Source organism: Sphingobacterium sp. 18053 (assembly GCF_902706145.1).
Lineage (GTDB): Bacteria > Bacteroidota > Bacteroidia > Sphingobacteriales > Sphingobacteriaceae > Sphingobacterium > Sphingobacterium paramultivorum.
Map to the genome: position 1 here is coordinate 57672 of NZ_CACSJW010000009.1, position 230686 is coordinate 288357.

Annotated in this window: 200 protein-coding genes, 11 tRNA genes, 1 other RNA gene and 1 pseudogene (2 of these 213 only partly in view); 91 read left to right on the top strand and 122 right to left on the bottom strand. The window is 39.1% G+C overall.

Going from position 1 to position 230686, the window contains the following annotated elements; all coding sequences use genetic code 11:
* Both GVK91_RS20525 and GVK91_RS20530 read right to left on the bottom strand, forming a co-directional pair.
* Positions 1–419 carry the 5' portion of an LptF/LptG family permease gene (locus tag GVK91_RS20525; protein ID WP_159731129.1) on the bottom strand. 1066 nt of this gene lie to the left of the window's left edge, so only the first 419 of its 1485 coding nucleotides appear in the window; it begins with the start codon at positions 417–419; its stop codon lies beyond the left edge, outside the window.
* A gap of 102 nt (positions 420–521) precedes the next feature.
* On the bottom strand, positions 522–899 hold the full coding sequence (locus tag GVK91_RS20530) for an START-like domain-containing protein (protein ID WP_070563117.1): 378 nt from the start codon (positions 897–899) through the stop codon (positions 522–524).
* A 65-nt stretch (positions 900–964) separates the two neighbouring features.
* On the opposite strand from GVK91_RS20530, the gene GVK91_RS20535 reads away from it, so the two are divergent.
* From GVK91_RS20535 to GVK91_RS20545, 3 genes are all read left to right on the top strand, one after another.
* Positions 965–1038 (top strand) — tRNA-Met (locus GVK91_RS20535).
* 293 nt (positions 1039–1331) lie between these two features.
* Positions 1332–1408, top strand: a tRNA-Met gene (locus GVK91_RS20540).
* A gap of 131 nt (positions 1409–1539) precedes the next feature.
* Positions 1540–3456 (top strand): peptide-N-glycosidase F-related protein, encoded by a 1917-nt coding sequence (locus GVK91_RS20545; RefSeq protein WP_153847263.1) that lies wholly within the window; start codon positions 1540–1542, stop codon positions 3454–3456.
* Between the two features lie 94 nt (positions 3457–3550).
* On the opposite strand, the gene GVK91_RS20550 is transcribed toward GVK91_RS20545, so the two are convergent.
* From GVK91_RS20550 to GVK91_RS20560, 3 genes are all read right to left on the bottom strand, one after another.
* Complete coding sequence (locus tag GVK91_RS20550; RefSeq protein WP_153847262.1) at positions 3551–5230, bottom strand: hypothetical protein; 1680 nt, start codon at positions 5228–5230, stop codon at positions 3551–3553.
* A gap of 1 nt (position 5231) precedes the next feature.
* A complete protein-coding gene (locus GVK91_RS20555) occupies positions 5232–6008 on the bottom strand; it encodes an ABC transporter ATP-binding protein (RefSeq protein WP_153847261.1) in 777 nt (258 codons plus the stop codon).
* Positions 6009–6167: 159 nt separating this feature from the next.
* Positions 6168–6551: a hypothetical protein gene (locus tag GVK91_RS20560; protein ID WP_153847298.1), complete on the bottom strand. Its 384-nt coding sequence runs from the start codon at positions 6549–6551 to the stop codon at positions 6168–6170.
* Positions 6552–6745: 194 nt separating this feature from the next.
* Between GVK91_RS20560 and GVK91_RS20565 the strand changes: the two genes are divergently transcribed.
* Complete coding sequence (locus GVK91_RS20565) at positions 6746–7006, top strand: hypothetical protein (protein WP_153847260.1); 261 nt, start codon at positions 6746–6748, stop codon at positions 7004–7006.
* Here GVK91_RS20565 and GVK91_RS20570 read toward each other — a convergent pair.
* From GVK91_RS20570 to rplM, 6 genes are all read right to left on the bottom strand, one after another.
* On the bottom strand, positions 7003–7824 hold the full coding sequence (locus GVK91_RS20570) for an AraC family transcriptional regulator (protein ID WP_153847259.1): 822 nt from the start codon (positions 7822–7824) through the stop codon (positions 7003–7005). The two genes, GVK91_RS20565 and GVK91_RS20570, sit on opposite strands and share 4 nt — an antisense overlap.
* A gap of 139 nt (positions 7825–7963) precedes the next feature.
* Positions 7964–8827 (bottom strand): SDR family oxidoreductase, encoded by an 864-nt coding sequence (locus GVK91_RS20575; RefSeq protein ID WP_153847297.1) that lies wholly within the window; start codon positions 8825–8827, stop codon positions 7964–7966.
* A gap of 186 nt (positions 8828–9013) precedes the next feature.
* On the bottom strand, positions 9014–9850 hold the full coding sequence (tsf, locus tag GVK91_RS20580) for a translation elongation factor Ts (RefSeq protein WP_153847258.1): 837 nt from the start codon (positions 9848–9850) through the stop codon (positions 9014–9016).
* Positions 9851–10045: 195 nt separating this feature from the next.
* Complete coding sequence (gene rpsB, locus GVK91_RS20585; protein WP_046671991.1) at positions 10046–10843, bottom strand: 30S ribosomal protein S2; 798 nt, start codon at positions 10841–10843, stop codon at positions 10046–10048.
* Positions 10844–10861: 18 nt separating this feature from the next.
* The gene (gene rpsI / locus GVK91_RS20590) at positions 10862–11248 is read right to left on the bottom strand and encodes a 30S ribosomal protein S9 (protein WP_046671992.1); all 387 of its coding nucleotides are present in this window, start codon (positions 11246–11248) and stop codon (positions 10862–10864) included.
* Between the two features lie 11 nt (positions 11249–11259).
* A complete protein-coding gene (gene rplM / locus GVK91_RS20595; RefSeq protein ID WP_077437655.1) occupies positions 11260–11703 on the bottom strand; it encodes a 50S ribosomal protein L13 in 444 nt (147 codons plus the stop codon).
* Between the two features lie 234 nt (positions 11704–11937).
* Between rplM and GVK91_RS20600 the strand changes: the two genes are divergently transcribed.
* The 5 genes from GVK91_RS20600 (at position 11938) to GVK91_RS20620 (ending at position 17807) form a co-directional block, all read left to right on the top strand.
* Positions 11938–13659: a tetratricopeptide repeat protein gene (locus GVK91_RS20600; RefSeq protein ID WP_153847257.1), complete on the top strand. Its 1722-nt coding sequence runs from the start codon at positions 11938–11940 to the stop codon at positions 13657–13659.
* Positions 13649–14452, top strand: coding sequence for a DUF4292 domain-containing protein (locus GVK91_RS20605; RefSeq protein WP_159731131.1), 804 nt, complete (start codon positions 13649–13651; stop codon positions 14450–14452). Before GVK91_RS20600 ends, GVK91_RS20605 begins: the two co-directional genes overlap by 11 nt.
* 108 nt (positions 14453–14560) lie before the next feature.
* Complete coding sequence (locus tag GVK91_RS20610) at positions 14561–15865, top strand: murein hydrolase activator EnvC (RefSeq protein WP_153847255.1); 1305 nt, start codon at positions 14561–14563, stop codon at positions 15863–15865.
* 93 nt (positions 15866–15958) lie between these two features.
* On the top strand, positions 15959–16156 hold the full coding sequence (tatA, locus tag GVK91_RS20615; RefSeq protein ID WP_088162917.1) for a twin-arginine translocase TatA/TatE family subunit: 198 nt from the start codon (positions 15959–15961) through the stop codon (positions 16154–16156).
* A gap of 184 nt (positions 16157–16340) precedes the next feature.
* Positions 16341–17807 (top strand): LysM peptidoglycan-binding domain-containing protein, encoded by a 1467-nt coding sequence (locus GVK91_RS20620; protein WP_159731133.1) that lies wholly within the window; start codon positions 16341–16343, stop codon positions 17805–17807.
* Positions 17808–17816: 9 nt separating this feature from the next.
* On the opposite strand, the gene GVK91_RS20625 is transcribed toward GVK91_RS20620, so the two are convergent.
* Positions 17817–18329, bottom strand: a complete 513-nt coding sequence (locus GVK91_RS20625; protein WP_153847253.1) for a phosphoribosyltransferase family protein — start codon at positions 18327–18329, stop codon at positions 17817–17819.
* Between the two features lie 105 nt (positions 18330–18434).
* Complete coding sequence (locus GVK91_RS20630; RefSeq protein WP_046671999.1) at positions 18435–19016, bottom strand: C40 family peptidase; 582 nt, start codon at positions 19014–19016, stop codon at positions 18435–18437.
* 536 nt (positions 19017–19552) lie between these two features.
* Between GVK91_RS20630 and thrA the strand changes: the two genes are divergently transcribed.
* From thrA to GVK91_RS20655, 5 genes are all read left to right on the top strand, one after another.
* A complete protein-coding gene (gene thrA, locus GVK91_RS20635; protein WP_159731135.1) occupies positions 19553–22000 on the top strand; it encodes a bifunctional aspartate kinase/homoserine dehydrogenase I in 2448 nt (815 codons plus the stop codon).
* An 87-nt stretch (positions 22001–22087) separates the two neighbouring features.
* Entirely contained in the window at positions 22088–23026 is a 939-nt protein-coding gene (locus tag GVK91_RS20640) for a homoserine kinase (RefSeq protein ID WP_159731329.1), read from the top strand.
* 149 nt (positions 23027–23175) lie between these two features.
* On the top strand, positions 23176–24483 hold the full coding sequence (thrC, locus tag GVK91_RS20645) for a threonine synthase (RefSeq protein ID WP_159731137.1): 1308 nt from the start codon (positions 23176–23178) through the stop codon (positions 24481–24483).
* Between the two features lie 162 nt (positions 24484–24645).
* The gene (locus GVK91_RS20650; RefSeq protein WP_153847249.1) at positions 24646–25833 is read left to right on the top strand and encodes a class I SAM-dependent rRNA methyltransferase; all 1188 of its coding nucleotides are present in this window, start codon (positions 24646–24648) and stop codon (positions 25831–25833) included.
* A gap of 65 nt (positions 25834–25898) precedes the next feature.
* Positions 25899–27095, top strand: a complete 1197-nt coding sequence (locus GVK91_RS20655; RefSeq protein WP_153847248.1) for an MFS transporter — start codon at positions 25899–25901, stop codon at positions 27093–27095.
* A gap of 64 nt (positions 27096–27159) precedes the next feature.
* On the opposite strand, the gene GVK91_RS20660 is transcribed toward GVK91_RS20655, so the two are convergent.
* From GVK91_RS20660 to GVK91_RS20690, 7 genes are all read right to left on the bottom strand, one after another.
* Positions 27160–27921, bottom strand: a complete 762-nt coding sequence (locus GVK91_RS20660) for an SGNH/GDSL hydrolase family protein (RefSeq protein ID WP_153847247.1) — start codon at positions 27919–27921, stop codon at positions 27160–27162.
* A gap of 34 nt (positions 27922–27955) precedes the next feature.
* Positions 27956–29143 carry an aspartate aminotransferase family protein gene (locus GVK91_RS20665; RefSeq protein ID WP_159731139.1) on the bottom strand — a complete coding sequence of 396 codons (1188 nt, stop codon included), beginning with the start codon at positions 29141–29143 and terminating at the stop codon, positions 27956–27958.
* A gap of 61 nt (positions 29144–29204) precedes the next feature.
* Positions 29205–29624 carry a hypothetical protein gene (locus tag GVK91_RS20670; protein ID WP_227550267.1) on the bottom strand — a complete coding sequence of 140 codons (420 nt, stop codon included), beginning with the start codon at positions 29622–29624 and terminating at the stop codon, positions 29205–29207.
* A complete protein-coding gene (locus GVK91_RS20675; protein ID WP_153847245.1) occupies positions 29624–30580 on the bottom strand; it encodes a hypothetical protein in 957 nt (318 codons plus the stop codon). The genes GVK91_RS20670 and GVK91_RS20675 overlap by 1 nt, the downstream gene beginning before the upstream one ends.
* A gap of 33 nt (positions 30581–30613) precedes the next feature.
* On the bottom strand, positions 30614–31159 hold the full coding sequence (locus tag GVK91_RS20680) for an RNA polymerase sigma factor (RefSeq protein WP_075994136.1): 546 nt from the start codon (positions 31157–31159) through the stop codon (positions 30614–30616).
* A 21-nt stretch (positions 31160–31180) separates the two neighbouring features.
* On the bottom strand, positions 31181–32134 hold the full coding sequence (locus tag GVK91_RS20685) for a transketolase family protein (RefSeq protein WP_120333250.1): 954 nt from the start codon (positions 32132–32134) through the stop codon (positions 31181–31183).
* 1 nt (position 32135) lies between these two features.
* Positions 32136–32984: a transketolase gene (locus tag GVK91_RS20690; RefSeq protein WP_075994134.1), complete on the bottom strand. Its 849-nt coding sequence runs from the start codon at positions 32982–32984 to the stop codon at positions 32136–32138.
* Positions 32985–33154: 170 nt separating this feature from the next.
* Between GVK91_RS20690 and GVK91_RS20695 the strand changes: the two genes are divergently transcribed.
* Positions 33155–35572: a glycoside hydrolase family 3 N-terminal domain-containing protein gene (locus tag GVK91_RS20695; protein WP_159731142.1), complete on the top strand. Its 2418-nt coding sequence runs from the start codon at positions 33155–33157 to the stop codon at positions 35570–35572.
* Between the two features lie 127 nt (positions 35573–35699).
* Here the strand turns inward: GVK91_RS20695 and GVK91_RS20700 are convergent, their stop codons facing one another.
* The 4 genes from GVK91_RS20700 to GVK91_RS20715 all read right to left on the bottom strand — a co-directional run bounded on the left by GVK91_RS20700 (position 35700) and on the right by GVK91_RS20715 (position 38376).
* Positions 35700–36254: a NifU family protein gene (locus GVK91_RS20700; RefSeq protein WP_088162909.1), complete on the bottom strand. Its 555-nt coding sequence runs from the start codon at positions 36252–36254 to the stop codon at positions 35700–35702.
* A 72-nt stretch (positions 36255–36326) separates the two neighbouring features.
* The gene (gene purB / locus GVK91_RS20705; RefSeq protein ID WP_088162908.1) at positions 36327–37676 is read right to left on the bottom strand and encodes an adenylosuccinate lyase; all 1350 of its coding nucleotides are present in this window, start codon (positions 37674–37676) and stop codon (positions 36327–36329) included.
* 126 nt (positions 37677–37802) lie between these two features.
* Entirely contained in the window at positions 37803–38006 is a 204-nt protein-coding gene (locus GVK91_RS20710) for a hypothetical protein (protein WP_088162907.1), read from the bottom strand.
* Between the two features lie 145 nt (positions 38007–38151).
* A complete protein-coding gene (locus tag GVK91_RS20715; RefSeq protein WP_046671848.1) occupies positions 38152–38376 on the bottom strand; it encodes a hypothetical protein in 225 nt (74 codons plus the stop codon).
* A 327-nt stretch (positions 38377–38703) separates the two neighbouring features.
* On the opposite strand from GVK91_RS20715, the gene GVK91_RS20720 reads away from it, so the two are divergent.
* Positions 38704–40053, top strand: a complete 1350-nt coding sequence (locus tag GVK91_RS20720; protein WP_200845671.1) for an acyl-CoA dehydrogenase family protein — start codon at positions 38704–38706, stop codon at positions 40051–40053.
* Between the two features lie 115 nt (positions 40054–40168).
* Here GVK91_RS20720 and GVK91_RS20725 read toward each other — a convergent pair whose 3' ends face one another.
* The 5 genes from GVK91_RS20725 to rplS form a co-directional block, all read right to left on the bottom strand.
* Entirely contained in the window at positions 40169–40954 is a 786-nt protein-coding gene (locus GVK91_RS20725; protein WP_153847239.1) for an META domain-containing protein, read from the bottom strand.
* Positions 40955–41072: 118 nt separating this feature from the next.
* Positions 41073–42899, bottom strand: a complete 1827-nt coding sequence (yidC, locus tag GVK91_RS20730) for a membrane protein insertase YidC (RefSeq protein ID WP_159731144.1) — start codon at positions 42897–42899, stop codon at positions 41073–41075.
* Between the two features lie 39 nt (positions 42900–42938).
* Positions 42939–44549 (bottom strand): CTP synthase, encoded by a 1611-nt coding sequence (locus GVK91_RS20735; protein WP_153847237.1) that lies wholly within the window; start codon positions 44547–44549, stop codon positions 42939–42941.
* Between the two features lie 123 nt (positions 44550–44672).
* On the bottom strand, positions 44673–45758 hold the full coding sequence (locus tag GVK91_RS20740; protein WP_159731146.1) for a carbohydrate-binding family 9-like protein: 1086 nt from the start codon (positions 45756–45758) through the stop codon (positions 44673–44675).
* Positions 45759–46054: 296 nt separating this feature from the next.
* Positions 46055–46402 carry a 50S ribosomal protein L19 gene (rplS, locus tag GVK91_RS20745; RefSeq protein WP_159731148.1) on the bottom strand — a complete coding sequence of 116 codons (348 nt, stop codon included), beginning with the start codon at positions 46400–46402 and terminating at the stop codon, positions 46055–46057.
* Positions 46403–46744: 342 nt separating this feature from the next.
* Here rplS and GVK91_RS20750 point away from each other — a divergent pair.
* Positions 46745–46818 (top strand) — tRNA-Pro (locus GVK91_RS20750).
* Between the two features lie 45 nt (positions 46819–46863).
* Here GVK91_RS20750 and GVK91_RS20755 read toward each other — a convergent pair.
* The gene (locus tag GVK91_RS20755) at positions 46864–49239 is read right to left on the bottom strand and encodes an ABC transporter permease (RefSeq protein ID WP_159731150.1); all 2376 of its coding nucleotides are present in this window, start codon (positions 49237–49239) and stop codon (positions 46864–46866) included.
* Positions 49240–49675: 436 nt separating this feature from the next.
* Here GVK91_RS20755 and GVK91_RS20760 point away from each other — a divergent pair.
* The 3 genes from GVK91_RS20760 to GVK91_RS20770 all read left to right on the top strand — a co-directional run bounded on the left by GVK91_RS20760 (position 49676) and on the right by GVK91_RS20770 (position 51303).
* Positions 49676–49749, top strand: a tRNA-Pro gene (locus GVK91_RS20760).
* Between the two features lie 330 nt (positions 49750–50079).
* Positions 50080–50153 (top strand) — tRNA-Pro (locus tag GVK91_RS20765).
* Between the two features lie 169 nt (positions 50154–50322).
* Entirely contained in the window at positions 50323–51303 is a 981-nt protein-coding gene (locus tag GVK91_RS20770; protein WP_159731153.1) for a DUF1080 domain-containing protein, read from the top strand.
* Between the two features lie 39 nt (positions 51304–51342).
* On the opposite strand, the gene GVK91_RS20775 is transcribed toward GVK91_RS20770, so the two are convergent.
* Both GVK91_RS20775 and GVK91_RS20780 read right to left on the bottom strand, forming a co-directional pair.
* Positions 51343–51636 (bottom strand): Smr/MutS family protein, encoded by a 294-nt coding sequence (locus GVK91_RS20775; RefSeq protein ID WP_153847232.1) that lies wholly within the window; start codon positions 51634–51636, stop codon positions 51343–51345.
* A gap of 45 nt (positions 51637–51681) precedes the next feature.
* Complete coding sequence (locus tag GVK91_RS20780) at positions 51682–52101, bottom strand: hypothetical protein (RefSeq protein WP_075994119.1); 420 nt, start codon at positions 52099–52101, stop codon at positions 51682–51684.
* Between the two features lie 282 nt (positions 52102–52383).
* Here GVK91_RS20780 and GVK91_RS20785 point away from each other — a divergent pair, with 282 nt between their 5' ends.
* Positions 52384–53367, top strand: a complete 984-nt coding sequence (locus GVK91_RS20785; protein ID WP_159731155.1) for a hypothetical protein — start codon at positions 52384–52386, stop codon at positions 53365–53367.
* Positions 53368–53530: 163 nt separating this feature from the next.
* Positions 53531–54274 (top strand): copper homeostasis protein CutC, encoded by a 744-nt coding sequence (locus tag GVK91_RS20790; protein WP_235032974.1) that lies wholly within the window; start codon positions 53531–53533, stop codon positions 54272–54274.
* 33 nt (positions 54275–54307) lie between these two features.
* Here GVK91_RS20790 and GVK91_RS20795 read toward each other — a convergent pair whose 3' ends face one another.
* Entirely contained in the window at positions 54308–54487 is a 180-nt protein-coding gene (locus GVK91_RS20795) for a hypothetical protein (RefSeq protein WP_046671880.1), read from the bottom strand.
* 33 nt (positions 54488–54520) lie between these two features.
* Positions 54521–54591 (bottom strand) — tRNA-Cys (locus GVK91_RS20800).
* 449 nt (positions 54592–55040) lie between these two features.
* Between GVK91_RS20800 and GVK91_RS20805 the strand changes: the two genes are divergently transcribed.
* The 3 genes from GVK91_RS20805 (at position 55041) to GVK91_RS20815 (ending at position 57861) form a co-directional block, all read left to right on the top strand.
* Positions 55041–55658: a porin family protein gene (locus GVK91_RS20805; RefSeq protein WP_075994116.1), complete on the top strand. Its 618-nt coding sequence runs from the start codon at positions 55041–55043 to the stop codon at positions 55656–55658.
* Positions 55659–55774: 116 nt separating this feature from the next.
* Positions 55775–56911, top strand: a complete 1137-nt coding sequence (locus tag GVK91_RS20810; protein WP_153847229.1) for an AI-2E family transporter — start codon at positions 55775–55777, stop codon at positions 56909–56911.
* Between the two features lie 335 nt (positions 56912–57246).
* Entirely contained in the window at positions 57247–57861 is a 615-nt protein-coding gene (locus GVK91_RS20815) for a porin family protein (protein WP_153846787.1), read from the top strand.
* Positions 57862–57930: 69 nt separating this feature from the next.
* Here GVK91_RS20815 and rpsJ read toward each other — a convergent pair whose 3' ends face one another.
* From rpsJ to rpsL, 4 genes are all read right to left on the bottom strand, one after another.
* Entirely contained in the window at positions 57931–58236 is a 306-nt protein-coding gene (gene rpsJ / locus GVK91_RS20820) for a 30S ribosomal protein S10 (protein ID WP_028070501.1), read from the bottom strand.
* 78 nt (positions 58237–58314) lie between these two features.
* Positions 58315–60438: an elongation factor G gene (fusA, locus tag GVK91_RS20825; protein ID WP_153846788.1), complete on the bottom strand. Its 2124-nt coding sequence runs from the start codon at positions 60436–60438 to the stop codon at positions 58315–58317.
* Positions 60439–60569: 131 nt separating this feature from the next.
* On the bottom strand, positions 60570–61037 hold the full coding sequence (gene rpsG / locus GVK91_RS20830) for a 30S ribosomal protein S7 (protein WP_046671863.1): 468 nt from the start codon (positions 61035–61037) through the stop codon (positions 60570–60572).
* A gap of 19 nt (positions 61038–61056) precedes the next feature.
* Positions 61057–61470 carry a 30S ribosomal protein S12 gene (rpsL, locus tag GVK91_RS20835; protein ID WP_079641421.1) on the bottom strand — a complete coding sequence of 138 codons (414 nt, stop codon included), beginning with the start codon at positions 61468–61470 and terminating at the stop codon, positions 61057–61059.
* A 611-nt stretch (positions 61471–62081) separates the two neighbouring features.
* Here rpsL and GVK91_RS20840 point away from each other — a divergent pair.
* The gene (locus GVK91_RS20840; protein ID WP_227550228.1) at positions 62082–62498 is read left to right on the top strand and encodes a hypothetical protein; all 417 of its coding nucleotides are present in this window, start codon (positions 62082–62084) and stop codon (positions 62496–62498) included.
* A 65-nt stretch (positions 62499–62563) separates the two neighbouring features.
* On the opposite strand, the pseudogene GVK91_RS20845 reads toward GVK91_RS20840, so the two are convergent.
* The 4 genes and pseudogenes from GVK91_RS20845 to fsa form a co-directional block, all read right to left on the bottom strand.
* Positions 62564–62830 (bottom strand): annotated as a pseudogene (locus GVK91_RS20845) (S1 RNA-binding domain-containing protein); the annotation flags it as partial.
* A 340-nt stretch (positions 62831–63170) separates the two neighbouring features.
* On the bottom strand, positions 63171–65303 hold the full coding sequence (gene rnr / locus GVK91_RS20850) for a ribonuclease R (RefSeq protein ID WP_153846790.1): 2133 nt from the start codon (positions 65301–65303) through the stop codon (positions 63171–63173).
* Positions 65304–65554: 251 nt separating this feature from the next.
* Positions 65555–65983 carry a Fur family transcriptional regulator gene (locus tag GVK91_RS20855; RefSeq protein WP_159731159.1) on the bottom strand — a complete coding sequence of 143 codons (429 nt, stop codon included), beginning with the start codon at positions 65981–65983 and terminating at the stop codon, positions 65555–65557.
* A 268-nt stretch (positions 65984–66251) separates the two neighbouring features.
* Complete coding sequence (gene fsa / locus GVK91_RS20860) at positions 66252–66911, bottom strand: fructose-6-phosphate aldolase (protein WP_075994110.1); 660 nt, start codon at positions 66909–66911, stop codon at positions 66252–66254.
* A gap of 181 nt (positions 66912–67092) precedes the next feature.
* Between fsa and GVK91_RS20865 the strand changes: the two genes are divergently transcribed.
* A complete protein-coding gene (locus GVK91_RS20865) occupies positions 67093–68313 on the top strand; it encodes an MFS transporter (RefSeq protein ID WP_153846791.1) in 1221 nt (406 codons plus the stop codon).
* Here GVK91_RS20865 and GVK91_RS20870 read toward each other — a convergent pair.
* The 7 genes from GVK91_RS20870 to GVK91_RS20900 all read right to left on the bottom strand — a co-directional run bounded on the left by GVK91_RS20870 (position 68299) and on the right by GVK91_RS20900 (position 81938).
* Positions 68299–68850 (bottom strand): retropepsin-like aspartic protease, encoded by a 552-nt coding sequence (locus GVK91_RS20870; protein WP_235032969.1) that lies wholly within the window; start codon positions 68848–68850, stop codon positions 68299–68301. The genes GVK91_RS20865 and GVK91_RS20870 overlap by 15 nt on opposite strands.
* Positions 68851–68868: 18 nt before the next feature.
* On the bottom strand, positions 68869–69807 hold the full coding sequence (locus tag GVK91_RS20875) for a malate dehydrogenase (RefSeq protein ID WP_159731161.1): 939 nt from the start codon (positions 69805–69807) through the stop codon (positions 68869–68871).
* Between the two features lie 375 nt (positions 69808–70182).
* Positions 70183–72513: a BamA/TamA family outer membrane protein gene (locus tag GVK91_RS20880; protein ID WP_159731163.1), complete on the bottom strand. Its 2331-nt coding sequence runs from the start codon at positions 72511–72513 to the stop codon at positions 70183–70185.
* Positions 72479–77764 carry a translocation/assembly module TamB gene (locus tag GVK91_RS20885; protein WP_159731165.1) on the bottom strand — a complete coding sequence of 1762 codons (5286 nt, stop codon included), beginning with the start codon at positions 77762–77764 and terminating at the stop codon, positions 72479–72481. Before GVK91_RS20885 ends, GVK91_RS20880 begins: the two co-directional genes overlap by 35 nt.
* A 380-nt stretch (positions 77765–78144) precedes the next feature.
* The gene (locus GVK91_RS20890; protein WP_153846795.1) at positions 78145–78519 is read right to left on the bottom strand and encodes a DoxX family protein; all 375 of its coding nucleotides are present in this window, start codon (positions 78517–78519) and stop codon (positions 78145–78147) included.
* Positions 78520–78539: 20 nt separating this feature from the next.
* Positions 78540–78881, bottom strand: a complete 342-nt coding sequence (locus tag GVK91_RS20895) for a DUF4342 domain-containing protein (protein WP_228280119.1) — start codon at positions 78879–78881, stop codon at positions 78540–78542.
* A gap of 420 nt (positions 78882–79301) precedes the next feature.
* Positions 79302–81938, bottom strand: coding sequence for a valine--tRNA ligase (locus GVK91_RS20900; protein WP_159731175.1), 2637 nt, complete (start codon positions 81936–81938; stop codon positions 79302–79304).
* 503 nt (positions 81939–82441) lie between these two features.
* On the opposite strand from GVK91_RS20900, the gene GVK91_RS20905 reads away from it, so the two are divergent.
* Together GVK91_RS20905 and GVK91_RS20910 are read left to right on the top strand one after the other, a co-directional pair.
* The gene (locus GVK91_RS20905) at positions 82442–84106 is read left to right on the top strand and encodes an LTA synthase family protein (RefSeq protein ID WP_227550232.1); all 1665 of its coding nucleotides are present in this window, start codon (positions 82442–82444) and stop codon (positions 84104–84106) included.
* Positions 84107–84110: 4 nt separating this feature from the next.
* On the top strand, positions 84111–86036 hold the full coding sequence (locus GVK91_RS20910) for an LTA synthase family protein (RefSeq protein ID WP_159731177.1): 1926 nt from the start codon (positions 84111–84113) through the stop codon (positions 86034–86036).
* Positions 86037–86047: 11 nt separating this feature from the next.
* Here the strand turns inward: GVK91_RS20910 and GVK91_RS20915 are convergent, their stop codons facing one another.
* The 4 genes from GVK91_RS20915 to GVK91_RS20930 form a co-directional block, all read right to left on the bottom strand.
* The gene (locus tag GVK91_RS20915) at positions 86048–87118 is read right to left on the bottom strand and encodes a hypothetical protein (RefSeq protein ID WP_153846799.1); all 1071 of its coding nucleotides are present in this window, start codon (positions 87116–87118) and stop codon (positions 86048–86050) included.
* A gap of 353 nt (positions 87119–87471) precedes the next feature.
* A complete protein-coding gene (gene odhB, locus GVK91_RS20920) occupies positions 87472–88713 on the bottom strand; it encodes a 2-oxoglutarate dehydrogenase complex dihydrolipoyllysine-residue succinyltransferase (protein ID WP_153846800.1) in 1242 nt (413 codons plus the stop codon).
* A 64-nt stretch (positions 88714–88777) separates the two neighbouring features.
* Positions 88778–91519: a 2-oxoglutarate dehydrogenase E1 component gene (locus GVK91_RS20925; RefSeq protein ID WP_159731179.1), complete on the bottom strand. Its 2742-nt coding sequence runs from the start codon at positions 91517–91519 to the stop codon at positions 88778–88780.
* A gap of 181 nt (positions 91520–91700) precedes the next feature.
* The gene (locus GVK91_RS20930; protein WP_227550233.1) at positions 91701–92957 is read right to left on the bottom strand and encodes a deoxyribodipyrimidine photo-lyase; all 1257 of its coding nucleotides are present in this window, start codon (positions 92955–92957) and stop codon (positions 91701–91703) included.
* Positions 92958–93439: 482 nt separating this feature from the next.
* On the opposite strand from GVK91_RS20930, the gene GVK91_RS20935 reads away from it, so the two are divergent.
* From GVK91_RS20935 to GVK91_RS20945, 3 genes are all read left to right on the top strand, one after another.
* The gene (locus GVK91_RS20935) at positions 93440–94309 is read left to right on the top strand and encodes a hypothetical protein (protein ID WP_159731181.1); all 870 of its coding nucleotides are present in this window, start codon (positions 93440–93442) and stop codon (positions 94307–94309) included.
* A 132-nt stretch (positions 94310–94441) separates the two neighbouring features.
* The gene (locus GVK91_RS20940) at positions 94442–96280 is read left to right on the top strand and encodes a UbiD family decarboxylase (RefSeq protein ID WP_159731183.1); all 1839 of its coding nucleotides are present in this window, start codon (positions 94442–94444) and stop codon (positions 96278–96280) included.
* A 78-nt stretch (positions 96281–96358) separates the two neighbouring features.
* On the top strand, positions 96359–96694 hold the full coding sequence (locus GVK91_RS20945; protein WP_075994097.1) for a HopJ type III effector protein: 336 nt from the start codon (positions 96359–96361) through the stop codon (positions 96692–96694).
* Positions 96695–96863: 169 nt separating this feature from the next.
* Here the strand turns inward: GVK91_RS20945 and GVK91_RS20950 are convergent, their stop codons facing one another.
* Positions 96864–97325, bottom strand: a complete 462-nt coding sequence (locus GVK91_RS20950; protein ID WP_159731185.1) for a VOC family protein — start codon at positions 97323–97325, stop codon at positions 96864–96866.
* Between the two features lie 176 nt (positions 97326–97501).
* Positions 97502–98077, bottom strand: a complete 576-nt coding sequence (locus GVK91_RS20955) for a Crp/Fnr family transcriptional regulator (RefSeq protein ID WP_075994096.1) — start codon at positions 98075–98077, stop codon at positions 97502–97504.
* A 235-nt stretch (positions 98078–98312) separates the two neighbouring features.
* Here GVK91_RS20955 and asnB point away from each other — a divergent pair, with 235 nt between their 5' ends.
* From asnB to GVK91_RS20970, 3 genes are all read left to right on the top strand, one after another.
* On the top strand, positions 98313–100001 hold the full coding sequence (asnB, locus tag GVK91_RS20960; protein ID WP_153846806.1) for an asparagine synthase B: 1689 nt from the start codon (positions 98313–98315) through the stop codon (positions 99999–100001).
* Positions 100002–100284: 283 nt separating this feature from the next.
* On the top strand, positions 100285–101853 hold the full coding sequence (locus GVK91_RS20965) for a M20/M25/M40 family metallo-hydrolase (protein WP_159731187.1): 1569 nt from the start codon (positions 100285–100287) through the stop codon (positions 101851–101853).
* Positions 101853–102824, top strand: a complete 972-nt coding sequence (locus GVK91_RS20970; RefSeq protein ID WP_235032970.1) for a polysaccharide deacetylase — start codon at positions 101853–101855, stop codon at positions 102822–102824. Before GVK91_RS20965 ends, GVK91_RS20970 begins: the two co-directional genes overlap by 1 nt.
* Here GVK91_RS20970 and GVK91_RS20975 read toward each other — a convergent pair.
* The 3 genes from GVK91_RS20975 to GVK91_RS20985 form a co-directional block, all read right to left on the bottom strand.
* A complete protein-coding gene (locus tag GVK91_RS20975) occupies positions 102821–103426 on the bottom strand; it encodes a CDP-alcohol phosphatidyltransferase family protein (RefSeq protein ID WP_200845672.1) in 606 nt (201 codons plus the stop codon). The two genes, GVK91_RS20970 and GVK91_RS20975, sit on opposite strands and share 4 nt — an antisense overlap.
* Positions 103427–103545: 119 nt before the next feature.
* Positions 103546–105729, bottom strand: a complete 2184-nt coding sequence (locus GVK91_RS20980) for a DPP IV N-terminal domain-containing protein (protein WP_159731189.1) — start codon at positions 105727–105729, stop codon at positions 103546–103548.
* A gap of 244 nt (positions 105730–105973) precedes the next feature.
* Complete coding sequence (locus GVK91_RS20985) at positions 105974–106702, bottom strand: DUF1080 domain-containing protein (protein ID WP_153846810.1); 729 nt, start codon at positions 106700–106702, stop codon at positions 105974–105976.
* A gap of 72 nt (positions 106703–106774) precedes the next feature.
* On the opposite strand from GVK91_RS20985, the gene GVK91_RS20990 reads away from it, so the two are divergent.
* From GVK91_RS20990 to GVK91_RS21000, 3 genes are all read left to right on the top strand, one after another.
* Positions 106775–107143 (top strand): dihydroneopterin aldolase, encoded by a 369-nt coding sequence (locus tag GVK91_RS20990; protein ID WP_153846811.1) that lies wholly within the window; start codon positions 106775–106777, stop codon positions 107141–107143.
* Between the two features lie 78 nt (positions 107144–107221).
* A complete protein-coding gene (locus GVK91_RS20995) occupies positions 107222–107932 on the top strand; it encodes an AAA family ATPase (protein WP_153846812.1) in 711 nt (236 codons plus the stop codon).
* 384 nt (positions 107933–108316) lie between these two features.
* Positions 108317–108760, top strand: a complete 444-nt coding sequence (locus GVK91_RS21000; protein WP_075994089.1) for an Hsp20/alpha crystallin family protein — start codon at positions 108317–108319, stop codon at positions 108758–108760.
* Positions 108761–108918: 158 nt separating this feature from the next.
* Here GVK91_RS21000 and GVK91_RS21005 read toward each other — a convergent pair whose 3' ends face one another.
* The gene (locus tag GVK91_RS21005; RefSeq protein ID WP_075994088.1) at positions 108919–109356 is read right to left on the bottom strand and encodes a thioesterase family protein; all 438 of its coding nucleotides are present in this window, start codon (positions 109354–109356) and stop codon (positions 108919–108921) included.
* A gap of 117 nt (positions 109357–109473) precedes the next feature.
* Between GVK91_RS21005 and GVK91_RS21010 the strand changes: the two genes are divergently transcribed.
* The 4 genes from GVK91_RS21010 to GVK91_RS21025 all read left to right on the top strand — a co-directional run bounded on the left by GVK91_RS21010 (position 109474) and on the right by GVK91_RS21025 (position 113217).
* The gene (locus GVK91_RS21010) at positions 109474–109977 is read left to right on the top strand and encodes an RNA polymerase sigma factor (protein WP_075994087.1); all 504 of its coding nucleotides are present in this window, start codon (positions 109474–109476) and stop codon (positions 109975–109977) included.
* Entirely contained in the window at positions 109967–110608 is a 642-nt protein-coding gene (locus tag GVK91_RS21015) for a hypothetical protein (protein ID WP_159731191.1), read from the top strand. Before GVK91_RS21010 ends, GVK91_RS21015 begins: the two co-directional genes overlap by 11 nt.
* A gap of 94 nt (positions 110609–110702) precedes the next feature.
* Positions 110703–112355 carry an AarF/ABC1/UbiB kinase family protein gene (locus tag GVK91_RS21020; RefSeq protein WP_159731193.1) on the top strand — a complete coding sequence of 551 codons (1653 nt, stop codon included), beginning with the start codon at positions 110703–110705 and terminating at the stop codon, positions 112353–112355.
* Positions 112356–112431: 76 nt separating this feature from the next.
* Positions 112432–113217 (top strand): SDR family oxidoreductase, encoded by a 786-nt coding sequence (locus GVK91_RS21025; protein ID WP_159731195.1) that lies wholly within the window; start codon positions 112432–112434, stop codon positions 113215–113217.
* A 62-nt stretch (positions 113218–113279) separates the two neighbouring features.
* Here GVK91_RS21025 and GVK91_RS21030 read toward each other — a convergent pair whose 3' ends face one another.
* Together GVK91_RS21030 and GVK91_RS21035 are read right to left on the bottom strand one after the other, a co-directional pair.
* A complete protein-coding gene (locus tag GVK91_RS21030) occupies positions 113280–113873 on the bottom strand; it encodes a YceI family protein (RefSeq protein ID WP_153846816.1) in 594 nt (197 codons plus the stop codon).
* Positions 113874–113975: 102 nt separating this feature from the next.
* On the bottom strand, positions 113976–114563 hold the full coding sequence (locus tag GVK91_RS21035; protein ID WP_145328318.1) for a Crp/Fnr family transcriptional regulator: 588 nt from the start codon (positions 114561–114563) through the stop codon (positions 113976–113978).
* A gap of 245 nt (positions 114564–114808) precedes the next feature.
* Between GVK91_RS21035 and GVK91_RS21040 the strand changes: the two genes are divergently transcribed.
* Positions 114809–115348 carry a GNAT family N-acetyltransferase gene (locus GVK91_RS21040; RefSeq protein WP_153846817.1) on the top strand — a complete coding sequence of 180 codons (540 nt, stop codon included), beginning with the start codon at positions 114809–114811 and terminating at the stop codon, positions 115346–115348.
* Positions 115349–115355: 7 nt separating this feature from the next.
* Here the strand turns inward: GVK91_RS21040 and GVK91_RS21045 are convergent, their stop codons facing one another.
* From GVK91_RS21045 to GVK91_RS21075, 7 genes are all read right to left on the bottom strand, one after another.
* Positions 115356–115757, bottom strand: coding sequence for a DUF1634 domain-containing protein (locus GVK91_RS21045; RefSeq protein ID WP_153846818.1), 402 nt, complete (start codon positions 115755–115757; stop codon positions 115356–115358).
* Between the two features lie 78 nt (positions 115758–115835).
* Positions 115836–116669 carry a sulfite exporter TauE/SafE family protein gene (locus tag GVK91_RS21050; protein ID WP_075994080.1) on the bottom strand — a complete coding sequence of 278 codons (834 nt, stop codon included), beginning with the start codon at positions 116667–116669 and terminating at the stop codon, positions 115836–115838.
* 231 nt (positions 116670–116900) lie between these two features.
* Entirely contained in the window at positions 116901–120008 is a 3108-nt protein-coding gene (locus tag GVK91_RS21055) for an efflux RND transporter permease subunit (RefSeq protein ID WP_153846819.1), read from the bottom strand.
* 21 nt (positions 120009–120029) lie between these two features.
* Positions 120030–121121: an efflux RND transporter periplasmic adaptor subunit gene (locus GVK91_RS21060; protein ID WP_153846820.1), complete on the bottom strand. Its 1092-nt coding sequence runs from the start codon at positions 121119–121121 to the stop codon at positions 120030–120032.
* Positions 121111–122445, bottom strand: a complete 1335-nt coding sequence (locus tag GVK91_RS21065) for a TolC family protein (RefSeq protein WP_200845673.1) — start codon at positions 122443–122445, stop codon at positions 121111–121113. The genes GVK91_RS21060 and GVK91_RS21065 overlap by 11 nt, the downstream gene beginning before the upstream one ends.
* Before the next feature lie 180 nt (positions 122446–122625).
* Positions 122626–124005, bottom strand: a complete 1380-nt coding sequence (locus tag GVK91_RS21070) for a HAMP domain-containing sensor histidine kinase (protein WP_153846821.1) — start codon at positions 124003–124005, stop codon at positions 122626–122628.
* A complete protein-coding gene (locus tag GVK91_RS21075; RefSeq protein WP_200845674.1) occupies positions 124002–124688 on the bottom strand; it encodes a response regulator transcription factor in 687 nt (228 codons plus the stop codon). The genes GVK91_RS21070 and GVK91_RS21075 overlap by 4 nt, the downstream gene beginning before the upstream one ends.
* Positions 124689–124848: 160 nt before the next feature.
* Between GVK91_RS21075 and GVK91_RS21080 the strand changes: the two genes are divergently transcribed.
* The gene (locus GVK91_RS21080) at positions 124849–127362 is read left to right on the top strand and encodes a phosphocholine-specific phospholipase C (protein WP_159731197.1); all 2514 of its coding nucleotides are present in this window, start codon (positions 124849–124851) and stop codon (positions 127360–127362) included.
* A 94-nt stretch (positions 127363–127456) separates the two neighbouring features.
* Here the strand turns inward: GVK91_RS21080 and bioD are convergent, their stop codons facing one another.
* Genes bioD through bioB form a run of 6 tightly spaced genes read right to left on the bottom strand, consistent with a single transcriptional unit; the run spans position 127457 to position 133155 of the window.
* The gene (gene bioD, locus GVK91_RS21085) at positions 127457–128089 is read right to left on the bottom strand and encodes a dethiobiotin synthase (protein ID WP_153846823.1); all 633 of its coding nucleotides are present in this window, start codon (positions 128087–128089) and stop codon (positions 127457–127459) included.
* Between the two features lie 54 nt (positions 128090–128143).
* A complete protein-coding gene (gene bioC / locus GVK91_RS21090) occupies positions 128144–128893 on the bottom strand; it encodes a malonyl-ACP O-methyltransferase BioC (RefSeq protein ID WP_200845675.1) in 750 nt (249 codons plus the stop codon).
* 5 nt (positions 128894–128898) lie between these two features.
* Positions 128899–129597: a DUF452 family protein gene (locus GVK91_RS21095; protein ID WP_153846824.1), complete on the bottom strand. Its 699-nt coding sequence runs from the start codon at positions 129595–129597 to the stop codon at positions 128899–128901.
* Positions 129594–130754 (bottom strand): 8-amino-7-oxononanoate synthase, encoded by a 1161-nt coding sequence (locus GVK91_RS21100; RefSeq protein ID WP_153846825.1) that lies wholly within the window; start codon positions 130752–130754, stop codon positions 129594–129596. Before GVK91_RS21100 ends, GVK91_RS21095 begins: the two co-directional genes overlap by 4 nt.
* Complete coding sequence (gene bioA / locus GVK91_RS21105; protein WP_159731199.1) at positions 130751–132052, bottom strand: adenosylmethionine--8-amino-7-oxononanoate transaminase; 1302 nt, start codon at positions 132050–132052, stop codon at positions 130751–130753. Before bioA ends, GVK91_RS21100 begins: the two co-directional genes overlap by 4 nt.
* A 23-nt stretch (positions 132053–132075) precedes the next feature.
* Entirely contained in the window at positions 132076–133155 is a 1080-nt protein-coding gene (gene bioB / locus GVK91_RS21110; RefSeq protein WP_159731201.1) for a biotin synthase BioB, read from the bottom strand.
* 144 nt (positions 133156–133299) lie between these two features.
* On the opposite strand from bioB, the gene GVK91_RS21115 reads away from it, so the two are divergent.
* Complete coding sequence (locus GVK91_RS21115; RefSeq protein ID WP_159731203.1) at positions 133300–134784, top strand: PLP-dependent aminotransferase family protein; 1485 nt, start codon at positions 133300–133302, stop codon at positions 134782–134784.
* Here the strand turns inward: GVK91_RS21115 and GVK91_RS21120 are convergent.
* From GVK91_RS21120 to GVK91_RS21140, 5 genes are all read right to left on the bottom strand, one after another.
* The gene (locus tag GVK91_RS21120; RefSeq protein ID WP_159731205.1) at positions 134781–135314 is read right to left on the bottom strand and encodes a MepB family protein; all 534 of its coding nucleotides are present in this window, start codon (positions 135312–135314) and stop codon (positions 134781–134783) included. The genes GVK91_RS21115 and GVK91_RS21120 overlap by 4 nt on opposite strands.
* Positions 135304–135855, bottom strand: a complete 552-nt coding sequence (locus GVK91_RS21125) for a dihydrofolate reductase family protein (protein WP_159731207.1) — start codon at positions 135853–135855, stop codon at positions 135304–135306. The genes GVK91_RS21120 and GVK91_RS21125 overlap by 11 nt, the downstream gene beginning before the upstream one ends.
* A 393-nt stretch (positions 135856–136248) precedes the next feature.
* Positions 136249–138219: a transglutaminase domain-containing protein gene (locus GVK91_RS21130; protein WP_159731209.1), complete on the bottom strand. Its 1971-nt coding sequence runs from the start codon at positions 138217–138219 to the stop codon at positions 136249–136251.
* Between the two features lie 179 nt (positions 138220–138398).
* Positions 138399–139670: a carboxypeptidase-like regulatory domain-containing protein gene (locus tag GVK91_RS21135; protein ID WP_159731211.1), complete on the bottom strand. Its 1272-nt coding sequence runs from the start codon at positions 139668–139670 to the stop codon at positions 138399–138401.
* Entirely contained in the window at positions 139657–140235 is a 579-nt protein-coding gene (locus GVK91_RS21140; protein WP_088162847.1) for an RNA polymerase sigma factor, read from the bottom strand. The genes GVK91_RS21135 and GVK91_RS21140 overlap by 14 nt, the downstream gene beginning before the upstream one ends.
* 81 nt (positions 140236–140316) lie before the next feature.
* Between GVK91_RS21140 and GVK91_RS21145 the strand changes: the two genes are divergently transcribed.
* Together GVK91_RS21145 and GVK91_RS21150 are read left to right on the top strand one after the other, a co-directional pair.
* Positions 140317–142179, top strand: coding sequence for a VWA domain-containing protein (locus tag GVK91_RS21145; protein WP_159731213.1), 1863 nt, complete (start codon positions 140317–140319; stop codon positions 142177–142179).
* Positions 142180–142410: 231 nt separating this feature from the next.
* Positions 142411–142821 (top strand): hypothetical protein, encoded by a 411-nt coding sequence (locus GVK91_RS21150; RefSeq protein WP_075994065.1) that lies wholly within the window; start codon positions 142411–142413, stop codon positions 142819–142821.
* A gap of 343 nt (positions 142822–143164) precedes the next feature.
* Here GVK91_RS21150 and GVK91_RS21155 read toward each other — a convergent pair whose 3' ends face one another.
* Positions 143165–143827, bottom strand: coding sequence for a DUF6266 family protein (locus tag GVK91_RS21155; protein WP_159731215.1), 663 nt, complete (start codon positions 143825–143827; stop codon positions 143165–143167).
* A 282-nt stretch (positions 143828–144109) separates the two neighbouring features.
* Positions 144110–144604, bottom strand: coding sequence for a hypothetical protein (locus tag GVK91_RS21160; RefSeq protein ID WP_159731217.1), 495 nt, complete (start codon positions 144602–144604; stop codon positions 144110–144112).
* A gap of 178 nt (positions 144605–144782) precedes the next feature.
* Between GVK91_RS21160 and GVK91_RS21165 the strand changes: the two genes are divergently transcribed.
* Complete coding sequence (locus GVK91_RS21165) at positions 144783–145838, top strand: fatty acid desaturase (protein ID WP_159731219.1); 1056 nt, start codon at positions 144783–144785, stop codon at positions 145836–145838.
* A 10-nt stretch (positions 145839–145848) separates the two neighbouring features.
* On the opposite strand, the gene GVK91_RS21170 is transcribed toward GVK91_RS21165, so the two are convergent.
* Together GVK91_RS21170 and GVK91_RS21175 are read right to left on the bottom strand one after the other, a co-directional pair.
* A complete protein-coding gene (locus tag GVK91_RS21170) occupies positions 145849–146322 on the bottom strand; it encodes a helix-turn-helix domain-containing protein (protein WP_159731222.1) in 474 nt (157 codons plus the stop codon).
* Positions 146323–146785: 463 nt separating this feature from the next.
* The gene (locus GVK91_RS21175; protein ID WP_153846837.1) at positions 146786–146968 is read right to left on the bottom strand and encodes a hypothetical protein; all 183 of its coding nucleotides are present in this window, start codon (positions 146966–146968) and stop codon (positions 146786–146788) included.
* 264 nt (positions 146969–147232) lie between these two features.
* Here GVK91_RS21175 and GVK91_RS21180 point away from each other — a divergent pair, with 264 nt between their 5' ends.
* Both GVK91_RS21180 and GVK91_RS21185 read left to right on the top strand, forming a co-directional pair.
* Entirely contained in the window at positions 147233–148120 is an 888-nt protein-coding gene (locus GVK91_RS21180) for a sugar phosphate isomerase/epimerase (RefSeq protein WP_153846838.1), read from the top strand.
* Between the two features lie 117 nt (positions 148121–148237).
* Positions 148238–149056 (top strand): universal stress protein, encoded by an 819-nt coding sequence (locus tag GVK91_RS21185; RefSeq protein WP_159731224.1) that lies wholly within the window; start codon positions 148238–148240, stop codon positions 149054–149056.
* A 61-nt stretch (positions 149057–149117) separates the two neighbouring features.
* On the opposite strand, the gene GVK91_RS21190 is transcribed toward GVK91_RS21185, so the two are convergent.
* The 3 genes from GVK91_RS21190 to GVK91_RS21200 all read right to left on the bottom strand — a co-directional run bounded on the left by GVK91_RS21190 (position 149118) and on the right by GVK91_RS21200 (position 151205).
* Positions 149118–149561 (bottom strand): hypothetical protein, encoded by a 444-nt coding sequence (locus tag GVK91_RS21190; protein WP_159731226.1) that lies wholly within the window; start codon positions 149559–149561, stop codon positions 149118–149120.
* 84 nt (positions 149562–149645) lie between these two features.
* A complete protein-coding gene (locus GVK91_RS21195; protein WP_159731228.1) occupies positions 149646–150149 on the bottom strand; it encodes a GNAT family N-acetyltransferase in 504 nt (167 codons plus the stop codon).
* A 12-nt stretch (positions 150150–150161) separates the two neighbouring features.
* Positions 150162–151205: an alpha/beta hydrolase fold domain-containing protein gene (locus GVK91_RS21200; RefSeq protein WP_159731230.1), complete on the bottom strand. Its 1044-nt coding sequence runs from the start codon at positions 151203–151205 to the stop codon at positions 150162–150164.
* A 454-nt stretch (positions 151206–151659) separates the two neighbouring features.
* Here GVK91_RS21200 and GVK91_RS21205 point away from each other — a divergent pair, with 454 nt between their 5' ends.
* Positions 151660–152853, top strand: a complete 1194-nt coding sequence (locus GVK91_RS21205; RefSeq protein WP_159731232.1) for a DUF5009 domain-containing protein — start codon at positions 151660–151662, stop codon at positions 152851–152853.
* A gap of 86 nt (positions 152854–152939) precedes the next feature.
* A complete protein-coding gene (locus GVK91_RS21210) occupies positions 152940–153971 on the top strand; it encodes a glycoside hydrolase family 18 protein (protein ID WP_159731234.1) in 1032 nt (343 codons plus the stop codon).
* 34 nt (positions 153972–154005) lie between these two features.
* Here the strand turns inward: GVK91_RS21210 and ssrA are convergent.
* The 3 genes from ssrA to GVK91_RS21225 form a co-directional block, all read right to left on the bottom strand.
* Positions 154006–154373, bottom strand: a transfer-messenger RNA (tmRNA) gene (gene ssrA / locus GVK91_RS21215).
* 285 nt (positions 154374–154658) lie between these two features.
* A complete protein-coding gene (locus GVK91_RS21220; protein WP_159731236.1) occupies positions 154659–156689 on the bottom strand; it encodes a M3 family metallopeptidase in 2031 nt (676 codons plus the stop codon).
* Positions 156690–156859: 170 nt separating this feature from the next.
* Positions 156860–158065 carry a pyridoxal phosphate-dependent aminotransferase gene (locus GVK91_RS21225; protein ID WP_227550235.1) on the bottom strand — a complete coding sequence of 402 codons (1206 nt, stop codon included), beginning with the start codon at positions 158063–158065 and terminating at the stop codon, positions 156860–156862.
* A 267-nt stretch (positions 158066–158332) separates the two neighbouring features.
* On the opposite strand from GVK91_RS21225, the gene GVK91_RS21230 reads away from it, so the two are divergent.
* From GVK91_RS21230 to GVK91_RS21245, 4 genes are all read left to right on the top strand, one after another.
* Positions 158333–159322, top strand: coding sequence for a cation diffusion facilitator family transporter (locus tag GVK91_RS21230; protein WP_153846845.1), 990 nt, complete (start codon positions 158333–158335; stop codon positions 159320–159322).
* Positions 159323–159466: 144 nt separating this feature from the next.
* Positions 159467–161257: a translation elongation factor 4 gene (gene lepA, locus GVK91_RS21235; protein ID WP_153846846.1), complete on the top strand. Its 1791-nt coding sequence runs from the start codon at positions 159467–159469 to the stop codon at positions 161255–161257.
* A gap of 64 nt (positions 161258–161321) precedes the next feature.
* Complete coding sequence (locus GVK91_RS21240; RefSeq protein WP_088162834.1) at positions 161322–162209, top strand: bifunctional 5,10-methylenetetrahydrofolate dehydrogenase/5,10-methenyltetrahydrofolate cyclohydrolase; 888 nt, start codon at positions 161322–161324, stop codon at positions 162207–162209.
* An 86-nt stretch (positions 162210–162295) separates the two neighbouring features.
* Positions 162296–162838 carry a hypothetical protein gene (locus GVK91_RS21245; protein ID WP_088162833.1) on the top strand — a complete coding sequence of 181 codons (543 nt, stop codon included), beginning with the start codon at positions 162296–162298 and terminating at the stop codon, positions 162836–162838.
* A gap of 95 nt (positions 162839–162933) precedes the next feature.
* Here GVK91_RS21245 and GVK91_RS21250 read toward each other — a convergent pair whose 3' ends face one another.
* Entirely contained in the window at positions 162934–163803 is an 870-nt protein-coding gene (locus GVK91_RS21250) for a serine hydrolase (RefSeq protein WP_153846847.1), read from the bottom strand.
* 156 nt (positions 163804–163959) lie between these two features.
* Here GVK91_RS21250 and GVK91_RS21255 point away from each other — a divergent pair, with 156 nt between their 5' ends.
* The gene (locus tag GVK91_RS21255) at positions 163960–164502 is read left to right on the top strand and encodes a DUF1543 domain-containing protein (protein ID WP_200845676.1); all 543 of its coding nucleotides are present in this window, start codon (positions 163960–163962) and stop codon (positions 164500–164502) included.
* Between the two features lie 86 nt (positions 164503–164588).
* Here the strand turns inward: GVK91_RS21255 and GVK91_RS21260 are convergent, their stop codons facing one another.
* From GVK91_RS21260 to GVK91_RS21285, 6 genes are all read right to left on the bottom strand, one after another.
* Positions 164589–166073: an amino acid permease gene (locus tag GVK91_RS21260; protein WP_159731238.1), complete on the bottom strand. Its 1485-nt coding sequence runs from the start codon at positions 166071–166073 to the stop codon at positions 164589–164591.
* A gap of 132 nt (positions 166074–166205) precedes the next feature.
* Entirely contained in the window at positions 166206–166853 is a 648-nt protein-coding gene (locus GVK91_RS21265) for an NAD(P)-dependent oxidoreductase (protein WP_159731240.1), read from the bottom strand.
* A 7-nt stretch (positions 166854–166860) separates the two neighbouring features.
* Positions 166861–167274: an Rrf2 family transcriptional regulator gene (locus GVK91_RS21270; protein WP_088162831.1), complete on the bottom strand. Its 414-nt coding sequence runs from the start codon at positions 167272–167274 to the stop codon at positions 166861–166863.
* Positions 167275–167389: 115 nt separating this feature from the next.
* Positions 167390–168076, bottom strand: coding sequence for a hypothetical protein (locus tag GVK91_RS21275; RefSeq protein WP_153846850.1), 687 nt, complete (start codon positions 168074–168076; stop codon positions 167390–167392).
* 121 nt (positions 168077–168197) lie between these two features.
* The gene (locus tag GVK91_RS21280) at positions 168198–170144 is read right to left on the bottom strand and encodes a M1 family metallopeptidase (RefSeq protein ID WP_235032971.1); all 1947 of its coding nucleotides are present in this window, start codon (positions 170142–170144) and stop codon (positions 168198–168200) included.
* A 169-nt stretch (positions 170145–170313) separates the two neighbouring features.
* Positions 170314–170661, bottom strand: coding sequence for an ArsC family reductase (locus GVK91_RS21285; protein WP_153846852.1), 348 nt, complete (start codon positions 170659–170661; stop codon positions 170314–170316).
* A 325-nt stretch (positions 170662–170986) separates the two neighbouring features.
* Between GVK91_RS21285 and fbaA the strand changes: the two genes are divergently transcribed.
* The 3 genes from fbaA to GVK91_RS21300 all read left to right on the top strand — a co-directional run bounded on the left by fbaA (position 170987) and on the right by GVK91_RS21300 (position 173778).
* On the top strand, positions 170987–172066 hold the full coding sequence (gene fbaA / locus GVK91_RS21290) for a class II fructose-bisphosphate aldolase (protein ID WP_153846853.1): 1080 nt from the start codon (positions 170987–170989) through the stop codon (positions 172064–172066).
* A 135-nt stretch (positions 172067–172201) separates the two neighbouring features.
* On the top strand, positions 172202–172876 hold the full coding sequence (locus tag GVK91_RS21295) for a head GIN domain-containing protein (RefSeq protein ID WP_153846854.1): 675 nt from the start codon (positions 172202–172204) through the stop codon (positions 172874–172876).
* 233 nt (positions 172877–173109) lie between these two features.
* Positions 173110–173778: a sterol desaturase family protein gene (locus tag GVK91_RS21300; RefSeq protein WP_227550237.1), complete on the top strand. Its 669-nt coding sequence runs from the start codon at positions 173110–173112 to the stop codon at positions 173776–173778.
* A gap of 109 nt (positions 173779–173887) precedes the next feature.
* On the opposite strand, the gene GVK91_RS21305 is transcribed toward GVK91_RS21300, so the two are convergent.
* Complete coding sequence (locus GVK91_RS21305) at positions 173888–174301, bottom strand: group III truncated hemoglobin (RefSeq protein ID WP_228280120.1); 414 nt, start codon at positions 174299–174301, stop codon at positions 173888–173890.
* Positions 174302–174468: 167 nt separating this feature from the next.
* On the opposite strand from GVK91_RS21305, the gene GVK91_RS21310 reads away from it, so the two are divergent.
* Positions 174469–175035: a hypothetical protein gene (locus GVK91_RS21310; RefSeq protein ID WP_159731245.1), complete on the top strand. Its 567-nt coding sequence runs from the start codon at positions 174469–174471 to the stop codon at positions 175033–175035.
* A gap of 186 nt (positions 175036–175221) precedes the next feature.
* Here the strand turns inward: GVK91_RS21310 and GVK91_RS21315 are convergent, their stop codons facing one another.
* Positions 175222–175698 carry a biopolymer transporter ExbD gene (locus GVK91_RS21315; RefSeq protein ID WP_153846856.1) on the bottom strand — a complete coding sequence of 159 codons (477 nt, stop codon included), beginning with the start codon at positions 175696–175698 and terminating at the stop codon, positions 175222–175224.
* Positions 175699–176079: 381 nt separating this feature from the next.
* Positions 176080–176622, bottom strand: a complete 543-nt coding sequence (locus GVK91_RS21320) for a hypothetical protein (protein WP_153846857.1) — start codon at positions 176620–176622, stop codon at positions 176080–176082.
* Between the two features lie 174 nt (positions 176623–176796).
* Here GVK91_RS21320 and GVK91_RS21325 point away from each other — a divergent pair, with 174 nt between their 5' ends.
* Positions 176797–177687 (top strand): winged helix-turn-helix domain-containing protein, encoded by an 891-nt coding sequence (locus tag GVK91_RS21325; RefSeq protein WP_153846858.1) that lies wholly within the window; start codon positions 176797–176799, stop codon positions 177685–177687.
* A 65-nt stretch (positions 177688–177752) separates the two neighbouring features.
* Here GVK91_RS21325 and GVK91_RS21330 read toward each other — a convergent pair.
* From GVK91_RS21330 to GVK91_RS21355, 7 genes are all read right to left on the bottom strand, one after another.
* Positions 177753–177837: transfer RNA gene (locus GVK91_RS21330), tRNA-Ser, on the bottom strand.
* 278 nt (positions 177838–178115) lie between these two features.
* The gene (locus GVK91_RS21335) at positions 178116–178712 is read right to left on the bottom strand and encodes a hypothetical protein (protein WP_159731247.1); all 597 of its coding nucleotides are present in this window, start codon (positions 178710–178712) and stop codon (positions 178116–178118) included.
* Positions 178699–179073, bottom strand: coding sequence for an RNA polymerase sigma factor (locus GVK91_RS21340; protein ID WP_235032975.1), 375 nt, complete (start codon positions 179071–179073; stop codon positions 178699–178701). Before GVK91_RS21340 ends, GVK91_RS21335 begins: the two co-directional genes overlap by 14 nt.
* Positions 178994–179197 carry an RNA polymerase sigma factor gene (locus GVK91_RS27540; protein ID WP_235032972.1) on the bottom strand — a complete coding sequence of 68 codons (204 nt, stop codon included), beginning with the start codon at positions 179195–179197 and terminating at the stop codon, positions 178994–178996. The genes GVK91_RS21340 and GVK91_RS27540 overlap by 80 nt, the downstream gene beginning before the upstream one ends.
* A gap of 4 nt (positions 179198–179201) precedes the next feature.
* The gene (locus tag GVK91_RS21345; protein WP_153846861.1) at positions 179202–180098 is read right to left on the bottom strand and encodes an alpha/beta fold hydrolase; all 897 of its coding nucleotides are present in this window, start codon (positions 180096–180098) and stop codon (positions 179202–179204) included.
* Positions 180099–180362: 264 nt separating this feature from the next.
* A tRNA-Ser gene (locus tag GVK91_RS21350) sits at positions 180363–180447 on the bottom strand.
* A 95-nt stretch (positions 180448–180542) separates the two neighbouring features.
* Complete coding sequence (locus tag GVK91_RS21355) at positions 180543–181427, bottom strand: bestrophin family protein (protein WP_153846862.1); 885 nt, start codon at positions 181425–181427, stop codon at positions 180543–180545.
* A 67-nt stretch (positions 181428–181494) separates the two neighbouring features.
* Between GVK91_RS21355 and GVK91_RS21360 the strand changes: the two genes are divergently transcribed.
* The 3 genes from GVK91_RS21360 to trxA are packed head-to-tail and all read left to right on the top strand — an operon-like array spanning position 181495 to position 183379.
* A complete protein-coding gene (locus tag GVK91_RS21360) occupies positions 181495–182343 on the top strand; it encodes a glycoside hydrolase family 25 protein (protein ID WP_145331182.1) in 849 nt (282 codons plus the stop codon).
* 8 nt (positions 182344–182351) lie between these two features.
* The gene (locus GVK91_RS21365; protein WP_159731249.1) at positions 182352–183083 is read left to right on the top strand and encodes a rhodanese-like domain-containing protein; all 732 of its coding nucleotides are present in this window, start codon (positions 182352–182354) and stop codon (positions 183081–183083) included.
* On the top strand, positions 183083–183379 hold the full coding sequence (gene trxA, locus GVK91_RS21370; RefSeq protein ID WP_153846864.1) for a thioredoxin: 297 nt from the start codon (positions 183083–183085) through the stop codon (positions 183377–183379). The genes GVK91_RS21365 and trxA overlap by 1 nt, the downstream gene beginning before the upstream one ends.
* Positions 183380–183466: 87 nt before the next feature.
* Here the strand turns inward: trxA and GVK91_RS27405 are convergent, their stop codons facing one another.
* The 3 genes from GVK91_RS27405 to mqnC form a co-directional block, all read right to left on the bottom strand.
* Positions 183467–183628: a hypothetical protein gene (locus GVK91_RS27405; RefSeq protein ID WP_167450446.1), complete on the bottom strand. Its 162-nt coding sequence runs from the start codon at positions 183626–183628 to the stop codon at positions 183467–183469.
* A 153-nt stretch (positions 183629–183781) separates the two neighbouring features.
* Positions 183782–184342 (bottom strand): SMC-Scp complex subunit ScpB, encoded by a 561-nt coding sequence (scpB, locus tag GVK91_RS21375; RefSeq protein ID WP_153844768.1) that lies wholly within the window; start codon positions 184340–184342, stop codon positions 183782–183784.
* A gap of 9 nt (positions 184343–184351) precedes the next feature.
* Positions 184352–185476 carry a cyclic dehypoxanthinyl futalosine synthase gene (gene mqnC / locus GVK91_RS21380; RefSeq protein WP_075994034.1) on the bottom strand — a complete coding sequence of 375 codons (1125 nt, stop codon included), beginning with the start codon at positions 185474–185476 and terminating at the stop codon, positions 184352–184354.
* Between the two features lie 431 nt (positions 185477–185907).
* Here mqnC and GVK91_RS21385 point away from each other — a divergent pair, with 431 nt between their 5' ends.
* From GVK91_RS21385 to GVK91_RS21420, 8 genes are all read left to right on the top strand, one after another.
* Complete coding sequence (locus GVK91_RS21385; RefSeq protein WP_227550086.1) at positions 185908–189210, top strand: TonB-dependent receptor; 3303 nt, start codon at positions 185908–185910, stop codon at positions 189208–189210.
* Positions 189211–189243: 33 nt separating this feature from the next.
* Positions 189244–190959: a RagB/SusD family nutrient uptake outer membrane protein gene (locus GVK91_RS21390; RefSeq protein WP_153844766.1), complete on the top strand. Its 1716-nt coding sequence runs from the start codon at positions 189244–189246 to the stop codon at positions 190957–190959.
* 125 nt (positions 190960–191084) lie between these two features.
* Positions 191085–192404, top strand: coding sequence for a D-alanyl-D-alanine carboxypeptidase (locus tag GVK91_RS21395; protein ID WP_228280121.1), 1320 nt, complete (start codon positions 191085–191087; stop codon positions 192402–192404).
* 10 nt (positions 192405–192414) lie between these two features.
* Positions 192415–193713 (top strand): MFS transporter, encoded by a 1299-nt coding sequence (locus tag GVK91_RS21400; RefSeq protein WP_153844764.1) that lies wholly within the window; start codon positions 192415–192417, stop codon positions 193711–193713.
* A gap of 20 nt (positions 193714–193733) precedes the next feature.
* Positions 193734–194462, top strand: a complete 729-nt coding sequence (locus GVK91_RS21405; RefSeq protein ID WP_153844763.1) for a (Fe-S)-binding protein — start codon at positions 193734–193736, stop codon at positions 194460–194462.
* A 22-nt stretch (positions 194463–194484) separates the two neighbouring features.
* On the top strand, positions 194485–195375 hold the full coding sequence (locus GVK91_RS21410) for a TIM barrel protein (RefSeq protein WP_088162814.1): 891 nt from the start codon (positions 194485–194487) through the stop codon (positions 195373–195375).
* Between the two features lie 276 nt (positions 195376–195651).
* Positions 195652–197226 carry a peptide MFS transporter gene (locus tag GVK91_RS21415; RefSeq protein WP_159731253.1) on the top strand — a complete coding sequence of 525 codons (1575 nt, stop codon included), beginning with the start codon at positions 195652–195654 and terminating at the stop codon, positions 197224–197226.
* An 83-nt stretch (positions 197227–197309) separates the two neighbouring features.
* Entirely contained in the window at positions 197310–198899 is a 1590-nt protein-coding gene (locus GVK91_RS21420; protein ID WP_153844761.1) for a peptide MFS transporter, read from the top strand.
* Positions 198900–198990: 91 nt separating this feature from the next.
* Here the strand turns inward: GVK91_RS21420 and GVK91_RS21425 are convergent, their stop codons facing one another.
* Positions 198991–200283, bottom strand: a complete 1293-nt coding sequence (locus GVK91_RS21425; protein ID WP_159731263.1) for a hemolysin family protein — start codon at positions 200281–200283, stop codon at positions 198991–198993.
* 145 nt (positions 200284–200428) lie between these two features.
* Entirely contained in the window at positions 200429–201775 is a 1347-nt protein-coding gene (locus GVK91_RS21430) for a Gfo/Idh/MocA family protein (protein ID WP_153844759.1), read from the bottom strand.
* A 230-nt stretch (positions 201776–202005) separates the two neighbouring features.
* Between GVK91_RS21430 and GVK91_RS21435 the strand changes: the two genes are divergently transcribed.
* Positions 202006–203112, top strand: a complete 1107-nt coding sequence (locus GVK91_RS21435) for a phosphotransferase enzyme family protein (RefSeq protein WP_088162810.1) — start codon at positions 202006–202008, stop codon at positions 203110–203112.
* Positions 203113–203192: 80 nt separating this feature from the next.
* Positions 203193–203837, top strand: a complete 645-nt coding sequence (locus tag GVK91_RS21440) for a carbohydrate-binding family 9-like protein (protein WP_159731265.1) — start codon at positions 203193–203195, stop codon at positions 203835–203837.
* A 23-nt stretch (positions 203838–203860) separates the two neighbouring features.
* Here GVK91_RS21440 and GVK91_RS21445 read toward each other — a convergent pair whose 3' ends face one another.
* Positions 203861–204199 (bottom strand): DUF2853 family protein, encoded by a 339-nt coding sequence (locus GVK91_RS21445; RefSeq protein ID WP_088162808.1) that lies wholly within the window; start codon positions 204197–204199, stop codon positions 203861–203863.
* A 226-nt stretch (positions 204200–204425) separates the two neighbouring features.
* On the opposite strand from GVK91_RS21445, the gene GVK91_RS21450 reads away from it, so the two are divergent.
* From GVK91_RS21450 to GVK91_RS21485, 8 genes are all read left to right on the top strand, one after another.
* Positions 204426–204674, top strand: coding sequence for a type B 50S ribosomal protein L31 (locus GVK91_RS21450; protein WP_046671774.1), 249 nt, complete (start codon positions 204426–204428; stop codon positions 204672–204674).
* A 78-nt stretch (positions 204675–204752) separates the two neighbouring features.
* Positions 204753–205919, top strand: coding sequence for a putative sugar nucleotidyl transferase (locus GVK91_RS21455; RefSeq protein ID WP_159731267.1), 1167 nt, complete (start codon positions 204753–204755; stop codon positions 205917–205919).
* A gap of 11 nt (positions 205920–205930) precedes the next feature.
* On the top strand, positions 205931–206698 hold the full coding sequence (gene tpiA, locus GVK91_RS21460; RefSeq protein ID WP_120333340.1) for a triose-phosphate isomerase: 768 nt from the start codon (positions 205931–205933) through the stop codon (positions 206696–206698).
* Between the two features lie 9 nt (positions 206699–206707).
* The gene (gene prmA, locus GVK91_RS21465; protein WP_153844756.1) at positions 206708–207547 is read left to right on the top strand and encodes a 50S ribosomal protein L11 methyltransferase; all 840 of its coding nucleotides are present in this window, start codon (positions 206708–206710) and stop codon (positions 207545–207547) included.
* Positions 207548–207554: 7 nt separating this feature from the next.
* Positions 207555–208925 carry a Mur ligase domain-containing protein gene (locus GVK91_RS21470; RefSeq protein WP_159731269.1) on the top strand — a complete coding sequence of 457 codons (1371 nt, stop codon included), beginning with the start codon at positions 207555–207557 and terminating at the stop codon, positions 208923–208925.
* Positions 208926–208991: 66 nt separating this feature from the next.
* Positions 208992–209321 carry a helix-turn-helix domain-containing protein gene (locus GVK91_RS21475; protein ID WP_153844754.1) on the top strand — a complete coding sequence of 110 codons (330 nt, stop codon included), beginning with the start codon at positions 208992–208994 and terminating at the stop codon, positions 209319–209321.
* Between the two features lie 136 nt (positions 209322–209457).
* The gene (locus tag GVK91_RS21480) at positions 209458–211230 is read left to right on the top strand and encodes a peptide MFS transporter (RefSeq protein WP_159731271.1); all 1773 of its coding nucleotides are present in this window, start codon (positions 209458–209460) and stop codon (positions 211228–211230) included.
* A 54-nt stretch (positions 211231–211284) separates the two neighbouring features.
* The gene (locus GVK91_RS21485; protein ID WP_115046804.1) at positions 211285–212814 is read left to right on the top strand and encodes a peptide MFS transporter; all 1530 of its coding nucleotides are present in this window, start codon (positions 211285–211287) and stop codon (positions 212812–212814) included.
* Between the two features lie 79 nt (positions 212815–212893).
* Here the strand turns inward: GVK91_RS21485 and GVK91_RS21490 are convergent, their stop codons facing one another.
* Positions 212894–213886 (bottom strand): acyl-ACP desaturase, encoded by a 993-nt coding sequence (locus GVK91_RS21490; protein WP_159731273.1) that lies wholly within the window; start codon positions 213884–213886, stop codon positions 212894–212896.
* Positions 213887–214076: 190 nt separating this feature from the next.
* Between GVK91_RS21490 and GVK91_RS21495 the strand changes: the two genes are divergently transcribed.
* Complete coding sequence (locus GVK91_RS21495; protein WP_159731275.1) at positions 214077–215300, top strand: cysteine desulfurase; 1224 nt, start codon at positions 214077–214079, stop codon at positions 215298–215300.
* A 12-nt stretch (positions 215301–215312) separates the two neighbouring features.
* Positions 215313–215732, top strand: coding sequence for a SufE family protein (locus tag GVK91_RS21500; RefSeq protein WP_153844750.1), 420 nt, complete (start codon positions 215313–215315; stop codon positions 215730–215732).
* Between the two features lie 75 nt (positions 215733–215807).
* Here the strand turns inward: GVK91_RS21500 and GVK91_RS21505 are convergent, their stop codons facing one another.
* From GVK91_RS21505 to GVK91_RS21525, 4 genes are all read right to left on the bottom strand, one after another.
* Positions 215808–216632, bottom strand: coding sequence for a VOC family protein (locus GVK91_RS21505; RefSeq protein WP_159731277.1), 825 nt, complete (start codon positions 216630–216632; stop codon positions 215808–215810).
* A 23-nt stretch (positions 216633–216655) separates the two neighbouring features.
* Positions 216656–217585: a DUF1801 domain-containing protein gene (locus tag GVK91_RS27410; RefSeq protein WP_200845677.1), complete on the bottom strand. Its 930-nt coding sequence runs from the start codon at positions 217583–217585 to the stop codon at positions 216656–216658.
* Between the two features lie 8 nt (positions 217586–217593).
* A complete protein-coding gene (locus GVK91_RS21520; RefSeq protein WP_088162799.1) occupies positions 217594–218022 on the bottom strand; it encodes a DUF1801 domain-containing protein in 429 nt (142 codons plus the stop codon).
* 92 nt (positions 218023–218114) lie between these two features.
* A complete protein-coding gene (locus GVK91_RS21525) occupies positions 218115–218567 on the bottom strand; it encodes an SRPBCC domain-containing protein (protein WP_159731279.1) in 453 nt (150 codons plus the stop codon).
* Positions 218568–218950: 383 nt separating this feature from the next.
* Here GVK91_RS21525 and GVK91_RS21530 point away from each other — a divergent pair, with 383 nt between their 5' ends.
* Together GVK91_RS21530 and GVK91_RS21535 are read left to right on the top strand one after the other, a co-directional pair.
* Positions 218951–220849: an alpha-L-fucosidase gene (locus tag GVK91_RS21530; RefSeq protein ID WP_159731281.1), complete on the top strand. Its 1899-nt coding sequence runs from the start codon at positions 218951–218953 to the stop codon at positions 220847–220849.
* A gap of 268 nt (positions 220850–221117) precedes the next feature.
* Positions 221118–222470 carry an AcvB/VirJ family lysyl-phosphatidylglycerol hydrolase gene (locus GVK91_RS21535; protein ID WP_159731283.1) on the top strand — a complete coding sequence of 451 codons (1353 nt, stop codon included), beginning with the start codon at positions 221118–221120 and terminating at the stop codon, positions 222468–222470.
* A 443-nt stretch (positions 222471–222913) separates the two neighbouring features.
* Here the strand turns inward: GVK91_RS21535 and GVK91_RS21540 are convergent.
* A tRNA-Lys gene (locus GVK91_RS21540) sits at positions 222914–222986 on the bottom strand.
* A gap of 268 nt (positions 222987–223254) precedes the next feature.
* Entirely contained in the window at positions 223255–224208 is a 954-nt protein-coding gene (locus GVK91_RS21545; protein WP_153844744.1) for an acetyl-CoA carboxylase carboxyltransferase subunit alpha, read from the bottom strand.
* Between the two features lie 160 nt (positions 224209–224368).
* On the opposite strand from GVK91_RS21545, the gene GVK91_RS21550 reads away from it, so the two are divergent.
* From GVK91_RS21550 to chrA, 3 genes are all read left to right on the top strand, one after another.
* Positions 224369–226555 carry a glucoamylase family protein gene (locus tag GVK91_RS21550; protein ID WP_153844743.1) on the top strand — a complete coding sequence of 729 codons (2187 nt, stop codon included), beginning with the start codon at positions 224369–224371 and terminating at the stop codon, positions 226553–226555.
* A 97-nt stretch (positions 226556–226652) separates the two neighbouring features.
* The gene (locus GVK91_RS21555; RefSeq protein ID WP_153844742.1) at positions 226653–227174 is read left to right on the top strand and encodes an OmpA family protein; all 522 of its coding nucleotides are present in this window, start codon (positions 226653–226655) and stop codon (positions 227172–227174) included.
* A gap of 203 nt (positions 227175–227377) precedes the next feature.
* Entirely contained in the window at positions 227378–228706 is a 1329-nt protein-coding gene (gene chrA, locus GVK91_RS21560; RefSeq protein WP_159731285.1) for a chromate efflux transporter, read from the top strand.
* 138 nt (positions 228707–228844) lie between these two features.
* On the opposite strand, the gene GVK91_RS21565 is transcribed toward chrA, so the two are convergent.
* From GVK91_RS21565 to GVK91_RS21575, 3 genes are all read right to left on the bottom strand, one after another.
* Positions 228845–228929 (bottom strand) — tRNA-Leu (locus tag GVK91_RS21565).
* Positions 228930–228934: 5 nt separating this feature from the next.
* A tRNA-Gly gene (locus tag GVK91_RS21570) sits at positions 228935–229007 on the bottom strand.
* 112 nt (positions 229008–229119) lie between these two features.
* A complete protein-coding gene (locus GVK91_RS21575; protein ID WP_153847743.1) occupies positions 229120–229608 on the bottom strand; it encodes a regulatory protein RecX in 489 nt (162 codons plus the stop codon).
* Between the two features lie 77 nt (positions 229609–229685).
* Here GVK91_RS21575 and GVK91_RS21580 point away from each other — a divergent pair, with 77 nt between their 5' ends.
* Positions 229686–230686 carry the 5' end (the start) of a bifunctional UDP-N-acetylmuramoyl-tripeptide:D-alanyl-D-alanine ligase/alanine racemase gene (locus tag GVK91_RS21580; RefSeq protein ID WP_159731287.1) on the top strand. Its footprint extends 1441 nt past the window's final position, so the window shows 1001 of its 2442 coding nt (coding positions 1–1001); it begins with the start codon at positions 229686–229688; its stop codon lies beyond the right edge, outside the window.

Genomic DNA, 230686 nt, shown 5'->3' on the forward strand with positions numbered 1-230686 from the left:
TTTTTATTACGTACATCAGTAAGTAGGGTACCCATTTTTAGGTTCACTACGGGGAGAATATAGTCGGAGAACAGAAAAGAACTTGTTGCGAAAATTGCAACGAGTATGAATAGCGGGGTCATCGCTTTACGTAAAGATACGCCCGCAGCCTTGATCGCAACTAATTCATAGCTTTCACCCAGATTTCCGAAAGTCATAATGGAGGAAAGGAGCATGGATAAAGGCATTGCCATTTGGATTTGAACAACGCATTGATATCCAATTAGCTCCATGATCGTATACCATTCAAATCCTTTTCCAATCAAATCATCAATGTACTTGAATAGGAAAAGCATCAATAAGACAAACATCACAATAAAGAATGTGACAATAAATGGTTTTATGAAAGCTTGAAGAATAAGTAAATGAACCTTTTTCATCCGTGACGCAAAGCAAATTGATGCCTTTACATTAAGGCATCTACCAACTAAGGAGCTCCAGCTGGAGCCCTTAGTGGAAATATATTGCAAAGATAGGCTTTTTTATGCACCTATAACACTTTGAAGATAGACTATTGAATTTTTCCAAATTAACTTCCTATTTTCAAGGTCTTCTTCTTTAGCGTAATCTGTTATTTTAAGAGCAACATCATTTGTTAGCTCGTCTTGATCGATCTCCAGATCGAAATAATAGGGATCATCATCGAGCCATTTAAAGCGTACAGATTTATTTTCTTTCGATGCTACAATTTTTGCTCGGTGAGGTTCATCATCCCAAATGAAAGTATAAACGGTGTCTTTATAGTTTACATCATCTGCAAACCATTGTGCCAATTCGTTTGGTTCTTGCAAATACGGAAATAAAATTCTAGGTGAAGAGTTGATGATATATTCTAGTTGGAATTTTATTTTATCTGCCATAAAAATGTTTTTTTAAATTTTAGTTTGTTTAAATCAAAAATAAGCTATATTTGCATTCCCAAAATGGCGGGGTAGCTCAGATGGTTAGAGCGTTGGATTCATAACCCAAAGGTCGGCAGTTCGATTCTGCTCCCCGCTACAAATCTCTTCCAAAATTGCTTTTTACTACATGAACTTATTATTTGTAATAATACATATTTATTTTGTTATTGCAAGTTTTTTTGTAAAAAGTTGCCCCTGTTTTTTGATAAACATGTTGTTTTTAGGACTATCAATTTTTTCAACATCAGTTTCTATTTTTCAATGATAAATTTATTGAGTTAAAAATGAGTTTGTTGTGTTTAATGCGAGTTTTAAATAGGTCAGAATTGGTAAAAAAATAAAAAAATCTTTTGAATTGACATACGAAGTGGTATATTTGCATACCGAAACGGCGGGGTAGCTCAGATGGTTAGAGCGTTGGATTCATAACCCAAAGGTCGGCAGTTCGATTCTGCTCCCCGCTACCAAAAGCATCAGTCTGTTAAGATTGATGCTTTTTTTATGATTGCATGTATTTCCTTTTTATCGCATTACCTTTTTTTCGCCGCTGACAAGAGTACATCTATCTTTGTATTGTTTCATGGATAATACTTAAATAATGAATATAAGATCTATACTAACTCTATTCTATTTTTTTATCTGCTATCATGTTTTTGCACAACAAGGCACAATAAGCCATGTCGTTACACATCAACGGAAGACCATTCTATGTGATGTACAGAAAGGCGAGAATTCCTATCCAGCTTGGGGGATATTTCCAAAAGAAAACTATCCTGTAAGGAAGGTTACTATGTTTGTTACGCTTGGGAGCCCCGATAGTTTGCGCACAGCGCATTGGGATTATTTGGATCACATCTTATTGCGTCGTAAAGGAGGAAAAAATGGACCTGTGCTAAATTATGAATTAGGAAGAATGCTTACGCCATATGGTAGTATTTACAATAAAGGATGGAGTTGGAAATGGCAGGTCGATGTAACTGATTTTGCTCCTTTCTTAAGGGATAGCGTGGAAATTGTCTATACTCATTCTGGTTTTGAGGACAAGACTGTAGGGTGGGCACTTACTGTAGATTTTGAAATTTTATCAGGTCCACCAGTTGTTACCCCATTGGGAATAACAGCGCTGTGGAATAAAGCATATAAATACGGGGATGTCAACGAAAAGATAGGAGAAAATCTACTACCAATAACATATACCTCGAGTCCGGGAGCAGCATTGAGCCGAATACGTATTCAGCATACAGGGCATGGTATGGATAAACCACGTGGCTGTAGTGAATTCTGTAGCCGATGGCGCGAACTCACCTTCGATGGAAAGACTGTAGACAGACGTGATATGTGGAAGAAATGTGGTGGTAATCCACTTTATCCACAAGGCGGGACCTGGGTACATGACCGCGCATATTGGTGTCCTGGAGATTTACAGCAGCCTGATTTTATTGATGTATTTACTAAAGTTGGTACTCATCAAGTTGCCTTACAAATGGAACCCTATACAGCGACTGATAATGTACAGGCAGTCGAAAATATATCCGCTTACTTGTTTCAATATTCAGCCCCAAAACAAAAAGTAGATGCTGCGGTCGAGTCAATAATGGTTCCAAGTGATGAACAGCGTTTTTCTAGATTAAATCCGGCGAGTGCTGGTCCAAAGATTTCTTTCAGAAATTTGGGTGCTGACCCGATTCGATCCCTAGAAATTGTTTATGGCACGAAAGGATTTCCAGTCAAAACTTTCCATTGGAAAGGTAATCTTTCTTTTAATCAAGTTGCAGAAGTTATCCTACCAGCAGAAATACAGGAAAAAGATCAGGAGAATGTATTTACGGTGTCACTTCTTAAACCTAATGGAAAGCCGGATGCGTGGCCCACAGACAATAAGGCGGAAAGCGTCTTTACAGCTCTGCAGAAATTTCCCACTGATTTTATTTTGGAGTTTATGACCAATAATAAACCAGCGGATAATCGTATATTTCTAATTAATGCAAAGCAGGATACAGTCTTTCGTAAAAAAGGCTCTCAACTTGCTACTGAAACTATGTATAGAGATACTTTACATCTTACTGAGGGAAATCACTCGCTCTCTTTGGTTGATACCGCAGGTAACGGACTGCAGTTTTGGGCACAACCTGAAAATGGTGATGGCCATTTACGGATCTTCGATCTGAAAGGAAACCTTATTCATGCTTTTGAAAGCGATTGTGGAAATGGCGAGATGTTTAGTTTCAATGCCAAACGTGGATTTGAGATGAACACAATTTCAACGCAATATGCCTTCTCACTTTATCCAAGGTCGGTTGTGGATAAGACACAACTGAGCGTAGTGTCCAATAAAAAGAGTGAGATGACTGTCCTTTTTATGGTTGATGGCGTTTTGTGGCAAAAACATGAATACAAATCTGTTCAACAAGCTGTCCTGAACTATGATCTGAGCCATTTACCTTCAGGAAGAATAATCGTTGAAGTTCTGATGGATGGTATTAGCCGATTTAAAGGACGGATAAATAAAAGATAACCGGATAAAAGAAAAGGACGAAGATATTTTGTGCCTAGATTTTGAAGAATTAGATAAAAAAGCTCCATTAATGGAGCTTTTTTTATCTGTTTAATCAATTGTCGTCGTAAGCTAAGCCTTTCCAGTCTTCTCTCTGTAAGTACTTCAGCATAAAAAAGAATACGACCCATGCAAGTCCAGCTAAGATCCAAATTAGAGTTTCATAATGGAAAATTGTTTTATGTAAGTATCCCAAAATACCCAATAGACCTAATATCAGTAGATTAGTTATTGCTTTTGAATTGGATTGACTAGCCTTCGAAAATGGATAGTTTTTGACAATGAAAAGCATAATCAGAATACTTTCGATTCCGCCAATCGCGGAAGATAATAGCAGATCATTAATAGAACTGAGACCAAATAGCGGTACACAGATAGAAAGAAACAGTATGTTGAACGGTAAAACATATTTAATCAGACATGCTTTAAGAACTCCAGTCATCAGCTGTCCCGGTTTTTGTATCGGAGTCACATGGTAGACCCAGGCCGCTTTATATTTATTACTTTGAGTAATAAGCTGGAAAACGGTTAGTATGGTTAATAACGAAAGATAAAACATAATGATATACAAGCCTGAATCCCGAAGCTTCGCTATTTTGCCAGCTATTGGGAGATCATCTCCTGTACGTAGAAATAAAAAAATAAAATAAATAGGTAGATAAGCCAACGAAGGGTATAGCTGTTGCTTAAATTCTCTCGTTTTAGAACTTATTAGCCATACGATGCCAAATCCAGCCTCTTCAACCGGGGATGAGCAAACGTTCGAAGAGATCCTTTTATATAGCGGTAATTTGGAGGGATTATCTCGGGTTAATTGTGAAGTTTCACTAGGGAGGTTGTCGGCACTTGCTAGTGCAGCTATTTTTGCATTAAATCCCCGTGAAAATAGCTTAGTACAAGCGTAGATACCAGCAAAGGGAGTTAGTATTCCCAGTGTTGATAAGATGACCAAATGTACATTGTGGTTACCAAAGAGTAATGGTTGGAATGATGCAATCCAGGTACTTGGGAATATCCAAAGAAATCTGAGCTGTTCCATCGTTAAATGGGATTCCACAATAGATTGGATCAAATTTGGGCCAACATAATAGGATAGAAAAAGAACCAGTGAGAGACCGATCTGTATATAAGTAATTACATCTTTAAACTTTTGGATGGGGAGATATTTGATGCTAATCAGATAAAATCCATTAACAAATATCAGCGCGATTAAAGTGCTTAGTATAAGCTGCAGGCATAAAAGAAAGACGGAGACGATATCCCAATTGAATAATACATAAATAAGCACGGGTAAGGTCAACGCGATTACTTGATTAAAAAGCTTGATTGCAATAAAAGTTATTCGGGAAATAGCTAAAGTCTTGTCATTAACTGGTCTAGGCATAATGATATACTGATCCCGAGTATCTAATAATATGGGTGAAAAATCGGACACCAACGTAATGCTTAACATGCTAATGAAACTGAGTAGCATAATCGAAATGGCTAAGTACCTATCTGGAATCGAAAAAATAATTACCATGAATATCAGGCCAAAGATGAGATACAATAGGAATTGTAAAATCGATGACGAAGAAGATGATTTTCCTGAGCTACGTTTTCTAAAGCTAATAGGTTTTCTATTCTCTAAGATTACTTTGGTTTCTAAGATGATCTTAAACTGTTCATAATTGATGCCTAGGCCTTTCCAAACCCCACGAAAAAGAAGGATAAATTTTAAGATAAATTTTTCCATGTTATTGAATGGCTGTAATGATATTGGAAGCATCTAATGCACTGCTGCCAGTATTGGTTAATTTAGCAAATATATGCTCCAGGGATTCGCTAGGATCTGTTTTTAGTTCCTCAATCGTGCCATTCGCAATGATGCTGCCCTGGTTTATCAGTAAAATCCGATCAGATACTTTTTCAACAACGTCCATCATATGTGAACAATAGAAAATTGTTTTCCCTTCTTTTGCAAGTAATGAAATAAGTTCTTTAACAACGATAACAGCATTGGCATCGAGTCCAGATAATGGTTCATCTAGCACGATAATTTGTGGGTTATGAATAATTCCTGAAATTAAAAGTACTTTTTGACGCATTCCTTTGGAGAAGGTATCCATCCTATTATTTGCATTAGCTTCAAGGCCAAAGGCTGCTAACAGTTTTAAGGAACGTTCTAGGATGACATTATCTTTCATTCCATAGAGTTTACCTACAAAATCCAAGTATTCCATGGGAGTCAGGACGTCATATAATTCTGCGTTTTCGGGAACATATCCCAATAATGCTTTTACTGCAAGTGGATCTTCTTGAATATTGATGCCATTAATTTCTACAGTGCCTGTGAAATCTTCGATTAGTCCTGTTAATATTTTAACGGTAGTGGATTTACCGGCACCATTTGGGCCAATATATCCGATAACTTGACCTGGGAATATGTCAAGGTTGATTCCTTTCAATATTTCTTTTACTCCGTATGATTTTTTTAGGTCAACAATTCGGATGAGAGGTAATATACTTTCCATATGATTATAATCTTCAAAGTAAACTTACATAAAAAATTGGAGTTATAGTTTCCAATTGAAAAGTATATACTTAATATTCTTGAGAAGAATGTCTCTATTTTAATCAATGGAAAAGGGACCTTTTGGTCCCTTCAAAAACTATGTTATTTTTCGGAAATACTACCTGTCGTTCTTGGGATATCCCTCTTCATCGAGATCATCTCTCAGATCTTCTTCGTTCTCGGCTAATTTCTTGTCTAAAGGGGATAACCGTTCATGTTTAAAAGTCTCAATTCGCATGTTAGCTTCATCTAGATCTTCTTCTTCGAGCTCACCTTGTGTTGCATACTCATCTCCGACAAATGGATTAGAATCATCGTATGTTGAATCATCATCGATTGCGCCCTCAGCTACTGTATTATAGTCAGCGGGGTGGTCATAGTCTGGATCATTGTCATCGACATCCATTTCATAACTGTCAAGCTCTTCATTAAAAGCAAGGTCCTGATCCATATCGGGATAGTCTTCTTCGACTTTCCCATTTTTACGCTCTTTTTTTGACATAATCCTACTCATGTTATTCATTTGTAAAACAGTTCTCAAAAAAAAAAGTTTTGGATTTATTCGGCAAACCGATTATTCCAAAAGTATTAGGAGATTATGGGGTCGAATATCCTTTGGAAAGTTAAAAACGCAAAAAATGGTTAAAGCAGTAAAACAATGTAATTATATGTTTGTTCTATCCTAAAACAGGAATTATGATCTTCAAGCGTTTAAATTATCAGACTTTACAGAGTTTACGCCTACAAGGCTACAATATTTTATTGACTATTGGTCGAGCTGAAGACGAGAACCCAATTTATTTCCCGATGAAATTGGATTCTTTTAATTCCAGTAGCTCAAATTTTGAAAGTGATGATGCAGCGACTTTTCAAGGAAAGAAGATTCTTATTTTGGATGAAGCCATTCAACGCTCCTTAAATCATGATCTTAATGGTATAATCCAGCTTGATAATTAAGCGCTATTTTTAGCTCTTTTATAAGAGCTGGGTGTAATATTTCTTTTCTTCTTATAGAAATTGGTCAGGTGACTTTCATCATTAAATCCTAGTTCTTCTACAATTTGTTTCATTGTGTATCTGTTGGATGCTAATCTCTCTTCAACTAGTTTAATACGAATATCATCTATATATACTTTGTAGCTTTTTGAGTATCTTTTTTTAAAAAATGCCCCAAAATAATTTGCTGAAATTTGGAACTGATCTGCGATCGACTTGATTTGTAATTTATCCGGGAAATAAATATTTTGCTGTATGTATTGCTCGATCTCTTGAGACATTTCATATGACTCGTTAATAGGTAGCTCCAGATCCTTCAATATATTTTCGACTAAAGCGAAAAGGGACATTGTCTGGTGGAATATAAAAATTGAAGATGCTGTATCTTCACTCTCATATTGTTGAATCAGAGATATTACCCGCTCGATTAGTTTTTTATTTTCCTTTTTAAGCGATAGGCTCTTATTTAATAAAGTCTTCGAGTTGAAGATATCAACCGGATTGTGAGAAAGTCTGAAATTTTGCTGTATAAAGTGCAGGTCTTTAAAATAGGAGTTTGAGAAATAGAGGACAAATGCGATTGTATCTTTTTTTGTCTCAAGTGTTTCGAAATCTTTATTCAAAAAAAGTAAATTCTCTTTTGAAAATTTCAAGTTATTCCCTTTCGATACGAGTATGCCTTCGGATATATAAACTAACGCAAAATCAAAACCCGTTTTGTTTAGTTCTAATTTTTGTTTGTGTTTGATTTTTTGAGATTCGAAAGATAAATTCATCATATGTACAGACCCTATTGGAAAATAATCGCTACAAACCTAAGAAAAATGGATTAAAGACTTTACTTTTTTCCTCTTTTAAATCTGAATGGATTACAGTCGCGTATTCACAATAAAATATAAATCATTTGTTAAACGGTTATCAAGTGCTTTTTGCATTTCTGGTCATCTTTTCAATAGTATCCCATTGATCTTCAGGAATAATATCCAATCCATTGAACTCTCCAGCCCCCTTAAGCCATTCGCCGCCATCTATCGTGATAACATCTCCGTTGATATAACTAGCATAATCGGATACCAGATAGGCCGCGAGGTTAGCTAATTCCTCCAGTTTGCCCAAGCGGCCCAAGGGAATACGTTTGGTAGGTGAGAGGAGTTCGCCTAATTCGCCCGGGAGTAACCGTTCCATGGCGCCCGAAGTTTGGAATGGACCAGGAGCTATAGCGTTGAGTCTTATTCCTTTTTTTCCCCATTCTACAGCTAGAGATCTGGTTAGCGCAAGAACTCCGGCTTTAGCAGTTGCAGAAGGAACAACATATCCAGACCCCGTCCAAGCATAGGTGGTGACGATACTGAGTATAGCTTTATTAGGTTCATTTGCCTCAATCCACCGCTTGCCCAGTGCTAGGGTATAGTTTATACTCCCTTGGAGAACGATACCAATGACAGATTCGAAAGCTCGGGGGCTTAAACGTTCGGTAGGGGAGATAAAATTTCCAGCAGCATTGTTTATGAGGATATCTATCCCCCCAAAATGTTCATATCCATAGGAAACGACGCGTTCGACATCTTCATAATTACGCACGTCTCCAGCTACTGCAAGACATTTTGCCTGATGTTTTTCCGACAATTCGTTTGCTGTATGTTGTATAACATCATCTTTGCGGCTTGTGATCAGGCAAGAAGCGCCAAGCTCGAGAAAGTAATCTGTCATGGCTTTCCCTAGACCTGTACCACCACCCGTAATCAAAATTCGTTTTCCTTTTAACGCGTTTTCCTTTAACATGCCCATATGCTGTTCAGTTTTTATGTATCCTTAAGTTACAAAAATTTGGGGTAAAATAAAAGCCACGGTGGAGCGGATAAAAATAGTTCGGGAATAAATGGAGGTAGAGATATAAACAGAAACAGGAGCTATTCGATGAATAGCTCCTGTTTTAAAATTTCCATTCTGAATAGAATGGAGGTATGCTTATGCGCCTAATTGTACGCGTTTGAAAGCAGTTACAGTCAATCCTTTAGAAACTGAATCTAGGAATTGAGCGATGTTTTTAGAAGAATCTTTTACGAATTCTTGGTTTAACAACGTTGTATCTTTGAAGAATTTGTTCAATTTACCTTGAGCAATTTTCTCAGCCATTTCAGCTGGTTTTCCTTCAGCAATGATTTGCTCTTTTGCAATAGCAATTTCACGCTCAATTGTGTTTTGATCAACACCGTCTTTGTCAATTGCAATAGGGTTCATTGCAGCAATTTGCATTGCAACATCTTTACCAGCTTCTTCAGCACCAGCTGCATCAGCAGAAAGACCTACTAATACACCTAAACGGTAGTTACCGTGGATATAAGCGATTACTTTTTCAGCAGTGATAGTTTCGTATTTAGAAACGTCGATTTTCTCGCCAATTACACCAGTTTGCTCGATTAAAGAATCAGCGATTTTTTTGCCATCAAGTTCCAACCCTTTTAGTTCTTCCAAAGAAGCAGGTTTATTGTTTAATGCAAGATCTGCAATTTTTTCTGCGAAAGCGACGAAATCTGCGTTTTTAGCTACGAAGTCAGTTTCACAGTTAACTTCAACTACGATACCTGATTTACCATCCGCAGTGGCTTTAGCGATGATAACACCTTCGTTAGAGTCGCGATCTTGACGGCTAGCAGCTACTTTAGCGCCTTTTTTACGCAAGTAATCTACAGCAGCTTCAAAGTCACCATTAGACTCAACTAAAGCTTTTTTACAATCCATCATACCAGCGCCAGTTTGTTGACGCAATTTGTTTACATCTGATGCAGAAATTTGTACTGACATGTTTATTTCTTTTTATTATTATTTACGACTGAAATTTGTACAATATTAACTTAAAACATGTTAAGCTAATATGAAGTTTAACATTCCTTGATAAACGAGTGTTGTTAAACCAAAAAACCGGACAGATAGGCTAGTTCAAGAAAAGTAAACTTTTCCAGAAACTAACGCTACGCTATCCGGTTTGGAATAAAAATATTATTCTCCGTCTTTCGCTTTGCGAGGACGTTTAGCTTCTGAAGCATCTCCATTATCAGCTTTTGCTTTAGCAGCAGCAGCATCTTTTTCCGCTTCTTCTTCTTTGTCGCGTTTGCGCTCGTCCAAACCTTCTTGGATTGCTTGACCAATAATACCTGCGATTAAGCTAATAGATTTGCTAGCGTCATCATTTGCAGGGATTGGGAAATCAATGTTTGAAGGGTCAGAGTTTGTATCTACCATTGCAAAAGTAGGGATGTTCAATTTCATTGCTTCAGAAACAGCGATGTGTTCTTTTTTCACATCGATGATGAATAAAGCAGCTGGCAAACGGTTCAAATCAGCGATACCTCCTAAAAGGTTTTCTAATTTGATACGCTCACGTTGAATCATTAACTTCTCTTTTTTAGACAATACATCGTAAGTACCGTCTTTTTGCATTTTGTCAATGTTAGACATTTTTTTGATAGACTTACGAACTGTAGCGAAGTTTGTAAGCATACCACCTAACCAACGCTCAGTTACGAAAGGCATGTTAACCTCTTTTGCTTGTTGTGCGATGATCTCTTTTGCTTGTTTTTTCGTAGCTACGAATAAAACTTTGCGACCTGATTTTACGATTTGTTTGATAGCTGAAGCAGCTTCTTCTAATTTCGTAAGAGTTTTGTTCAAGTCAATGATGTGGATACCGTTGCGCTCCATGAAAATGTACTTAGCCATTTTCGGATCCCATTTACGTGTAAGGTGACCAAAGTGCACACCTGCATCCAATAAATCTTGATAAGTAGTTCTTGCCATTTTTTGATCCTCCTTTGATTAACGTTTACTGAATTGGAATCTTCTACGAGCCTTACGACGTCCTGGTTTCTTACGCTCAACCATACGGTCATCACGTGTTACTAAACCTTTCGCGCGTAATGCAGGTTTAACTTCTGGGTTAAGTTCAACCAAAGCTTTTGCGATCGCTAAGCGAACAGCTTCTGCTTGACCTTTAACACCACCTCCGTTAACGTTTACTTTTACATCAAAGTTTGCTAATTCACCAGCTACATTCAATGATTGAGTAGCGATGTATTGCAAAGGTAATGTTGGGAAATACTCTTTGAAGTCTTTACCGTTTATGATAATGTTTCCGCTACCAGCAGTTAAGTAAATGCGGGCAACAGCAGTTTTTCTTCTTCCTGAAGTGTTAGTTGTTGACATGTCGATTCTCCTTAAAATTTAACTGGTTTTGGATTTTGTGCCTCATGTTTGTGCTCTGTACCGGCATAAACGTAAAGGTTTTTAAACAATTGACGACCTAAACGGTTTTTAGGAAGCATACCACGAACAGCTTTTTCAATGATGCGCTCAGGGAATTTAGCCATTAACTCTTTAGGAGAAACGAAACGTTGACCACCTGGGTATCCAGTGTAGCGCACGTAAACTTTGTCGCCTAATTTGTTTCCTGTTAATCTGATTTTGTCTGCATTGATAACAATCACGTTATCTCCACAGTCTACGTGTGGGGTGAATGTAGGCTTGTGCTTACCACGAATTACTTTCGCGATGTTGCTCGCCAAACGCCCCAAAATCTCTCCTTCAGCGTCAACAACGATCCACTCTTTGTTAACGGTGTTCTTGTTGGCAGAGACAGTTTTGTAACTTAACGTATTCACTTGCTTTTGTTTAAATAATTTATTAAAAAATTTTTCTTCCCCTTATCTCAAGGGTCTGCAAAGGTACATCTATTATTCTATATTTTAAAATCTATTTTGCTTATTTTATTGAAAACGAGTCGAATTTCAAACAAGCCCCACTAATCTCAATATTTTTACAACTTCCTCGAATGAATATTGTTACATTAGTTAGTATATTGCAGGAAGAATTTTTTAATTATTTAGCGGAAGTAGATGAGATTGAATTTTTTAAATAAACGATTTTTTTTAAGTTTTATTGGTGTATTCCTTTTTGCGGCGTCTTCATTGCAAGCGCAATCGCTAGATAAGAAGACAAAACCGTATGATGCTCGATTTAAAAATGTGCAGGAAATATTGAAGCAAGGCAAAATTGGTCCGGGCATGGATTCTCTGGACGCCATTATAGCAGACTTTCCGCAGGCAGATGACATCTATTTTACAAAGGCAATTCTTCTTGCGCAGATGCGAAATCAGGACGGAGCGATCCAAGCCATTAAAGATGCGCTGGCGATCCAGTCTAAACCTGAATATCTAAGCTTCGCAGTCGACGCATTTAAAAGTAAAAATGATGCTGACAGTGCGTTGATTTACCTCGATAAGCTGATTGATCAGGACGATAATAATACGGCCTCACTAAAACGCGAACGCATCATGCTCCTTTTCAACGGTGGGTATAAAGATGTGGCTTTGGAGTATTTCTATAAAACCAAAGAAATTGCAACAGCTTCGGATACATTGGACATGGTTGGTAGTGTTTTATTAAATGATGCTGGTAATTATAAAGCTGTTATTGATCTTTTGAAACCTTGGGCAGACAAAGGGACTTCGTTGGCTCAGGTGTATGGTCAGTTGGCGCAGGCGTACAATCTTTCCAAAAATTCAAAACTTGCACTGGAATATATTAACAAGGGGATTCAGACTACAAAAGAGGATTTCCTTTATTTCGATTTAGCTGATCTCTATCGATTTGATAAAAAACTCAAGTTATCTTTCGATGCACTCAAACAGGGATTTCAGTCTAAAAAGGTTGACTTTACAGACAAAAATCGGATTATAATGACCTTATTGAATCCGAAAGGACCCTATACGAAAGATCAGCTTTTGGAATTGGTCAATATCCTAGTTGAAGTTCACCCACGGATTGCAGAAAGCCATATGGCGAAAGGACAGGTGCTTTGGTTGAAAGATGATAAAACTGCTGCACAAAGTTCCCTAGCAGTCGCCGTTAGTATGAACCCTTATCAAATCGATGCATGGCGGATGTTGATGAGCCTGGATATGGACAAAGGCGAGTTTGACCAAGCAATCGCTCATGGCGGAGAGGCCTTACATTATGTCTCCAACAACGCCACAATACTCTATTTTACGAGTATGGCCTATCTCATGAAAAAGGATATGGAAAATAGCCGGAAATTTATGGAAGCTGCACTTAATAATGCACAGGAGGAATCTCCTTTTCTCCAGGCAAATATCTATGGAGGATTGGGTGATATTTATAACTCACTTAAAATGTATAAAGCCTCCGATGCAGCTTATATCGAAGCTATACGGCTCGATAGTACAAATGTGACGGCGATGAACAATTTAGCATACTATTTGTCGTTAAGAAAAGAACGACTTGATGATGCGACAAAATATGCTGCAATGGCGACGAAATTGCAACCCAATAACGGAACTTTTGAAGATACTTATGCTTGGGTGCTGTTTGCTGATGGAAAATATGACGATGCATTAGTCTGGATTCAAAAAGCATTGAAAAATACAAATCCGCAAACTTCGGTGTTGTTGGAGCATTATGGCGATATCCTAATTAAGTTAGGGAAAACAAACGATGCTATAAAACAGTGGAACCTTGCTTTAGAAAAGGGCGTGGACTCAGATGAAAATAAGCTGAAATTGAAAAAGAAGATTGAGACTAAAAGTTATGTGGAATAAAATTGTCTGTGTTGGTGCTGTGCTGTTGCTGCTCTCTTCTTGTAGTTCGAAGAAGAAACTACTCAAAGAAGCGGAGCTCAAAGCTCAAAACGAGTTGACGATAAAAGATAACACAAGGGAGGCAAAGAAAAATAGCTTACGTAATCTTTTTTTGACCAATTTGAACTATACCACTTTTTCTGGCAAAGCGAAAATGCGTCTTGACCTTGGAAAGGACAATTATGATGTCACTTCTAATATTAGAATAGAGAAAGATAAAAGGATCTGGATTTCTATTTCTGCGACACTGGGTATAGAGGTTGCCCGGGTATTAATAACCCCAGACAGCGTACAGATCTTAAATAAATTTCAGAGCGAATATATGGTTAAGCCATTTGACTACCTGTATCGTTTTGCTAGTCCGGATTTAACTTTCGGAAACCTACAAGATTTGTTGCTAGCCAATCTTTCTGTGAATCTATTGTCAGATATTGATCAGGTTAATTTTAAACAGGATTCGATATCTGTCCAGTTAGATGGCAAGTTGAATGAACTAGATTTTTTATATAAATTAAATAATAACAATAGGCCTTATCAATTTAGATTAGCGCAACTTTCAAAGAAACAGTTGTTGGAAGCCAATTACGGAGAATATGCCATGGCCTCCGGACAGGAATTTCCAATGCTTTTAAAAATGATCATTTCGGATGGTCGCCAAGAGATAAAAACGGAAATAAATTTTAATAAAGTGACCTTTAATGAACCGGTCGAAATGCCTTTTTCAGTATCGTCACGTTATAAAGTAATCCGATGAGAAGCTGTCTATTTCCTTTAGATTTATTACTTTCGCAATTAGTTTGCTAAAGTAAGGCGTGAATTGATAGGGTAGAAAGATGGCAAACACAAAAAAATGGTACTGTAAATGAACTTTAAAAAGACAATACTTGGTATAGCTGCTTTCCTATTCATGATTGGGATTTCATCGGCACAGACTCGGGCTGAACTTGAAAAACAACGTGAGAAGCTCAATCGTGAAATTGCCGAATTACAAAATACGGTCAAAGAGATCGCAAAAGAAAAATCACTGACACAACAACAGGTGACAGCATTGAGTAAGCAGATTAATTTGCGCGAGCAGAAGATAAATACCATTACTTCGGAAGTAGCTGTAATTAACAAACATATCAATGCCAATACCGCTGCCGTAAATAAGTTGAAGGCTGAATTGGAGAAGATGAAACGTGACTATGAGAAGATGGTGATGTTTGCGTTCAGAAACCGAAATGCCTATAATAAATTGATGTTTATTTTTGCATCAAAGGATTTTAATCAGGGGTTTCGACGGGTTAAGTACTTACAACAGTTTAACGATTCTAGAAAGCTGAAAGCTGCTGATATCGAAAATACCAAGAAACAGATTGAACAAAAAATCGCTCAATTGCAGGCGGACCGAAACAAACAGGTTGCTTTGATGAAAGAGCAGGAAAATGAGAAAAGAACCATATCTCAACAGCGATCTGTTTATTCTGGACAATTGAGTGAATTAATTGTTACAGAACGCGGTGTGAAGAAAGATATTACCCAAAAACAAAAAGAGGAGCGGCGTATTAATGCGGCCATTAAAGAGATAATTCGAAGAGAAATTGAGGCTGAACGTCGACGGGCTGAAGCGGCACGTCGTGCGGCAGAAGCGGCTGCTGAGCGTAACCGCAAAGTGAATGAGTCTACATCAACTACAAAAGGTAAGAACAATACAAAAACGAGTACTTCTAAAATGTCAGAATCAGAGGTGCTCCGTAGTACACCAGAGGCAGTTAAGCTTTCAAATGACTTCAGATCTAACCGTGGTAGTTTGCCTTGGCCTGTTTCTAATGCGAAGATCATGCAAGATTTTGGAGGGGAAAGTGTCGGAAGAAATGTCAATGTGGAACATATATCCGTGAAGATACAAACTTCTAGTGGTGCGGCTGTGAAAGCTGTTTTCGCAGGAGAGGTGAGTAGTATTTTAACAATGTATGGTCAACGTATCATAATGATTAAACATGGTGAGTACTATACTGTCTACAATAATATGGGAAGTGTAAGTGTTTCAAAAGGGCAAAAAGTAAGTACAGGCCAAACTATAGGAACGGCTGATGTGGACTCCGATACAGGTGTGCCAATGGTTGACTTCTCTGTTTATCAAGGGTCAACACCGTTGAATCCGATGTCATGGTTGGCGAGATAAGAAATAATTACTATATTTAATAATTATCATTACATTTGTAAAGAGAGAGAGAAGTTTTAGTTTAAAAGAATTGAAAAACAAGAAATTATAGTTATGTCAACATCATTATTAATCATGGGAATCGGGGGGCAAGAGTTAATTGTCATTGTAGTAATATTGTTACTATTATTTGGTGGCAAGAAGATTCCTGAATTGATGCGCGGATTGGGTAAAGGAGTTAAGGAATTTAAAGAAGGCCAAAAAGATGAGTCTTCACCTGAAAAAAAATCTGAAATAGAAGATAACAAATAAGGGAGGTTTTGATCCCATATAGCATGGATACGATTTTGTGAGGAACAAAATCGTATTTTGTTTTATACTCGACCTGCAGCTAAATAGGGCGAAAACCATTTTTATACTAAAATCCATTTCTAAACGTTTAGATTATTGTTGATTTTTCAGCAGATGAATCAAACTCGGATTTAACAGTAAATTTATGATCGGAAAACAGACGTTAATTTCAATACTAGGAGGGGTATGCTATGTACTACCGCTCATGGCCCAAGAAAGCGCTGTAGAAGGCATGAAAGAAGCCGCCCATACCTTCTTTCAAAAAAGTATCGAAAAAGAAAAACAAGAGATTTACCAATACCTAGACAGTATAAAATCTTCCGGAAATAACAGACAGCATGATGTTGAAATTACAGATGAAGATATACAGCTCGTGCGGAAACTGAAGGCAATAGAACGTGAGGTTCCGTTGGACTACTCGCCGCGAGTGAAAGATCTGGTTGCTAAATATACGTCGGATAATTATAATCCTTATATGTGTAGGATGATGGGACTAGGACAATACTATTTCCCATTGTTTGATAAAATCATGGACGAAGTCGGAGTGCCGCGGGAACTCAAATACCTAAGTGTAGTCGAATCATCATTAAATCCACGCGATATCTCTAGTGCCGGAGCAACAGGCTTATGGCAATTGATGTATTATGAAGCCAAAACTTATCATCTTACAGTGGACAGTTATACCGACCAACGAATGGATCCTATTGCTTCAAGTTATGCTATCGCAAAAATCTTAAAAGAAGCTTATGATGAATATGGCGATTGGCTATTAGCGATAGCATCTTATAATGGCGGTAAAGGAGCAGTTAGCCGTGCGATCCAACGTTCGGGAAAAGAGAATGCTACTTTTTGGGATATCGCACCATATCTAACGCAACAGACCCAAAACTATATCCCTAAGTTCATCGCAATGACATATGCGATGAAATATGCAGACGAAAATGATATCAATGCTGAGGATACCGAACTTTCACTAAGAACTCAAGCATTGGATATCAATAAACGGATTTCATTGAACCAAATAGCGGATGTTTTACATGTGTCAAAAGAGACATTACGTGCATTGAATCCTAGTTTTAAAAGAAATGTATTAAATGGTACTGAAGAGTCTCCATTGCGATTAGTTTTACCTGTATTAGATAAAAAGATTGCCTCAGAAGAATTGTATGCTGCTCTCAACACACCAATATCTTCTGTAACTCTTAGTCAGACGGAAAATCTAAATGAGCCTCTACAAAATGGCAAATATAAAGTAAAAGTTGGTGAGACATTCGCTTCCATTGCTGACAAGTTTGAAGTAACAGTACAGGATATAAAATCTTGGAATAACCTGCGCGGAAATCAAATTGTCCCTGGACAAAACTTACTGATAAAAAAGGAGGATGATTTCGTTAACGCGAAGTTAGCACGTAATACAGAAAGATCTTCAAAGAAGAGTCAACAGCATGCCGCTAGCGCTACACGTACAGCTTATTATGTCGTGAAGAAAGGTGATACATTATCTGAGATCGCAGATAAAAATGGTACATCAGTCGGTCGACTTAAAAGTGAAAATGATTTAAATGGAAGCCGGATAAAACCGGGAATGAAATTGAAAGTCTCAAAGAAATAACAGCATGGTTTAAATTAACCATGCTGCATCTTCTTCTTTATCAAATTCTTCAAGGGTAACGGTAACATGTTCTCTTAATATCGTTGAAAGCTTCGTGCCATAGTAGTCACTAAATATAGGGAACTTATGGTGGCTTCTATCAATTAATACAGCCGTTCTCATTTTCTTCAGTGGAACGTTCAAAAATACACCCAGTCCATAAGCTAAGGCTCTACCGCTATTCAACACATCATCTACCAAGATGATCGTCTTATCTTTTGCAATATCAACAGGTATGTCTGTACTTGCACTCAACGATCTACTCGTTTTCTTCATGGTAACTTTAATCAGCAGGATTTCCTTCGTTGAAATCCCCTGTAAAATCGCTTGAAGGCGTTGCGCAAATACATAACCTCGGTCAGCAATTCCTACTAATACAAGTGTTTCATCTTCAAAATTGTCTTCCAAAATTTGATAGGCAATCCGAATAGATTTTTGTTTTATTTGTTCTTTATTTAAGATGAGCGTTTTCTTTGAAGACATAATAGTATTCCAATGATTATAGGGTAAAAATAGGATATTATATTGTATAAAAAAAGTCCAAAACGAGTTAAACGCTTTGGACTTTCCTTGATTGAATCAATCTTACTAATTCAATTTATTATCTTTTTCTGCTTTTAATATTTCTGCCGTAAGCGATCTATTATCTTCTGGTAAGCGGCCGCCATTGTAATAATAACGTCTCCAGTATGGTTCATCTAAATTGCTGATCATAACTCCTTTACTGGATGAGGCATGTGCAAATTTATTATCGCCAATATAAACACCGACATGGGTAATACTTTTACTTCTGATTTTGAAGAATACCAAATCACCTGCCTTTAGTTCGTTTTTCTCGACAGTTTTGACTTGAGAATACTGATTTCTACTATTATACCCCAATGATGTGTTAAACACTTTGTCGTATAATTCATAAGAAAATTTAGAACAGTCAATACCTCTTTTTGAATCTCCTCCCAAACGGTATGGAGTACCTAGCCATTCGTAAACAAATTGATAAAGTTTGGTGTTTGTTGTTGCTGAGACTGCAACTCCCATGATTTGTGAAAAGTATTCTTTCGCTAGGTTATCAGGATCTGATTCTGGTTTGGAGTTTCTGTTGGTTTGTGCCTGCGACACTAGACATAAGCCGATAAATAGCATTGACGCTATAAATTTCTTTGTTTTCATTAAATCGCTTTTTTGTACAACATTTAACTTTTAAAAATTCAACACTGTCATCTATTTTGGACAGCACTGTTGCGAATATAATACAATATCAGTTTAAGGTCAAATTTATTTTAAGGTATTTAACGAAATTTTAACAATTTTAACATCTTTCCAAGACGTATTTACACGTATTGAGAATTAATGCACTTGTCGAGCCTCGGCTACATAAAGTAGATTGTCTACTACATTTAAAAATATCCACATGATGATAGAATGCCATTCTATTTGGTTTCTAATTGTGAATCTTAAAAAAAATATTAATTTTCTTTGGTAAAGTGATAATATTTGTTCTATATTTACAAAACATAAGCAAAAGCAATGAACACAAATACAATTATTACGTCGATTATTATTACCACCGGGATAAAACTTAGGAGGAAGTAGTTTCGTTGTATATAATTGTAGACACAATATTTAGAAGCGCTTTCCTCGACAAAGGAAAGCGCTTCTTTTTTTAGCACAAAAATCATCAATCTAAACAAACAGTATAAAACAGTATGAAAGTTTTAAAATTTGGAGGCACATCGGTCGGCACGGTAGAAAGTCTAAAGGCGGTCCTGAGCATTGTGAAAAAATCTTATGATGCAAAGGAAAAACCATTGGTTGTGTTGTCAGCCATGTCAGGAGTAACCAACTTGCTTACCCAATTGGCAGAGGACGCTGCGGAAGGAAAGTCCTTTTCGGATGGGCTAAAATCCTTGGAGGATAAGCATTTTACGGTTGTTAAAGAGCTTCTGGCTGTGAAATATCAAAATCCTGTATTTACAAAGCTAAAGTTGTTTTTTAATGAGATAGAAGATCTTCTCCAAGGAATTTTTGCACTAAAGGAGCTGAGCAATCAGAGTAAAGATTTGATCCTTAGCTACGGTGAGCGTTGCTCAAATTATATGGTATCTAAGGTGATGGAACAATATATTCCTGAGTCTCTATTTGTAGATGCATCCCATTACGTGAAAACTGATTCAAATTTTGGTAATGCTCATTTAAATGAAATGCTAACTGAGCAATTGGTGAAATCCTTGTACATAACGCATCGTGATAAGCTACTGTTTGTCACTGGTTTTATCGGAAGTAATGAAAATGGGCGTATTACCACCTTGGGAAGAGGTGGATCAGATTATACTGCAGCGATCTTCGGCTCAATACTGGACGCAACAGCCATTGAAATTTGGACAGATGTGAATGGGATGTTAACCGCCGACCCACGGATTGTGAAGAAAGCTTTTTCCTTGCCTGTATTATCATACACAGAGGCAATGGAATTATCTTACTTCGGTGCTAAGGTGATTTATCCTCCTACGATGATTCCGGCTTTCTTAAAGAAAATACCGATTGTTATTCGGAATACTTTTGAACCTGATTTCTCAGGGACTGTGATTCAGTTTGATAGTGGAAAAACAGCACTGCCAATCAAGGGAATTTCTTCGATCTCGGATATTTCTGTCATCAATCTAAGTGGATCAGGGATGATCGGTAAGTCGGGTTTTAGTGGGCGTCTTTTTACGCTATTGGCTAGAGAGCAGATCAATGTTGTGCTAATCACCCAGTCTTCTTCCGAACATAGCATCACATTTGCTGTCAATCCATCAGATGCCAAACGCGCTATACATTTGATCGAAGTGGAGTTCGAGCTTGAAATCCAAGCGAATAAACTGATCGTTCCTGCGATTGAAGAAAACCTTTCTGTCTTAGCCATCGTTGGTGAAAATATGAAAAAAACTCCCGGTATGTCCGGTCGGTTATTTGCAGCGCTAGGACGCAACGGTATTAACGTCCGGGCTATTGCGCAGGGCTCATCTGAATACAATATATCTGTAATTATTGGTAAGGAAGATTTAGCGAAGGCACTTAATGCCGTACATGATGCGTTTTTCGCAGAGTTAAAGAAAACGCTGCATGTATTTAATATCGGTACCGGTAACATTGGTGCAACTTTATTTAAACAACTGGAAAATCAGCATGACTTCCTATTGGATAAAAATGATATTGAAATTAAAGTTGTTGGAATTTCCAATAGCCGTAAAATGCTTTTTAATACCGAAGGTGTTGATTTAAATAATTGGTCCGATGAACTTGCTAAAAATGGAACTGAATCAGACCTGGCATTGTTTATTGATCGAATGAAGGCGCTGAATTTGCCGAACTGTGTATTTATCGATAATACTGCAAGCAAATTACCGGCAACCTACTACGAAGATATCTTTAAATCCAATATTTCGATCGTCACTTGCAATAAAATTGCGAATTCAGGTAAATACGAGCAATATAAAACACTCCGTGATACTGCGCATCGACACGGTGTAGATTTTTTTTATGAAACAAATGTAGGTGCAGGATTGCCTATCGTCAGGGTGCTTAAAGACTTGATGTTGAGTGGTGACCGTATCGTGAAGATAGAAGCTATTCTTTCAGGGACAATTTCGTATATTTTTAACAATTTTAAAGCAGATGCTTCTTTTTATGATGTCGTCAAACAGGCTCAGGAGCTGGGATACACCGAGCCAGACCCAAGGGATGATTTAGGTGGTATAGATTTTATGCGTAAAATGCTCATCTTGGCAAGAGATGCTGGGTATGCTGTTGAGGCCGAGGATGTAGACCTTGGTGCGATATTACCTCCAGTATGTTTGAAAGCAGATACTGTAGATTCTTTTTATACAGAATTGCAACAAGAAAATGAATATTTCGAAGCAATGAAGAAGAAAGCAGCCAATGAAAATAAAGTAATCCGCTACATCGGGAAATTGGAAAATGGAAAGGTATCCATTGCGATTCAGTTTGTTGATGAAAATCATCCTTTTTATGCTTTATCAGGCAGCGATAACATTATATCGTTTACAACAGAGCGCTATAAAGAACGTCCCCTCGTAGTAAAAGGTCCTGGAGCGGGGGCTGAGGTTACAGCTGCCGGTGTATTTGCAGATTTAGTAAATGTTGGAGCATAAAAACTATTCAAGGAAAATAAAAATTACGTGATGGCCAATAATTTAAATGTGGAGTATCTGAAGGATAAGGTGATAAATTTAGACAGCATGCTGTCGGAAGTTCGTGTTTTTGCGCCTGCAACTGTCGCAAATATGATCTGTGGTTTTGATATATTGGGTTTTGCTGTCGAGGAACCCGGTGATGAGGTGATTATGCGGCGCACGCAACAACCTGGAGTAACGATTCGGGAAATAACTGGCGACGATGGAAGACTACCGCTCGATCCCGGTAAGAATACCGTATCTGCCTGTGTTCAATATCTATTACAAGCCTTGAATATCTCTTCAAAGGTAGGTGTCGAAATCGAATTGCATAAACATATGCCAATTGGATCTGGACTGGGCTCCAGTGCAGCAAGTACTGTAGCCGGGCTTTTTGCCATCAATACCATGCTTGGAAACCCTTTGACAAAAGAAGAATTATTGCCATTTTGTGTTGAAGGTGAGCGTTTGGCTTGCGGTACAGGCCATGCCGATAATGTTGCCCCGGCGCTTTATGGAGGCATAACATTAATTCGGGGAAATGAACCTTTGGATGTTATTTCCATCCCTTCACCAAAAGAACTCGTAGCAGCGGTGGTTTTTCCGCAAGTGGATGTTCCTACACGTGACGCAAGACAACTTATAAAGGATAAAGTGTTATTAAAAGACGCCGTGACCCAATGGGGAAATATCGCGGGATTGGTTGCCGCTTTGTTCAAAGAAGATTATGATCTCATCGCACGAAGTATGAAAGATATTCTTATCGAACCGACCCGTGCAATTTTAATTCCTCAGTTTTATGAAATGAAAGAGATTGCTTTGAAGAACGGTGCATTGAGCTTCGGTATCTCTGGTTCAGGACCGTCTGTCGTAGCAATAACACGTGACGAAAAAATAGCGAGGGATATTGCGAACAAAATTCAAGCTCATCTCAAAGACAATGAGATTGAAAGCTTTGGATATGTTTCCCGTGTCAATGTAGAGGGCCCTAGAATATTGGATTAAAAATTATTTACAGAATTGAGGTCTATAAACTTTGAGGTTAATCGACAATTAACTCATAGAAGATAAAAAAACAAGATATCCATGTTCTACAAATACGAATGAAGATAACTGGATATACCATGTGACCTTTAAAAACAGATCATTTATATATGAATTTTTATAGCACAAATAATAAAACATTAGAAGTCTCCTTTAAAGATGCGGTCTTCAATTCTCTCCCTGCAGACAAAGGATTGTATATGCCTGAAGAGATTCCACAATTGGATCCGCTGTTCATTAAGAATATTCAACAGTACTCCTTGCAGGAGATTGCTTTTGAAGTAGCTTCTACACTATTGGGAAATGATATTCCCAAAGACGATTTAAAACAGATTGTGAACGATGCCATCAATTTTGATGCTCCTGTAAAATTCTTGACCGACAGCACGGCTGTGCTCGAACTATTTCATGGGCCATCTTATGCCTTTAAGGATTTTGGGGCTCGGTTTATGAGTAGGGTCATGGGCTATTTTTCAAAGACTGACGATAAATTACTGGACGTACTTGTCGCGACATCAGGCGATACCGGTGGAGCTGTTGCCTTGGGCTTTTTGGGGGTAGAAGGAACACGTGTGACGATCCTATATCCTAAAGGTAAAGTTTCGGAAGTTCAGGAACTACAATTGACTACTAATGGACAAAATATTCGTGCTATTGAAGTAGAAGGAACTTTTGACGATTGTCAGGCATTGGTAAAACAAGCTTTTAGTGATGCCGAACTCAATACTGTATTGCGTTTGACCTCTGCTAATTCAATAAATATAGCACGGCTGATCCCACAGACATTTTATTATTTTTATGCGTATGCACAATTGAAGTCACAAGGAGTCAATAAGGTCGTATTTACAGTGCCGAGTGGTAATTTTGGTAATATTGGGGCTGGTTTATTGGCCTATAAAATGGGACTTCCAGTAAAACATTTTGTAGCTGCAACAAACGTTAATGATACCGTTCCTAGATTCCTTTCTTCAGGTAAATATGAACCACTACCTTCTGTTCAAACCTTAAGCAATGCTATGGATGTTGGGAATCCAAGCAACTGGGTGCGTATACAGGATCTCTTTGGCGGAAATGTGGCTGAATTAAAAAATATGCTTTCTTCTTATACATTTACAGATGAAGAAACAAAAGAAGGAATGCAGAAATTATTTGAAGAATCAAATTATATCGCCTGTCCGCATACAGCAATCGCCTGGCTTGGCGCTCGTGCTTATGCAAATGAGCACCCTGGTCAGTACGCTTCAGTTTTCTTATCGACAGCACATCCCTGCAAATTCCCTGATGCAATAGCAGCAGATGTATTCGAAAAAATAGTTTTGCCTGTCGGCGCAGAAACATTGCAAGGAAAAGAGAAATTGGCGGAATCTTTGAAAGTTGATTTTGAAGCTTTCAAAAAATATTTAATCAACCATAACTAAACGCCGAGGGCTCCTTTAGGAGCCCTTTTATTTTTATTCAGAAATAGTTGAGGTTTTTGGATTAAAGGATTTTTGGGAAATATATAATGTATTGAGGATGTTAGATTGTTTTATCCGGAAAGTTTCATCAGGATGTCGAATTAATAAGTTAATTTTGCAACAATGAAATCAGTTTATTTGAATAAGGGCAAGGATAAAGCTGCCTGGCAATTGCATCCTTGGGTATTTTCTGGAGCAATTAAATCATTGTCCGATAAAATTGAAGATGGCGAAGTTGTTGGCGTTTACAATGCTGAACGTGAATTTATTGCCTATGGTCTATTTCACAATAGCTCACGTGTAGCCATTCGTTTATTGGAGTGGAACCCTCAGGCACAGATTGATGCAGATTGGTGGCGTGCCCGAGTTCAGAAGGCTGTTGCAGCAAGACAGCATCTGTTGCAAGAAGGTGTTACCAATACGATTCGTTTAATCTTTGCTGAAGCAGATTTTCTTCCCGGACTTATTGCAGATAAATACGCAGATTTTATATCCATTCAGATTCATTCAGTTGGGGTGGAAAAGGTCAAATCAATTATTATTGATGAATTGAATGCTTTACTGCAACCCAAAGGAATTTATGAACGTAGTGATCTGAAATCCCGCGAACATGAAGGATTACCCGATACCAATGGACTTTTGTTTGGAGAACTTCCATCTGAATTTGTCGACGTTATCGAAAATGGCATTCATTATAAGGTTAACATTATTGATGGGCAAAAATCGGGATTTTATTGCGACCAACGTGAAAATCGCCAGCTAACGGCCAACTACGTTTTGAATAAACGAGTCCTAGATTGTTTCTGCTATTCCGGTGGTTTTACGTTAAATAGTTTGAAAAGTGGCGCTGCAGAAGTCATATCTGTAGATAGTTCTGCACTGGCTATTGAAACCCTGGAAAAGAATATTGTTGAAAATGGTTTTGAACCTAGTCGACATAAAGCAATATTGTCTGATGTAAACAAGCAATTGCGTAAATTCGTTGATGAAGGGGAGAAATTTGATCTGATTGTCCTGGATCCACCGAAATATGCACCCTCTCGATCTGCATTGGAAAGAGCATCAAGGGCGTATAAAGACCTGAATCGCCGCGGATTGATGTTGTTAAATAGTGGTGGTTTATTAGCGACATTTTCTTGCTCAGGTGCGATGGATATGGATACGTTCAAACAAGTACTCGCTTGGGCTGCACTGGATGCCGGTAAGGAAATTCAGTTTATCAGACAATTTCATCAACCTGAAGACCATCCTGTCCGGGCTTCGTTCCCCGAAGGCGAATATCTGAAAGGATTGTTGGTGCGCGTATTATAATTATTATATGAAGATAGTTTAGGTTGGTTTGTGAAAATCAACCTTTTTAATTTTTGAACGACGTCATGATACAAGAGAAGGCGAGTAGACCTATTTTTTCTATTTTGTTTGCCGTAAGCATGGTGCATCTTCTGAACGATATGATTCAGGGAGTGATACCGGCAACCTATCCCTTGCTCAAAGAAGAGCATCATCTAAGCTTTTCTCAGGTTGGGATGATTACAATGGTTTATCAAATAGCAGCTTCAATATTCCAGCCTGTTGTAGGCTCATTTACGGATAAACATCCTGTACCATACTCCCAGATTATAGGGATGTCTTTTTCACTTTTCGGTATGCTTTTGTTTTCGAAAGCACACAGTTATGAATGGATCTTATTTTCTGTTTTTCTGGTCGGGATTGGTTCTTCAATCTTTCACCCTGAATCTTCACGTGTAGCTTATATGGCGTCGGGAGGAAGAAGAAGTATGGCACAATCTATTTTTCAGATCGGAGGCAATGCAGGGACCGCAATGGCTCCAATCATTGTCGCTTTTTTGGTTTTACCGAGAGGGCAACAGGCGATCGCCTGGATGTGCTTATTTACGATTCTCGGCCAATTTATATCATATTATATCGGTAGTTGGTATAAAAAGAGACTTCAAAGCTCCGCTAAATCAACGAAGAGAACAATACGCGTACCTGATCTACCCAATAGCCGAATCATCGTGACCGTTATTATACTCCTATTACTGATTGTTTCAAAATACTTCTATATAGCAAGTATCACAAACTACTTCCAGTTTTATACAATCAAGAAATTCGGAATCAATGAAGTGGAAGCACAAGTTTATCTATTTTATTTTCTGATAGCCGTTGCGGTGGGAACCCTACTTGGGGGAGCATTCGGCGATCGATTTGGTCGCAAATATGTCATCTGGTTCTCTGTCTTGGGCGTTGCGCCATTTGCATTGGCATTACCCTATGTTGGACTTACGATGACGGGGATATTAATCGTGATTATTGGGTTGATCTTATCATCAGCTTTTCCAGCAATTATTGTTTATGCACAAGAACTATTGCCTAAAAAGTTGGGTATGGTTTCAGGTTTATTTTACGGCTTTGCATTTGGAATGGGAGGGATTGGATCCGCTGTACTTGGCTGGCAGGCAGATCATACTTCCATCGAGTTTATTTATCACTTATGTTCCTATCTGCCATTGATCGGTATTGTGGCTTATTTTCTTCCCAATCTACAAAAAACACCTTACAAAGAAATTTAGATTTGACATATAGGCACATGTTAAAAAAGAAAGAGCGGATTTCAATAAAGTATCCGCTCTTTTCTTACTTGATGCAGTCCATCCAGGCTGAAGCCATCATTTGTGCCCCAGCAAGCGTGGGATGTACACCGTCCGCGGCCCAATAGGCACCAGGGGCGTTCTTTTGGGCATTGTCGAATATTTTTTGATAGGGGATTAGAATTGCTCCAAATTCTTTGGCGATCTCACGAGCGGATTCTTGGTAAGCCAAAAATTTTGGATACCAAGCTTCAGTAATGTGACCTACACCCTTTACTGCAAAAGGTTCCCCAATGATCAGTTTGACATTTGGAAGCTTTTGTAAAGTCTCCTGCAATAGCTGTTGGTACTGGGATTTATACTCTTCAACCGTCGTCTGCGCTCCTCGATCGATTGTCCGCCAGAAATCGTTCACACCAATCAAAATACTCAATACAGTGGGTTTGATTGCCAGAGTATCCTCCTGCCAGCGCTTTTGTAGATCGGGTACACGATTTCCACTAATACCTGTATTATATACCTTTAGTTTCTTTGCTGGATATTTATTTAAGAGCTGGCTGGCAGCCAATAAAGCATAACCATGACCCAGCGCACCAGTGTCATTGGCATTTCTGTTATTTCTATCTCGGCCTACATCCGTAATCGAGTCGCCCTGAAATAAAATAATGTCATCATTATTTAAACTGATTTTTGAGGAATTGGCTGTTGATTCGTGCGCGAAGACATCGTTTCCCAGTAGATTGGCGCCAGTCAATAGACCAGTGCCAATGATGCTTTTTTTGATAAATGATCTGCGGTTTGTGTTCATTATTAGGTTTTTGTTATGTTTAAAGTTACATACTTTAAGCATACTTTTCCAAACCTTTTATAATGATGTTACACGCTTTTTCAATTTCAAAGTCTGTAATCGTCAACGGCGGAGCTACACGCAATGCTGTTTCACAATGCAGATACCAATCGATCATAACCCCGTTTTCTGCACAGTATTTGCTCACATTGTAAACTTGATCAAAAGAATCCAGTTGCAGACACATCATAAGACCCAATCCGCGAATTTCTTTGATAGCAGGATGTTTGAGCTTTTCCCTAAATAAAAGTGACTTTCTTTCAACCTGTTCAACTAATTTTTCTTCCTTGATAACAGCTAGTGAAGCCCGCGCTGCGGCACAACTCACAGGATGCCCCCCGAAAGTCGTGATGTGTCCAAGCATGGGATTGTCCTTAATTACATCCATCACTTCCTTAGCTGCAACAAATGCACCCAAAGGCATGCCACCACCGATGCCTTTGGCAAGCATCAGGATATCTGGAACAATCGCAAAATGTTCAAAGGCGAAAAGACGACCTGTGCGACCGAAACCTGTTTGAATTTCATCAAAGATTAGTAAAGTACCTGTTTCATCACAGCGTTTTCTGACAGCTTGCATGTAGGCGATATCCGGGACTCGGACACCAGCTTCTCCCTGAATGGCTTCGAGGATGACAGCAGCAGTTTGTTCCGTAATCCTTGTTAGGTCTTCCATATCATTAAACTCAATGAAATCTATTTCGGGTAGGAGTGGGGCATAGGCTTTACGATACTCATCATTTCCGATCAGACTGAGCGCGCCTTGTGTACTGCCGTGGTACGCTTTTTTTGCTGCTATAATCTGCTTGCGACCCGTATATTTCTTAGCTATTTTCATAGATCCCTCTACCGCTTCCGTACCGCTGTTGGTGAGGTAGACAGATTGAAAATTAGTAGGAAGCTCTGCCAATAGTTCTGTTGCAAATTGTACCTGTGGGGCTTGTACAAATTCACCATAAACGGTGACATGTAAGTATTGGTCCAATTGTGATTTTATAGCCTCTAAAACCTTCGGATGACGATGGCCTATATTGCTGACATTGAAGCCGGAGACCAGATCCATATATTCTTCTCCATTGGGACCATAAAGGTACACACCTTCAGCCTTAACTACTTCAACCAATCTAGGTGAGCTAGATGTTTGAGCAGTATTCATTAAAAATAATTCTCTGTTGCTTAACATGATCTTACAAATGTCCGAAAATAAAAAAGAAGTCTTCAAGACTTCTTTTTTATTTTCGAGATTATTTTCTTCTATTCTGCAGGGATTTGTATAGATGTTCCCTGAATTCCTGTTCTACTTCAAAAAATTGCGATGCACGCGCATTGCCAATAACTTTGGCAAATTTGGCCCGGTATTCTTTTTTGATCTCCACTTCTTTAGCATCATACTGTAATACATCTCTGGAACCACCTCTAAAATTATTTTTGGGGGCACCATTCAATTTTTCTTTCCTGATATCCCAAAGTGTTTGGCTATACTCGTTATAGAGCGGAAAGAATTGTTGAGCCTCTCTTGGTGTCAAATCTAGTTCTTTAGTAATGTAAGCTATTTTTTCATTTTCTATAGCTTGAAATCGATTTTTGTCTTGTGCAAAGCCCAAGGCAATAGAAAATATACTAAAGAACAATGTTATCCATATGTATTTTTTATTGAACATCATTATAAGGTATAGTTTAGATAATCTTCTATTTCTTGTTTAGATATATTACTTCCAAATCCCTTGGTAGGGAGATTAGCTTCATCAGTATACTGAGACATATAAATCATATCATCACCAGAAGCAGAAGCCGCAAGGTAATTAATAATTTCCTGCTTAGGAATTTCTGACAAATGCTGGCTCAACTGCTCCTCTGCAACAGCTTCTACAGGAGCTGCATCTTGCTGTTGATACTGATATCCCCAATATCCACCTATGCTCAACATGGCAGCAAAAGATGCTGCAACAGCATAGCGAGCATACCATTTTTTTTGTCTTCCAATCTGATGGATCGGTGTATTGTCCTTCTCAGGCGTTAGTACATGATCAACAATGCTGTCCGAAAGATTCTCAAAATAATATTTAGGTACATCAAAGCCCGCAGTAACAACTGTTTCTTTTAATTTTTCTTCGGCAATACGAGCAAAAATAGTCGATTCAACTGTTTCTTCATAGCCAACCGGAACAGAGAAACCATCTGTAGGAACTGTTTTCTTCAATTCCTGCTCAGCTAGACGAGCGAAGATCGAATTTTCAAGAACTTGACCATAGTCAGAGGGCATTGTAAAGCCATCAGATGCAATCGTTTCTTTTAATTTGTCTTCTAAAATTCGGTTGAGGATAGTTGAAGATAGTTCGGAAGTATAATTTTCAGGAATTTCAAAGCCGTCAGTACCAACTTGATTTTTTAAATTATCTTCCGCTACTTTGCACATAATGGCCGCAGACAGGCTATCAAAATATCCTTCTGGAACCTCAAAGATGGATTCTTCCTTGCATTCAACCAATTTGACTTGCGTAATTATTTTTGATTCTAAATCACTGAAATAATTTTCAGGTAAGCCAAATGGATTTTCACGCAACGATGCTGGAAGATTTGTAGGCTCCAGCCCATCATGATATGTGCCATTTTCCTTCATAGTATTTGTTAGAACCTAATTTCGCTAAAAGGTTTAATCGTTGTTATTAAAAAATGCCTCTATTTTTTTGACGGCCAAATGATAAGACGCTTTAAGCGCTCCAACACTTGTTCCGAGGACTTCTGAAATCTCTTCATATTTCATGTCTTCAAAATATTTCATATTGAAGACCAATTTTTGCTTCTCTGGCAAGGTCAACAAAGCCTGTTGTAATTTCATTTGAGCTCTATCACCATTAAAATAATTGCCATCAGCAAGCGTTTCTGCTAGATAAGCAGTCGTGTCGTCATCCAACGACACGTTCTGCTTTTGCTTTTTCTTATTTAAGAAGGTGATACATTCATTTGTTGCAATACGATAAAGCCACGTATATAACTGTGAGTCTTCGCGGAAGTTCCCAAGGTTCTTCCATACTTTCACAAAGATATCTTGTACAACATCGTCCGCATCATCATGATCGATGACCATTCTTCGCACATGCCAATAAATCTTCTGTTGATATTTCTTCAACAATAAACGGAAAGCTTCTTCTCGCGTACTCTCTTCGGCGAATTTTGCTATAATTAAAGCGTCATCCATATATTGACTTGCGTAGTTTTGTTATTTTCTTTTGATTACTTTTTGAGCCGCTGCAACAATAGCCGCTGCATTCAGACCGTATTTTTCCATCAATTGAGCAGGAGTACCTGATTCTCCAAAACTATCATTTACAGCAACGTATTCTTGTGGAGTAGGCAACTCTCTTGTTAATACCTGAGCAACGCTATCACCTAAACCGCCAAGACGATTATGCTCTTCCGCCGTTACGACACATTTGGTTTTAGCAACAGATTTTAAAATAGCTTCTTCATCCAAAGGTTTGATTGTATGGATATTGATAATCTCAGCGTTGATGCCCAACTCAGCTAATTTCTCACCAGCTTGGATAGCTTCCCATACTAGATGACCTGTAGCAATGATCGTAACATCCGTTCCTTCATTTAATAACACCGCCTTACCAATTACAAATTCTTGATCAGCAGGAGTGAAATTAGGAACTACAGGACGGCCAAAACGCAAATAAACTGGTCCATCATATTTGGCTGCTGCAATCGTAGCGGCTTTTGTTTGATTGAAATCACAAGGATTGATCACTGTCATTCCTGGCAACATTTTCATCAAGCCGATATCTTCTAAGATTTGGTGAGTTGCACCATCTTCACCTAAGGTTAGACCAGCATGCGATGCTGCAATTTTTACATTTTTGTCCGAGTATGCAATCGATTGGCGAATCTGATCATAAACACGTCCTGTTGAGAAATTTGCGAATGTACCTGTGAATGGTATTTTACCACCGATCGTAAGTCCGGCAGCAATTCCCATCATATTAGCTTCCGCAATACCGATTTGAAAAAAACGTTCTGGAAATTCTTTGATAAAATCGTTCATTTTTAACGAACCGATTAAATCAGCACATAATGCAACTACATTCTCATCTTGCTTTCCTGCTTCTAGTAAGCCCGCACCAAATCCTGAACGTGTATCTTTTGACTCTGTATAAGTATATTTTTTCATTCTAGTAATCTCCTAAAGTTTCTGTAAGCTGATTCAACGCCGACGCCAATTGTTCGTCATTTGGAGCAACACCATGCCATTTATGAGAACCCATCATAAAATCAACACCGCTACCCATTTCAGTATGCATCAGAATAATAACCGGTTTACCTTTTCCTGTGCGTGATTTAGCTTCTGCTAAACCTGCAACAACAGCATTCATGTCATTGCCTTTAGCAATTTCCATCACATCCCAGCCAAATGCTTCCCATTTTGCACGAAGATCACCAAGAGATAATACTTGATCTGTAGATCCGTCAATTTGTGCTTTGTTATAGTCAACAGTAGCAATTAAATTGTCGATTTTGTTGTGTGGTGCGTACATTGCAGCTTCCCAAACTTGGCCCTCCTGCAATTCGCCATCACCCATTAATACATAAACTAGATTATTGTCTTTATTCAATTTTTTTGCCTGTGCGGCTCCAATTGCAACAGATAATCCTTGGCCCAATGATCCCGAAGCAATACGAATACCCGGAAGGCCTTCGTGTGTTGTTGGGTGACCTTGAAGTCTGGAATTGATTTTTCTGAACGTTGCTAATTCGCTCACTTCAAAATATCCCGCATGCGCCAATGTACTGTAAAATACAGGAGAGATGTGTCCATTTGACAGGAAGAATAAATCTTCTCCTTTTCCATCCATGTCAAAGGAAGGATTGCGTTTCATTGCATTGAAATAAAGCGCCACAAAGTAATCTGTACAACCTAACGAACCACCTGGGTGTCCTGATTGACAAGCGTGTACCATACGTACGATATCACGTCTTACCTGTGATGCAATTTGTTCTAGTTTGTTAATATCTGCACTCATTTTTTTTGTTGGTTTCACAATTGGTCGTAAAGTTAACTATTTTTAAGCTAGATGCTTGTTAAAAAATGAATTTATATTGACTTATTCTAGATCGACGATGTGTTTGATCTGCGGGTTTTTATTTTTTTTGTACCTTGCTTCACTTTATAAAACCAACAATTTTCAGCATAATGCCTAATCAACTTAAAAGCTGCCTTATTATTTCAGCGCTCTCAGCCCTTTATTTGCATTCTTCTGCCCAGCACATCAACATTTACCATAAGGATTGGATCGATTTTAACAAAAATGGGAAAAGGGATATTTATGAAGATTCCAAACAGAAAATAGCCAGTCGCGTGGAGGATCTGTTGCGTCAAATGACTGTTCAAGAAAAGGCCAATCAGACGGTTACACTCTACGGTTATGGGCGGGTTTTGAAAGATGAGCAGCCCACTGCCGCTTGGGACAAAGAGATTTGGAAACACGGCTTGGCCAATATCGACGAAATGTTGAATAGCTTGGCTTATAATAAGTCGGCAAAAACTTCATTTTCGTATCCCTTCAGCCGCCATGCTCAAGCCTTAAATAACGTTCAAAAATGGTTTGTGGAAAATACACGACTTGGTATTCCCGTTGATTTTACCAATGAGGGTATTCATGGACTCAATCATGATCGGGCTACTTCCCTGCCGGCACCAATCAATATTGGAAGTACATGGAATACTTCACTGGTACGTAAAGCTGGCGATATAATTGGAAGGGAAGCCAAATATCTGGGCTATACCAATGTCTATACACCTATTCTTGATGTTTCTAGAGATCCACGCTGGGGAAGAGTAGTTGAAACCTACGGCGAAGACCCGTTTCATATTGCCGAAATGGGGAAACAAGTTGTTTTAGGAATTCAACAGAATGGCGTCGCATCCACATTGAAACATTATGCAGTCTATTCTGTACCCAAAGGGGGAAGAGATGGCAATGCACGTACGGATCCTCATGTTGGCTTTCGTGAGATGCATTCGCTTCATCTCTATCCATTTAAAAGGGTCATAAAAGAAGCCAAACCTTTAGGAGTCATGAGTAGTTATAATGATTATGATGGCGTGCCTGTATCTGCCAGTAGCTATTTTTTACAGGACTTACTCCGAAAAGAGTATGGTTTTGAAGGGTATGTGGTGTCCGACAGTGAGGCTCTAGAGTTTATTTACAACAAACATCATGTTGCTGCAAACTATAAAGATGCTATTAAACAAGCATTAGAAGCAGGTTTGAATGTGCGGACAAATTTTGATCCACCGAGTACATATCTAACGCCGCTAATGGAACTAATAGAAGAAGGAGGGCTGGATATCAAAATATTGGATCAGCGGGTTCGCGAAGTCCTGACCGTGAAATTTAAACTGGGGTTGTTTGATCATCCATTGAGAGAAGATATAGCTATAGCCGATAAAAAAGTGCATACCCCCGCAGATGAAGAAGTATCACTTCAAATGAATAAGGAGTCTATTGTTCTGTTGAAAAATGAACAGAATCTACTTCCAATAGACGTGAATAAATACAAACGAATTTTGGTTACGGGACCAATGGCAGAGGCAACAAATTATACGACAAGTCGATATGGATCTTCTAATAATCCGATCACAACCATCAAAGATGGGATTATAAACTATGCAAAAACAGAGGCACTTCGGGTTGATTATGCCAAAGGGGTAGATGTCGTGGATAAAAACTGGCCTGAGAGTGAGATTATTCCAACAGACTTATCAGGAGAGGAGCTGGAAAAGATGGCCGAAGGTGTACGTCTCGGTAAAGAATCTGATCTAATCATAGCCGTAATGGGCGAGTCGGAACGGGAAGTCGGTGAAAGTCGATCGAGGTCAGATCTAAATTTGCCAGGCAAGCAACGCGACTATTTGATGAAATTGAAGGAAACAGGTAAACCTATTGTGCTGGTACTTGTCAATGGTCGTCCACTTACTGTCAATTGGGAAAACAAGTATCTACCTGCAATCGTGGAGAGTTGGTTTCTTAGCAATCAGTCGGGAAATGTTCTTGCCGAAATGCTGTTTGGTGGGTATAGTCCTAGTGGAAAATTGCCAATTTCATTTCCAAAGTCCGTCGGACAGGTTGAAATGAATTTTCCGACCAAGCCCGCTGCACAGGCGGGGCAACCCGGGGTCGGACCCAATGGGTGGGGCAATAGTCGGGTTGTTGGATTCTTATACCCTTTTGGATATGGATTAAGCTACACAGATTTTAGTTTTTCAAATTTACAACTCGCTAAAAAACAGATCAGACCAGCAGATTCCCTTACAGTTACGGTTGATATTGAAAACATAGGGAAGAGGAAAGGTGCCGAAGTTGTTCAGCTGTATATCAAAGATGTACTGTCTTCGGTAACGACATATGAGATGGATTTGCGTGGATTCGAAAAAGTTGAACTTAATCCAGGGGAGAAGAAGACCTTACAGTTTACGATCTTACCTGCCCATCTGGAACTTTTGGATCAGCATAATAACTGGACCGTTGAACCCGGAAAATTTGAACTATTTATCGGTAATTCTTCTGTTAATCTTCCGCTTAAAGATTCTTTTGAAGTCGTCAATTAGGTTGAAAAATTGCCATACAAGGCAGATGGCGGATAGCGATTATTTCTTCTTAAGACTAGTGAATAAAAAAAAGGATTCAGCAAAATTAATTACTGAATCCTTTTTTTCTTGTATCGAATAGCTGTGATTACATGGCCTCAGCGACAACTTCAGTCACTTCTGGAACCATGCGTTTCAACAAGCCCTCAATTCCTGCTTTTAATGTGATTGTCGACGATGGACAACCACTGCAAGAACCTTTTAGTTCAACTGTCACAATACCTTCGTTGAAGGATTTATAATGGATTGCTCCACCATCTTGTTCAACAGCAGGTCTTACATAATCATGTAATACTTGTTGTATCTTCACTTCAGTTTCAGTACCTTCAAAATTAACCTCTGTATCGTGATGTACCGTTTTTACCGCAAGTTCAGACTCTACAGCACCTTTTACAAAGTCTTTTAGCAAGGCTTCAATGTCTTCCCATTCCGCATCTTCAGTTTTGGTAATGGTCACGAAGTTACTTGCAAAAAATACCCCATTTACAAAATTAAATTTGAATAATTCAAGTGCAAACGGTGAATCTTGTGCTGCTTCTTTATTTGGAAAATCCACACTACCGTTGATCAACAATTTATTGACCAAGAACTTCATTGTAGAAGGGTTGGGTGTAGACTCTGTATATACGTTAATCGTAGCCATGTAGTATCTATTTTTATTCCAAGCAAATATAGGTCAAATGAAGCTTTGTTAAGGTCATCTATAAGTAAAAGCTTATAAAGTGACACCTGTGTAGTTAGAAGGACTGATCGCTTTCAGTTCCTCTTTAACTTCCGCTGATACATTTAGATTATCAACAAATGTCGCTATCGTTTCTTTCGTAACATGTGTGTTGGTACGTGTTAGGTCCTTTAAAGCTTCATACGGCTTGGGATAGCCTTCCCTTCTTAATATAGTTTGTAGTGCCTCCGCAACAACAGCCCAATTATTTTCAAGATCATTGGCCAATGCCTGTTCGTTTAAGATCAATTTGCGTAACCCTCTCAAAGTTGATTTAATAGCAATTAGGGTATGTGCAAATGGAACACCAATATTACGTAATACCGTAGAATCTGTTAAATCTCGTTGAAGACGGGAAACTGGTAACTTAGCTGCAAGGTGCTCAAAAATTGCATTTGCAATACCTAAATTTCCTTCTGCATTTTCAAAGTCAATTGGGTTGACTTTATGTGGCATAGCCGAAGAACCGATTTGACCAGCAGTGATTTTTTGTTTAAAATATTCCATCGAAATATATGTCCAAATGTCACGGCATAAATCGATGACAATATTGTTTATCCGTTTTAAGGCATCACAGCTTGCTGCAAAGTTATCGTAATGCTCAATCTGTGTGGTCGTTTGTGAACGGTCTAACCCCAAGATATTGTTTACAAAATTATTCCCAAAATTGATCCAATTTGTCGCTGGATATGCAACGTGATGCGCATTAAAATTACCAGTTGCACCACCAAATTTAGCTGAATACGGTACTTGATGTAATAGTTGCAATTGACGTTCTATGCGTTCGATAAAAACATAAAACTCTTTACCCAAACGGGTTGGAGATGCAGGTTGTCCATGGGTACGTGCCAACATCGGGATGTCTGACCATGACGTTGCTAATGATTTTAACTCATGAAGCAACTCTTCGATTGCCGGTGTATAGCTTTCTTTAATGGCTTCTTTCCAGGAAAGTGGAATCGCTGTATTATTGATATCTTGTGAAGTCAAACCAAAATGGATGAATTCAAGGTAGTCCTGTAATCCTAATTTTTCAAATTGATCTTTTAGAAAATATTCAACTGCTTTAACATCATGGTTTGTAACTTTCTCTGTGTTTTTGATCCAAATGGCATCTTCTTCAGAAAAATTCCTGTAGATATCCCGCAATTTTTCATTGAGTGTTTTGTCAAACTGTTGCAATTGAGCAATACCGGATTCACTTAATGCAATAAAATATTCGACTTCTACGCGTACACGATATTTTATTAAAGCAAATTCGGAAAAAAATGCTGAAAGTTCATTAGTATTATTGTAATAGCGTCCGTCAATAGGCGTAACTGCTGTTAAAGATGATAAAGCCATAGATTGAATGATTTTTGGCAAAGGTAAAAAAATGCTTGGAGCTTAGCAATTTAATTGGTACAGATATAAAAAAAGCCTCCTTGTTGAAGGAAGCTTTTTATACGGTGTAAATTCTTTTTCAGAGAATTAGTGAGCAGCTTTAGTTGAATCAACTTTAGCAGCAGCTGAATCTACAGCAGTTTTTGCTGAATCCAATTGAGTGTTAGCTGAATCTAAAGCAACGTTAGCTGAATCAGTAGCAGCGTCAGTTTTTTTAGCTGTTTCACCACATGATGCGAAAGCCAATGTTAAAGCTAAACCTAAGAAACCGAATTTGAATGCGTTTTTCATTTTATTAAAATTAAAATATTTTTAAATCTTGTTATTTAGGAGTTAATACCATTAAAGCAAAAAGGTAACCCCTGTATTTATTTTTTTGAAAAAAAGAAAGGCCTTTCGTGAAAAAGGCCTTCCAAAAGCTCTATTCAGTCCTAAATTATTTTTTAGTAGCAGCTGAATCAACTTTAGCAGCAGCTGAATCAACTTTAGCAGCAGCTGAATCAACTTTAGTAGCAGCTGAATCTAATGTGTTAGCAGCTGAATCAACTAAAGCAGAAGCTGAATCTGCAGCACCTTCAGCTTTTTTCTCTGAATTGTTACAAGATGCGAAAGCTACAGTTAAAGCTAAACCTAAGAAACCGAATTTTAATGCGTTTTTCATTTTCTAATTTTCTAATTTAAATTGAAATAATTTTCTTTTTCATCTCTTAATACACGTAACCAAAAAAGGTAACCCAAAAAAAAATGTTTTTTTGGATATATTTTTAACATATTGTTTTTCAGGTGTATATAGTTGTGTGTTTTATTCGAAACGTTCCTGATTCCAATATTTTATTGATAAGAGATCGTACGATATAAGGTGAGATGTTGTTCATTCGTTTGTTTACCGGATAATTCCATCTGATCAATTTGTATCATGTCATTTCCAAACAATTTTCGATTATTTTTCTTATTTTAAGAAGTAAACACTTAAAAAGAAATTGCAATTATGTTTGATAAAGTAAAGAATATAATGGATTTGGCAAAATCAATAGACTTTGGCAAATTGGAAGAATTATCGAAGAAAGTGGATTTGGGAGCAGTAATGGATGCCGTATCAAAAATGGATGATAAGCAGCTTCATGGGTTAATGAAAATGCTGAGTGCAGGGAAAGAAAAAAAGGAATTACCTCCTATTAATGGTGATTTCTATGCTATGGATAGCAAATTAAACGATTCAGATCGTGCATTGCAATTGAAGGTGAGGGAATTTATGGAAACTGAGGTCAAGCCAATTGTCAATAAATATTGGTTAAGAGATGAGTTCCCTTTTGAAATAGTACCGAAACTAGCAGCTTTAAATATTTGTGGCTATACCTACGATGGGTATGGCTGTATGGGGGGAAGTTCATTAATGGAAGGGATCATAGCGGCGGAGATAGCACGGGTAGATGCTTCTGTAGCGACTTTCTTTGGCGTACAGAGTGGTTTAGCCATGGGATCAATTTATATTTGCGGATCCGAAGAGCAAAAACAAGAGTGGCTGCCCAAAATGCAGCAGATGCAAGTGATTGGTGCTTTTGGTTTAACAGAGCCCGAAGTAGGGTCGGGAGCAGCAGGCGGATTGACAACGACCTGTAGGAAGACAGCCGAAGGTTGGGTCTTAAATGGTCAGAAAAAATGGATCGGGAACTCCACCTTTTCTGATATCACCATTGTTTGGGCTAGGGATCTTGATGATGGCGAAGTTAAAGGTTTTATCGTACGAAAAGATAACCCGGGCTTTTCAGTTGAGAAAATTAAAGATAAGATGGCTTTGCGCATTGTACAGAATGGTCTTATTACTTTAGCGAATTGTATCGTTCCGGAAAGTGATCGCCTGCAAAATGCAGATTCCTTTAAAGATACAGGAAAGGTTCTTCAGATGACGCGAGCAGGTGTCGCTTGGATGGCCGTAGGATGTGCACGGGGTGCCTATGAAAATGCCTTGGATTATACGCGTAAAAGGAAGCAATTTGGTAAACCAATCGCTTCTTTTCAACTTATTCAAAATCATCTGGTTGAAATGTTGTCCAATTTAACGGCTATGCAAACGCTTGTCTTCAGGTTATCTGAATTACAGGATAAGGGTGAACTAAAAGATGAACATGCCTCGCTGGCCAAAGTCTTCTGTTCTTTACGTACGAGAGATATTGTTTCCAAGGCTCGGGAGGTCATGGGCGGAAATGGTATTCTGTTAGAATATAATGTCGCACGGTTTTTGGCCGATGCCGAAGCAATTTATTCCTATGAGGGGACAAAAGAAATCAATTCACTCATTGTTGGCAGAAGTATAACTGGATTTAGTGCCTTTGTTTAGGAGGGATATGGCTGGTTTTTGACTTCCTGTCGCCAAATATCGCTTAATACATAAAAAGGGCGTTGTTTTTTAAACAATGCCCTTTTTAGCTCAGTTGGAGCAAAAAATGAATTTTCTATTTCCGTTTAAATCGCATAATAGCAATATCTCCCATGATAAATGTCAACGTATTCTCGCTTACACTATAGGTGTTTACCTTTTCCAATGTCGAAAAGAAGGTTGCTTCACCATTACCTTCGCAGGCCATTTTCGTTGACATAATCGGGCCAAAATTAATGGTATTTCCATTGGTTTTAAAAGTCGTATTGTAGTTATTGCAGCTACTATTTCCGTTTACTTTACCACTGGCAGCATCAAATATCATTGTTGGTTTACGATTGGGATACAGGCCATCGAAAGCGATCCGTGGGCCAGATATATAATCAAGTTCCCAAGTTCCACTAAGTTGTTGCTTATTGTCCTGAATCAACTTGAATTTTGCCAGAGGAGCCATTTTCGCTTTGTTCAGGCTAAGAATGCCATCCTTAATCGTATAATTATCTGCAGCAATCAGATTTTTGGATAAAGCTTGTTCAATAGACATATCCGGACAGGCCATCATCGTAGACATGCCTTGAGCAAATTTAACCTTTCCATTTTTTGACAATGTCAATTCTCCACCGATGCCATTACATCCTCCACTTGCACTGTAACTTTTTTCGTCCAGCTGGAGGTAAGGTATTTTGCCGTTGATCTGGTCCGCTACAGGCTGTCCATTGATTTCAATCAATTGCCATTTTTTCCCAATTACTGATGAAATGCTACTGTCTGAGTTTTGCTCATTCGCGTTCTTCTTGATCACAGAGCAACTTCCAAGACTAACAATTAAGATGGCCAATATGGCGATGTTTTTAAAGTTCATATTCTAAATTTTAACCTATTAACACCCTTTTTAACGTTTGGTTTGACGAAGTGCTACAAAAGTTCACAAACAAAAAAGGCTTCCAATTTGGAAGCCTTCTTTATCAGTATGATAAATCTTACGATTTGTTTTTATTTTGTTGTGCTTGTTGTTGTGCACGCATCATTTCTTCCATTTTCGTTTGGAAGCTTGATTTTTTATCTGCTTTTGGATTCTTTTTATTTTCCTCCAATTTAGCTAAGATTTTCTCATCATTAACCATGGTGCGAATTACCAACTGAGTCAAGAACGTAAATAACGCACTTAAGAAATAGTAGTAGTTCAAACCTGCTGGGAAGCTATTCAAAACAAAGAAGAAAATCAAAGGCATGATATAGCCCATATATTTCATTTGTCCTGTAGCACCAGATGTAGCGTTGTTATACCAAGTCGTTAACAATGTTGTCAATGTCATCAAGATACACATCAAAGAGATGTGGTTAAATGATCCAAAAATAGGTGCAAATGTAAACAGCGTATCATAGGTTGACATATCCTTCATAAACAAGAAGCTTTGTCCTCTCAATTCAAATAAATTTGGAAAGAAGTAGAAGAAAGCAATTGTAAATGGCATTTGTAAGACAAGGGGAAGACATCCACCAAGTGGATTCACACCAACCTGTTTGTACAATTTCATTTGCTCCTGCTGCATCAACATTTGATTGTCTTCACCCACTTTTGCTTTGATCTCATCCAGCTGCGGTTTTAATACACGCATTTTGGCCATAGAGACATAAGACTTGTAGGTCATTGGGGAAAGAATTAACTTCAACATCAATGTCAATAAAAGGATAACGATACCGTAGCTCATATGGAAACCATCCAGGAAGTTAAATACAGGTACAGTAATCCATTGGTTGATCCAACGCATAGGGCCCCAGCCCATGTTGATAATTGACTGATAATCATTTCCTTCAGCCTTCAATACATTGTATTGATTTGGACCAAAGAAGAAGTTTAAGGAATAGTTGTTGTCCTTATGATTATCAAATGCTAATTCTGCGTTTGTATTATAGAATTTGACGATGTCGGTTTCTGACGCATGTTTTACATCCACTTTTGCATTGACAAAGCCATCTTTAGCGTTGAGGATACTAGAGAAGTAATGCTGCTTGAAAGCAATCCATTGTACTTTTTTCTCCAATGGCTCGTCCGCATCTTTTGATTCGGAAAGGTGATCTACTTTATTATCTTCTTTATAATATAGTGTAGATTTCTGTCTTTCAGATTCTATGTTTTGCTCTTTTTGTCTCAACGTGGTGTTCCAGTTCAGGGTCAACGTTTTTTGACTCTGCGGAATTAAATTCTGTATCCCTTTTGTGTTAATGTCCAGGCCAACATTATAGCCTTTACCAGCAATCGAGTACACATATTCAATATACTGTTCGGCACTGTAATTTAGTCGGAATTTTACAGATTGTTTACCTTCACCAGAAACTTGGATATCCGAAGATTCTGTATTGAAGTATAAATCATTTGTTGATACATTTTGACCAGCTGCGTTAAATTGAAAACCAAACTTATTGTCCTCACCATCAAAAAGCATCAAAGGTTTTCCATTGAAATTCTTTTCGCCTTTTAGTTCTACGGATTTAACCTTACCACCTTTTGTACTGATTTTGGCAATGATTTTCTCGTTTTCAATCGTAATGACTTTCTCCGTTCCAAATTTTGTCGCGCCAAAAGGCTTTTTCAATTCTGCCGAATCAGCAATCACTGCTGTTTGTACTGCTTTGGCTTTAGCGGTAGAGTCACTTTCGGCAGGCAGTCCTTTTTCTGTACGCGCTTTAGCCTCTTGTCTCGCTTGTTCTTGTTTGATTTCTGATTCTGAAGGCTTCATCAGGTAAAATGAACCAGTGATGATAGCAAACATCAGGACCAAACCAATTAGGGTATTTCTATCCATTTTTAATAATTAAACTTAATTAATTGTATCCTTCTATTACTACTTTGATTTTTTGTTGGCCAAAGCAGCGGCTACAAAGCTAACAAAAAGTGGGTGAGGATTTGCAACAGTTGACTTTAATTCTGGATGAAATTGTCCGGCAACGAAAAATGGATGGTTTTTCAATTCGACAATTTCAACTAATCCAGTCTCCGGATTGAATCCTGAAGCAATCATTCCAGCTGCTTCATATTGTTTTAAATAGTCATTGTTAAATTCATAACGGTGACGGTGTCTTTCAGAAATTTTTGTTTTACCATAGATGGCAAAGGCCTTGGTTCCTTTTTTAATTTCACAATCGTAAGCACCTAAACGCATTGTACCACCCATGTTGGTGATATTTTTTTGCTCTTCCATCAAATTGATGACCGGATTGCTGGTGTTGGCATCCATTTCAAAACTGTTGGCATCTTTTAATCCCAATACGTTTCTTCCGAATTCGATAACCGAACATTGCATCCCTAAGCAGATACCAAAGAACGGAATATTATTTTCACGAACATACTGAATAGCATTTAGCTTACCATCCAAACCGCGTTCACCGAAGCCTGGAGCAACCAAAACACCATCCATACCTTTTAGCTTTTCAGCAACATTTTCTTTAGTAACACTTTCAGCAGCAATATAGCTCACTTTTACTTTACATTCGTTTGTTGCGCCTGCATGGATAAAACCTTCGATAATGGACTTGTAAGCATCTGGAAGCTCAACATATTTTCCAACCAAAGCAATACTCACTTCACTTGTCGGGTTTTTGAGCTTGCCTAAAAAGTTTTTCCAGTTTTCTAGATCAGGCTCATTTTTGTTGGAAAGTTTTAACTTGGTTAATGCAGTTTTATCAAGATTTTCCTTCAACATCAATAATGGCACATCATAAATCGTCGACGCATCGATAGATTCTACGACAGCGTTGATGTTGACATTACAGAATTGCGCTAATTTTTTGCGGATTTCTTGCGATAATTTATGTTCAGTACGACATACTAGAATATCAGGTTGTACACCATATTCCAATAACGTTTTTACGGAATGTTGCGTAGGTTTAGTTTTAAGCTCACCAGCGGCTGCCAGATAAGGGACTAAAGTCAAATGGATAACCAGTGAATTGTTGGCTCCTAATTCCCAGCGAAGTTGTCTTACGGCCTCCACAAATGGTAAGGACTCAATATCGCCTACAGTTCCGCCCAATTCAGTGATGATAATGTCATATTTGCCGGACTCACCCAACAGTTGCATTCTGCGTTTTATCTCATCTGTGATATGGGGAATCACTTGAACGGTTTTTCCTAAATATGCACCTTCACGTTCTTGTTGGATAACGTGTTGATAGATGCGGCCTGTCGTGACGTTATTTGCTTGTGAGGTAGGGACATTCAGGAAGCGCTCGTAATGACCTAAGTCAAGGTCCGTTTCAGCACCATCTTCTGTAACATAACATTCTCCATGTTCATATGGATTTAATGTTCCTGGATCGATGTTAATGTAAGGGTCGAATTTTTGAATGGTAACTTTGTAGCCACGCGCTTGGAGAAGTTTAGCAAGGGAGGCAGCAATAATACCTTTCCCCAACGACGAAGTAACGCCGCCCGTAACAAAAATATATTTAGTCATAACAATTAAAGGATTTTCAATTTTATGTGGTCAAAATGACCAATAATAGTTGCTCTATGTACGGGATACAAAGATAGCAATTTTTATTCAAAATCAGAATTGAAGATCGCTCGATTAATTAAATTAAAAATAGATATTACCTTGGCTATCTATTGTTGTCTTTAATGTAGGTTGTGCTTTTGACTTGATTTCAATACGATAGAAATTATTACTGTTTGAAAATACAATCTCATAATTTTTGTGCTCATTTATAATTTCAGGATATAATTTGCTTAACTCCTGAATTGACGTTGCATAGCGTTTTTTATCCTTTCTATAGATCTGTTGCAGGTAAAAGATATTCCAGGTAACTTTTTCGAGCGCGAGGAATTGCTCGTCGATAGGTTGATGGTTTGTGTCGTCAACAAATTTTATATGCCCCCATCGTTCAGGGTAATGCATATTAACGAGGCCGATTGGAGACCATACCCAGTTCTCTTCAGCGAGCGTCTTACCCATATTGTCTTTTCTCTTGCTGTAGGTTGTTTCGGTGTTGTCATAATGCCACTGAACGCGTGAGAAGTTTATCTTCCAGGTTTCATTTGCTTTAATCTGATTTCCTTCGCCAAAGTATTTTAGACTTTTTACAGGTATTTTCATTTCCACAGTCCAAAATTCATCCTTGTCTTGAGGATTGTTGATGGACCCGGCATGATAGACTGCGCTTTCCATATCTTTTGTGTCCCAATTTAGATTAGCCCTGCCACCAAAGCGATAAGGTTTAGTCATCAAAAGATCCATTACGGTATTTAATGCGTTTATTTCAATCTCTATATATTCCGGAGATAATAGATTTGGCTTGAGAAAGATCTCAAAATCATTGTCATGATAGATGATTGTATCTTTTTGTCTTAAATATCCTTTGATATGAGGTTCTTGAAGCTTAGCAAAAAGGTAAAGATTTTCCTTATCCCAGAGCATCTTGACTTGTGTCTTAAAAGTAGGGGCAGGCTTGTTTGATCCCTCAATATCCTTAAAAGAATCTGTCCATATCGCTTTTGACCAGGAAGCCTCATTGTCCTTTCCATCAATGGTTATTGGATCTGTTACTGGATATACATAATAAGTTTGGGGACGAGATTGTAATTGATGAAATTCATTCACATTTCGTTGTGCAAAAGTAAAGGTCGGGTAGATTATAAAAATGAAGATAAAAGCTATAATTCTCATCAAGATGCAGTTTGATTTTTAACGGTAGCAAAGTTAGGATGGAACAATATTAGGTTGTTTTTAAATTATTGTAATCATCTACGATTCTACCTTTCAGATACGGTGCTAAAAGTAAGTAAAATGTTTTAGCGCGGCAAAAGAGGGGTGGGGTTTTGATGGACATTATTTAATTGTCCTAAATTTATTACAGAAGGAGTTTCGTGATATTACCTGCGTTTTGAAAGGCGCGGGCGATAGCGCATAAAAAAAGGCTTTGAATGAGTTCAAAGCCTTTTTTTATGCCGTGGTAGTCGTAATTAGATTCTTTTCGATTTAATACGAGCAGCTTTACCAGTAAGGCCGCGTAAATAGAATAATTTCGCGCGACGAACTTTACCGTAGCTGTTTACTACAATTTTTTCAATGTTTGGTGAGTTTACAGGGAAAATACGTTCAACACCTACACCGTTTGAGATTTTACGAACGGTAAAAGTAGCGTTAGCACCTTCGCTGTTTAATTGAATTACTACACCTTGGTACACCTGTACACGCTCTTTATTTCCTTCGCGAATTTTATAATGAACGCTGACGGTATCTCCAGCTTTGAAAGCGGGAATTTCATTCTTTACTACCGCTTGTTCTTCTACAAATTTTACTAAATCCATGATTTCGAGTAATTATTAACGATTTATATCCTGTAAAAATCGGAATGCAATATTACGACTTATTTTCTGAATATAAAAATACTTTTTTAAAAAACTATTGACTGATATTCAAATCGGATGCAAAGATATGAAAATGAAATGGATAATCTAAAGATATTTTGAATATTCCTTTGTAGGCTATATGGAGTGGGTTTTTGATTGCTAAATTCAATAGAATATGTGCTTTTTGTAAAAATATTGTGCAATCAATCAGCTATTTAGTGATTAATTTTCTGTGGGGTGTTGACAAAGTCAAAAAATGATTCGATATTTGTGCCACACAAAACAAAGGTGATACCTTTTCGGGGTGTAGCGTAGCCCGGTATCGCGCCACATTTGGGATGTGGAGGTCGTAGGTTCGAATCCTGCCACCCCGACTTAAAAGCTCTAACGAAAGTTAGAGCTTTTTTTGTTTCCTCCTTTTATTCGTCCCGCAAGCTTTTTACCGGATTAGCTACAGCTGCTCGAATGGCCTGCCAGCTTACTGTAATCAGTGCGATACCTATTGTTACCAGTCCAGCTAGCACAAACATCCACCATTGGATTTGGATGCGGTAGGCAAAGTCTTCCAACCATTTGTTCATGACTAGCCAGGCAATCGGCGAGGCAATTATCAAGGCAACTAATACGGGTTTTATAAAATCTCTGGACAATAAAGTAGCAACACCCGATACCGAAGCGCCAAGCACTTTTCGGATTCCGATCTCTTTGTTTCGTTTGGCGGCCGTAAATGAGGCTAAACCATATAGGCCCAGGCAAGCGATAAATATAGCTAATCCAGAAAAAAGACTGAGTATACGTTGTTGCCTCAGATCGGTTTTGTATAGCGTGTCGAATTTCTGGTCCAAAAAGCTGTATTCAAAAGGGTATAAAGGAGCTACTTTCCCAAATGCAGTCTTAATAGTTTTTAGCGCTGCAGGGAAATCTTTTGTGTTTAAGCGAATGAGGGCTACCCTTAGATCATCAGAAGGGGCAATAACTAATGCATCCATGTTTTCTTTTAGAGATAGGAAGTTAAAATCATCTATTACACCAATGATTTTTCTGGGGGATTGATCACGGATCGTATTTTTTATCCATTTTCCAATGGCCTGTTGGGGGGTAAATCCGAGCATCGATGTTGCAGTACGGTTAACTAATACAGCGCTAGTGGAGTCTGTTGGGTATTGCGCTGAAAAGTTTCGGCCTGCAATTATTTTGAGGTTCAATGTGCTTACATAGTCAAAATCGGTGAATTCCGTCCTTGATTTCCACTTCTCCCCATTTTTCCTCTCCACTTCAAACGTATGGCTATCGAAGAAGCCTCCTGGTTCACCGGACATAAAGGAGACCGATGCGATGTCGCTGCTCGCGGATAATTCGTTTTTGAATGTACGAAGGTTGTTGTATAGTTCTTCATTGTCTATTGGGATGACCACAGTCTGTTGGTCGTCATAGCCAAGCCCTAGTTCTTTTACATATTTCATCTGCTTGGAGATAATCAGTGTGCCGATGATAAGTAAAATAGATATGCTGAATTGGAACACAACCAGTGTATGTCGGAACAGTGCGCCGCCCTTGCCTAAGCGCAATTTACCTTTTAGTGCCTGAATAGGGGAGAAGGTTGAAAGGTATAACGCTGGGTAACTTCCAGCTAATAAGCCTACTGTAAAGATAGCTGCAATCAAAAAAATATAGATCGGCCATGAGTTCCATGGGACTGTTAGGGTGTATCCCAATAGTTGATTGTATACAGGCATGAGTAGTTGCAGTAGACACATGGCGAGTATGCAGGATATGGTGGTTAATAAAATGGATTCTCCGATAAACTGCCCCATTAATTGAAGACGTTGTGCTCCAAGTACCTTTCTTAAACCAACTTCTTTCGATCGGTCAACTGCACGTATTGTCGAGAGATTCATGAAATTGATGCAGGCGATAATCAATATAAGAATGGCGATGGAGATAAAAATGTATATAACCTTTTTATCTCCATGTTTTGCACTGTCAAATGCGCTATGGGATTCAAGATAGACATCTTTTAGCGGTGTAAGGGCAAGATCAAAATGGATGCCCATATTGGTAGAAACTGCTTTCATATGCCTATTCATGAAATCGGGAAATTGCTTTTCCAGTTGCCTAACATCTTTATGTTCGTCAAGTAAGATGTAAGTGAATAAATTGTTGTTTTGCCAAGCTTTGAACGGTTCGGTATTGATATAATTGGATAATGGAATGATAAGATCAAATTCCAGATGCGAATTGACCGGAAGATCTTTTGCAATCCCGGTAACGGTTAATTGTTTCGTTTTATCAAGCTGTAGTATTTTACCGATGGGATTCTCATTTCCAAAATATTTTTTCGCAGTTTTTTCCGTTAATACAACACTTGTTGGATTTTTTAAAACAGTTTTTGGATTTCCCTTGATCAGCGGAAAACTAAATAGTTCAAAGAAATCGTCATCTGCAATAAAGAGTTTCTTTTCATTAAATGCAATATTGCCAAAAGAGAATAACCCATTGGCAGGCATTACCCGTACAGCTTTTTTGATATCATCGGGATAATCGGTTAATAAGGCAGTGGCATAGGGTGCAGATAAATAAGGAGCACGGTCCTTGCTGTTGTCAAAGCCACGCATGACCCGATAGATACGGTCACCTTGGCTGTGAAACTTATCAAAGCTAAACTGATTGGCGATAAACAGGAATATCATTGCACAGACGGTGATGCCTATTGTTAAGCCAAGGATATTGATAAAGGAAAAAACCTTGCTCTTAATAAGGTTTCTCCATGCGATTTGGAAATAGTTCTTTATCATACTTTTCGTTATAAGTGTTCATTTTGACTTTATGGTAATCAATCCCGTTGAAGGATAGTCTGATTTCTATTTTTGAAAAAATGTTTAATGGATCAATTCCAAAAAAACTGCCAAAGGGATAAAGTGTTTTTAATCAGTATATTGCGCGCTTTCTTTTAGTGGTCTAAGTGTTTGGATTCGAACACTTCATGTTCATATCCGAACATGCTACAGTTGAGAGCTCAAAAAGATTATGATTGACAGCTGAGCGTTTTATCGAAGTAACAGCTATTGGGAATAGCATTGGGTTTGATTGTATAAAGGAGAGCTATATGTGGTCCGGGCAAAGAGTATGTCGCAATGTAACAACTTGTTAGTTTTATTTTGCGTTTTTCATTTGCAAATAATTTGTAAGAAGCGTATATTTGTGCCACACAAAACAAAGGTGATACCTTTTCGGGGTGTAGCGTAGCCCGGTATCGCGCCACATTTGGGATGTGGAGGTCGTAGGTTCGAATCCTGCCACCCCGACTAAAAAAGCTCTAACGAAAGTTAGGGCTTTTTTGTTTCAGGGCAGGGTGCGCCTACGACCCTTAAGATACTAGGAAGTTCGATTCGTAGGCGGCTCAGGGTTGTGCTGGGGGCTATATGGAGATGAGTCGAATTTGTTTCAAGGCCTCACTAGGTGTAATAAAAAGGGATTTTTCAATTTTTTGCTTTGTAAAATGATCTGATTTTTAATCTTATTTTTAAATTATTTTGCAATAAGTCAGTCTATTAGGTGCTTTGTGAAGAATATTTTTGAAAAAAACATATTTTTAGTGTACTTTTGTGCCACACAAAACAAAGGTGATACCTTTTCGGGGTGTAGCGTAGCCCGGTATCGCGCCACATTTGGGATGTGGAGGTCGTAGGTTCGAATCCTGCCACCCCGACTAGAAAAGCTCTAACGAAAGTTAGGGCTTTTTTCGTTTCAGGACAAAAAGGCGAACCTACGACCGGATGCATTCTTCGCATTTTTTAACATTATATCCTTGTAAACCCGCTGTTAAACAGTTAAATTGCTTGAAATTTATTGTCAATTAGAATATAAACATAAATAATATGAACAGAAAAGCGGCATTTCTTTTAGGAATTTTGGCCTCTTGTGCATTACCGCAAGTAACCTTTGCTAAACATTCAATCGGAGAATCCATCCATTATCAACAAGACGTAGAAGGCAAAGAGCTGATTGGTCGATGGGACATCGAAGTTGATATTAATGGTACCCCTGCACCATCCTGGTTGGAGGTAAAATTGTCGGGCTATAGAACTTTAGTCGGTCATTATGTGAGTACGTCTGGGAGTGCTCGGCCAGTTTCGCAGGTGTTTTATGAGAAAGGAAAGTTTAGATTTGCTATCCCACCTCAATGGGAAGACGGAAAGATGAATCTAAGTGTTGAGGGCGAGGTTGTGAACGGTGTATTGCAAGGGACAATAACAGAGCCTGATGGGAAAACATATCGCTTTAAAGGTGTTCGTGCTCCGGAGCTGAAGCGAACAGCTGCGGTAAAATGGGGTAAGCCTATTCAGCTGTTCAATGGTAAGGATCTGTCTGGATGGAAAGCTACTGGTAAAACGAATCAGTGGGTGGTGAAAAACGGAATTTTGACTAGCCCGCAATCTGGTTCTAATTTAGTCTCTGAGCAAAAATTTGAAGATTTTAAATTACATGTTGAATTTAAAATTCCAGCAGGAAGTAATAGCGGTGTCTACTTAAGAGGTCGTTATGAGGTTCAGATAGAAGATAGTCCCAAGGATGCACATCCCAATGCTGTGCTTTTCGCAGGGGTATATGGTTTCTTAGCTGCAAATGAAATGGTCAATAAAGGAGCCGGGGAATGGCAAACCTATGATATTACATTGGTAGGACGTCTAGTGACGGTTGTGGCAAACGGAAAGACTGTTATCAGTAACCAAGAAATCCCTGGTATAACGGGCGGTGCTTTGGATAGTAAAGAAGCAGAGCCGGGACCAATTTATTTCCAAGGGGATCATGGTCCCGTGGAATTCCGAAAAGTGATTATTACTCCAGCTATTAAATAGCATAACATGATACAAAGGCTATCTGAAAAGGTAGCCTTTTTAAATCCCTATGATAACGACTACAATATCTTCATTCTGATAGGAGGTGTAATAGCGTTCAATGGAGCCGTGAGCCTTGTACTCTTGCAGCTCTTCAAAAACCATTTTTTTTAACATTCCTTTTCCCTTGCCATGAATAAACTTTATTTCGTTCATTTCCCAATAAATAGCTGCATCTAGATTAGATCGCATAAAATCAATGGACTCTTGTAAGAGCTCCTCTGGCGAATAATCTTCCCAATCGTCAAGAAAGGTGTCGGTGTGTAAGTCAACGATAGCTGGTGGTTTGCGCATTTCTCAATATTTTACAATGCTGCAAAAGTATAATAAAACGGCGACTTAATAGGTTAAGTCACCAACGAAATCAATCGCTTGGGCAAATTTTTCATACCATTTTTTGATAATAGCTGCAATTTCATACTCTTCCTCATCGGCATGGTTGAGCATGAGTAACTCGATCGATTGGAGTAGCTGTTTGAGGTCTAGAAAATAACCGTCGAAATCCCGGAACGCAGACACGGTATCCCGAATAAGCAGCATGGCATCATGTCGAAGTGTAATCATATCATGACGTGAAGATATTCGGTCCAGCAACCATTCCTTTTGGAAATTGGAGTCAATATGTCTGTTGCAAGCCTGATTAAAAAGCAATTCAAATTCAACAATTTGATGTTTCAGGTCATATATAGCTTTTTGGAGCTCTTCAAAAGTACTGATGATCTTTTCTTGGGTCTCCATGTTTTTTGATATAATTGCCATGATATTTTACTTAAAAATGTATGCGCTTGGTTTTTAGTTATTTAAATAAAAGCATGTAAGGTATATACAAATAGTTCAGCCGAATGTTTTACATGTCTAAAATTCGGTTATGACTTTTGAATATAAAAGAAGAGGTCGAACCTAAAATGGAACTGAGTTTTTTCGGTTTTTGGTTCGGTTTCAAATGGTATATTTTTTTGAAGTCTAATTTAATTAATACTATTTAATTTTAGGTATATTTAATATCCTGTATTACAGTTAATACAGTGTAAATGTTTAATTATGTTAGCATCTAGTTTTGTTGAGTTCTTTAACAAGAGCAGGCCCCATGTCCTTTTTTTAGCACTGCTGCTGGTGTGCGGCTTACCCATGTGTCATGGCCAATATAAGCTCAAAGATTCTACAAAATTTATAAACGATCAGTTGCCGAGGTATCTCGGAAGAATGGGGAAGATTAAATCTAGAAATTATCCCCTTGTTGGCCGTGAAGCAATCTTGCGTATATTACTGAAAGACTATTACGTGCATAGACTGGTGTCAGGAGAAGATAGTTTGGATAGGGAACGTTATCCTGCTTTATGGAATCCTCTTTCGGTACAGACATTTAAAACGCTAAATACGCGTGATATGTTTAGTTACTGTATGCTTGCCCCTGAGTTTGAGATGCAAAATTGTGGTTCCTTGGGCAGGTTGAAAGGTCAACATATATTTGGAGTCTTTTATCGAGGGGACATACCGCTGGAATATTGGAGCAATAGACAGTTGGTTGCTTTGCATGGAAATAGAGATTCTGTTGTACGATATGTGGACCAGATGTGGTCTACACTCGATTTCATTGGTGAGAACACGAAAGATTTAGGGGTTGAATTGATGATGTGGGAGTTGATACCAAAGGTGTTGGATAAGTTGATTCTGACGCCAACGGACAACGATCTATATGCTTTATTGGTGCAAATAATGATGCGTCTGAAATTCAAACCTTTTGAAGATTCAGCTATTTATGAGCAATTGTATGGTTCGGCATCTTATATAGGAAGTCGAATTGAAAGCAATGCAGAAAATCGGAATGACATTATGAAATTCGCGCGGGAATGTTTTGAAACGCTAAATACATCGCCTGGCTTCCAATTGCCAACTTATATCAAACGGGAGCGTTTCTTAGATCCACCTTCTTCAAGGGAGCTGTCAGATCGGACGAGCACTTCGAAAGGACCAGATTGGAAGTGGAAAAAAGTAGATGTACCACATTATAAGCTAAAGCTGTAGATCTTTGTCTAGAAGCAAAATTTCTTACGCAGGTAAAGTATCTTTTTGCCTTTAGTTTTTTCTAATTCTTGTGCTATGTTGACCACCGGGAGGGGAGTAGGTTATTTGCTTTTTTTTTACGTTATTCGCGTAAACGAAAAATAGCTTAAAATATAATATAATGATGGAAAAGGCGATCGGAAATTACCAATTAGAGATATGTTCAAATTCCGTAGCATCAGCAATTGAAGCCGAACAAGGGGGAGCGACCCGGATAGAGTTTTGTCAAAATTTGGAAAATGGAGGGACCACACCTTCGTTTGGTCAGTTACAGTTAGTGCGGGAATTGGTGAATATTGGTGTCCATGTGCTTATCCGGCCGCGTGGAGGTGATTTTCTTTATACAGAGACCGAGATTTTAGAAATGATAGCAGATATTCAGTTGTGCAAGGAATTGGGGATAGATGGTGTTGTAATAGGTATTCTGAACGCAGATGGTACGGTGGATAAAGTGAATACTTTGCGATTAGTGGAAACTGCGCGTCCCATGCATGTTACCTTTCATCGTGCTTTTGATCGCGTGGAAGATCCTTTTCAGGCATTGGAAGATGTCATCGAACTGGGGATAGATCGTATTTTGACATCTGGTCTGCAAAATTCTGTTTTAGCTGGAGCTCCATTACTCAAGCAGTTAGTTCAACAAGCAAATGGCCGTGTTGTGATTATGCCTGGTGCAGGTGTAGATGCAGCTAATATAGTTCACATTTTAGAGCAAACTGGGGCAGTTGCAATACATAGCTCAGCGAAAGAGCTGCATGTTTCGAAGATGAGGTTTAACCAGAGTCAGGTCAATGGGATGGATGAGGCACAGTGGATGAGCTCAAAAGAAAAAGTCCACCAAATGGTGGACCTATTAAAAAGCCTTTAAAGTAGTACTTTAAAGGCTATTAAATTCTTCTTACTATTTAGCTTCTGAAGCTAATTGATTTAAGATAGCATCGTTTTTAACGATTTGGTTGCTAGCTTTCATTTTTGATCTAGAACCTAACTCTACGTTAGTTCCTAATTTCAAAAACTGAACTTCAACACGTGAAACAGTTTTATTTCTTCTATCTTTTCTTTTTAAACGTGTAACTCCCATTTTGATAATATTTTTATTGTTTAAAATAAAACGAGGTCGGAAGCGGATTCGAACCGCTGTAGGAGGTTTTGCAGACCTCAGCCTAGCCACTCGGCCATCCGACCCTATTTTTTTTCCTTTTGAAGGTCTGCAAAAATAAAACTTATAATTGGAATTAAAAAATCTTTATGATAAAACTTTTATGTTTTTAAGCATTGGTCTGAAAACCAAGCTGGTATTTTGCTGTGTGATCCTTTGAGCAATGGTCCGCAGGAACATACCGGACGGGTTTAAGCATAGCATGACAAAGACGTTTTAATAAACTATGTTATTCATAGGAATAAAAAATTGAATTGTACCTCATCGAGCTGTCAAGTGGAAATGGACTCCATTCACTGTATCTTTTATTGGACAATGCCAAATGGTCTAATGTGAGTTTTTTATCGTGTTTTAATTTGGTAATTAATGATTTATGGATTTTGGAATAGATATTGCAAATGGTAATGTAATAAATCTCGTACAGGAAATTATGAGATTAAATGATAAAAGAAGAAAGTAAATTAAATTAGGAAACATGAAAAAACTATTATTATCTGCAGCAATTTTATTTGGTTCATTAGGAGCCTTTGCACAAGGTGGATTGGGATATGGACTACGTGCGGGGGTAAATATTCCTAAATATTCTTTAAGTAATGAAAGTACACAATCAAATACAGGATTTTTTGTAACGGGCTATTTGGACGCTCCCGTTTCGCCCTATTTTTCTATTCAGCCGGGATTGTCTTTGCAAAATAAAGGTGGAAAGTGGACTCCAGGTTCAGCTTCTGAAATTAAAGAGAGTGTAATGTCACTTGATATTCCAGTAAACCTAGTGGCTAAATTACCTACAGGAGATTCTGGTAACTTTTTTATTGGTGCAGGACCTTATGTTGGATTCGGATTAAGTGGTAAACGTAAAGGAGAGTTAGGCGAGGGAAATGTGAAAATTGAACGTGATCTAAATTTTGGTAGCAATGAAAATGATGATCTTAAACGTACCGATTTTGGTATCAATTTCTTAGCTGGTTACCAATTGACTAATGGTTTTCAAATCAATGCTGGTTATGGTTTGGGTTTAACCAACTTAGCTCCAGGGTCAGGTGATATGGCTAAAAATCGTATTTGGTCTGTGGGTATTGGCTTCGGACTATAAGAAATATAAGTACTTAAACTTATTATGAGGAAAGAGTCCCTGCATTTGTGGGGACTTTTTTATTGGATTAAACTTAAGTCGTCTGAAATTGTTATTTTTATTCAAAAGATTGCTGCATGAAAAGATTTCTTCCTTTACCCTTTTATGTCAAGTTGGCCTGTATACTCATCAGTATACTTTTATTGGGATACTTGGCAAAGATTGGAGATACTATACTCATCCCTATGATTTTGGGCTTGTTATTCTCTCTACTGTTGATTCCGTTAAGCAATTTTTTGGAGCGGAGGCTTAGGTTCCCGAGGACGTTGGCGGGGATATTAAGCGTAATCCTGTTTTTCGGCGTTTTAGGGTACGGACTTTTTCTTTTAGCCTCCCAACTTACACTTCTTAAGGAAGATTTTCCAGCTTTTAAACAACAAATAATGGATGGTGTTGGTAATTTACAGACTTGGGTAAGCCATCAATTTGGAATTCAACACAAAGATCAGATTGATTTTATCAATAAAACAGCATCGAAGTCTGTAGATTCGGGTACTTTATTCCTAGGGACAGCATTGGTTTCCCTTTCGTCGCTATTTATTTTATTTGTCTTTACCTTTCTTTACACATTTTTCTTACTTATATACAGAGGACACATTGTTAAGTTCCTTTTATTTGTGAATCGCGTGGAGGACAGACCTATCGTTCTAGATGTCGTTAAACAGGTTCAGTATGTGGTCAAAAAGTATCTTATTGGATTGCTGATTCAAATGAGTTTGGTTTCTTTGTTGGTTTTTATAACCCTTTCGATTATTGGCGTGAAATATAGTTTACTTCTCGCTTTGATAACTGGAGTTTTCAATGTATTACCTTATGTCGGTATTTTTTCTTCCATGCTTATTATTGCCATTCTGACTTTTGCAACCTCTTCATTCACGCATGTGGTTTTGGTTATGCTTGCGTTGATCATTGTGCATTTAATCGATAGTAACTTTATTGTTCCAAAGATTGTAGGTTCTAAAGTGAAAGTGAACTCCTTATTTGCGATGCTTTCCATTATTATTGGTGAAATGATCTGGGGAATTTCGGGGATGTTTCTGGCCATTCCAATTTTGGCTATCGTTAAGATTGTGATGGACCGGATCAAAGAACTTAAACCTTGGGGATTTCTTTTAGGGGAAGAAGATAGTAAAGATGAGGTATATAAGGATTTATTTGGGACGTTAAATCCTCTTGAAAAGAAGATTATAGAAGAAAATGAGACGAAGGGATAATTTTTTTAGAATTGAAAGTTTAATACGAATGGTATTATAATTTTAAAGTCTAATATTAGAATTTGAACTAATTTCTAAATTATATAGTGAGGTCAAGTCTTTCGAAATAAGGTTCGGATATCTTAGTAACACTCCATGAACAAAGGCTATACCGTCATACAAATTTCCAGATTTTGACTTAGCAAAAGGATTAATTCCACATGTCGAAGAATCTGGAGATCAGTTTGAAGTGTATTGTCGATATATGTTGGGTTATTTAATAAATGGATAACTATTTTTCTCTTGTATTTTAGAAAATTTTAACCTATTTTCGTTTTGTATATAATTTATTATTAATGAAAAGAAAGTTACTCTCAATCGCTGCGCTATTATGTTTTATTACTGGTGCAAAAGCACAGACTTCTTATGGTTTTAAGGCTGGTGCAACTTTTCCTAAAATGACCGCGTCACTAGGAAGTGTATCGGTTTCGACAGAATCATCTACGTCATTTTATTTGACGGGCTACTTAGACGCTCCTTTGGCAAATAATTTTTCTATACAGCCTGGTTTATCGCTTCAAGGTAAAGGCGGGAAAGGATTGACACTTATTGACTTTGAAGAATTGGGAAATAATGTGAAATTGGATTTAATGTATCTAGAGTTACCTGTAAATTTTGTATATAGTATTCCCACGGGAAATTCTGGAAATGTTTTCTTAGGAGCTGGACCATATGCTGGATTAGGGCTGTCCGCAAAAGCCAAAGCAGAAAATGTGAAAATTGACGTCGGTTTTGGAGATAATAAATTGAAGCGTTTTGATGCCGGAATTAACTTTTTAGCGGGTTATCGTCTATCAAATGGCTTTTTGATTAATGGTGGATATGGCTTGGGACTAGTTGATATGGCGGGGGGTGAAGGAGGTTCTTTAAAGAATCGCGTTTTTTCAATTGGAATCGGTTATCAGTTATAATCTAGGCTAAAATATAAAAAGGGGCTTTTCTCGCGAAAGGCCCCTTCTTGTTTCAGTGACTGAAATCTATCACACTTTGATTTCTACTTCAACACCTGAAGGTAATTCAAGTTTCATCAATGCGTCAACAGTTTTAGCGTTTGATGAATAGATATCCAACAATCTTTTGTAAGCACACAATTGGAATTGCTCACGTGCCTTTTTGTTAACGTGTGGTGAACGTAATACCGTATAGATTTTTTTCTCAGTAGGCAATGGAATAGGACCACTAACAACTGCACCTGTAGGTTTTACTGTTTTTACGATTTTTTCAGCTGATTTGTCAACCAAATTGTAATCGTAAGATTTCAATTTAATTCTGATTCTTTGGCTCATAGTATATGATATTATTTAAAAATGACCGCTGATTAGAGCTATTAACAACCAGCGGTCGGTTTATTTTTGAGTTCTATATTATTCTACAGAACCTTTGATTTTACCTTTTGATTTTGCAATCACCTCTTCAGCAACGTTACGAGGAGCTTCAGCAAAGTGATCAAATTCCATTGTAGAAGTTGCACGACCTGAAGTGATTGTACGTAATTGAGTTACGTAACCGAACATCTCAGAAAGTGGAACCAATGCTTTGATTACTTGTGCACCGTTACGTGAATCCAAACCTTGCATTTGACCACGACGACGGTTTAAGTCACCCATTACATCACCCATGTTTTCTTCTGGTGTTAAAACCTCTATTTTCATAATTGGTTCCATTAACACTGGAGAACATTTAGGCAATCCTTCACGGTATGCTTGACGAGCAGCTAATTCGAAAGACAATGAATCTGAATCGACAGCGTGGAACGAACCATCAATCAAACGAACTTTCATTCCTGATAATGGGAATCCTGCTAATACACCATTTTTCATTGAAGTTTCAAATCCTTTTTGAACTGAAGGGATAAATTCTTTAGGAATTTTACCACCAACGATTTCATTAACGAATTGAAGCGGTGATTTTGATAAATCGAAATCTTCATCCGCTGGAGAAATAACAACTTTGATATCCGCGAATTTACCACGACCACCTGATTGTTTTTTGAATACCTCACGGTGCTCAGTAGTACCGTTGATAGACTCTTTGTATGATACTTGAGGAGCACCTTGGTTAACCTCAACTTTAAATTCACGTTTCAAACGGTCGATCAAGATCTCTAAGTGAAGCTCACCCATACCAGAGATAACTGTTTGACCAGTTTCTTCGTCAGTTTTAACAACGAATGTAGGATCCTCTTCAGCCAATTTACCAAGACCAATACCTAATCTATCAACGTCAGCTTGAGTTTTAGGCTCAATTGCCAAACCAATTACTGGCTCAGGGAAAGTCATAGACTCAAGAATGATAGGTGATTTTTCGTCACAAAGTGTATCACCAGTTTTGATGTCTTTGAAACCTACAACAGCACCGATATCACCAGCTTCGATGAAAGGGATAGGGTTTTGTTTGTTCGCATGCATTTGGAAGATACGAGAGATACGCTCTTTGTTTCCTGAACGCGTGTTCAATACATAAGAACCTGCATCTAACTTACCAGAGTAAGCACGGATAAAACATAAACGACCTACAAATGGGTCAGTCGCAATTTTAAAACCTAAAGCTGCGAAAGGCTCGTTTACAGATGGTTTACGTGTGATTTCTTCACCAGTATCAGGGTTAGTACCTTTTACAGCCTCGATATCAAGAGGTGAAGGCAATAATTCCATTACTAGATCCAACATGGTTTGAACACCTTTGTTTTTGAAAGATGAACCACATACCATAGGAACGATCGCATTATCTAATACTGCTTTACGTAAAGCATCTAAGATTTCGCGCTCAGTTAACGAATTCGGATCTTCGAAGAATTTCTCCATCAAAGTCTCATCATAACCAGCTACTGCTTCTAATAATTTTTCACGGTATTCAGCAACTTCGTCCAACATATCCTCAGGAATAGGAACTTCAGTAAAGGTCATACCTTTATCATGCTCATTCCATACAATACCACGGTTGTTAATTAAATCAACAACACCAGTGAACGTATCTTCAGCGCCAATAGGTAATTGTAATGCTACAGCATCAGAACCTAGCATTGATTTTACTTGACCAACAACTTTTAAGAAGTCAGCACCTGAACGGTCCATTTTATTAACGAAACCGATACGAGGAACAGCATAGTTATCTGCCAATCTCCAGTTAGTCTCTGACTGAGGCTCAACACCATCAACCGCAGAGAATAAGAATACTAATCCGTCTAATACACGTAATGAACGATTTACCTCAACCGTGAAATCCACGTGTCCAGGAGTATCGATAACGTTAACTTGGTATTTATTACCACGGTATTGCCAGAAAACTGTCGTAGCAGCAGAAGTAATTGTGATACCACGCTCAGCCTCTTGCTCCATCCAGTCCATTGTTGAAGCACCTTCGTGAACCTCACCAATTTTATGGTTTACACCTGAGTAGTAAAGGATACGCTCAGTTGTTGTAGTTTTACCAGCATCGATGTGGGCAGCGATACCGATATTTCTAGTGAATTTTAAATCTCTTGCCATAATATTTTTAAGCAGCGGACCTTAATGGTCTTATGTGTTTAAATGTAATGTTAAATAAGTACACCGACCTTGATAAAAGATTATTTTTATCGGAGGTCGGTGTAATCATATTTTTTTGAATGTCTTCAAAATTAGAATCTGAAGTGTGAGAACGCTTTGTTAGCTTCCGCCATTTTGTGCGTATCTTCTTTCTTCTTAACAGCAGCACCTTCACCTTTAGAAGCTGAAATGATTTCTCCTGCTAATTTTTCGAACATTGTTTTTTCACCACGTTTACGAGCGTATGAAATTAACCATTTCATACCCAAAGCGATTTTACGATCTGGACGAACTTCCATAGGAACTTGGAAGTTAGCACCACCAACACGGCGTGATTTAACTTCAACAGCAGGCATAACGTTGTTCAAAGCTTTTTTCCAAGCTTCTAAACCGCTTTCTTGTGTTTTTTGTTCTACTAATTCTACTGCGTCGTAAAAAATAGAATAAGCGATAGATTTTTTACCATCTACCATCATATTGTTTACGAAACGTGTTACCTGAACGTCATTAAACTTTGGATCAGGTAAAATGATTCTCTTTTTCGGTTTTGATTTTCTCATTTTTCTTTCCTCCGTTTAATTATTTCTTTTTACCTTTTGCTGGAGCTGCAGCTACTTGTCCTGGTTTAGGACGCTTAGTTCCATATTTAGAACGACGTTGGTTACGACCTGCTACACCTGAAGTATCTAATGCACCGCGGATGATGTGGTAACGTACACCTGGTAAATCCTTAACACGACCACCACGAATCAATACGATCGAGTGCTCTTGTAAGTTGTGACCTTCTCCAGGGATGTAAGCGTTGACCTCTTTACCGTTTGTTAAACGTACACGAGCTACTTTACGCATTGCTGAGTTTGGTTTTTTAGGGGTAGTAGTATATACACGTGTACATACACCTCTTCGCTGTGGACATGAGTCCAACGCTGGTGACTTACTCTTATCAACCAGAGCTACTCTACCTTTTCTAACTAATTGTTGAATAGTAGGCATTTACCTGTTTTTGTTTATAAATTTTTTTACCTTAAATATTTTAAGTTCGCAAAGATACTGATTCCCTTTTGAATATGAAATAGTTAGTGCGTAAAATTTAGATTATTTTTTGAATTGGCGCTGCTCTTTTCTTGAATATACCTTTGTCCTTCTTTTATTACCTCTTCATGCTTCTTTATTATCTCACCATCCTAATGACCTGGTCGCCGTCTTCGGGATGTTTGGCTGCTTGACCAGCATCTTCATCATTTGTACGCTTCCACCATCAAACTATTTTGCACGAATGTAGGGTATAATCAGTTAATCAACCCACGAACGCTGTGATATGTTGCCAAAATGGAAGAGTTAACTACTCATGGTCGACTGTACAAAAATATAGACGATTATAGGGTGATCGGACAGCCGCTCGATGGGTACATAAGTTTTTTCTAATCCGCCGTAAGCTATTCTTTCTCTGTATAATATTCTTTAACGGTAGTCTTTTGTCCGAAATTTTTCATCTACTGGTTTTCAAGTATATTGCTTGCTTTGCGTGTTTTTGCGTTCTGTTTGGCAAAGTGTTTGATAAAACGTATAAATATTTAGTAGAAACAAATTAATGTATTCAAGTTATGAAAATCAAAATGAAATTTATGTATGCGGTGGTATTAGCCTTAGTCACTTTCGCTTTTGTCGGATGTTCAAAGGATAAAGATGAACCTATTCAAACAGGTGGCAGTATAGATGCGGCTGTGGGAAACTATAAAGGGACAATTAAAATTATTGGCGGCGCGGAAGTCTTCAATCAGATATTAGTAGTCACCAAGGTTAATGATAAAACAGTCAAAGTTGCTGCTCAGAATGCTGACTTAAAGCTTCCTGTAAGAGAGATTCAAGTTTCAAATAATTATAATATGAGTATTCAGGCTTTACCAAACGAGCCTCAGGGCAGTTTCATATTTACGTTTGAAAATAAGGGGTTAATGTTCTTAGCACAAAGAACAGAAGAAGGACAATTACAGTATTCCTTTGAAGGAACTAAACAATAAGTTTTGTTTATTTAACAATAAACCCCGCATCAGTATTACTGATGCGGGGTTTTTATTTAAATGCATTACGACAGGAATGCAAAATCAATCTGCCACTTATCCAGATCCACTTTCTTCACACGGATCTGAACTTCATCACCCAATTGGAAGTTCTTCTTTTTCCGCTGGTCAATAATCGCATAGTTTTTCTCGTCAAGGACGTAAAAGTCATCGGTGATATCCCGAAGCCTAACCATACCTTCATATTTGTTTTCTTCAATCTCTCCATACATACCCGATTTGGTTACACTAGAGACAATAGTAGCCTATTCTGTACTGATATGATCCTCTAGAGATGCTTTCTATTTTTATTAAATCCCCTGAATTATACTTTTACGAGTGTTGAATTTCTTATAATGGGGTGTATTGTGATTAATATACTGGTTTCTGAGTATTTTATTGTTCTGTTTTTCTTAATTGAAAGGTGTTTAGTATTTTAGATGAAACTTTTTTGGTTTAAAGAATTAATTGAAATTTTAAAGGTAAATTATGAAAAGAAAATTTATTAAAATCGCTATGTTTTCGATGTGTTTATTGTCTTGTGCGAAAGACGATGTAAAATTTCAGAAGGATATTTTAAATTTTGCTTTTACTTAACAAAAAATCCGGAACATTTGTTCCGGATTTTTTGTTTTAAGACAACAACGTAAAATCAATTTGCCGTTTATCCAGATCCACTTTCTTTACGCGGATTTGAACCTCATCACCCAACTGGAATTTCTTTTTCTTCCGTTGACCAATAATGGCATAGTTCTTTTCATCAAGTACGTAAAAGTCATCGGTGATATCCCGAAGTCTGACCATTCCCTCACATTTGTTCTCTTCAATCTCCACATACATACCCCATTCGGTAACACCCGAGACAATACCCGTATATTCCGTGCCGATCTGATCCTGCAAGTATTCTGCCTGTTTGTACTTAATCGACGCACGTTCTGCTTCAGCCGCCTTTTTCTCCATTTGGGAAGAATGTTCGGCCATCTTCTCATAATGCTCCGCATTGATTTTGGCACCTCCCTCCAGATAGAATTGTAAAAGACGGTGTACCATCACATCGGGATAACGACGGATAGGGGAGGTAAAATGGGTGTAATAATCGAATGCTAATCCATAGTGACTTGTCTTCTTTGTTGTATAGATCGCTTTGGCCATCGAACGTACAGCAAGTGAAGTCAGCATATTTTGCTCTTTGCTACCTTCTATTTTGGTCATCAAAGCATTTAAGGATTTAGCTGTTTCTTTATCTGTTTTGATGGTCAATTTATGGCCAAACCGCGCTGCAAATTGAGAGAAAGTTGTCAAAGTCTCCGGATTAGGTACATCGTGGAACCGGTATACAAAAGTAAGCTTGTTTTTTCCCCGTCCTTGTTTGCCAATAAACTCGGCAACCTTCCGGTTGGCCAATAACATAAAATCTTCAATCAGCTTGTGTGCATCCTTGCGGACTTTGGTATATACCCCTGTAGGTTTTCCATTTTCATCCAAGATGAATTTTACCTCCTCACTTTCAAAGGCTATTGCACCATTTTTAAACTTACGTTCGCGCAGAATATAAGCCAGTTCATTTAATTTCAGGATCTCTTCACTGAAATCTCCCGATTTCGTTTCGATCACCTCCTGTGCTTCTTCATAACTGAAACGTCGGTCGGAATGGATGATCGTACGGCCGAACCATTGATCATGCACATTGGCTTTTTCGTCCAATTCAAAAACGGCCGAAAAACAAAGTTTATCTTCATGCGGACGTAACGAACAGACGCCATTAGAAAGACGCTCCGGAAGCATCGGAATAACGCGGTCAACCAGATAAACGGATGTGCCGCGGTTGAATGCTTCTTTGTCCAATTCTGTGTCGGGTATGACAAAATGCGAAACATCCGCAATATGAACACCGATTTCATAATTGCCATTCTCTAATTTTTGAAAGGAGATGGCATCATCGAAATCTTTTGCATCCGCTGGGTCAATGGTAAAGGTCGTAACGTTTCTAAAATCACGTCGCTTTGCAATTTCTTCCGCGCTTATTTTTTCCGAAATCTGATTGGCTTCAGCTTCAACTTTTTTAGGGAACTCCAATGGGAAACCATAGTCGGCCAAAATAGCGTTCATCTCGGTGTTATTTTCACCTTTGGTGCCCAAGACATGTTTGACCGTTCCAACAGGATTCTTGCTCCCGCTTGGCCAGTCGATAATCGACACGACCACTTTTTCTTTGTCCTTGGCTCCATTCAGATTGTCCAAAGGAATAAAAATGTCGTGTAGCATCTTGCGGTCATCCGCAATAAAAAAAGCAAAATTATTGGAGATGCTGATCGTTCCCGTGAAATCAGTCTTGGCCCTCTGCAGGATTTCAACGACTTCACCCTCTTTCTTACGGCCACCTTTTCTTTTTTCGAAGGTATGGACCTTGACAATATCGCCATGGAGTGCCTGTCTAAGTTTCCGCGGAGCGATATAAATATCGTTTTCAAATTCATCATCAGGAATCACATATGCGGAGCCATCGGCAGTCATATCTACCTTTCCTGTGACATAAACTTTAAGTTGCTTCAGATTAAATTTGCCTCGTTCGATCTCAATAAAAAGTCCATTTCTTACATTATCATGTAAAATATCGGCTATAGCGACTTTCGAGTCGTTATCGGTAAGGTTCAATTTTGACGAAACTTGCTTATAGTTGAGCGGCTTATTACCCGATTTTTCGAAGATATCGATGATCAGTTGCGTTAAGACCTCCTTATATGGATTCTCTTTTCTTGTTTTCATCCAATTATTATTTATTATTTATTCATTTGCATCGATTTTCCTATTTCAGCGAACTGGCTGTGATAGCGAATTTGCAAATTCAGCCTATTACAACAGATCATGAGCAAGCCGTACATCAAGATCGATGCTCAATACAATGTACGAAAAAAACAGCATTTGACACGACAATAACAAGCTAAACGGAGCATCTTCCGATAGCCAATGTATAGACAGTTCAGCCGAAAAATAGTTTTGGATTCGTACAGCCTGATTTACTTTTTGCAATGATTGCACACACCAAGTGCATTTACGGCTATCGCTTCGAGACTAAAGCCTTCTGGGATTGATACTTTTGGTAAGGTCATATCTTCCAGGCAGTATACTGAATTGCATACCCGGCAAATAAAATGCACGTGTTGGTCATGATGATCGTGTTCTGAACAGTTTGTCGAACACATGGCGTAAGTAGCTGTACCATGGAGATCAAAGATTTTATGGATAATCCCTTTCTCTTCAAAGCTGGCCAATACCCGGTATAATGTGACACGGTCAATATCCTTGCCCAGTAATTTCTCCAGTTCCGGCTGTGAAATTGCGGACTCTTTCCTCGAAATAATTTCAAGTACCTTCAACCGGGGTTGGGTAACTTTTAAACTATTTCGTTTGAGAATTTCTGGATATACAGTGTTGGAATCTTCCATGGATTTCTTCGTTAAGCCTTAGATCAAATACAAACTAAGAGAAATTTACTTTTATTTGCAAGTTTAAAAACTATCCGACGAATTTATTCATCGTATTTTTTCCCCTTTGCATAGACCATTAACGAACATAAACGGACCATTTCCTTTCTCAGAGATGCTTTTGACAGTACAAAAATACGGAATCTATTAAAAATAAGAAAACCGATAAGTTTAAGATTAGTGTCATCTTACTTATCGGTTTTCGTTACTATATGGAAATATAGGAATCTTATTTGCCTGCAGCTTTAGCGTGATCAGCTAAGAATGTCGCTAGACCGCTGTCTGTCAATGGGTGTTTCAATAAGGCTAGGATCGCTGATAAAGGACCAGTCATAACATCAGCACCGATTTTAGCACATCCTAATATGTGTGCGCTGTGACGTACAGAAGCTGCTAAAATTTGTGTAGGATAGTTGTAGTTATCATAGATTAAACGAATATCTTCGATCAACGCTAATCCATCTGTAGAAATATCATCCAAACGACCGATAAAAGGAGATACATAGGTTGCCCCAGCTTTAGCAGCCAATAGTGCTTGACCAGCTGTAAATACCAATGTACAATTTGTTTTAATACCTTTTTTGCTGAAATATTTAATTGCTTTTACGCCATCTTTGATCATAGGGACTTTGACAACTATCTTGCTGTCAAGAGCTGCTAACGCTTCTCCTTCTTTGATCATTTCTTCATAATTTGTAGAAATAACTTCAGCACTGACATCGCCATCAACGATTGCACAGATCGCTTTATAATGGTTGATTACGTTTTCATCACCGCTAATACCTTCTTTAGCCATTAAACTTGGATTGGTTGTTACCCCGTCTAATACGCCTAAGTCTTGGGCTTCTTTGATTTGCTCTAGGTTCGCTGTGTCAATAAAAAATTTCATTGTATATGTTATTGAATGATAATTATTTGATTATTCTAATGTTCAAAATAATGACGCAAAGTTATTGATTATATTCCAGTATTGAAGCATTGATTTTCACCTATTGTATCTTTATTTTAGCAAAAAAGAATCTCTTCTCCTAATTTTTTGTTATACTTTTAATATAGTATTATCTTTACGTATGCAGGTTTTTCGTTCGCTCCATTATAGAAATTTCCGGTTACATGTTATAGGTCAAGCAATTTCCCTTATGGGAACTTGGATGCAGCGGATAGCCATCAGTTGGTTAGTCTATGAATTGACCGGATCTGTGTTTTGGCTTGGTTTTGTGCAGTTTATCTCCCTATTGCCTTCTTTGGTCCTGTCTCCATTTATCGGCAGTTTTGTCGATAAGCATAAAAAGTATAAATTGGTTCTGATAACCCAAATTGGTCTGATGATACAGGCTGGGATCTTGACCCTGGTCGTTTATCTGAAATGGGAGAGTGTCTTATGGCTTTCCATCTTAGGTCTTATACAAGGAGTCATTAATTCCTTCGATGTTTTGGGGCGTCAGTCGCTGATGATGTATTTGGTTGGGGACCGTAAAGATCTGCCGAATGCCATAGCGCTGAATTCAACAATTTTCAATGGTGCCCGAATGTTGGGGCCTGCAATAGGAGGTATTTTACTGAGTACATACGGTGAACTCGTCTGTTTTGCCCTGAACTTTATCAGTTTTGTTCCGGTCATTATTACATTATTGATGATGCAGGTTGATGAAACACATGTTCAACTGAGCAAGGGAAGCAATTGGGAAGGCTTGGTCGAAGGCTTTCGTTACCTTAAACGTTCACCGCATATCTCCTCACTGATTATTATCATGACATTCTCCAGCTTGATTGTTATTCCTTATACCTCGTTGCTGCCAGCCATAGCAAAAGAAATGTTTCATGGTGATGAACGTACGTTCTCCTGGTTTGAAAGTGCGGCCGGCCTGGGTGCCATGATTGGTGCATTTAATATGGCCCGTTTAAAATCGGGTACCAATTTGCGCTATCAGGTGATGGGGGCTGCTGCGCTTATGGGAGTTGCATTATTGTTTTTGGCGCATTCGAGTATGCTGCAGATGGCACTCGTCTATGTGATGTTGGTATCCTTTGCCATGATGATGCAAAACTCAAGTATCAATACGTATATTCAAACGCATGCCATACCGATCTATCGTGCCCGGGCAATCTCGTATTACGTGATGGCTTTTCAGGGGATATTTCCCATTGGTACATTGATGATAGGTTCCTTAGCCAGTTATTGTGGGCTTCGAACGACATTATACGTCATGGGTGGATTGGGTATATTGATCGCAATAGTGTACTATGGCTATCTCCGGCTCCATATCCACAAACGCCTATTTAAGTTTTAATTTCCGGGTTCTTAATTTTAAGGTGCGCTTTGCATAATCAATGACAGCGCCATAGTCTGCAAAAATATCTCCGCCCAATACGCCGATCACTGGTTCTAGATCCATCTGCTGATAGGCATAGTTGATCGAGCTTAAATCCAATACCGCAGTATTTAAGTTTTTTATCTGCCATTCACCAATTGTCAGACTCGGAATTTTTATATTGAAACTCTCCATTGAATTGGTGCCAAGTCCTGTTGATAATGTTTCTGAAGGTTCAAGCTGCAATTGGTCCTCCAAAAGATGCCCCAATTGTGTTTTATCAAATACAGTTTTAGATGCGCCAGTATCAACTACCATCTTGAACGAACGATTATATATTTCTACATCGACTAAAATGTGTGTGCCCTGGCCTTGCAAATCCAATAATTGAAATGGTACTGTTGTCATATAGCCAAACATACCCAAAAATTCCCTTAAAAAAGAAATTTTAAAACCCGCAGTGTGTGTTGAACGTTCATAAAAAAAGCTGTTATTGATAGAATAACAGCTTTTCATCTTTTTATCGTTTATGAGCTAAAGCGCTTTTATTTCTTTCAGTACATTATTCATTGTACGTACTGCTTCTGCACTTTTATTGAATTTTTCTTTGTCCTCTTCATCTAGTTGAATGGGGACGATGCGATCCCATCCCTTTTTATTGATGATAACCGGTACTCCAAGATTGATATCTTCTTGGCCAAATTCACCTTCCAAATAGACGGATGCTGTAAATAATTTTCCTTGATCACGTACGATACTTTCGACGACAGCAGCTGTTGCGGCACCCGGAGCATACCAGGCTGAGGTACCAATTAGGCTGGTCAATGTTGCTCCACCAACCATAGTTTTGTGTACAATTTCGTCTTGCTCTTCCGGGGTAAGGAAATCAGTGACTGGAATACTGTTCCACGTGGAGTGCTTGATGAGTGGAATCATCGTTGTATCTCCATGACCGCCAATGACAATGGCATTGAGATCGGCCGCAGAAGCATTCAGTTTTTCACTCAGTTGATATTTGAATCGGGCTGAATCCAATGTGCCTCCCATTCCAATAATTCTATTCTTAGGTAATCCACTTGATTTAAGTGCTAGATAGGTCATAGTATCCATGGGATTAGATACAATGACAATGATAATATCCGGAGAGTGTTTTACTAAGTTTTCGACAACGGACTTGACAATATTGGCATTTGTCCCAATCAATTCTTCGCGTGTCATTCCAGGTTTACGTGGAATTCCCGATGTAATGACGGCAACAGTAGAACCTGCAGTTGAAAGATAGTCATTGGTTACCCCCTTGATTTTTGATTCAAAACCCAATAAGGCGGCGGTTTGTGCCATATCTTGCGCTTTGCCTTCTGCAAAACCTTCTTTAATATCCAATAATACAATCTCCTCTGCGACATTTCGACGGATTAAATTGTCCGCTGTAGTTGATCCTACAGCTCCAGCACCAACAATAGTTACTTTCATATGTAAATTATTTGTTTATTCATGAGCTAATTTTCCGCTTAAATATGCATGCCGCCTTCGGCGGTTTTTATGCCACATAGGATATCCGGTCCATTTTCACGAATGCTTGTACTTTTTTTAAATGGATATTTCATGAGCATTTATGTGGATTACTAAATAATTCTTGAATTTAATCAATTATTGTCAGTAAATCAATGTATTTAGCGGGAATAACTTGTTTTTTGACATAAGAAATAGAACGAGAATTGGTTTGTGGTAACAACGCGTGATAACGCCGTCGAAAGTCAATGACTTTTATAAAATAGTAAAAAAAATAACAGGCCTGAAATTCGTTCAAGCCTGTTATTTCTATCGTGTAAAATAAAATTTGAAATCCTAGAACGGATAGCCGATGGCTAGGTTGAACATCAAATTATCCTTTCTCCATTTTGAGCTTCCAAAGTCGATATCCTTAAATACCCAACGTTCTCCTTTTGGAAGATAGGGAATGCGGAAAGGTATAGACATATCTGTACGAATAATCAAGAAGGTAAAATCGAAGCGTAATCCCGCTCCGCCACCAACGGCCAGTTCATTTAAAAAGTTCTTGCTGAACTTTCCACCCGGTTTGTTGACATCGTCTCGCTGCAACCATACGTTACCCGCATCAATAAATGCTGCCCAATGAACAAAGCCTGCTAATTTGGCTCTGTATTCGGTATTAAGTTCCAATTTGATATCACCGGTTTGGTCGGCATAGAAGAGGCCGTTGCTTAATTTTTCAGGTGCTACTGTTCCTGGACCAATCGCACGGGCACCAAAGGCACGGATACTATTAGGGCCACCTACATAATATTGTTTTAAATAGGGAAGTGACCGGGAGTTCCCATAGGAATAACTCAAACCCAAGCTGACCCGCGACGCAAGTTGCGAATTCTCCGATAACTTTAAATAATGTCTGCCATCGCCGCTGATCTTGATGTATTGCGAAAAATAAGCATCGAACAATTTGAAGGTTTTCCCTTTATTGAAATCTGCTCCTTTTATCAAACCGAGTATGTTCCCTGAGAGGTCCAAGTTGCCTTTGAAATAAAATGTATTTTTCAAATGCTGCTTCATCGTGTTTTGAAACGTAAAGTTGTAGTTCGGACCAATTGTGAATTGTGGTTCGATCGCATGCCTTAAAGCTGGAATGGTATCCATCTGTTTTTGGTAGTTTTCTGAAATACCTTTAGGCTGAACATAGGTAATCTCCATTAAAGCGAGATCATGCTGTTTCTCTTCAGACTCTTGCCAGATATAACCATAATCCAATGCGATCGAATTTAAGGTATATGCTTTGCGTCGATTTAAAAACTCATAGCGGCCTTTGACATAGGTCTTCGGGATAAAACGTCTTGATGGTGAAATTCTTCCAAATGGGGACAATATTCGGGGAAAGGTCAAGGTAGCCTCCATTCCGTAGCGATAATAACTCGAATTGAGGTCAGCCGATCCACCAGTCTGGGTTTCATAACCGCCGAAGACGTTAAAACTCAACTGCTCCGCACCTTTAAATGCGTTGCGTAAAGTCCAGTTGACATTGACTTCCGTACCATTGTATACCGAAGCCATTTTTCCCAAAAGTTCCACGCGGAGTGATTTTTTTGGCAATGGAGTCAGGTAATAGTAGACATCCAGTGCGTTGGGTACTTCTTTGCTGTCAACAAAATTGTTTTTTACAAATTTCCAGCTATTGAGATTCACCAGATGGCTGATGGTTTGGTTGTGGGCATTACGGTTGTAGACGTCGCCGGGATGGAAGAAGATATGATTCGCGATAACAGGCTTTCTATAAAGATGCTGGCGGTCTATAAAATAGTAGCTGCTATCATATAGTTCCGCGTTACGGGTGGATCGCTGATAACCGGTGCTCGTTTCCGTGTAGTTCGGGTAAACGTAGATTTTATTGATCTTTGACGGTACCCTCGCCTGTGCCGGTGTTTCCTTCTTTACAGTAACATACATGTCGACCTTGTTGTTCCGGTGTGAACTGTCTACCTGAACCAGGATGTAATCAGGGCTAAAATAATAATACCCTTTATTTTTGAGGTCATTGTCGATGCGGTCACGCTCATTTAGGATAACATCAAGGCTATAATTTTTGCCCACCTGTAAGAGACTTTTATCGGAGCTCGAACGAATATCTTTACCCAGCTGCGTTGTGCTGTCAATATCAAATTGAACAGATCTTATTCGGTAGATAAAATTTGGCTTGGCCGTATAATTAACTGTTGCTTTTTTGTTTTCAACTAAAGTGTCAGATTTTACTTCAGCATTAAAGAAACCAAAATTCTCCAGACGGTTGCGCAGTAGATTCTCATTGTACTCGCGATTGACATCGCTCAACAATACCGGTTTCTCACCAATTTTCTTGAAAAATTTTTTAATGATATTATTCCCTACAGAATCGCCGGCCATATTGTTGAAGTACAATTTGAATGGTACGCCAGCTAGACGTTTATTGGGTTTGGGCATCAATGCCGCTTCTAAATGGGTCGCAATCTTTTCCTTGTTTTCCTTGGAGATGGTGTCCGAATCGACTATCACGTTGCCTTTGACATATAAGCTTTCCCCTTCTTTCAGATTCTTGGTTGAAGAACAGGAAGCTATAAATGCAGCGAATGAAACTATTCCAACAATATACTTTAGTTTAGCTTGCATGATAACTCCTTTCCTCATCTTCATTTTTTATAGCTGTCGTTCTGATGGTATCTATATTTGATTTTGGACTATCGCTTTTCGGCGTGTTTTTACTGGAGTCCAACTGTTGTTTACGTTTCTCTTTTTCTCTTTCCTCCATACGTTTTCTGTACTCAGGGCTATGGGTCATCAAACTATCTCTGATGACCGTGCGTACACTATCACGATAGACTGAATCAGTTTCCATACGTTCTACATCAAATCGTTTTCTGAAACCTTTACTATTCGTGTCATAGTACGCTTTGAGTTTTTTCGAACTCATCCAAATTTCCCGGAATCTGTTGTAATCCATATTGATGATAAATCCGATACCTGTTTCTACATATTGGCCTTGGAGTGTAACCTGATATTGATTTTTACGATATACCCGTGCAAAATAGCGACCATCTTGCGAAAGTTGATAATCCAATTGGATATCTCCGGCAATATTGTTGGCGGTTTCTCCCGGACGTGTATTTCCTTCAACTTCAAAATTAGAACCAACAGTAATTTTTAGACGATCATTTAAAAGCATTTTAGATACACCGATATTCAGATCTGTTCGGGTTTGGCCCGCTCCAGTAGCATAATCTTCCTCCGAAGTTAAGTTGAAATCCAGTTCTACTCCGGTGATAAGCTCGGAGGCAAGGCGGTTCAATTGACCGCTCAGGAATGAACTGATGCTATTTCTGACAATGGCTTCTGTGCCGCCGCCACCGGATAAACTTTCAAATGGATTGGTCGACATAAAGCGTCCTAAAACGATGAGTGAAAAGACCTGTTTGTTCAGTTCAGATGGATTTTCACGCAAGGTGGTCAATGCGTTATTTACTTTGCTGATCACATCTTGGGAAACAACTGAGTTGTTTTCGTCCAAGTCGATATCAAAATTCAGTTGCGGTTGGAACAATTTGTCAGTAATCTTCAACAAGACATTGAAAGGAATACGTTGCTTGTATAAATTAGCGTTTTCCGATCCCAGTTGCGTCGCTACAAGCTCCAGGGTTGGTGCTTTGGTTGTGTATGCTGCTGTGATATTAAGCTGCGCATCCAAGGGATCTCCGTTCCAGGTGATCGTACTTCCTTTTCGGAATGTAAAATCTTTTTTTACGGGACCAAAACTGAATGAATAACTCCCTTTGTCTACGGTAAATGTACCTGATAAGGTAATTTTGCTGCTCGCATCAATGCCTGCGTTCAGTTCCGCTTCTCCTTGGATATTCAGTGCATCCTGTGAGCCGGCATCCAAGAGAATTTTAAATTTGGCATCCTTATCCGTTTGAAGATTCAGATCTACGTCGATTCCTGTCAGACGGGTTACGGTCATCGAATCTAATTTTGCAAATACGTTGGCTCTTGTGGTATCACTCTTATCAACAAATTCGACAACACCTTTACGATCCGCCATCCCAGGATCCTCGTTTGGCATAACAAAGGTGAAATCGGTATCATCTAATACCTTGATTGTACCATCAACGATAGGCTTATCAAGATTCCCCCGAATGCGAAGGTTCGACGTAAGATACATTTTACCATAGAACATGTCGTTGTCGCTTTGTGTTGAATTGAGTACCTCAAAATTGTCTGTATTGATATTGAGATTAAAATCAAAATCAGTATATGTTTTGGTTTCTATGGATCCTGTTACCTTGGCAATATTTCCTTTCTTGTCTTCCAATGCAAATTTTGGGAAAGTAATACCCCTTTCATCCAGATGAATGGTTTCATCTTTAGCTTTGAAAAGTGCATTCAACATAGCAATATTGAATTGTGCATCTTTAAACTTAACATCGCCGTTAATGAGTGGTTTGGATGGCGATCCCGTTATTTTTAACTGACCTTCAAGATTTCCCTTCGAGTCCTTTAGATAACCCAAACTGAATGCCTGAACCGTCTGCATGGAGAGTGGCGCAATATCTAAGGTGAAATCCAGGGTTGCTTCTCCCTTTGGAGGATTGATAAAATCACCACTTAATACGACATTGTTGCCATTTTCACTGATACTAATATTCGCATTATAGGTGTTTTCCTTTTCATTGTTCACTTTTATGTTGACATTACCGACAGTATCTTGTCCAATATAGAATTTGTCGATCGTAAGATCGGATACAAATACAGGGCTACTTTCCAAACGTGATATGGTTGCCTGACCATTAATCCCGCCGCCAAGATCGACTGTTTCACTTTCAAGCATTTTACTTAATGTCTCAATGCGGAAATTTTTAAAGGCAATGTTGAGTGGCGAATTGAGCACACTGTCCTGCGATGATATACTCAGCTCTTGTCCTTTATTACTTAAGATAAAGTCATTGGCCTGAATACCTGTACTTCCAAATTTGAGCACGTTGTTTGGATTTATTGTCCATTTGTCATAGTTCAGCATAAGGCCATCCTGAAGTAGACTAAAAACAAATGCTCCATTATCAACGCGCATATTGGCGCCCAAATGATACTGCTCTTTCTCTTTCTTGTCCTTAATCCAAAGGCCAAAATCCAAATTATTTTGGATGACTTTACCGCTGAAAACTGTATTCACCAGTTCGATATTGCTCACCTTGATTTTATTGATCAAGGCCGAGTAGTAAAGTGTACTGTCCAAGGTATTAATATCCAAGGTAACGTTATTGATCTCGGTACCATTATACGTGATTTTAGGGGCATCCAACTTGGCAAGAATAGTTTTTGACTGACTATTGAACATACCGTCCAACGTAATATCAGACATTTCCGTCAGCTCCGGAAGAAAGTCCTTTATAAATTTAGTCCTGGTCAATTGAGCCGAAAACTCAATATTCTGAGGCTCATATTTGGGAACTTTAACAGCTTTTCCCGGCTGGTAGTATACCTGTAAAATGTCTTGGATGGCATTCTGCAACTCTAAAATTTTGTATTTTCCGACCAAATGGGCATTCAAAAAGTCCGATTTGAGTAGCAGCAAATTGCGGCTGGTATCGGCTTTTGCAACAAGTGAAATGCTGTCTAAAGTATAATATGCGTCGTTGTAAAGAATGGATGAATTGGTGATATGTGCCTCCCCATTTAAAAAATTTGGATCGGCTGAACTGAAATTGCCTACAAGTTTACCATGGTATTTGAGTTCATCATCCATTAATTTTAAGTTTTTAAGATTAATGGTATCTACCATAAGCTCAAAATCCACCTGTGGATATTTGGCCTTCATGTTGGCCGTTGCATTTAACTTCAATTGAATATTAGGATCGGGACTGACAACAGAAGCTTTAATATCCCCTTTGTCCGCAGTGAGATTCATATCGATATTCTGATAACGATAACCCATAGCATCCATTCGATTTACTTTGCCATCAAAATTGGCGACAAGCTTCTTCGGATCTGTTCCATGACCTTTGATTTTTCCCTCAAATGAAAGTATACCTAAGGTACTGTCCATTTTCATGATCTTACCAATGTCAAAATCACGAATACTGACAAATGCATCATAGGTGGTATCCCGGCCTATCATGCCTATTTTACCATTGAATTTGGCTGTTCCTTTCTCTGTAACCAGCGAAAGATTGGTGTTAAAGGCATTCATCCCACCGTTAAAAGTTCCGGTAAGGCCGATCGTATTGGGCAGCTCTATTCCGCTAGGAAGCATTTTTTTTGAAACCAGCTTTTCGATATCGGAACGTCCTGTAGTCAATTTCTTTAAATTAAGATCCATTGACATTTTATCAACATTGGGTAGACCCTTTAAATGTAGACTTGCAATGACACGTGTATTGGACAGAGTCTGGAAATCAATTGCCGGAATATTTAAATCATTTACCTTACCCACAACGCGACCATCAATATTAAACTTTTTGTCCATCAATGGTTTCATCACCTGCATGGTATCCAAAAAAGGAGCAAAATAGTAGATGTCGCGCATATCTACGTGGCTCTTTTTGATCGTTGCATTGACATAGATCAGCTCTGGCTTTTTGGCAATAATATCCAAAGATGGATAGGTTACTTTTAAGTAATCACGCAATAGGGTACGTGGTGTCTCTGCGTACAGGTTTTTGATCTCCGCGCCGGTATTTGTATACTTAAAATCCCCTTTCAATTGCTTGATCACAAATCCGGAATGATCAGATGCTACAAGCTCTTTTAATGATCCACTGATCGAATCAGCGCTATAGTAAAGATCATTTAAACTGGTTTTCAGTCCAGGGATCTTAATATTGAAGTAATCAAAGCCTTTCATACGGGCCTGATTGTCGTCTCTATAGGTTAAGCTTGTATTGTTGATTTGGATATCTTTAGCTGAGACAACCCAGTTTATTTTGGTGGTATCCGCGGTGTTTTTCGTTCCAATGTTTACTTTTTTCTGGATCTTTCCAAAGAGTACATTATTGTCCGAACCGTCAAGATTGATCGTTTGAATATCGACAAGTTCTTTATTAAGGTCGATCTTGTTAATGTCTGCATGAAGATTTTTGATATAAAATTTTGTGTTCAGCAGGCTAGATTGATCCTCATAGCGCACTAAGATATTGGTCAGGTCAGCAATCTGTATACCGACATCGGGAAGCAAGGTGGTTACTTGTGCCGTTTTATCTGTAATGCCAAAATCTTTGACCGTGGGTGCCGTGCCATCAACAACTGGTCGCCACTGTTTCACTGTGGCACTCAGACCATCTACCTTCACTTTGGGCAGATTGAAGGCCATGTTTTTTGTGAGGTCGAACTTCTTGATGTTGGTATTTAGGCTGTTCAGATAAACATCAGCACTCGTTCCAATAACATCATCGGCATAGACAATATGAAATTTATCAAATTTGACTTTATCGAGGTTAAATAGAAGGGCTGAACTGCTGTCTGCAGTCGGTTTGCTTTCTTTTTGAGAAGCGAAAGCTTTAACAATATAATCAAAGTTGAATGAACTGTCTGGCAATGTACGTCGAATTTTTGCCGTGATTCCTTCTGCTTCAATGCTCTGAATTTCAACGGTATTTTTCAGAAGTTTTAGCATGTTGATATCGACAGCTATGCTTTTTCCTGCCACTAAGGTATCCTTGCTTTGGTCAGCTAAATAGATATCCTGTAAAACCAGTTTTTTAGGGAAATCAATATTAATGTAGCCAATTTTAACAGGTGTACCAATCTTTCCCTCTACATATTGCGTTACTTTTCCGGCAATATAATTCTGAACGGAGGGTATTCTGATTAAAAATACGATTAAAATAGCCAGCGCAATTATTACTCCAATAATCCACAATATTGTTTTGAAAGCAATTCGGGTAAATCTGTTCAACGTATAATTTGATTTAAGTATCTATTAATAAAAATTAAAACGGAAAAAAGTTTGCTAAGTTTTCAGATATATAACGTATATCGCCACTATTTCAGCAAACTAAGATAAATTTGCGTGTAAATGCAAGTTTAATTTATGTGCTATACTTGCTAGCAAATATTAGACAGTTCTCCATTTCCCTTGTATAAAATCATTTTATCGTGGGAATGTTCTAAAAACACATCAAATAATTGACCAAACCATTCTAGTCGTACAAAGTTTTTTGTTTTTTAATTTTATGTTAATAAAAACATTAAATACCTATCAATTTGTCAAAGTAATAGGTATTTAATACATGCAGTATCCTGCTGAATATTCGTTTTGGAGAAGAATATAGGCAATTATTCCATCAGTTTTTTATACTTGCCCCAGTTTTCGAATACCACCCATAACCAAATAATAAAAAGTACAGCCCAAATAATTAGTCCCTGTTGGCTAAAAAAAATCATGTTGTGGGTAAAAATACCAATGAGTATTGGGAAGATGACCAATGCACCCAGCGTTCTTGTTTTTGGAAAAATGAACAATAAACCGCCCAAGAGTTCGATGATTCCAACCAGTGGCATTAGCCATTTGATCGTGGCAAAAGCCTCAAATACTTTTTTCATGTCCATATCCATTGGTGGCGTAGGCATATAATGAAAAAGTTTATCCAGCCCTGCATTGATGAATAACAAGGCAAATAAAATACAAAGTATGTTTTTAAAGATCTTCATAACGGTCAATTTTAAATTGATTATTTTACGGTTATCGTTGTAGGGGGATCAGTGCTGTTATCTTCTTTGTCTTTTTCTTCCTTGTTTGTATTTCGTTCTACAGTGATCGTACATTCTGTAAGCAATGCGGCTACAGCACCGATTGCTGCAAAAACAGGTGCTAGGATCAAGCCTATGGCACCAACAGTTACCGGAAAGCTCATAATTTCTTTGCCATGTTTGTCCGAAATGCTGATTTTGCTCACATTGCCCTCAGCAATGATTTCTTTGATCTTTTGTAAAAGGTTTTCACCGTTAATCTGAAATGTCTCTTTGAATCCCATAATGATATAATTTAAGTTCGCTCTTATAAAGTTATTCATTTTTTTACAGGAATTTATATAAAGTTATCAGCATGGTTGATCTTTGGTTATTAATAAGCTGTATTGTTATTTTGGAATAGAGCAAAGCGCTTTGCTTCTTGTTTCAAAAGTTTTATCATATATCCTTGTGCTATACATTGCCTGTGCATGACGGATCAAAATTTACTTGAGCCGTCCGTTTGGCTCTTTCGTGAAAGTTCGTGCTCTTCATGAGGTACAATTGTCAATTATATCCACTCTTAATGCGGTTTTTTATCGGATATACTTCGGATATTTAACGGTGCTTATTCGCTTGTAACCGAAGAAGCACCGAACAAGCACCGAAGAAGTACCGAATGAGCTCCGAATTTGATCTCTCGTTAAACATAAAAAAAGTCCCGTGCATTGCGCGGGACTTTTCGAGATTTAATAGCGTAGCTATTAACCTAATGCTGTTAAGCTTTCCTGAAGAATTTTAATCTTCGCTTCGGCATCTGCCTTTTTACTTTTTTCGTTTTCGACAATTTCGGGTTTTGCATTTTGCACAAACCGTTCATTGGAAAGCTTTTTGTCTACTGAAATTAAGAAGCCTTCTAAGTATTCCAATTCTTTGGTAATACGCTCACGCTCCGCATCCGCATCAATATTATTCTCCAAGGTAACATAACATTCGTCTTTGCCAGCAAGGAAACTTGCTGCACCAGTTATTTTCTCGGAAACAAAAGTAACACCCTCCAGGTTTGCAATCTTGGTGATAATATCAATATATTGCTCCAGATTGATGTCCGATTGTTGATTGATTGCTAATGGTAAAGCAACTTTAGGGGAGATACCTTTAGAATTGCGAATATTCCGAACTTCCGAAATAATTTGTTGAGCGATAGCGAAATCTTTTATAAGCTGCTCATCAAAATCATTCGCTGTAGGATAAGCGGCTACGATAATGCAATCTTTCTCGTCTTTTACACCGAACAGTTCGTCATGCCACAATTCTTCTGTTAGGAAAGGCATGAAAGGATGTACTAAAGTGAGTATACGTTGGAAAAAAGATTTTACTGTTTCTAAGGTTTCGCTAGAAATAGGGGAACCATAAGCCGGTTTCACTAATTCAAGGTACCAAGCACAGAAGTCATCCCATACCAATTTGTAGGTTGTCATCAGTGCATCTGATAAACGATAGTGTTTAAAGTTTTCTTCGATATCGACCAAGGCTTGATTTAACCTTGCTTCAAACCAAGATGCCGAAATCTTATCTGAATCCGAAGCTGGAGTAGCTGTAATTTCCCAGCCTTTAACCAAGCGAAAGGCATTCCAGATCTTATTGGCAAAATTACGGCCCTGTACACAAAGTTCTACATCAAAAGGAAGGTCATTACCTGCTGGAGCAGTCAATAACATTCCCATCCGCGTAGCATCTGCACCATATTCATTCATCAAATCAATCGGATCAGGAGAGTTGCCCAGTGATTTAGACATTTTACGGCCCAGTTTGTCGCGTACAATACCCGTGAAATAAACATTTTCAAAAGGCAATTGTCCGCGGAATTCATATCCTGAAACGATCATACGTGCTACCCAAAAGAAAATGATGTCTGGGGCAGTGACTAAATCTTGCGTAGGGTAATAGTAGTTGATTTCTGCATTTTCTGATTCGTTGATGCCATTGAAAACTGAAATTGGCCATAGCCAAGCTGAAAACCAGGTATCAAGCACATCCTCATCTTGACGTAGATCTGTCAATTGAAGCGTTGTATTACCTGATTTTTCCTGCGCTAAAACAAGGGCTTCTTCAACCGTTTGTGCAACCACAAAATCTTCGTTACCATCGCCATAGAAATACGCCGGTATTTGGTGTCCCCACCACAATTGTCTTGAGATATTCCAGTCGGTAATATTCTCCATCCAGTTGCGGTAAATATTTTTGAATTTCGTCGGATGAAATTTAATGGTATCGTCCATGACATTATCCAATGCAGGTTTTGCCAAGTCTTCCATTTTAAGGAACCACTGATTGGAAATTTTAGGCTCAATAACAGCACCTGTTCGCTCTGAAGTTCCAACATTATTGGTATAGTTTTCAACTTGCTCCAACAATCCTTTTTCCTCCAGCTCTTTCTCGATTTCCTTACGGACTTTAAAACGATCCATACCAGCGTAATGCAGGCCATTGTCGTTCAGTTTTGCTTCGTCGGTAAAGATGTCGACAAATTCCAGGTTGTGCTTTTTACCTAGTGCGTAGTCATTCACATCGTGCGCTGGAGTAACTTTAAGGCATCCTGTACCAAACTCCAAATCCACATATTCATCTTCAATGATGTTCACTTTTCTGCCAACGATCGGCACAATGACTTGCTTTCCTTTTAACCAGGTATAGCGCTCATCATTGGGATTGATACACACGGCTGTGTCACCAAAGATGGTTTCAGGGCGGGTAGTCGCCACAACAATATATTGATCTGTTCCCTCAACCTGATATTTCAGGTGGTATAATTTGCCGTTTTTCTCTTTATAAATAACCTCTTCGTCTGAGATATTTGTTTTTGCTTCAGGATCCCAGTTGACCATGCGGTAACCACGATAAATCAATCCTTTATGATATAGATCGACGAATACGCGGATAACAGATTGATATAGCTCCGGATCCATGGTAAAACGTGTGCGATCCCAGTCACAGGAAGCGCCAAGTTTTTCGAGTTGTTTTAGAATAATACCACCGTATTTTTCCTTCCATTCCCAAGCATGTTTTAAGAAATCTTCACGTGATAAAGATCGTTTGTCAATTCCTTGTTCTTTCAACATAGCGACGACCTTAGCTTCAGTTGCAATGGAGGCGTGATCGGTCCCCGGTACCCAACAAGCGTTTTTTCCCTGCATACGTGCTCGGCGAATCAAAACGTCTTGAATGGTATTATTCAGCATATGCCCCATGTGCAATACTCCCGTGACATTCGGAGGAGGCATCACAATCGTGTAAGGTTCACGTTCGTCCGGGGTGGAACGGAAAAATCCATTCGCTTTCCAATAGCTGTACCATTTTTCTTCAGCTTCTTTTGGATTGTAAGTTTTCGCTATGCTCATTTTAAATTTTTGTATTCAAACTTTTAAGGAACACAAAAGTAAGGAATTCTATGTTATTTTCCTTAGTAATCCATTGATCTTGTTCTCAAACAAAAAGAAGTTATGAATAAAGGCTAAACAATAAGTTCATTGATGATCCTCCTAAGCAAAAGAGTCGGTTATTGCAGTGAGGTAAAGCATAACGCAGGATTTATACTTTTTTAATCTTTTCTTCATATTACTAAGTAATTAGCCTGTATTTTATGTAAATTAATGTAAATTTGCCTGTTTTATTTTTACACGAAGGGATGCAACGATTTGCTAATGAGCTTAGAGCTTTAACACAGTATTTTCTGTTCTGGTTAATTATCTGTTTTATAGATAGATTGATTTTTGTTACTGCTTTTTTTGAGAAAATAGGTTTTTCCAATTTTACGGAAATTTTCAGAATTTATTACCACGGTTTGAACCTAGATTTTTCTGCTGTTTCCTATATATGTGCGCTGCCGTTTCTTGTGTATTGCATGTTAAGTTTTTTTCCAAAACTGAAACCCAAACGGCTGATCCTGGATATCTATACCATTATTGTCCTGGTATTGTTCTTTGTGACAAGCTTTATCAATGTTAACATCTACCGGGAATGGGGCGATAAGATTTCTAAACGTGCCATCGATGCATTTTTTGCCTCACCTTCGGGTGCTGTAGCTTCGGCTGAGTCCACGCCGGTGTTTCTCCCCATCGTTGGGATGTTGATCGGTATATTCTGTGGTTATTTTCTGTACCGCTGGATGTTTAAAAAAGTCTCTTTTTTCAATATCAAATCTCCTGTTAGTAATTTTTTCAAACTGGCGATCGGAGTTTTTGTACTCTTCACCTTTATCCGTGGTGGTTATGGGAGAGCAACATTAAACCCCAGTAAAGCCTATTATTCCGAGGAAACATTTTATAATCATGCAGCGGTTAATACCCAATGGTCTTTTTTACGGGATTTCTTTGCCGAAAGTACCAAACTGAAAAACCCCTATAATTATTATGCGGATCAGAAGGATATTCAGGACAAGCTACGACCCGCCTTTCAAAGCCAACCTGATTCTGCTGTTGAGGTATTGTCAACGACTCGTCCGAATGTTGTTATTATCATGTTGGAAAGTTTTGTCGGCGATCTCATTCAGTCTCTTGGCGGGGAAAAGGGAATTACGCCACACATGGAAGAGTTGATTAAAGGCGGTATTTTGTTTGACCATATTTATTCTGCCGCCGATCGATCCGACAAAGGTATGGTAGCCGTGTTGAGCGGTTTTCCGGCACAAGGACCCGAGAGTATTATCAAGTATATCGACAAACATGAAAATATGCCTGCCATTGGACAGGAGTTGGATCATGCTGGTTACGAAACATCATTTTATCACGGCGGTCAGAGCGAGTTTTACAATTTTAAATCGTATATGCTGACGCATGGGATGTCTAGGGTGGTGGATAATGCCAATTTTGGATTGGATGCAGAACGTGCCTCATGGGGTGTATATGACCATGTGGTCTTTAATCAGATGATCAAGGATTTTAAAAAAGAAAAACAACCTTTCTTTTCGACGATCTTTACCTTAATTAATCACGAACCATTTGAGTTAAAACACGGCTATAAATTTGGCAATGCTACCAATGCGGATAAATTCCGAAGTACGGCAAACTATACGGATTCAGCTGTTTTTGATTTTATCAACAAAGCTAAAAAAGAAGCTTGGTATAAAAATACCCTTTTCGTAATTGTGGCTGATCATGGACATCGTCTTCCTTCAGAAAAATGGGAGCTATTTCACCCCAATCGCTTTCATATTCCACTGATCTTTTTCGGAGATGTGATCAAACCTGAATATCGTGGGAAAATATTCAATAGAATCGGCAATCAAACGGATTTGGCGGCAACTTTATTGACACAATTGAAGCTCCCTACAGATCGTTATCATTGGAGCCGGGATCTTTTTAATCCGACGACACCTCAAATTGCATTTTACAATTCGAAGGATGCCTTTGGTGTGATTACCCCACAACAGGCGGTTTCTTTCGATAATGTAGGACGGATTATTAATTATAGATCCAATAAAGAATATCCTGCTGGCAAAACAGACAGCTTATTGAATATCGGCAAAGCGTACTATCAAGACGTATATCGTGAATTTTTAAAATATTAGAGCTATGAAATTAAGAGGAGTATTTGCACCTTATTTTGCTGTCGCAATTCGTTTTATCTTTCTTTTGGTCATCTATGCGTTATTGCGATTGGGGTTTTATGGCGTCAATGCTTCCTTATTTCCTCATGTCGATGCAGGTAAGCTCTTGGTGATGTTTGCTGGTGGTGTACGATTCGACATTGTAGCCCTACTGTATTTTAATATTCTTTATATTGTGATGCTGACTGTTCCGGGTCCGTTTAAATCGAATAAAATCTATCAAAAAGTTGCAAAATGGATCTTTGTCGTGACCAATTCAATTGGTATAGCGTTAAATCTGATTGATTTTGCCTACTATCCATTTACCCTAAAAAGGACGACAGGAACAGTAATTGATCAATTTTCCAATGAATCCAACCTGATGAAGCTGGCTTTTGATTTCTGTTTGGATTATTGGTATCTCATCATACTGTTGGTACTGGTTGTGTATGGTTTGATTAAATCGTATAAACTTATTCAAATTGAAAGGACTACGAAATATAGCTGGAAGTCATTTTTGATCCAATTGCCTTTGTTTTTATTGACGGCCTTCCTTTTCATTGGTGGTGTGCGTGGCGGTTGGGCCCATAGTACCCGTCCCATTACATTGAGCAATGCGGGTGATTATGTGGAGACACCGGAAGAAATGAATATTGTGCTGAATACGCCATTCAGTATATTGAAAACTTTAAAGGCTGTCAATCTTAAACCCGCTCATTATTATTCCGAAACGGAGCTTGAACAGTTATACAATCCTATTCATGTGCCGCAATCAGACAAGCCCTTTGCGAAGAAAAATGTCGTTGTTCTGATTTTGGAGAGTTTTGCAAAAGAACATTTTGGTGAATTGAATAAAGATATCCAAGGTGGAAAATACAAAGGTTATACGCCTTTTTTGGATTCATTAATCCGCAATGCTTACACATTTACAGATACCTATGCTAATGGCCGTAAATCAATTGATGCTTTACCATCAGTCATTACCGGTATTCCTTCCATAGGTGAGCCTTTTGTGCTTTCGATATATTCTGGAAATGAAACCACAAGCTTAGCGAAGCTTTTAGGGAAAAAGGGATATGAGACCGCCTTTTTTCACGGAGCACCCAATGGCAGCATGGGCTTCTCCGCTTATATGAAACTGGCGGGTATCCAGCATTATTTTGGTAAAAACGAATATAACAATGACGCTGACTTTGATGGTATATGGGGAATCTGGGACGAACCATTTTTGCAATTTGTAGCGAATAAGATCAATACGTTTCATCAGCCATTTTTCGCTAGTTTCTTCTCTTTATCTTCACATCACCCATTTAAGGTACCTGAAAAGTATCAGGGGAAATTTCCTAAAGGACCTTTGCCGGTACAGGAACCCATTGGATATACCGATAATGCACTGCGTGAATTTTTTGCAACAACATCGAAAATGCCCTGGTACAAGAATACCATATTTGTTATCTGTGCAGACCATGCTACTGTAAGCTACCTGCCCGAATATCAAACGGCAGCAGGGGGCTTCCAAATCCCTATTATATTTTATGCACCTGGTGATAATCTAGTTGGCAAAGCGGATAAATTGGTACAGCAAATAGATATTATGCCGACAGTGTTGAATTATCTGCACTATGATGAGCCTTATTTCGCATTTGGTTCAGATGCCTTCAAACCGGGTAAGGATAATTTTGTGCTTAATAATAACTCAGGAAGCTATAATCTCTACTATAAAGATTATATGATGTCTTATGATGGACTGAAAGTGACATCATTTTATGATCTTAAGAAGGACCGCTTGATGAAACAGGATCTGTTAAAACAACATCCAGCGGTATTGGATACGATGGAGACCAAGATGAAAGCTTTTATCCAGCAATATAACAATCGTATGATTGAAAACAAGCTGACCTATAAAAAATAACAGCCGGTTTTCTACCTGTTCAATTTAGCGCGAATGCTTCTATCGATAATAAACAAAACCAAATCATAGACGAGGTAGATCAGGGGTAAAGTGAAGATGACCAAGAGGATAAAACCGCGGGACTTTTCATCAAAGACTCCATTGACAAGATAGTTGGCCACACTGGACCAAAACCAAATAAAAAAGTAGAAAGAGCTTGGAATGATTAGATTACCAAGTAGGAGTGCGTAGCGGTATTGGCCAGTTTTGTGTTTTAGATAAATACAGCGGATATGCAAGTATAGCAGGCATATTGACCCGATCAGGGCGAGCAGCTCTGGATGTATCCAAAGAATTGCTTTTGCTAACAAGGAGGTTTTCAGGCCGACTTCGATATGAAAACTTTCTTTCCTTTCTACCTGATCAATTCTCCAGTGAACAATGGAATCTGTCTGTAATTTAGCGGTTCCCAGATCTTGTGTAAGTACATCCATCTTCCCGTCGAGGTGCAGATACAGTTCAATCGGGCCAAAGGACGACCAGTATCTGGAAGGGAATAAGAGGTAGTCAATTTTGTATCTCGTCCGGATATCACGTCGGTCATAGCCCATATAAGCGCTGTATTGAACCTGAATACTGTTATCACCTTTGTGAAGCTTAGCGGTAAAATGAAATGCATCATTCAGCGAAATACGCTTCCATTCATCGCTGTCATAGCTGATTTCATAATAGCCATCCTTTAAACGTAAAAAGGGGAATTTTGAATCGGGTTGATCCATTTTTTTTCCTGCAATTTCGTTCTGATTGACAAGGATGCGATCCAATCCGTCCATATTTAAAGCGAGAAATACCAGTGGCAATTCGATAGCCTCTTCTGCATGGATGTTATAGACAATGCTGAAGTGACTGCGATAGTCCGAATTATAATCGGAAGTGTCTGCCAAAAGATGAATGTCAATACGCTCATTGGTGACTTTCAACTTTGCGGCAGGAACAAGCTGTCCTGTTATGCTATGGGGGCTCATTGGATTTGCCATGTTGGCAAACAATGTCATTACAGTGAGTAATAGATATACGGTTGTTAGTAGTATTTTATACTTCATTTGCTTGATATTGTCTGCTTAATATCAAGTTCCATATTTGTATGCCGACCTTTACATGATTGGGGCGGTTGTATATTAGGATATGCTTGATCTTTAACAAGATGAAAGTAAAAATTAAAAGGGAGAAATTAAAAAGGTGATTTATATTCGTCTATCTCCGATTCATATTTGTCAAGTATATTGTTTCTATTCCGATGTCAATAAAAACCTTCATGATTTAGCAGGTACCAACAGCAATGAAAACGAACTGACGGTTCTTTCTGGCCAATAATAGGAGCTATTTTTAGAAAGAAAAAGACCCATGCCGCAAAGCATAGGTCTTTTTCTTTTTATTTTTCCAATTTTATTGAGGTTTAAACACCCAACAATAAACGAGCTGGATCTTCCAATAATTGTTTTACACGAACCAAGAAGCTTACTGATTCACGACCATCGATGATGCGGTGATCATAAGAAAGTGCAATATACATCATCGGACGGATCACCACTTGGCCATTTTCAGCAATAGGACGTTGGATGATGTTGTGCATACCCAGGATTGCAGATTGTGGAGCGTTGATGATTGGTGTAGACATCATTGATCCGAATACACCACCGTTGGTAATTGTAAATGTACCACCAGTCATCTCGTCAATCGTTAATTTGTTGTCACGCGCTTTAACGGCAAGTGCAGCGATTGCTTTTTCGATTTGTTCCAATGACATTGCATCAGCATTACGGATAATCGGAACAACTAAACCTTTAGGGGCAGAAACCGCGATTGAAATATCTGCGAAATCAGAATAGACAATCTCGTTATCTTCGATACGTGCATTCACAGCAGGCCATTCAGCTAATGCCGTGGTTACAGCTTTTGTAAAGAATGACATGAAGCCAAGACCGATTCCAAATTTCTCTTTAAAGGTATCTTTATATTTAGTACGAAGATCCATGATCGGCTGCATATTGACTTCATTGAATGTTGTCAACATAGCCGTTTCGTTTTTAACGGCAACTAAGCGTTTTGCGATCGTTTTACGTAATGAAGATAATTTCTCACGACGTTCGTTTCTAGAACCCGCTACCGGAGCAACTGTCGCAGCAGGAGCAGCGGCAGGTTTTGCTGCTGGTGCAGCAGCTTTAGCAACAGGTTGAGCTTTTTCGGCATCTTCTTTTGTGATGCGACCTTCTTTACCTGTTCCTTTTATTGTAGAAGGATCAATTCCTTTTTCTCTTAAGATTTTTGCAGCAGCAGGAGAAGCTGTACCAGCAGCATAGCTATCTGGATCTTCATCTTTTGCAGCGGCAGCCGCAACTGGAGCTGCGTTTGATGCTTCTGCAGCAGGGGCAGCAGCTGGATCTGAACCACCGGCAGGAGCAGCGCCTTCTTCAATTGTACAAACAACAGCACCGATTTCTAAAGTATCACCTTCTTGTGCAATGATTCTTAAGATACCCGCTTTTTCAGCTGGTAATTCAAACGTTGCTTTGTCTGATTCCAGTTCGGCGATGTTTTCATCCATCTCCACATAATCGCCATCTTGTTTCAACCATTGTGATAAGGTTACCTCCGTGATTGATTCACCTACGGTTGGTACTTTAATTTCTAAGCTCATATATAATGTTCTTTATTGACAATTGCGTCCTATAGATTAAGACGCAATTGATTTTAAATTGTTTTTATTCGAATGATTTATTTAAGATCGCTGCTTGTTGTGCAACGTGTTGTTTCATGTAACCCGTAGCTGTACTTCCACTTTCTTTACGGGCAACAAAACCTGTAAATGCAATCTCAGTACCCATTAGTTTACGGCAGTAGTAAGACCATGCTCCCATGTTCTCATTTTCTTCCTGAACCCAAACAAATTCTTTTGCCTTGTTGTATTTTTTACGGATTGCTTTCAATTGCTCTGTAGGAATTGGGAATAATTGCTCCAATCTCACGATAGCGATATCTTTGCGTTTGTCCGCTTCTTGTTTTTCTAATAAGTCGTAGTAAACTTTACCGGAACAGAACAACACGCGTTTAACATCTTTCGCCGCAACATTTGCATCATCAATTACCTCTTGGAAAGCAGCTTCTGTAAAATCTTTCAACGGTGATACCACTTTAGGGTGGCGCAACAATGATTTTGGCGTAAATACAACCAATGGTTTACGGAACTCACGTACAAGTTGACGACGCAACAAGTGGAAATAGTTAGCCGGAGTAGTACAGTTTGCTAAGATCATATTCTCATCCGCACATAACTCTAAGAATCTTTCGATACGTGCTGAAGAGTGTTCAGGACCCTGACCTTCCATACCATGAGGAAGCATCATAACTAAACCGTTAGAACGTTTCCATTTTGTCTCTGCACTCGATAAATATTGATCGACGATGATTTGAGCACCGTTGTAGAAATCTCCGAATTGAGCTTCCCAAATTGTCAACGAATTTGGATTAGAAGATGCATAACCATATTCAAATCCCAAAACAGCATATTCTGAAAGTAACGAATTGTAGATAGAGAATTTATCGCCACCTTTAATATTAGCTAAAGGAACATATTTCTCTTCCGAATCTTCAAGCGTCAATACCGCATGACGGTGTGAGAAAGTACCACGTTGTACATCTTGACCCGAGATACGTACACGGTTACCTTGATCCAATAATGTCGCGTAAGCCATCAATTCGCCCATTGCCCAATCGTATGAATCAGCAGTGATCATTTTGGCACGATCTTCAAACAAACGTGTAATCTTACGGAAGAATTTTTTGTCGGAAGGTAAGGTTGTGATTTCTTTCGCTAATTTTAAGAATAGATCTTTTGCAACTTTCGTTTTATCCGAAGTTGTTAATACTTCACCTTTTTTAGCGGGACGCAATCCTTCCCATGCTCCTTTAAACATCGGAATCTCTTCAGTCAATACCTCAACTGTTTTAGATTCCTCAAATTTAGTTTGCAATTCAGCTTTAAATTCCTTCTCGATATTTTTAGAATACGCCTCGTCAATACTTCCTTCAGTAATTAATTTTTTAGCATAAACTTCTTTCGGGTTCGGATGTTTCTCGATGATTTTATACAACAATGGTTGCGTGAATTTTGGTTCATCTGCCTCATTGTGTCCAAATCTTCTATAACATAACAGATCGATAAATACGTCTGTTTTATATTTTTGACGGTATTCAACAGCTAAATTAATCGCATAAACTACCGCTTCAGCGTCATCACCGTTCACATGGAACACGGGTGAAGAAGTGATTTTTGCAACGTCTGTACAGTATGTTCCAGAACGTGCATCCTTGTAGTTTGTTGTAAATCCAATCTGGTTGTTGATGACAATATGCACTGTACCGCCAGTTTTATAACCATCGAGTTTGGACATTTGGGTTACTTCGTAGACTACACCTTGTCCAGCAATTGCCGCATCACCATGAATGATGATCGGTGCAATTTTAGAAGAGTCACCTTCGTATTTGAAATCGATCTTAGAACGAACCATACCTTCAACGATTGGATCTACAGTTTCCAAATGCGAAGGGTTCGGTGCCAAACTTAAGTGGACAGATTTGCCATCGTTTGTTTTAACCTCAGATGAAAAGCCCAAGTGGTATTTTACGTCACCACCAAAGTTTACTTCAGGATCATCGGCATAAGTCTTACCTTCAAATTCAGAGAATACTGATTTGTAAGATTTACCCATGATATTAGTCAATACATTCAGACGGCCACGGTGAGCCATACCGATAACAAATTCCTGGATACCGATTTCTGCACCTTTTTCAATCACAGAATCTAATGCTGGAATTAAACTTTCCGCACCTTCCAATGAGAAACGTTTTTGACCTAAAAATTTAGTACCTAAAAAGTTTTCGAATACAACGGCGTGGTTTAATTTGTTTAAAATTCTCTTTTTTGTGTCCAAAGAGAATTTTGGCATGTTACGGTCCGCTTCCATACGGTCCTGTAACCATTTAATTTTTTCTGGGTTACGGATATATTTGAATTCTGCACCAATAGAACGGCAGTAAGTATCCTCCACCAATTGACGGATGTCTTTTAATGTCGCTGGACCTAAACCGACTTCAACACCTGCATTAAAAACGGTGTTCATGTCTGCTTCAGCAAGACCAAACGTTTCTAATTCCTTGCCAGGATAGTATTTACGTCTCTCACGAACGGGGTTAGTGTGTGTGAATAGGTGGCCACGGTCACGGTAGCCATTGATCATGTTCAGCACATTGATTTCTTTCAATACGTGCTCAGGAGTAGCTTCACCTACTGAACTTGTTGTTCCACCAGCATTTTGACCGAAATCAAAACCTTCAAAGAATTTTTGCCATCCGAAATCTACCGATTGGGGATCTTGCTTGTACGATTGATATAAGCCATCGACATAAGCCGAATCAGCATTACTCAAATATGTCAGATTGTCCATTTACAATTAAAACTATGAAATTTGTCAAAGTTATGAATAAAAAAAGAGTTTCTAATACTGAAATTGAATAATTTAATCAATAAATCTATCCAATTCTTAACATTTTTAGCATGATTTAAAAAGGGCTTCTAGCGTACTACAAATTTATTTTCTATTGGAATTATTTATTTCTGCCGAAGATTTATTTAACCAGTATTTCCTCCAGTTTTGGAAGTCCATTTGGGAAATGAGTTTTGATCAATTTTTGCCAATCCAGTGCTTTATTGTCTTTTTCACTTGTCCCAACTCCGGCAATATGAGACCACTGTCCGTAAACAGTTGCTGGAGAATAATCTAATAGATGCTCTTCATACCAGGAGGCGCCACGAAGCCAGTTTACCTGATATTCATGAACTAAATAGCTGGCTGCTATTAAGCGTGCCTGATAAGGGATATAGCCGGTCTTCTGTAGCTGGACCATCACACTGTTTATAAAATCGTGTTCTGTATGGCCCGATTTCCATTTTTCAAATAATTCTTCATTCCCCTCTAAGTTCGGATGATTCTGATGGGAGCTGTTTTTAGTGCCCTGTGGCTTAAAAAATATATTTGGATATTTTTTAAGCATAAACCTAAAATAATCGCGCCAGAGAAGAATGTCGACAATCTTTTCAAATCGTTTGTCCTTCTTACCTTCACCAAGTTTTTTGATATTGTTATAGAGTAAAATAGGTGACAAGGCACCTGAAGCTATAAAAGGCCCTAGAATCAAGGGGTCCTGGTCCGTTTCCGGATAGGTTGACAATACCGCATGCATAATACTAAGCGCCGTGTCTTCGCCACCGAGAATATAGATGTCATCAACAGATTTGATCTCCTCCTCTGAATAGCCTAAATCTTTTAATGACGGAATTTTGGTGTCCTCGAGATGGGGAGGGGTAAGGAAATTGGTCGGAAATGGGATTGGTTGTCGAACTAGACTTTCCCGCTCAACTTTTTTCTTGAAAATAGAAAAACCATTGGGTATATCTTTAATAGGGAAAGGAAGGTCTTCCTTGTGGTAAAGGGTATGGCCAATGAAATGACGCAAATTTATTTTACTGCTCCAAAGCTCACTTTCTACTTTTTCCGATATAGAAGTTTCCCGAAGTGCCACTTCGCGGTGATGATAAACTTCGTTGACTTGGTATTTTTGTGCTATTCTTGGAATAATATCTTCAGGCTTGCCAATATAAGTCAATAAATCGCTACCATGGCTCTTTAATTTTTCTTTTAAAGCGGTCACGGCTTCGATGACAAAAGCCGCCCGTAAAACACCGGTATTTAAGGTGCCAAATTGATTGCGGTCGAAATATCGGGGATCAAAACAGTATACCGGGATGATAAATGAACTTTTTTCAGAAGCTTGATAAAATACTTCATTGTCATGAAGTCTTAAATCATTTCTAAACCAGATCATTGTAGCCCTTTTGTCCATAGAGGTGAAGATAAATACTTTTTAGTGCAGCCTATTTTCAGAAGATTTACAAATATATAAGGATATTGTGTTCTTGAAAGTATTTATGCGCGAATTGACAAAAAAAGGACAATGACGGTACTTGTTTGGATGGTTTACTCCATTTTGGTTAGGAAAAAATAAAAATAGTGTTAAACTTATTTGATGTTTCTCTGTTCTAAAATCAAAGAATTATGATATTTGTAGGTCATTGCCGTTGCTCTTGAGACGATCGGAGTAACATATTAAAAGCGTAAGAAAAACATGGAAAAGATAGCTGCATCACCAATGAAACCATCCTAGGGATTTTGTTCGTTTAAGAGATTGAAAGGGTAATACATAAATACAGCGTACTAGGAAGAAACGATCCCATTTAATGGCTCACGATTGTGAGAACGAATCATTAAATCGTGGTGGTTTCATTGCCATAAAAATAGATAATTCGAATGAAAAAGGTTTTAATCAGCGGGCTAAATACCTATTTGGGACGACGGGCATCCTGTTATTTGCAATCCAGCGATTTTGATGTGACGGGATTAGTGCGCAACTTATCCCTTTTTAATAAAATAGTGAAGGAAAAGGTGACGGCAAAGCTTTTTGAATTGGATCTGTTGCGGAAAGGGGAAGCTTTCGAGCGTTTTCAAATTACTGATCTCAATTTTGGGATTTATTTTACGCAGGTTCCTTCACTTGATAATGATATACAGCTTCAGCTTGAATTGCTTGGTCTGCGCAATTTCGTGGAAATTTGTAAACGTGCCGGAAATAATCGTGTCATTTATGTCGCAAGGCTAATGGATGAACATTTCTTGGAGCCTGTACGTGACCTGCTGGAGAACTTACGTGTCCAATATACCATTGTGATTAAAAGTAGCGTGATCGGGAAAGAGAGTGTTTTAAACCGGATATTTGCGAAACTCGCCAAACGGCAGACCATATTTTATTGGAACTGGGTGGCTTCACTGAAGTTTCGGCCGCTGCCTTTGCTCGATGTATACCGCTGGCTACGGGAAATGCCTTGGGAAAATAATTTTATATCAGAAGTTATTTACCTCGGCGGCAATGAAGAAATGACATTTAGGGGCTTATTTTACCATTTCCTCAAGTGCACTTCCGAGAGTCAAAAGAGAGAAATAAGCGTCAATAAATTCTTTGCTAAACTCTTGCTGACAAGGTTGAATGATATCAATAAAGAAGATATCGACGAATTTAGAAGAGTACTTTATTATGAGAAAAATGTAGATAATTCAACTTGGCAGCGGGTACAGGCATTTGAATTTACTCCTTTGAAATCCTATGTCTGCATGGATACCTAGGTAATGGTTAAGGTTGTTATACCGATGATAGGAGAGGCAGATTGAAGATCGCTAAAGGTTTTTTCTTTATATCCTGTTTAATAAATTATTCTGTTAAATTTGTGGATTAACGTGTTGAAGCAGATTTAATATATGGGATACAATAGTTTAGAAGCATGTGTTGCGGATCTTGAAAAACATGGTCATTTAATCCGGATCAAAGAAGAGGTCGATCCTTATCTGGAAATGGCTGCAATTCATATGCGGGTATTTGATGCTGAAGGACCAGCATTGTATTTTGAAAATATCAAAGGTTCGGAGTTTCCAGCTGTGTCTAATTTATTTGGAACGCTGGATCGTTCAAAGTTTATGTTTCGGGATTCGTTGGATCACCTGAAAAAATTGGTGGATGTTAAGATGAATCCTGCCGCAGTGCTGAAAAATCCCTTTCAATATATTGGTTCATCGATGACCGCCCTAGGAGCTTTACCCTGGAAAAAGAAGTCGGGGGCTCCCATACTTCACGGAAAAACATCAATTAGTAAACTTCCGCAGATTGTCAACTGGCCAATGGACGGTGGCGCTTTTGTGACGATGCCGCAGGTATATACCGAAGATGTTGCCAAACCTGGTATTATGCAGGCTAATTTGGGGATGTACCGGATTCAGCTTTCCGGGAATGATTATCTGCCCGATCAGGAGATTGGTTTACATTATCAATTGCATCGTGGCATCGGGGTTCATCAAACTAAGGCAAATGCGCTCGGTAAACCTCTAAAGGTGAGTATTTTTGTCGGCGGACCTCCAGCCCATCCCTTGTCTGCAGTAATGCCGCTGCCGGAAGGACTCTCTGAGATGATCTTTGCCGGGGCATTGGGAAATAGAAGATTTCGCTATTTTTATGATGATGAAGGCTTTTGTATCTCTGCGGATGCGGACTTTGTTATTACAGGTACCGTTTATCCCAACGAAAATAAACCAGAAGGTCCTTTTGGGGACCATATCGGCTATTATAGCTTAACTCATCCGTTTCCTTTGATGAAGGTGCATAATGTGTACCACAAGAAAAATCCAATTTGGTCTTTTACAGTTGTGGGACGACCGCCGCAGGAAGATACTAGTTTTGGTGCTTTAATCCATGAAATTACGGGTGCGGCTATTCCAAAGGAGATTTCAGGTCTCCATGCAGTTAATGCTGTTGATGCCGCTGGTGTACATCCCTTGCTTTTTGCAATAGGGTCTGAACGATATACGCCTTATCAGCGTGTCGATCGACCGCAGGAAATTTTAACAATAGCCAATCAGATACTGGGTAAAAATCAGCTCAGCCTTGCTAAATATTTGTTTATTTCAGCACATGAAGATAATCCGCAATTGGATATTTATGATATTCCGGCTTTTTTGGGGCATATCCTTGAACGCATAGACCTCACTCGAGATGTTCATTTTCAGACCAATACGACTATTGATACCTTAGATTATTCCGGAGATGGATTAAATGCCGGTTCAAAGGTGGTTTTTGCTGCCGCTGGTACAAAGAAAAGAACACTGGGCCGTGAATTGCCTGCCAATTTTGAGCTGCCACGACCTTTCAATCAGGCAAAATTTGTCATACCTGGTGTTATTGCGATAGATGGACAGGCATTCTCCACATACGAGCATGAATCGGAAATTATGGCGGAATGGTGCCGCGCTGCCGCTGCAAGCTCCTGGGAAGGTTTTCCATTGATCGTTTTATGTGATGACGCCAATTTTACCGCTGCTACTGTCAATAACTTTGTTTGGACAACGTTTACCAGAAGTAACCCTGCGTATGATATTTATGGAATAAATAGTTTTACAGCATTTAAACATTGGGGTTGTGAAGGTCCCCTGATTATTGATGCGCGAACAAAACCCCACCATGCCCCGGCTTTGATTAAAGATGAAGCGGTGGAAAGACGTGTGGATCAGCTTGCTGCAAAGGGAGGTTCGCTGCATGGAGTTATTTAAGAGCGCTTAATGCCTGTTCATTCAGGTTTATGGTTGAGAAATTAAATTAGAATAGATTTTAAAAGGTATAACATCAAGATGAATACAGCAGAATTATTGATTAAATCAAAAGGAAGCGAATTACAGTTTCAGGAAGTATTGGCTCATATTGCCGATCATTACAGCTATAGTCCCAGTGCATTTCAGAATGGGACGTTGAAAAATTCGAAAGAAGAAAATCAAGGCAGTGCAAAAGTTTTCTATTTTGCACAGTTGAATGGTCTTTCGCAGGAGGATACCTTGCGCCTTTTTGCCGAGCATTATCAGAATGTACTCGATAATCCTGAGGGAGAGGGACATCAGAACATTCGTCAATTTAGGACAAATGGCTGGGATGGGATCCTGTTTGAGCAAGAGGTATTGGTAAAGAAATAATACGTTCAGCTTTAGGGGGAGCTTACGCTGGAATAGGGATGCACTTGCTGTAGCGACAGTTCCGATTGAGATCGCGTAAATAGGCAGAAGTCATCGAAAATAGAGAGGGCGGTAAACTGTTGTTACCGCCCTTTTTTTTGCCAAATACATTACGGACTGTTTCGCTGGCTTAAGGCTTACTTTCGCAATCTTCTTCTTTATTTCCGCCAAAATAAACCATCCAGCAAATGCCAAATTGATCTTGAAAAGCGCTGTATAGTTCAGCAAAGAATGTTTCGCCGAGGGGCATTTCAACAGCCTTTGCATTGGTACTCAGTGCATCGTATAATGTTTTTGCCTCTGTGGTGCTTTCACACATCAGCATGACGTAGCTGTTGTTTCCTTGAATGTATTGTTGACCAAAAGCAGGAATGACATCAGCACCCATTAACATGCTGTCTCCATTGATCGAAATTGCTGTATGACAGATTTTGTTTTTTGCTTCGTCTGGAACAGGTGGCATTTGTGGATCAGCGGGGATATCTCCGTAACGCATGTAGCCTGGGTTCTTTGTGTTGAAGACTTTTTCATAAAAATTGAATGCTTCTTCACAGTTTCCGTTGAAATTTAGGTAAGCGTGTAATTTTGCCATGATTTCTAATTTTTGAATATAATGATTACTTCTTTTCGTTCTTTTTCTCAATTATTCTTCCCCGGGGACTACAAGAAATAGCGTGGGAGTACATTTGTAAAATTAAACTGAAGTTTTCTTAAAAATCTTGCCTTAAGGCAAGATTTAAAAATTAGTCCTTTATTCATTAAAAAGGATTAATTTCCGTGGACAATTTCTTTTCGAATACGGCTTAGGGAAGTGTCGGTAATACCCAAATAAGATGCGATATGTTTTAAGGGTGCTTGCTGTATCAATATTGGTTTTTCCTTAATCAGGCGTAGATAACGGGCAGTAGCAGGTTCTGTAATCATGGCAATAGCTCTATTTTTGCTGTGAACAAGTTCTTTAGCCATCCAGGAACGGCCCCATTCCCTAAATTCAGGAATCTGATGAAAGAGTTCCTGAAAATCTTCAAATTTTATTTTCCAGAGACGGGTTTCCATGAGCGCCTGAATATTTTCCACCGTTGGATTTCGTTGAAAAAAAGAAGCCACTTCAATGACAACATCATTGTCACTGCAGAAGCCGATGGTAACTTCATTGCCTTCATAATCATGTAAAAAAGAGCGTGTAAGTCCGTACTCAATCAAGTAGTATGCATTTGAAACCTGTCCTTTGGTCAATATAAAATCGCCCTTTTTGACGGTTATGGCTTCGTGTTTCTCCGTGATGGCCGTTAATTCCTGTGGTGTGAGCGCAAGCTCACTATAGAAGGTTCTAATTAGATCCATGTCCTGGTTATTTGATTACGACGTTAATTTAACGATAAATCCGCAGATCAATTGTTAATCTATTGTGTGATTATTGTAAACAAATAAGTGTTTCGTTGATAATTTCGCTTGTTTTGAAAGTTATTTTTAATAAAAACACAATAAAAATTAAAAAACATTATGAATTTAATTTTTAATTGTTTTACTTTGTGTCAATAACATAATGTAAAAACGAAATATTTAAAATTTTCATAATATGTGTGGAATTATTGGCGCTTTTGAATTAAAGCAACCTGCAAGCTCATTGAGATCTCAAGTATTAGAAATGTCAAAACGTATTCGTCACCGTGGTCCCGATTGGTCGGGTATATTCACTGGAGAGAAAGCTTTGTTGGCACACGAGAGATTAGCTATCGTTGATCCCAAATCGGGAAGTCAACCTTTGTACAGTCCGGATGGTAAAGTTGTACTAGCAGTTAATGGCGAGATCTATAACCACCATGAATTAAGAAATAGTCTTCCTGATTATGAGTTTTCTACACAAAGTGACTCTGAAGTTGTTTTGGCTTTATATTTAGCAAAAGGTCCCTCATTTGTGGACGAATTAAATGGTATTTTTGGATTTGCACTATATGATTCGCGTGATGATTCCTTTTTTGTCGCACGTGACCATATGGGCATTATCCCCTTATATTATGGTGAAGATGAACAGGGACAGTTGTTTGTTGCATCTGAATTAAAATCACTGGAAGGTTTCTGTACGACGATTGAACAATTTCCTCCGGGACATTACTTGTATAGCAAAGCTGGGAAAGCTCCGCAGCGCTGGTACCAACGTGATTGGGAAAGTTACGATGTCGTAAAAGACAACGAGACCGATATCGCTGTTTTGCGCAAAGCTTTGGAAGATGCGGTACATCGTCAATTGATGTCAGATGTACCTTACGGTGTACTGCTGTCTGGTGGATTGGATTCATCCGTTATTGCAGCGGTAACGAAGAAGTTTGCATCCAAACGTATTGAAAGTGACGATAAAGAAGATGCTTGGTATCCTCAATTGCATTCATTTGCGGTGGGACTGAAGGGTGCACCGGATCTAATTGCAGCACAAAAAGCTGCAGATCATATCGGAACGATACACCACGAGATCAACTTTACAATCCAAGAAGGATTGGATGCTATTCGTGATGTGATCTATCACCTGGAAACTTATGACGTCACAACGGTACGTGCTTCTACACCAATGTACTTATTAGCTCGTGTAATCAAATCAATGGGCATCAAAATGGTGTTATCGGGTGAAGGTTCAGACGAGCTTTTTGGCGGGTATCTTTATTTTCATAAAGCACCTAATGCGCAGGAATTTCATGAAGAAACTGTACGCAAGCTGAAAAAGCTCTATCTGTACGATTGTCTGCGGGCAAATAAATCACTTGCGGCCTGGGGAGTAGAAGGACGTGTACCTTTCTTGGATAAAGAATTTATGGATATTGCCATGCGCATCAATCCTTCCGATAAAATGATTCGCGAAGGAAGAATGGAGAAATGGGTTGTACGTAAGGCATTTGAAGACTACTTGCCGGAGAGCATCGCATGGCGCCAGAAAGAGCAATTTTCTGATGGTGTAGGCTATAGCTGGATCGATACCTTGAAAGAGCAGGCTGAAAATAAAGTTTCTGATCAGGAATTTGCAGAGGCTTCAACGCGCTTCCCGATAAACACACCGAAAAATAAGGAAGAGTTTTTATATCGGACAATCTTCGAGTCCCATTTTCCTTCAACAGCGGCGGCACAAACTGTTCCTTCGGTAAAATCTGTCGCATGCAGTACGCCAGAGGCCTTGGCATGGGATGCTTCTTTCCAGAATCTGAATGATCCATCTGGAAGAGCTGTGGCCTCAGTCCACCAAGAGAGCTACGAAAAATCCAAAGTGGAAGCAGTGTAACTAATCAACCCTCATATCTATATTTAGTAAAGCCTGGAAAGACTCTTTTCAGGCTTTTTTATGTTCTCTTTTTAACTAAATAAGGGCATATTATTTAATTGATTAAAAATGAATGTGTTTTTTTAAATATTCTTTAGTAATTTTCGGAAAAACCAATCACAGGAAACTTTGGGTTTCTGAATTAGCTATAGGTGAACAAAATAGGAAAGTGAATGTACAATTAAGTATACTCCCGATGGTCGTGTTCGCTGGTTAACAATTAATTATAAATAATGATATACAGATGAAGATAGATTCAATGAAACACCGTGGAATGAAATCTTTGGCGCTGGCACTTCTATTGTTGAGCGCTCCAACTATTTTTGCTCAAAATAAAGACGCGATGGTTTCGTCAATTGTGCAGGAGGCAAATGCAAATTCACAATTGGAGAAGTATGCGTTTGAGCTTGTCGATATGATTGGCCCCCGTCTTGTCGGGAGTCCACAAATGCAGCAGGCGCACGATTGGGTTGTCAAAAATTATAATGCGCTTGGAGCACAGGCTCGTAATGAGCCCTATGGTGAATGGCGTTCCTGGGAACGGGGGACTTCTCAAGTGACGATGACCTATCCGAGAATAAAGTCTTTAGAAGGTACACAGTTGGCTTTTAGCCCTATGACGAAGGAGAAAGGGATCGAGGCAGAAGTGGTCGCTATGCCCTTATTTAGCTCCCAGTCTGATTTTCAGTCCTGGCTTAAAACAATTAAAGGTAAGATCGTATTGATTGGGATGAATCCACTGTCGGGAAGATCTGACGCCAACTGGAAGGAGTCTGCTTCCCCGAAAGGTTATGAAAAATATCAAACCCTAAAAAGTGATCAGTTGAAAAAATGGGAGGGCAGCATGTCCTACACGGGAAGCACCCGTCGGACATTGCCATTGGCCCTGGAGAATGCTGGAGCCGTTGGTGTTATTGATTCCTACTGGACGGAGCTGCCAGGTATCACGCGGATTTTTGATGCGAAATCTAAACAGATTCCGGTATTTAATGTCGGATTGGAAGATTATGGTCTGTTATACCGCATGGCAGAACATGGGGTCAAACCTCGGGTATCACTACACGGAAATTCAAAGGAGCTTGGGACATCAAAAACCTATAATAGTATTGCGGAGATCAAAGGAAAAGAAAAACCGGACGAATATGTTGTGCTTTCTGCACATCTAGATTCTTGGGACGGAGCTTCGGGTGCTACAGACAATGCTACAGGGGTGATTACAATGATGGAGGCAGTCCGTATTTTAAGAAAGGTTTATCCGGAAAATAAAAGAACGATTTTGGTCGGTAACTGGGGTAGTGAGGAACAGGGGCTGAACGGTTCTTCTGCATTTGTCGAGGACCATCTCGAGATCGCTAAAAATATACAGGTGGTATGGAATCAGGATAACGGGACGGGGCGAATTGTTCGTATCGGGGGGAGTGGTTTTGAAAAATCCTACGAATACATTAGCCGCTGGGTGCAATATTTGCCTGAAGAGTTCCGCAATGAAATCCAAACCAGTTTTCCGGGCATGCCGGGGACGGGAGGGAGTGATCACTCTTCTTTCGTTCAAAAAGGAATTCCAGCCTTTGGGCTCTCTTCCACTTCCTGGGATTATGGTAAAGTGACCTGGCATACCAATCGCGATACCTACGATAAGATTGTGTTTGATGAGGTGAAACAAAACGCCATTATCGTTGCGATTTTAACTTACCTAGCCTGTGAAGAACCAACTTTGGTCTCCCGGGAAAAGATCATATTGCCAATCGATAAAGATGGCAAGCAGACGGTATGGCCAACAAATCTACAGTCAAAAAGAACAAGTGGTAACTGATGATGAAACAGCTCATTTTTGTTTGTCTATTTCTGGTATGCGCCCTATTCTCTTATGGACAGGCTTCATTTGCTAATTTGGAAAACTACAGAACCGAGTGGTTGATCCTTCGTGAAAATAATAATTCCTTGGTGGGGATCCGTAGTTTCACGACAAATGCTGTAAAATATTATTTAACGGTAGATCCTACTACATTGCAAACGCGTGTAGTAGGAGATCGATCAGTAAGCGTTCTGTACAAAGATGCGGCTCAGGTTACGAGAAGTCTAAGTGGTTCGGTATATGAAAGTTGTTTTTCCTTGGTCAGAAAAACTGAAAATAACTTACAGGATGCGGGGCTGAATTTTAGACTTCCCAAAGAGGCTGGTATTAATTTGACGATCGATCTATGTCCTTCACACAAACCTTTGGACAAAGCTATTTTTGAGGATCTTCTCGTTGCGTTTAAGGGAATTGATAGCACCCTGCCACTGGCCGTTTCTGTTTCGGGTAAATGGATGCTAAATCATGCTGCAGATCTGGAATGGCTAAAGTCATTGGATACAAAGGGTGTAAAGATTACCTGGATCAATCATACGTACGACCATGTTTTTAATAATAATCCTTTAACGTCCAATTTTCTGCTTTCTAAAAATACGGATCTAAATTATGAGGTGTTGGAGAATGAAAAATTGATGCTAAAAAATGGCCTTATGCCTTCCGTTTTTTTTCGTTGTCCGGGCCTAGTTTCAGATCGAAATATTATTGAACGGCTGTTGTCTTATGGTCTTATTGCGGTTGGCTCGGATGCATGGTTGGCTAAAGGGCAGCAGGCCAAGAACGGAAGTATTGTTCTGATTCATGGTAATGGGAATGAGGAACTCGGTGTGCGTGATTTTATCCAATTGCTTCGGACAGAATCTCAGTCAATAAAAACAAAACATTGGACATTGTATAGTTTATCTGAAGGCTTGGATGAGGAGCCGCATTAACTATTGAACAACTTGTTTTTGAGGATCGCCTTTCCTTTGCGTAGCTGGATAGCGTGGTAGATACTTGGGATGTCGTTAGACCAGTTTTTGAGCGTCAGGATAATAGCAATAATTTCCAGGCGCGTAAGAAGGCCTAGCCAGACTGTTAACTGAAATAAGATTGTCGATTGGCAATGTAGCAGTAATTCAACTAAAAGAGCGAATAAAAACAGCGTCCAGATCTTCGCTCCAATGGAGTGTGTTGCAATTTCCTTTTTAAATTTTGCAAAGCTAATGATGTAGGTTAATATCTCTGATCCTACCAGGATCAAAATCAATGTAGCATTATCCTTAAAAAATTGGGGACAGCTCAGGTAACTTACCAGTGAAACACAGGCAAAAAACAGGAGATCAACACTGGAGTCCCATCGACGTAACAGCGTGGTAGAAACAGCTAGCTTACGGGCAATAATGCCGTCGAATATGTCGCTTAATAATCCGATTATAAGAAATGAAATTGCATACCATTTAAAATGATCCACTTTGAGCCAGTAAAAGAGCAACAGCAGCAGGCCTAAGACAAGGCGCAGTATAATCAGTGTAAAAGGAATATTCTTTTTCAAAGCCTGCGGATAATCGGTTAAAACGTTGCTATTAAAGATACGTATTGTACATTACAAAACCAAAAAGGCACCTTTCATATTGAAAGATGCCTTTTTGGTTTTTCTTGCTTCCCTAAGTTTTAGGAGGGGTTTTTGATGTGTTGATTGAAGTAGTCTGCAATTTTTTCGTACATATGAATACGGTCTTTCCCCATTACATTGTGTTCATGAGTCGGGTATAGAAAATAATCTACTTGCTTTCCGGCTTTAATACATGCTTCTAAAAACTCCATGCTGTTTTGTTGTACAACGACAGGATCTTGTGCACCATGAATAATCAATAGTCTTCCTTTCAGTTGATCGGCTTTATTGAGCAGAGATGTCAATTTGTAACCTTCGGGATTTTCTTGTGGAGTGTCCATGTAGCGTTCGCCGTACATAACCTCATAAAACTTCCAGTCGATTACCGGGCCTCCTGCTACAGCAGCCTTGAAAATATCGTTATGATGTAACATGAAGGAAGTTGTCATAAAACCACCGAAGCTCCACCCGAAAATACCCATGCGCTGTTGGTCAACAAAAGATTTTGATTTAAGGAACTCAATTCCTTTCATCTGGTCGGCCATTTCGTTTTGACCGAGGTTGCGATGCGTAGCAGTATAGAAATCCCGGCCTCTGTAATTTGTGCCGCGATTGTCCATGGTGAACACGATATATCCTTGTTGGGCCATATACATATCAAAATAACCAGCGCCTCCTAGCCATTTGTTGGAAACCAGCTGCGAATGTGATCCGCCGTATAAATAGTACATGACGGGGTATTTTTTTGCAGGATCAAAATCGTTGGGATAAATGATACGTCCTGTCAATGGGTATTTTCCATCTGCGGATGTCAATTGTATAAATTCAATTTTAGGATCATTTATTTTTCCGGCAAAAGGGTTTTCTGCATTGACTAAGGTTGTTTCTTTAGCAGATTTCACTTCTTTGATCTGAACTTTATTTGGTGTTTTTAAATTACTATATTGATCGTAGATGTACTTGCCATCGCTACTTAGCGCCGCATGGTGCATGCCCGATTCATTCGTTAATTGAACCGTTTTTCCTGATTTTAGATCGACTTCAAATAATTGGCGATCTAAACCATTGTTGGTGACTCCGGTGTAACTTACTTTGTTGCCATCAGCCGAAAAGTCAAGGAGTGCCTCCATCACAATGTCTTTATAGCCTAACTTTTTGATCAAATTACCTTCCGTGTTATAGAGGTAAAGTTGATTATAACCATCTTTATCGGATTGATAAAGGAATTGATCCGGTTTGTTTGGCAAAAATGTCAATGGGTTTTCTGGCTCAACCCAGGTTGTCGCAGTTTCTTCGAACAGGGTTTTGACGAAGGAACCGTTTTCGGCGTTGTATTTGTTGACTTTAAGATCATTTTGCCCACGGTTAAGTACTCCGACGTAGATGTATTTACCAGAAGGATCCCAGGTAACCATGGTTAAATATTGCTCTGAATGCTCGCCGGTTTGAAGGGTTACCTTTTGCCCCGTGGTGGTATTGTAAACGATCAAAGAAACTTCTTCTGATTTTTGGCCTGTCATGGGGTATTTTATCCATTTGATATCCGCAATTTTGGAACTCCATTGCGGTAACGGATAATTGGCAACCATCGTCTCGTTTTTGTGGTAGTACAGCAATTTATCATTCAGATTGTTCCACCACATTCCTTTCTTGATGCCAAATTCTTGACGGTGTGTATAATCGCTTCCATTGACAATCCCTTTGTCTGTATCGTTGGTTACAGCAGTAATTTTGCCGTTTTTGTCAATAATTGCGATGTTGTTGTCTACTAAGTAAGCGATTTTTGAAAAATCAGAACTTATCTCGCGATTAGCTCCCTTATTGTCATTCCCGATAAAACTTTCAATATTTTTTGATTTAATGTTGTAAGCTACCGTATAGGTTTTATCTTTTCCTTCAACCTGCAGTAATAGTGCATTTCCGTCGCGCCATTTGTAGTCGTAAGGAAATACGCGCAAATTAAATGTTTCGTTCGGGATAGCCGTTTTTAGTGCTTTTTCGAGGTCTGTTTTAGACGCGAGATTTGTTTCGCTCCAGTTGCTGGAAGCGCTTTTGGATAATAGGTTCTGATACGATTTATCGAGATAGGAGAGGTTGTTTGATTTTGGTATCCACGATGCTCCGGCTATCGATGTTGGGGCATAAGTTCGGGGGCCAAATACTGTTTCTTCTAAATTGAGGTTACGTTGTGCATAACTACTAATGGAGCTTGCCAACAAGAAGAATAGCGCAATTCTTTTCATTAAACTGTAATATTGTGTGAATGTTTATACTCAACGGCATAAGTGAGCCCATTCCAGTGGTTATTTGCGTGTCATTAATCCACTCACATAAGGCTTCTAAGTCTATTGCGGTAAGAAATTAATGGCGCAAGGAGCTCATTACATTCCGTTTGTTTTTAATTTTATAGGGCTAAATTAGGGAAATAGCCCTATAAAACCTAATACAGAATTGTTGCTTTTCTAACTAAAATTGTTTGTTGCAAACCTATAGTTTACGTAGCCAGATGTTTCTGAACTGGACCAAATCACCATGATCCTGCAGTATAATTGGGCCTGGGCCATGGCTTATCTGCTTAGGTAGTCCTATATATTCTGTGGTACCGTCGATTTGGGTATTGTTTTGCACAACGACTCCATTATGTAAGACCGTTACTGTTCCTTTAGAAGTCAATATTCCATCTTTACTGAATTGAGGAGCCTTATAAATAATATCATATACATGCCATTTGTCCGGTGCAATTACCTGCGCCAAAGGCGGCCGTTGTTTATAAAGACTACCCGCTCCACCATTGACATAGGTTGGATTGTTATTGTTGTCCAATACCTGAATTTCATAATGCCCCTGTAGGAAAATTCCACTATTGCCTCGCCCTTGGCCTTCACCCTTGATCACTTCGGGGCTTTTCCATTCAACATGCAGTTGAAAATCGCTAAAGTGTTCGTTAGTCTCAATGGCTCCAGCTCCCGGTTTTACTTCGAGCACGTTGTTGGCTACAGTCCAATTGGCTTTCCCTTTTTCACTTTTCCACTTGCTGAGATCCTTCCCATCAAAAAGAACAATTGCATCGCTTGGGATACCATGATCGATCGTTAATGTGGGGGGGACAGGACTATAATATTCCGTGTCACTGGCTTTCATATTGGTTTGGGCCTGCAGTGCTGTGGCACCAAATAAGAGTGTTGTTACTAGTGCTGATGATAAAAAAAAGTTCATCTGTTGGGTTTTTGGTATGGCTAAATATACAAATAATTCCATCTGTATGGAACAATTTCCTTAGGTTTGTACATGGCAACCATTTTACAAACAGTATCGCTGAAAGAGGCCCGATTCTATGCACCAATAGGTTACTATGAAGAAGAACAGGTGCTTGGCAATGAGTTTTTTGTTTCTATTGATGTATGTTTTCCCTTTTTGAATACGGAGACAGAGAACTTAAAAAATACGCTCAATTACGAAGAACTCTATCAGATTACCGCTAGCGTCATGCAGCCTAAACGAAAATTGCTCGAATCTGCGGCTTCAGAAATATTAGATCAGATTCGGGAAAGAGTATCCCATGCCCTGACGATCGAAGTGGTGATACGTAAATCGAACCCTCCCTTTGGTGGAGATCTTTCCTGCTCCCAAGTTAGCCTTAAATATTTCAAGGATTAAATTGAAACTGGATCAGCGATATGCTGGCTGAAAGATTTAGTTTTGCCAACTGTTATCTGATAGTCTTAAATTAACATTATGAATATTTACGATCTTGTAATTGCCGATAAGGAAAGGATAGCTTTAGAAGATGTCTTCTTGGAAGAGGAGAGCCGTCAGAAGCTCCATCAGCTGATTAAAGAGCATCGTTATATTAAAGAGCTTTCACAATATGGTCTGCCGGTTAGCAATAAGATTTTACTGCACGGTTATTCTGGTTGCGGAAAAACAACAACGGCGAAAGCCTTGGCCACAGCGCTCGAAAAACCAATTTATGTGTTGAATCTGAGCAACCTCATTTCTTCTCGTATTGGTGAAACCTCGCAGCACATTAAACAGGTCTTTGATAAAGCTGGGCGTGAAAAAGCAGTTCTGTTTTTAGATGAATTCGATCAGATAGGAAAGGCGCGGATTAGTGAAGAAAAGGATGTGGGTGAAATGCGTCGTCTCGTGAACACCATTATACAGCTGATCGATTATTTTCCTGCTGAAGCGGTATTGATTGCAGCAACCAACCATCCCGAAATATTGGATACAGCCATTATCCGGCGGTTTCAGCTTCGTTTGGCTTTTGAGTTGCCGACAATGGTGCAGTTGGATGCATATTATGATAAATTATTTATGCCATTTCCGCATTATGCTGATGTCGTACCTCGACGCTATGGGATCTCCTATGCGGAGGCCAAGGACTATATTTACGATGCTGTCAAATTCTTATTGATCGCTGCTTTGGAACAAAATCAACCTTAATGATTTTTTGAACGCTCCGCTTCAGACGCTTAATAAAAATAACAATTTCTGATAAACTGTTTTTTCTCTTCTATGTTAGTCTGTTAGTTGAACGCTCCGCTTCAGACGCCTAATAAAAAAATAACACCTTCTGATAAACTGTTTTGTCTCCTATACGTTATTGTGTATATGGGTGCAATTTATGATAAGACTGGATCCTGTCGATGACAGATTGATCGCTAAGCAACTAAAAATAGTTTGTGAATAAGTCAAAATGGCATTTGTTTTTATTTTAAAATGACATTTTGTCTTTTAAAAACTGCTGGTACGCAAATTGAATAATTCTCTTCAAATAGTTAGAACAAAAAAGCTTAACAATAAAACAAAAAATTAGGAGGACAAAAAATGGCATTAATTAAATTCCCTACAAAAAGTTTAAACACTGATGCAGTAAATCCATTTGTAAACACTGTATTTGACAATTTATTCAATGATAACTTCATCTCCGATCGTTTGGTATCCCGTGTGCCGGCGGTCAATATATCAGAATCCGAAAAATCATTTAAAGTTGAAATGGCAGCGCCCGGATTGGATAAATCTGATTTTAAGATCAATGTAGATAAAAATCTAATTACGATTTCAGCTGAGAAAAAAGAGGAAAGTGTTAGTGAAGAAAAATTATACAGCAAAAAAGAATTCAATTACTCTTCGTTCTCAAGATCATTTACATTGCCAGAGACCGTAGATTACAGCAATATTGAGGCTGCCTATGAAGGTGGGATATTAATTTTGACTGTTGGCAAGAAAGAAGATGCAATTATTGCAAAACGTTTGATTGAAGTTAAATAATTCAGCAGTACACAAGAAATAGTTCATTTTAGAAATGACCAAAAGGTGAATAAAAGACAATAGTTTTTAGGTTTAGTTTATGTTTTAATCCCTCGGAGTTCCGTTTGTGTTCCGAGGGATTTTTCTTTTATAAGGATGGTCTTGACATGATGAAAAGACTACTCAGTTTCGGTATAGTTTTCGGATCGGGGAATTCTGGCGAGATAGGGCTCCATCTCTTCTGGTAATTTCGTTAATTTCCGCTTTTGAAGGTCCAGCCAAGCTCCATCAACGTTAACGGTACAGCACAAAACTCCGTCATTACGAAAAACCTGATGTATAAATGAAAAGCGACTATTTGTTTTGTTGTATTTGGTCAGTTCTACTTTTACCTGTACATATTCATCCAAATGTACTTCTTTAAAATAGATGAGTTCCTCCCTGAACAAAATAGGGCCGATATGAAATTCGGCAAATTTATCCAGTGAAAAGCCCATTTTGTTCAACATATTACTACGGGCCTGAGCACATATGTCTGCGTAAGCAGAATGCCGCATATGTCTATTTGCATCGATCTGCGCCCATATAATTTGACCTTGATAAAATATATTCTCCATAATCTTCAGCGATTAGTCTCTATTTTAATAACAATTTACATATTTTTAAATAAAGCTGTAACACTTTGTTTGTTTGCTATACTTATTACCTAAATATATTTAAAGAAAAATCGCTAGGTGAACCCATCGGAAATAGAATTTCTTCGACTGATTGACGAGAATAAAGGTATTCTCGTTAAGGTGAGCCGTATGTATATGGATGATCACGAGGGGCGGCAAGATCTGTATCAGGAAATCGTGTATCAGCTGTGGAAATCCTATGCGACATTTAAGCAACAGAGTAAATTTTCAACGTGGATGTACCGTGTTGCCCTCAATACCGCAATGGTATTCTTAAAAAAAGAAAAGAAGCATCAGATTTATGATGCGTTAGAGGAGCGACATGATTTTGCAGAAGAAGCTTACGATACCGATAAAGATGAGCAACTGAAAGTCTTTTACCAGGCCGTTCAAGAGCTCAATGCAATTGAAAAAGCCCTGATATTTTTGTTTTTGGAAGGTCAAAGTCATCGCGAGATTGCAGAGAATCTGGGTATATCGGAAGTCAATGCCCGCGTAAAATTAAACCGCACGAAGGAGCGAATTCAACAAATCATTAAAAAATACAAGTATGAATTTTGATGAGTTAAAAAAATCTTGGCAGGAACAGCCTACAGATGAGGATTTACAGAATCCAAATCTCAAATACTATAAGGAAGTTGGCAATATCATGGGCAAGTTGCGCAAGAATATCAAACGCGAGTTTATCTCCTGGGTCGTTTGTATGGGCTTTTTGTTTTTGGTGCCTATCTTGCCAATGTATAAGATTGAAGGTTATGCGGCATTTGCCTATTACTTTTTTATCGTACAGATATCATTATCAAGTCTTTTATATTACCGGAGGTTCTTTTATTTGGTAAAGAGCACGAAAAAGATCGAGTTGTTGGCTTCTAAAGAACACTTGCTCAAGTTGTATTACGATTTGAAGTATGCCGTAGAGACTTATCGTATTGCGGCCTATGTGATGATTCCACAAGCTTTGTTTCTATATCTTATTATGATAGCACAGAATAAAACAACGGTGTGGTTTGATCGGTTGTACCATTTCAAGGAAACTTTCCAACAGGAACCGAACTTTATTGTGTGGATGATTCTTTCGGCAATTGTGTCTATCGTCCTTGTTGTTGGTCTGACAGAAATTATGATTCGTTGCTACTACAGTAGGTATATCGTAGAGATCAAGGAGAAATTGGATCAAATGGAAACGGAATAAGGCGACCATATGAAATATCTACTTTGTTTTACAGGTGTTCGTGTTTATAGCGCATGGATATTTCGTATATTGTTATCGAAAATCATTGTCCATTATGTATAATCCGACAAAGAAGTTACAGCGCAGTTCCCAGATCTTAAGTATATTGGCCAAATATGGTTTTAAAGATGCAATCGCTCGATTGCCGTGGAAAGGACCCAGATCAGCCGTAGAACATCCTATTGATGTCGATGAGATTAGTGTTTATACCCGTATTCGTATGGCACTTGAGGAGCTCGGTCCGGCTTTTATCAAGCTTGGACAATCTGCTTCGACCCGGGAAGGATTGTTGCCCAAAGAGCTCGTAGAGGAACTGAAGCGTCTAGAGGATAATGTTCCGCCCTTTGAAGTGGATATTAAATCTTATCTGAAGGAAGAACTGGAGCTGGATATTGAGGCGCATTTCCAGGAGATTGCTGCGGAACCTTTTGCTGCGGCTTCTATTGCACAAGTATATCGCGCAACCTTAAAAGATGGGACCCAAGTGGTTTTAAAAGTCCGACGTCCCGGTATCGATGAGGTTATGCGCTGTGATCTAGCACTCATGCGTGATATTGCCAAAATCCTAACCATGTACAATGATGTACTGGAAAACCTTAATCTTCTGCTAATTGTTGAATCTTTCGCTACGACCATGCAGGAAGAGATGTCCCTGGTGATTGAGCGGCATAACATCGAACGCTTCACGAAGAACTTTAAAGGAAATAAACTGATCAAGGTACCCCGTGTTTATCCTGAACTCTCCTCGGACCGTGTTCTTTGCATGGAATATCTTGATGGTTTCAAGGTAACTGATGCCGTTGAAATTAAACGTCGGGGAATGGATGTCCAAACGCTGGTCAAAAATGGGATCAATTTATACCTTGAGCAAGTGATTATCCATGGTTTCTTTCATGGCGACCCCCATCCCGGCAATATGATGGTGATGCCAGATGGACGGATTGCTTTTTTGGATTTTGGAAATATGGGTAAATTATTGGGAATAGACCGTAGGCAGCTTGAGGAGTTTATTCAATCGGCTATTTCCGAAGATGCTGTCCGTTTAGCCGATGTGATTGAAGACGTTGCTGTGGTGAGCCATATTCCGGATCGTAACCGGTTTGAAAGATCCCTATATGAGATTTTCGATATGATTGACAATGTGTCTCTCGGGGATCTTAGCTTAGATTTATTGTTCAATAAACTGTGGAACATCATTGGCGACAACCGCTTGTATTTTCCGGAATATATCTATCAGTTGATGCGGGGTATTTCGTTGATGGAAGGTATTGGACGCCAGTTATATCCCGATCTTAATATTATGGAGAGTATCAAGCCTTTTGCACGAAGGATTATGATGGAGCGACTCTCTCCAGAGGCAATCTTCAAAAAAGGCAAACATAAAGTTGAATCTTTTGCACGCGATGTCGAAAAACTCCCTGAAGATATGCGCGCTCTTGTACGTTTGTTTCGGACAGGAAATTTTACACTCAACCATCGTCTGATCAGTGCACGATCTTTTAATGCCATTTTACGCAAGGGGGTCAATCGGATTGTCATCGGTATTATGTTTATGTCACTCAATTTACTGGGTGGAATGATTATCGTTGCGAGGGTAGAACCGCAGTGGTGGGGAATTCCCATTTTTGCCTGGATATGTCTAGGCTCAGCATGGGTATTTGCCATATATTTATTTGTCGCCATGATTCGGGCAAAGGACAACGATTAGCAGGATCTAGAACGCATTTTCAGTAACGGTGACTGGCTATGCATACATATACACTATAAAATTGAAAACAAAAGCTATGGAAATCAATCTAAATGGGAAAAAGGCGTTGATCGGAGCGAGCTCTGCTGGTATTGGTGCAGGTATTGCCCAGGTGCTTGCCTCTTGCGGCGTATCCGTAACTTTAGCTTCCCGAAATGAGGAAAAGCTACAGCGTACCTGTGAAAGTCTTGATACTTCCAAAGGGCAGGTGCATCAGTATATACTGGTGGACTACAACGATCACGAAGCATACAAAAAGCAGATAGCACATTATTTTGAGTCGAATAAGGTTGATATTTTGATCAATAATTCGAATGGCCCACAAGCTGGAACCATAGACCAAAAAAATCTGGCGGATTACCAACATGCTTTTGAACTCTTATTTCAAAATCACTGTTACACAACCTCATGTGCGCTGCCTTATATGTTGGCAAACCGATACGGACGTATTATTAATGTGTCTTCTTCAACAGTGAAAGAACCGGTATCTAATTTAGTGTTGTCCAATACGATCCGTACAGCATTGATTAGCTGGAGTAAATCGTTGGCAGTGGATGTCGCTAAAGATGGCGTGACTGTCAACAGCATCTTGACAGGTCTGTTTGATACGGATCGCATCCAGTCGTTAACCAACCTAGATGCACAACGTCTGGGGATTTCCTATGAGGAAGCGCTGCAATTACGGTTAAAACAGGTTCCTGCACAGCGCCTGGGTAAGCCTGAAGAATACGGTTATCTCGTCGCTTTCCTTTGCTCCGAATATGCTGGTTATCTGACTGGGACCAATATTCCCCTAGATGGCGGTATGTTAAAAGGCTTATAAAAAAGTGGCTATCCTATATCAAATAGGATAGCCACTAAGTTTGTGTGATTTATTATTTTCAATTAGTTCAATACCAATTCGGTATTGACAATGATGTCCACATCAGAAGCAACCGCTTCTACACCAGAAGGTAATTTATCATTGTATTTCATGCCGAAATCCTGACGGTTAATTTTTGTTTTAGCAGTAAAGCCAGCACGTGTTTTTCCCCATGGATCAGTAATGATTCCACCATTTTGAGTCACCTCGAAAGTTACTTTTTTCGTTACATCACGAATAGTCAAATCTGCTATCATAATATATTTTCCTTTTACTTTCGCATTTGTAAAACTGATAGACTTTAATGTCATTTTGGGGAATTTTTCCGCAGCAAAGAAATCATCGGTCTTCAAATGATTGTCACGCGCAGCGATACGTGTATCGATGCTGTTGACATCGATAGAAAAATTAACTTTAGCATTGTTAAAGCCTGTTCCTGTTGCAGTTTCAACTGTACCTTCTACCTTTGTGAATTCACCGTCAACAAAGCTTATTCCAAGGTGTTTTACATCGAATCTTGCATTTGTATGCGCAGGGTCTGCAGACCATTTTACTTGTGCTACAGCAACATTAACCATTAATACTGCTACAGCCAAAATTTGGAAAAATTTATTCATGTGTTTTCTTTTTATTTATCTAACCTTCAAAAGTTCAAAATGTTTGTTTGAACAAGCTTCTGCAAAGGTGGGATAAACTAACAACGAAAAAATTGATGTAGGTCAAGAATTTCGATTCGGCTTTAATATTTGTCTTTTTAGACGGCTTAGAAACTCTTGTGTGACGCCAAGATAGGATGCTAATTGCATATTGGAGATCCGCGGGTAGATTTTAGGATACCTTTTGATGAAATCCAGATACCGCTCTTGTGCAGTAAAACCTATGCTCGAGATAATACGGTGCTGCGATGCTATTTGTGCACGTTGGGCCATTATCCTGGAGAGTTTCTCAAAGATTGGATGATCTTCGTAAAGTTTGTCTTTATTTTTTTTTGACAGTGTAAGTACCACAGCGTTTTCCAAAGCCTGGATATTTTGAAGTGCTGGCTCCTGATAATTAAAGCTGGCAATATCACCGATCCACCAATCTTCAATTGCAAACTGTAGAATGTGTTCGATCCCATCGGCGGTGACATAGAAAGATTTAAATAAACCGCTGATCACGTATGCTTCATGGTGACACACCTCGCCAGCCCGGAGGAAGTATTCTTTTTTCTTTATTTTCCTTACCTGATAACGTGAAACGATGTCATTCAGTTCTTCCTCAGTGACATCAATGCGTTGTTTTACAAATTCCTTGAATTGTTCCATTTGGCTGTAAAATACGAAATTTTGCAATGCTAATTTAACAAGCTGTTTGATTCCTATCAATCCTAAGTTAAAATAATTCAGTTGCTGGCTATTGCTTTTATTCAATTTGATCAAAACAGTGATGAAATCAACATTTTGGTGTAATATTTGACTGGATATTGCCGTAATTCAAATAGTTTCATCAATAATTGGTATCTTCTGTAGGATTTAAAATATTTTGATTGCTAAAACTATAAATATGTCTCATGAAGTTTGTTGCACCCAATACTCTTGAAAACGATAAGGTCGTATTACGAATCATAGAACCAGCGGATTTTGATACGCTATATCAAGTTGCCAGAGATCCCCTGATCTGGGAACAGCATCCCAATAAGGATCGCTGGAAGGAAGATGTTTTTCGCCTATTTTTTGAAGGTGCCTTAGCAAGTAAGTCTGCTTATTTGATCTTCGATAAGGAAAGTGGTGCCTGCATCGGTAGTACGCGGTATTATGGGCTTGATGAAGCGGAGAAATCGATTTTTGTTGGGTATACGTTTTATGCCTGTGCATATTGGGGTGCAGGAATCAATCCATTGGTTAAAGAGATGATGTTTGATTTTGCCTTCAATTTTGTGGATCGAATTTACCTGCATGTAGGGGCTGAAAATTATCGTTCTCAGACGGCAGTTGAGCGCTTGGGTGCAATTAAAGTGGCTGAAAAGATGGTCAGCTATGTGAACGAACCTGAACGTAAAAATTTTGAATACGCATTGGAAAAATCTGCCTGGCGGCGGATCAAGAGATAAAGCCTTATTATCCCTTGATGCCGCTGAGTATACTGCCTATAATGACTGTTAATACAATCAATGTGATAATAATGTAAAGCCGGTCCTTCTCGATGACAAACCCAAATAACGAGCCAATCACGCGCACGATGGGGGTGCAAATCAATAGAAGTACACCTAGCTGTATAACCTGTGGAATATTTCGGTTGAATGCCCCGGTAATAATTCCGGTAATTGTTGTGTTGGAATTTCCCTCACCGACAAAATCTCTGTAATTCGGTACGGTGTCCTGTCCATGAACAATGAGGTAGAAGATACCGCCAAGGATAAGAATAGAGGAGGCGAATATAACGCCAATACGTAAAATTTGTCCTACCAAAAGTGAGATGTCCTTGTCTCCCCAATAGTGTTTCGAAAATACTTGTTTCATTTTGAGTAGTTATGTCCTTCATCGTCTAACGGAAGGATGTTACAAACCTAAAATTCTAAATCGTGTAAACTACCGTTTTTAGAATTTGTGCTGGAATCCGTTGAAGATCATTTCTAATGCCACCAATGTAATGGCGACGGCGAAAATAATGCGTAAAGTCTTCGGATTCATCCGTTTTAAGAGCTTGGATCCTGTAATGGCGCCGCATAATACGCCTAGGATAACTGGAAAAGCAATACCTGGATCCATATAGCCTCTTTGTAAATAGACCACTGCAGAAGCAGCTGCGGTGACACCGATCATAAAGTTGCTCGTTGTGGTACTGACTTTAAATGGAATTTTCATCATGCTGTCCATTGCTAGTACTTTAAGGGAACCGGAACCAATGCCCAATAATCCAGAAAGTATTCCTGCAATCCCCATCAAAGAGAATCCTCCGGCTATGTTGGTAAGTTTGTATGGAATTAATTTGCCATCAGCAGGATAGGTACTGTTCAGTTTCAATTTTTCCGCCAGGACGGAACCGCCGGAAAGTGCGTGTTCGTTTTTCTTACGTACCGTCATAGCCGCAGAGAAGATAAGTACAACACCAAAGATGATTGCAATGGTATTCGTAGGCATGTAAATGGCAATAACAGCGCCGATCACTGCTCCAATGGTGGTTGCAATTTCAAGAAACATCCCGAGCCGGATGTTGGTGATGCCTTCCTTGACGTAAGCTGTTGCTGCACCGGATGAAGTCGCTATGGAAGCCAGCAAGGCGGCTCCAATGGCATAACGGATGTCGACATGAAACAGAAGAGTCAATAAAGGGATGACAACGACCCCTCCGCCTAAGCCTGTCAGGGATCCTAAGAGTCCTGCTACAAAAGCACCCAGGAGAAGGATGATTGTAAAGGTGAGAATAGTCATAAATATTTGTTTGTTTGTGTGATCCAAAAAGCAGCAGCTGCTTTTTGGAAGGTAATTTGTTGTAAACTTAAGGGCTTTTTATTGTTTTTGAAATTTTTAAGCCGGAATAGATACAAATGTTACATCAAAAGTATCATAAAAAAATGATACTGCCCTGTCGCTTCACAGCGTGAGGCAGTACCGATGACCTTTTAATGGTCTAAATATATAGTATATAAAATATGGACAACATTATTCAGCGATTGTTTGTTGTACCTTTTCTTTTCTGTTGAAGATATCGTAGATGATTGGGAATACCAACAACGTCAATATCGTCGCTGAGATTAGTCCGCCAATGATGACGATCGCCAAAGGTTTTTGTGATTCCGAACCTATACCTGTCGATAATGCAGCTGGCAATAGTCCGATGGAAGCCATTAGAGCTGTCATGACTACAGGTCTTGTTCGCGATTTTACACCTTTATAAATTGATTGGTCATTGGGTAGACCTTCCTTCTTGTTCTGATGGAATTCCGAGATCAGGATAACTCCATTCTGGATACATATCCCGAATAATGCAATCATACCTACTCCAGCCGAAATTCCAAAATTCATACCCGTAACGTGTAATGCAATAATTCCACCGATAAGCGCAAAAGGAACATTGGCCAATACGAGCAGCGAATCTTTGATATTTCCGAATAGAATAAACAATAGGAAGAAGATGACGATCAAACTGATTGGTACCACCTGTGCTAAACGGTGTGTAGCACGCTGCTGATTTTCAAATTGTCCAGTCCAACCAATGGAATATCCTTCGGGAAGTTTTATTTTACTTACTTTTTGTTGTGCTTCAGCAATGGTGCTTCCTAAGTCACGGTCGCGGATGGAAAATTTGATGCCAATATAGCGTTTGATGTTGTCGCGATAGATAAAAGCAGCACCATTATCTTTTTCAATGGTCGCGATACTTTTCAAAGGAATTAATGTGCCATCACCACAAGGGACCATCAGCTGTGCAATATCTTTTTCTGTTTTCCGATATTCGGGTGCATAGCGTAGGCGAATGTTGAATTTGCGTTCACCATCGTACAAAATGGAAGCGGTCTTTCCGCCGAAGGCCATTTCCAGTACCGCCTGTGCATCTGCCGGTAGAACGTTGAAAGCTGCCATACGGGTCCGATCCAATACCACACTCACTTCGGGCTGACCAATATTGAGAATAATACCAGGTTCTTTAATGCCTTGAATACCTTTGACCTGTGCATAAACTTCTTTCGCCAGGCGGTCTAAGGTTGCGAGGTTATCGCCAAAGATCTTAATGCCGTTTTCGGCTTTGAAACCAGCAACTGCTTCGGCAACATTATCCGAAATAGGTTGTGAATAGTTATAGGTGATACCCTGAAATTGTTTGAGTTTATGGTCCATCTCTTCGATCAACTGATCCATGGTGATTTTACGTGTCCATTCCTCTTTAGGTTTTAGGGCCACCGCAAACTGAACAAAGCCAAAGCCATTGGGGTCGGTACCATCGTTGCTCCGTCCAGTTTGCGACAGTACGCCGGTGACTTCAGGAAAGGTTTCCAAAGTACTCTTTAACAGTTTGGTTGTTTTAACCGATTCACGTAAAGAAGTGCTCATAGGCATCTCGGCAGTAACCCAAAGAGATCCTTCATTTAATGTCGGTAAAAATTCTGTTCCTAAAAATTTTGCAGAAAATAAGACTGCAGCTAATAAAGTAATTGCAACGATCATACTCAGACGCTTGTTTCGGAATGTGAATCCAAAACCCTTGGCAACAATTCTATTCCAGAATTCAACAAATGGATTGTGTCTTTCTTTCACATTTTTATTGAGCAGAATATGCGATAAAGCCGGAACGAGTGTCAAGGTAAACAGTAATGCTCCCAGTAAAGCAAAACCCAGGGTAAAGGCCAGTGGCGAAAACATTTTTCCTTCTACTTTTTGGAAGGAGAATATGGGGATCAATGAGGTGATGATAATTAGCTTGGAGAAAAAGATTGCTTTTCCCAAGCCTGTTCCTGTCTGTTTGATCCAACCAGCTTTGGCCATTTTGTTGAATTTCTCCATGCCCAGCTTATGGGCCTGGTGATCCAACATGACAAATATCCCTTCAACCATGACGACGGCACCGTCGATGATAATACCAAAGTCTACTGCGCCCAAAGAAAGCAAGTTGGCACTCATGCCTGCTAGTTTAAGACATAGAAAGGCAAAAAGTAATGCGAGGGGTATAATAATGGAAACGATGACCGTAGTGCGCCAATCTGCCATAAAGAGCAATACCATCAAGGTGACGAGTACAATACCCTCAATCAAGTTATGCATAACGGTATGGGTCGTGAAATCCATGAGATTGTCACGGTCATAGAAGGTTTGCATTTTGACATCTTTGGGAAGGATTTTGTTGTTGAGCTCGTCTATTTTCGCTTTTACAGCAGTTAAAACCTCTCTTGGATTTTCGCCTTTCCGCATTACGATGGTTCCCGCTACCACATCATCATTCTTACCAAAACCGGCTTGGCCCACACGAGGCATCGCGCTTTCTCTTACTTCGGCTACATTTTTAACAAAGACCGGATTTCCCTTTTGGTTGATTACAGTGATGTTTTCGATATCATTGATTGAGTTGACCAAACCAATACCGCGTACGACATAAGACTGGCCACTTTTTTCGATGACATCTCCACCGACATTCAGGTTACTTTTGCTGACAGCATCAAATACCTGCAAAGGAGTCAGATTAAATTTGTCAAGTTTTATCGGGTCGGTACTGATTTCGTAAACCAAATCCTGTCCACCAAAAACGTTGATATCTGCTACACCTGGGACACCACGTAAAGCGCGGTCAATGACCCAGGTCTGCAAAGTAAGGAGGTCGCGTGAATTGCGTTGATCGCTATGTAATGTATAACGGAATATCTCTCCTGTAGGGCCATAAGGGGGCTGTACTTCAGGGTCGACATTGTCTGGTAGGCTTACAGACCGCATGAGGTTGTTGACCTGGTTGCGTGCAAAAGTATCGTCCACACCATCATCAAAAATGATTTTAACAATGGAGAGGCCAAACATGGTGGTGCTCCGTATGCTTGTTCTCTTTTGGACCGGACTCATGCCTAGTTCGATTGGTGTCGTTACAAAACGTTCGACTTCCTCCGCACTCCTTCCATTCCATTGGGTAATGATGGTTATTTGTGTATTGGTCACATCAGGAAATGCCTCAATGGGCATGCTTTTAAAGCTAATGAAACCAGCAATAGCCAAAATACCGACCCAAATAAAGGTAAATGCTTTATTTTTAATGGAAAAGGCAATGATATTTTTAATGAATTTGTTCATTCGTGTAAATGCTAAGACGGATTAATTATTCAGTGCTCTATAGATCAAAAGTTTATTGTTGACAACAACTTTTTCACCTTCCTGTAGCCCCGTAGCCATGTAGGTTGTTCCTTCATTTTGTTTGATCGGCAGTATTTCGCGAATCTTAATATCATTTTGGGATTTATAGATTAATACGAAATATTTGTTTTGATCGAAAATGACCGCATCAGAAGGAACTGCGAGCGCTTCCGTATTGGAGCGATGTAATACTTTAATGGTCGCTTTACTATCAGGAATAAGTAAACCATCCTTATTGTCTAGCACTACCCGTGCCTGCATTGAATTCGTCTGCGGATCGATGATCTTAAAGATTTTATCGATACTACCCTGGAATTTTTTGTCCGGGTAGCTCAGGGTAGACACAATAGCCGGCATGCCCATACTAATCTTGTCGATATCTGTTTCGTTGACGTTAAGAATTGCCCATACATCTTTTGTATTGGCCACATCAAAGATATTATCGCTGCGGTCACTACGCAACTGCATGTCCTTATTGATGTTCTTTTGGACGATGTAACCATCGATTGGAGATACGACCGAATAAATATTACCTGTACGGACATTGTAGATCTGACTGACGGCCTCTGAACGGCGTAGTTGCTCTTTGGCTTTGGTTAACTGTCCCTTTGCTTCCAGCATGTCTTTATCTGTACTTAATTTACCATTATACATGTCTTCGGCTACACGGTAGTTTTTCTCGGCGAGTAACACATCGGTTTTGGCATCTGAAAGATCCTTTTGTATACCGGCGACTTCCGTACTTCTGATTGTTGCCAATACCTGACCTTTATGGACATAATCACCCAAAGAAACATTAACGGAGATAACATTCCCTCCAACGAGCGGGAAAATATCGATGTAATTGTTTTGATCGGCCGATATCTTTCCAAAGAAGTTGAGTTCTTCGGTCACATTTTCTTTTTTTACCGTAGCAAAACTTGTCGATTTAAGCATCGTCTCACTAATTTCGAAACCTTTGACAATGGCTGCATTATCTGTTTCTTTATGATTTTGGCAAGAGTAAAGTAGCACTATTGCCACAGTGGCTATAAGAAGTTTTTTAGTTGACATGAGTTGAATTGAATATAGAAGTTTGAGCCAGGTAGTTTAATTGTTCGGCGTTGAGAATAATTTCCTTTTTCATATCGTATAGTTTAAGAATAGATATCCGATAGCTGTCCATAAAATCAGTGAATTCAACTAAAGAAATATTCCCTTTTCTAAAATTGTTGAATATGCCATCATAGACCACAGCGATGTTATGAAGGTCGTCTGGTGTAATGGTAAAATATTGGTTATATTGATTTTCCCAGGACTGATAGTTGGAACGGATCTGTGACTCCAGCAGCTGCCGTTGGACTTCAATATTTTTCTTTGCTTCTTCTTCGGCGTATTTCGCTTTGATAACATTTCCTTTATTTTGTTTCCACAACGGGATCGGAATGGCGGCTGTGACATTGACCTCATTGCGGAATACACCCCCATTCTGGCTGTAGGAAAGGCCAAAGTTAATATCAGGTGTGTTTAGGGATTGTTGCCATTTTGTAAATAACTGTGAGCTTTCCGAGGTCTTTAAGGCAAATTGATAATCGGCATTGTTTTCCAAGGCCAATTGGTAGATTTTGTCCAAAGGCATGGTTGGCTTTACGGCAAGTTCCTGATCTGCTTCTTGATCCGTTAACTTCGGTAATACATCTTCCTGACTGGAAATAAGCACACGTAATTGCTGCTGTAGATTGATGCTATTATTGATCGCTGTCGTTTTTTCGTTGTTGAGATCGATGGCCATTGTTTGAAGACGAACCTGATCTTTCAAAGAAACGTTCCCTTTTTTTCCTTGCTCTTTATACGCTGCAAGCAGATTATTTAGGTAATCCAACTGAATTTTAATATCCGCCAACTTATGTTGCTCAAAGTAAAGGGAGTAAAAGGTTGTACGCAGCTGCGCACGAAGACTTGCCAGCAATTGACTGAACTGCAACTTAGCAAGTTCAACATTTGATTTAGCAAATTCCACTTCATTCTTCTTTTTTCCACCGAGATAAATTAATTGGGATACACTTGCTTCCTTGGATTGACCAATATGAAATGCTTTTTTGTTCTGTGGGTCGTAGGCATTGGCAGACAGCTGCAACTGTGGTAGATCCCATATTTTGGCCTGTATGACGTCAGCCTCTGCCTGGCTGATGTCATATTGTTGCGCCAGGAGGGAAAGGTTCTTGCTGACGAATGCTTCTTCGCATTCCTGCAGTGTCATCTGTTTTCCCGAGATCTCACTTTGCTTATTCCCACGTGTACTTTCATGAATACTCGTGTAATCTGCCTGTGGCGGTTTTTGTTGAGCAAAAGCCATACTATTGAAAAGCAATAAAAATATTAAAGGTTTCTTTGTCATGTTTATCAAAACTTGTGTAACAAAATAACTGGTCGAATATTAAAAGCCCCTTAATAAATGCTTAAAAAAAGCTTAAAATTAGCATGTTTTTCAGGTAGATAAGAAGCCTAATGTGTCGGTTAATAAATGTATCTACTTGTTTATTAATGGCTTCCGGTTAATTTGGAGCGATTTTTGCAACTAACCTTTCTGGTTGAGAAACAATTTAAATAGTAATACAAAAGTATGCGTAGATTGTTTTAGATCTGCCTGATATGCTATCGTTGCTTGATGGGATTGCATGATACGCTGAACGATACGTAGCCCTAAGCCTGATCCTGTTGTTTCACTTGCATTTTCACCGCGGCTGAATGCATCGAAAATTCGCTTTTGGTCGATTGTGCTCAAGGCTGGGCCAGTATTGCTGACAAGTACCTTGAGTTCGAAGGTTGATTCTAGAATCATCACTTTTACCTCCCTATTATCGGAGTAGAGCGCAGCATTTTTAAATAAATTCACAAAAGCAATTTCAATCAATTGTGCGGAACAGAAAATACTAAGTTTTGGATCTTCGATCCCACCAATTGAAAAATCCAGTTGCAGGTCGGGGAATACCTTGGCTACTTTTTCATAGGCCATAAAGATAATTTCATCGATCCGCTCTTCCTTATAGGTCGTTTTCAAACGCTCAGAGTCGAACTTTGAAAGTAACATCAGCGAATCGGTTACCTCCGAAAGATGTAAGGTTTCCTTGGATATGTTACGTAAAACCTGCTTTACGTCTTCACTCAGCTGATTTTGATGATAAAGGTTCTCCAGCTGAAAGGACATTCGGGCAAGCGGTGTTCGCAGCTCGTGGGAGGCGCTGGAATTAAATTCTTTCTGCGATTCGAAAGCAGCCGAAAGTCGCAGCAGCATGGTATTAAATGCTCGGGTTAGTATAGCAATCTCATCGGTATGACCGGTATACTCGACAGGTTTGGTAAGTTTACTGGCATTAATCTGCGTAATATTATCTTTTAATTTATCGAGTGGGATCAATAGGCGCTGGATGAGGTTATAACTAAATATCCAGACCAGAACAGCGCTCAGGACAAATAATATTGTTAGGACGAGCGCAAGATGGTCCATTTTTTCATTTCCGGAGTAATCCTGTGCTTTTACGATAATATAATAAGGTAAACCGTTGATGCGATAATATTTGGCCAGTGTTTCGTATTGGTCCTGATAGTAGAAGATCTGTTTTTCCTGAGTTAGCCGATTGACAATCGAGGCATTCCAGGTAATGGTCTGATCCTTTACGGTACTGAAGACGAGCTGTTTGTTTTTGTCAAGGATGATAACATCTTCATAGAAAAGGCCATCTTCGTCATCGTGAAAATAGTTTTTGTAAGATTGGCGGTTGAAATAGGGGTTACTGGCAATATAATGGGAAATATTGTCCAATTTATCAATCAGTCGCTGGCGAAATTGATCTTTCCGAAAATCGAAACTAGCATAGTAGATAATCAACATCGCTATACCGAAAAGGACGGAGAATGCAATGCTAAAGCTAATCGCTATTTTCTTCTTTAAATTCATTTTTCTGCCGATAGGTAATAACCAAAGCCAGGTCTTGTATGGATCAGTTTATTCTCAAAGTTTTTATCAATCTTCTTACGCAAAAAGTTGATATAAACTTCAATTGTATTCTGTGTTGTCTGAAATTGATTTTGCCATACTTCCTCCGAAATATGCTGTTTGGACAAGGTACGACCCTTTGCCTGAGCTAAGATAAGCAGCAGTTGAAATTCTTTTTGAGTAAGATTAATTTCTTCATTTGCACGTAATACCCGGGCCTCATCAGGATAAATGATCAGATCATCGACTACCAATGTTTTTGTTTCATTGTTTTCGCTATGTTGTTGCCGACGCAATAGGGAATAGATGCGCATCAGCAATTCATCTAAGACGAAAGGTTTAACCAAATAGTCATCAGCAGCCCTGAGAAATGCCTCCTTTTTATCATCTATATCATCGTATGCCGAGAGAATAATAATTGGTGTCAATGCGTCATGGCTTCTTATCTTTTTACAGATTTCCAATCCATTGATTTTGGGGACGTTGATATCCAATAGATAAAAACCATATTTCTTTTGGTGTGTTTTGGCCAAAAAATCGATTCCATCAAAGGCTTGATCACAGGTAAAGCCCTGGCTTAATAGAAAAGATCGGATCTCTTTAGAGAGTACCTTGTCGTCTTCGAGCAGCAAAATGTCCACCATATTTATATCTGTTGTCTTTTCGTAAAAATAAACAAATTTTTGTCATCCAATCAAGGAGATGTTTTCTTCGTGCTTAATTTGGTAACATAAGATTTACACGAAGAAATGTGAAACAAAAAGAAATCTAAGTAGATTCAAATCGAAATTATAAATAAGTGTTATGGAAACCAGAAGAGAATTCCTACGAAAGACCCTACTATTTTCAGGAGCAGCAGGTATTGCCAGCTTCATGCCCGCATCGATCCAGAAAGCCTTTGCCATAGACCCTGCCCCAGGAAGTAGCTTTTTAGATGCCGAACATATCGTCATCCTGATGCAGGAGAACCGATCTTTTGATCATACGCTAGGTAGTCTTTCGGGAGTTCGGGGTTTCAATGATCCACGTTCGATACGTTTACCGAACGGTTTACCCGTATGGTATCAAACGGATAAAGAGGGAAAAACTTATGTTCCTTTCCGATTAAATCTGAAGGAAAGTAAAGTGACCTGGATGGGTTCTCTTCCACATAGTCGTGCAAGCCAGGTGGATGCCTTTAACCAAGGTCGTTACGATCATTGGCTGTTATCGAAGCAATCAGGGAATAAACAATATGCGGCTATGCCCTTAACATTGGGGTATTTTACACGCGAAGACTTGCCCTTTCATTATGCCTTAGCGGATGCTTTTACAGTATGTGATCAGAATTTTTGCTCGGGAATGACCAGCACTACGCCTAACCGTTCCTTTTTCTGGACGGGTAAGATTACAGAGATGAAAGATGGTCTGCAAAAAGCGAATATTCGGAATGATGACTTTGGCTATGGTAAAATGACTTGGGAAACTTTTCCGGAATTGCTTGAAAAGAACGGCATTAACTGGCGTTTTTATCAAAATGAGACAAGTTGTGGCGGAGGGTTTTCCGGACAGGAAAGAGCATGGCTATCCAATTTTGGGTGTAATCTACTGGAGTTTTTTCAGGCTTATCAAGTTAAATTTAAGGAGAACTATATCAGAAGCCTGGAAACACAGGTTCGGGATTTGCCCGTGCAGATTTCCAAGTTGGAAGAGAAGTCTCCTTCTTCCGAGGAACAAGCCGAAAAGATACGCGCTGATATTCGCAAAAAGAGTGAGGCTCTTGAGCGAGCAGAGGCGGAACTAAAGGAATTCAATGCAAACAATTATAAAAAGCTAAGTGATTTTACGAAATCATTAAACGAGCGGGCGTTTACGGTAAACAAGGGGGACAACAATTACAGGTCGCTTGATACGTTACATTTTAAGGCACAGGGGAAGAAAAGTACATTGGAGGTCCCTAAAGGAGATATTCTTTATCAATTTCGGAAAGACGTTGATACTGGTAAATTGCCCGCAGTATCCTGGTTGGCCGGTCCACAGAATTTCTCGGACCACCCGAGTGCGCCCTGGTATGGAGCTTGGTATGTATCTGAAGTTTTAGATATCTTAACGAAGAACCCAGAGGTTTGGAGAAAAACAATTTTTATCATTACCTATGATGAAAACGATGGTTACTATGATCATGTGAAACCTTTCCTTGTACCTGATTTAAAGAAGAAAGATACAGGAGCATGTTCTCCAGGGATCGATACGGAGGTGGAAATGGTTCGTTTAGAAAATGAGCTAAAACAGGGAATTCCTAAAAAGCAGGCACGTGAAGGGGCTGTGGGCCTAGGTTTTCGTGTTCCCATGTATATTGCGTCGCCTTGGTCACGAGGTGGTAAGGTCTGCTCTCAGGTATTTGATCATACATCTACTTTGCAATTTTTGGAATCTTTCTTTAATAAAAAGCTGAACAAGAATATACATTTGGAAAACATCAGTGCATGGCGTAGAACAATCTGTGGTGATTTGACAACCGCCTTTACGCCTTTTACTCAGCAAAAGGAACAACTCCCTTTTCTTGATCGGAATCAATATATCGAAACGATATACAATGCGCAGTTCAAAGATGATCCGCGAGGCTTTGTTGAGGTCAAAGATCCTGATCTCGCGACTAAAAACGGATGGATTCCGGGATTTGACCGAATACAGGAGCGGGGGATTCGTAGATCTTTGCAATTACCTTATGCGCATGATGCGGTGGGCTATGTGAAAGACGGAGTATTTCATCTAACGATGACTGTAGACAGCAAGTTTTTCGGAGAAAGGACGGCAGGTACAGCCTTCAATGTGTATAGTCCGTTGGAATATCGTGATGAACAGGGGCAAAGTGAAACCTACCGTAATTGGAATTTTGCGGTGAAGGTCGGTGATCGTTTGGCATATCAGTGGGACCTGGCACGATTTGAAGGAGATCGCTATGCTTTTGAATTACATGGTCCAAATGGTTTTTATCGAAAATTTTCTGGACAAAAAGGAGCAGCAGCACTAGAGGCTACCGTTTCTCCGGAACTGAAAGCGCTAACTCAGGCAGCGACAGGGAAATTACAGTTGAGACTCAGGAACAAGAGTGACCAGCGGGTAACGGTAGTTGTCGAAAGCCTTAGCTATGGAAAATATGCCACAACGAAAGAAATAGCTCCCGCCGAAGAAGTTCCATTGATCCTGGATGTTGAAAGTCAAGGAAATTGGTATGATATTGCTGTACGAATCAAGGGAGACAGCAGTTTCGTCATTCAGCTCGCAGGGCGATTGGAAACAGGTGTTGAGTGTACAACTGATCCATTATTAGCATAATCTGTACTGTTTCAGCAGGGATGGCGGTCAATTCTTATTGAATGGGTTCCCTGCTGTTGCTATATATCTATCAATAGTATCCGCTTGACCTTATTTACACGCGAACAAATAAGGTCTCCGGATAGTTTGTTTCTATATAACGACGAAGATACAACTCCGTATCAGTACTTATGGTGCGGTCTTTATGAACAGGAAATGTATTGTAAACCAAGGTATGTAGATTGATCTTGCGCTTGGTGATCGCTTCCAGACTTAGTAAGGTATGATTGATACTCCCTAATTTTCCAGAGGTGACAAAAATAAGCGGATACTGCATTTCTTGGATGTAATCGATAATCAGATAATCTTCTCTTAATGGAACCATCAACCCACCTGCACCTTCAATAAGAACAGCATCGTAGCGTTGGCTTAATGTTAAGCTAGCCTGTCTGATCTTTTTAAAGTCAATTTCACGATTATCCAGGCGCGCTGCTAGATGAGGGGAGGCGGGGTAGGTGAAAATCTCCGGCATCGTAATTTTCTGATGATCTTCTGCCGTTAATGGGATTTCCATGAGTTGGCGATGCAGCACGATGTCTTCAGAAATAGTTGTATTTCCAGTTTGTACAAGCTTTTGGGTAATGGTGCGTATACCGCTTGTATTCCATTGTTTCGCGAGGAGGCCAGTCGCATAACTTTTTCCGATCCCGGTATCTATGCCGGAAACAAAATAGATATTTTCATTCATTGCTGTGTTTCTTTTGTAGGTTGTTCGATTGTTTGTAATTGGAGTGCTCAGCTATTATTTTTTTGCAATAATATAGATGGGATGGTAGGTTAGGGATACGCCCTCTTCTGTCCCATAGCGAGATGTATATTTATCACAGAAAGCCCGAAGTTTGCCTTTTGTCCACCGGTGATTTTTTATTCCCGTTACCCCCGTTTGTTTCAGGTGAACAAGAACTTGTAGTGGGCTTTCAAAGTGCAGTTTCAAATGTTCTTCTTGTGCAACGAGGATCTTATAATTCAACGCTAAAAGTTCTGCGATAAGTTCCGATTTAGATCGATATGTTAGTCCAACATGTGCCGTTGCATTGATCTCGTGCATATTGTCATGTCCAAAAGTGCTGAAGGCAAGGATACCGGAATCCGGAAGGGATCCATAGCAGCTTTCAAAGAAAGCGTGAGGATTGTTGAACCACTGAATCGTAGAACAGGACGCGATTAGATTGATGTCTTTGGGAAAAGCATAAGTTTCTGCATCAGCACAGATGAACGTGTGCGACGATGTCAAAATATCCATTACTTCGGGCATCATTTCTGGACAGATATCATTTAAAACCATTTTTTTTGGTTTGATATGCTGTAGGATTAACCGCGAAAAAAGTCCTGTTCCGCAGCCAATTTCCAATACTTTTTGTGGTCTTAGCTGTATGTTCTCCTGCATCAACCTGATCATTTTTTTTGCTATTTCATATTGGGCGATCGCTGCCGACTGATAGTTAGATGCCGCTTTAGCGAAACGGGATCTAATCCTTTGTTTGTCCATCATGATGATCATCTTAAAAGGTGCTTAAATAATTGTTCGGGATAGTGAGTAGCATCGATTATCGTATATGCAGTACCGGGCCAGGCGCGTTTTTGATTCTCTAAGTTGAAGATTCGATCTTCTTTGCCTATATATATCTGATGCCATTGGAATGCAGCTGCTGATTTTGCACCAGCTGTTTTTTCAATCGCGATGAGCTCTGAACGGAGGTCTTCGATGTCGCGTTGGGGGGCTCTTTCAAGAAAGTAGTTAAAAAGGGCCTTGGAACCACACATGCGTAATCTGAATTTTTCCAACGTTTTATTGCTCAGTGTATCCAATGTTCCTTTAAATAACTGGCTAGGAATTCCTTTTTCGTCATCTATTGGAAATGGTGTTCCATTGATTGCAGTGCATGTGCTGATGGGGTAATTGCTGTTTTGAAGTTCGGGCAGTACCATTGATGCTGCCCATACCCCCATAGACCAGGCGAAAACCTCAATTTCCTGGTAGCCTGCCAGTAGACTTTTGTCCAACAGTAAATCCGCATAACTATGGGCAACAATAAGATCTTTGCCGACTGGGGAATAGTGCAAGAAAGGGTGTTCATCCATTCCCCAGCCTGCAAAGAATAACAGTAGTTTTTCGTTGGATTTTGCCTGAAGATGCCGCTCTGGCAAATTATCCGCCGGAGTGACTCTTTTAGGAGCGATTCTTTTAAGTATCATAAGCTTGTTGCAAGTTGTTCGATCATGGACGATGTCATTGTTGCTGTCAATGAAATTCGGATTCTTGATGTTCCTTCTGGTACTGTGGGCGGGCGTATGGGAAGCACGTAAAATCCCTTTCGCTGCAGTTCTTCTGCTTTCAGTACCGTTTCCTTGTTATTACCGATAATGACTGGTAGAATATGACTCTCTGACGGACAATTAAAGCCTTTGGCAATTATTTGCTGTTTGAGCAATAGGCTATTTTTGTGCAGCTGTTGGCGCCGGTCTGTAAAGTCACTTAAGCGTTCCAAAACAAACACAGTCCATAATAGATTGATCGGTGGCAGCGCTGTTGTAAAAAGTAGTGTACGTGCCTTATTGATCAAATAATTCCGGATTGGTTCCTTACATAGCAGGTAGCCACCAACCGATGCTAAAGCTTTTCCGAAGGTGCCTGTCAGGAAATCAATATCGGCAATACATTGCTGTTCTTCTGCGCAGCCAAGTCCCTGTATTCCGCGTACGCCTACGGCGTGAGCTTCATCGACATAAAGTAAGGTATTGGGGAAACGTTGTTTTAGACTGACCAGATAGTTGAGGTCCGTGCAATCACCATCCATGCTAAAAATACTTTCTGTAACGATGATGACGCATGTGAAGCGATGGGCATATTTTGTCAATAATTGCGTTAAGTGCGTATAATCGGAATGCCGATACCTGTAGCAGGTCGCATTGGATAGTCGGATGCCATCAATTAGGCTTGCGTGGACACCCTTATCGGCGAGAATTAATGTCTTTGTATCACAAACTGCAGGAAGTATGCCTGCATTCATGTGGTAGCCGCTGTTAAAGACCAATGCACTTTCCATACCGAACATTCGGCACAGCTTTGTTTCCAATTGCGTATAGCGTGCATGGTTTCCTGTGAGTAGACGCGAAGAGGAGGCGCTGAATACAGCATTATCCTTTGTCACCGAGTTTAGGAATTCTTGACGAAGTATCTGATCTGTCGCAAGTCCAAGATAATCGTTAGACGAGAGGTTGTAACGCTCTTTAACATGCTCCTTTCCTGTGTTATCCTGTTGTGTGATAAGGGGAAGTTTTCGTTTATTCCCTTGTTTTTCAAGGGCAAATAATTCATCTTCAATGCGCTGGATTAGACTGTTTTCAATCATTGGACTGTGCTGATTACGGTTAGCAATGCCTGTGTTAACTTGTGAAGCTCACCTTCATTTATGATAAAAGGGGGCATGATATAAATCAGTTTTCCGAATGGCCTTACCCAAATTCCCTCTTCGATAAACCGCTGTTGTATGCTGGAGAGATCGACGGAGTTTTTCATCTCGATGACTGCAATTGCACCTAGAATTCTGAGCTCCTCGACTTGGGGCAGCGCTGTTGCAGCGCTAAGTTCCCGTCTCAATTGTTCTTCGATTAACGTTACTTTCGCTTTCCAGTCCGTTGCCAATAGTAATTTGATGGAAGCGTGGGCTACTGCGCAAGCCAAGGGGTTTGCCATAAAAGTTGGCCCGTGCATAAACGTACCTGGCGTACCGTTGGAGATTGTATTCGCAACATGATCTGAGGTGATCACGGCGGATAGCGTCATATAGCCACCGGTCAAGGCTTTGCCGATACACATGATATCGGGCACTATTCCGGCATGCTCCCAGGCAAAGAGCTTACCCGTGCGCCCAAATCCGGTAGCAATCTCATCAAAGATTAAAAGAAGTTGATTTTCTTTGCAGAGATGTGCTGCCTGACGCAAGTACTCCGGATGGTAAAAACGCATGCCACCGGCTCCTTGGACGATAGGTTCAAGGATGAGAGCGGCCAATTCGTCCTTGTGTGAGCAGATCAGGTCTGCCAAGGGTTGGATGTCATTGGCATCCCATTCTTGCTCAAACCCTATTTTTGGGGCAGGGGCAAAATAGCGTTTGGGTAAAGCATTGTCAAAGATGCGGTGCATGCCAGTAATGGGGTCACAGACCGACATCGCGTTCCAGGTATCACCATGGTACCCCGAACGAATCGTGACAAAGTTTTTCTTATTGGTCTTTTTCTGTGAGACCCAGTATTGAATAGCCATTTTAAGCGCAACTTCTACCGCAACAGAACCCGAATCGGCATAAAATATTTTGTTGAGTGAAGTAGGGGTGATGTCAAGCAGTATTTTACCGAGAGCAATTGCTGGCTCGTGCGTAAGTCCACCAAACATCATGTGTGACATGCTGCTGAGCTGTGCTGTGACCGCAGCGTTAAGGACGGGGTGATTGTAGCCATGGATGGCGCACCACCAAGAGGACATACCATCTATAAGCTGCTGTCCATTTTCCAACTCGATTATACAACCATCTGCCCGTTTAACCTTATAGGCAGGTAAGGGATTTGTCATGGTGGTATACGGATGCCATAGATGCTTTTTATCAAAATCATCGATAAGGTCGTGTTGGTTGATTTCTTCTCTTTCCATGATGGTCTGCCGAATTAGTTTTGTTATTTGTTTTGCTGCTTAGCGATGTTGCGCTGGATTTTATGTTCGGGTCTTGACCATTTTGGTCTTTCACCAAGATCATGGTAATGCGCCATCTCAGTTGCGATGGTTTCGGGTTGATTTTTTTTCTCGAATGGCTGTTGTGGCACCAAGCCTAATGTTTTAAACATGTCCATATCTTCATTGACATCGGGATTGGGCGTGGTGAGGAGTTTGTCGCCTGAGAAAATCGAGTTAGCTCCCGCGAAAAAGCATAAAGCTTGCCCTTCTTTACTCATGTTGGTGCGTCCTGCAGAAAGGCGAACTTGTGTGGTGGGCAATAAAATTCGGGCTGTAGCGACCATGCGTACCATTTCCCATATCGAAACTGTTTCCATGACTTCCATTGGAGTACCGCTTACAGGAACGAGCGCATTGATCGGTACCGATTCGGGTTGTGGAATGAGGGAAGCAAGTGTGATCAACATCGCGGCACGGTCGTCTATACTTTCTCCCATCCCAATAATACCACCACTACATACAGTTATGTTTGTTTTACGTACATTTTCGATCGTTTGAAGGCGATCATCATAGCTTCTGGTCGAGATAATTTCCTTATAGTAATCGGCAGAGGAATCGAGGTTGTGGTTGTAGGCGTATAGTCCAGCTTCTGAAAGGCGTTGTGCTTGGTTTTCGGTCAGCATTCCTAGCGTGCAGCAGACTTCCATGTCAAGTCTATTCAGTGTTCGGACCATATCAAGTACATGGTCAAACTCAGGGCCATCTTTAACATTGCGCCAGGCGGCCCCCATACAGATCCTTGAGCTACCTCCAGCTTTGGCCGCTAGTGCCTGCTCTTTTACCTGCTCTACACTCATTAAGCCTTCCGATTTTACATTCGTATGGTAACGTGCGGCCTGGGGACAATAGGCACAGTCTTCGGGGCACCCACCTGTTTTTATTGATATCAATGTGGACACTTGTACTTTGTTCGGGTCGTGATATTTCCGATGTATCGATGCCGCATCATAAAGCAGGTCCATTATTGGTTTGTTGTATAAAGCGACAACTTCTTCCTGCGTCCATTTTGGTTTTGTTTCCATATTAATGCTAAGTTTTTATGCTAAAATCAAATCTATTTTACTTAATGACCATTCGGATTTCGTAATTCAATGCGATTATTTTTTTCATGATGATTGCAAAGATTATAGTTTAAATGATAACTTTGGTAGTCCGAAATAAACATAATGAGTAGTCCGGTTAGTATAGGTTTTCATTCCATTATTAAGATAGATCGCCGTAAGGAAGATGCCATCTATCTACAGATCGTTTATCAATTTATCAATGCCGTCAAGCGAAATCTATTGGAAGATGGAGATCTGTTGCCCGGAAGCCGGAAGATTGCTGAAGAACTGAACGTGCACCGAAAAACCATTGTAGCCGCTTTAGCGGAATTGCAGGAACAGGGCTGGGTGAAAATTTTGGCTAATCGCGGGACTTTTGTGAAAAATCCCGAGCTTATCGGTACTTCCGGGTCGGCGATTGAAGCATTTAGACAGCCACCTGATTTTGCGCCTTACTTTTTTAGGAAGGAACTCATATTGGATATGCCTATTTCAGAGGTTCCCGAAAGGTACTATTTTACGGACGGAACACCTGATTATAATGTCATTGGAGCGGAGGAACTGGTGCGTTTTTATGCATCCATGGTGAAACGGAAAAAGAAAAGTGATGATTTTCCGACGACGACTGAAGGAAATTTGTTTTTTAGGGATCAGTTAAGCTATTATCTGAATTTAACAAGAGGGTTTCATCTTTCCCGGAATTTCTTGTTGCCGATTGCCAGCCGGGAACAGATTTTTTCAATTTTATCCCGATTATTGATCCGGCCCGACGATATTGTATTGGTAGAAAATTTAAGTTATTTTTTACCTAACATGATCTTTAGTCAAGCTGGGGCCAAGCTAAAAACCATTCCGGTAGATGCGGAGGGGATGATTGTAGATAAGATCGGAGATCAATTTAGACCCGGAGAAATCAGGTGTGTTTACCTCAATACCAGGTGTCAGTATCCAACGACGGTTAACCTTTCCGAGCGAAGGAAAATTCAACTGTTACAGTTGGCCGAGCAGTATAACTTTATAATTATTGAGGATGATGTGGATTTTGAGTCTTCCTTTTTTAAGGAGAAAGGTGAATCACTTTTCCGGAAAAATGGCGGCAACCGTGTGATTTATACAGGTGCTTTCGGTAGTTTCTTTGACCCTGGTTTCCAAATGAATTTTTTGATCGCACCTCAGGATCTGTTGGAAGAGGGAAAAAAGTATTTGAACATCTTCGGAAAGCCGAATTTTATGATCGAGAAGACATTGGGCGAGATTATCCACCAGGGTGATATCTTCCGGTATCAGCGTAAATTTCAGAAAACAATTGCTGAGCGAAAAGAATTGTTTGCACAATTGCTGTTACGGCATTTTGAAGATAAAATCAGGTTTGAAGTCCCGGCCTCGGGACTGGCCTTTTGGATACAGTTTAATACAGTTGTTTCGCTGACAGCCTTGCAAGAGAAAGTGCGGTCGCAAGGACTGTTGTTGCCGAGTAATTGCCTTTATCAAAATAAAACGGTCACAGCATTGCGGTTGGGGTTTGCTCATCTTGACGAACAAAGTATGGTGGCGGCAATTTCTTTGTTGCGTGCAGCTTATGCTGATTTGGTCGAAAAAATCGACTAGCTGCTTTGCAGTATATGGGTCAATTTGTTTTTGGTTTCTTGGTGGGGACCACAGAAATCCACAAAGTATGTGTGCTGCCATTGTTTACTTTTGGTAGCCTGTTTGTTCGTTGGGATGCTCCAATCTGGATAAATACGGAATCCGCGTTTGCCCATTTGAGAACCCGCTGTGAGGATTGTATGTTCAACTAACGCCTGTTTTGGAAAGACAAATAGGCCGAAATGCTGATCCTTTTCAACCGAAATAAGGTAATAATCGAAATGATCATCTGCAGTAAAAGGTATGGTCTGGCCATCGGTGTCACGTTTCCAGAGTGCAACGAATAATCCTACTTTTTTTGGTGTTATCTTGGCCTTTCTAAATTTGAAGTGTTTGTTGCCCAGTTGAAAATTAACACCATAATAGGCCCTACCTGTTTGATCTTGTGATAGGTTAGAGCAATGGAGCATAAGTATGCTTTCGAGTTGATCTATCACTTTCCTGATCATATCATCAGCGATCTGTGGGGTTGCCTGATCGTTAAGATTCATGTTGGGGGGTATAGATTAACTGAACAACTCCCGATTTGAATGTAACGCTTTGAACAAGTTTTAGGGATAGTCGTTCAGGTAAGTTTTCGAATAAAGGCTTGCCACTTCCCAGGGCAATAGGGTGAACGGAAATGCGATAGATGTCAACAAGGTTAGCCTGAATGAATGTTTTAATTAGACGCGCTCCACCATATAGCCAAATATCCTTTCCGGGCTGTGCTTTTATTTCCTGAACTTGTTTTGCGATGTCAGTCTGGATGAAGGTAGCGTTTTCATCTTGCCTTGCCTGACTAGAAAAAACATATTTTTTCTTCGCATGGACATTTTTCCAAAGATTTATTTCTGTTTCATCGGCCGTAGCGCGCGGCTTGAAATTACCCCAGGCATCATAGCTCACGCGGCCATAAAAGATGGTGTCGATCGAAGCCAAAAAGCCATCGAAATCCATGTCATCATCCATAATGCACCAGTCAACCTCTCCCTGTGAACCCTCAATAAAGCCATCTAGGGTCATGGCCAGATCCAATATTATCTTTCTCATGTGTGTGTTATTTGCTTTAAACCTGTTGCTTGTGTTTCCGTAAAATAGGAGCTGGGTTAGCTCAATATCGGATTGTCAGGATAACATAAAGATAGGGAAATAATAAGTTTTGGCCAAATTGGTGAAGAACGGAGCAAAGAAAAAGCCCAGCAAAGAATGTCTGGGCTTTGAGATTATATAAGGGGAATAATACTTGCTAAAAAAGTGAAGACCTAGTCTTCATCGGTGATAATATCATCACCATCTAATTCGAAACCTTCACCAAGGAAGGTATTCTCTAGTTCGAATAAATCTGAATCTTTAATCATTTTACTATTTTTTTGATATTCAAAGTTATCACCCTTATTTAAGCTAATCGTCAATATAAAATGAAGTTTGTGTTAAGCGATATTGTTATATTTTTTTGAGTACAACATCTAATTTTTCTGCCTGGATGATTCGGCTGAAAAACTCTTTTAAATCAAAATACTCTTCCGGCATAAACAAGGGTTTGTTTAATTGTGTTGCAGATTCTATTATCAGAACGTCCGGTGTTGTATTATTGATTTTGAAAATATACCGGGCCGCACGTTCAGGAAGAGCCATACTGATATTTTTTAATTTTCCTTCCGTTGGATATGCATAGCCTTTTGGTAGTTTGATTTCAATGTAGCACTCTTCTTGGACTAAAGAACCAAAGTCGATTGGGTAATTCCGCTCCGTTAGGTTGAAGGGGTTCTTGGACATTTTGGTGTCAATATAAGGATTGAATAGAAGTTGGTCATTTTGTAGGGTTGCAAAATTCTTAATCTCAATTTCAAACTCCTCCGTTAGTGGTTTGTCAAGAGATTCCCGATTCGATACTTTAAAACTGTTGATTTTGATGCGATTGTTTTCTTCATCTATTTTTTCATAGAATTCTTCTTCAGAATTACTTCCTTGAAGGCGCTCACGCATTTTGGAAGCGCCATAACCGTTACGTGAGGTAATCCATTTTCCTTTTAATGCACCATCTTCCGACAGTTCACCATAGAAGAAATTACTATAACTAGATGAAAGATTTGCCTCGAGTTTTACCCAGTCAGATTCGCCTTCCAGCGGAATTGATCTTCCTTGATAGTTGACACATTTCATCGGGATGTTTCCAAACATCTCATAAGGGGAGGTGGCATCCAGCAGGTAGTAGTTTTCTCCTATTTTTACCTGTGCAATTACATGGTTGAACTCAGATATTGCCGGTGCATAAAGTCCGGCATACCCATTGTCGCGTGTAGATAAAATAACAGGGATAGCATCTAGTTTCGCATAGCGTAAGGCATTGACGAGCCCGAGGTTGATATCGGCGCTATTGCCTGTTCTTTTTTCGATGGCTTCTTTAATGTTTTTTGCATAGATTGAATGGCGATTATTCCATTTTATTTGTTTCTGAAAATAAGTATACAGGCGTACCGCTTTTTCTAGATCATCTTTTGAGTCCTGCAAGACGGGATCCATGAAATCTTTCAATGCACTTTTTCTTTTCACTTGTCCACCAAAGCTTTCATCTTGTACAAGTTTATCTCTGACATTTTCCCAGGTGAGTGAGAAGTCTTTTGTAGGACCCATAGGAACACTATATCGGCCGAGTTCAAAGAAGATGATTGATCTGAAATTTTTGGAAGAAGTCATGTAATCTTCAGTATGGAAAGCGGGGATATTTTCCATAGTATAGACTGTTTTATTACCTAATATTTCGCCAACTTCGGAAAATAAGCCTGTGTTGTAATTTTCCACTTTTCGGTCGCTTACTCCGAATGCGCCTTTTAAATTGGCTTTATAATGGCAGATTTCGGGAATACGCGTAACATATTGACTATAGAGTTTCGGAAGATCCTCCTGGAATTCCCAGGCATTTAGGTTAAAGATAAATGGAGATTCTGTGCGGTAGCGGTATTCAATAATTGTACCTTCCTGGACCTGCGGAATGGCCGCTTTCGTTACCGCATAGTTTTCAGAGGAATTTTCGTTAAAAATATTCGCTTTGGTCATCTCCGTTTCTACAACCTTTTCACCAACGAGATGATAGGATGCTCCTTTGATCTCCATTAGGACTTCGCGCTCATTTCCGCTTTTATATAATGGAATGCTGAAATTTGCATAAATATAAGCTTCCTTGTTCAAGATTTTAATGCGCACATGTTTAAAAAACTCAACTACAAGACCTTTATTCTTATTGTAACTGACTTCGGCTGAGCCATATTCACGTAAGACAAAGGCATTCGCCGCCGTATCTATTTTGTCAATATTGATGGCAAAATCTTCTTTTTTAATTTTACCGAATGAAAAATCTTGTGCTTGTAGGTATAAACCACTAAGCAGGAGGAGACCAGTGAAAAAACTTTTCATAAAAATGACTGTATGGTTAATAATTATAACGCTAAAATATGAAATAATTTTAAATCCAAACCCTTATAAATAAAATTGATTGAAAAGATAAATGCATCGATAAATTTCGACTGCTTATTTGTCCCGATAGCGAGATAAACTTGTGTTGTCGTTTGATGAGATGCGCAAAGATAGCGTACTTACAAGGTGAATTCGAAACTTAACGTGACATAGCGGTAGTCTTCCCCTTTCCATTTTGGTCCCGAAAGTAGGATTTCTTTGGCTTTGGCATCGAGGTAATCATTTGCACTTTGGAGAACGCTGATATTTGTTGGGAATCCATCTTTATCGATATAGAAGCTTAAACGGACAGTGCCCTCATAACGGCTTTTAGCTGTTTTTTTCTTGATATAACTGTTGAACGATCTCCAGCCCCAGATCGGTTCGGCACTCTTTGATTTGCGTGAAGACATCGTTGTGACGACGACTTCATCAAGTGTGGCGCCGGAAGGTTGCAGTTTGATCGTCGTATTTTTGCTGCGACGCATATTCAATGCAACCGAGTTGTAGCCCAGTGCCATGATGTCGACGAGTGAATCCATTGTACTGGGTTGGATGGTCGCTTGTCCCTGTGCGTCGGTATTCGTAGCAAACTTGCTATTGGGTTGAATGATTGTCACTCCCGAAATAGGTAAGCCCGTCTCTTTGTCCCGAATCGTAAGTTGTAGCGGTGTACCTTGTTGTTGTGGGATCGAAATACCTGGAGCCCTGCCTGCAAGTACATTGTTTAAACTTGAGGTTCCCCGAATCATAATCGTTTGGGAAGCATCTTTTTTCTTTGCCATTGGCGCATAACCGATAACAATTGTACTGTCTGTAGGTCTTAATCCAAATACAGGGCGATCATTATTGAGACCTTCCTTCATTTCTTCCAGTGATTTTACACGTAGGGAGGGTTCCCGGGATAAAACGGTCACCTCTTCCAGTGGGTGCTGTTCATGAAGCAGCGGTCTGTTATTATCTGCTAATTGTGGCGAATGATCTTGAGATCCTATTTTTGAAGCGATATCATCTGAAGGAATGATAGAATCTGCTGCTGTAATCTTTGTTTTGGGTTTTTCCTGCGTAATACTTACTTCAGCGGTACGCTTCGCTTCGGATGAATTTTTGTCCTGTTGACGGTAAAGAAGGAGACCAATCCCCAACACGATCACTGCTGCTGCGGCGATGCTAAGTCTCTTCCAATCAAAGACCTTTATTTTAGCGGAATTGTCTTTTTCAATACGTTGCGCAATTTGGTTGTTGATTGTTGTAATTACGGTTTTATTCTGATCCATTTCAATACCTATAAGAATATCCGCCAACATAGGGTCACGTTGCGCCTCCCGTTCAAGCGCATACATCTCCGTAGGAGATAGTTCGCCGTTGACGTATTTCTTTAAGTATGCTATGTCGTAATTACTGTTGCTCATTCCAAGCCTCCATGCAATTTTTTAAATTCCGTTTTCCATTCTGAATATAGCTTTTTACTTCGTTCAAGCTATAACCGGTAGATTCACTAATCTCTTTGTAACATTTTTCCTCCAAAAAGAAGAGTCTAACCGACTGTTGCTGTTTGTCTGGCAATTTTCCCAGACAGCCTTCCATGGCTGTTAGCTGTTCTTCTTTTTCATCATATTGTTCATACTGATGCATGTCTCCCGGAAATTTCACAAATTCATCCAAAGAAATTTGAGTTTTGTTCTTTTGAGACCTCAAATACATCAGACAATGGTTCTTGCTTAATACATAAAGCCACCTTGGGAAGTCCTTGATTTCTTGTTTGTTGACTTTGTATATTAATTCTTCAAAGATATTCATGACAGCATCTTTACTCAATTCGGAATCTTGGAGATACCGTAAGCAAACATAGTATACCATCTCCGTATGTCGTTGGTATAGATCACCCAATACCTGGAGCTCCTTAGACTCCTGGTAGTGCAGCAAGAGCTCGTGGTCTTGTGCTGTATCTATTTTTGACGACTTGAATGCGAACATTTTATTGGTTAAAAATATTTTTTTTTTCTGGTTTATGGAAATTTAATATTTGAGGCATCCCTTGGCAAAAATGTAAAAGATATGAGAGCAATACTTTTTGTAATAGGCTTGTTGTTATCCTTAGGTGGATATGCCAAGCAAGGATATGAGGTTAGGGGGAAGGTTGTCGATGCGAATACAGGGACTGCCCTGGTGGGGGTACAGGTGAGCAATGTTGCAACCAAAGCACTTGTGCAGACCGATGACAAGGGAAACTATCGTATTCAAGTCCTTGATGGTAAAAACATCTTGATTTTTAGTTATATCGGATATCTTGAGCAGCGGGTAGCGGTCAACCATCGGTCAAAGGTTGACGTGGCGTTGGTGCAGCAAAATAACGCGCTGGATGAGGTTGTGGTGACCGGATATGAGCACAAGGCGAAGCGTCAGACGGCATCGGTGACGAATGTTAATGCGGCTATGTATGGGCAAGTATCGGGTTTGTATATTAGAGGAACGGCGTATGTGCCTAATCAGAACCAAGAATCTTATCAAAAGTTGAAGGAAAATAGCTTTATCAATCCACTTAAGGAGCCTTTATCAACTTTTGCAGCCGACGTTGATGCTGCTTCCTATAGTAATGTGCGTCGATTTATCAATTCGGGAACACTGCCTGAAAAAGACGCGGTACGGGTTGAAGAGATGATCAATTACTTTCAGTATCAAGTGGCCGGACCTAAAAATGGTGAACCTGTAAATATCATCACCGAATTGACGAAGGCACCCTGGAACACGACGCATCAGCTCATGCGCGTCACGTTAAAGGCGAAAGATATTCCTACAGCGAATCTTAAAGCTTCCAATTTGGTGTTTTTGATCGATGTGTCGGGCTCAATGATGGGGCCGGGGCGTCTACCTTTGGTGAAAGCTTCGCTGAAAATGTTGGTCGATCAGCTTCGTGCTGTGGACCATGTAGCCATTGTGACCTATGCTGGATCGGCAGGGATAAAACTGGAGAGTACGCCTGGTGATGAAAAGATGAAAATAAAATCGGCTATTGAGGAGCTGGAAGCCGGTGGAAGTACTGCTGGTGCTGCAGGAATTAAGAAGGCTTATGAAATTGCGAAGCAACAATTTATTAAAGGAGGAAACAACCGGATCATTTTGGCTAGTGACGGCGATTTCAATGTTGGGGAGAGTAGTGACGAATCGATGGAAGAATTAATTTCCAAAGAAAGTAAATCGGGGGTTTTCCTCACAGTATTGGGGTATGGCATGGGAAATCTGAAGGACAGTAAGATGGAAATCCTTGCCGACAAAGGGCATGGGAATTATGCCTATATAGACAATATTTCTGAGGCACGAAAAGCGATGGTAACCGAATTTGGGGGAACTTTGTTTACCGTTGCTAAAGATGTCAAGATTCAGGTCGAATTTAATCCCAGTTATGTGCAGGCATACCGTCTAGTGGGATACGAAAACCGCTTATTGGAGGCTGAGGATTTTAATAATGATCAAAAGATGGGTGGTGATATGGGCGTAGGACATGTGGTGACAGCCTTATATGAAATTGTACCCGTAGGTGTAGATTCGGGGGAGATCGGAACGGTAGATCCCTTAAAATATCAGCAGCAGGCGGATCAGGCAGCTGGACGGAGAAATGCTGAACTGGCAACAGTTAAATTTCGGTATAAGGAGCCTGAAGGGGAGAAAAGTAAGTTGCAGCAAAAGGTGGTCGGAACTTCTGTTACGGAATTGAACAGTGTGAGTGAAGATTTACGATTCGTAACAGCGGTAGCGGAACTAGGTCTATTACTTCGTGATTCTGATTTTAAGCAAAAGGCCAATTTTGATCAGCTCATAGCGCGAGCGAAAGCTTCTAAAGGCAAAGATGAGGAAGGTTATCGTGCTGAATTTATCCGTATTGCCGAAAATGCCCGGGATTTATCGAGATCGAAAGAATAAATAAAAATGGCTAAATAAGGATTTTCAGTAGCAGCAATCGAAATGCTGTTGCTGGAAATAGTTTAGTTTGTGGGACAATAGCCAAAAAAGTAAATAAAATCTATATTTTTAGGTCATCAATAAAAGGAACGTATTTTGCTTCTGCTGATTGTCGTTACGTGATATTTGGTAAGCAAGTACAATCCGAGCGATACGTTGTTGCGGTGTATGGAAATAAAAAATGCTAGATAAATGAAGAATTTTTTCTTGTGCTTTCTTTTGGCTATTGGTATTACAGTACCATCGGTAGCCCAAAATGCGAGCTTGAATAAACAACAGACCATGGCTTATATTAATAAGCTATATAAGGTTGCTTACCATTATAAGGATACAAAAATTGATACGGTGACGGTAGACGGGAAGGTGTTAACAGTCTTTCTTTCCAGTGGCCAGCATTTTCGAAGTGATATTGCCAAATCAGATGTACTTGTCATCGCAAGAGTAAAATCTGGTTATCAAATTCGATTTAAGTCCTCGCCAAGTACGGATGAAATTTTATGGGCAATTCAAACGGAAGAGGATGCCAAACGTCTGAAAAATGCGTTGGAGCATCTGATTAAAATCGTAAAAACCGAAAAAAAGACAGATCCTTTTGGCAGTTAAGTCATATAGACGGGCTGATCCGATAGGTAATAGAATGTTCGGCAAGGTATGAGCTTGCCGAACTGAATAGAGAAAGTAGTAGGGCTTGCACATGGATATGTGTTGAGGATTGCTGAGGGGGTAACCAAATGCCTACTAGATATAAAGACGATTGGCTTCATGGCCGAAATTGAAGTGGCTGTTGAAACCATCGATTGTAAATCACATCGTTTATACTAATTTAAGGTGTTTACATAAATTCAGGGTTAAAATGTTGTTATCTTATTGTAATTAAGTGGGTTGCCTGTTTGTTTCCGAATGATCTTATTTCTCCTGTTGATGAATTTATTTCCCGGGAGTACCTTTATCCTCTTTCCAAGCTTATATTTCCGAGATAGCTGCTATTCATGCTTCGATTAGTCCCGTCAGCTGCAATAAAACCTAGATATAGATGATATGTATCACTTTGGGTTGGTTTCGGTATTTGAATAGATTCTTGTAAGTCCATAATGTAATTATTAAGTAGAACACCTTGTGAAGCGTTTATTGGATTCTCAGGAATGAGGAGTACCAAGGTTCGGAAATCTGTCAGATCTTCATGTAAGAGTTTTTCGGAGTTTTTTAGTTCCCAAGTGATATGGATAGTTTCGTTCAACAATTGAAATGTTGCCCCTGTGATCTCTTCATCCAAACCTCGGCTTAGGGCAATCTTTTCGTAATCGATATGAAAATCTTCATCGTCTTTTTGCATGGCATGGTGAAGGTTGTAGGACATCGCAGCATTATAAGCTGTCATATTCTTGGCGTAGGTTGAAAAGCCGAGCCGTATGACTTTCGTGTAAGGGCTTAAGAATTGTTGCATAAGTCCAAATTTGTTTCGATTGTTTACTTCCTTTTCAGAAAGCGCTCTTTTTTTATTCACTCTCGGAAGAGACCTGACGTAATTGATCTCTTTCCACTTACAAAAAACTACAGGTCCCACTTTGCCTGAAGGCGGACCATTTACACCCTGCGTTACATTTGCCATAGTATCAAATTAAATGTGTAGGGCTACTAACACACAACGAATAGATAAGTTTGGTTTAATACATTGAATAATTGTAAATAGCATGTTACCTAATAGGGAGCTAATAGGTGCTTAAGACGGCTTCATCCGAATGAGGTCCCTATAAGGTCCCTATCAAATCCCTTTTAGGGAATTATTTTTTGGGGATGAGATCGCTTGTTGCTGACTTAATGGTTTGCACAAAAAAGCAGATCCGAGGAATGATCTGCTTTGAATGATATGTATTAGAAGTTGGCTGCTATATTAACCTATTAGTAAGGTAAATATTGGGATCAAGGCAACCATAGAAATCATCATTGTAATACGTTTTTGAAGATATAAACTAATAGACAAGATCAATTCGCTATGTTCAACGCTTTTTATTTTCCCCCCATTATTGAGCGAAGAAGGTTTGATTTCGACAACTTCCCCTTGCTCGTTCTCAATTTGCCAGGAGGTCATCCACATATTTTTTGATCTCCACGTGTATTTTTTATCGATTAGGCTAATAGTGGCCTTACTTGTCCAGGTATCATATTCAATATCGCCAATCAGTTCATTGTTTTGATTTCGAATCTCCGTGTATGGGTTGAAAAATCCCTTATTTTTGAAACGAAACTGATCGTTATGGATAGAAACATGAGCGTCCAGATTCCAATTGATAGATTCTAAACTTCCTATAACTGCTTCATTGCGGTAGAGGGTTGATTTAGTTCCGAACAAATTATTCTTCCAGTTGTAAATTGATTTCTTTTCCATGCCTGTTTATGTTTATAAGTTTATTTTAATTCATTAGTATTCGGGCTGTCCGTTTTGTTACAACTTGCGGAAATATTTTTTATGGCCTATTATGGTTATTGGCAGGTGGGGTCATTCTACCTAACATGTTAGATGTCTGCGAAAAAATCCTTATTTTTACCGATAAAATCACATCGAATTGACACATCAGGAAAAGTCGAGCCAGATTAGGAGGGAAATAAATCTCTCCTATCAGCAGCTGAAAGGAATGTACCCCATCTTAAAAAGTCAGAACAGTATCGGAATGGCCATATTTGCACTAGCGATCCTAGGCATTGTTGTTGTATCGATAGCTTGGTCTCGCGCTCTTGTTCCGGCTTGGCTTATGATTGTCAGTAATGCCTTTTTTATGGGTGTTTTACATGAAATAGAACATGATCTGATTCATTGGCTTTATTTTAAAAGACAAAAAGTGGTTCATCATTTTATACTTTTTAGTGTATGGATATTACGCCCATTGACTGTCAATCCCTGGATACGCAGGACCTTGCATCATCATCATCATAAATTTTCGGGTACCTTACATGATGTTGAGGAACGTAGTGTGACGAATGGCGAGCAGTGGTCTATCAAACGTTTGGTAACAACAGCCGATGTTGTATTGGGCGGGCTCTTTCGACTGCATCGGATGTTTAATGATATGGACAAAGAGGTGAAAAAAGGGAATCTAAAATTGGAGACTTCTTCAAAACTAAAACGGATTATGTTTTTAAGCATTGTTCCAGTGACGATTTTTGCACATGTGATCTTATATTTCTTCTTTGCAGACCTATTATTTGATTGGTTAAGAGTGGTGTTTGGGGTGAATTTGAGTTTTCCACACTATGTTGATAACATGTTGATAAGTCTACATTGGATCATTTATGTTATTCTATTACCAAACTTATTACGCCAATTCTGTTTACATTTTATTACGTCAAACATGCATTATTTTGGCGATGTCGAAGCTGGAAATGTGATTGAGCAGACGCAGGTATTGACAGTTTGGTGGACTTTTCCGATGCAATTGTTTTGTTTCTTTTTCGGGTGGACACATAGTATCCATCATTTTGTCGTCAATGAAACATTTTACGTACGTCATATCGGCCGTAAGAAGGCACAAGAAATCTTACGGAAGTATGGGGTTCGTTTTAATGATTTGGGAACATTTAGAAGGGCGAACCGTTTTCGAGAACTTTCCAACAAAGAGGTTTAGTACTTTTTGTTTACCTCTTTTTACGATAGGTTTTATAGTTACCGTGCTGCTGATAGACAAGGGCCCCCTCTTCACAGTAGTTTGATAGGTAAACAGAGAATTTGTTGCTTTGGCTTTTGTCCATACCCAATTGGATCAATACCTCCGAAACACGTCGTGCTGAGTGGAAAAAATCCGAATGATAGACGAGGTCATCCAGTTTTTTGCTTAACGTGATTCTTTCCTGCGCATCGGGAGGTAGGGAGTAGGGAGAATTAAAGACAATATCATGCTGAAAAAATATCGTTGGTTGAACTTCTAGGCTACGACATAAGGTTAAAAAATTTGTGAGCGTTAAGTCTTTTCCCTTTTCTATGCCATTGAGTGTTCCTGTTGAAATGCCCGTTAGATGGGATAGATCCCGCAGTGAATAATATAGATCATTTCGTTTAGCGCGAAAGCGTAAACCAATTGTTTCCAGTAATGCCTTGTCTTCATCCGTCATACAACGAATTGAATGACAATTTGCGCAAAATATAGTTTATTATTTTGTTAAAAAATTTGTGTTTATTGTTTTTTGTTTTATATTTGTTGTAACAGATGTTTTTAATCGAGAATTGTTTCGTGAAAGTCTATGTTGGATCAAATATCGGATAGGAACGAATCTTTCTCACGATTAATAAATAGACTCTACGTCACCGTCCTGTGTAAAATAACCATTATAACAAGTTGTTATCCTTAGAATACAGGAAATGAAAAATAAGTGGATATTGTCAATTTACCTGGCTTCGGTTTCCAAGAATCCGTCAAGTTCCGCCGGAGCCGTGGTAAATTGTTCAGTACGTCAGCACAATGACCGAAATTTTGGTCATATTCTACCAGATTGTGTATGACGACACAAGTCGACTTGCCCAGCTTCGGTTTCCAAGAATCCGTCAAGTTCCGCCGGAGCTGTGGTGAGTTGCATGTTATCGGCCACTCATAAAATAATAAATCAAATAAAATACAATCAATACACATACTGCAATAATAAGCGTACGTTTGAGATTTCGACCAGCAGGTTCATCATCTTTTTCCTCAATGGCAACGTCAGGTAGTTTCTCTTCCTGTTTTTGATCGCTATATTCTGGGTTATCATATTTATTTTCCATCACTCAAATTGTTTGTTATTGTAAGTAGAACAGCAGCGGACTGTAAATCGTTGAGTTGGTATATTTTTAATTCATATAAAAAAACATACTTTGGAGCGCTGGGTCTGGGGTGTGAATAAATAAAACGGTAAAGCATTGTGTTTTTTCGAGTATTTGCATACATTGCGGTTATATTTAACGCGACAAACCTAAACAACCTGTAAACGCTATGTTTACAAATGATTTTGCGTTGAACGAAGTCTATAATAAATAATTGAGCACTAAATGAAAAGAAGAACTCTTATCGGAACATTGGTAGCTGGATGTATGATGTTGGCTGTTAGTCCAACATTTGCACAACAGAAAGCTGCAAAAAAGGAAATTGGTCTACAGTTATATTCTGTACGCGAAGAAATCGGGAAAAACCCGAATTTCGACCAGATTCTACAAAAGATCTCAGCATTGGGTTATACAGGAGTGGAAGCCGCTGGATACAAGGATGGTAAATTATATAACTTGAGCCCACAAGAGTTTAAGGCAAAAGTAGAAAAAGCTGGAATGAAAGTAATTTCATCACACGCAACGAAGACTTTATCAGAGAAAGAGTTAGCCTCTGGAGATTTTACAGAATCGCTAAAATGGTGGGACGAATGTATTGCTACACATAAGGCAGCGGGAATGAAATACATTGTTACGCCTTGGATGGATGTGCCTAAAACACTTAAGGATTTGGAAACGCAATGTCGCTACCTCGATGCTGTGGGTGCGAAATGCCGTCAGCAAGGAATCGTATACGGATACCACAACCACTCGCATGAGTTTAGAAAAGTGGAGGATAAGGTGATGTACGATTATATGTTAGAGCATACAAATCCTGAGAATGTATTTTTCGAGATGGACGTGTATTGGGCTGTAATGGGACAAGTTAGTCCTGTTGATTATTTCAATAAATATGCCGGCAGATTCAAGGCTTTGCACATTAAGGATCATCGTGAAATTGGTCAAAGTGGTATGGTCGGTTTTGATGCAATTTTTAACAATTCAAAAGTTGCTGGCCTGCAATATATTTTTGTTGAGCTGGAAGAAACACGTAACGATATTTACACCGGTTTACAACAAAGTATCGATTATCTAAAAAAAGCTTCTTTTGTAAAAGCTAGCTACTTAAAATAGCCGGAAATCGGGAGAAAATTGACCCAGTTGAGACAATTCTCCGTTTGATAGATTTATTATTTTTCGTTAACTTGAATGTAATAAAAAGGGATTTTTTATTGGATTAAATTAGACCATATGAAACGGATTATTGTTGCTACAGACTACGCTGAAGAGGCCGAACATGCCTTAAAGTTTATTATGGAAGTTTTTGCAGGAAAAGAATACGAGCTCGTTTTATTTTCTCTTCAAAATCCTTCCATCCATGCGATGAACGCTCGACTTTCTCCCGATTCTATGTTCAAGATTTTTGAACATCAAAGTAAAGTTTTACGACGTAAAGCCGAGGCTGTTACTGCCGAAAGTGGAGTTTTGACTATTCCTTATCTCGCAGCAGGCTTGTTTTATGACCAAATTACCAAGTGCATCCATGAGACGAATGCCGATTTGTTGGTGATGGGAATGGCTAAACGTTCCTTTGATCAAGATATGCTTGGTAATACGACCACGGCAGCCATTAGTAAGTTAAAAATACCAATCCTTTCAGTTCCGCTAGGCGCAAAATTTACGGGTCTGGAGCATATTCTTTTTGCCTGTGACATTGTTCGTGGTGTGCAAAAGGAAATTCTTGAAAAAGTAAAGGATTTTGCAGCTGAGTTTGGTGCGGTACTGGAGGTACTCAACATTCGTAAAACAGTGGAGCAGCTAAATGAGGAAAAAGGAAAAGAAACAAGGGAAACCATCAACGATGTGATGGGAATCGTAAGTTATTACTACAAAAATGTAACGTCCAATGAGGTCGTAAAAGCTATCCGGGATGAGGTAAAAGAAAGCAGTACAGATCTGCTGGTTATGATCCCCTATAAGTACGGTTTTTGGAGCTCATTGACCCATCGAAGTAAGACTCGTATGATGGCCTCGGGGCTGGATGTTCCTTTGCTGACAATCTCGATCTAATTCTTTTTAACTATAAAAGCCCAGGTGAGCTGAGATCAACTGGGCTTTATCTTGATTGTATTTATTGAAATAGAGGGAGTATCTTATCCCAAATTTGCTGGTAGGCTTTATTGTCACGGACGATTCCCTTATCTTCATCATAATAATTAGGTGCGTCAAAACTCCCTCCTTTACGCCTTTCTATTGAAAATATATTTAGAACTATTTTTGATCTTTTAGCTTGTAAAGGGCTGATCAGGAAGTTGAAAATTAATTTTTCTCCCTCTTTATTGCTTAGGAGATTCTTGTTTTCAAGATACGTACTGGTTTGAATAAATCCCGAAGTCCGATCGAGCTGTACAATAAAATAACCACCATCCTGAAGCACTTGTATTATCTTGTTGTATGCCGAATCACTTGCGATCGGGATAGTTTTAGTACGGTCTGGATTTTGTGCCAACAGGGGGCTGGAAAAGACCAATAGATAAGCAATCAACATCAAGGAGAATTGGATTAAATGTTTCATATTACCGAATTATAGATCTTATCAAGTTAATACTTTAATTTAACAATTTTATTTTTGGTGACAGCTACTTAGGTCGTCACGTTGTTATTTAATTCGTATACCTAATATTTTTAGACTACGTTCTTCCTGATCTAAGGTTGCTATATTGGGTAAGTTAGCCCATTCCTTGAAACCCATTTTTTCAAATAATGCAATGCTTGGAAGATTGTGTGCAAAGATAAATCCCAACAAAGTATGTACGCCTAAATCTGGAGCTTTATCAATGCAGTACTGGAGAATCTGTTTACCCAGGCCTCGACCTCGCTGCTGTTCGTCCAAATAGATACTGATTTCTACCGTTGCATCATAAGCTGGGCGACCATAGAAAGATTGAAAACTTACCCAACCAAGTATCTGGTTATTTTCATCTTCTATCAGCCACAGGGGTCTTTTCGAAGCGTTATGTTCGTCAAACCATTTTTGTCTACTGGCAACAGATACTGGGGCATTGTCTGCAGTAACCATGCGAGAGGCTATTGTAGAATTGTATATTTCTACTATGCGTGGTAAATCATGTTGTGCTGCGTCGCGAAATTTTAATTGATTCATGGTTTGTACTGTTTAATTGTTGTTTACTGTTTGGTTTGATTCTAATGCCCAAGCTAAAAAGCCATTCATTACCTCGTTCCAATGGGGCTTGTTGTAATCGGGCCGGCCATCGTTCTGAACTTCAAAATAATTGTGTTCCTGATTATAATAGCGTTTTATAGTTAAGTTGCTTTTCTGATTTTTTATAAAATAAAGAGGTACTAAATCATTTAATTCAGATACAATGTCTTCTGTACCGAAGACGAGATAGATTGGTTTATTAAAGGCCAATAGTTCGTCAATAGCAGGTTGCGAAAATGACTTCCAGGAACGCAAATTGGGATTGTTTTTTAATTTTTCTGGATTGTTGGCATCTTTATAAAATGCATAGGTTTGTTCAATTTTTTGAGCGGCCTGTTGCCAGGAAATTTTTCCTTTTTGAACATCGCGTTTTGCTTGTCGTATATCTTGGTCTATTCGTCCGAATATATTTGTTCCTGATAGGCCTAATTTACTTACTTTTTTATAGCGGTAAGCTAATTTGGAGGCTACGTGTCCACCCTGAGAGTGACCGAATACAACTAATTGTGAATTATCGACCCAAGGTTGTCCGCTAAGATAATCTAATACTGAAACGGCTCGGTCTACATAATTATCTAGATAGTCTGCTTTTTGGTACGCTATACTCGGGGTATTTTTATCTTTTGAGTCACCATAATACCAATAAGAGTCATTAAGCTGAGATTCGTCGACGATAACTGGAGTTTCTGGCATTGAAATAACGACGAGATGATACGACTTAATAATATCCTGGTAGTTAAAGTTCGTTAATCCTCCTCCAAAAAGACTTAATCCCTCTTTTTTGTAATTAAAGTATAGCGGCAAGGGTAACGATCCCTGACAAAATAAAAACAGAGGTTTCTTAATTTGTGGATCAGGATCAATGACTAAAAAATCAATTTTACCGTTCGGGTTGTCAAGTTCAAAAAGGGAGGATTCATTATTGACGACGCTGATATTCTGTCCGAAGATAGCTTGTGTTGCGAATAGCAAGCAGATAAAAAGAATGAATTTCATGAAGATCGGCTATGTATTAAATCTGTTTTTGTCAAACTTAGATAAATTGCTTTTTATATGCAATACAATTACACTTCATAAAGGTAACAATTCATAGATGTGTGACATTTCTTGCTGCGCTTCTGACTCGTTCATAAGGGTCACAGGGGTAAATTGCACGATTTCTGTGTTTTATGAGTAAAATTTACACCAATTTGAACAAATATTTCACTATATAGTGTTATTTTTTTCTCATCTTAGATCATTCAACGAAGAGACATCAGCGTTATTGATGATAGATCTTAGCGAAATAGCTTGTCTTTTCGTTTAGTTATACAGGAACTTTTCTAAGCAGGAATTTTTCACCGAGTTCCGGTCGCCATAAAATCACTAAAAAATTATCTAAGAAGGATCTAGGGATGAGATTGGCTAGCAGCTATGCTGTAGCTACTTTTTTGAATACAACGAATCAATTATGAACGCATTGCAAGCTGTACCTAAAATCCGAATCCGTTCAATGGATGTTATGCGTGGTTTCACGCTGTTCTTGATGTTATTTGTCAATGACTTGTTTATTCCGGGTGTACCTAAATGGCTGGTTCACTCGGAAGCAGATGAGGACGGAATGGGATTGGCGGATTGGGTATTTCCGGGATTTCTTTTTATGGTTGGAATGGCAGTGCCTTATGCTGTTGCGGCCAGGGAAAAGATAGGTTCATCGACAACGGTCATTTTTGTCCATATTCTGATCAGAACATTAAGTTTATTGCTTATTGGTGTATTGATACTGAATGGTCCGCGAGTTGATCCACAGCTGACGGGGATGTCGCATTTGTTGTGGTTGGGACTGCTGTATGTATTCGTTTTTCTGATTTGGAATCATTATCCGAAGGACATGCAATATCAGTCCATTTATAAGGGGCTGCGTGCAGTTGGTATTATGGGGATTATTTATCTCCTGTATATTTTCAAAGCGTCGGATGGAAAAGGCTTGGAAGTAGGGTGGTGGGGGATTTTAGGGCTGATTGGATGGGGATATTTTGCCGCGGCTTCTATTTTCTTATTGAGCAGGGGAAAGATAATTGTGGTTGTATGTGGTTGGTTGGTGTTTTTGGTACTCAATATGCTGAGCCAAGTGGGATTTAAAGTTGAATTCCCTGGTGCCGGAAGATACTTACATGTTCTTCTAGCTGGCAATATACCCTGTATTGTGCTGTCCGGAACAACCATAGGGATGCTTATGAAACGTTATGCGGCAACTCCGCGGGTATTGTTGCGTTTTTTGCTGGTTATTGGTTTGATTTGGCTAGTTGCAGGTTTTGTATTGCGTTTTTGGTTTATTTTATCCAAAATCCATGGTACGCCGAGTTGGGCATTGGTTTGTTGCGGGATTAGTGTATTGCTTTTGATACCACTTTATTATTTCATTGATGTGAAAGGCTACCATCGCGGGATAGGATTGTTTGAGGAGGCCGGAAAGAACTCATTAACGACCTATCTTGCTCCTGATCTGATCTACTTTGTCTGTTGGGGTTTTCATCTACCACTATTCTTCTATAAACAATCGGATTATATGAGCTTAGCTATTGCTGGTTCATTGCTTTGGGCTTTAGCCATGTTGTGGTATGCAATCTTGCTGAAGAAGCTACATATTTATCTGAAACTTTAGTTAGCGAGTAAGCATCAAATGTGAATGCTTTACCGATTATATTTTAGGACGATCAATATCATCTAGAAACAAAATAAAAGGCTATTATGGAATGTAAATTGAAATCAATATTTGGTCAGACCTTCACTGTTCTGTTATTGACATTATTGTTGTATCCTAGTGTAAGTTGTGCACGAGCGAAAAACAAAAAAGTTGTTATCGCCTATGTCACTTCCTGGTCTAAAGTGATGCCTGATCCGACTTATCTGACGCATATCAATTATGCTTTTGCACATGTCAGCGACAGCTTTGACGGCCTACGTATAGATAATGAATCCAGATTGAAGGCTATTACGGATCTTAAGAAAACACATCCACATCTCAAGGTATTGCTGTCCGTTGGCGGCTGGGGAAGCGGTCGGTTTAGCGAAATGGCTGCTAATGAATCTAATCGGCAAAAGTTTGCCAAAGACTGCTTGCGTGTGATGAGGGCGTTTAATCTTGATGGTATTGATATCGACTGGGAATATCCAACGAATTCTTCTGCGGGGATCTCGTCTTCTTTAGCGGATACGGAGAATTTCACCTTGCTCATGCACGATATCCGCAAGGCTATTGGTAAGAAGAAACTGTTGACTTTGGCTTCTGTTGCGAACGGTAAGTATATTGCTTTTGACAAGATTAAGAATGATGTGGATTTTGTCAATATCATGACTTATGATTCGGGTCATCCGCCTTATCATCACGCGAGTTTGCACCGTTCACCTTTATCTGGACATACAACTTGTGTGGACGCCGTTAAGGCCCATATCGAGGGCGGTATGCCTGTTGAAAAATTGGTGCTGGGAATTCCATTCTATGGTCGGGGCAATAAAACTGAAGTCAAGGGTTTTATCGATTATAAAGATCTGCTTTCACTTCAGGGCTTTGAGCAGAAATGGGACGATGAGGCTAAGGCGCATTATCTTGTCAACGATAAAGGGGATTTTGTACTGACTTATGAAACGCCAGAATCGATTGCACTTAAATGCGATTATGTACACAGGACAGGACTACTCGGTGCGATGTACTGGGAATACGCGGGAGATACAGCAGGAGGTGTCTTACGGGATGCCGTCTACAAAGGTATTCTAGAATAAACAAAAAAGCCTAACGTGAGTTAGGCTTTTTTGTTTGTGGAGCTGGAGAGATTCGAACTCTCGTCCAGTCATGGTACTGTATACGCTTTCTACATGTTTAGCTTCTCTTTAATTGTCGAGCGAGGGAAGGTGAGTCGCTTACCTATACCGTACGCCGTAGTTGCTGTTTCTCACAAGTGCTTAGCAACATCACACTTGCCAGTTCTATTGTTCGATGCCCCGAATGTTAAACCAAAGAACAGGATCTAACGGGACAAATAGCTATGTTAAGTCTAACTTAAGCAGCTAAGGCGTAGTTTTCTTCGCCAGTTATAATTCTGAAAGTTCAGATTAAAGTGCTCTACTAACAACGCACTACATGCTTACATAACCGTCTCCATCCTGTCAATTCCGGTCAACCCCAATTATGTCTTACAAAGGTACTATTTTTTTGCTTAATCAGCAAGATGTGTCGTGTTCTGACCTAATGTCTCGCTATTTGGTTGGAAACAAATGAGATAGTTTCTGTATTTGCCTGATGAAAGCATGAGAATAGCAAAAGTTCATGATAGCGTCCAAACCAGAGGTACATTCAGATAACTGTTTGCACCTAATTGTTTGCACAGAAATTTATCGGTGAACAACAAAGTTATGGTTGAAAAAAAGCTGGATATAAAATCCAGCTTTTTTATTATTTGATCAATCCAATTATTTGATCAATCCAGCCCTTTTCAACAAAGGTTCTACCGAAGGTTCTTGTCCGCGAAAACGTTTGTAAAGGACCATTGGATGTTCGGTTCCACCTTTTGAAAGAATATTATCCTTGAATTTGGTTGCGATTTCCTTATTGAAAATGCCGTTTTGTTTAAAGTAGTCAAATGCATCGGCATCCAGTACTTCGGCCCATTTATAGCTGTAATAGCCCGAAGAATAACCGCCATTGAAAATATGGGAGAAGGCCGTGCTCATGGCATTTTCCTTGACATCGGGATAGAGTTTTGTCGAGGCAAACTGTTCATCTTCGAATGCTTTCAGATCCGAGATCGCTGTTGGATCCTGTCCATGCCAGCCCATATCCAATAGACCAAAGCTCAATTGGCGCATTGTTGCCATACCCTCAAGAAATGAAGCGCTTTCGCGGATCTTTTCGACAAGTTCAATCGGGATCACTTCGCCAGTTTCATAGTGTTTGGCAAATAGCTCAAGAGCTTCTTTTTCGTAGCACCAGTTTTCCATCACCTGACTCGGTAACTCGACAAAATCCCAATATACAGAGGTTCCAGATAGTGTAGGATAAGTGCTATCAGCTAGCATACCATGTAGGGCATGTCCAAATTCGTGAAATAATGTGGTCACTTCCTGAAAGGTCAACAGCGAGGGTTTTGAAGCTGTAGGACGCGTAAAATTGCAAACAATGGAGACATGTGGACGTTCTTGTTTACCCTGTTGAATGTACTGTGGTTTGAAAGAGGTCATCCAGGCCCCATTTCTCTTTCCTTTACGCGGGAAGAAATCGGCATAGAAGATAGCGACTAATTCACCGTTGTCTTTACTGACCTCAAATGTTTGTACTTCTTCGTGGTAGGTATCTATTGTATCGACTTCCTTGAAGTTGATGCCAAACAAGCGATGGGCTACTTCAAATGCACCTTGTAAGACATTTTCGAGTTTGAAATAAGGTTTGAGCTTTTCATCGTCCAAATTAAAGCGTTCTTTTTTCAACTTTTCGGCATAATAGGCACCATCCCATTTTTCCAATTGGTCTATGCCATGCATGTTTTTTGCAAATTGAGATAATTCTGCAAATTCTTTCACTGCTGCTGGTTTCGCTTTTCCAAGTAGATCATTTAGGAATTCGGTGACTTTACTTGGGTTTTGCGCCATACGTTCGGCAAGGACAAAGTCTGCATGGGTGGCGTAGCCTAATAATTTGGCCCGTTCGAAGCGCAGTTTTACAATTTTAAGGACATTGTCCACGTTGTTGTGCTCGTTGTCCTGAAAAGCTTTGCGGCCTGCGGCGAGGGTAATTTCTTTGCGAAGTTCCCGATTGTCGGCATAAGTGACAAAAGGAAGATAGCTCGGGAAATCCAGGGTAAAAAGCCAGCCTTCTTTTTCGTTGGCTTTAGCCAAAGCATGTGCAGCCTCTACAGCACCCTCTGGAAGTCCGGCAAGATCTTTTTCGTCTGTTACCAACAGCTGATAGGCATTGGTTTCGGCGAGGACATTCTCTCCGAATTTCAATTTTAAAAGCGATAGCTCGGCATCTATTTCGCGAAGCTTTTCTTTTTGTTCATCATTCAAAAGTGCACCGTTGCGCACAAAATCCTTATAGGATTTTTCCAATAAGGTGGTTTGCTCTGCTGTTAATGTCAGTTGATCCTTCTGATCGTATACAGCCTTAACCCTTTTGAAAAGATCGAAATTTAAGGTGATATCATTGCCTAAAGCAGATAGTTTTGGGGCGACATCCTGTGCGATCTTTTCGAGATCAGCATTGGTTTCAGCGGAATGGAGATTGAAAAAGATATTGGACAAACGATCTAGTGTCTGTCCTGAGTAGGACATAGCAGCGATGGTATTGTCAAAAGTTGCCGTTTCGGGATTGTTGACGATAGCATCGACTTCATCTTTTGTCTTCTGAATAGCTTCATCAAATGCAGGAATATAATCTTCGTTTTTTATCTGTGAAAACGGAGCCGTGTCATGCTGCGTTTTAAATTTCTCTGTTAAAATACTCATAGGAGTAAATGTAATAAATATTTATTTCAAGCGATAACATCTGCTTAAATTATGGGGCTGAGATGATATTTGACCGAATAGGCGTTTAGGCTGTGTCGAAAATTTAGGGGAAAATTGGAACTGAAAAAAAAAAGAGCTCCTCTGAGCTCTTTTTTTATTTGGATAGGAGATTAGGCTAGTTTTCCTAATGCTTCTTTGATTCTTTTTAAAGCTTCGATCAAACTTTCGTCTGAAGCTGCATAAGACAAGCGGATGTAATTGTCGTTACCGAATGAATCTCCACCTACTGTAGCTACGTGACCAACATTCAATAAGTACAATGCCAAATCAGATGAGTTTTTAATGACATTACCATCTTGGTCTTTTTTACCAAAGAACGAAGAGATTTCTGGGAAGAAATAGAATGCACCCTCTGGAAGATTTGTTCTTACGCCAGGGATTTCAGTCAATAGATCGTATACCAATTGGCGACGACGAGCGAAAGCTTCTTTCATTTTGTTGACAGATTCTAATCCTTGTTCATAAGCGACGATACCCGCACGTTGAGAAATTGAACATGTACCTGAGGTTGTCTGTCCTTGTAATTTATCATTCGCGGCAGCAATGGTTTTGTTGGCAGCGATATAACCTAAACGCCATCCCGTCATTGCAAATGCTTTTGAAAAGCCATTGATGATAATTACTCTATCTTTGATGCTTTCAAATTGTGCGATGGATTCGTGTTTGTCTACAAAGTTGATATGTTCGTAGATTTCATCGGATAGGATAAATACCTGTGGATGTTTTTCGAAAACTTTAGCTAATGCAGCCAATTCATCTTTGCTGTAAACTGTTCCTGTGGGGTTGTTTGGCGAAGAGAACATAAACAATTTGGTTTTTGGTGTAATTGCCGCTTCCAATTGTGCTGGTGTAATCTTAAAGTTATTGTCGATCTCTGTATTGATAAATATCGATTTTCCTTCTGCTAAAATGACCATTTCGGAGTATGATACCCAATATGGTGTTGGGATAATTACCTCATCACCTGGGTTGATCAAAGTCAAAATTACATTAGACAGGGATTGTTTTGCACCTGTAGAAACAACAATTTGAGAGATGTCATAATCTAAATTGTTTTCTGTCTTCAACTTGTTTACAATTGCCTGGCGCAATTCAGGGTATCCCGGTACCGGCGAATAACGCGTCCAGTTTTCATCTAGGGCTTTCTTCGCTGCATCTTTTACATGCTCAGGCGTGTTGAAATCAGGTTCACCTACGCTAAGGCTAATTACATTAACGCCTTTTGCTGCTAATTCGCGGCCCAACTTGGTCATTTTAAGTGTAGCCGATTCGGACAAATTATTTATCCTGTCTGATAAGTATGATGATGTGCTCATGGTAAGACAAAGATATTACATACGTTGCAAATAATCTTCTTTATTTTTGAGAATTTACAAAGAAAAGTAGCTCTTTTATTGGGCTTTTTTAATAAAAGGACTGTTGAAGCGATTTAGCACAGTTATTTAATTGATCCCTGACGTTGGATGTTCAAAACTAATCGTTCTGATTTGTCGTTATATCTTTACCTTTGCGCTCACAAAAATGTTGGCTGGCCCTCATTTCATCATTTGCTCATAGAAGGTTTCATATAGAAGATAAGCATCATGTCAAGACAAAGAAGATTGGTTTTATTATCACTTTTTACGGGAATAGGTTTGATGATTGTGAAATTTTTTGCCTACTTTTTAACGGACTCCAGTGCAATCTTTACAGATGCGGCAGAGAGTATCGTTAATGTGATTGCTTCGGGTTTTGCATTTTATAGTATTTATCTTTCGGCGCAGCCTAAGGATGAGAATCATCCCTACGGGCATGGTAAAGTGGAGTTCTTTTCGGTGTTTTTGGAAGGTGGACTTATTTTTATCGCCGGCGCCATTATCTTAGCCAAGGCTTGTTACAATCTTTTCTTTCCTGCAGCGTTAACACACCTTGAACAAGGGATTTATCTGATCGGTATTACATCTGTGATAAATTTTGCAGTAGGATTCTATATCATGAAGCGTGGACGTGCATTGGGCTCCATTACCTTGGTGGCGGACGGAAAACATCTGCAGGTAGATGCCTATAGTACGGTCGGATTGATACTGGGTTTACTATTGATGAGACTGACAGGTTTCCAATGGATCGATGTGGTCATTTCAATTGTACTGGGGCTTTTTATCCTCTTCAATGGTTATAAGCTACTTCGCCAATCGATCGGTGGATTGATGGATGAATCGGATACAGCGCTCGTACAGGATGTCGTCGAAATCTTGGAGCGCAATCGGAAAGATGAATGGATTGATGTTCATAATCTTCGTGTACAGCGCTACGGGAACGAACTCCATGTGGATTGCCATCTCACACTACCCCGTTACCTTGACCTTATCCAGGTGCATGATGAAATTTCTGCTGTGGATAAGATTGTCAATAAGGAGATGTCGGTACGGACCGAATTTTTTGTTCATGCGGATCCTTGTCTTCCACAGTGCTGCCAATATTGTCAGGTCGACAATTGCCCAATTCGTTCGGAGCAATTTCGGGGACGAATTTCTTGGGACACAGACAATGTTACACGAAATCAGAAGCATTTTTTATATGCTATTGCTGAATAGCGAATGCAGTTTCTTCCGTTCTTAATAGGAATAGTGTCTGGTCTGATTTCTTCGCGTATAGTAAACTAAAAAAAAGCTAGTTTATATAAATATATATAAAAAAAGGTATCTTTGCCTTTTAGCAAAAGAGTTTAAAAATCCTATATGAAGCACATTCGTAATTTCTGTATTATTGCGCATATTGACCATGGCAAAAGTACTTTGGCAGACCGCCTTTTAGAGTATACCAATACCATCAGTCAGCGTGAGGCACAGGCACAATTACTTGATAATATGGATTTGGAACGTGAACGTGGTATTACGATCAAGAGTCACGCCATCCAAATGAATTATAAAAGAGATGGTCAGGAATATATCTTGAACCTGATTGATACCCCGGGGCACGTAGATTTTTCTTATGAGGTGTCGCGTTCAATTGCTGCCTGCGAGGGCGCTTTACTGATCGTTGATGCATCTCAAGGTATACAGGCGCAAACGATTTCAAATTTATATCTAGCATTGGAACATGATTTGGAAATTATCCCGATCCTCAACAAAATGGATCTTCCTGGTGCTATGCCGGAAGAAGTAAAAGATCAGATTGTGGATTTGATCGGTGGTGACCGTGATGCGATTATTCCTGCATCTGGTAAAACAGGTCTTGGTGTTCCGGATATTTTGGAAGCTATTGTGGACCGTATTCCGCATCCAGTGGGTAATTCTGATGGACCTTTGCAAGCCTTGATTTTTGACTCTGTTTTCAACTCATTCCGTGGTATCATGGCTTATTTTAAAGTTGAAAATGGTGAAATCCGTAAAGGTGATCGCGTGAAATTTGTTGCTACTGGGAAAGAATATTTTGCCGATGAAATTGGTACGTTGAAGTTGAATCAAGTACCCAAAGAAGTTATTAAGACCGGTGATGTAGGTTATATTATCTCTGGTATCAAGGAGGCACGTGAAGTGAAAGTAGGGGATACCATTACGCATAAGGATCGTCCTTGTTCTGAGGCTATCCAAGGGTTTGAAGAGGTGAAACCGATGGTCTTTGCGGGTATTTATCCTGTAGATACGGAGGATTACGAGGAGTTGCGTGAATCGATGCACCGTTTGCAGCTGAACGATGCTTCTTTGGTGTTTGAACCAGAGTCGTCGGCAGCCTTGGGCTTCGGTTTCCGTTGTGGTTTCTTGGGTATGCTTCACATGGAGATTATTCAAGAGCGCCTAGAGCGCGAGTTTGATATGACGGTTATCACGACAGTTCCCAACGTATCCTATAAGGCCTATATGACCAAAGATAAAGAGGAAGTGATCGTACATAATCCTTCTGATCTACCGGATCCAAGTAAATTGGATTCAATCGAAGAGCCATATATCAAAGCTAATATTATTACGAAATCGGATTTCGTTGGACCAATTATGTCGCTTTGTATCCAGAAACGCGGTACGATCATGAACCAGCATTATTTGACTTCGGATCGTGTTGAATTGGTTTTTGAAATGCCAATGGGAGAAATTGTATTTGACTTTTATGATAAGTTGAAAACAATCTCTAAAGGTTATGCTTCATTTGATTACCACCAGATTGGTTATCGCAAGTCAGATTTGGTAAAATTGGATATTCGATTGAACGATGAGCCAGTAGATGCCTTATCATCGTTGATACATCGGAGCAACGCGTATGATTTTGGTAAAAAGATCTGTGAAAAACTAAAAGAACTGTTACCACGTCAACAATTTGAAATTCGTATCCAAGCGTCAATCGGTGCAAAGATCATTGCCCGGGAGACGATCTCAGCTTTGCGTAAAGATGTTACGGCAAAATGTTATGGTGGTGATATCTCACGGAAGCGTAAGCTTTTGGAAAAACAAAAGAAAGGTAAGAAACGCATGCGTCAGGTTGGGAACGTAGAGATTCCGCAATCTGCATTTATGGCGGTATTGAAATTAGATTAATCAAAATAATACAATAATAAAGGAGCTCTTGGGCTCCTTTTAAATACAATAAAATCTCCTAAACATGAATCTATTAGATGGTAAACTAGTTTCCGAAAAAATTAAAGAGCAAATTGCGTTAGATGCGGCTGAATTTACTACACAGACTGGCCGTAAGCCACATCTGGTTGCTATCCTTGTGGGGAATGATGGTGGTAGCGAAACCTATGTAGCCAGCAAAATGCGCAACTGTCAACTGGTCGGCTTTGAATCAACAAACATTCGTTATGATGAAAACATAACAGAGGATGAATTGATCGCTAAGGTCAAAGAAATCAATCAGGATGAGTCTATCGATGGTTTGATTGTTCAGTTGCCTTTACCAAAACATATTGATCCGGATAAAGTTACCGAAGCAATTGATTACCGCAAAGATGTGGATGGTTTCCATCCGATCAACCTCGGACGTATGCAACGTAATCTTCCTTGTTTTATTCCAGCTACGCCATATGGTATTATGTTGATGTTGGATTATTATAAGATCGATACAGCAGGCAAGCACGCCGTAGTGGTTGGAAGAAGCAATATCGTAGGATCGCCAATGAGTATCTTACTGGCTCGTAATTCCAATCCAGGTAATTGTACTGTGACATTAACACATAGTCGCACAAAAGACCTTAAAACAGAGGTTTTGCGGGGTGATATCGTTGTTGCAGCAATCGGGAAGAAAAATTTTGTTACAGCGGACATGGTTAAAGATGGGGCGGTAGTAATTGATGTCGGTATTAATAGAGAAACTTCTACAGCAACGAAATCTGGTTTTAAGCTATATGGGGATGTTGATTTTGAAAATGTTGCTCCTAAAGCATCCTGGATTACACCTGTACCGGGGGGAGTTGGTTTAATGACGATCGTCGGTTTGTTGAAAAATACACTGGAAGCTGCGAAAGGAACGATCTATCCGAAGCAATAATTTTGTCTATTTGGCATAGAAGTTGTAAATTGATGTATGCGTGCTCTGATGGGCCGTTGAAAACTACACTCATAAATCAATTTATAATGAAGAAAATTGCACTTTTAGCAGTCGTAGCAGGAGCATTGGTAATGTCTTCTTGCAACAATTCGGAGAAAAAAGACACTACAGCGACAGATTCGGCAAAAACAGTCGGTGAGCATGTAGATGCCGCAATCGCAGATTTAAAAAATGCGGAGGAAAATGCTCGTTTAAAAGCAGAACAAGCGAAAAAGGATTTGGATGAAGCTATCGCAAAAGGTGATAAAGCCGCTGAAGAAAAAGCTCGCGTTGCCTCTGAAGAAGCCAATACTGCCTGGGAAAAAACAAAAGATGCATTGCGTAATGCCGGGGAGGATGTAAAAGAGGGATTGAAAGATGCAAAAGATGCGACTGTGGATGCGACAAACACGGCTGTTGATAAAACAAAAGATGCCGCAAAAAATGTCGCTGAAGGTACGAAGAAAGTTGCAAATGATGTTGCTACTGGAACCAAAGAGGCTGCTAAAGATGTAAAAGATGCTTCCAAAAAAGTAGGTGACGATATTAGTCGGAAAGCTAAAAATGTAGGTGAAGCGTTGAAAAATTAGTTGACGTATTTCATTTGAACTATAGGGAAGGGGAGCACTTTTTTGAGTGCCCCCCTTTTTTATATAACATATTTATAACATTGACTTAAATAGGCTTATTGGTAATAATCCCATAACAATTTGGAAAGCTTACGGGTAAGTACCTCCGCTTCATTTGTTTTTCCCCAGCTTTTATCTGTATTGTTCTTGGTGAAAATACTGAAAACGTAATCTCCTTTCGGTGCATTGACCAAAATGACCTCATTGCGTACGTCATCTAAAGAACCTGTTTTTGAAGCTGTTTTGACAGTGGATGGGATTTGTGATAGCCCTCTCTCATCGTAGAACATGTTGCCCATAAAACGATACATCTGATCGGAAGATTTTGGGGATACAACTTTGCCTTGTCGGATTAGTGTGACTAAGTCGGCCATTTCTTTTGGTGTAGTCTGGCCCCAACCATATCTTTCCCAATCTGGCTTCCGCCCCTCTGTCTGTGAGTTGACACGTGTGTGGGCCAGTTGAAGATCGCTCATTAATTTATTGATCGCGACACCTCCTCCTGCAAGCTTTTGATTCCAAATGCTGGTTACATTATCACTATAAGATAGCATAAGTGCAACCAAGGTTTTCAAGTCAACTTGTGTACTGTCCTTAAAAAACTGCATCAGCCCTGAGCCGCCATATTGTTGACTAGCACGGTAGAGCAGTTGCTGATCAAGTTGTAGTTCACCTTTTTCAATTTTATTAAAGATGCCGACTAAAATGGGGATTTTGACAATGCTTGCTGTAGGGAAAATGCTGTCGCCCTGGATGTTGACTTCTTTGTTTTTTTTGAGATGGTGTACATAAATGCCAACATCGCCTTGAAAACCCTGAATAAGCTGTTTTATCTGTGATTCGAGTTTTTTATCGGTAGCGGCTTTTTGCCCAAAGGACAGTAATGATAAGAATAGTAACGTAAATGATAGAAATATTTTGTGCATTGTGAAGATATAATATATGTTAAATGTGGTGGATAATAGTTATTTTTATTTTTTACAGGGCTTAAGTTATGAAATATCCATGATTCGTACGCACAGACATCGATGAAAAATAAACTGGATATTCTAGCAAGGACATTGAAAGACTGATTTTTGACTATGAAATTATTTATGATTTTGATCGGTTGTAAGCCGAAAAATAGACGGACAGAACAGCATGACATTTTCTTTGGTATTGGTAATGAGCTCAAGGACTTTGTCGATCCCATTAAAGATTTTTGGCCCGAGGCTGATGGTAAAATTCACATTGATGCGTACCGTGTTGTCCATAAGATTGGGGAATATGAAATTAAGGTTACTGAAAGGGGGAATGAACAGGCTATTGATTCGGAATTGAAGTTGTTTTTTGTCAATTTAGGTGGCTACAAACCGAATGAATTTGACGAGTTCCATTACAAAGAACTTATTGTTGCATCCAGTTTGGCCAAGGCGACTGAAAAGGCAAAACGTACTGTTTTTTGGAAGCATCACAGTTCGGCGCATATCGATGATAAGTATGGTTTGGATGTTGATGATATTTATGAGATAGAAGATTTGCTATTACCTCATTATAAAGAGCAGTATAGTATTCAAATTACGCCAAAGATCGGTCTAGAAGAGGATATCATTGCGAATGGATATTTTAAACTGAGTGCGCTATAATAAGAATGTGCTATTGGATTTCTTAACCATAAAAAAGGCTTCTTTATAAAGAAGCCTTTTTTATGGTTAACCAACCTTTTTTATGGTTAACCAACCTTTTGTTGGTTCTGATGTTGTTTTCTAATGACACTATGTTTTTTACCATATACAAAGTAAATCAATAAGCCTATAGCAAGCCAGACGGCTAAACGCTCCCAGCTTTCAATTGGCAATGAAGCCATCATTAAAATACAGACCAAGATACCCATTATTGGAACGAAAGGAACCAATGGTGTTTTAAATGGGCGCTCCAAATTAGGGTCTGTTTTACGTAGTACTAAAATACCTACACATACAAGGGTGAAGGCAAATAGGGTACCAATACTTACCATATGGCCAAGGTCAGAAACTGGAACGAAACCTGCAAATATACTTACGAATATCATGAAAATAGCATTTGTTTTCCAAGGAGTCTGTCTTTTGGATAGGTCCGAAAATATCTTTGGAAGCAAACCATCTTTACTCATCGAATAAAATACGCGGCTCTGACCAAGTAACATCACGAGAATAACTGAAGTGTATCCTGCAATAATCGTAATAATCAACGCTGTATTTAAGAAATGATATCCAGTTTTTGCAAAAGCTGTCGCAACAGGTTTTGCGTCACCTTTGAACATCGTATAATTTTCGATACCTGTCATTACATACGAGAACAAAACATACAAAACTGTACAGATTATTAATGAACCGATGATACCTATTGGCATACCCTTTTTCGGGTTTTTTGCTTCTTGGGCAGCTGTACTTACCGCATCAAAACCGATGAATGCAAAAAAGACAACCCCTGCAGCGCGCAATACACCACTGATACCAAAGTGACCGAAGTCATCACTCTTTAAAAATGACCAAAAGCTTTGTTGTCCACTTTTTACAAGCTCTTCACCTGCATTTACAGGGATAAATGGATCGTGGTTTGCAGGATTGATAAAGCTCCATCCCAAGGCGATAAAAATCAATACAACACTGACTTTTAGGATAACCAATATATTGTTTACACGGGATGATTCCTGTGTGCCACGCATCAGCAATAGCGATAGTAAACAAACAATAATGATAGCAGGTAAGTTGACCACTCCACCTTCCCAAGGGCCTTTGAGTAGGGTGTCAGGGAGCTGGATATGGAATATCATCAGAAGCTGGTTGAAATATTGGGACCAGCTAACGGCTACTGTAGCTCCTGCTAGTGCATATTCTAGGACGAGATCCCAGCCGATAATCCAGGCAACAAATTCACCCATTGTGGCGTAGGAATATGTATAAGCACTTCCTGCAACAGGGATCATAGAGGCAAATTCGGCATAACAAAGACCTGCGAAGCCACAGCCTACTGCTGCGATAATGAAAGATAGGATAACAGCTGGCCCTGCATTTTCAGCAGCGGCAATCCCTGTTAGGGAGAAAAGTCCTGCTCCAATGATGGCCCCAACACCCAAGGCTATAAGGCCCGAGCTGGACAGTGTCCTCTTTAGCGTGTGTTCACCATTTTCATTTGCTTCAGCAATGAGTTGAGGAATCGATTTTTTAAATAGCATAGGATTAATTCTTTACGATTATTTAGCTTTTTAATTGTTTAATTAATGTCAAATATAAATGATCTCAATGAAAAAAGGGAAGATTGCTCCTCCCTTTTGTAATAAAATCTGAATCAAATGCTTGTTTGGGTACTAATACGCCGCTGTAAAGCGTTTATTGAGGAATTGTTCGTTCTCAATTTCGTCTACTATTGCTACAGCAAGATCCTCTACTGATAATCTAGAACGACCTTCCTGATCAAATACAGGAGCATCAAGACCTGTACGGTATTTTCCTGTACGGGTTCCTCCTGCATGGGAATTCATTTCTATAGCAGGACTAAATATGGTCCAGGTAAGTTGATCTTCTTTCTGGATGGTATTCAGATAATCTGCTGCAGCTAATGCCCCAGGTTTAATTTCTTTGGGAAAATCCGGTGAATCAACCAGTCTATTTCCATCAATCAATAAACTTCCTGCACCACCAATAACGATGAAACGATTGATACCGGCATCTTTAACAGCTTGTTGGATTGCCAATGCACCCTTTGTAAAATCCTCATAAAGATTAGGGTTTGTCCATCCGGCATTGAAAGCCGAAACAACAATATCAACACCTTTTAGAGCAGAAACCAATTGATTATTATCATTGATATCTACTTGGAGCTTGGTTACTTTTTCACTCGATGGAATATTTTCGAGGTGGCGGGCGATGGCGACTACGTCATAGTTACGGTCTACCAATTCTTTTACGAGATGAGATCCTACATATCCTGTGGATCCAATTACTGCTACTTTCATGCTTCCTTTAATTAAATGTTTTGCTAAAATCAGCTAAGGTTATCTTTTCCAAACGCTGTACAATATCAGTGTCGACTTCCTGATACAGATCCTGGAGTTTGGAGTTGATATTTTTGCCAACAACACAGGCCGGATTGGGACTGTTAAATTTCCCGCCGAAATCGGTTTGCTTGGTGCTGATATAAATATCAGCCAAGGTAATCGTTGGATTCTCGGGATTTATGCGAATACCGCCGCCCTTACCTTCTTTACTCGTTAGTAAAGATGCTGTTTTGAGAGATGCAATTTCTTTGCGAACCACACTTGCATTGACCTGGATGCTTGACGCAATATATTCAGAAGAAAGCCATTGATTTGACTCTTCTAGCTGTGCCAGAACCATAATGTGTAATGCTGTTGCGAACCTCAAGTTGTGTAACATCCTCTGCTGATTTTTCTAAATTATAACACAAAGTAACAGAAAAGGTTTTAAACTGAAATAAAAATTATTACAGTTTAAAACCTTCTGACAATCACGTGATAAAAGTGTTTGTTTTTTATTTTTTCTCGTTAAATTTTTTATAGCTATCCATGATATAGACCTTCAGAGTTTCTTGGCTGCTGTTTTGAATAAATTTATAGGAGGGTCTAAATCTTTCCTTAAACAGGGCTAGATCCGAACCATTGAGCGGAGTCAATTCTTTGATCAGATTTTCAGTGAATTTTCGATCAACTGCTCTTTTCTCGCGTTCTGCGATCAGAAGTTTGTAATTTGAACGGGCTTGTTTTCCCTCTTTGCTAAATATGCGGCTTGGAGAAATCCGTACTCCGCCACGGTTTTGACTCGCGTCAGAATACTTTCCTAAAGTCTTCTCGCGTTGGATTTCAGCAGCAAGTCTGCTGTCTGTCATCCGTTCTACGACAACTTCACTGAGTTCGATAACATTATTCATTCTGTTCAAATAGACTCTGCGTAAGCTGGTATCATAAATGAAGACAGTATCTTGTTCATATCCCACAGCCTTGATTAACAAGAGGTCGTTAATATTGGCGTCAATTGCAAAGGAGCCATCTCTATTGGTCTGTACTTCAGCCTTGGTTCTTAAATTTTGAATTTGTGCAGCCTCAATTTTCTCACCGCTGACAAGTTCCATAATAATCCCCTTGGTTTTTTCCTGTGCAACAAGATGTCCACTCATTAGCGTAATAAGTAAGCAGCTTAGAATCGTTTGTAAGATTTTCATGTGAATAAATATAGTTATGTATTTTCAATCTATGAATGAACAGGGTATTTGCCGTTTTGTTTACGCCGTACCTTCATGATTGTTCTCTAGCCAAAAATAACGAATAGATTTTGAAAATCTGCTAATTTGCTTTCCACGAATTATTGTCTGGGTTCTTGTCCGGCATGACCATGTCCGGATCTAACTGTACAGATTGCAGTGGCTCTGTGGTCGGTATTTTAAATTGCCATACGTCGTTTCTTTCCCAGATTTCCACTGGTAGTTTTTTTCGAATCTTCTTGCCCGATACGGTTGTAGCTTCAACAATAACTGGCATCGGTAATTTTTCAAGGTTTTCTACGGTGACAAGTGCGCCAAATTTTGGCTCGTTGTTGACATAGGATACCGATTTTATACCTTGGTCCATTTGCCAGTTGTTGACAAACCACCCGCGCCAGAACCAGTTTAGGTTTTCTCCAGCACCATTTTCAATAGCTTTAAAGAAATCCTCCGGAGTAGGGTGTTTGTAAGCCCATTCTTGGATATACTTTTTAAAGGCGTAATCGAAGCGCTCAGGACCGATGATTTCGTTTCGCAATAATTTCAGTCCATAAGCGGGCTTATAGTAGACCAGAGCACCAATATTACGCTCTTTCATGTTTTGCGGTGTACTCATGATCGGTTCAAGATTACGGGCAGTAAAGATGTAGGATCTGCTCGCCTGATTACGATAATATTCGCCATTGTTGAATTCCTTTGTTGCGAGTTCGTTAATAAATGTATTGAACCCTTCATCCATCCAGCCATGTTCACGTTCGTTGGATGCGACAATCATTGGGAACCAATTGTGACCAAACTCGTGGTTGGTAACACCCCAAAGTGAGCCTGCTTTGGCCTGATTGCCACAGAACGACAAGGCTGGATATTCCATTCCACCGACATTGGAGGCTACATTGACTGCTACAGGGTAAGGATATTCAAACCAGCTTTTTGAATAGATTTCAATTGCAGCTTTCGTATATTCTGTCGAGCGTTCCCAGGCATTGTTACTGTTACTTTCAATTGGATAGGCTGACAAAGCGAGGGATTTTTTTCCACTAGGTAGATTGATCTTCGCGCCATCTAATATAAATGCCGTAGAGGACGCCCAGGCAATGTCTTGCGCATTATTAAGTTGATATTTCCAGGTTAAGGTTTTCTTGTCGGGCCTGGAGTTTTTTGCGTTAACTTCTTCGGCGGAGCGGATGATCACGGTTTCGTCGCTGCGTTGTGCCTGTTGATATCGCTTGAGTTGTTCAGCTGTAAATACTTCTTGTGGGTTTAACAATTCGCCACCCAATACAACCATGTGGTTTGCCGGGGTAGTGATCTCAACCTGGTAATTTCCGAATTCACGATAGAACTCTCCGGGTCCTGTATAGGGAAGCGTATTCCAACCTCTAATGTCGTCATAGACACACAGTCTTGGGAACCATTGTGCAATGGCATAGATTTTTCCGTTTTTTGTGTCAAGTATACCTGTACGGTCCGCACCGTATTTAGGAACGGTGTATTGGTATTTAATCTTAAAAGTTATTTTTCCGCCCTTGCTCTTTAACGCCGCAGGAAGTCGAAGCTGCATGCGGGTATCGTCAATAATATGTTCGATCGTATTTCCGTTTAAATCCGTAACAGATTGTATCTGATATCCACCATCAAAAGTTGAGTTGCCATCACCGTAACGGCTGTTGGTTAAGGGGGAGATCAATTGACCGCGGCCATGTTGTGAAAACATATTTTGATCTAATTGTAACCACAGATAGTTCATATTGTCTGGACTATTGTTGCTATAGGTAATCTCGACAGATCCTGTAATTTGATCATTTTGATCGTTCAGGGAAGCCTGAATTTTATAGTCGGCTGCATTTTGCCAGTAAGCAGGGCCCGGTTTTCCCGCTGCGGAACGATATTCATTGCCATTATTTTTAAAAAACAAGGGTGCAAAGGCCTCTGTATAGCTGTAATTGGATGTTTTCTCCTGTGCAAAGGCCGGATAAGCATAGCTCAACGCAACAAGGCTTAAAGAAGCCAGTGCAATTCTTTTCATCATACGTCTACTTAAATTATGTTTATTTGCTCCAATATACAATGAAAAGTACATTGAGCCAAAAAAAACGCAAACGACGTTTCATAATATAAGGGATAAAAAGGGGCCTTAAAGGTTTATTTTGGATAATTGGAGGCTTTTTAGAACCTCCATTCCGGGAAGCTTTGTGGAACTATTTTAAATTTGTTACGTACTCTGCTTCATTAAAACCGAGTAATATACCTTTGTTGTATTCAATAACAGGACGTTTAATCATGCTTGTATTTTCCTGAAGTACTTTATTGGCACTATCACTGTCAATGACTTGCTCTTGAGTTTCTGGAGATAACTTTTTCCATGTGGTTCCCTTTTTATTCACTAGAGCCTGCCAGTCTACCTGTGTTTCCCATTCTTTTAATTTATCTACACTGACGCCTTCTTTTTTGAAGTCATGAAATTGAAAGGGAACATTATTGTCTTCCAACCATGTAAGTGCTTTTTTTACTGTGTTACAATTTTTGATACCGTATACTTGTAGCATAATAGTGACAATTTGGTGAATCCAAATTTAATCAATCCCGATACAATTTTTAAAATAATTCATATTTCTGAATATTTCTATGGTGTCTTTTCTGTGATTTAAGGACAATTGTGGATATTTTGTTATCAATGCCATTGAAAAAGGAGTAATCGGAAAGTTCCTATTCAATTGAACAGTCGGGGTTTTATGATTTGTTAAAATTCTATATCCCATGTGAAATGATAGTGTATTTAGTACACTGTAAAAATTAGGAAGTAATAATAATTTTTAATAATTTAGTAGCTTCAAGTTTAATGAAAGATTAAAATAAATCAATAACAGAAATATGAGCCTAAAAGATTTTAAAGGTGTATTGACAGGAGATCAAGTACAAGAGTTGTTTGAGGTTGCGAAGAAACATAAGTTTGCTTTGCCTGCGGTAAACATTATCGGAACAAACTCTATCAATGCGGTTATGGAAACTGCGAAAGCAGTAAATTCTCCTGTAATTATTCAATTGTCAAATGGTGGAGCGCAATTCTACGCTGGTAAAACCTTAAACAACGATAATTTACAAGCTTGCGTATTGGGAGCGGTATCTGCAGCACAACATGTTCATTTATTAGCTGAGCATTATGGTGTAGCAGTTATTCTGCATACAGATCACGCAGCTAAGAAACTTTTACCTTGGATCGACGGTTTGTTGGACGCTGGCGAGAAATTCTTTGCGCAACACGGAAAACCATTGTTCTCTTCTCACATGTTGGATTTATCGGAAGAGCCAATTGAAGAAAATATTGAAATTTCAGCTAAATACTTAGCGCGTATGAAACCACTTGGTATGACTGTGGAGATCGAGCTGGGTGTTACAGGTGGTGAAGAAGACGGTGTTGACAACTCGGATGTAGATAGTTCAAAACTGTATACCCAACCGGAAGAAGTTGCCTATGCTTTTGAAGAATTGTCTAAAGTATCTGACAAATTTACAGTGGCAGCTGCATTTGGTAATGTTCATGGTGTTTACAAACCAGGTAATGTGAAATTGCAACCAGTTATATTACATAATTCACAAGAATATATTCGTGAGAAATATAATCTTACTGCTGAAAAGCCAGTAAACTTCGTATTCCACGGTGGTTCTGGTTCTTCTCCGGAAGAAATTGCAGAAGCGATTTCATATGGCGCGATCAAAATGAACATTGATACGGATATGCAATGGGCGTTCTGGGATGGTGTAAGAGCTTATGAAGCGAAAAACCATGATTATTTGCAAGGTCAAATCGGTAACCCAGAAGGAACTGATTCTCCAAATAAAAAATATTATGATCCACGCGTTTGGTTACGTAAAGGTGAAGAAACATTTGTTGCTCGTCTGAAAGAAGCGTTCGCTGATTTGAATGCAGTAGACGTTAATAGCAAACTATAAGCATAGGCTGAAAAAATAGATCATAAAGGCGCCATATCTAAGGGCGCCTTTTTTATGTCAAAATAGGTTAAAAATATTGTTCTTAATAGGAATTGGCTTATTTTTTGACGAACAACAATAAAAAGTCAAGTAAATATGAAATTTTTAGGAGTCAGTGTAATTCTTTTATTAATTGCCCAAATGGGGTTTGGGCAGGTGAAGCAAAATGTTGGCGATTTTTCTTCGGTTGTAGCGACGGACAAGATTCAGGTGGAGTTGATTAAGTCGGACGAGTCCTTAGTGACGTTTGAAGGACAGAATCACGAGAATGTTAAGGTGGTCAACACAAATGGATCCTTGGTTTTGAAAATGAATACGTTGAATATGCTGCAGGGGGGGGATATCTCTGTGAAGGTATATTACAAGAGTTTAAACAATGTGGAAGCAAAAAAAGGAGCTAAGGTATTTGCAACTACAAATAATCCAGTTGCTGTTGACCACTTAAAAGTATATGCTTCAGAAGGTGGCCTGGTTGATCTCTATACAGCGGTAAAAACAGCTGAAATAAAAGTGACCTCAGGTGCCACAATCGCTTTGTATGGAAAAGCAAACAGACAGGAGATCATTTCGAATTTTGGTGGCAAATATGAAGGTAAAGACTTTAAGACAGCCACAACGGTAGTTACTGTCAATGGCGGGGGAAAAGCGGATGTTTTTGCAACTGATTCCATCGAAACCAAAACACGTGGTGGCGGTGTGATTGATGTTTATGGAAAACCAGAACAACGTGTAGAAAAGAAAATGGCCGGTGGAACAGTCAACTTTAAATAAGCAACTGTCTTGGATTTGTCAATTTTCTCGTGCTGAGATTTTAGTTGATTAAAGCGAAAAAGAGTGAAATTTAGGGTAATAGATGCAATAAAAAGGGTTTAGCTTAATTGGGGTAATGATTGTTGTTTAACCTTTTTATTAAAAAGGTCAGTTATTTTGTTTTTCTCATCAGAAACCTTCTTCATTTGTGCTTAAAATACTTATTTTTGTGAGGGAATAATAAAAATAGTATTATGGCAAAGCGTAATTATGTTTCAAATTCTACGGAATCTACGCGCATGTTCAACAATGACTTTTTAGAGTCTTTGACGAAAGTGCATTGGAGTGTACCTTTGATTTTCTATGTACCCGTGGTTGTTTTCTTTTCGTATAAAGCGCTAGTTTGGGGAGAGATTTCCTTTTTAACATACATTGGGTATTTTATTTTTGGTTTAGCTTTTTGGACTGCTTTTGAATATGCATTACATCGTTGGGTATTTCATTTTCACCCGACAACGGAATGGGGAAAGCGCATCGCTTTTATTTTCCATGGTGTGCATCATGATTACCCAAGAGACCGTATGCGTTTGGTGATGCCATTGTCAGCGAGTATTCCACTAGCTCTTTTGGTGTATCTTGGTTTTACATTGTTTTTTTCAAATGAGTTTATCTTAGCCTGCTTCTTCTCAGGTTTTATGGTGGGGTATTTGATCTATGATGAATGTCATTATGCAATGCACCATGCTAATTTTAAAAGCGGTATTTTCAAACGGATCAAACAGCACCATATGTTGCACCATTATTCGGATCCAGAAAAAGGTTTTGGAGTAAGTTCTTCCTTATGGGATGAAATTTTACGCTCAGGTTTTGAAGAAAAGGAACCCAAAAAAGATTCTACTTCCTTAAAAGAAGAAAAAGCATAAATTGAATCACATCAACTAAAAAAGCCCTGGAAATTTCCAAGGGCTTTTTTTATGGATTAATTTTTCTTTTTATTTAACAATGCTATCAAGTGGGCTTTGTAGGCTAACTTTAGATCAATGGTTTCTTGTTGGGGTTTGCATGTAGGTATTCCAGTTTGAACTGAAACATTTGTGCCATTTTCTGCGCACGCCATTTGGCTTCTTCGGCCTTTTGTCCACTGTATAGGCGATCTACTGTTGCTTCGAATAATTTGAGCCATTGACCAAAATGTTGCGCATCAATGGGCAAGTTAATATGGGGTGGAAAGGGGCTGCCAAAATAGCTATGTTCATCCAGTAGGATAGTCTGCCAAAAACTATACATCTTTTCAAGATGTATAGTCCAATTGTCTTGGATTCGTTCTTTAAAAATAGGTCCGAGCAAAGTGTCGTTACGTATCGTCGTATAGAATTGATCTACTAATACTTTAATATCATCGAGTGTTTGAATATCCTGTTTCATCGGCGTATGATCTAAGCTCATGAATAAAGACCTATAGCTGGATCAGAAACTTCTTCATGATGTTTGTCTGGATTAAATGTAGTGACATTTATAGAGAATCGCATCACTTGGATGTAAAGATGTCTCGTTGAAATATTGTAATTCTCTTTTATTGTCAGTAAATTGACTCAATACTAAGGGAAAAACATATGGGAAAATACGTTCTTTTAATCCTATTATCGATGGGATTTTATGCTGCTGAGGCGCAGGTTACAACAATTTCGATCAATAAGGAAAATTTTCAATCTTCTGGTTTTCCATTTAAGGGGAAGCGTGTGTTACAAGTGGAACGCATTCAAACTCCAAAAGAAGATAATTATATTGTGTTTTCAAAAGAGGAACGGGGTGCCGACCCCGACAAACTTTATGTACAACAATTTCAGCAGATCGATGGAATGTGGCAGCTTGTGGCTGATGAATTGATATCCGAAGAAGGGATCGTTACGTCGGTTTGGGAATCTCGGAAGGCATTTTTTGATGCCGATAAGGATGGTAAATTGGATGCATTATTTATCTATTCAAGGCATCCAAAGGATGATCTACAAAAGCAGCTTAGTTGTATTGGACTAGTTCTTTATAAGAATAAGTTTTACCGTCTCCGTGCGGAGGAAGCAGATGGTTATGGTCAGACAACGTTTTCAGACAATTATGCGTCCCTACCGGTTGAGGTAAAAGAGAATGTGGAACGTTATTGGAACAATCTGGATAAAAGATAATTTACGGTACGGATCTGGAATCTACCGAAAGATCGATCATACGACCTTTCGGTAAACTTGTTATTGTCTATTTCATCAGATAGAAAGCATTTCCACGTTTTTTGATGATATTAATTGATTTTACCTATAAAAGGCTCGTTCAATAGGTTGACTCAATGCATGGATAGGATATCGATCAAATCAATGTTACTGGAGTGCAGCGAGCAATTGCTTTTCTTCTTCGATTTGCGTTTTACTGATCACGTAACGTGCGATATGCTGGCCCTTCAATTGATCTATCGTCTGAATAACATCTTTTGTGCGCGCTTCTTTGCTAGGCTTAATCAATACAATCATGTCCTTTGTATTGGGCATGGTGCTTATCTTAGCTTTTAACTGTGCAATAACGGCTGGGAGCCCTTTCTCGATATCTACCGGTACTTTTGAAGAGCTGATCGGTTTTTTGAAATCCCCATGATACCACATGAATTTTCCTTCGCCTAGAATAAGAGTCGCCGTGCGGTTTTCATCAATAAGAACCGAACTTTCTACATCTGATTTAATTTTGTCTGGCATGGCGATATCCATTGCAGAAGGTTTATTTAATGTTGTGGTCAACATAAAGAATGTAATGAGAAGAAATGCGAGGTCTACCATGGCTGTTAAATCTACTTTAGGAGCCATTTTTCTGCTTCTTATTTTTTTTTTTTTCCGTTTCTTGCGTTTTTTGATTTAATTCTGCCATGATCGTCATCTTTAGGTTAACACTTTGTTGTTACTCATTATTATGATGACAGAGAAGAATGGATTCCACAGTATTTTTTTTAAAAACTGAGGTTTTTCTCAAGTACTTTCTGTATTTTTTTTTCTTAATTGTTGATAATCAGTTTTTTTTATGCTATGTTCTAGTTTGTTCGTTTTTGATCCGATTTGACCAATTCACTTGTTATTTTGTCCTTTCAATCAATTTAGGACGCTTGCTAGGCTGTCGAAATTTTTCTAGTGGTTTGCAAAAAAGCCCCTCAATGCTGAAAGGCTTTTCTTGCGGAGTGGTAGGAAGGTTACTCAGCAACCGCCTTGGTTAGGGATGCGTTTATAAATTATTTTGTTAGCTTTTTGTACATAGTTGCCCGCTACTATTGGATACGAATACTTAGGTGCGTACATGACGGTACGACCCCTTATCGTTATTTTGTCGTTTACTTTCAGACTTTTCAATTGTTGAAATTCATTAGAATTTTCCAGACCAAAACTTAGAATATAGTCTTCACGATTAATCCTAACCATCACTCCAAAACCTAACTGTGCACCTAGTGGAAGATAAAGAGAAGTTACAACCGCCTCTATGTTGGCAGAATTCTTTATTTGATTCTTTATTTTCGCAGCATTGTCAAGTACTTTTATACCTTCGGGAGATTCTTGCCATTTTTTGAACTTTATACCATTGGGGCTCGCTTCCCATTTATTCATTTCGGCGGTCATTTCAGTAGGAGTGTGTGAATTCGGGGCCGTTTTTTTAAAGGTTTCATTTTTGATTTCGCGATTGGCAAAGGCCAAGCCGCTTCCTATAGCGAGCGGTAAAACCAATACGTAGATAATTTTTTTCATATTTTTAAAAGTTTAATGAACATTAGATTTATCCCAGTAAATTAGAGCCGTTCAAACTTTTTTTCTCTCGTATCTTTTTTAGAGTGATGTAACAAAAATACTTTGATGATACTTATATAGAGGGATTTAGATTGTAAATAGTGATGTAATCTTTGTAAATAAATTGTAAATCGTATGTCTGAAAGCCGAAATATTTTCTCAGGGAACCGCAAGTACTTGTATGGCGGCATAATACTCTTGTTTATTGCGATGGCCTTTGTTGCTTTTGATATGACTGGCACAGACGATTTTGATAGCGCTAGGAGAGAAGTTTTGCTTAGGAGGGTAGGAGATGAACTGCTTACGCAGTCTGGAGACAGTAGATCAAGGGTACTTCCGATAGAAAAGATTCAAGAAAATGAATATCAGATCAGGTTTGAGAATGAAATCACCTTTAAACCAGACTCACTGGTGAGTGTTATTCAGCGCCTGTTGGTCAATGATCCTCTTGCCCGTGATTATGTCGTTAACGTCCTCAACTGTGGCAATTCGAGTGTAGCTTATGGGTATGCTATTTCCCATAATAAAAAAGATGATATTATTGCTTGTAGAGGTAGAGTGCAACCTAAAGGATGTTACATGATCAATATTAAATTTAAACCTAGCGGGATAAATACAGCAGCGAATAGCTATTTTCTTGGTATCCTGTTGTTTTTAGCATTTGCTGGATTCTTTTTTTGGAAATCGGATCGGAGGCGAAGCGCTGTGTTAGACGATCAAAATAACAGTATTTTAACCTTTGGGGCCGTTTTGTTTAATCCGCAGGAGCGAGAAATGGTCATTAATGAAAATACCATAGATCTCACTGGAACGGAAACCCGTCTGTTGCATATTTTCGCCTTGTCTCCTAACCAAACGATAGCGCGAACACGGCTGCAAAAAGAAATTTGGGAAGATGAGGGGATTATTGTTGGGCGCAGTTTAGATATGTTTATATCAAAACTTAGAAAAAAATTGGAGTTTGATCCGAATATCAAAATTACGGTTATACGTGGTAAAGGATATAAACTTGAGGTAAGTTCTTAAGAAGAGTAAGGGAATAAATTGGGCTAAAAAGCAAAAAGCCTTTCATTTCTGAAAGGCTTTTTCTGCGGAGAGTGAGGGATTCGAACCCCCGAACCTGTGACAGTTAACGGTTTTCAAGACCGCCGCATTCGACCACTCTGCCAACTCTCCGCGACAAAAGTAGAAATTTTGGGTAGAATTACAAAACTTATTTTACATTTTTCTTTGTTTAAAAGCAGTTTTAGCACTCTTAAATAGAAATGTAGTTGAATACCAGTTGGTTATTTTTAAGGGGTAACCCACTTTTCGATGTCATATTGGAGATAGCGGGCTCTGCCGTGGACGATATGTTCGCTTTAGATGTGATCATAATCTTGTTTTAGCTTATTTATTGCAATTAAAAATGTAACCATGAATGTATTTTTTAGGAGCATATATAATCCGATTTTTCAATTCCCGAACTGTCGTTCTAACTCCTGTAATTCAAAAATAACTTCGTTGATTGATCGATCAATTTTAGCGAGTTGTCTTTTGCCCAGATAAAAGTAGGAAAATAGAATCCAGCTATAGGTTGGAAGGTAAGTCAGTAAATAATAGTGGAAACTAGCACCCGCTAGGATTTCCCGAAGATAGATCGAGATCGCTATACCGAGAAGTAGATGATAAATCGGCATGTTCCAATGAATTCTTTTCTTTCGAAAGGAATCAAACTGTTGCCACTGTTGTAAATGTTTAGTAGGTAAAGCTACTTCGTTGATCTTTTTGACTTTACGTGCAGTAGTCAACATTAAGTATGCCTGTATAAAACAAAGGAAGGATACGATAAACATCGATGTGTACAATGCGAGCGTTTTATGCCTAAAATCAAGGAAATATGCCAGAGTAAGAATAATTAATCCTGTTGCAAGCAATAAAACAGCACCGCCTATTTCTTTCCTTATTAATTCTTGACGAAAGTTTTTGGCCTTATTCAGGTGTTTTGGGGACAAGATATTTTGTTTGCTATCCTGTTTCCAAAGATGTTGTAAATCGTTAAAGTCTTGCATATTTATGGAAAATTTCGGTTAATTCCTTTTTAATTCTATGGATTTTTACACGGAGATTATTCTCTGTAATTCCCGTAATTTCTGCTATTTGCTCATAAGGTTTTTCATCTAATACCAATGTGATCAGTACTCTATCAGCTTCTTTTAGCTTGCTGATACATTTGTACAGCAGATCAATCTGCTGTATTTTTTCATTCGATGAATCCTCTGGTATATCGATGCAGCTTGTGTCGGTTATTTTTTTTAAATGTTGATGTTTTTTTCGCATACTCGTCAAGCAATTATTGATCGCTATTCTGTAGATCCAGGTGCTTAATTTGGCATCGTTGCGAAAACTGTCGAGTTTTTTCCATACAGTAATGAAGGTAGGTCTCTTGGATTAAATCTTCTGCATTATCTCGGTCTCCGGTATAACTGAGGCATAACTTGCGGATGGCCGGCGCATATTCTTTGTAAATAATCTCAAAGTTTTCTTTGTTGGTCATCGGGTTATTTTAAAAATGTATCTAGTTCTTTAAAAAACCATATTGGCTGATCATACATAATAAAATGCTTACTGTTGGTATTGTGTAAAGTTAGCTTTTTCACATACTTATATTGTTCGGAAAGAATCTGTTGTGATTTTTCCAGCGTTTCGTACTTACTACCTAGTACCAAAACGGGGATGGTAATTTTAGCAAGATCCTGACGGATATCCGTCGTCATCATTTCATAAAAAGCAGATGCTAATGTAACTCTATCGCTCTGTACTTGCCATTCGGCTATTGTTTTGGCTTTTATAGAATCGGTTACCAGCTGTCGTGCTATATTGTTAGCATAGGCACTAAGTTGTTGGTCTCCCATCGAAGTAAATTGTGCGATAAGTGCATCTTTATCGACAAACTTTTTTACTTCCTCTACACTTGTATTTGGGTTCTGCATGCCCGGGTAGAACGGTACTCCGTCCACAACAATAACTTTTTGAAATAGCGAAGGTGCGGTGCTTGCGATCCAGAGACTCAAAAAGCCACCTAAACTATGACCTAGAAGAATCGGATTTTGCATTTTTTTTACCTCTGTATATGCTATGATTTCATTGCGCATAGTCTCAAGCAATGCTTCTTTAATAGCTGCTTGTCCTGCGAAGCCAGGAAGTGTAAGCACGTGACATTCGTATTTGTCTTTTAGGTGATTTACAGTTTCTGTCCATACGGTTCCACTACAGCTATATCCTGGAATAAGAATGATTGGTGTTCCTTTTCCATAGATACTGACCTGAAAATCATATTTTTTTTGTGCAAATACCGATCCGTAAATCATAAGTAAAAGTATTGAAATAGCGACTTTGGTGAAATGGCATAAATAGTTCGGTAGATCTTTATTGATACGAAGAACAATAGTTTTCATAAGAATTGAATTTAAAATTAGTAATTATGGTTTTCTAGAATATTCTGCTTATTAGATGTTATGAATTACAGATTATTACATAAAAGAATGAAAAAAGTGAAAAAGAGTGCATGTGGCAAAGAAGAGTTGTGTGAAATGTTGTTTTCTTGTAGGTAACGCTCTGATAATTCGAATGGAATGGTACTATAAGAAAATTGATCTTTTGATGGGGGAGAATAAAGGGGCAAAAGCAAAAAGCCTTTCATTTCTGAAAGGCTTTTTCTGCGGAGAGTGAGGGATTCGAACCCCCGAACCTGTGACAGTTAACGGTTTTCAAGACCGCCGCATTCGACCACTCTGCCAACTCTCCGCGACAAAAGTAGAAATTTCGAATAGATTTACAAAACTTATTTTCTATAGCTAGTCTTAGCGTTTGAAAATGAGCTAGATTGTTTTTAAAAAAGTCTATGCAGGGATAATCTCATGGCAGTGTTTCCTGATGTTGGCCGCAATTTTGTCGATCGGTAAATCGTCCTGGTCGATACCAAATGGCTCTTCAATGGACTCGCCAATTAACTCAAGAGATGCTAAAACATATAAGATGAATGGTACAGCAATCACAACAAAGTAACCGATGGAAAAAACGTAACCTACTGGAAGGGTCATGGTATAGAAGATAATGAACTTCTTGATAAATGCACTATATGCTAATGGTATTGGGGTGTTTTTAATACGCTCACAAGCTCCACAAACATGTGTCATGGTAATAATTTCCTCATTAAGGATAATAAGCTGATCGCCAGTTATAGTTCCTTCTTTATATAGATCATTGATTTTGTGGAAGATCATGGTAGAGACTTGGTTCGGACCATGTTTTTTATTATCCAAAGCCTTTAACTCAGGGTGTTCGTTTTCGTCGAGCATAAACTTCGTGTAATCCGATCTTAAAAAATCGTATAGTGTTTCTGCGAATAGGGGGATTGCCTTTCTGAAAAAACTACGATTCACTTTGTCATCTACATCCAGCATGGCATTTAGTTTGTACGAAAAGGCTCTACTAACATTGGTCAATGTACCCCATTGTTTTCTGGCTTCCCACCAGCGGTCATAGGCCGTGTTTGTTCGGAATACCAGTAAAAGCGATATAACAAAACCGAGTAGGTTGTGGACAATGGTAATGTTTTTGACCCAGCTCTTTTCATTTAGTTTGAGGTATTCCAATTCAAGAAAGGCAATCATCCAGGAATAAAACGCTATCAAAACAAGAAATGGCAGTAACTTTTTGAAGGTATCTGATTTATGCAACTTGAAAGTTGCCGAAAGCCAGTCTTTGGGGTTGTATACGATCATACACAAAAATATAAATTGTTGCGAAAATTTTGCGAGTTAATTGCTATTGCCGTAACTTCATCGTGCTATGGCACAACAGCGATCAAAAAGAAAGAAAACAAGTACAAAAGGAAGTCAAGTTAGTGGAACAAAGTGGATTTGGATGATAGCAGGAATGCTGGTGCTTTTCCTCTGTCTTGTTGTGTGGCATTATCGGGCTGGAATTATATACTATTTTCGCGTGGCTACCTCCAAAGACAAGTCTCTGACGAAGGAAGCTAAATATGATATTCGTAATATTGAGATTATGAGCAAGCACGATGATAAGGTGTTTGGCATAGACGTGTCTACCTATCAGGAAGAAATAGATTGGCAAAAGGTAAGCACAATCAATGATCATTTTCCGATAGATTTTGTGTTTATCAGGGCGACAATGGGTGAAAAAGGAATTGATGATAAGTTTAGTCGAAATTGGAGTAAAACGGAAAATAGGGCAGTTTTGAGAGGCGCCTACCATTATTTTAGACCCAATGAGAACTCGGTCAAGCAAGCGAAGAATTTTATTCGGAAGGTTAAACTACAGTCTGGCGATCTTCCGCCGGTCTTGGATATTGAGGAGCATCCAAAACAACAATCTATGGATAGCTTGAAAGTTGGGCTAAAACGTTGGCTTGAAGAAGTCGAAGCCCACTACAAAGTAAAACCCATTCTTTACTCCGGAGATAAGTTTTATAGTGACTTTTTGGAAAAGGAATTTGCAGCTTATACGTTGTGGATTGCAAATTATAACTTTTGGGTTGAGAACCCCAAAGACCATTGGGCTTTTTGGCAATTTTCTGAAAAAGGTACTGTCAGAGGGATTCAGGGCAATGTGGACTTAAATATATACAATGGTAAAATTGAGGAATTGGAAAAGCTGCTTATTCCTTTTAAATAGTAAAATATATGCGTAGAGTTTTTATCACATTATGTGGGGTTTGTTTAGTACTGTTTAATGGTCAAATGCAATTACATGCGGAATCGAAGAGTCATCAGGTCGAGATGTCGCAACCCGCTTCAGATTTACCACGACTAACGTTGAAAGAATTTAAAAAATTGCGTCGTGAAACAGCTATCCAAGTTCTTGATGCGCGACCTGGCGATATATTCCTACAAGGATTTGTACCTAAATCAATAAATATAGGCTTTAAAGGTCCTTTTGATCACTTTTTGGCGCACGTGTTTCCCAATAAAGCCCAAAAGCTTTTATTGATTACAGACATAGATAGTCAAGATACGGTTTATCATCATTTATTAAAGTTAGGTTATACCCATATTATTGGGGTTTTAGAAGGCGGCATTGAAACTTGGAAAAGTGGCGAAGATGTAGTCTCGTTGAGTAATATCAGTGCAGGGGAATTCATGAAAAGATCAGATCAAGGTCATATTGTGGATGTAAGAACAGATAAAGAATTTGGTAATGGACATATTTACAATGCAATGAATATTCCATTAACAGATTTCGTTAATTTTGGTTCTACGCTTAAAAAAGACAATCAACAGCTGTATGTACACTGTCAATCAGGTTATAGGAGTGCAGTAGCTGTATCTATTTTGAGTGCTAAAGGATTTAAACATATATGCAATATCCAAGGTGGGTATAAGGCATTGCAAGAAGAAGTAAAGGAGAATCAATAATGGCTACTTTTGACCAGATTATTCAATCAAATTCGCTGGTTTTGGTGGATTTTTTTGCGACGTGGTGCGGTCCCTGCCAGACTATGGCGCCGGTTTTACAGGATGTAAAGGAATTTTATCAAGATGATTTGTCTATCATTAAGATTGACGTGGATAAGAATCCAAAAATTGCTTCGATTTATAAGGTAAGTGGCGTGCCTACTTTCGTGTTGTTCAAAAATGGCCAACAGGTATGGCGACAAAGCGGAATGATTCCCAAGATGGAATTACATAAATTGATCGATCAAGTAAAGTAAAAAATAAGGCGTTCAATCAAATTGAACGCCTTATTTTTTAATGATACTCTGGTGTTTTAATAGGTAGTGTTATATCGCACTAAAATATTAAAATTCATCGTCATCATCGAAGTCATCCAATCCTCCAATCGAGTCGATTTCAGGTAAATCGAAATCATCATCGAAATCATCATCATCGTCATCAGGACCGTTGAAAGATGCGAATTTTACTTCTTCAAGATCTTCGTTAGCTAAAGTTGCCGTGTTCATAAAATAATACTTTATTGTTTCTTATTCAATGTTGTAAAATTAGAGAAGAAAACTATTTTTTAAAACTTTTTTTTAAAAAAATATTAAGCTTTATTTTTCTGTTAATCAGTATGTTGAATTGTATTTTGAAAATAAAAATTTATTTTATTTTATTTATTCATTTGTTTCGCCAATCGCATTGTCCTCGGTAACGATGTCTTTCAATTGAGGGAGATCTCTCACACCATTGATTCCGAAGTGATCCATGAACTGCTGGCTTGTTGCATAAAGTAATGGTTTTCCGATACTATCTGCTTTTCCAGCAATTTTGATTAACTTCTTTTCCAGTAACCGTTGAATAGAGTAATCACAGCTGACACCTCTAATCTGCTCCACTTCTAATTTTGTTATCGGTTGTCTGTAGGCAATGATTGCGAGCGTTTCTAGTGCTGATTGACTTAGTTTTCGCTTGTTATTGTGATTTTGGAGCTGTTGTATCGATTCATGATAAACAGCTTTTGTCAAAAACTGATAGGCGTTGTTGATATAGCGTAATTCGAGTACATAGTCTTCGTCCTGGTACTTCGTTTCAATTTTTTTAATCAAGTCACGTAGCTCTTCCATGGATACTTCGATGGCTAAGGCTTCCTGCAAAATCTGTTTGATATCGGCAAGATCTATTCCTTCCGCAGAAGCAAATATAATTGCTTCAATATTTCTTATGACGTCTTTCAATGTATCGTATTAATAGTTAATGACCTGTTCGACCATATGGGCTGGTAGTTCGCGAAACTCATACTTTTGAGTTCGTAGTTGTGGGCTGAATCCAGCTTCCAAAATAGCTTCCTGTATAGATTTTGACGTAAACCGATGTGGTGCACCAGCTGCCGAAACAACATTTTCTTCGATCATAATTGAGCCGAAATCGTTCGCTCCAGCGTGCAGACATAATTGCGCTGTGCGCTTTCCGACGGTGAGCCAGGAAGCTTGTATATTTTTAATATTAGGAAGCATAATGCGGCTTAAGGCAATCATGCGGATATATTCTTCGCTCGTTACATTATTGGTAATACCGCGCAGTCTTTTCAATAAGGTGCCATCATCTTGGAAAGGCCAAGGGATGAACGCAATAAATCCATGGGATTCCTGAGGTTTTTCATCCTGTACTTCGCGAATCCACACCAAATGTTCAAAACGTTCTTCTATCGTTTCGATATGACCAAACATCATGGTGGCAGAAGTTGGTAGATTGATTTTATGGGCTGCCCGCATAACATCTAACCATTCTTTACCACCGCATTTTCCTTTTGATATAAGCCGTCTCACACGATCATTGAGAATTTCAGCCCCCGCTCCAGGTAGCGAGTCTAGTCCTGCTTCTTTCAATTGTGTCAAAACTTCAATATGGCTCATGTTCTCCAACTTGGAAATATGCGCAATTTCAGGTGGGCCGAGAGAATGTAGTTTTAGCGTAGGATAAAGTTCCTTTAATTGCTTGTAAAGGTTTTTGTAAAACTCAATACCTAAATCCGGGTGATGGCCACCTTGCAGCAGCAGTTGGTCGCCACCGTATTTAAAAGTTTCCTCTATCTTTTGTTTGTAGCTTTCAATATCGGTAATGTAGCTATCTTCATGACCAGGGCGACGGAAAAAATTGCAAAATTTGCAATTTGCAATACACACATTGGTGGTATTGACATTTCTGTCGATCTGCCAGGTTACTTTACCATGTGGCACTTGTATCTTACGCAATTCATTGGCTACGAAAGTCAAATCAGCTGTAGGTGCGTTTTGATATAAAAAAACACCCTCTTCCTTGGATAGGAACTCAAATCGGAGCGCCCGTTCTAATAAATTACTTACATTCATCAACAACAAATATAAGGAGCTTTTAGCTTATTTGGACCTATTTGCGGAATATTTGACAATGCATATTGAATTTTGGGAAACGTTCCGGATATAAAAAACAAAAGGATGTACTTGTGTAACAATAGTATTGCATTGTAACTTAGTGTATAAAATACAATAACTTGATTTATAGCGCTTTGTGAATTAATTAAGATTTTTCCTTTTTTTTTACATTTATTATTCTTTACATTTATTTAACAGATTTTAACATTTCTGGAAAAATAACCAAATTAGAAAAAAATGAATAACCAAGGGGCCTGAATCTGCCAATAATATAGCATTGTTGTCGTCAGACCTAAAAAAATGACCAAAAACTTAAATAATAACCAATATCAACTAAAACAACTAAAGCGTAAACATAAATTTTTTTAAACCACCTATTTAGTAAAATTATGATGAAAAAAACGGACAAAAATTGCTGTTTTGATCTCATATTGGGCCAAAAGTTCAATAAGAGGTTTCTGATTATGAGTTCTCTTCTCATTGGGGGAGGAATGACCACTCATGGATTTGCCAGTGGATTAACTAGCCATGGCAAAGTTGAAGTCGTTTCATTAATCAAAACAAGGAGCGTACAACAGACACCTATCAAGGGGGTCGTGAAGGATGCTGCTACAGGTCAAGGTATTACTGGTGTATCTGTGAAAGTCAAGGGGAGCAGTAACGGGACGTCAACCGGCGAGAATGGTGCATTTACCATTCAAGCAAAAGTGGGCGATGTGTTGATTATCAGTTATATTGGGTACAAAAGTACTGAAGTTACTGTTTCTTCGAAAGCTGATCTTTCAATTTCCTTAAGCGGTTCAGAAGATGCCTTGGAAGAGGTTGTTGTCACAGGTTATTCGGCACAGCGTAAGAAAGATTTAACTGGTGCTGTTGCCGTTGTCAATGTGAAGGAATTGAAAACTACCCCGGCTGCGAGTGCTGTTGAGGCGTTGCAAGGGCGGGCAACAGGTGTTCAGATCGTAGTCGATGGTGCCCCTGGTTCTACACCACAGATCAAAATTCGTGGTTACAGTACGATCAACAACAACGAGCCGCTTTACATTATTGATGGAGTGCCTTATGAAGGAAAGTTAAGCTGGTTGAATCAAAATGATATTGAGACGATGCAGGTCTTAAAAGATGCATCAGCAGCTTCAATTTACGGTTCACGTGCAAATAATGGTGTTGTCATCATTACCACAAAAATCGGTAAAAGTGGAAAACCTCAATTTAGCCTTGACTCTTATTATGGTGTGCAGGTTCCAAACAGTGGGCGTTTTCCAAAAATGTTGTCTCCACAACAAACATTGGATATTGAAAACAGATTGGACGGCACAAACAATGTGATGCCTGATTACCTTATTGCTGGACCTAAAGTGGGCGGGAAAGATGTGATTACAGCCGCAGACGTGGATATGTCAAAATATAAGTACGATGCGAGTAGCCGAAGCGATTTTTATCAAATTACTAAAGCAAATAAGGCCGGAACCAACTGGTTTGATGCTTTATCCCAAAATGCGCCTACTCAGTCGCACCAACTTAGCGTTTTAGGAGGTGGTGAAGATGCTTCCTATGCGATTTCGGGCGGTTATCTGAAACAAAAAGGAACGATTATTCATACCGGTTTTGAAAAATATAATCTTCGTTCAAACACACGCTTCTCTGCCTTTAATAATAAACTACGTTTCGGCGAAAATATGCAATATAGTTTTACGGAAGGATTTGGTATGGGGGTAAATACCAATACTGCCGGGGACTATATCGGTGAAGGTAGTGCTTTAGGTTTTGCGTATCGTATTCATAATATCATTCCTGTATATGATGAGGGCGGAAATTTTGCAGGATCTGTTGGCGGACAGTATGGTAATGGCGAAAATCCTGTTGCTATCGCCTATCGTGCCAAGGATAATAAAAATAAGAGCAATATGTTTTTCGGGAATGTCTTTGGGGAATTTGATATTGTCTCAGGATTAACCTTCCGTAGCAGTTTTGGTATGAAGTATGAAAACTACAATGGTGTATCTTATACCTATCCAAACCCTGAGTTTACAGAAGGAAGTTTTAACAACGGAATTAATGAATTTTTTGGACTGAATAAAGAATGGACTTGGACAAATACTTTAAATTATAAAAAAACATTTAATGAGGCGCATACGTTGAGCATTCTCGCTGGTACGGAAGCTATTCAGAATAGAAATAGGCAGATAAGAGGAAAAGGAAATGGCTTTTTTACAATGTCATCGCTTGATTACCTTTACTTGGATGCCGCTTCAACCGGTCGCGTCAGTGAAGGTAGCGGTTCTGTAGGTTCCTTGTTTTCGGTGTTTGGAAAGGTGGATTATTCCTACAAAGATCGGTATATCTTAAGTGCAACAGTGCGTCGTGACGGTTCTTCTAATTTTGGGCCGAACAATAAATATGGAACATTCCCTGGAGCGAGTGCAGCTTGGCGCTTGTCGGAGGAAGAGTTCATGAAAGGTGTTTCATGGATCTCGGATCTAAAAATCAGAGCTGGTTATGGTGTGACGGGGAACCAACGTATTCCAGCCAATCAATATCTGAATCGCTATCAGGTCGCTATTAATTCATCCTCATATCCTATTGACGGAAGTTTGACTTCCGGTATGTGGCACAATGCCTACAGTAATCCGGACGTGAAATGGGAACAAGTATCCGCATTAAATATTGGGGTGGATTTTACCCTCGCACAAGGTGATTTTGATGGATCTTTCGATTGGTACAATAAAAAGACGAAAGACATGCTGTACCTGTTGCCTTTACCTGCTGTTGCCGCAGGCCGGGCCGGATCGCCTTATGTAAATATTGGTGATATGCAAAATAAAGGTATCGAGTTTTCATTGAATTATCATTACGGTAGACGTCAAGAAAGTGCATTTAAATTGGATCTGTCCGCTACTATTTCACGTAACGTGAACAAGATTGTTTCTTTGGCACCATCAGTAACCCAACAAGTGTACGGTAGTTTTAGAAGTATGGAAACCTCCATCTTAAAACCTGGAGAACCTCTTGGTGCTTTCTATGGCTATAAAGTAATTGGTATTTATTCGGAAGCAGATATCAACAATGCGAGTGTCGCTAAATATGAGGATGGAAAGTCGAGAGCTGGTGGACTTAAATTTGAGGATGTCAATGGTGATGGCAAAATTGATGCAAGTGACCGTACCGTTATAGGTAGCCCACATCCTGATTTTGTGTATTCATTCAATATCAATGCGGCTTATAAAAACTTTGATTTTATGGCCTACTTCTATGGCTCAAAGGGTAATCAAAACTATGAAGCTACGCGGTATTTTACAGATTTTGGTGTGTTTAGAGGTCAAAAAAGTACGCGCGTATTGGATGAATGGAGTCCAACGAATAGCGGTAGCATGATCCCTTCTCAAGTTAGAAATGCTTCACCTTATGAGTATGCTTCTTCGAGCTACTATGTACAGGATGCAAGTTTCTTGAAACTGAAAAACCTTCAAGTTGGCTATAACTTCGATACCAATCGGGTTTTTGGTAATAATACCGGTATCAAGAAACTCCGTGCTTATGTGGGGGTAACAAATCTGTTTACAATTACTAAATATGAGGGGCTTGATCCAGAAGTTACGGCTACTCCATCGACTTACCCAGCCTTGGGTGTAGACTTTGGTGTGTATCCACAGGCTCGTCAATATATGTTGGGTGTTAGTCTAGGATTTTAAGGGTTTAGTGATTTAAGTTAAAATTTGATTGAAATGAAAAAAAGAAATATAATTACAGTTTTAGGTATATCATTGACTTTATTAGCCTCTTGTGGAAAATCTTTTTTGGAGCGTGATCCGCAAGCTGAATTGCCTGAGTCTCAGATTGTAAATTCAAAAGGTATAGAGGCCTCTCTTATTGGGGCGTATGGTATATTAAACGGCAATGTCAACGGTACCTGGGGGAATTACTCTTCGGCGCCTAGCCAATGGTTGTTTGGTGAAGTTGCTGGAGATAATGCACATAAAGGATCTGAGGCAACCGATCAACCGAACATGAATATGATCGAATTTCATACGCCAAATAGTTCGAATGACAACCTGAGTCAAATGTGGGAAGTCTATTATGAGGGCGTATTAAGGGCAAATAATACGTTACGTATTCTGAAGGCTGACCAAGCAGGTGGAAAAACGGTAACGGCTGCACGTGCGAAGGAAATAGAAGGTGAAGCCCGAGTGTTGCGAGCGCACTATTATTTTTATTTATGGCGTGTTTTTAAAAATCTAGCGTATGTTGATGAGAATACAACAGATGATGAGGCTAAAACGAAACCGAATAAGGATGATATACTTCCGAAGATTATTGACGATTTAAAAGCAGGAATAGCTAATTTGCCAGCGGCAAAAATCAATAGCCAAGCCGGACGTATGGATCAAAATATCGCGAAAGCTTATTTGGGTAAAGTTTACCTCTACCAGAAAAAATATGCGGATGCGCTAGTTTTGTTTAAGGAAGTTATTGGTGCAAAGGATCTACGTACGATGCCGTACCAAAATAACTTTGATGTACTTACAAAAGACGGCCCGGAGGCATTACTGGTATCTAAACATGTGATTAATCCAGATGGATCTGGTGATAATGCCAATGTTGGTGATATGTTGTCTGGATTAAATGGAAGTAATCCTGTAGGTTGTTGTGGTTTCTATCAGCCGACCATTGATTTGGTTAATGCGTATAAAGTCGATGCAAGTGGATTACCATTGTTGGATGGTTCTTATCGAAATAATCCATATAAATCAGATTTCGGTTTGTCTGATGACGCAAAAAAAACATATAAACTTGATATTACACTTCGTTTTGACCCACGTTTAGATTATACGGTTGGCCGTAGAGGTGTAAATTTCTATGATTATGGTGTCATGCCAGGTGATGCATGGATTCGTGAGGTGAGCTCGGGTGGACCATTTGTTGGTATAAAAACAATGATTCCGAAGAGTTTGCATGCAACACATACTGCCTCAGGAGCGGCATATATTACTGACTTGGATGTTAATATTATTCGTTTAGCTGATGTCGTTTTAATGGCAGCTGAATGTCAGGTTGAATTAGGAGATTTAGGTGCAGCAATGAATCTGGTAAACGCAGTTCGTGAGCGTGCCGCAAAATTACCTCCTAAAACGACTGGCGATAATGTAGCAGCGGCAGTATATGTTGTTAAACCCTATACTTCTTTCCCAGACCAAAATTATGCGCGCAAAGCTGTTCGTTTTGAACGTCGTTTAGAATTAGCGATGGAAGGACATCGTTTCTATGACCTCGTGCGTTGGGGTGAGGCGAAAACTGTATTGGAAAGCTACGCAACGTTTGAAGGTGGTTTTATGGCCCGCTATAAAGGCTTAAGCTATAAACCACAAAATGATTACTTCCCAATTCCACAATCGCAGATTGACAGAAGTGGTGGAGCTCTGACACAAAATACAGGATATTAATTTTTGATAGTTTTAAAAAGGAAAGGGAGAGACAATGTCTCTCCCTTTCCTTTTTATAGGATTTGTATCTGAATTTTGGCAATAGACGAAAGGGAGTTCTTGCAGTTTTTTGTATGTTTGAACTGATGAAAAAAATTTTAAGTGCATTGTTGCTGCTTTGGTTTGTGCCAGCGGCTACTTTTGTAGCGAAGGCTCAGAGCTTTGAGGATGTTTATCAGCTATTTCAAGAATCTAAAATATTAAATGATCATTTTGTTGGTTTTTCTTTGTATGACCTAAATGCCAATAAATATGTGATGGACATAAACGGCAATAAGCATTTTACACCGGCTTCCAATACAAAAATGTATACCACCTATGCTGCTCTAGCACTGTTGGGCGATTCAATACCTGGTTTGGAGTATGTGGAACGCGGAGACTCGCTGCTTATCTGGGGGACAGGTGATCCGACGTTTCTGCATAATCGGTTAGATACCAGGGTAGTGTATAACTTTTTGAAAAATACGAATAAACGCATTTTTGTTGTACCAGGGAAAATGAAAAATAAGTTCTTTGCACATGGTTGGGCTATGGAAGATTTTGAAGCTTACTATCAGCCTGAAATCAGTACATTTCCTATTTATGGCAATGTGGTCACTTTTCGTCAAAAAGGTTATAATTATTTATCGACCTCTCCAGCGAGTTTTCAAAATTCACTGGATTTTTTGCCGGAACCTAAGGTAGGTGATTTTGAACTTTCCCGCTCATTTCGTGAAAATTCTTTTTGGATGTCCAAACGTCCCGTTCCGAGCGGTTATGTCAATGAGGTTCCATTTATCTATTCTGATAGCTTATTTATTAAATTATTGTCGGATAGTCTAGGTAAATCCGTGACCTTATTGTCTTACCAAAAACCAAGCAATACCAAGATACTCTATTCAGGCAGTACCAAAAATTTAATCCGTGAAATGATGTTGCCAAGTGATAATTTTATTGCTGAACAGTTTTTAATGATGTGTTCGTGGAAACAATTCGGTCAATTTGATACTTACTTGGTGCGGGACTGGATGAAGAATAACGTTTATAAATACTTTTCAGCTGAGGTTGCTATTTTTGATGGATCGGGACTATCATCCTATAACAAAGTGACTCCCCAGAATAATGTCGATCTATTGGTCGTCTTGAAAAATAAGTTGCCGGATGAGAAGGAACGTTTTCGTCTTTTTCCGGCTGGAGGTGTAGATGGTACCCTAAAACGTACCTATAGCAAAGATCTCGGAGAACCGTTTGTTTTTGCTAAAACGGGAACGATTACATCTGTCTATAATCAAAGTGGTTATTTGATCACACGGACAGGAAGGCGCTTGGCATTTTCTTTTATGAACAATAATTATATAGATGATCGAGCAAGTGCAATTCGTAAAGAAATGGCTAAAATAATTACTTATATTCGTCAAACTTATTAAGCCAATTTAAATGGAAGCAATTGTAAAAAACAATAAAAAATTGATTCGTTCTTGGGCCATGTTCGATTGGGCCAATTCTGCTTACAACCTTGTTATTACTTCCACGATATTCCCTGTTTACTATACCGCAATTACTACCACAAAAGAGCATGGTGATGTTGTTCGTTTCTTTGGGATTGAAGTCGTCAATACCGCACTTTCTAATTTTTCTTTGGCCTTTGCCTATCTGTTGATGTCTTTTTCTTTGCCCTTTATTTCTTCGTACGCTGATGCAAAAGGAAAAAAGAAAGAGATTATGAAATTCTTCACTTATGTTGGAGCAGTTGCATGTATGTGCTTATTTTTCTTCAAGCTTGAAACTTTGGAAATTGGTATCATCTGTTTTGTGCTTGCAGCGATGGGGTATATTGGCGGTGTTTTGTTTAATAATTCCTATTTGCCGCTTTTGGCGACAGTCGATCAACAAGATAAGGTGAGTGCGCAAGGTTTTGCTTATGGTTATATTGGCTGTGTCACTTTACAGATTCTTTGTTTTATAGTGGTGCTTAAGCCTGAATGGTTTGGTATTACAGATGCTTCACTACCGGCCCGTATATCGTTTCTAATGGTCGGATTGTGGTGGCTTGGGTTTTCAATGATTCCTTTCAAATACCTGCCTAAAATCGATGCAACCGAGAATAACACAGGTAAGAGTTTTGTTCAGAATGTACGGGATGAATTCGGCCATGTTATCCAAAAAATCAAAGGTATTCCTGAAATAAAGCAGTTTTTGCCGGCTTTTTTCTTCTATGCAATTGGTGTTCAGACTTTGATGATTGTAGCCTCCTCTTTTGGGGAGAAAATTTTGCATTTAGGCGCAGAAAGGTTGATTGCTACAATTCTTCTCATTCAGCTCGTAGCTATCTTAGGTGCATTTTTAATGTCTTATTTATCTACGCTTTTTGGGAATATTAAGGTGTTGATCGTTGTGGTGATGATCTGGATAGGCATATGTATTTCGGCCTTTTATTTATCTACTCCACTTCAGTTTTATATTATTGCTGCATTGGTCGGTTTAGTTATGGGCGGGATTCAGTCCTTATCGCGTTCAACCTATTCTAAATTAATTCCGACGGATATCAAAGATACGACTGCTTTCTTCTCTTTTTATGACGTCACAGAAAAAGTTGCTATAGTTATAGGATTATTCTCATTCGGGTTTATAGAACAGGTTACACATAATATACGATATTCGGCATTGGTTCTTTCTTTATTTTTTGTAATTGGATTGTTACTTTTGATCCGGATATTAGTATCCAATAAATCTTAATTTTATTGATTGAATTGCATATGAAAGTAGAACTTTTTGTTCCTTGTTTTATAGATCAGCTTTACCCTGAGACCGCATTTAATACGGCTCGTTTATTAGAAAAGGTCGGTTGCGAGGTTGTCTATAATCCTGAGCAGACATGCTGTGGCCAGCCTGCCTATAATGCTGGATTTTGGGATGATGCAAAACAGGTCGGACGGAAGTTTTTAGGTGATTTCTCAGGAGATCATGTGATTATTTCTCCTTCGGCGTCTTGTACTGGTATGGTACGACATGCTTATAATGATTTATTCGCAAATTCGGCCGATTCCCATCAGTGTCATAAAATACAGCAACAGGTTATGGAAATCTCTGATTTTTTAGTAAACGTGCTAAAAAAAGAGTATTTTGGAGCTGAGCTTGAGGGTGTTGCGGTGTACCACGATTCTTGTTCGGCTTTGCGAGAGTGCAAGATTAAAGAGGAACCACGGAAATTATTGAGTAAGGTCTTAGGTTTGGAGATGGTGGAGGTGAAAGATAGCGAGACATGTTGTGGGTTTGGGGGTAGTTTTGCCGTTAAATTCGAAGGAATATCCGCAGCAATGGCTGAGCAAAAAGTGCGCAATGCACTTGATCTGAATGCGGATTATATTATTTCCACTGATTCATCTTGTTTGCTACAGCTTCAATCTTATATCGATAAACATAAATTACCCATTCAGACGATGCACCTCGTTGATGTGTTGACTACTGGCTGGGGAAATATTTAAATAACACATTAAATCTAAACACATGAATTCAAGAAGAGATTTTCTTAAAAACCTTGCACTAGCGTCTGCTGGTATAGCATTAGCTCCCTCTTTGGAGAGTTTTGCGGCAGCAAAGAAAGATTGGTTTGACATTTCCTTGGCTGAATGGTCATTGCATAAATCCTTGTTCAAGGGAGATTTGAACAATTTGGATTTTCCGGTATTGGCTGCCAAAAAATACGGTATCTATGGGGTGGAATATGTAAATCAGTTTTTTAAGGATAAGGCTAATGATAATAATTACCTTACTGAGCTAAATATGCGTGCAAAAGATAATGGTGTACGTAATGTACTCATTATGATTGATGGTGAGGGAAATCTCGGTGATGAAGATGAAACAAAGAGAAAACAAGCCGTGCAAAACCATTATAAGTGGATTTCTGCAGCTAATTTCTTAGGTTGTCATGCAATCCGTGTCAATGCGGCTGGAAAAGGGACTCCTGAGGAAGTGAGTAAACGTGTTGTTGAAAGTTTAACAGCGCTATCTGATATTGGTAAAAAAGCGGGGATTAGCATTATTGTAGAAAACCATGGTGGTATCTCTTCACATGGTGACTGGTTGGCTAATACATTAAAAGCAGTGGGTAGTAAGTATTGTGGAAGTTTACCTGATCTTGGTAATTTCTATGAGTATGATCGTTATCAAGGTGTAACGGATCTAATGCCTTATGCACATGGTGTGAGTGCCAAAACACATGATTTTGATGCCAATGGAAATGAAACGCAAATTGACTATGAGCGTATGTTGAAGATTGTTAAAAAAGCAAAATTCAAAGGTTATGTGGGGATTGAATATGAGGGAAGTAAGTTGAGCGAAGAAGAGGGTATTTTTGCTACTAAAAAATTACTGGAACGTTTGCGCCCTTTGATCTAATATTTAACTAGTCGAGTTCTTTTCAGGAAATGGAAGGAACTCGGCTCGTTAAATAGGTTTTAATTGAAGTGTTGCTCGGATGCAACAACGAAAAAAACTGCAGTCCATTCGTTAGAAACCTATTAAAATCTTCACTATCTTGCTTGAGTATATGAAGACGAGTGAACAACCTCTTTCTTTGTGTAGAGGATCATCGGATTTTTCCGTTTACCGATGGTATATTTTATAAATGGAAATCGCACTACCTTATTTTGAAAAATAACGACTAAAAAAAACATGAATTTTGAAAAAAATGCTGTTCTTGAAACCCATTTGCAAAAAGTAGGGGCGGAACATGTATTGGTACAAGGGCATCCTGCCGGCTTGTTTGTATTATTCTTCACAGAGATGTGGGAGCGTTTTAGCTATTATGGTATGCGGGCACTGTTGGTAAATTTTCTGGTTTCTACCATTGCCCAACAAGGATGGGGTTGGACCAACTCCGAGGCCATGAAGCTTTATGGTTTGTACACCGGGATGGTGTTTTTAACGCCACTGTTCGGCGGGATTATAGCCGATCGCCTAACAGGATATAAAAAATCCATTATGGTCGGAGCTATAATTATGACGCTGGGACATATCGCTATGGCTTTAGAGGGATTTAATAAAAGCTTCTTTTTGGCGGGTTTGGTGCTGATTGTTTTGGGAAATGGTTTGTTCAAACCCAATATTTCTTCGATGGTAGGGAAATTATATCCGGATAAAGGAGGTAAAAAGGATGCGGGTTATACCATCTTTTATATGGGCATCAACGGGGGAGCGTTTTTAGGTATGATGCTATGCGGTTATATTGGTGAGAAGATCGGCTGGCATTATGGATTTGGGCTTGCCGGAGTATTTATGTTTTTGGGAATGTTGCAGTTCTATTTTGCGCAGCCCATCTTCGGAAAAATTGGAAATACACCCCAGAAACAAGAAGAGTTAACCGATATTGCAGCCGGAGAAGAAGAAAATCCAAAGCATATTGTTCGTGATCGTTTGCTGGTAATAGCCATTTTTATGTTGTCAAGTATTGTTTTCCATTTAGCTTTTGAGCAAGCAGGTGGCTCGATGACGATCTTTGCGAAAAATTATACACAACGGGTATTGAGTGGTGAAGTGGCGGTTTTATTTAAATGGTTGGATGCTGCATTGACGGTTTTGCCGATTGTGGTAATTACTGGCGTACTGTTTGTTTTAGCGAAGAAAATCGTACGTAAATACCCTATGATCATACTTTTTTCGAGTATTTCTTTTGTGATCATTTGGTCTTTGTGCCTTTGGAAAGTTTATCGGGAATATTATGGTATGAATTCAGAAGTTACTGTATCCTGGTTTCCGATGTTAAATTCTTTCTTTATCATTACCCTGGCCACATCATTTAGTAAGATATGGGAGAAAGTGTGGAATCCTTCTGGTCCAATTAAGTTTGCAATGGGACTGACATTGGTTGGAGTCGGTTTTGCAGCTTTATCTATTGGAAGCTCTGAGATTCCTACCGGTGCAAAGACGGCCTCTGTTAGTATGATCTGGCTGGTGTTGGCGTACTTTTTTCATACAGTGGGCGAATTATGTATTGGTCCGGTCGGACTTTCTTATGTCAGTAAACTATCGCCAAAAAAATTCCTGGGGTTATTGTTTGGTTTTTGGTTTTGTGCCAATGCCATAGCTAATTTTATAGGGGGGGTTATTGGGTCATATATTGATAAGATTACAGAATCTCATTCCATGTCATATTTCTTTGCTGTATTTACAGTAATTCCTATGGTGGCTGCTGTATTTCTTATTCTGGCCAACAAAAAAATAAAAAAGATGATGCATGGAATTGATTAATTCATAGAAAAATAGTGTATCTTCAAGCGATTTTTATCAAAATAAAAACAAAACCTGAGTTATAAAATAATTATTGAAATTATATGAATCAAGAAAAAGATCAAGTTCTTGTAGCACATCTTGCTAAGCAGGGGATCGATGACAAGATGGTAAATGGGCATCCTGCCGGATTATTTGTGCTATTCTTTACAGAGATGTGGGAGCGGTTTAGTTACTACGGTATGCGGGCATTGTTGACCTTATTTTTAATAAGTTCCCTTGCTGATGGAGGATGGGAATGGAGTAACGAACGTGCCATGAAACTTTACGGTTTGTATACTGGTTTTGTCTATTTAACACCATTGATCGGTGGAATGATTGCGGATAAGCTAACCGGTTTTAAGAAGGCGATTTTGATAGGCGCTTTGGTAATGACATTGGGGCACCTGTCTATGGCATTTGAGGGTGTGAATTCCAATTTCTTTTATCTCGGTCTTGTGTTAATGATTTTGGGTAACGGGATGTTTAAACCTAATATTTCTTCTATGGTGGGAAATCTTTATCCAGATCAAAGTCCTAAAAAAGATGCAGGGTATACCATATTCTATATGGGCATCAATGCCGGGTCATTTTTGGGAATGCTTCTATGCGGTTATATCGGCGAAAAAATTGGTTGGCATTATGGTTTCGGGCTTGCTGGAGTATTTATGTTCTTTGGTATGTTGCAATTCTATTTTGGACAAAAGATATTTGGAATTATCGGAGATTCACCGAAAGCACTTCAGGCTTACCATGAAAAAAAGATCAAAAATCACGAAGAGGAGGAAGAGGTCATTCCTGCACATGTTGTCCGTGATAGGTTAATCGTTGTCACCATATTTATGTTGGCTAGTGTGGTTTTCTTTTTGTCTTTTGAACAGGCGGGCGGATCCATGTCTATCTTTGCAAAGGATTATACACAAAGAGTCCTGTCTGGAAGTTCAGCAGTGACATTTAAATGGATTGATACTATTTTGACTATTGTGCCTATCGTTATTGTGACGATCGTTTTAACAGCATTGGCTAGAAAAATATATAAACAGTATCCATTGACTATTTTATTTACCGCTGTCTCATTTGGTATCATTTGGTGCTTGGGCTTATGGAAAGTATTTCGAGAAATTGGAATAACCGGATCGGAAGTTGGGGCCTCATGGTTTCAAATATTGAATGCATTTTTTATTATTTCACTGGCATCGTCATTTAGCAAATTTTGGGAGAAGGTCTGGAATCCTTCGGGACCAGTTAAGTTTGCGCTAGGTTTAATATTGGTGGGAATTGGATTTGCAGCATTAGCTTATGGGGCGAGCGAGATTCCTCAAGGAGCAAAGACAGCGTCTGTGAGTATGATTTGGTTGGTGATCGCCTATTTCTTTCATTCAGCAGGGGAGCTTTGTCTTTCACCTGTTGGCTTGTCTTATGTTAGTAAGCTTTCCCCAAAGAAATTTTTAGGGCTTCTTTTCGGTTGCTGGTTCTGTGCTTCGGCAATTGCCAATTTTATAGGTGGATTTTTAGGCTCATACATTGATCGCATTACAGAAGAGCATTCGATGTCCTATTTCTTTATGATATTTGCAATAGTTCCTGGGGTTACGGCATTGCTATTAATTGTCTTGAATCCAATATTGAAAAAAATGATGCATGGGATCAACTAATCAGGATCGATAGCATCACAAAAAAAGGGCTAATCAATACACTGATTGGCCCTTTTTTTATCTCTTTTTTACTATTGATGCTTATTTATGTTTATTCTTCCACTTTTAAAAGTAGTTTATCGATGCGGTGTCCATCCATATCAAGCACTTCGAAAATTAGATTTTTAAATCGGACACGTTCGCCTTCTTCGGGTACATGATCTAATCTTAGGAATACCAGGCCTCCTACGGTGGTTACATTGTTGATCTCATCTTCGTCTTCTTCAGAAAGACCGATTTCAAATTCATCCAAAAGATCCTCGATCTGATATTGTCCGTCGACAACATAATCACCGTTTTCCAATTGACGTATTGTCGGACGTGCACTTAGGTCGCTTTCTGTGATGTTGCCGACCAAATCGCCAACGATATCCCGTAACGTAATAATTCCCTGTGGTGAGCCATACTCATCAATGACAACCGCCTGATGTATACTGGAGGTACGTAAGGTGTTCATAATGCTATAAGATGAACTGAATTCATTAACAAACTTGATCGGTAACATAAGTGTTCTTAGATCAAATGCTTCGTTCTGGAGGCATTGACGAAGTAATGATTTTACATGAACAACACCTTTAATATTGTCGAGGCCACCTTCACAGACTGGGTAGATGGAATGATCGTTGTCCAGAATGATCTTTCTGTTTTCTTCAAAGGAATCTTCCAGATCCAAGAATACAATGCTTTTGCGGTGAGTCATTAGGTTGACCGCTTTTTTGTCACCTAAACTCAACAAACGGTCGACGATATCGTGCTCAATACCTTCGATGACGCCACTGTCGACACCTTCGTCTACTAACGCCTTAATTTCTTCTTCTGTGACACTATTGCCGCTACTCTTGATATTGAGTATTTTGACAATAAACTCTGTCGACATACTTAGTAGCCATACAAATGGCCGAACGATTTTGCTGAGCAGGTTCATCGGGTAAGCGATCAGCATGGCGTACTTCTCCGGAATAGCCATACCGATACGTTTGGGGACCAGTTCACCAAGCACCAACGAAAAGTAGGTGATGATAAAGACGACAATGATGACGGCGAGCTGTTCGCTATAGGGGGCTATGATACTGGATTTATTAAAGATCTCTACGAGGTAAGATGAAATATTGCCGCCAGAAAAGAATCCTGTTAGGATTCCAATAAGGGTAATACCTATTTGTACAGTGGATAGAAAGCTGTTGGGCGATTCTTTTAGGTTTAGCGCTATTTTGGCAGCGGCATTGTTTTTATCGCTTTCAGCCTGTAGCCTTGCCTTTCTGCTGGATACGATGGATATTTCTGATGCCGATAGTATTCCGTTTAGAATAATCAGGGCTAAAATAATAATTGCTTCGGTAAGCATAATGAGTTGAAAAAGTTATTTGCTAGGGCTAATTTACGGAAAAGACCAGCCAAATAGTAGGATTATTATGATTATGTCAAGTATTCATAAAAAAAGCCGTATATCTTTCAATACGGCTTTTATGATAATAGGCGTGTTTTTTCAATTACATTCCACTGTCATCTAACATAAAGGTGTTTTTCTTGGTTTTCCATTTTCCTTTTGTGAAATCAGGGAATTCCAACGTTTTATTTCCTTTTGCAATAGACTCGGTAGATAATGGGAATACGGCACTCATGGTTACCGAATCATACACGTCAATTGGAGTCTGTACCTTTTGTTTTACAGCCTGAATAAACGCATTGAATACAAACCAGTCCATGCCGCCATGACCAGAACCGTTTGCTACCTCTTCATATTTTTGCCAGATTGGGTGATCGTATTTCTTTACCCATTCGTCCGCAGAATCCCAAGTGTGTGGTTTGGATTTACCCTCGATGTGAATACCTTTGGCAACATCCATCCAAATACCGTCTGTTCCCTGTACGCGGAAACCGATAGAGTAAGGTCTTGGTAAGTGTGTATCATGCGTTAATAACATGGTTTCTCCATTCGCACATTGTAACATCGTTTGAGTGATATCACCATTTTTGTAATTGATCTTACCGTTAGGATGTCCCGGGGAAACTTTATTGACATAGGCTGCCAATCCGCGGGCTTTACTTGAGTACGAAGTGATATGGGTGAATCTGTTGCCCTTGTTGATATCTGCAAATTGCATAATTGGACCTAAACCGTGTGTAGGGTATAGATCACCATCTTGGTCGATATTGAACTGTGTACGCCACTGTGCCTCAGAAATCGCTTTCGGACCATATTCAACGCCATGGCCATAATAGGCTTTTCCGTCATTGAATAATACCTCGCGTAAATCGTGTTGATAACCGCCTTCCAGGTGCAACAATTCACCAAATAGACCTTGTCTGTGCATGTTCAATACAGCAAGTACATCACGACGGAATGCAACATTTTCTAGGGTCATGTAAGGCTTTCCAGTTTCTTCGGATACTTTCACAATATCCCAGTGATCTTGTAGCGTTAAACCTGCAATAACCTCGCAACCCACGTATAGACCAGCTTTCATTGCATCGATAGCTTGGTTTTTGTGGAATTGCCAAGGCGTTGCAATAATGACAGCATCTAATTTTTCATTGCTTAACATCTTTTTGTAAGCATCAACTCCACCAGTATACTCTTTTGGAAGTTTGGTGCCTTTTGCATTGAATTGTTTACGGCATTGTGCTAGAGATTCTTCCTGGGTGTCACAGACAGCCACAATTTCTAGATCATCTCTGTTTAGGGCAATTTGAACGTGATTACGTCCTCTAAGGCCTACGCCAATAAAACCGATTTTTATTTTCCCATTTGATTGAGCAAATAATTCTGTACTTGAAAGGACACCGATTCCAGCTGTAGTGATGGCAGTCGATTTTATGAAATTTCTTCTATCCATTGTTTTGAGATATAAGGAGTTTGTATATTAGTTATTTACTTGTTTGAAAACAGTCCTTAAGACTGGCTACTATTAACAAATATATTATTTCATTTGGGATAAATGAAAGTGCAAACGTTTGCTTAATTTTATTAAATTTCATGCAAACGTTTGATTGAAATAAAAATTATCATTTATTAATTCAATTTGTGATATTGCAAGCACATTGATGATTTAAAAAACATAGTTTAATGTCTGATTTTAACCAATTAGTAGTAGAGAGCGCAGCAAAACAATTCACATTAGAAGGAGATATCATTTCAGTGCAACCGTTTGGTTCTGGTCATATCAATGATACTTATCGTGTAGTTACTACTGTAGATAGCGGTATATCGCATTTATTACAACGTATTAACCACCATGTTTTTCCGAACGTGGATGGATTAATGCATAATATTGAGATTGTCACCAAGCATCTTAGTAAGAAAGTTAAAGTCGCTGAAGGAAAAAGAATCAGCGATCATGTATTGACAATTGTTCCTACAAAAGATGGGAAATTATATATAAAAGATAGTCAGGATAATTATTGGCGCATGTTTATCCTCATAGAGGATACCAAAAGCTATGATATTGTAGAGACTGAGGTACAAGCCGCTGAGGGTGGTCGTGCTTTTGGTTTGTTTCAAAAGCAGCTCTCGGATTTAGATGCTTCATCGATCGTTGAGGTACTTCCTAACTTTCATAATATAGAGTTTAGACTCGAAAATCTTCGAAAAGCGATCGCTAAAGATGTCTGTCAACGCGTAGCGTCGGTGAAAGACAAATTGGATTTTATCTTTAGTCGTGAAGATCGAATGAAAACCATTCTTGAACTTGGTAGTAAGGGGGAGCTTCCGCTGCGTATTACACATAATGATACAAAGTTTAATAATGTGCTCTTAGATCGCCACGATAAGATGCAATGTGTCATCGATTTAGATACTGTCATGCCGGGCTATGTGGCATATGACTTTGGGGATGCTATTCGGACGATTATTAACCCCGTTGCCGAGGATGAGAAGGATGTTTCGAAAATTCTGCTAAATCTTGCTTTATATAAGGCATATGCCGAAGGTTATTTGGAGGAAGCTAATGACTTCTTGACAACTTTGGAGAAAGAAACATTAGTAGATGGAGCCTTCTTATTGCCATATATGCAAGGAGTACGTTTCTTAACGGACTATTTGGAAGGAGATCATTACTACAAGACTAAATATGAGGACCATAATCTGGTGCGTACAAATACGCAACTGAAATTGGTTGAAGAGATGGAAAAGAATGAAGCATTTATGCGAAAGGTAGTTTTTGATTGCATTTAACAATTTTATACCTTTAATCATATTGAGAAGCTTCCATCGCGTAGATGAAGCTTCTTTTTTCTGTAAAAAAAAATATTCGAATGAAAAAACTAACCATTTTGCCTATCGCAGCGGAGCTGACCAATACACTAGATTATCATACTTTGTCGAAGCTCTTGAGCAATCTTGAATCGCATTCTTTGGAGTTTAATAATTGGAGCGAATCTTTCCCGTATAAACCTGAGGTACAATTTAAGATTGGCTACACCCGGGAGTATCTAGTGTTGCAGTACGATGTCGTCGAAGAACAACTTCGGGGTAATTATTCCGAAACAAATCAAAATGTATGGGAAGATAGTTGTGTGGAGTTCTTTATTTCATTTGATGGACGTAAACATTATTATAACCTGGAATTTAATCTAATTGGAACGGGCTTGATCGGTTATGGCCCGGCTGAAAAGGCTAGTCGAAATCGGTTGGATATTACAACGATAGAACAGGTGCGTACTTACTCTTTAATTGAGCGCAATGGTTCCGATAAGCGATGGAGTATGATTGAGGTAATTCCACTTGCTGTATTTCAGTTTGACGATGTTGTAGACCTGAAAGGTAAACTGATACATGGAAATTTTTATAAATGTGGTGATCATCTCAAACAACCACATTTTATATCTTGGAATAAAATAGAAAACCCAACTCCTAACTTCCATCTCCCCGAGTTTTTTGGAGAAATGGTCTTTGGTTAGGAGTTGAGTAAAAAAGTTGATGCTTATTGGTAAACAGATTCTTTTTTGAATTTCTTTGCCAATAAAGCATATACTAATACACGGTATTTATTTTTATTGGATTTGCCAATAGCGGTAATCACTTCCTCTAGTGCCTTGTCTAAATCCGGCCCATCTTTTAGGCCTAATTTTTTGATCAAAAAATTTTGTTTGACACGGTTCAGTTCTTCGGGATCTGATGCAGCGACGGTTTCGGAGTCTGCATTGTAAATGGAAGGTCCTATTCCTTTTGTTACTTTTGCAATAAATGCTTCATCTAATGATAAGCCTAGCTTTTTTGATTCTGCAACATATGCAGCAATTTTTTCATCTAATTTGCTCATAATTATGTAAGTGATTTAATTGTAGTGAGTTAAGTTAGGTAAAAAAGTCGATAAACAAAATTATTCTTTGGGTTAGGATAAAGATTGTTACATTTGTACCCTTGATAAGTGCTGTTAACTAAAATGTGGAAAATTTCAACTAATTATTCTTCGTAATTGTTGTAAGTTACATTTTTATAAGTTATCTTTGCACCTCAATAATTGAATATACGTAATCATAATAATAATGAAAAAAGATTTGCATCCTTCAAATTACAGATTAGTTGTATTTAAAGATATGTCAAATGACTATGCTTTTATTACAAAATCTTGTGTTGATACTAAAGAAACTATCACATGGGAAGATGGTAATGAGTATCCAGTTGTAAAACTAGAGATCTCTCATACATCACACCCTTTCTATACAGGTAAAATGAAATTGGTTGATACTGCTGGTCGTATCGACAAATTCCGTAATCGTTACAACAAAAAATAATTGTAGCAGATCTGTATATTACAATATTAAGAACTCGATAAATATAATTTGTCGAGTTTTTTTTGTTATTTTTAATTTGTGAAAATCTTCTTTACAGATTGCTTTGATTCGATCCAATTGTTGGATAAGCTTAGCTCCCCATTAACTACTTTTGATAGAAAGAGTCTTTATCCATTTACTTTCGTGAAATCTTGTTTGGACCTTCGGGTTGGTATACTGACTTTACGGGAGAAATGGCAAAAATTAGCTTTAGAATTTGATGTACACTATATTACCGCTCACTCGAACGAGGAGGGGGTTATTTGGCTGTCTGAGAACGTTATCCCGTCAGTAGTATTATTGCAGGCTATACAGCGCTTGGGCGCAGGAGAGGTCCTTGTATGGGGTGGATACGTTGTAGCTTGTTGTTATACCCATATGGGCTCTTATCGTGTACAAGAGTTTGATACGTCAGTGGATCTACTAAAGGGGGTAGAAGATCTGTTTTTGCTTACAGGAACTGAAATAACACGTGATTTCAATCTTCTGGTACAAGGTGTTCAGTCGTTCGATATATCTGTGACAAATCAATTGTTAGGTAATGACCTTTATGTAGCCGCTAGTGTTAGCATGGAATGTGCTACCCTCAATACCCTACAAGGTCCCATATATATCGATGAAGATGTTACAATTATGGAGGGAGCGCATTTGCGTGGTCCATTATACCTTGGTAAAGGAGCCGTTGTAAAAATGGGCGCTACGATTTATGGCAATGTTTCGATAGGGAAGCAGAGTGTCATTGGGGGAGAGATCGGGAATTCCGTCATTGGTGATTTTTCGGCCAAGGGGCATCATGGTTATCTAGGTTGCTCGGTGATAGGGGATTGGTGTAACTTAGGGGCTGGTACCTCTAATTCCAATTTAAAGAATAACTTAAAGGCCGTTTCAATTTACGATTATGCATTGGATGGTGTTCGGGATACAGGTCTGTTAAAATGCGGAACCTTTATTGGAGACTATACGCGTCTTGGTATCAATTCGGCTTTAAATACAGGGACGGTAATTGGAATTGCAAGCATGCTAGCAGATACAAGTTTTTATGCTAAATTTGTACCGTCATTTGCTTGGGTGTTTGACGGAGGTGCGCAAACTTATGAATTTGATAAGTTTATGGCATATTTGGAGACGCTGTATGCATCAAAAGGGGAAGAGCTCTCGGAGCAGATTAAAGATAAATTGAATCAACTTAACAAAAAATATAATTAAATCGTAAAATCATGCGTAAAAAAATCGTAGCTGGTAATTGGAAAATGAATTTAGACTATCAATCAGGATTGAGCTTGTTTTCTGAAATTATCAATATGGCCAAAGATGAAGTGATTGGAAACCAAGAATTGGTTGTTTGTAGCCCATTTATTCATTTGTCAAGTCTTGGACAATTGTCGAAAAATGTTGCAAATGTAAATATCGGTGCACAGAATATTCACCAAGCTGAGTCCGGAGCCTATACAGGTGAGATTTCGGCTTCACAAGTAAAATCAGTAGGTGCTTCACATGTTATTTTGGGGCACTCTGAAAGACGTGCTTATTTTGGTGAGACTGATGCATTGTTGGCATCTAAAGTGGATATTGCATTAAAGCATGATTTAACACCAATATTCTGTATTGGAGAAACAAGAGAAGAACGCGAATCTGGAGCTTTCTTTGATGTGATCAAAACACAATTGACAGATGGATTGTTCCACTTGTCTAAAGAAGCTTTTGCATCTGTGGTATTAGCATATGAGCCAGTTTGGGCAATTGGTACTGGTTTGACAGCTAGCCCTGAGCAAGCACAGGAGGTTCATAAATTTATCCGCGAGGTGCTAGCTGACCAATATGGTCAAGAGATTGCTGATAATACAAGTATTCTTTATGGAGGGTCTTGTAATCCAGGTAATGCAAAAGATTTGTTTGCTCAAGCCGACATCGATGGTGGTTTGATAGGAGGGGCTTCTTTAAAATCGAGAGATTTTATTGATATCGCTAAAGTATTTAACGGCTAATTTTTAGAAATGAAATACGTAGAGGTTATCTTTCAAATGCGATCAGGTGAAGAATGGCAAAAGGATTTGTTGATATCTGATTTGGCTGATATTGGCTTTGATACTTTTGAGGATACCGAATCTGGATTTGCAGCTTATATTTCAGCTGCAAATCTTGACTTGCAAGCATTAGAAACTTTGATGCTTCAACCTTATGAAGGCCTAGAGGTCGATTATAAGATACAGGAAATAGAAAACCAGAATTGGAACAAATTGTGGGAAAGTAATTTCAACCCAATTGAGGTGGGGGGGCAATGCTATGTGCGTGCAACTTTTCATGAGGCAAAACCGGAGTTTCCCTATGAAATCATTATAGATCCGAAGATGTCTTTTGGCACTGGCCATCATCAAACAACTTCGATGATGCTTCAGTATATTTTGGAGAATGATTTTAATGGCAAGCAGGTTTTAGACATGGGCTGCGGTACAGGTATTTTGGCCATTTTGGCATCAAAAAAAGGAGCGAATTCTGTGTTGGCTGTGGATTATGATGAAATATGTGTTGAAAGTGTGATCGAAAATAGGGTACTCAATCATGTTGAGGATATTGAAGCGCTCTGCGGATCTTACGAAGTATTAACAGATCGGGTCTTTGATGTGATTTTGGCAAATATTAATCGTAACATTCTTTTAGAACAATTACCTCAGTATGCATTGAGCATTCGTACAGGGGGTGAGCTGTACCTAAGTGGTTTCTATGAGCAGGAAGATTTAGCAATCTTAAGCGATGCGGCGACGTCATTAGGTTTTGAGTTTATCTCCAATAAAGTTTTAAATAATTGGTGTGCAGCCAAGTTTGTGAAGCGATAATTTAGCTATGCGGATTCATTTTATAGCAATAGGTGGTAGTGTGATGCATAACCTTGCTATTTCATTGGCAAAACAAGGGCATCAAGTGACAGGTTCTGACGATCAGATCGTGGAGCCTTCCCGTTCTCATTTGATTGAAGCAGGATTGCTTCCTAATCAATTGGGCTGGTTTGAGGAAAAAGTGACGGAGGATATTGATGCTGTGATCTTGGGTGCTCATGCCCAGGCGGATAATCCTGAATTAAAGCGGGCGCAAGAATTAGGTCTTAAAATTTATTCTTTTCCAGAATTTATACAAGAGCTTTCACAGGATAAAATCCGGGTGGTTATCGCTGGAAGTTACGGTAAGACAACCATAACGAGTATGGTGATGCACGTTATGCGATTTCTAGGAAAAGAATTTGACTATTTGGTAGGAGCTCAATTAAGGGGCTTTGATAAGTTGGTTGATATTACTAAGCATAATAAGATTATTATTATCGAAGGAGATGAATATGTTTCATCCAAGATTGATCCGAAGTCTAAGTTTTTGTATTATAAACCGAATATAGCCTTAATTTCGGGTATTGTATGGAATGAGTTTAACTCGAAAATATCACAAGAGGAATATATTAAACAATTTGAAGATTTTATTGACTCAATTCCACATAAAGGTACCTTAATTTATAATAAGGAAGATGTTGTGTTACAGAAGGTTCTTCAAGATACGAAAGATTGTAAGATCAATAGACATGGCTATAAGATTCCTGATTATACAATTAATAAGGGAGTAACTTATATCAGCACACCGGATGGTGATATTCCTTTGCAAGTGTTTGGTAAGCACAACTTATCCAATATTGCTGGGGCATATACGATCTGCGAATGGTTGGGGATCAAAAAGAAAGAGTTCTTTGAGGCTATAAAAAGTTTTAATACTTCGATCCGTTATTTGGAGTTTGTTGCAAGCTCGGAAGGATCTGTGGTTTATCAGGATTATGCCTGTAATGCGGATAAAGTGAAGTCAAGTATTCACGCCGTGAAAGAGCAATTTCCTAATCAGAAATTGGTCACAATTATCGAATTAAACTCGTATGATAGTTTAGATTCTTCCTTTTTGTTACAATATGCAAACTCGATGAAAGAGTCGGATGTATCTGTGGTCTACGTGAATATAAATTCTTGTAAAGAACTTAATAAAGATATCGAAAGTGTCCCAAATAATATTAAGGATAATTTTAATAATCCTGATTTAGAGGTTGTTGTAAGTTTAGACGGACTCTATTCATTTTTAGATGGTGTCAAATCAAAGGGCTACAATTTACTTCTTATGAGTTTAAATAATTATAATGGGGTTAATTTGTCCGTGCTGGCTGATCGGTTTTTTAGAGATTTTTAGAGAAAAAATTATAATTTAATGTAAATTAAATTATAATTTATTATTTTTGTTTAAAATATCTACCAGATGAATGCATTAGGAAAAAAAATCAGATTACTTAGACACCAAAAGGGGTGGAGTCAAGAGGATGTTGCAAAACGATTGGATATCTCAATCCCAGCATTTTCTAAAATTGAAACAGGGATTACAGATGTGAATTTGTCTCGCCTGAATCAAATCTCAAAATTATTCAATTTGACAGTTGTTCAACTTTTATCTACTTCTGATTCTGAAGAAGACAAAGAGTATGTAAATGAGGTGAATGCTTTGACGCAAAAATTACAACTACGCGATAGCGAAGTAATTGAATTGCAGAAAAAGGTTATTGACCTTTATGAGCAATTGCACAAAAGATAAGGCATATTAAAATTGTTACCGAAAAGGCAATCCAAAGGGTTGCCTTTTTTTGTTTATGCAACTTTATTTTGGTCAAAAGTGATTTTGTTTTTGTTTCTTTGTAAGTATTTTATCAAAAAATAAAGGTTGATTATTTATGGGGAGATTAAACGGGGATATTGCGACTAGCCCGTCGACTGATTTTTTTAAGTCAAATGTATTGGGACAGCGTTCAGGGCTCTTTGTCCTTTTCTTTACTGAAATGTGGGAACGTTTTTCGTTCTACGGGATGCGTGTACTCTTAATGCAGTTTTTAACTGCTGCAGTTATTCAAGGTAGTCCTTTCTCGGGATGGTCCTGGACTGCACAACAAGCTGGAGCACTTTATGGGACCTATGCCATGATGCTCTATTTAACTCCTATTATAGGAGGGATTATAGCGGATAAATATATTGGATCACGTAAAGCTGTGATTATCGGTTCGGCGATTATGACGCTTGGCCATGCTGCCATGGCCTTTGATACTTCGATTATGTTTTTCCTTGGTTTAGTGTGTCTAGTTATCGGAACGGGTTTCTTCAAGCCTAACATGCCATCTATCTTAGGTGAAATGTATAAAGATCTGCCAGAAAAAAAGGACGGAGCTTATACCATATTCTATATGGGGGTCAATGCCGGCGCTTTCTTTGGTATGATGCTATGCGGATATATTGCCGAAACTTACGGCTGGCATTGGGGATTCGGTTTGGCTGGTATCTTTATGCTTTTGGGAACACTGCAGTTTGTTTTCGCAAAACCACTCATGGGAAATCTTGGTGTTTTAAATAAGTCCACCTCTGGGGAGCATAAAGTTATCGCTGAGGATACGGATGCAAGAAATCCATTTACCATACGTGATTATGTATTGATAGCGATAGTTTCTATTATTGGTTTTGTATACGCTTTTAATGACCCTTTATCTAAGAATGGTATTGTTGATGTATTTTCTCGTTTGGATACGCCGTTTCTAAGAGGGCAGTATATAATGGTCATTGTGGCGTTAATTCTCTTCATATATCTTATTGTTACACGGATTATGCGTTATGATAAGGTTGTAAGGGATCGGATGTTCGCAGTTGTGCTGTTGGCTTTTTTCTTGGTCTTCTTTTTTATGAGCTTTGAGCAGGGGGCAACTTCATTAGTTCTTGTGGCTAGAGATAATATTGATAGATCACTTACTGGTGCTGCATTGACAACCTTTAATGTGGTAAATGGTTTATTGACGATTGTACCGCTTTCGATTATCTCTTGGGTTCTGATTAAATTGGCAAAAGTAACCTGGGACAAAATTGCCATTTCAAATATCGTATTGTTTATCTGTTTTGGGTTGATTTGGGGAGCAGTAATCTGGATGTTGTACAATGAGTTCAATAAAGAAGCATCAGAAATCAAAGTTTCTTGGTTCTCTATCTTAAACTCATTTTTTATTATTGCACTAGCCTCTTCGGTATCCAAAATTTGGGAGTCGAAGTATAATCCATCAGCAGCCTTTAAATATGGCTTTGGTCTGATCTTGGTTGCGATAGGATTTTTCATTATTGGATTAGGATCAATAGGAATAAGTCAGGGTGCTAAAATCTCGATGGTATTTTTGGTGCTGACCTATTTGTTCCATACATTGGGTGAATTATTTATTTCACCGGTAGGCCTCTCTTACGTATCGAAATTGGTACCGGCTCGCATGCTTGCATTTATGTTTGGAATCTGGTATTTGGCGATTGCTATTGCACAGAAGGTTGCAGCGGTATTGGGAGGACAAGTGGAAACAATTCAAGAGGAACACTCCTTGAGTTACTTCTTCTTCTTATTTACAGCAATTCCTGCCTTAGCAGGCCTGTTGGTAATGCTGTTTAATCCATTGATTAAACGATTGATGCACGGAATTAAATAACAAATATATAAGCTTCTTTTACGAAAGAAGCTTTTTTGATTAATATAAATTAGTATGGAGGTTAGTACAAGGGAATCGCTAGAAGAGATTCAAAATTTTGACGGAAAGTACCCAAAGCAAATCTGGAGTTTGTTTTTTTCCGAGATGTGGGAAAGATTCTGTTTCTATGGTATGCGCGGTATGTTGGTGTTCTTTATGATCACACAACTAAACTTTGCTGAAAAGGATGCCAATTTACAGTATGGAGCGACACAGGCATTTGTTTATGCGTTTACATTCATAGGTGGGCTGTTTGCAGACAAAATTCTTGGTTTTAGAAAGTCTTTATTCTGGGGTGGCTTATTGATGATCGTAGGGAGCTTATTTCTTGCAGCAGATCCGCATAAGTATTTCTTTTTTGGTTTATCATTTATCATTATAGGTACCGGTTTTTTTAAACCCAACATATCAACGATGGTAGGCGAGCTGTATAAAAAAGGTGATGTTCGTCGTGATGGTGGTTTTTCGTTGTTTTATGCGGGAATAAATTTAGGTGCATTCTTAGGTGGATATATCTGTGTTGCGATCGGTAAAGGATATATGTTGACGTCAATTATTTCTGAGGGACATCGTTGGAATGTCGCTTTTGGTTTGGCGGCGGTAGGAATGTTGGTTAGTTTAGTGAATTTTCACTTTACCAAAAGGCATTTAGGACCAATAGGACTTCAACCAGGGGATCCTGAGGCCATAGTAAAGACGAAGGCATTACCGAAATGGGTAGAATATGCTGTATATATTGCCACGTTGATTTTTATCCCTATTATTCAGATCATGGTGTCAAAAACGCAGTATACAGACTATTTTATGTACACAATTGGCCCATTGACGCTGTTGTATCTTTTCTATGAAATGTCTAAAGTGACTGCTGAAGAGCGGAAGAAATTAATTGCAGCCCTGGTGTTTATTCTTTTCTCGATTATTTTTTGGGGAATATATGAGCAAAGTGGCGGTTCCTTAAGCATCTTTGCTGCTAAGCATTTGAATGATTCTTTATTGGGCGTTATGACGCTCGATCCAAATGGTGTTAACAATTCAGGTGGAGCATTATTTATTATTGCATTAGCACCTCTTTTTGGCCTTTTTTGGATTTGGCTGGGCAAACGTAAACTTGAGCCAAATACCATTATTAAGTTTGGTCTTGGTTTTGTTTTCTTGGGATTAGGTTATTATGTTCTATTTGCTACGCGTTTATTCGCTCACGACGGTATGACCTCATTGGATGTCTTTACCCTTGCGCTGCTTGTGATTACCGTTGGGGAGCTTTGTCTATCACCAATTGGTCTTTCCATTATGACGAAATTGTCTCCGGCGAGATTACAAGGTATCATGATGGGAATGTGGTTCTTGGCGAGTGCTTATGGTCAATATGTAGCAGGTTTGATCGGTGCTAGTATGGCCGAAGCTAAGGAAGGAAGTTCATTGGCGGATAAATTGGTGACTTATACGGAGAGTTATAAACAATTAGGCTTATATTCTTTGATTGCTGGTGTGGTGCTTATAGCCTTGTCGCCCGTTGTGCGTAAATTGATGGGTAACGTGAAATAAGCGTTAATAATTTTGACACAGTAAAGTTATTCTTTCAACATAAAAAAAGCTTGATTATTAAATCAAGCTTTTTTTTATATCAATAAATCCATTTGAATTTATAATCTTTTTCTGGAACCTTCATCCGATCAGCCAGTCTAGCCAAACGATCTGGTAGTTTCAGTAGATAATCTCTCGCTTTCTCACCTTTATCATTCAGGCCGGTAACTTGATCTATTTTCCACTCACTATTCAGCTCTTTTAAGATATCCACGTAGTCCAAAGCAGTATATACTCCCAATCGTTGGGCCGCGTCTGAGAAATGTGCAAACGCTTCTCCTTGGGGCTCGCCTGCTTCTCTTAAGAACTGGGCTGGCATAACGATTTTTTTACGCATCATATCCTCAAATGCAATCATGACTTCACTCGCGTCTACTGTGATTGCTTTTGAAATAAAAGACATATAGGCTTTGGCATGGCGTGCTTCATCAGATGCGATGACACCACACATTTTTGCCAAAAGTTTATCACCGCTTTTTTTGGAAAGCCCAGATACACGACGGTGGGAAACGTTGGTTGCCAATTCCTGAAATGAAGTATAAATAAAATTCCGGTAAGGGTCTGCACCAGTACCGATATCAAAACCGTCTTGAATAAGATATTGCGTAGACATTTCAAATTGACGCATGTCTATTCTACCCGACAAATAAAGGTATTTGTTCAACAGATCACCGTGGCGGTTTTCTTCAGCCGTCCAAGCGCGTACCCATTTCATCCATCCACCTTGCTCGTTTTTGTCAACGTCTTCTACCATGGTCAACCATGATTCGTACGTTGGAAGGGCCTCTTCGGTGATGGTGTCTCCAACTAATACTGCGACCAAATCATAAGAGAGTTCTTTTGCACTTTCCTGCAACTCTTTTACTTCCTCAAAAAAACTGTCCCTAGAAGAATCTGGAAGAAAATCGGCAGGTTGCCACATTTCTTCAACAGGCTTCAGGTATTCGCTCATCTCATTGAGCATGAACGGTTCCAAATAGGCCATCACTTCTTTACGTGAGCCTTCTGGTAAATTTAGAGGTAATTCTTGCATATCATTACAAAGGTAACTAAATAGCATCAATAAATTATAAAAGCTAACTATAATTGTTTAAAATGCCAAAAAATCCTTTTTTGGCTGAGGACACCTTCGAAAACCGACATTGATAATGACATAAAAAACAGATTGGCCAGCCCGTATTCGATAAAATACTATTAACTTTGTATAAATTATTTAGACGACGTTGGAAAAATTTAATATAGATAAAATACGTGCCGATTTTCCGATTCTCAAGAGAGAAGTAAATGGTAAACCATTGGTTTATTTGGATAACGGCGCGACAACACAGAAGCCGAGTTCTGTTATCGATTCGATTGTACATTATTATACAGATATGAATAGTAATGTGCATCGTGGCGTACATTATCTTAGTCAGATATCGACGGACGCTTTTGAGGTGACTCGGAAAAAAGTTCAGGCTTTCATCAATGCCGCTGAAGATAAGGAAATCATTATCACCAAAGGAACAACAGATGGAATTAATCTGATTGCAACTTGTTATGGCAGAGCTTTTATCCATGAAGGTGATGAGATTATTATCTCAGCGATGGAACACCATTCTAATATTGTGCCTTGGCAGATGCTTTGTGATGAAAAGGGCTGTAAAATTCGGGTCATTCCGATGAACGATAAAGGTGAGCTTGATATGGATGCCTACAGCAATTTGTTTAATGAGAAAACCAAATTAGTTGCTGTAACCTATGTTTCAAACTCCCTTGGGACAATCAATCCTGTGAGTGAGATGATTTCAATTGCTCACCGACATGGTGCTGTTGTGTTAGTTGATGCTGCGCAGGCGGTTCAACATATACAGATTGATGTTCAAAAGCTTGATGTAGATTTTCTGGTATTCTCCGGACATAAAATGTACGGCCCTACTGGAGTTGGGGTGTTATACGGTAAAGAGGATTTATTGAACGCGATGCCGCCTTATCAAGGTGGTGGAGATATGATTAAAGAAGTTACTTTTGAAAAAACGACCTATAACGAACTGCCCTTTAAATTTGAGGCCGGTACACCCAATATTGAGGCCGGTATCTGTTTGAACGAGGCTATAGATTATATCAATTCAATAGGTCTGGAAAATATCGAGGCTTACGAACATGATTTGTTGCAGTACGCTACGGAGAAGTTGGCTGAAATCCCAGGCATGCGGTTTATTGGAACGGCCGAGAAGAAATGTTCCGTTATTTCATTTGTAATTGACGGTACTCATCCTTATGACGTTGGTGTGATCTTGGATAAATTAGGAATCGCTGTGCGTACAGGCCACCATTGTGCCCAACCTGTCATGGATAGGTTCGGTATCCCGGGAACTATTCGTGCTTCTTTAGCGGTATATAATACAAAAGAGGAAATAGATATTTTGGTCGCCGGTATCCAACGCGCGGTCAATATGTTGATTTAATAAAAAATAGGTATGACCATTAATGAAATACAGGATGAATTAATTGAGGATTTTGCTTTCTTTACGGATTGGATGGAAAAATATGAGTACATCATCCAGCTGGGAAAAGAAGTGCCTCTAATTGATGAACAATACAAAACAGATGAATATATCATCAAAGGATGTCAGTCCAAGGTATGGCTTTTCCCGGAAATAAAAGATGGAAAAGTGTATTTTACGGCAGATAGCGATGCGATTATCACAAAAGGCTTGGTGAGTTTAATGGTCAAAGTGCTATCTGGACATAGCGCCAAGGAGATCGTTGATGCCGATTTATATTTTGTAGATAAAATAGGGTTAAAAGAACATTTGTCACCGACAAGGGCAAATGGCTTGCTATCCATGATTAAGCAAATGAAATTGTACGCATTGGCATTGCAAGTGAAAGTTTAAAAGGGGATTATTCATCCCCTTTTCTTAATACTATTTTACATAGCTCTTATCCTCAGCTTGAGGTCCCTCTTGAAATTATCCTATGAGCTCCTGGATAATAATTTTTTTCATTTTCATGAGCGCTTCATTTGCCCCCGGTCGCTGTAGTAATGTTGCAATTTGTTCGGGTACAATCTGCCAGCTTACGCCGAATTCGTCTTTACACCAGCCACACATGCTCTCTTTACCTTTCTTCGTGATATTATTCCAGAAATAATCAATTTCCTGCTGATCTTTACAGAGGATGGTGAGTGAAATACCTTCGTTAAACGTGAAAGTTTGAGGAACTCCGCTATCCATTGCCATGAGCGTAAAATCCCGGACTAAAAATTGGGTATGTTGGATTGATCCGATATATTCACCTTCTGTGTATTTCATGATCCCATTGCTTCGAAAATCATGAAATAATTCCGCATAAAAAGCTAAAGCTTGTTCGCAATTTCCCTGTTGCTCTCCGCAATACATTAAGGTTGGTACAATTGCCTGCTGGTTGGTATCGCTCCTTTTACCGAGGTATAATTGCCAATTGACGCCAAACTTGTCGGCCAGCCAGCCGTAATAAGGGCTCCAAGGGTAGGAGTTTAGTGGCATTAAGGTATTGCCGCCCGCAGAAAGTGAATTCCAGATACGATCAATTTCCTCTTTGCTTTCGCAAATGGCCATAAAAGATATGGATGGGTTGGGTTTGAATATGGGACCTCCATTTATTCCAATAAATTTTACACCGTTTAGGACAGCTTCAACAACGATGGGAGAGCTATTGCTAATATGGCTTTCGGGGAAGATGCGACAGTAAAGATCAAAGGCTTCCTGCGCGTTTTGATCGAACCAAATGGATGGGATAATTGAATTATTCATCATTTTCTTTTTGTTTTAGCGTTCACCTATTTGTATTTGTCGTTCAAGCCCTTTTTAGCGAGGACCAACGGCTTAATTTTTTCAAGACGGGATTGTTTCGTTTTTTCTTGCTTGGCCTCATCGATATACTCGATGTATTCTTTCTGTTTTCCTGGTGTTAAAGCCCGGAAACTTTCCCCGAAGATCGGATCTGCCTGTAGCGCTTCTAATAATAGACCGGTGGGAGGCTTCGTTGGAGATTTAGTTGGTTTGAGCTCTTTTCCCTCGTCAATGGTTTGGATGGATTCTTGGATATAGGCGGCTATTTTTTCGACATCCATATCCATAACGTCTTCAAAGCGCCATTGTCGTAATGCTTTCGTTTTTCCTTCGGAGGCACTGATGAGATGTTTATCCTGATCTGCTAAGAATACACCATTATAAAACCAGAGGGAAAAGAAATTTTTAAAGCCGCCCCAACCGATGACATTTTTTCCTTTATGAGTATAGATATAACTCCCCCATTTGAATTCCTTTTTTAAGGAAGTTTGCAGGATGATTTGCTGCATGAGTTCTTCGGCCTCCTGCCAGTTCCCTCGGCTTTGGTACCAATTAGGACCTTGTTTGTCTTTAAGCTTATCAATATTAAAATTGACAATATCGGTAATTATTTGTGTTGGAATCGGTTGATCCAAGGGGATTTGTATCGCACCTTTTGTGGTTTTAAAATTTTTGAGTTCTGTAGCGAAGTACTCGATAGCAGCGGGTCCTGGATAGAGGCCCAAATGGTTTTTGTTCATCGCAAAATGGATGATATTACCCTTGTATCTGAAGGTCGGCATTTGATAAGAGATCGTTTCATCTGCAGAAGGAGGGACTAGGCCAGCAATAAGCTGTCTCACCTTGATCAGATATTCTTTTTTCTCCTCTTCAAATTGATTGATATATTCGTCTATTGTTGCGATGCTCGTTCCCATAATTTGTGTTATTCTTTGATTCTCGTATACTTATTTTCAATAAACTGTATCGTTTCGGACATAAGCTGATGGAGTATCTCTATATTGATGTCGCTTAATTTCTTGATGTATATGCAAGCTTTGCCTATTTTGAATTTCCCTAGCTGATCGACCAAATGTCGGTGCTCATCGGCGCCGGTAAATACATAAAGGGAGATTGCTGATTTTCGGGGGCTAAATCCGATCAATGGAGCATAGCCTTCATGCCCACTTGCATAGGTATAATGATAGTTTCCAAATCCGATGATAGTTGGTCCGTACATTTTAGCCGGCTCACCCGTTGTGGTTTCCATAAGCTGTATCAGTGTTGCACTATCGATTTGTTTTTGTGGGTCGTCAACTGTTTTTATAAAGTCTTGGACAGATGCTTCGGTATATGCAGTTTTATTTTTTGCCATGTATAGTTGAAGTCTTTGCCGGATATTCGGATAACCTTAATTGAATGTATTGTATTTGAAGCAATTCGATGAGCAGCTATTTTTCGATAGCACTATTTTTGGAACATAAAATCGAAAGCTCCAGTTCTCAGATTGATATCATATTCTAGATACGCTTTCATACACGCTAAAAAGTTGGCCCAACCTTCTGTTTGTCGCATCATAATTAGAATCCCATCTGCATCGTTGTTCATCTCGTGTTCTGTAATCTTTATGACCGTCGCGTTTTCTCCGAATGTGGATAGTGCAATTTCTACCAGTTGATTGGGAAGTCCTCCACTCCAGTCAAAAGAGATATGAGAATTGGGGCTGATGGTTTTTCCTGTCACGGGAAAACTGTCGGGAAATTCTGGAAATGTCCATTCTACCGTTTTATCTGTCTCTAGACGTCCAGTTGAAGATTTTATAAAATAGTGATTCATTTTATTAGGATCTACAATAGCCTCAAAAACTTCGTTGATTGGTTTCTGAATTTGGATGCTGGCTTTGGCGGTTAGTTTTTCCATATTAATTTAAAGTTTTAGACAAATATTCAATAAATACAGATAGCTTGTATCTGATTATGTTAAAAATATTTAAAAGATCTTTTGGTGACCATGGAGCAATCTATCGCTTAGATCACTGTTTATTTATTTTAAGATGTATATACGATATAAACATCCTATTAAAGAATAGGTTTTCTTTTTTGGCGGACTCGGATCAATATTTCCCCTAAAACGAACGAATTGTACACTAATAAAATGTAGTTTTAGATTATTTTTGATTATAGTTAAAATCGATCCTGTATTCCTTCCATTAGGTCGCCAGGAACGATAATTCAATAAATTTAGAAAGGGTGTCTGCCTGAAATCCTTCAGGTTGGATTTGCCATCTTCATAAAACCAAAGTTATGTTTAAAATCAAGTATTTTTTTCTTCTTATGCTTTCTTCGGGAATATTGTTTTCGAGCGCACAGATTAAAAATGTAAATGAGGGCAATGAGGCTTCAAATATGTTTAATGATGCGACAGCACGTGATAAAAATGCGATTGTTGAAGCAGAAACTGGTTGGTGGAAACAAGCTGCATTAACTCGTGAACAACGCCTAGAAAAATGGAAGGTAGCCTCATTTGGTATGTTTGTTCATTGGGGTGTTTATTCTCAATATGGAAATATTTGGAAGGGGAGGCCGGGAGGGGGCTATGCGGAGCATCTGATGCGTGTGATGAAAATCCCACGTAGTGAGTATCTTGATTCTGCACGTAGATTTAATCCTTTAAAGTTTGATGCAGAGGAATGGGTATTGTTGGCAAAAAATGCAGGGATGAGATATTTTATCATCACGGCTAAGCATCATGATGGCTTTGCGATGTACCCTTCTGCATTTTCAAGTGACTATTCATTGTCAAGCACCGCATTTAAAAGGGACCCATTGGCGGAATTAGCAGCAGCCTGCCATAAACATGGGCTTTTGTTTGGATTCTATTACTCGCATGCTTTTGATTGGGAGCATCCGGATGCTCCGGGTAATGACTGGGATTACAGTAATCCAGGTGGGGATAAATTGTTGGGTGGTACAAATTGGTTTGACAAACATCCCGAATGGTTGACAAAGGCCAGGCATTATGTAGATCAAAAGGCGATTCCACAGATTGAGGAACTTATTCAGCGCTATCATCCGGATTTGTTGTGGTTTGATACACCTCATAAGTTGCCGCTATCTGAAAACCTGAGAATTTTAAAGGCTATTCGAACAGCAGATCCGAATATCATAGTCAATGGTCGATTGGCGCGTACCGAGGAAAAGAATTATGGCGATTATCTGAATACGGCAGATCGACCTGAGGAGTATTATCCAGTTGCTTCTGGCGCTTATTGGGAGGCCATACCAACTACAAATGAATCCTATGGCTATTCGTCGACCGATAAGAGCCATAAACCGACCGCTCATTTTATCAAACTCTTAGCGAAGGCTAGGGCCATGGGTGGGAATATTCTAATGAATATTGGCCCCAAGGGTGACGGAAGCATCGACAGCGCTGATGTCGCTATTTTAAAGGGCTTAGGTTACTGGATGCGGGGGAGTAGTGGAAGTGTCATTGATGTTGGACCATCTCGTTTGCCTCGTCAGCCGTGGGGAGTCATTACCCAACGTAAAAATACCCTGTATTTACACGTTTTCGAACGCCCTCTACGGAATGATCTGATTGTCGGTGGACTGATTGCTAAGGTTAATTCTGTTTCGTTATTGTCGGGAGAAACGATCAGAAAATATAGGTCCGACAAAGATGGACTGCATATTCCTATAGATCAAATAACGTCTCAGGATGATGACCTGGTTGTGGTGGTGCAATTGAAGGATACGATAACTAATCCAATAAATCCTGATTTAATGTATGTGGATCATAATATCAATAAAAATCGGCTACTGACCTTTTATGCAAAACAGATAGGTAGTCCGATGAAGTTTGGGGATGGTAAAAGGAATCGCTACTATGTGACGGGTTGGGCTAGTTTAAGTCAGGGTTTGAGATGGGAAACGAATGTGTTAAATGGCGGACGCTTCAAGGTGGCTATACGGTATGTGAAAGATGTTGCAGGTACGGGAGGGAAGCTCGGCTTAAATTTAGGGGGGAAGAAGATTGATTTTACAATAGATCCGTCGTCTTCTGTCAGTTTGCATGACAATCAACTTGAATTGGGTACGGTGGTATTGCCAAAAGGCAAGCAAGTGATTGAATTAAGTGCCCATACTATAGCGGGGGCAGAAATGGTGAAGTTTTTGGAAGTAATATTGCTGCCCGAATAATTTGTATTGAGCTTAGTGAGCATCTGTCTTGCGGAATCGAGAACCGTTCAAAACGCTACAGCTAAATACATTTCGGCCAGGTAGATCGCCTATATGATCTAGGTTGGTGCTATGTGCTCAGATAGCTCTTAAGGTAAAATACCGTAGAAATATCTTTCATAATCCATTCGCATTTTATTAAATTACACTAGTAAATATTAACCGCTATCGAAGGATTGCCATGGATCAAACCGCTAAAAGATCATCTCTTATTTTATATTTCTTTATCATGTTGTTTTCGCAATGTGCCATCGCCCAACAGACTTTCTCCTATGGAAGTTTCGGCAAGCTGAGCATGTACGCGCCGAAAGGTAAACCAAATGCCTTGGTGTTATTTGTTTCTGGAGATGGGGGTTGGCAGTTTGGGGTAATTAATATGGCTAAATTTCTAGCTGCACAGGGGGCGCTCGTCGCCGGTATCGACGCGAAGCATTTTGCTACCTCAATGGCACGTTCAAAAAAGGATTGTTATTATCCTGCTGCAGATTTCGAGCAGCTCAGCATGGCCCTCCAAAAGAAATATCAGTTTGAAAGCTATCAGAAACCCATATTGGTAGGTTACTCCTATGGGGCAACCCTGATCTATGGCTTGATTGCCCAGGCTCCGGCAGGTACCTTTCGTGGTGGGATTGCCTTAGGTTTCTGTCCAGATATCAATATTGCTAAACCACTCTGTAAGGGCAGTGGATTATCTTCCCATATCTTAAAGCCCGGAAAAAGTTATTATCTGGATCGTAGCGAAAAGTTGGCCGCTCCGTTTTGGGTACTTAATGGTGTAAAAGATCAGACCTGCCCCTTTAATGCCACAGCAGATTTTCTTAAAGGGATAGAAAATGTCCAATTGGTCAGCTTGCCTAAAGTAGGGCATGGTTTCTCCATTGCCGATAATTGGCTGCCCCAGTTCCGGATGGCTTTTCAGAAGTTGCAGGTGGCGGGCCAGCCTAGCCAAAATACAGGCGTACTCAAAACGGATATGCCCATTGAGATACTGGAACCCAAGAGCTCTACAAGGGAATTGATGTTTATGATTTCTGGCGATGGTGGTTGGACCAGTTTCGACAGGGGGTTGGCCAGTGCTTTTGCGACAAAGGGGATCAAAGTGATTGGCTTGGATGCACAGAAATATTTTTGGAATGCAAAGACACCAGAACAGACGACAAAGGAAGTGTCCGAGATCTTGACCTATTTTCAGGAAAGGGAACCTAATATCACTTTTTCGATAATGGGTTATTCTTTTGGCGCCTGTGTGATACCCTTTATCGCCAACCGCCTTCCCGAGAAGTTGAGAAAAGCGACCACTGGATTGGTTTTGTTATCGCCAGATGACCAGGCCGATTTTGAGATCCATGTGGCGGATATGCTGAGTTTAGGTGATCGTAGTGAACCTTATGATGTAGTAGCGGAGTTGAAAAAAGTAAGTCTGCACAAACTGTGTATTTTTGGTTTCGGGGAAGATAGCGAGATTGCAGCGAAGTTTAGAAATACAGGAGCACCTGTAGAAATTTTGCCTGGAGGGCACCATTTTGATAATGATTACGAAGCCATTGTGGCTAAGGTGATCAGCTCCATAGCGATCAAATAACCAAGTTAATCATATACCCAGCCTAATGATGAAACATTCACTTAAGGCTAATGATTATTATTTCAAGGAAATTCTGGCTTTTCTATTCTTTTACTAACGGTACCTTCTTGGAGGGCCTTGCAGTGCTAGAGGTCTCGCTGATCGATGTATTGAGGTCTTTTTGTATGAGCAATATTGATTCGATCACTGTGATGTTGCTTTACCCGGCCTATTTCTGAGTCTTGAGAAGATCAATTTTTAGACAGTAATTAGTCCAGTCATTATTCAGTTTATACTGAACTATCATTGAGCCACTGAACGAGAACTGAACAAACACTGTAATAAGACCTACTTTCGTCCCTATTTGATCCTAATTTGTTCCGATCGAACCCTGGCGACACTTCTTTCGGGTTCAAATACTGTTAAAGCAAAAAAAGCTAATCGTAAGATTAGCTTTTCTTTTGTGATCCCGCTGGGATTCGAACCCAGGACCCATACATTAAAAGTGTATTGCTCTACCAGCTGAGCTACGGAATCCTTTCTGTTTTTGAAAGTGATGCAAAGGTAGAAAAATAAGTTATTTGTGCAAAATGTTTTTGTCTTTTTTGTTGATTAAAGTTGTAACTATTTAAAAATTACTGAATTATTTTTTGTTAAAAAAGCCTTTTAGGAAACTTGCGGATAGGATTGGTTCGTATGGAGGCTGTTTCTTGGAACGAGTGGGCGTATTTTTAATGCAGGATAGCCATAAAAAAAAGTCAGCTAATTGCTGACTTTTTTATTCTGTGGGGTCGTATTGATAACATTATTCAGTTACCACTCCCATTTTACTAAACTTATCAATTCTTTCAGTAACTAATGTATCGCTATCTTTAGCTGTCAATTCAGCAAGATCTTTCAACAGCTGGCTTTTTAGATTAGCCGCTGCTGCCGCAGGATCTTGGTGAGCACCACCTAGCGGTTCAGGGATAATACCATCAATCAAGCCGTTACCCAACATGTCTTCTGAAGTCAATTTTAATGCCTCAGCGGCTTTTTCTTTATGATCCCAGCTTCTCCATAGGATAGAAGAACAAGATTCAGGTGATATGACCGAATACCAGGTATGTTCCATCATGTAGACTCTGTTTCCAACACCAATACCCAAAGCTCCACCTGAAGCTCCCTCACCAATAACAACGCAAATGATCGGAACTTTCAATACAGCCATCTCCATGAGGTTACGTGCAATCGCTTCACCCTGTCCGCGTTCTTCAGCTTCAAGTCCTGGATAAGCACCCATCGTATCAATTAACGTGATCACAGGTTTATTGAACTTTTCCGCCATTTTCATTAAACGTAGGGCTTTTCGGTAGCCTTCAGGGTTGGCCATTCCAAAGTTGTGGAATTGACGCTCTTTGGTGTTTTTACCTTTTTGATGACCGATGATCATAACGGCATTACCATCAATAGAAGCCATACCACCGACGATCGCTTTATCATCCTTAACGGTTCTATCACCATGCAACTCGATAAATTCGTCGCAGATCGCTTCTATATAATCATAAGTCTGAGGGCGATCCGGATGGCGTGACATTTGAACGTTCTGCCAGCCTGTTAAATTGCCGTATATTTCTTTTTCAGTAGAAGCAAGCTTTTCTTCAAGCTCACGAACGGTTGCGCTCATGTCAACTTGAGTTTTTTCGGCAACTTGAGTTACCTTTTCAATTTGCAATTGCAAGTCTGCAATTGGCTTTTCAAAATCAAACGTGGTTTTCATATATCTATTTTATGAAAATATTCAGAGGGCTAATTTAGCGCATTTTTTCTTAAATTAAAATTAGGGAGGATAATATCATTGGAATTCCTTTGTTACATTTGCGTTATAATCGTACTGGTGGCTTAGTTTTTGATTGTAGGCCTGTGAAAAATGTTGACTTATGCTGAAAAAATATTTTTACTTTCTTTTGTTACTGATCTTACCTACACTTGTTCGATCAGAAAGTTATCCTGAGGTTTTATTTGACAATAGTGTTATCAACGGGAGTTATGCTAAGAGTATCGCTCATTATACTGGTGAATCATGGATCCAAAATGTAAGCTATAGCCTACCAGTTTCTGATAGCTTGTTTTTTACGCCAGGCAATTCGCTTTCTTTGCGGTACGTTTCTTCTCCTAATGGTAAATGGGAGGCAAGTATTTTAAACGATAAACAGAAATTTCCCTATTTAATTGCCAAGGATGATCAGCTAACTTTTAAGCTTTTTATTCAAAGCAATACTGAAAAGGGACAATTGCCAAAAGTCACCTTACAGCAAAATGATACAAGGACAAATGCTGTGGATATCGCAAATTATATCGATGATTTTGCTTATGATACTTGGCTTAATGTTTCCATTCCAGTCGCCAAATTTGTAGGAATTTCATTAGGGAAGCCTGTTTCGGCTTTAATTTTGGAACAGAATGGAACTGCACTGCAGACAAATCAATTATTTATCGATCAAATAGAGTTTTTGCCCAAAAACTATCCAAAGGTAAGACTGTCATCAGCAGCTATCTTATCTAAGATCAGTTCCGTGGATAAACAAGTCGAGTTGGTCTGGCAATTGCCGCTAACACCAAGTATTCGCTATGTGAAAATCTACCGTTCGGAAGATAAACTCAATTTTCAGCCGATCGCAATTTTACCCATCTATGTACAGAAGTCGCTAGATAGAGTAAATGAATATAACAAATCTTATTATTATAAGATCGCTTGGGTAGACTATAATTATGTTGAATCTCCTTTTTCTGAGGTTAGGGAGGTACAGACAAAAAAAGGTACGGATACGGAGATGTTAAATTTTATCCGGAATGCTCATGTGAATTATTTTATAGACAACTATGATGTGAATAGTGGTATGTTTCTGCCTGATCGAGGCAATAGACAGGCTATTGTATCTACAAATGAAACTGGCTATGCGATCTTGGGTTTGCTTGTGGCTGGAGAGAATAACTTGATCTCGCGACAAGCTCTTTTGGTCAGGTTAACACGGATTGTGAAATTTTTGAGTAGTGCACAACAACATCAAGGGGTCTTTACGGCGCTTTACGATGGCCGGTCGGGGGTGCCTTATTATCGCGATTCAATTCCAACATACGATTTGCGCGGAACCTCCCATATCATGGAATCGCTTTTAATCGCTCGCCAATATTTTTCTAAAGAGGATCCTGAGGAACAGACCTTGAGAAATAACATTACGAAGCTCTGGGAACGCATAAATTGGAACTATTTTACAGACGCACAGAATCCTGATGTACTCTGGAATAAGTGGTCGCCTGTAGACAGTACAGCTAGATCGAGGCCTTTGGGGGGATTTAACGAGAGTTTGGGTACCTATTTACTGGCGATGTCTTCACCTACCCACCCTTTAGCTATTTCAGCTTATATCAATGGATTTGCAACCAAACATAAAGGCAACGAATTGTATTTTGGGGATGAGTCCAATGATTTAGCTCCTGAACTCAAAATGAAATTAAATGATTCTTTAGCGCGTTCAATAAGTGCAAACCCTTTAGTTGGCGACATGGGAAATGCCGGGATTTCGATCTACTCCGACGACAAAGTTATTTTTGCCAAGAGTATTGCGGGCGGCAGTTTAAATGAATCATTGATGTCTGTTTATCGTCCCTTTTTGATTATGGATCCTAAAGGGAAAGTAGATGATTTTGTAGATTACAAGAAATATTTGTCGAATTATATTCTTGCCTATAAACGGAGAGATAATGAAATGAGTATAGGGACACGATTTACAGATATTTGGGGCGTGGAAAATGTGGAAGATACGTATCAGGGGTATTTGGTGAATCCTGCAATAGCTATTGCAGCTTACCCATTTGAAAAGGAGATTGGTCTAAAAGCATTGCGTAAATTTTACGAAGAATACGCTGATGTGTTATTTACACAATATGGTTTCAGAAGCTGGATTGATATTAAAAACAACGATGTTTCTGAAAGCTATCGTGCGAGGAATCAGGCAACGATTGCCGTGATGATCGAGAATGCAAATTCAGGCATGATTTGGAAATTGTATGAGAATATTCCTGAGGTAAAAAAGACTTTAGAAAAAGTATATACCAAGAAATAGATTTGTTACGTTAGATATGACGTAGAAGGGATGTCATATTGGACTTTTTTCGCTATATTTACGTGCTTAAATCGATATTAAATACGTTAGAAACGACATGCTTAGAAAAATTAATTTGGGAATTTTAACCTTATGTGCAAGTTTATCGTTATTTTCCTGTAAACAACAAGCTATTGTAGTCAATCCAGGTGCAGTTGTAACAAAAGATGGAACTGATGATGGTTTGAAAAATGTGAAGAAGGATTTTAATGACGCGAAAAGAACTGATGAAGGGATTAAGTTTAGTATATCGTCTGATTTATTGTTTCCAACAAACTCTTCTTACCTATCTGAGAAGGCAAAAACTGAAGTTAGTAAATTGGCGTTGATCTTGAAGGAAAGTAATAATAAGATCAAAGTCGATGGGTATACTGATGCTACGGGTACTGTTGAGTATAATCAGTGGCTTTCCGATAAAAGAGCGGCGTCTGTTAAGAAGTTCTTGGTAGATTCAGGGGTTGCTGATTCGCGCATCACGGCAAAAGGTTTCGGTCAGTCAAATCCAGTTGGAGATAATAAAAGTCCGGAAGGACGTCAAAAAAATAGAAGAGTGGAAGTTACTATTTTAGATAAAAAATAGTTTATCAGACCAATTCTTAATATAAAAAAAGCGAGATATTTAAGATATCTCGCTTTTTTTATGCAGTTATATAGCGGTTTTATACCGCTGTATATGGTCTCCCGAAACAAGGTATTTTAAAACAGGAGACACCGGAATGTGTGCTGTTCTGCAGAAATTGCTTTCGATAAAATCCGGGCCTAAGACAAATAGCGTTGAAAAAGATGAATTTAGAGGAAGAAGATAATAGACAGAAGCCAATTTTTCGGGAAGCCATGTGGTTTTGGTTTGTGTTAGGTTGGATAAGTTTTGGTGGAACAACAGGCCATGTGACCATTATGCACGATTTTTTGGTCGAAAAGAAAAGATGGGTAAGTAACAGGAAGTTTTTTCAGGCGCTCAATGCATGTATGTTGTTACCGGGACCGGAAGCGCATCAATTGACGATTTATTTAGGATGGAAGCTGCACGGCGTAAAAGGTGGTGTGTTGGCCGGGGTATTTTTTATTGTTCCCTCACTGCTTATTATATGTGGACTCAGTACGCTATATGCACACTATGGCAACTCCGCATTGCTTATTGCTTTATTTTCGGGTTTAAAACCTGCAGTTCTAGCGATCATTATATTTGCAACCTTTCGGGTAGGGCAGAAATCTCTTGTCAGCACATGGCATTATTTGGTAGCATTGGCCGCTTTTTTTCTATCGTATTTTGCTGGGGTTCCAATGCCCTGGATTATTGTGGGGGTGATCGCTTTTGGTCTACTACTATATACAATCTTGTCAAAAACTTCCCAAATTGATGCTAATCGTGAAAATGAAGATAAGCAGTTTGAATCTGCTTATTATATCAATACGCTCGAAACACTTCCTTCCGTATCCTACCGTCGTGTTTCTCTTCAGGTGCTGCTGTTTTTCTTACTATGGTTGATTCCGTTGACCATTTTGCTGTTTTTTACCATCGATACTGAATTTTGGAAGACACTTTCTTTTTTATTTACAAAGTCCGCTTATTTGACGATTGGAGGTTCTTATACCGTCATTCCCTATGTTGCGGCCCTTGTGACAGAGAAATTGTTTTGGCTTTCGAAGAGCCAGATGATAGATGGATTTGCTCTTGCAGAGACGACTCCGGGGCCTTTAGTGGTTGTTTTGGCGTATGTTGGTTTCATGGCTGGCTTCAATCATTTTCATCAGTCCTATCTCATGGCAGCAATAGGTTTGATCGCGACAGCATATTTTACTTTTTTGCCAAACTTTGCCTTGATTTTTGTTGGGGCGCCACTGATCGAACGGGCCCAAAAAAATACATGTATACAATTTATCCTATCTTTAGTGACGGCATCGGTGGTTGGTGTAATCGTTAATTTAGCCTGTTATTTAGGTTTAGGAATTCTATTTCCAAGTGGTGTCAGTTCTTGGTATGCCATTGAGCCGATGGCTCTGGTTTGGGTGCTATTCTCACTTTTTCTTTTATTCAAGTATAAAATAGGCATGTTGAAACTTATATTGTTAAGTTTAGTCTATGGCTTTCTCTTATTTTTATGGCGATAAAATAAAATGTCCATTGGCTGATGAGCTTCGCAAGCAAGTTTATTAAAGATTGAAGGGAGTCTTGTGAATTTGATAGAGCCATTCGAGGTAACATACGCGCATAAACAAGAAAAGCCCATCGTTAGATGAGCTTTCTTGTACCTAGGGCGGGAATCGAACCCGCACTCCCTTAACGGGAACAGGATTTTAAGTCCTGCGTGTCTACCAGTTCCACCACCTAGGCAGGTGAGCGAAAAACGAGATTCGAACTCGCGACCCCAACCTTGGCAAGGTTGTGCTCTACCAGCTGAGCTATTTTCGCATTGGAATTTTATTTCAATTTTCAAAAGAACCTTGCGTTCCTTTTTGGTGATGCAAATATAGAGCGAAAATTTAATATTGCAAAATATTTATTTACTTTCTTTCTGTGTTTTTTATAACTCCTTTGAATTCAGTGTGGAAAAAATTAAATCACTCTCAAATCCGCGGGATAGCGCAAACTGATAAACTTTGTTTTTCACTGTATAGTGGTTCTTACCACTAATTTCACGGAGTTTTTTGTCAACGATATGATTTAAGATTTGTTCATATTCATCTAGATCGATTTGCTTAAATGCAATTTTTATCAATTGTTCGGAGACCCTTTTTGCTTTGAGTGCCTGCTTGATTTTTACTTTACCCCAGCCTTTCATGCGGAGTTTTCCGTTACAGTAGGCAATAGCAAAGCGTTCTTCATTTAAAAAATTATCGCTGATCAAATTGGCCAATACATTTTCGACTTCTTCTTCGTTTAGTCCCCAGCTGTAGAGCTTATCGCGTACTTCTTGCTGTGCGCGTTCTTGATAGACGCAATAGCTTTCCGCTTTCAACTGCGCCTGATGCTGCGTTAATATCTTCTTGTTTCTTTTTTCTTCGTCAAACATATTGTCAAAATTTCAAAAATAATATGAAATAACTAAAAAAATGTTCAGTTTTGACACAATCAAAATATATCAGGAGAATGTACAAAATATCGGAAATCGCCCAGATTTTACATCCCAATCGCACATTTATCACGGATCCCAATTCTTTTGTCCAGCATTTATTTTATGACAGCCGTAAAATTGCCCAGGCGGACAACGGGATTTTTTTTGCACTTCAGAAGAACAGAGATGGTCATCGGTATATCCGGGAAGCCTACGAAAAAGGAGTTCGTAACTTTGTGCTTCAGGCCGATGAGGGACAGGAAATGGAGCTTTTGGAAGCTAATATTCTTTGGGTAGCGGATAGTTTAGTTGCTATGCAGGAGCTGGCAACTTTTCATCGTCAGAAATTTGATTATCCTGTCATCGGAATTACTGGGAGCAATGGCAAAACGATTGTAAAAGAGTGGCTTTTCCAGCTTATGTCTCCTGAATATAGGATTTATCGGAGTCCTAAGAGCTATAATTCTCAACTTGGTGTGGCTTTGTCCTTGTGGGGATTGTCCGATCAGTATAATCTTGCGCTAATCGAAGCGGGAATTTCAGAAAAAGGGGAAATGCTGCGCCTTGAGCAGATGATAAAACCAACTATAGGACTATTGAGCAACATCGGTGTTGCCCACAAAGCTGGTTTTAAATCTAAAGAGGAAAAGATCTATGAAAAGCTCGAGCTTTTTAAAAATGTTGAAACCATGATTTTTCCAAATAGTTACCTCGAAAATATTCAATTGCCATATAGACCACGAAAATTTTCCTGGGGGCTTGATGAGGGCCTTTCTTTGGAAGTGTATTCCATCAAGCAGGTTAATGACCGATTTACTATGGTCACGTTCTATTATGCCAGTCGCACCTTTGCTGTTGAAGTACCGTTTGTGGATAAAGGAAATGTTGAGAACGCGATAAATTGTGTAGCGGTGATGCTGCGTTTTGGTTATGAAAATGAAGTGATCGCAGCGAGGATTAAAGAGCTGCAGCCAGTGGCGATGCGTCTTGAGTTAAAAAAAGGAAAAAAGAATAGCTCAATTATCGATGACTCGTA

Bases quoted from the DNA above. Each gene is read 5' to 3' on its own strand.
- GVK91_RS20665 (WP_159731139.1), bottom strand. From the start codon at position 29,143: ATGTTAAGCAACAGAGAATTATTTTTAATGAATACTGCTCAAACATCT.
- GVK91_RS20945 (WP_075994097.1), top strand. From the start codon at position 96,359: ATGAATACAGCAGAATTATTGATTAAATCAAAAGGAAGCGAATTACAG.
- GVK91_RS21125 (WP_159731207.1), bottom strand. From the start codon at position 135,855: ATGAGAAAGATAATATTGGATCTGGCCATGACCCTAGATGGCTTTATT.
- GVK91_RS20640 (WP_159731329.1), top strand. From the start codon at position 22,088: ATGCTGTCGGAAGTTCGTGTTTTTGCGCCTGCAACTGTCGCAAATATG.
- GVK91_RS21020 (WP_159731193.1), top strand. From the start codon at position 110,703: ATGTATAATCCGACAAAGAAGTTACAGCGCAGTTCCCAGATCTTAAGT.
- GVK91_RS21490 (WP_159731273.1), bottom strand. From the start codon at position 213,886: ATGCAAGAATTACCTCTAAATTTACCAGAAGGCTCACGTAAAGAAGTG.
- GVK91_RS20755 (WP_159731150.1), bottom strand. From the start codon at position 49,239: ATGATAAAGAACTATTTCCAAATCGCATGGAGAAACCTTATTAAGAGC.
- GVK91_RS20605 (WP_159731131.1), top strand. From the start codon at position 13,649: ATGTGGAATAAAATTGTCTGTGTTGGTGCTGTGCTGTTGCTGCTCTCT.
- GVK91_RS20550 (WP_153847262.1), bottom strand. From the start codon at position 5,230: ATGGAAAAATTTATCTTAAAATTTATCCTTCTTTTTCGTGGGGTTTGG.
- GVK91_RS21225 (WP_227550235.1), bottom strand. From the start codon at position 158,065: ATGAGCACATCATCATACTTATCAGACAGGATAAATAATTTGTCCGAA.
- GVK91_RS20720 (WP_200845671.1), top strand. From the start codon at position 38,704: ATGTTTGATAAAGTAAAGAATATAATGGATTTGGCAAAATCAATAGAC.
- GVK91_RS21505 (WP_159731277.1), bottom strand. From the start codon at position 216,632: ATGATGAATAATTCAATTATCCCATCCATTTGGTTCGATCAAAACGCG.
- GVK91_RS21280 (WP_235032971.1), bottom strand. From the start codon at position 170,144: ATGATGAAAAGAATTGCACTGGCTTCTTTAAGCCTTGTTGCGTTGAGC.
- GVK91_RS21415 (WP_159731253.1), top strand. From the start codon at position 195,652: ATGAATTTTGAAAAAAATGCTGTTCTTGAAACCCATTTGCAAAAAGTA.
- GVK91_RS21130 (WP_159731209.1), bottom strand. From the start codon at position 138,219: ATGAAAAGTTTTTTCACTGGTCTCCTCCTGCTTAGTGGTTTATACCTA.
- tsf (WP_153847258.1), bottom strand. From the start codon at position 9,850: ATGTCAGTACAAATTTCTGCATCAGATGTAAACAAATTGCGTCAACAA.
- GVK91_RS21550 (WP_153844743.1), top strand. From the start codon at position 224,369: ATGCTGAAAAAATATTTTTACTTTCTTTTGTTACTGATCTTACCTACA.
- GVK91_RS27540 (WP_235032972.1), bottom strand. From the start codon at position 179,197: ATGACCAACAAAGAAAACTTTGAGATTATTTACAAAGAATATGCGCCG.
- GVK91_RS20980 (WP_159731189.1), bottom strand. From the start codon at position 105,729: ATGAAAAGAATTGCGCTATTCTTCTTGTTGGCAAGCTCCATTAGTAGT.
- GVK91_RS20890 (WP_153846795.1), bottom strand. From the start codon at position 78,519: ATGAAGATCTTTAAAAACATACTTTGTATTTTATTTGCCTTGTTATTC.
- GVK91_RS20900 (WP_159731175.1), bottom strand. From the start codon at position 81,938: ATGAGCATAGCGAAAACTTACAATCCAAAAGAAGCTGAAGAAAAATGG.
- GVK91_RS20770 (WP_159731153.1), top strand. From the start codon at position 50,323: ATGAACAGAAAAGCGGCATTTCTTTTAGGAATTTTGGCCTCTTGTGCA.
- GVK91_RS21545 (WP_153844744.1), bottom strand. From the start codon at position 224,208: ATGAAAACCACGTTTGATTTTGAAAAGCCAATTGCAGACTTGCAATTG.
- GVK91_RS20985 (WP_153846810.1), bottom strand. From the start codon at position 106,702: ATGAACTTTTTTTTATCATCAGCACTAGTAACAACACTCTTATTTGGT.
- GVK91_RS20545 (WP_153847263.1), top strand. From the start codon at position 1,540: ATGAATATAAGATCTATACTAACTCTATTCTATTTTTTTATCTGCTAT.
- GVK91_RS20785 (WP_159731155.1), top strand. From the start codon at position 52,384: ATGTTAGCATCTAGTTTTGTTGAGTTCTTTAACAAGAGCAGGCCCCAT.
- GVK91_RS20965 (WP_159731187.1), top strand. From the start codon at position 100,285: ATGAAGATAGATTCAATGAAACACCGTGGAATGAAATCTTTGGCGCTG.
- GVK91_RS20940 (WP_159731183.1), top strand. From the start codon at position 94,442: ATGGGATACAATAGTTTAGAAGCATGTGTTGCGGATCTTGAAAAACAT.
- GVK91_RS21345 (WP_153846861.1), bottom strand. From the start codon at position 180,098: ATGAAAACTATTGTTCTTCGTATCAATAAAGATCTACCGAACTATTTA.
- GVK91_RS21160 (WP_159731217.1), bottom strand. From the start codon at position 144,604: ATGGAAAAGAAATCAATTTACAACTGGAAGAATAATTTGTTCGGAACT.
- GVK91_RS21185 (WP_159731224.1), top strand. From the start codon at position 148,238: ATGAAACGGATTATTGTTGCTACAGACTACGCTGAAGAGGCCGAACAT.
- GVK91_RS20600 (WP_153847257.1), top strand. From the start codon at position 11,938: ATGAGATTGAATTTTTTAAATAAACGATTTTTTTTAAGTTTTATTGGT.
- GVK91_RS21155 (WP_159731215.1), bottom strand. From the start codon at position 143,827: ATGGCAAATGTAACGCAGGGTGTAAATGGTCCGCCTTCAGGCAAAGTG.
- GVK91_RS21065 (WP_200845673.1), bottom strand. From the start codon at position 122,445: ATGACAAAGAAACCTTTAATATTTTTATTGCTTTTCAATAGTATGGCT.
- GVK91_RS20990 (WP_153846811.1), top strand. From the start codon at position 106,775: ATGGCAACCATTTTACAAACAGTATCGCTGAAAGAGGCCCGATTCTAT.
- GVK91_RS20560 (WP_153847298.1), bottom strand. From the start codon at position 6,551: ATGTCAAAAAAAGAGCGTAAAAATGGGAAAGTCGAAGAAGACTATCCC.
- GVK91_RS21005 (WP_075994088.1), bottom strand. From the start codon at position 109,356: ATGGAGAATATATTTTATCAAGGTCAAATTATATGGGCGCAGATCGAT.
- GVK91_RS20685 (WP_120333250.1), bottom strand. From the start codon at position 32,134: ATGAAAAAATATACTTATACAGAGTCAAAAGATACACGTTCAGGATTT.
- GVK91_RS21435 (WP_088162810.1), top strand. From the start codon at position 202,006: ATGTCTGATTTTAACCAATTAGTAGTAGAGAGCGCAGCAAAACAATTC.
- GVK91_RS21095 (WP_153846824.1), bottom strand. From the start codon at position 129,597: ATGATACTTAAAAGAATCGCTCCTAAAAGAGTCACTCCGGCGGATAAT.
- lepA (WP_153846846.1), top strand. From the start codon at position 159,467: ATGAAGCACATTCGTAATTTCTGTATTATTGCGCATATTGACCATGGC.
- GVK91_RS20880 (WP_159731163.1), bottom strand. From the start codon at position 72,513: ATGAAGATGAGGAAAGGAGTTATCATGCAAGCTAAACTAAAGTATATT.
- GVK91_RS20710 (WP_088162907.1), bottom strand. From the start codon at position 38,006: ATGAAAAACGCATTCAAATTCGGTTTCTTAGGTTTAGCTTTAACATTG.
- GVK91_RS21190 (WP_159731226.1), bottom strand. From the start codon at position 149,561: ATGAAACATTTAATCCAATTCTCCTTGATGTTGATTGCTTATCTATTG.
- GVK91_RS21040 (WP_153846817.1), top strand. From the start codon at position 114,809: ATGAAGTTTGTTGCACCCAATACTCTTGAAAACGATAAGGTCGTATTA.
- GVK91_RS21275 (WP_153846850.1), bottom strand. From the start codon at position 168,076: ATGAAAATCTTACAAACGATTCTAAGCTGCTTACTTATTACGCTAATG.
- GVK91_RS20905 (WP_227550232.1), top strand. From the start codon at position 82,442: ATGTTAAGTTTTTTTCCAAAACTGAAACCCAAACGGCTGATCCTGGAT.
- GVK91_RS20695 (WP_159731142.1), top strand. From the start codon at position 33,155: ATGCCTAATCAACTTAAAAGCTGCCTTATTATTTCAGCGCTCTCAGCC.
- GVK91_RS20775 (WP_153847232.1), bottom strand. From the start codon at position 51,636: ATGCGCAAACCACCAGCTATCGTTGACTTACACACCGACACCTTTCTT.
- GVK91_RS21295 (WP_153846854.1), top strand. From the start codon at position 172,202: ATGAAATTTTTAGGAGTCAGTGTAATTCTTTTATTAATTGCCCAAATG.
- GVK91_RS20855 (WP_159731159.1), bottom strand. From the start codon at position 65,983: ATGGAAGATTCCAACACTGTATATCCAGAAATTCTCAAACGAAATAGT.
- GVK91_RS21425 (WP_159731263.1), bottom strand. From the start codon at position 200,283: ATGCTTACCGAAGCAATTATTATTTTAGCCCTGATTATTCTAAACGGA.
- GVK91_RS20925 (WP_159731179.1), bottom strand. From the start codon at position 91,519: ATGGACAATCTGACATATTTGAGTAATGCTGATTCGGCTTATGTCGAT.
- GVK91_RS20675 (WP_153847245.1), bottom strand. From the start codon at position 30,580: ATGAAGGAAAATGGCACATATCATGATGGGCTGGAGCCTACAAATCTT.
- GVK91_RS21530 (WP_159731281.1), top strand. From the start codon at position 218,951: ATGTTTAAAATCAAGTATTTTTTTCTTCTTATGCTTTCTTCGGGAATA.
- GVK91_RS21325 (WP_153846858.1), top strand. From the start codon at position 176,797: ATGTCTGAAAGCCGAAATATTTTCTCAGGGAACCGCAAGTACTTGTAT.
- yidC (WP_159731144.1), bottom strand. From the start codon at position 42,899: ATGGATAGAAATACCCTAATTGGTTTGGTCCTGATGTTTGCTATCATC.
- GVK91_RS20865 (WP_153846791.1), top strand. From the start codon at position 67,093: ATGCAGGTTTTTCGTTCGCTCCATTATAGAAATTTCCGGTTACATGTT.
- GVK91_RS21555 (WP_153844742.1), top strand. From the start codon at position 226,653: ATGCTTAGAAAAATTAATTTGGGAATTTTAACCTTATGTGCAAGTTTA.
- GVK91_RS20955 (WP_075994096.1), bottom strand. From the start codon at position 98,077: ATGGATCTAATTAGAACCTTCTATAGTGAGCTTGCGCTCACACCACAG.
- GVK91_RS21265 (WP_159731240.1), bottom strand. From the start codon at position 166,853: ATGAAAGTAGCAGTAATTGGATCCACAGGATATGTAGGATCTCATCTC.
- GVK91_RS20930 (WP_227550233.1), bottom strand. From the start codon at position 92,957: ATGATCTGGTTTAGAAATGATTTAAGACTTCATGACAATGAAGTATTT.
- GVK91_RS21260 (WP_159731238.1), bottom strand. From the start codon at position 166,073: ATGCTATTTAAAAAATCGATTCCTCAACTCATTGCTGAAGCAAATGAA.
- purB (WP_088162908.1), bottom strand. From the start codon at position 37,676: ATGGCTTTATCATCTTTAACAGCAGTTACGCCTATTGACGGACGCTAT.
- GVK91_RS21000 (WP_075994089.1), top strand. From the start codon at position 108,317: ATGGCATTAATTAAATTCCCTACAAAAAGTTTAAACACTGATGCAGTA.
- GVK91_RS21230 (WP_153846845.1), top strand. From the start codon at position 158,333: ATGTCAAGACAAAGAAGATTGGTTTTATTATCACTTTTTACGGGAATA.
- GVK91_RS21240 (WP_088162834.1), top strand. From the start codon at position 161,322: ATGAATCTATTAGATGGTAAACTAGTTTCCGAAAAAATTAAAGAGCAA.
- odhB (WP_153846800.1), bottom strand. From the start codon at position 88,713: ATGAGCTTAGAAATTAAAGTACCAACCGTAGGTGAATCAATCACGGAG.
- GVK91_RS21175 (WP_153846837.1), bottom strand. From the start codon at position 146,968: ATGGAAAATAAATATGATAACCCAGAATATAGCGATCAAAAACAGGAA.
- GVK91_RS20660 (WP_153847247.1), bottom strand. From the start codon at position 27,921: ATGAACACAAACCGCAGATCATTTATCAAAAAAAGCATCATTGGCACT.
- rnr (WP_153846790.1), bottom strand. From the start codon at position 65,303: ATGAAAACAAGAAAAGAGAATCCATATAAGGAGGTCTTAACGCAACTG.
- GVK91_RS21525 (WP_159731279.1), bottom strand. From the start codon at position 218,567: ATGGAAAAACTAACCGCCAAAGCCAGCATCCAAATTCAGAAACCAATC.
- GVK91_RS20680 (WP_075994136.1), bottom strand. From the start codon at position 31,159: ATGGATGACGCTTTAATTATAGCAAAATTCGCCGAAGAGAGTACGCGA.
- GVK91_RS21100 (WP_153846825.1), bottom strand. From the start codon at position 130,754: ATGATTGAAAACAGTCTAATCCAGCGCATTGAAGATGAATTATTTGCC.
- GVK91_RS21120 (WP_159731205.1), bottom strand. From the start codon at position 135,314: ATGAATCTTAACGATCAGGCAACCCCACAGATCGCTGATGATATGATC.
- GVK91_RS21440 (WP_159731265.1), top strand. From the start codon at position 203,193: ATGAAAAAACTAACCATTTTGCCTATCGCAGCGGAGCTGACCAATACA.
- GVK91_RS20735 (WP_153847237.1), bottom strand. From the start codon at position 44,549: ATGACTAAATATATTTTTGTTACGGGCGGCGTTACTTCGTCGTTGGGG.
- GVK91_RS20935 (WP_159731181.1), top strand. From the start codon at position 93,440: ATGAAAAAGGTTTTAATCAGCGGGCTAAATACCTATTTGGGACGACGG.
- GVK91_RS21140 (WP_088162847.1), bottom strand. From the start codon at position 140,235: ATGTTCGCATTCAAGTCGTCAAAAATAGATACAGCACAAGACCACGAG.
- GVK91_RS21470 (WP_159731269.1), top strand. From the start codon at position 207,555: ATGCGGATTCATTTTATAGCAATAGGTGGTAGTGTGATGCATAACCTT.
- fbaA (WP_153846853.1), top strand. From the start codon at position 170,987: ATGAGCCTAAAAGATTTTAAAGGTGTATTGACAGGAGATCAAGTACAA.
- bioD (WP_153846823.1), bottom strand. From the start codon at position 128,089: ATGAATGAAAATATCTATTTTGTTTCCGGCATAGATACCGGGATCGGA.
- GVK91_RS21150 (WP_075994065.1), top strand. From the start codon at position 142,411: ATGAAGAATTTTTTCTTGTGCTTTCTTTTGGCTATTGGTATTACAGTA.
- trxA (WP_153846864.1), top strand. From the start codon at position 183,083: ATGGCTACTTTTGACCAGATTATTCAATCAAATTCGCTGGTTTTGGTG.
- rplS (WP_159731148.1), bottom strand. From the start codon at position 46,402: ATGGATTTAGTAAAATTTGTAGAAGAACAAGCGGTAGTAAAGAATGAA.
- rpsI (WP_046671992.1), bottom strand. From the start codon at position 11,248: ATGTCAACAACTAACACTTCAGGAAGAAGAAAAACTGCTGTTGCCCGC.
- GVK91_RS20725 (WP_153847239.1), bottom strand. From the start codon at position 40,954: ATGAACTTTAAAAACATCGCCATATTGGCCATCTTAATTGTTAGTCTT.
- GVK91_RS20870 (WP_235032969.1), bottom strand. From the start codon at position 68,850: ATGAAAAGCTGTTATTCTATCAATAACAGCTTTTTTTATGAACGTTCA.
- GVK91_RS21145 (WP_159731213.1), top strand. From the start codon at position 140,317: ATGAGAGCAATACTTTTTGTAATAGGCTTGTTGTTATCCTTAGGTGGA.
- GVK91_RS20530 (WP_070563117.1), bottom strand. From the start codon at position 899: ATGGCAGATAAAATAAAATTCCAACTAGAATATATCATCAACTCTTCA.
- GVK91_RS21300 (WP_227550237.1), top strand. From the start codon at position 173,110: ATGGCAAAGCGTAATTATGTTTCAAATTCTACGGAATCTACGCGCATG.
- GVK91_RS20570 (WP_153847259.1), bottom strand. From the start codon at position 7,824: ATGATGAATTTATCTTTCGAATCTCAAAAAATCAAACACAAACAAAAA.
- GVK91_RS20700 (WP_088162909.1), bottom strand. From the start codon at position 36,254: ATGGCTACGATTAACGTATATACAGAGTCTACACCCAACCCTTCTACA.
- GVK91_RS20625 (WP_153847253.1), bottom strand. From the start codon at position 18,329: ATGTCTTCAAAGAAAACGCTCATCTTAAATAAAGAACAAATAAAACAA.
- GVK91_RS20795 (WP_046671880.1), bottom strand. From the start codon at position 54,487: ATGGGAGTTACACGTTTAAAAAGAAAAGATAGAAGAAATAAAACTGTT.
- GVK91_RS21080 (WP_159731197.1), top strand. From the start codon at position 124,849: ATGGAAACCAGAAGAGAATTCCTACGAAAGACCCTACTATTTTCAGGA.
- GVK91_RS21405 (WP_153844763.1), top strand. From the start codon at position 193,734: ATGAAAGTAGAACTTTTTGTTCCTTGTTTTATAGATCAGCTTTACCCT.
- tatA (WP_088162917.1), top strand. From the start codon at position 15,959: ATGTCAACATCATTATTAATCATGGGAATCGGGGGGCAAGAGTTAATT.
- GVK91_RS21220 (WP_159731236.1), bottom strand. From the start codon at position 156,689: ATGAGTATTTTAACAGAGAAATTTAAAACGCAGCATGACACGGCTCCG.
- GVK91_RS27405 (WP_167450446.1), bottom strand. From the start codon at position 183,628: ATGAACACGGCAACTTTAGCTAACGAAGATCTTGAAGAAGTAAAATTC.
- GVK91_RS21270 (WP_088162831.1), bottom strand. From the start codon at position 167,274: ATGTTACACAACTTGAGGTTCGCAACAGCATTACACATTATGGTTCTG.
- GVK91_RS21355 (WP_153846862.1), bottom strand. From the start codon at position 181,427: ATGATCGTATACAACCCCAAAGACTGGCTTTCGGCAACTTTCAAGTTG.
- GVK91_RS21135 (WP_159731211.1), bottom strand. From the start codon at position 139,670: ATGAGCAACAGTAATTACGACATAGCATACTTAAAGAAATACGTCAAC.
- GVK91_RS20815 (WP_153846787.1), top strand. From the start codon at position 57,247: ATGAAAAGAAAGTTACTCTCAATCGCTGCGCTATTATGTTTTATTACT.
- asnB (WP_153846806.1), top strand. From the start codon at position 98,313: ATGTGTGGAATTATTGGCGCTTTTGAATTAAAGCAACCTGCAAGCTCA.
- GVK91_RS21335 (WP_159731247.1), bottom strand. From the start codon at position 178,712: ATGCAAGACTTTAACGATTTACAACATCTTTGGAAACAGGATAGCAAA.
- GVK91_RS21420 (WP_153844761.1), top strand. From the start codon at position 197,310: ATGAATCAAGAAAAAGATCAAGTTCTTGTAGCACATCTTGCTAAGCAG.
- GVK91_RS21075 (WP_200845674.1), bottom strand. From the start codon at position 124,688: ATGGTGGACATTTTGCTGCTCGAAGACGACAAGGTACTCTCTAAAGAG.
- GVK91_RS21520 (WP_088162799.1), bottom strand. From the start codon at position 218,022: ATGGCAAAAAATAAAACTGCATATACCGAAGCATCTGTCCAAGACTTT.
- thrC (WP_159731137.1), top strand. From the start codon at position 23,176: ATGAATTTTTATAGCACAAATAATAAAACATTAGAAGTCTCCTTTAAA.
- bioC (WP_200845675.1), bottom strand. From the start codon at position 128,893: ATGATGGACAAACAAAGGATTAGATCCCGTTTCGCTAAAGCGGCATCT.
- GVK91_RS21445 (WP_088162808.1), bottom strand. From the start codon at position 204,199: ATGAGCAAATTAGATGAAAAAATTGCTGCATATGTTGCAGAATCAAAA.
- GVK91_RS21310 (WP_159731245.1), top strand. From the start codon at position 174,469: ATGGGAAAATACGTTCTTTTAATCCTATTATCGATGGGATTTTATGCT.
- GVK91_RS20780 (WP_075994119.1), bottom strand. From the start codon at position 52,101: ATGGCAATTATATCAAAAAACATGGAGACCCAAGAAAAGATCATCAGT.
- GVK91_RS20895 (WP_228280119.1), bottom strand. From the start codon at position 78,881: ATGAATAACTTTATAAGAGCGAACTTAAATTATATCATTATGGGATTC.
- GVK91_RS21500 (WP_153844750.1), top strand. From the start codon at position 215,313: ATGACCATTAATGAAATACAGGATGAATTAATTGAGGATTTTGCTTTC.
- GVK91_RS21055 (WP_153846819.1), bottom strand. From the start codon at position 120,008: ATGAACAAATTCATTAAAAATATCATTGCCTTTTCCATTAAAAATAAA.
- thrA (WP_159731135.1), top strand. From the start codon at position 19,553: ATGAAAGTTTTAAAATTTGGAGGCACATCGGTCGGCACGGTAGAAAGT.
- GVK91_RS21400 (WP_153844764.1), top strand. From the start codon at position 192,415: ATGGAAGCAATTGTAAAAAACAATAAAAAATTGATTCGTTCTTGGGCC.
- GVK91_RS21385 (WP_227550086.1), top strand. From the start codon at position 185,908: ATGATGAAAAAAACGGACAAAAATTGCTGTTTTGATCTCATATTGGGC.
- GVK91_RS21030 (WP_153846816.1), bottom strand. From the start codon at position 113,873: ATGAATAAATTTTTCCAAATTTTGGCTGTAGCAGTATTAATGGTTAAT.
- GVK91_RS21025 (WP_159731195.1), top strand. From the start codon at position 112,432: ATGGAAATCAATCTAAATGGGAAAAAGGCGTTGATCGGAGCGAGCTCT.
- GVK91_RS21170 (WP_159731222.1), bottom strand. From the start codon at position 146,322: ATGACGGATGAAGACAAGGCATTACTGGAAACAATTGGTTTACGCTTT.
- GVK91_RS20715 (WP_046671848.1), bottom strand. From the start codon at position 38,376: ATGAAAAACGCATTAAAATTCGGTTTCTTAGGTTTAGCTTTAACTGTA.
- GVK91_RS21390 (WP_153844766.1), top strand. From the start codon at position 189,244: ATGAAAAAAAGAAATATAATTACAGTTTTAGGTATATCATTGACTTTA.
- rpsG (WP_046671863.1), bottom strand. From the start codon at position 61,037: ATGAGAAAATCAAAACCGAAAAAGAGAATCATTTTACCTGATCCAAAG.
- mqnC (WP_075994034.1), bottom strand. From the start codon at position 185,476: ATGAATGTAAGTAATTTATTAGAACGGGCGCTCCGATTTGAGTTCCTA.
- GVK91_RS21035 (WP_145328318.1), bottom strand. From the start codon at position 114,563: ATGGAACAATTCAAGGAATTTGTAAAACAACGCATTGATGTCACTGAG.
- bioB (WP_159731201.1), bottom strand. From the start codon at position 133,155: ATGGAAACAAAACCAAAATGGACGCAGGAAGAAGTTGTCGCTTTATAC.
- GVK91_RS21070 (WP_153846821.1), bottom strand. From the start codon at position 124,005: ATGAATTTAAAGAAGAAAATAGCGATTAGCTTTAGCATTGCATTCTCC.
- GVK91_RS21365 (WP_159731249.1), top strand. From the start codon at position 182,352: ATGCGTAGAGTTTTTATCACATTATGTGGGGTTTGTTTAGTACTGTTT.
- tpiA (WP_120333340.1), top strand. From the start codon at position 205,931: ATGCGTAAAAAAATCGTAGCTGGTAATTGGAAAATGAATTTAGACTAT.
- GVK91_RS20950 (WP_159731185.1), bottom strand. From the start codon at position 97,325: ATGGCAAAATTACACGCTTACCTAAATTTCAACGGAAACTGTGAAGAA.
- GVK91_RS20810 (WP_153847229.1), top strand. From the start codon at position 55,775: ATGAAAAGATTTCTTCCTTTACCCTTTTATGTCAAGTTGGCCTGTATA.
- GVK91_RS20620 (WP_159731133.1), top strand. From the start codon at position 16,341: ATGATCGGAAAACAGACGTTAATTTCAATACTAGGAGGGGTATGCTAT.
- GVK91_RS21060 (WP_153846820.1), bottom strand. From the start codon at position 121,121: ATGTCAACTAAAAAACTTCTTATAGCCACTGTGGCAATAGTGCTACTT.
- GVK91_RS21575 (WP_153847743.1), bottom strand. From the start codon at position 229,608: ATGTTTGACGAAGAAAAAAGAAACAAGAAGATATTAACGCAGCATCAG.
- GVK91_RS20840 (WP_227550228.1), top strand. From the start codon at position 62,082: ATGAAAATCAAAATGAAATTTATGTATGCGGTGGTATTAGCCTTAGTC.
- GVK91_RS20740 (WP_159731146.1), bottom strand. From the start codon at position 45,758: ATGAGAATTATAGCTTTTATCTTCATTTTTATAATCTACCCGACCTTT.
- fusA (WP_153846788.1), bottom strand. From the start codon at position 60,438: ATGGCAAGAGATTTAAAATTCACTAGAAATATCGGTATCGCTGCCCAC.
- rpsL (WP_079641421.1), bottom strand. From the start codon at position 61,470: ATGCCTACTATTCAACAATTAGTTAGAAAAGGTAGAGTAGCTCTGGTT.
- GVK91_RS20630 (WP_046671999.1), bottom strand. From the start codon at position 19,016: ATGAAAACAAAGAAATTTATAGCGTCAATGCTATTTATCGGCTTATGT.
- rpsB (WP_046671991.1), bottom strand. From the start codon at position 10,843: ATGGCAAGAACTACTTATCAAGATTTATTGGATGCAGGTGTGCACTTT.
- GVK91_RS21535 (WP_159731283.1), top strand. From the start codon at position 221,118: ATGTTGTTTTCGCAATGTGCCATCGCCCAACAGACTTTCTCCTATGGA.
- GVK91_RS21475 (WP_153844754.1), top strand. From the start codon at position 208,992: ATGAATGCATTAGGAAAAAAAATCAGATTACTTAGACACCAAAAGGGG.
- GVK91_RS21180 (WP_153846838.1), top strand. From the start codon at position 147,233: ATGAAAAGAAGAACTCTTATCGGAACATTGGTAGCTGGATGTATGATG.
- GVK91_RS20565 (WP_153847260.1), top strand. From the start codon at position 6,746: ATGATCTTCAAGCGTTTAAATTATCAGACTTTACAGAGTTTACGCCTA.
- GVK91_RS21245 (WP_088162833.1), top strand. From the start codon at position 162,296: ATGAAGAAAATTGCACTTTTAGCAGTCGTAGCAGGAGCATTGGTAATG.
- GVK91_RS21050 (WP_075994080.1), bottom strand. From the start codon at position 116,669: ATGACTATTCTCACCTTTACAATCATCCTTCTCCTGGGTGCTTTTGTA.
- rpsJ (WP_028070501.1), bottom strand. From the start codon at position 58,236: ATGAGCCAAAGAATCAGAATTAAATTGAAATCTTACGATTACAATTTG.
- GVK91_RS21315 (WP_153846856.1), bottom strand. From the start codon at position 175,698: ATGGCTCCTAAAGTAGATTTAACAGCCATGGTAGACCTCGCATTTCTT.
- GVK91_RS20970 (WP_235032970.1), top strand. From the start codon at position 101,853: ATGATGAAACAGCTCATTTTTGTTTGTCTATTTCTGGTATGCGCCCTA.
- GVK91_RS21205 (WP_159731232.1), top strand. From the start codon at position 151,660: ATGAACGCATTGCAAGCTGTACCTAAAATCCGAATCCGTTCAATGGAT.
- GVK91_RS21360 (WP_145331182.1), top strand. From the start codon at position 181,495: ATGGCACAACAGCGATCAAAAAGAAAGAAAACAAGTACAAAAGGAAGT.
- GVK91_RS20805 (WP_075994116.1), top strand. From the start codon at position 55,041: ATGAAAAAACTATTATTATCTGCAGCAATTTTATTTGGTTCATTAGGA.
- GVK91_RS21015 (WP_159731191.1), top strand. From the start codon at position 109,967: ATGAATTTTGATGAGTTAAAAAAATCTTGGCAGGAACAGCCTACAGAT.
- GVK91_RS21410 (WP_088162814.1), top strand. From the start codon at position 194,485: ATGAATTCAAGAAGAGATTTTCTTAAAAACCTTGCACTAGCGTCTGCT.
- GVK91_RS20650 (WP_153847249.1), top strand. From the start codon at position 24,646: ATGAAATCAGTTTATTTGAATAAGGGCAAGGATAAAGCTGCCTGGCAA.
- prmA (WP_153844756.1), top strand. From the start codon at position 206,708: ATGAAATACGTAGAGGTTATCTTTCAAATGCGATCAGGTGAAGAATGG.
- GVK91_RS27410 (WP_200845677.1), bottom strand. From the start codon at position 217,585: ATGGGAACGAGCATCGCAACAATAGACGAATATATCAATCAATTTGAA.
- GVK91_RS21305 (WP_228280120.1), bottom strand. From the start codon at position 174,301: ATGAGCTTAGATCATACGCCGATGAAACAGGATATTCAAACACTCGAT.
- GVK91_RS21250 (WP_153846847.1), bottom strand. From the start codon at position 163,803: ATGCACAAAATATTTCTATCATTTACGTTACTATTCTTATCATTACTG.
- bioA (WP_159731199.1), bottom strand. From the start codon at position 132,052: ATGGAAAGAGAAGAAATCAACCAACACGACCTTATCGATGATTTTGAT.
- chrA (WP_159731285.1), top strand. From the start codon at position 227,378: ATGAATTTAGAGGAAGAAGATAATAGACAGAAGCCAATTTTTCGGGAA.
- GVK91_RS21285 (WP_153846852.1), bottom strand. From the start codon at position 170,661: ATGCTACAAGTATACGGTATCAAAAATTGTAACACAGTAAAAAAAGCA.
- GVK91_RS21195 (WP_159731228.1), bottom strand. From the start codon at position 150,149: ATGAATCAATTAAAATTTCGCGACGCAGCACAACATGATTTACCACGC.
- GVK91_RS20995 (WP_153846812.1), top strand. From the start codon at position 107,222: ATGAATATTTACGATCTTGTAATTGCCGATAAGGAAAGGATAGCTTTA.
- GVK91_RS21430 (WP_153844759.1), bottom strand. From the start codon at position 201,775: ATGGATAGAAGAAATTTCATAAAATCGACTGCCATCACTACAGCTGGA.
- GVK91_RS20655 (WP_153847248.1), top strand. From the start codon at position 25,899: ATGATACAAGAGAAGGCGAGTAGACCTATTTTTTCTATTTTGTTTGCC.
- GVK91_RS20875 (WP_159731161.1), bottom strand. From the start codon at position 69,807: ATGAAAGTAACTATTGTTGGTGCTGGAGCTGTAGGATCAACTACAGCG.
- GVK91_RS20910 (WP_159731177.1), top strand. From the start codon at position 84,111: ATGAAATTAAGAGGAGTATTTGCACCTTATTTTGCTGTCGCAATTCGT.
- GVK91_RS20790 (WP_235032974.1), top strand. From the start codon at position 53,531: ATGGAAAAGGCGATCGGAAATTACCAATTAGAGATATGTTCAAATTCC.
- GVK91_RS21395 (WP_228280121.1), top strand. From the start codon at position 191,085: ATGAAAAAAATTTTAAGTGCATTGTTGCTGCTTTGGTTTGTGCCAGCG.
- GVK91_RS21210 (WP_159731234.1), top strand. From the start codon at position 152,940: ATGGAATGTAAATTGAAATCAATATTTGGTCAGACCTTCACTGTTCTG.
- GVK91_RS21320 (WP_153846857.1), bottom strand. From the start codon at position 176,622: ATGAAAAAAATTATCTACGTATTGGTTTTACCGCTCGCTATAGGAAGC.
- GVK91_RS21045 (WP_153846818.1), bottom strand. From the start codon at position 115,757: ATGAAACAAGTATTTTCGAAACACTATTGGGGAGACAAGGACATCTCA.
- GVK91_RS20610 (WP_153847255.1), top strand. From the start codon at position 14,561: ATGAACTTTAAAAAGACAATACTTGGTATAGCTGCTTTCCTATTCATG.
- GVK91_RS20555 (WP_153847261.1), bottom strand. From the start codon at position 6,008: ATGGAAAGTATATTACCTCTCATCCGAATTGTTGACCTAAAAAAATCA.
- fsa (WP_075994110.1), bottom strand. From the start codon at position 66,911: ATGAAATTTTTTATTGACACAGCGAACCTAGAGCAAATCAAAGAAGCC.
- GVK91_RS21480 (WP_159731271.1), top strand. From the start codon at position 209,458: ATGGGGAGATTAAACGGGGATATTGCGACTAGCCCGTCGACTGATTTT.
- GVK91_RS20575 (WP_153847297.1), bottom strand. From the start codon at position 8,827: ATGTTAAAGGAAAACGCGTTAAAAGGAAAACGAATTTTGATTACGGGT.
- GVK91_RS21255 (WP_200845676.1), top strand. From the start codon at position 163,960: ATGAAATTATTTATGATTTTGATCGGTTGTAAGCCGAAAAATAGACGG.
- GVK91_RS20670 (WP_227550267.1), bottom strand. From the start codon at position 29,624: ATGATGTTCAATAAAAAATACATATGGATAACATTGTTCTTTAGTATA.
- GVK91_RS20915 (WP_153846799.1), bottom strand. From the start codon at position 87,118: ATGAAGTATAAAATACTACTAACAACCGTATATCTATTACTCACTGTA.
- GVK91_RS21115 (WP_159731203.1), top strand. From the start codon at position 133,300: ATGAGTAGTCCGGTTAGTATAGGTTTTCATTCCATTATTAAGATAGAT.
- GVK91_RS21485 (WP_115046804.1), top strand. From the start codon at position 211,285: ATGGAGGTTAGTACAAGGGAATCGCTAGAAGAGATTCAAAATTTTGAC.
- GVK91_RS20690 (WP_075994134.1), bottom strand. From the start codon at position 32,984: ATGAGTGCAGATATTAACAAACTAGAACAAATTGCATCACAGGTAAGA.
- GVK91_RS21450 (WP_046671774.1), top strand. From the start codon at position 204,426: ATGAAAAAAGATTTGCATCCTTCAAATTACAGATTAGTTGTATTTAAA.
- GVK91_RS21200 (WP_159731230.1), bottom strand. From the start codon at position 151,205: ATGAAATTCATTCTTTTTATCTGCTTGCTATTCGCAACACAAGCTATC.